Annotated in this window: 198 protein-coding genes, 1 tRNA gene, 1 riboswitch and 5 other annotated features; of the genes, 36 read left to right on the forward strand and 163 right to left on the reverse strand. The window is 46.9% G+C overall.

The genetic code is table 11. The features are described from left to right. Nucleotides 1–101: 101 nt before the first annotated feature. The 3 genes from hemG to Q9M42_RS10305 form a co-directional block, all read right to left on the reverse strand. On the reverse strand, nucleotides 102–1,487 hold the full coding sequence (gene hemG, locus Q9M42_RS10295; RefSeq protein WP_322526397.1) for a protoporphyrinogen oxidase: 1,386 nt from the start codon (nucleotides 1,485–1,487) through the stop codon (nucleotides 102–104). 324 nt (nucleotides 1,488–1,811) lie between these two features. Further along, on the reverse strand, nucleotides 1,812–1,997 hold the full coding sequence (locus Q9M42_RS10300) for a hypothetical protein (protein ID WP_022795241.1): 186 nt from the start codon (nucleotides 1,995–1,997) through the stop codon (nucleotides 1,812–1,814). Between the two features lie 144 nt (nucleotides 1,998–2,141). Next, nucleotides 2,142–2,696, reverse strand: a complete 555-nt coding sequence (locus tag Q9M42_RS10305) for a phosphatidylglycerophosphatase A family protein (RefSeq protein WP_322526398.1) — start codon at nucleotides 2,694–2,696, stop codon at nucleotides 2,142–2,144. 127 nt (nucleotides 2,697–2,823) lie between these two features. Between Q9M42_RS10305 and Q9M42_RS10310 the strand changes: the two genes are divergently transcribed. Then, nucleotides 2,824–3,549, forward strand: coding sequence for an alpha/beta hydrolase (locus Q9M42_RS10310; protein ID WP_322526399.1), 726 nt, complete (start codon nucleotides 2,824–2,826; stop codon nucleotides 3,547–3,549). 16 nt (nucleotides 3,550–3,565) lie between these two features. Then, nucleotides 3,566–3,997, forward strand: a complete 432-nt coding sequence (locus Q9M42_RS10315) for a GNAT family N-acetyltransferase (RefSeq protein ID WP_440972322.1) — start codon at nucleotides 3,566–3,568, stop codon at nucleotides 3,995–3,997. Nucleotides 3,998–4,007: 10 nt separating this feature from the next. Here the strand turns inward: Q9M42_RS10315 and Q9M42_RS10320 are convergent, their stop codons facing one another. The 5 genes from Q9M42_RS10320 to fabI all read right to left on the reverse strand — a co-directional run bounded on the left by Q9M42_RS10320 (nucleotide 4,008) and on the right by fabI (nucleotide 8,558). After that, complete coding sequence (locus Q9M42_RS10320) at nucleotides 4,008–4,307, reverse strand: HNH endonuclease (RefSeq protein ID WP_322526400.1); 300 nt, start codon at nucleotides 4,305–4,307, stop codon at nucleotides 4,008–4,010. A gap of 53 nt (nucleotides 4,308–4,360) precedes the next feature. After that, entirely contained in the window at nucleotides 4,361–4,585 is a 225-nt protein-coding gene (locus tag Q9M42_RS10325) for a hypothetical protein (RefSeq protein ID WP_322526401.1), read from the reverse strand. A gap of 98 nt (nucleotides 4,586–4,683) precedes the next feature. Beyond that, nucleotides 4,684–6,720 (reverse strand): glucose-specific PTS transporter subunit IIBC, encoded by a 2,037-nt coding sequence (gene ptsG / locus Q9M42_RS10330; RefSeq protein ID WP_322526402.1) that lies wholly within the window; start codon nucleotides 6,718–6,720, stop codon nucleotides 4,684–4,686. Between the two features lie 188 nt (nucleotides 6,721–6,908). Beyond that, a complete protein-coding gene (glcT, locus tag Q9M42_RS10335) occupies nucleotides 6,909–7,745 on the reverse strand; it encodes a glucose PTS transporter transcription antiterminator GlcT (RefSeq protein WP_322526403.1) in 837 nt (278 codons plus the stop codon). 30 nt (nucleotides 7,746–7,775) lie between these two features. Next, nucleotides 7,776–8,558: an enoyl-ACP reductase FabI gene (gene fabI / locus Q9M42_RS10340; protein ID WP_322526404.1), complete on the reverse strand. Its 783-nt coding sequence runs from the start codon at nucleotides 8,556–8,558 to the stop codon at nucleotides 7,776–7,778. A 117-nt stretch (nucleotides 8,559–8,675) separates the two neighbouring features. Here fabI and Q9M42_RS10345 point away from each other — a divergent pair, with 117 nt between their 5' ends. After that, on the forward strand, nucleotides 8,676–9,413 hold the full coding sequence (locus tag Q9M42_RS10345; RefSeq protein ID WP_322526405.1) for a metallophosphoesterase: 738 nt from the start codon (nucleotides 8,676–8,678) through the stop codon (nucleotides 9,411–9,413). On the opposite strand, the gene Q9M42_RS10350 is transcribed toward Q9M42_RS10345, so the two are convergent. From Q9M42_RS10350 to Q9M42_RS10365, 4 genes are read right to left on the reverse strand one after another with little or no spacing between them, the layout of a single operon-like run. Further along, nucleotides 9,389–10,285, reverse strand: a complete 897-nt coding sequence (locus tag Q9M42_RS10350; RefSeq protein WP_322526406.1) for an RluA family pseudouridine synthase — start codon at nucleotides 10,283–10,285, stop codon at nucleotides 9,389–9,391. The two genes, Q9M42_RS10345 and Q9M42_RS10350, sit on opposite strands and share 25 nt — an antisense overlap. 4 nt (nucleotides 10,286–10,289) lie before the next feature. After that, the gene (locus tag Q9M42_RS10355) at nucleotides 10,290–11,084 is read right to left on the reverse strand and encodes an NAD kinase (protein ID WP_322526569.1); all 795 of its coding nucleotides are present in this window, start codon (nucleotides 11,082–11,084) and stop codon (nucleotides 10,290–10,292) included. A 23-nt stretch (nucleotides 11,085–11,107) separates the two neighbouring features. Next, nucleotides 11,108–11,743: a GTP pyrophosphokinase gene (locus Q9M42_RS10360; protein WP_322526407.1), complete on the reverse strand. Its 636-nt coding sequence runs from the start codon at nucleotides 11,741–11,743 to the stop codon at nucleotides 11,108–11,110. A gap of 33 nt (nucleotides 11,744–11,776) precedes the next feature. After that, nucleotides 11,777–12,154, reverse strand: coding sequence for a hypothetical protein (locus Q9M42_RS10365; RefSeq protein ID WP_322526408.1), 378 nt, complete (start codon nucleotides 12,152–12,154; stop codon nucleotides 11,777–11,779). Between the two features lie 150 nt (nucleotides 12,155–12,304). Here Q9M42_RS10365 and Q9M42_RS10370 point away from each other — a divergent pair, with 150 nt between their 5' ends. The 4 genes from Q9M42_RS10370 (at nucleotide 12,305) to Q9M42_RS10385 (ending at nucleotide 15,198) form a co-directional block, all read left to right on the forward strand. Then, nucleotides 12,305–12,892: a CYTH domain-containing protein gene (locus Q9M42_RS10370; RefSeq protein ID WP_322526409.1), complete on the forward strand. Its 588-nt coding sequence runs from the start codon at nucleotides 12,305–12,307 to the stop codon at nucleotides 12,890–12,892. 75 nt (nucleotides 12,893–12,967) lie between these two features. Next, the gene (locus tag Q9M42_RS10375; protein WP_322526410.1) at nucleotides 12,968–13,687 is read left to right on the forward strand and encodes a lytic transglycosylase domain-containing protein; all 720 of its coding nucleotides are present in this window, start codon (nucleotides 12,968–12,970) and stop codon (nucleotides 13,685–13,687) included. 182 nt (nucleotides 13,688–13,869) lie between these two features. Further along, nucleotides 13,870–14,256, forward strand: a complete 387-nt coding sequence (locus Q9M42_RS10380) for a globin domain-containing protein (RefSeq protein WP_322526411.1) — start codon at nucleotides 13,870–13,872, stop codon at nucleotides 14,254–14,256. Between the two features lie 21 nt (nucleotides 14,257–14,277). Continuing rightward, complete coding sequence (locus Q9M42_RS10385; protein ID WP_322526412.1) at nucleotides 14,278–15,198, forward strand: ClpXP adapter SpxH family protein; 921 nt, start codon at nucleotides 14,278–14,280, stop codon at nucleotides 15,196–15,198. A 45-nt stretch (nucleotides 15,199–15,243) separates the two neighbouring features. On the opposite strand, the gene pepF is transcribed toward Q9M42_RS10385, so the two are convergent. From pepF to Q9M42_RS10425, 8 genes are all read right to left on the reverse strand, one after another. Further along, nucleotides 15,244–17,058, reverse strand: a complete 1,815-nt coding sequence (pepF, locus tag Q9M42_RS10390; RefSeq protein WP_322526413.1) for an oligoendopeptidase F — start codon at nucleotides 17,056–17,058, stop codon at nucleotides 15,244–15,246. Nucleotides 17,059–17,129: 71 nt separating this feature from the next. Then, nucleotides 17,130–18,278, reverse strand: a complete 1,149-nt coding sequence (locus Q9M42_RS10395; RefSeq protein WP_322526414.1) for a competence protein CoiA — start codon at nucleotides 18,276–18,278, stop codon at nucleotides 17,130–17,132. Between the two features lie 92 nt (nucleotides 18,279–18,370). Then, nucleotides 18,371–19,033 (reverse strand): adaptor protein MecA, encoded by a 663-nt coding sequence (mecA, locus tag Q9M42_RS10400; RefSeq protein WP_322526415.1) that lies wholly within the window; start codon nucleotides 19,031–19,033, stop codon nucleotides 18,371–18,373. Nucleotides 19,034–19,334: 301 nt separating this feature from the next. After that, nucleotides 19,335–19,730: a transcriptional regulator SpxA gene (gene spxA / locus Q9M42_RS10405; protein ID WP_022795164.1), complete on the reverse strand. Its 396-nt coding sequence runs from the start codon at nucleotides 19,728–19,730 to the stop codon at nucleotides 19,335–19,337. 381 nt (nucleotides 19,731–20,111) lie between these two features. After that, nucleotides 20,112–21,563: an aldehyde dehydrogenase gene (gene aldA / locus Q9M42_RS10410; RefSeq protein ID WP_322526416.1), complete on the reverse strand. Its 1,452-nt coding sequence runs from the start codon at nucleotides 21,561–21,563 to the stop codon at nucleotides 20,112–20,114. Between the two features lie 110 nt (nucleotides 21,564–21,673). Next, entirely contained in the window at nucleotides 21,674–21,814 is a 141-nt protein-coding gene (locus Q9M42_RS10415; protein WP_022795166.1) for a hypothetical protein, read from the reverse strand. A 19-nt stretch (nucleotides 21,815–21,833) separates the two neighbouring features. Further along, nucleotides 21,834–22,406, reverse strand: coding sequence for a GNAT family N-acetyltransferase (locus tag Q9M42_RS10420; RefSeq protein ID WP_322526417.1), 573 nt, complete (start codon nucleotides 22,404–22,406; stop codon nucleotides 21,834–21,836). A 203-nt stretch (nucleotides 22,407–22,609) separates the two neighbouring features. Beyond that, complete coding sequence (locus tag Q9M42_RS10425) at nucleotides 22,610–23,818, reverse strand: putative glycoside hydrolase (protein WP_322526418.1); 1,209 nt, start codon at nucleotides 23,816–23,818, stop codon at nucleotides 22,610–22,612. Between the two features lie 321 nt (nucleotides 23,819–24,139). Between Q9M42_RS10425 and Q9M42_RS10430 the strand changes: the two genes are divergently transcribed. Further along, nucleotides 24,140–24,667, forward strand: coding sequence for an HD domain-containing protein (locus Q9M42_RS10430; RefSeq protein ID WP_322526419.1), 528 nt, complete (start codon nucleotides 24,140–24,142; stop codon nucleotides 24,665–24,667). A gap of 54 nt (nucleotides 24,668–24,721) precedes the next feature. Here Q9M42_RS10430 and Q9M42_RS10435 read toward each other — a convergent pair whose 3' ends face one another. After that, nucleotides 24,722–25,597 (reverse strand): NAD(P)-dependent oxidoreductase, encoded by an 876-nt coding sequence (locus tag Q9M42_RS10435; protein WP_322526420.1) that lies wholly within the window; start codon nucleotides 25,595–25,597, stop codon nucleotides 24,722–24,724. Between the two features lie 5 nt (nucleotides 25,598–25,602). Next, the gene (locus tag Q9M42_RS10440; protein ID WP_322526421.1) at nucleotides 25,603–25,884 is read right to left on the reverse strand and encodes a YciI family protein; all 282 of its coding nucleotides are present in this window, start codon (nucleotides 25,882–25,884) and stop codon (nucleotides 25,603–25,605) included. Between the two features lie 176 nt (nucleotides 25,885–26,060). On the opposite strand from Q9M42_RS10440, the gene Q9M42_RS10445 reads away from it, so the two are divergent. From Q9M42_RS10445 to Q9M42_RS10460, 4 genes are all read left to right on the forward strand, one after another. After that, nucleotides 26,061–27,056, forward strand: a complete 996-nt coding sequence (locus Q9M42_RS10445) for a sodium:calcium antiporter (RefSeq protein WP_322526422.1) — start codon at nucleotides 26,061–26,063, stop codon at nucleotides 27,054–27,056. Between the two features lie 212 nt (nucleotides 27,057–27,268). Continuing rightward, on the forward strand, nucleotides 27,269–28,258 hold the full coding sequence (gene trpS / locus Q9M42_RS10450) for a tryptophan--tRNA ligase (RefSeq protein WP_322526423.1): 990 nt from the start codon (nucleotides 27,269–27,271) through the stop codon (nucleotides 28,256–28,258). An 83-nt stretch (nucleotides 28,259–28,341) separates the two neighbouring features. Beyond that, nucleotides 28,342–28,620, forward strand: a complete 279-nt coding sequence (locus tag Q9M42_RS10455; RefSeq protein WP_322526424.1) for a hypothetical protein — start codon at nucleotides 28,342–28,344, stop codon at nucleotides 28,618–28,620. 13 nt (nucleotides 28,621–28,633) lie between these two features. Next, complete coding sequence (locus Q9M42_RS10460; RefSeq protein WP_322526425.1) at nucleotides 28,634–31,189, forward strand: CBS domain-containing protein; 2,556 nt, start codon at nucleotides 28,634–28,636, stop codon at nucleotides 31,187–31,189. 37 nt (nucleotides 31,190–31,226) lie between these two features. Here Q9M42_RS10460 and fabF read toward each other — a convergent pair whose 3' ends face one another. From fabF to argC, 9 genes are all read right to left on the reverse strand, one after another. Beyond that, a complete protein-coding gene (gene fabF / locus Q9M42_RS10465; RefSeq protein ID WP_322526426.1) occupies nucleotides 31,227–32,471 on the reverse strand; it encodes a beta-ketoacyl-ACP synthase II in 1,245 nt (414 codons plus the stop codon). Between the two features lie 153 nt (nucleotides 32,472–32,624). Then, the gene (locus Q9M42_RS10470; protein ID WP_322526427.1) at nucleotides 32,625–32,798 is read right to left on the reverse strand and encodes a hypothetical protein; all 174 of its coding nucleotides are present in this window, start codon (nucleotides 32,796–32,798) and stop codon (nucleotides 32,625–32,627) included. 127 nt (nucleotides 32,799–32,925) lie between these two features. Further along, nucleotides 32,926–33,876, reverse strand: coding sequence for an ornithine carbamoyltransferase (argF, locus tag Q9M42_RS10475; protein WP_322526428.1), 951 nt, complete (start codon nucleotides 33,874–33,876; stop codon nucleotides 32,926–32,928). A gap of 3 nt (nucleotides 33,877–33,879) precedes the next feature. Beyond that, nucleotides 33,880–37,044 carry a carbamoyl phosphate synthase large subunit gene (locus Q9M42_RS10480; RefSeq protein ID WP_322526429.1) on the reverse strand — a complete coding sequence of 1,055 codons (3,165 nt, stop codon included), beginning with the start codon at nucleotides 37,042–37,044 and terminating at the stop codon, nucleotides 33,880–33,882. After that, nucleotides 37,037–38,116, reverse strand: coding sequence for a carbamoyl phosphate synthase small subunit (locus Q9M42_RS10485; RefSeq protein WP_322526430.1), 1,080 nt, complete (start codon nucleotides 38,114–38,116; stop codon nucleotides 37,037–37,039). Before Q9M42_RS10485 ends, Q9M42_RS10480 begins: the two co-directional genes overlap by 8 nt. Before the next feature lie 23 nt (nucleotides 38,117–38,139). Then, on the reverse strand, nucleotides 38,140–39,297 hold the full coding sequence (locus Q9M42_RS10490; RefSeq protein ID WP_322526431.1) for an acetylornithine transaminase: 1,158 nt from the start codon (nucleotides 39,295–39,297) through the stop codon (nucleotides 38,140–38,142). A gap of 13 nt (nucleotides 39,298–39,310) precedes the next feature. Further along, nucleotides 39,311–40,099 carry an acetylglutamate kinase gene (gene argB / locus Q9M42_RS10495; RefSeq protein ID WP_322526432.1) on the reverse strand — a complete coding sequence of 263 codons (789 nt, stop codon included), beginning with the start codon at nucleotides 40,097–40,099 and terminating at the stop codon, nucleotides 39,311–39,313. Nucleotides 40,100–40,120: 21 nt separating this feature from the next. Further along, on the reverse strand, nucleotides 40,121–41,353 hold the full coding sequence (argJ, locus tag Q9M42_RS10500; protein ID WP_322526433.1) for a bifunctional glutamate N-acetyltransferase/amino-acid acetyltransferase ArgJ: 1,233 nt from the start codon (nucleotides 41,351–41,353) through the stop codon (nucleotides 40,121–40,123). Between the two features lie 16 nt (nucleotides 41,354–41,369). Further along, nucleotides 41,370–42,401, reverse strand: a complete 1,032-nt coding sequence (gene argC / locus Q9M42_RS10505) for an N-acetyl-gamma-glutamyl-phosphate reductase (RefSeq protein WP_322526434.1) — start codon at nucleotides 42,399–42,401, stop codon at nucleotides 41,370–41,372. A 363-nt stretch (nucleotides 42,402–42,764) separates the two neighbouring features. Between argC and Q9M42_RS10510 the strand changes: the two genes are divergently transcribed. Both Q9M42_RS10510 and Q9M42_RS10515 read left to right on the forward strand, forming a co-directional pair. Continuing rightward, nucleotides 42,765–43,601, forward strand: a complete 837-nt coding sequence (locus tag Q9M42_RS10510) for a Cof-type HAD-IIB family hydrolase (protein ID WP_322526435.1) — start codon at nucleotides 42,765–42,767, stop codon at nucleotides 43,599–43,601. Nucleotides 43,602–43,634: 33 nt separating this feature from the next. Then, on the forward strand, nucleotides 43,635–44,087 hold the full coding sequence (locus Q9M42_RS10515; RefSeq protein ID WP_022793227.1) for a GNAT family N-acetyltransferase: 453 nt from the start codon (nucleotides 43,635–43,637) through the stop codon (nucleotides 44,085–44,087). Between the two features lie 32 nt (nucleotides 44,088–44,119). On the opposite strand, the gene Q9M42_RS10520 is transcribed toward Q9M42_RS10515, so the two are convergent. Continuing rightward, complete coding sequence (locus Q9M42_RS10520; RefSeq protein WP_322526436.1) at nucleotides 44,120–44,686, reverse strand: helix-turn-helix domain-containing protein; 567 nt, start codon at nucleotides 44,684–44,686, stop codon at nucleotides 44,120–44,122. A gap of 67 nt (nucleotides 44,687–44,753) precedes the next feature. Here Q9M42_RS10520 and Q9M42_RS10525 point away from each other — a divergent pair, with 67 nt between their 5' ends. Both Q9M42_RS10525 and Q9M42_RS10530 read left to right on the forward strand, forming a co-directional pair. Next, nucleotides 44,754–45,464, forward strand: a complete 711-nt coding sequence (locus tag Q9M42_RS10525) for an AzlC family ABC transporter permease (RefSeq protein ID WP_322526437.1) — start codon at nucleotides 44,754–44,756, stop codon at nucleotides 45,462–45,464. Next, nucleotides 45,461–45,763: an AzlD domain-containing protein gene (locus Q9M42_RS10530; RefSeq protein ID WP_322526438.1), complete on the forward strand. Its 303-nt coding sequence runs from the start codon at nucleotides 45,461–45,463 to the stop codon at nucleotides 45,761–45,763. Before Q9M42_RS10525 ends, Q9M42_RS10530 begins: the two co-directional genes overlap by 4 nt. 34 nt (nucleotides 45,764–45,797) lie before the next feature. Here Q9M42_RS10530 and Q9M42_RS10535 read toward each other — a convergent pair whose 3' ends face one another. The 5 genes from Q9M42_RS10535 to Q9M42_RS10555 form a co-directional block, all read right to left on the reverse strand. Continuing rightward, nucleotides 45,798–46,268, reverse strand: coding sequence for a BsuPI-related putative proteinase inhibitor (locus Q9M42_RS10535; RefSeq protein WP_322526439.1), 471 nt, complete (start codon nucleotides 46,266–46,268; stop codon nucleotides 45,798–45,800). 28 nt (nucleotides 46,269–46,296) lie between these two features. Then, entirely contained in the window at nucleotides 46,297–47,142 is an 846-nt protein-coding gene (locus Q9M42_RS10540) for a YitT family protein (protein WP_322526440.1), read from the reverse strand. Between the two features lie 30 nt (nucleotides 47,143–47,172). Beyond that, a complete protein-coding gene (locus tag Q9M42_RS10545; RefSeq protein WP_322526441.1) occupies nucleotides 47,173–47,928 on the reverse strand; it encodes an alpha/beta fold hydrolase in 756 nt (251 codons plus the stop codon). A 163-nt stretch (nucleotides 47,929–48,091) separates the two neighbouring features. Continuing rightward, on the reverse strand, nucleotides 48,092–48,406 hold the full coding sequence (locus Q9M42_RS10550) for a hypothetical protein (protein WP_322526442.1): 315 nt from the start codon (nucleotides 48,404–48,406) through the stop codon (nucleotides 48,092–48,094). A 177-nt stretch (nucleotides 48,407–48,583) separates the two neighbouring features. Beyond that, the gene (locus Q9M42_RS10555; protein ID WP_322526443.1) at nucleotides 48,584–48,955 is read right to left on the reverse strand and encodes a rhodanese-like domain-containing protein; all 372 of its coding nucleotides are present in this window, start codon (nucleotides 48,953–48,955) and stop codon (nucleotides 48,584–48,586) included. Between the two features lie 127 nt (nucleotides 48,956–49,082). Here Q9M42_RS10555 and Q9M42_RS10560 point away from each other — a divergent pair, with 127 nt between their 5' ends. Further along, the gene (locus tag Q9M42_RS10560) at nucleotides 49,083–49,982 is read left to right on the forward strand and encodes a PucR family transcriptional regulator (protein WP_322526444.1); all 900 of its coding nucleotides are present in this window, start codon (nucleotides 49,083–49,085) and stop codon (nucleotides 49,980–49,982) included. 1 nt (nucleotide 49,983) lies between these two features. Here Q9M42_RS10560 and Q9M42_RS10565 read toward each other — a convergent pair whose 3' ends face one another. Then, complete coding sequence (locus Q9M42_RS10565) at nucleotides 49,984–50,859, reverse strand: fumarylacetoacetate hydrolase family protein (RefSeq protein ID WP_322526445.1); 876 nt, start codon at nucleotides 50,857–50,859, stop codon at nucleotides 49,984–49,986. A gap of 21 nt (nucleotides 50,860–50,880) precedes the next feature. Beyond that, nucleotides 50,881–51,447 (reverse strand): hypothetical protein, encoded by a 567-nt coding sequence (locus tag Q9M42_RS10570; protein WP_322526446.1) that lies wholly within the window; start codon nucleotides 51,445–51,447, stop codon nucleotides 50,881–50,883. Between the two features lie 162 nt (nucleotides 51,448–51,609). Here Q9M42_RS10570 and Q9M42_RS10575 point away from each other — a divergent pair, with 162 nt between their 5' ends. Continuing rightward, nucleotides 51,610–52,050 carry a hypothetical protein gene (locus Q9M42_RS10575; protein ID WP_322526447.1) on the forward strand — a complete coding sequence of 147 codons (441 nt, stop codon included), beginning with the start codon at nucleotides 51,610–51,612 and terminating at the stop codon, nucleotides 52,048–52,050. 48 nt (nucleotides 52,051–52,098) lie between these two features. Here Q9M42_RS10575 and accB read toward each other — a convergent pair whose 3' ends face one another. From accB to accC, 3 genes are read right to left on the reverse strand one after another with little or no spacing between them, the layout of a single operon-like run. After that, on the reverse strand, nucleotides 52,099–52,584 hold the full coding sequence (gene accB / locus Q9M42_RS10580) for an acetyl-CoA carboxylase biotin carboxyl carrier protein (RefSeq protein WP_322526448.1): 486 nt from the start codon (nucleotides 52,582–52,584) through the stop codon (nucleotides 52,099–52,101). A gap of 29 nt (nucleotides 52,585–52,613) precedes the next feature. After that, on the reverse strand, nucleotides 52,614–53,246 hold the full coding sequence (locus tag Q9M42_RS10585) for a TetR/AcrR family transcriptional regulator (protein ID WP_322526449.1): 633 nt from the start codon (nucleotides 53,244–53,246) through the stop codon (nucleotides 52,614–52,616). 23 nt (nucleotides 53,247–53,269) lie between these two features. Continuing rightward, nucleotides 53,270–54,631, reverse strand: a complete 1,362-nt coding sequence (gene accC, locus Q9M42_RS10590) for an acetyl-CoA carboxylase biotin carboxylase subunit (RefSeq protein ID WP_322526450.1) — start codon at nucleotides 54,629–54,631, stop codon at nucleotides 53,270–53,272. A 241-nt stretch (nucleotides 54,632–54,872) separates the two neighbouring features. On the opposite strand from accC, the gene Q9M42_RS10595 reads away from it, so the two are divergent. The 3 genes from Q9M42_RS10595 to Q9M42_RS10605 all read left to right on the forward strand — a co-directional run bounded on the left by Q9M42_RS10595 (nucleotide 54,873) and on the right by Q9M42_RS10605 (nucleotide 58,544). Continuing rightward, nucleotides 54,873–55,730 (forward strand): dimethylarginine dimethylaminohydrolase family protein, encoded by an 858-nt coding sequence (locus Q9M42_RS10595; protein WP_322526451.1) that lies wholly within the window; start codon nucleotides 54,873–54,875, stop codon nucleotides 55,728–55,730. A gap of 18 nt (nucleotides 55,731–55,748) precedes the next feature. After that, entirely contained in the window at nucleotides 55,749–56,039 is a 291-nt protein-coding gene (locus Q9M42_RS10600) for a 4a-hydroxytetrahydrobiopterin dehydratase (protein WP_322526452.1), read from the forward strand. 189 nt (nucleotides 56,040–56,228) lie between these two features. Next, the gene (locus tag Q9M42_RS10605; RefSeq protein ID WP_322526453.1) at nucleotides 56,229–58,544 is read left to right on the forward strand and encodes a bifunctional diguanylate cyclase/phosphodiesterase; all 2,316 of its coding nucleotides are present in this window, start codon (nucleotides 56,229–56,231) and stop codon (nucleotides 58,542–58,544) included. Between the two features lie 39 nt (nucleotides 58,545–58,583). Here the strand turns inward: Q9M42_RS10605 and Q9M42_RS10610 are convergent, their stop codons facing one another. After that, the gene (locus Q9M42_RS10610; RefSeq protein ID WP_322526454.1) at nucleotides 58,584–59,027 is read right to left on the reverse strand and encodes a DUF2188 domain-containing protein; all 444 of its coding nucleotides are present in this window, start codon (nucleotides 59,025–59,027) and stop codon (nucleotides 58,584–58,586) included. Between the two features lie 277 nt (nucleotides 59,028–59,304). Here Q9M42_RS10610 and Q9M42_RS10615 point away from each other — a divergent pair, with 277 nt between their 5' ends. Continuing rightward, nucleotides 59,305–59,760: a DUF948 domain-containing protein gene (locus Q9M42_RS10615; RefSeq protein WP_322526455.1), complete on the forward strand. Its 456-nt coding sequence runs from the start codon at nucleotides 59,305–59,307 to the stop codon at nucleotides 59,758–59,760. Next, the gene (locus tag Q9M42_RS10620; protein ID WP_322526456.1) at nucleotides 59,753–60,061 is read left to right on the forward strand and encodes a YtxH domain-containing protein; all 309 of its coding nucleotides are present in this window, start codon (nucleotides 59,753–59,755) and stop codon (nucleotides 60,059–60,061) included. The genes Q9M42_RS10615 and Q9M42_RS10620 overlap by 8 nt, the downstream gene beginning before the upstream one ends. Nucleotides 60,062–60,079: 18 nt before the next feature. Here Q9M42_RS10620 and Q9M42_RS10625 read toward each other — a convergent pair whose 3' ends face one another. The 7 genes from Q9M42_RS10625 to Q9M42_RS10655 form a co-directional block, all read right to left on the reverse strand. After that, nucleotides 60,080–61,804 carry a pyruvate oxidase gene (locus tag Q9M42_RS10625; RefSeq protein WP_322526457.1) on the reverse strand — a complete coding sequence of 575 codons (1,725 nt, stop codon included), beginning with the start codon at nucleotides 61,802–61,804 and terminating at the stop codon, nucleotides 60,080–60,082. A 132-nt stretch (nucleotides 61,805–61,936) separates the two neighbouring features. Beyond that, nucleotides 61,937–62,428, reverse strand: a complete 492-nt coding sequence (gene queF, locus Q9M42_RS10630) for a preQ(1) synthase (RefSeq protein WP_322526458.1) — start codon at nucleotides 62,426–62,428, stop codon at nucleotides 61,937–61,939. A gap of 13 nt (nucleotides 62,429–62,441) precedes the next feature. Then, entirely contained in the window at nucleotides 62,442–63,161 is a 720-nt protein-coding gene (gene queE / locus Q9M42_RS10635) for a 7-carboxy-7-deazaguanine synthase QueE (protein ID WP_322526459.1), read from the reverse strand. Beyond that, a complete protein-coding gene (queD, locus tag Q9M42_RS10640; RefSeq protein ID WP_322526460.1) occupies nucleotides 63,162–63,602 on the reverse strand; it encodes a 6-carboxytetrahydropterin synthase QueD in 441 nt (146 codons plus the stop codon). Further along, the gene (queC, locus tag Q9M42_RS10645) at nucleotides 63,599–64,270 is read right to left on the reverse strand and encodes a 7-cyano-7-deazaguanine synthase QueC (protein WP_322526461.1); all 672 of its coding nucleotides are present in this window, start codon (nucleotides 64,268–64,270) and stop codon (nucleotides 63,599–63,601) included. The genes queD and queC overlap by 4 nt, the downstream gene beginning before the upstream one ends. A gap of 169 nt (nucleotides 64,271–64,439) precedes the next feature. Continuing rightward, entirely contained in the window at nucleotides 64,440–64,976 is a 537-nt protein-coding gene (gene dcd, locus Q9M42_RS10650; RefSeq protein WP_322526462.1) for a dCTP deaminase, read from the reverse strand. 155 nt (nucleotides 64,977–65,131) lie between these two features. After that, the gene (locus tag Q9M42_RS10655; protein WP_322526463.1) at nucleotides 65,132–65,425 is read right to left on the reverse strand and encodes an IDEAL domain-containing protein; all 294 of its coding nucleotides are present in this window, start codon (nucleotides 65,423–65,425) and stop codon (nucleotides 65,132–65,134) included. Between the two features lie 346 nt (nucleotides 65,426–65,771). Between Q9M42_RS10655 and Q9M42_RS10660 the strand changes: the two genes are divergently transcribed. Next, nucleotides 65,772–66,164, forward strand: a complete 393-nt coding sequence (locus tag Q9M42_RS10660; RefSeq protein ID WP_322526464.1) for a hypothetical protein — start codon at nucleotides 65,772–65,774, stop codon at nucleotides 66,162–66,164. A 79-nt stretch (nucleotides 66,165–66,243) separates the two neighbouring features. Beyond that, nucleotides 66,244–66,897 carry a potassium channel family protein gene (locus Q9M42_RS10665; protein WP_322526465.1) on the forward strand — a complete coding sequence of 218 codons (654 nt, stop codon included), beginning with the start codon at nucleotides 66,244–66,246 and terminating at the stop codon, nucleotides 66,895–66,897. Between the two features lie 126 nt (nucleotides 66,898–67,023). Here Q9M42_RS10665 and Q9M42_RS10670 read toward each other — a convergent pair whose 3' ends face one another. Next, on the reverse strand, nucleotides 67,024–67,497 hold the full coding sequence (locus Q9M42_RS10670; protein ID WP_322526466.1) for an RrF2 family transcriptional regulator: 474 nt from the start codon (nucleotides 67,495–67,497) through the stop codon (nucleotides 67,024–67,026). 134 nt (nucleotides 67,498–67,631) lie between these two features. Beyond that, nucleotides 67,632–68,990, reverse strand: coding sequence for a magnesium transporter (mgtE, locus tag Q9M42_RS10675; protein ID WP_322526467.1), 1,359 nt, complete (start codon nucleotides 68,988–68,990; stop codon nucleotides 67,632–67,634). A gap of 124 nt (nucleotides 68,991–69,114) precedes the next feature. Further along, a riboswitch (M-box (ykoK) riboswitch) is annotated at nucleotides 69,115–69,282 on the reverse strand. Between the two features lie 135 nt (nucleotides 69,283–69,417). Between mgtE and Q9M42_RS10680 the strand changes: the two genes are divergently transcribed. Then, a complete protein-coding gene (locus Q9M42_RS10680) occupies nucleotides 69,418–70,314 on the forward strand; it encodes an LCP family protein (protein ID WP_322526468.1) in 897 nt (298 codons plus the stop codon). A gap of 27 nt (nucleotides 70,315–70,341) precedes the next feature. On the opposite strand, the gene Q9M42_RS10685 is transcribed toward Q9M42_RS10680, so the two are convergent. Both Q9M42_RS10685 and Q9M42_RS10690 read right to left on the reverse strand, forming a co-directional pair. After that, complete coding sequence (locus tag Q9M42_RS10685; RefSeq protein ID WP_322526469.1) at nucleotides 70,342–70,941, reverse strand: CPBP family glutamic-type intramembrane protease; 600 nt, start codon at nucleotides 70,939–70,941, stop codon at nucleotides 70,342–70,344. Nucleotides 70,942–71,010: 69 nt separating this feature from the next. Continuing rightward, the gene (locus Q9M42_RS10690; protein WP_322526470.1) at nucleotides 71,011–71,649 is read right to left on the reverse strand and encodes an SDR family oxidoreductase; all 639 of its coding nucleotides are present in this window, start codon (nucleotides 71,647–71,649) and stop codon (nucleotides 71,011–71,013) included. Nucleotides 71,650–71,772: 123 nt separating this feature from the next. Here Q9M42_RS10690 and Q9M42_RS10695 point away from each other — a divergent pair, with 123 nt between their 5' ends. Genes Q9M42_RS10695 through Q9M42_RS10705 form a run of 3 tightly spaced genes read left to right on the forward strand, consistent with a single transcriptional unit; the run spans nucleotide 71,773 to nucleotide 72,500 of the window. Then, nucleotides 71,773–71,997, forward strand: a complete 225-nt coding sequence (locus Q9M42_RS10695) for a DUF1659 domain-containing protein (RefSeq protein WP_322526471.1) — start codon at nucleotides 71,773–71,775, stop codon at nucleotides 71,995–71,997. A gap of 38 nt (nucleotides 71,998–72,035) precedes the next feature. Further along, nucleotides 72,036–72,257 (forward strand): DUF2922 domain-containing protein, encoded by a 222-nt coding sequence (locus Q9M42_RS10700; RefSeq protein WP_322526472.1) that lies wholly within the window; start codon nucleotides 72,036–72,038, stop codon nucleotides 72,255–72,257. Between the two features lie 54 nt (nucleotides 72,258–72,311). Continuing rightward, the gene (locus Q9M42_RS10705) at nucleotides 72,312–72,500 is read left to right on the forward strand and encodes a hypothetical protein (RefSeq protein ID WP_322526473.1); all 189 of its coding nucleotides are present in this window, start codon (nucleotides 72,312–72,314) and stop codon (nucleotides 72,498–72,500) included. Between the two features lie 28 nt (nucleotides 72,501–72,528). Here Q9M42_RS10705 and Q9M42_RS10710 read toward each other — a convergent pair whose 3' ends face one another. From Q9M42_RS10710 to Q9M42_RS10975, 54 genes are all read right to left on the reverse strand, one after another. Continuing rightward, complete coding sequence (locus Q9M42_RS10710; protein ID WP_322526474.1) at nucleotides 72,529–73,710, reverse strand: FtsW/RodA/SpoVE family cell cycle protein; 1,182 nt, start codon at nucleotides 73,708–73,710, stop codon at nucleotides 72,529–72,531. Nucleotides 73,711–73,900: 190 nt separating this feature from the next. Beyond that, nucleotides 73,901–74,353: a chemotaxis protein CheW gene (locus tag Q9M42_RS10715; RefSeq protein WP_322526475.1), complete on the reverse strand. Its 453-nt coding sequence runs from the start codon at nucleotides 74,351–74,353 to the stop codon at nucleotides 73,901–73,903. Between the two features lie 12 nt (nucleotides 74,354–74,365). Next, complete coding sequence (locus Q9M42_RS10720) at nucleotides 74,366–76,336, reverse strand: chemotaxis protein CheA (RefSeq protein ID WP_322526476.1); 1,971 nt, start codon at nucleotides 76,334–76,336, stop codon at nucleotides 74,366–74,368. Nucleotides 76,337–76,547: 211 nt separating this feature from the next. Then, nucleotides 76,548–77,204: a phosphate signaling complex protein PhoU gene (gene phoU / locus Q9M42_RS10725; RefSeq protein WP_322526477.1), complete on the reverse strand. Its 657-nt coding sequence runs from the start codon at nucleotides 77,202–77,204 to the stop codon at nucleotides 76,548–76,550. A 22-nt stretch (nucleotides 77,205–77,226) separates the two neighbouring features. Then, entirely contained in the window at nucleotides 77,227–78,045 is an 819-nt protein-coding gene (pstB, locus tag Q9M42_RS10730; protein ID WP_440972323.1) for a phosphate ABC transporter ATP-binding protein PstB, read from the reverse strand. A gap of 28 nt (nucleotides 78,046–78,073) precedes the next feature. Next, nucleotides 78,074–78,973 carry a phosphate ABC transporter permease PstA gene (gene pstA / locus Q9M42_RS10735; protein ID WP_322526478.1) on the reverse strand — a complete coding sequence of 300 codons (900 nt, stop codon included), beginning with the start codon at nucleotides 78,971–78,973 and terminating at the stop codon, nucleotides 78,074–78,076. Then, nucleotides 78,974–79,924 (reverse strand): phosphate ABC transporter permease subunit PstC, encoded by a 951-nt coding sequence (gene pstC / locus Q9M42_RS10740; protein ID WP_322526479.1) that lies wholly within the window; start codon nucleotides 79,922–79,924, stop codon nucleotides 78,974–78,976. 85 nt (nucleotides 79,925–80,009) lie between these two features. Further along, a complete protein-coding gene (locus Q9M42_RS10745) occupies nucleotides 80,010–81,008 on the reverse strand; it encodes a PstS family phosphate ABC transporter substrate-binding protein (RefSeq protein WP_322526480.1) in 999 nt (332 codons plus the stop codon). Between the two features lie 184 nt (nucleotides 81,009–81,192). Beyond that, nucleotides 81,193–81,933: an MBL fold metallo-hydrolase gene (locus tag Q9M42_RS10750; protein WP_322526481.1), complete on the reverse strand. Its 741-nt coding sequence runs from the start codon at nucleotides 81,931–81,933 to the stop codon at nucleotides 81,193–81,195. Between the two features lie 67 nt (nucleotides 81,934–82,000). Further along, entirely contained in the window at nucleotides 82,001–82,285 is a 285-nt protein-coding gene (rpmA, locus tag Q9M42_RS10755) for a 50S ribosomal protein L27 (protein WP_022793178.1), read from the reverse strand. Between the two features lie 6 nt (nucleotides 82,286–82,291). Then, complete coding sequence (locus Q9M42_RS10760; protein ID WP_322526482.1) at nucleotides 82,292–82,630, reverse strand: ribosomal-processing cysteine protease Prp; 339 nt, start codon at nucleotides 82,628–82,630, stop codon at nucleotides 82,292–82,294. 2 nt (nucleotides 82,631–82,632) lie between these two features. Beyond that, nucleotides 82,633–82,941, reverse strand: a complete 309-nt coding sequence (rplU, locus tag Q9M42_RS10765) for a 50S ribosomal protein L21 (RefSeq protein WP_322526483.1) — start codon at nucleotides 82,939–82,941, stop codon at nucleotides 82,633–82,635. An 11-nt stretch (nucleotides 82,942–82,952) separates the two neighbouring features. Then, nucleotides 82,953–83,025, reverse strand: a sequence feature (ribosomal protein L21 leader region). 38 nt (nucleotides 83,026–83,063) lie between these two features. Further along, nucleotides 83,064–84,578, reverse strand: coding sequence for an Rne/Rng family ribonuclease (locus tag Q9M42_RS10770; RefSeq protein WP_322526484.1), 1,515 nt, complete (start codon nucleotides 84,576–84,578; stop codon nucleotides 83,064–83,066). Between the two features lie 67 nt (nucleotides 84,579–84,645). Continuing rightward, a complete protein-coding gene (locus Q9M42_RS10775) occupies nucleotides 84,646–84,819 on the reverse strand; it encodes a hypothetical protein (protein WP_022793174.1) in 174 nt (57 codons plus the stop codon). A gap of 204 nt (nucleotides 84,820–85,023) precedes the next feature. Beyond that, on the reverse strand, nucleotides 85,024–85,821 hold the full coding sequence (gene minD, locus Q9M42_RS10780) for a septum site-determining protein MinD (protein WP_298783604.1): 798 nt from the start codon (nucleotides 85,819–85,821) through the stop codon (nucleotides 85,024–85,026). 79 nt (nucleotides 85,822–85,900) lie between these two features. Continuing rightward, on the reverse strand, nucleotides 85,901–86,593 hold the full coding sequence (gene minC, locus Q9M42_RS10785) for a septum site-determining protein MinC (RefSeq protein WP_322526485.1): 693 nt from the start codon (nucleotides 86,591–86,593) through the stop codon (nucleotides 85,901–85,903). Between the two features lie 111 nt (nucleotides 86,594–86,704). Beyond that, nucleotides 86,705–87,229 (reverse strand): rod shape-determining protein MreD, encoded by a 525-nt coding sequence (gene mreD, locus Q9M42_RS10790; RefSeq protein ID WP_322526486.1) that lies wholly within the window; start codon nucleotides 87,227–87,229, stop codon nucleotides 86,705–86,707. After that, complete coding sequence (mreC, locus tag Q9M42_RS10795; protein ID WP_322526487.1) at nucleotides 87,226–88,167, reverse strand: rod shape-determining protein MreC; 942 nt, start codon at nucleotides 88,165–88,167, stop codon at nucleotides 87,226–87,228. The genes mreD and mreC overlap by 4 nt, the downstream gene beginning before the upstream one ends. A gap of 26 nt (nucleotides 88,168–88,193) precedes the next feature. Then, the gene (locus tag Q9M42_RS10800; RefSeq protein WP_322526488.1) at nucleotides 88,194–89,237 is read right to left on the reverse strand and encodes a rod shape-determining protein; all 1,044 of its coding nucleotides are present in this window, start codon (nucleotides 89,235–89,237) and stop codon (nucleotides 88,194–88,196) included. A 327-nt stretch (nucleotides 89,238–89,564) separates the two neighbouring features. Next, nucleotides 89,565–90,248 (reverse strand): RadC family protein, encoded by a 684-nt coding sequence (gene radC, locus Q9M42_RS10805; protein ID WP_322526489.1) that lies wholly within the window; start codon nucleotides 90,246–90,248, stop codon nucleotides 89,565–89,567. Nucleotides 90,249–90,290: 42 nt separating this feature from the next. Continuing rightward, nucleotides 90,291–91,046, reverse strand: a complete 756-nt coding sequence (locus tag Q9M42_RS10810) for a prepilin peptidase (RefSeq protein WP_322526490.1) — start codon at nucleotides 91,044–91,046, stop codon at nucleotides 90,291–90,293. A 104-nt stretch (nucleotides 91,047–91,150) separates the two neighbouring features. Then, complete coding sequence (locus Q9M42_RS10815; RefSeq protein ID WP_322526491.1) at nucleotides 91,151–92,443, reverse strand: bifunctional folylpolyglutamate synthase/dihydrofolate synthase; 1,293 nt, start codon at nucleotides 92,441–92,443, stop codon at nucleotides 91,151–91,153. A gap of 58 nt (nucleotides 92,444–92,501) precedes the next feature. Beyond that, nucleotides 92,502–95,141, reverse strand: coding sequence for a valine--tRNA ligase (locus Q9M42_RS10820; protein ID WP_440972324.1), 2,640 nt, complete (start codon nucleotides 95,139–95,141; stop codon nucleotides 92,502–92,504). A 40-nt stretch (nucleotides 95,142–95,181) separates the two neighbouring features. After that, nucleotides 95,182–95,396, reverse strand: a binding site (T-box leader). Between the two features lie 49 nt (nucleotides 95,397–95,445). After that, nucleotides 95,446–96,759: a glutamate-1-semialdehyde 2,1-aminomutase gene (gene hemL, locus Q9M42_RS10825; protein WP_322526492.1), complete on the reverse strand. Its 1,314-nt coding sequence runs from the start codon at nucleotides 96,757–96,759 to the stop codon at nucleotides 95,446–95,448. A gap of 102 nt (nucleotides 96,760–96,861) precedes the next feature. After that, complete coding sequence (hemB, locus tag Q9M42_RS10830) at nucleotides 96,862–97,854, reverse strand: porphobilinogen synthase (RefSeq protein WP_322526493.1); 993 nt, start codon at nucleotides 97,852–97,854, stop codon at nucleotides 96,862–96,864. An 11-nt stretch (nucleotides 97,855–97,865) separates the two neighbouring features. After that, a complete protein-coding gene (locus Q9M42_RS10835; protein ID WP_322526494.1) occupies nucleotides 97,866–98,612 on the reverse strand; it encodes a uroporphyrinogen-III synthase in 747 nt (248 codons plus the stop codon). Then, entirely contained in the window at nucleotides 98,612–99,547 is a 936-nt protein-coding gene (gene hemC, locus Q9M42_RS10840; protein WP_322526572.1) for a hydroxymethylbilane synthase, read from the reverse strand. The genes Q9M42_RS10835 and hemC overlap by 1 nt, the downstream gene beginning before the upstream one ends. 35 nt (nucleotides 99,548–99,582) lie before the next feature. Further along, complete coding sequence (locus tag Q9M42_RS10845; RefSeq protein WP_322526495.1) at nucleotides 99,583–100,413, reverse strand: cytochrome C assembly family protein; 831 nt, start codon at nucleotides 100,411–100,413, stop codon at nucleotides 99,583–99,585. Nucleotides 100,414–100,428: 15 nt separating this feature from the next. Continuing rightward, nucleotides 100,429–101,829 carry a glutamyl-tRNA reductase gene (gene hemA, locus Q9M42_RS10850; protein WP_322526496.1) on the reverse strand — a complete coding sequence of 467 codons (1,401 nt, stop codon included), beginning with the start codon at nucleotides 101,827–101,829 and terminating at the stop codon, nucleotides 100,429–100,431. 210 nt (nucleotides 101,830–102,039) lie between these two features. After that, entirely contained in the window at nucleotides 102,040–102,621 is a 582-nt protein-coding gene (gene yihA / locus Q9M42_RS10855; RefSeq protein ID WP_322526498.1) for a ribosome biogenesis GTP-binding protein YihA/YsxC, read from the reverse strand. Continuing rightward, nucleotides 102,608–104,941, reverse strand: a complete 2,334-nt coding sequence (gene lon / locus Q9M42_RS10860) for an endopeptidase La (RefSeq protein WP_322526499.1) — start codon at nucleotides 104,939–104,941, stop codon at nucleotides 102,608–102,610. The genes yihA and lon overlap by 14 nt, the downstream gene beginning before the upstream one ends. 232 nt (nucleotides 104,942–105,173) lie before the next feature. After that, nucleotides 105,174–106,448: an ATP-dependent protease ATP-binding subunit ClpX gene (clpX, locus tag Q9M42_RS10865; protein WP_022793156.1), complete on the reverse strand. Its 1,275-nt coding sequence runs from the start codon at nucleotides 106,446–106,448 to the stop codon at nucleotides 105,174–105,176. 327 nt (nucleotides 106,449–106,775) lie between these two features. Beyond that, nucleotides 106,776–108,113, reverse strand: coding sequence for a trigger factor (gene tig, locus Q9M42_RS10870; RefSeq protein ID WP_322526500.1), 1,338 nt, complete (start codon nucleotides 108,111–108,113; stop codon nucleotides 106,776–106,778). Between the two features lie 144 nt (nucleotides 108,114–108,257). Beyond that, nucleotides 108,258–109,277: a tetratricopeptide repeat protein gene (locus Q9M42_RS10875; protein WP_322526501.1), complete on the reverse strand. Its 1,020-nt coding sequence runs from the start codon at nucleotides 109,275–109,277 to the stop codon at nucleotides 108,258–108,260. A 150-nt stretch (nucleotides 109,278–109,427) separates the two neighbouring features. After that, nucleotides 109,428–110,018, reverse strand: coding sequence for a 3-isopropylmalate dehydratase small subunit (gene leuD / locus Q9M42_RS10880; RefSeq protein ID WP_322526502.1), 591 nt, complete (start codon nucleotides 110,016–110,018; stop codon nucleotides 109,428–109,430). A gap of 12 nt (nucleotides 110,019–110,030) precedes the next feature. Next, nucleotides 110,031–111,446 carry a 3-isopropylmalate dehydratase large subunit gene (gene leuC / locus Q9M42_RS10885; protein WP_322526503.1) on the reverse strand — a complete coding sequence of 472 codons (1,416 nt, stop codon included), beginning with the start codon at nucleotides 111,444–111,446 and terminating at the stop codon, nucleotides 110,031–110,033. 17 nt (nucleotides 111,447–111,463) lie between these two features. Continuing rightward, nucleotides 111,464–112,552: a 3-isopropylmalate dehydrogenase gene (leuB, locus tag Q9M42_RS10890; RefSeq protein WP_322526504.1), complete on the reverse strand. Its 1,089-nt coding sequence runs from the start codon at nucleotides 112,550–112,552 to the stop codon at nucleotides 111,464–111,466. Nucleotides 112,553–112,589: 37 nt separating this feature from the next. Next, nucleotides 112,590–114,143 carry a 2-isopropylmalate synthase gene (locus tag Q9M42_RS10895; RefSeq protein WP_322526505.1) on the reverse strand — a complete coding sequence of 518 codons (1,554 nt, stop codon included), beginning with the start codon at nucleotides 114,141–114,143 and terminating at the stop codon, nucleotides 112,590–112,592. Nucleotides 114,144–114,147: 4 nt separating this feature from the next. After that, nucleotides 114,148–115,152: a ketol-acid reductoisomerase gene (ilvC, locus tag Q9M42_RS10900; protein WP_322526506.1), complete on the reverse strand. Its 1,005-nt coding sequence runs from the start codon at nucleotides 115,150–115,152 to the stop codon at nucleotides 114,148–114,150. A gap of 30 nt (nucleotides 115,153–115,182) precedes the next feature. Next, a complete protein-coding gene (gene ilvN / locus Q9M42_RS10905; protein WP_322526507.1) occupies nucleotides 115,183–115,701 on the reverse strand; it encodes an acetolactate synthase small subunit in 519 nt (172 codons plus the stop codon). Further along, nucleotides 115,698–117,425, reverse strand: a complete 1,728-nt coding sequence (gene ilvB, locus Q9M42_RS10910) for an acetolactate synthase large subunit (protein WP_322526508.1) — start codon at nucleotides 117,423–117,425, stop codon at nucleotides 115,698–115,700. Before ilvB ends, ilvN begins: the two co-directional genes overlap by 4 nt. A 129-nt stretch (nucleotides 117,426–117,554) precedes the next feature. Then, nucleotides 117,555–117,807: a binding site (T-box leader), on the reverse strand. Between the two features lie 37 nt (nucleotides 117,808–117,844). After that, a complete protein-coding gene (ilvE, locus tag Q9M42_RS10915; RefSeq protein ID WP_322526573.1) occupies nucleotides 117,845–118,750 on the reverse strand; it encodes a branched-chain-amino-acid transaminase in 906 nt (301 codons plus the stop codon). A gap of 365 nt (nucleotides 118,751–119,115) precedes the next feature. Further along, nucleotides 119,116–119,192 (reverse strand) — tRNA-Arg (locus tag Q9M42_RS10920). Nucleotides 119,193–119,264: 72 nt separating this feature from the next. Beyond that, a complete protein-coding gene (locus Q9M42_RS10925; protein WP_322526509.1) occupies nucleotides 119,265–119,795 on the reverse strand; it encodes a metallophosphoesterase family protein in 531 nt (176 codons plus the stop codon). 41 nt (nucleotides 119,796–119,836) lie between these two features. Further along, entirely contained in the window at nucleotides 119,837–120,433 is a 597-nt protein-coding gene (locus Q9M42_RS10930) for an XTP/dITP diphosphatase (RefSeq protein ID WP_322526510.1), read from the reverse strand. After that, entirely contained in the window at nucleotides 120,434–121,210 is a 777-nt protein-coding gene (rph, locus tag Q9M42_RS10935; RefSeq protein WP_322526511.1) for a ribonuclease PH, read from the reverse strand. Continuing rightward, nucleotides 121,179–122,048, reverse strand: a complete 870-nt coding sequence (gene racE / locus Q9M42_RS10940) for a glutamate racemase (protein ID WP_322526512.1) — start codon at nucleotides 122,046–122,048, stop codon at nucleotides 121,179–121,181. Before racE ends, rph begins: the two co-directional genes overlap by 32 nt. Next, entirely contained in the window at nucleotides 122,023–122,226 is a 204-nt protein-coding gene (locus Q9M42_RS10945; protein WP_322526513.1) for a hypothetical protein, read from the reverse strand. Before Q9M42_RS10945 ends, racE begins: the two co-directional genes overlap by 26 nt. Nucleotides 122,227–122,283: 57 nt before the next feature. Further along, nucleotides 122,284–124,005, reverse strand: a complete 1,722-nt coding sequence (gene ptsP, locus Q9M42_RS10950) for a phosphoenolpyruvate--protein phosphotransferase (protein ID WP_322526514.1) — start codon at nucleotides 124,003–124,005, stop codon at nucleotides 122,284–122,286. Further along, entirely contained in the window at nucleotides 124,005–124,268 is a 264-nt protein-coding gene (locus Q9M42_RS10955; RefSeq protein WP_298783538.1) for a phosphocarrier protein HPr, read from the reverse strand. The genes ptsP and Q9M42_RS10955 overlap by 1 nt, the downstream gene beginning before the upstream one ends. Nucleotides 124,269–124,600: 332 nt before the next feature. After that, on the reverse strand, nucleotides 124,601–125,398 hold the full coding sequence (sdhB, locus tag Q9M42_RS10960; protein ID WP_322526515.1) for a succinate dehydrogenase iron-sulfur subunit: 798 nt from the start codon (nucleotides 125,396–125,398) through the stop codon (nucleotides 124,601–124,603). Continuing rightward, the gene (gene sdhA, locus Q9M42_RS10965; protein ID WP_322526516.1) at nucleotides 125,398–127,176 is read right to left on the reverse strand and encodes a succinate dehydrogenase flavoprotein subunit; all 1,779 of its coding nucleotides are present in this window, start codon (nucleotides 127,174–127,176) and stop codon (nucleotides 125,398–125,400) included. The genes sdhB and sdhA overlap by 1 nt, the downstream gene beginning before the upstream one ends. A 39-nt stretch (nucleotides 127,177–127,215) precedes the next feature. Continuing rightward, nucleotides 127,216–127,827 carry a succinate dehydrogenase cytochrome b558 subunit gene (locus Q9M42_RS10970; protein WP_322526517.1) on the reverse strand — a complete coding sequence of 204 codons (612 nt, stop codon included), beginning with the start codon at nucleotides 127,825–127,827 and terminating at the stop codon, nucleotides 127,216–127,218. 386 nt (nucleotides 127,828–128,213) lie between these two features. Then, a complete protein-coding gene (locus Q9M42_RS10975) occupies nucleotides 128,214–129,563 on the reverse strand; it encodes a TrkH family potassium uptake protein (RefSeq protein WP_322526518.1) in 1,350 nt (449 codons plus the stop codon). 106 nt (nucleotides 129,564–129,669) lie between these two features. On the opposite strand from Q9M42_RS10975, the gene Q9M42_RS10980 reads away from it, so the two are divergent. Next, nucleotides 129,670–130,056, forward strand: coding sequence for a DUF2507 domain-containing protein (locus tag Q9M42_RS10980; RefSeq protein ID WP_322526519.1), 387 nt, complete (start codon nucleotides 129,670–129,672; stop codon nucleotides 130,054–130,056). Nucleotides 130,057–130,110: 54 nt separating this feature from the next. On the opposite strand, the gene uvrC is transcribed toward Q9M42_RS10980, so the two are convergent. From uvrC to Q9M42_RS11040, 12 genes are all read right to left on the reverse strand, one after another. Next, a complete protein-coding gene (gene uvrC, locus Q9M42_RS10985; protein WP_322526520.1) occupies nucleotides 130,111–131,898 on the reverse strand; it encodes an excinuclease ABC subunit UvrC in 1,788 nt (595 codons plus the stop codon). 102 nt (nucleotides 131,899–132,000) lie between these two features. Next, nucleotides 132,001–132,315, reverse strand: a complete 315-nt coding sequence (gene trxA, locus Q9M42_RS10990; protein WP_022793132.1) for a thioredoxin — start codon at nucleotides 132,313–132,315, stop codon at nucleotides 132,001–132,003. A gap of 110 nt (nucleotides 132,316–132,425) precedes the next feature. Next, the gene (locus Q9M42_RS10995; protein ID WP_322526521.1) at nucleotides 132,426–133,016 is read right to left on the reverse strand and encodes a TetR/AcrR family transcriptional regulator; all 591 of its coding nucleotides are present in this window, start codon (nucleotides 133,014–133,016) and stop codon (nucleotides 132,426–132,428) included. 251 nt (nucleotides 133,017–133,267) lie between these two features. Then, on the reverse strand, nucleotides 133,268–133,666 hold the full coding sequence (locus Q9M42_RS11000; RefSeq protein ID WP_322526574.1) for a DUF350 domain-containing protein: 399 nt from the start codon (nucleotides 133,664–133,666) through the stop codon (nucleotides 133,268–133,270). Nucleotides 133,667–133,692: 26 nt separating this feature from the next. Continuing rightward, the gene (locus Q9M42_RS11005; protein ID WP_322526522.1) at nucleotides 133,693–136,050 is read right to left on the reverse strand and encodes an endonuclease MutS2; all 2,358 of its coding nucleotides are present in this window, start codon (nucleotides 136,048–136,050) and stop codon (nucleotides 133,693–133,695) included. 23 nt (nucleotides 136,051–136,073) lie between these two features. Beyond that, nucleotides 136,074–137,789 carry a DNA polymerase/3'-5' exonuclease PolX gene (polX, locus tag Q9M42_RS11010; RefSeq protein ID WP_322526523.1) on the reverse strand — a complete coding sequence of 572 codons (1,716 nt, stop codon included), beginning with the start codon at nucleotides 137,787–137,789 and terminating at the stop codon, nucleotides 136,074–136,076. A gap of 137 nt (nucleotides 137,790–137,926) precedes the next feature. After that, a complete protein-coding gene (locus tag Q9M42_RS11015; protein WP_322526524.1) occupies nucleotides 137,927–138,499 on the reverse strand; it encodes a CvpA family protein in 573 nt (190 codons plus the stop codon). Nucleotides 138,500–138,504: 5 nt separating this feature from the next. Further along, nucleotides 138,505–138,756: a cell division protein ZapA gene (zapA, locus tag Q9M42_RS11020; RefSeq protein WP_022793126.1), complete on the reverse strand. Its 252-nt coding sequence runs from the start codon at nucleotides 138,754–138,756 to the stop codon at nucleotides 138,505–138,507. 117 nt (nucleotides 138,757–138,873) lie between these two features. Next, on the reverse strand, nucleotides 138,874–141,297 hold the full coding sequence (gene pheT / locus Q9M42_RS11025) for a phenylalanine--tRNA ligase subunit beta (RefSeq protein ID WP_322526525.1): 2,424 nt from the start codon (nucleotides 141,295–141,297) through the stop codon (nucleotides 138,874–138,876). Between the two features lie 15 nt (nucleotides 141,298–141,312). After that, the gene (pheS, locus tag Q9M42_RS11030) at nucleotides 141,313–142,347 is read right to left on the reverse strand and encodes a phenylalanine--tRNA ligase subunit alpha (protein ID WP_322526526.1); all 1,035 of its coding nucleotides are present in this window, start codon (nucleotides 142,345–142,347) and stop codon (nucleotides 141,313–141,315) included. Between the two features lie 48 nt (nucleotides 142,348–142,395). Beyond that, nucleotides 142,396–142,614 (reverse strand) — a binding site (T-box leader). A gap of 55 nt (nucleotides 142,615–142,669) precedes the next feature. Then, nucleotides 142,670–143,467 (reverse strand): TrmH family RNA methyltransferase, encoded by a 798-nt coding sequence (locus Q9M42_RS11035; protein ID WP_322526527.1) that lies wholly within the window; start codon nucleotides 143,465–143,467, stop codon nucleotides 142,670–142,672. Between the two features lie 81 nt (nucleotides 143,468–143,548). After that, complete coding sequence (locus Q9M42_RS11040) at nucleotides 143,549–144,631, reverse strand: M42 family metallopeptidase (RefSeq protein WP_322526528.1); 1,083 nt, start codon at nucleotides 144,629–144,631, stop codon at nucleotides 143,549–143,551. A gap of 266 nt (nucleotides 144,632–144,897) precedes the next feature. Between Q9M42_RS11040 and Q9M42_RS11045 the strand changes: the two genes are divergently transcribed. Beyond that, nucleotides 144,898–145,305 carry a hypothetical protein gene (locus tag Q9M42_RS11045; protein WP_022793121.1) on the forward strand — a complete coding sequence of 136 codons (408 nt, stop codon included), beginning with the start codon at nucleotides 144,898–144,900 and terminating at the stop codon, nucleotides 145,303–145,305. A gap of 41 nt (nucleotides 145,306–145,346) precedes the next feature. Here the strand turns inward: Q9M42_RS11045 and rplT are convergent, their stop codons facing one another. The 30 genes from rplT to Q9M42_RS11195 all read right to left on the reverse strand — a co-directional run bounded on the left by rplT (nucleotide 145,347) and on the right by Q9M42_RS11195 (nucleotide 180,832). Continuing rightward, on the reverse strand, nucleotides 145,347–145,703 hold the full coding sequence (rplT, locus tag Q9M42_RS11050; RefSeq protein ID WP_091614801.1) for a 50S ribosomal protein L20: 357 nt from the start codon (nucleotides 145,701–145,703) through the stop codon (nucleotides 145,347–145,349). 41 nt (nucleotides 145,704–145,744) lie between these two features. Continuing rightward, complete coding sequence (gene rpmI, locus Q9M42_RS11055; RefSeq protein WP_022793119.1) at nucleotides 145,745–145,948, reverse strand: 50S ribosomal protein L35; 204 nt, start codon at nucleotides 145,946–145,948, stop codon at nucleotides 145,745–145,747. A gap of 42 nt (nucleotides 145,949–145,990) precedes the next feature. After that, complete coding sequence (gene infC / locus Q9M42_RS11060) at nucleotides 145,991–146,602, reverse strand: translation initiation factor IF-3 (RefSeq protein WP_322526529.1); 612 nt, start codon at nucleotides 146,600–146,602, stop codon at nucleotides 145,991–145,993. Nucleotides 146,603–146,798: 196 nt separating this feature from the next. Beyond that, nucleotides 146,799–148,739 carry a threonine--tRNA ligase gene (gene thrS, locus Q9M42_RS11065; protein ID WP_322526530.1) on the reverse strand — a complete coding sequence of 647 codons (1,941 nt, stop codon included), beginning with the start codon at nucleotides 148,737–148,739 and terminating at the stop codon, nucleotides 146,799–146,801. 331 nt (nucleotides 148,740–149,070) lie between these two features. After that, nucleotides 149,071–150,180 (reverse strand): cyclic dehypoxanthinyl futalosine synthase, encoded by a 1,110-nt coding sequence (mqnC, locus tag Q9M42_RS11070; protein WP_322526531.1) that lies wholly within the window; start codon nucleotides 150,178–150,180, stop codon nucleotides 149,071–149,073. Between the two features lie 141 nt (nucleotides 150,181–150,321). After that, nucleotides 150,322–151,248, reverse strand: coding sequence for a primosomal protein DnaI (dnaI, locus tag Q9M42_RS11075; protein ID WP_322526532.1), 927 nt, complete (start codon nucleotides 151,246–151,248; stop codon nucleotides 150,322–150,324). An 18-nt stretch (nucleotides 151,249–151,266) separates the two neighbouring features. Next, the gene (locus Q9M42_RS11080) at nucleotides 151,267–152,670 is read right to left on the reverse strand and encodes a replication initiation and membrane attachment family protein (protein WP_322526533.1); all 1,404 of its coding nucleotides are present in this window, start codon (nucleotides 152,668–152,670) and stop codon (nucleotides 151,267–151,269) included. 16 nt (nucleotides 152,671–152,686) lie between these two features. Further along, on the reverse strand, nucleotides 152,687–153,166 hold the full coding sequence (gene nrdR / locus Q9M42_RS11085; RefSeq protein WP_022793114.1) for a transcriptional regulator NrdR: 480 nt from the start codon (nucleotides 153,164–153,166) through the stop codon (nucleotides 152,687–152,689). Between the two features lie 171 nt (nucleotides 153,167–153,337). After that, the gene (gene speD / locus Q9M42_RS11090) at nucleotides 153,338–153,721 is read right to left on the reverse strand and encodes an adenosylmethionine decarboxylase (RefSeq protein WP_022793113.1); all 384 of its coding nucleotides are present in this window, start codon (nucleotides 153,719–153,721) and stop codon (nucleotides 153,338–153,340) included. Nucleotides 153,722–154,094: 373 nt separating this feature from the next. Then, a complete protein-coding gene (locus Q9M42_RS11095; RefSeq protein WP_322526534.1) occupies nucleotides 154,095–155,126 on the reverse strand; it encodes a glyceraldehyde-3-phosphate dehydrogenase in 1,032 nt (343 codons plus the stop codon). A gap of 140 nt (nucleotides 155,127–155,266) precedes the next feature. After that, complete coding sequence (coaE, locus tag Q9M42_RS11100; protein WP_322526535.1) at nucleotides 155,267–155,860, reverse strand: dephospho-CoA kinase; 594 nt, start codon at nucleotides 155,858–155,860, stop codon at nucleotides 155,267–155,269. Continuing rightward, nucleotides 155,833–156,696, reverse strand: coding sequence for a DNA-formamidopyrimidine glycosylase (gene mutM, locus Q9M42_RS11105; RefSeq protein ID WP_322526536.1), 864 nt, complete (start codon nucleotides 156,694–156,696; stop codon nucleotides 155,833–155,835). The genes coaE and mutM overlap by 28 nt, the downstream gene beginning before the upstream one ends. 12 nt (nucleotides 156,697–156,708) lie before the next feature. Further along, nucleotides 156,709–159,333, reverse strand: a complete 2,625-nt coding sequence (gene polA / locus Q9M42_RS11110) for a DNA polymerase I (protein WP_322526537.1) — start codon at nucleotides 159,331–159,333, stop codon at nucleotides 156,709–156,711. 262 nt (nucleotides 159,334–159,595) lie between these two features. Beyond that, the gene (pnpS, locus tag Q9M42_RS11115; RefSeq protein WP_322526538.1) at nucleotides 159,596–161,377 is read right to left on the reverse strand and encodes a two-component system histidine kinase PnpS; all 1,782 of its coding nucleotides are present in this window, start codon (nucleotides 161,375–161,377) and stop codon (nucleotides 159,596–159,598) included. Then, nucleotides 161,374–162,084: a response regulator transcription factor gene (locus tag Q9M42_RS11120; protein ID WP_322526539.1), complete on the reverse strand. Its 711-nt coding sequence runs from the start codon at nucleotides 162,082–162,084 to the stop codon at nucleotides 161,374–161,376. The genes pnpS and Q9M42_RS11120 overlap by 4 nt, the downstream gene beginning before the upstream one ends. Nucleotides 162,085–162,255: 171 nt before the next feature. Further along, nucleotides 162,256–163,200 (reverse strand): malate dehydrogenase, encoded by a 945-nt coding sequence (gene mdh, locus Q9M42_RS11125; RefSeq protein ID WP_322526540.1) that lies wholly within the window; start codon nucleotides 163,198–163,200, stop codon nucleotides 162,256–162,258. 29 nt (nucleotides 163,201–163,229) lie between these two features. Continuing rightward, entirely contained in the window at nucleotides 163,230–164,498 is a 1,269-nt protein-coding gene (gene icd, locus Q9M42_RS11130) for an NADP-dependent isocitrate dehydrogenase (RefSeq protein WP_322526541.1), read from the reverse strand. A 124-nt stretch (nucleotides 164,499–164,622) separates the two neighbouring features. After that, a complete protein-coding gene (citZ, locus tag Q9M42_RS11135) occupies nucleotides 164,623–165,738 on the reverse strand; it encodes a citrate synthase (protein ID WP_322526542.1) in 1,116 nt (371 codons plus the stop codon). Nucleotides 165,739–165,971: 233 nt separating this feature from the next. Next, nucleotides 165,972–166,445 carry a DUF441 domain-containing protein gene (locus tag Q9M42_RS11140; RefSeq protein WP_022793103.1) on the reverse strand — a complete coding sequence of 158 codons (474 nt, stop codon included), beginning with the start codon at nucleotides 166,443–166,445 and terminating at the stop codon, nucleotides 165,972–165,974. A gap of 108 nt (nucleotides 166,446–166,553) precedes the next feature. Then, nucleotides 166,554–166,952, reverse strand: a complete 399-nt coding sequence (locus tag Q9M42_RS11145) for an FxsA family protein (RefSeq protein ID WP_022793102.1) — start codon at nucleotides 166,950–166,952, stop codon at nucleotides 166,554–166,556. 85 nt (nucleotides 166,953–167,037) lie between these two features. After that, nucleotides 167,038–168,792 (reverse strand): pyruvate kinase, encoded by a 1,755-nt coding sequence (gene pyk / locus Q9M42_RS11150; RefSeq protein ID WP_322526543.1) that lies wholly within the window; start codon nucleotides 168,790–168,792, stop codon nucleotides 167,038–167,040. A gap of 84 nt (nucleotides 168,793–168,876) precedes the next feature. After that, on the reverse strand, nucleotides 168,877–169,836 hold the full coding sequence (gene pfkA / locus Q9M42_RS11155) for a 6-phosphofructokinase (RefSeq protein ID WP_322526544.1): 960 nt from the start codon (nucleotides 169,834–169,836) through the stop codon (nucleotides 168,877–168,879). 210 nt (nucleotides 169,837–170,046) lie between these two features. Beyond that, nucleotides 170,047–171,009: an acetyl-CoA carboxylase carboxyltransferase subunit alpha gene (locus Q9M42_RS11160; RefSeq protein WP_322526545.1), complete on the reverse strand. Its 963-nt coding sequence runs from the start codon at nucleotides 171,007–171,009 to the stop codon at nucleotides 170,047–170,049. A 15-nt stretch (nucleotides 171,010–171,024) separates the two neighbouring features. Then, on the reverse strand, nucleotides 171,025–171,870 hold the full coding sequence (gene accD / locus Q9M42_RS11165; RefSeq protein WP_322526575.1) for an acetyl-CoA carboxylase, carboxyltransferase subunit beta: 846 nt from the start codon (nucleotides 171,868–171,870) through the stop codon (nucleotides 171,025–171,027). A gap of 265 nt (nucleotides 171,871–172,135) precedes the next feature. Further along, a complete protein-coding gene (locus Q9M42_RS11170; RefSeq protein WP_322526546.1) occupies nucleotides 172,136–173,371 on the reverse strand; it encodes an NAD(P)-dependent malic enzyme in 1,236 nt (411 codons plus the stop codon). Nucleotides 173,372–173,485: 114 nt separating this feature from the next. Then, entirely contained in the window at nucleotides 173,486–176,782 is a 3,297-nt protein-coding gene (locus tag Q9M42_RS11175) for a DNA polymerase III subunit alpha (protein WP_322526547.1), read from the reverse strand. Nucleotides 176,783–176,825: 43 nt separating this feature from the next. Next, a complete protein-coding gene (locus Q9M42_RS11180) occupies nucleotides 176,826–177,785 on the reverse strand; it encodes a DHH family phosphoesterase (protein WP_322526548.1) in 960 nt (319 codons plus the stop codon). A gap of 17 nt (nucleotides 177,786–177,802) precedes the next feature. Beyond that, nucleotides 177,803–179,113, reverse strand: a complete 1,311-nt coding sequence (locus Q9M42_RS11185) for a CBS domain-containing protein (RefSeq protein ID WP_322526549.1) — start codon at nucleotides 179,111–179,113, stop codon at nucleotides 177,803–177,805. Nucleotides 179,114–179,312: 199 nt separating this feature from the next. Continuing rightward, nucleotides 179,313–179,996 carry a metal-dependent hydrolase gene (locus tag Q9M42_RS11190; RefSeq protein ID WP_322526550.1) on the reverse strand — a complete coding sequence of 228 codons (684 nt, stop codon included), beginning with the start codon at nucleotides 179,994–179,996 and terminating at the stop codon, nucleotides 179,313–179,315. A gap of 77 nt (nucleotides 179,997–180,073) precedes the next feature. Continuing rightward, nucleotides 180,074–180,832 (reverse strand): SDR family oxidoreductase, encoded by a 759-nt coding sequence (locus Q9M42_RS11195; protein WP_322526551.1) that lies wholly within the window; start codon nucleotides 180,830–180,832, stop codon nucleotides 180,074–180,076. A 171-nt stretch (nucleotides 180,833–181,003) separates the two neighbouring features. On the opposite strand from Q9M42_RS11195, the gene Q9M42_RS11200 reads away from it, so the two are divergent. Beyond that, nucleotides 181,004–181,444 carry a universal stress protein gene (locus Q9M42_RS11200; protein WP_027847224.1) on the forward strand — a complete coding sequence of 147 codons (441 nt, stop codon included), beginning with the start codon at nucleotides 181,004–181,006 and terminating at the stop codon, nucleotides 181,442–181,444. Between the two features lie 128 nt (nucleotides 181,445–181,572). On the opposite strand, the gene argH is transcribed toward Q9M42_RS11200, so the two are convergent. From argH to Q9M42_RS11260, 12 genes are all read right to left on the reverse strand, one after another. Next, entirely contained in the window at nucleotides 181,573–182,952 is a 1,380-nt protein-coding gene (argH, locus tag Q9M42_RS11205; protein WP_322526552.1) for an argininosuccinate lyase, read from the reverse strand. Further along, on the reverse strand, nucleotides 182,949–184,154 hold the full coding sequence (locus Q9M42_RS11210) for an argininosuccinate synthase (protein ID WP_322526553.1): 1,206 nt from the start codon (nucleotides 184,152–184,154) through the stop codon (nucleotides 182,949–182,951). The genes argH and Q9M42_RS11210 overlap by 4 nt, the downstream gene beginning before the upstream one ends. 337 nt (nucleotides 184,155–184,491) lie before the next feature. Continuing rightward, nucleotides 184,492–186,870, reverse strand: a complete 2,379-nt coding sequence (locus Q9M42_RS11215) for a Lon protease family protein (protein WP_322526554.1) — start codon at nucleotides 186,868–186,870, stop codon at nucleotides 184,492–184,494. A gap of 121 nt (nucleotides 186,871–186,991) precedes the next feature. Next, complete coding sequence (locus Q9M42_RS11220) at nucleotides 186,992–188,185, reverse strand: acetate/propionate family kinase (RefSeq protein ID WP_322526555.1); 1,194 nt, start codon at nucleotides 188,183–188,185, stop codon at nucleotides 186,992–186,994. Between the two features lie 29 nt (nucleotides 188,186–188,214). Beyond that, a complete protein-coding gene (locus Q9M42_RS11225) occupies nucleotides 188,215–189,213 on the reverse strand; it encodes a class I SAM-dependent methyltransferase (RefSeq protein ID WP_322526556.1) in 999 nt (332 codons plus the stop codon). Between the two features lie 166 nt (nucleotides 189,214–189,379). Then, nucleotides 189,380–189,880 (reverse strand): thiol peroxidase, encoded by a 501-nt coding sequence (gene tpx, locus Q9M42_RS11230; RefSeq protein ID WP_322526557.1) that lies wholly within the window; start codon nucleotides 189,878–189,880, stop codon nucleotides 189,380–189,382. Between the two features lie 31 nt (nucleotides 189,881–189,911). Beyond that, complete coding sequence (locus Q9M42_RS11235; protein WP_322526558.1) at nucleotides 189,912–190,469, reverse strand: RDD family protein; 558 nt, start codon at nucleotides 190,467–190,469, stop codon at nucleotides 189,912–189,914. Between the two features lie 8 nt (nucleotides 190,470–190,477). After that, entirely contained in the window at nucleotides 190,478–191,473 is a 996-nt protein-coding gene (gene sppA, locus Q9M42_RS11240) for a signal peptide peptidase SppA (RefSeq protein ID WP_322526559.1), read from the reverse strand. Continuing rightward, entirely contained in the window at nucleotides 191,470–193,101 is a 1,632-nt protein-coding gene (locus tag Q9M42_RS11245) for an amidohydrolase (RefSeq protein WP_322526560.1), read from the reverse strand. The genes sppA and Q9M42_RS11245 overlap by 4 nt, the downstream gene beginning before the upstream one ends. A gap of 98 nt (nucleotides 193,102–193,199) precedes the next feature. After that, nucleotides 193,200–194,405: a tRNA uracil 4-sulfurtransferase ThiI gene (thiI, locus tag Q9M42_RS11250; protein WP_322526561.1), complete on the reverse strand. Its 1,206-nt coding sequence runs from the start codon at nucleotides 194,403–194,405 to the stop codon at nucleotides 193,200–193,202. After that, on the reverse strand, nucleotides 194,402–195,547 hold the full coding sequence (locus Q9M42_RS11255; RefSeq protein WP_322526562.1) for a cysteine desulfurase family protein: 1,146 nt from the start codon (nucleotides 195,545–195,547) through the stop codon (nucleotides 194,402–194,404). The genes thiI and Q9M42_RS11255 overlap by 4 nt, the downstream gene beginning before the upstream one ends. Nucleotides 195,548–195,625: 78 nt before the next feature. Further along, entirely contained in the window at nucleotides 195,626–197,335 is a 1,710-nt protein-coding gene (locus tag Q9M42_RS11260) for a septation ring formation regulator EzrA (protein WP_322526563.1), read from the reverse strand. A 268-nt stretch (nucleotides 197,336–197,603) separates the two neighbouring features. Between Q9M42_RS11260 and hisJ the strand changes: the two genes are divergently transcribed. The 3 genes from hisJ (at nucleotide 197,604) to rpsD (ending at nucleotide 199,870) form a co-directional block, all read left to right on the forward strand. Beyond that, nucleotides 197,604–198,422 (forward strand): histidinol-phosphatase HisJ, encoded by an 819-nt coding sequence (gene hisJ / locus Q9M42_RS11265; protein WP_322526564.1) that lies wholly within the window; start codon nucleotides 197,604–197,606, stop codon nucleotides 198,420–198,422. Between the two features lie 16 nt (nucleotides 198,423–198,438). After that, nucleotides 198,439–198,945, forward strand: coding sequence for a GAF domain-containing protein (locus tag Q9M42_RS11270; RefSeq protein WP_322526565.1), 507 nt, complete (start codon nucleotides 198,439–198,441; stop codon nucleotides 198,943–198,945). 322 nt (nucleotides 198,946–199,267) lie between these two features. After that, a complete protein-coding gene (gene rpsD, locus Q9M42_RS11275) occupies nucleotides 199,268–199,870 on the forward strand; it encodes a 30S ribosomal protein S4 (protein ID WP_022793076.1) in 603 nt (200 codons plus the stop codon). A 70-nt stretch (nucleotides 199,871–199,940) separates the two neighbouring features. Here rpsD and tyrS read toward each other — a convergent pair whose 3' ends face one another. Beyond that, the gene (gene tyrS, locus Q9M42_RS11280) at nucleotides 199,941–201,218 is read right to left on the reverse strand and encodes a tyrosine--tRNA ligase (RefSeq protein ID WP_322526566.1); all 1,278 of its coding nucleotides are present in this window, start codon (nucleotides 201,216–201,218) and stop codon (nucleotides 199,941–199,943) included. 88 nt (nucleotides 201,219–201,306) lie between these two features. Then, nucleotides 201,307–201,529 (reverse strand) — a binding site (T-box leader). Nucleotides 201,530–201,642: 113 nt separating this feature from the next. On the opposite strand from tyrS, the gene Q9M42_RS11285 reads away from it, so the two are divergent. Beyond that, nucleotides 201,643–204,707, forward strand: a 3,065-nt coding sequence (locus Q9M42_RS11285; protein ID WP_322526567.1) for a transglycosylase domain-containing protein, incomplete at its 3' end; no start/stop codon positions are given.

Consider the following 204,707-nt stretch of genomic DNA (forward strand, 5'->3'; position numbering starts at 1 on the left):
TTCTTTTTATCATAGCACGAAAAAAACTGCCGACAAGCTCTAAAATGAGAGTCATTGTCGACAGTCTGAGCACGCCTTTTCCTGTTGGAATAGGCGTGCTTTTAAATATTTTTGTATAGAGCTTCCGCAGTGTTTATCCCGTTTTGAATGCAGGCACCAATACCAACCCCGTAATACGAAGCACCAGCCACATAAACGCCCGGAAACTTTTCCTTCAGCAGCCTTTCAAGCTCTCCAACAGCTGACTGGTGCCCGATGTGATAATTTGGCATCAGCTGTTCCCAGTCTGTTACTTCCAGGCTTACCGGCTCCTGTTCAATATGAAGGCTTTTCTTCAGGTCATTTAGCGCGGTCTGCTTTATCTGTTCTTCTCCTCCTTCCTGCATTCGCTGATACGCAGGCTTGGAGCTTTTGTAAAATAAACGCACCAGCACATTTTCGCCTTTCGAGGTATGGGTCCATTTCCGATTGCTCCACGTGCATGCATTACATTCAAGATCACTGTTCTCAGAAACGATAAATCCTGTCCCGTCCCGCGGCAGACTGTCCGGCGGCAGGGAAAAACCAGCATACACACTTAAAAGAGATGAGCTCTGGAACTCGTTAAATGTTTTTGTCATCTCCTCATCCTGCAGTATACGTGCTGCAGTCCGGTGCGGCGCAGCTATAACTACGGCATCTGTCTGCAGGCTTTCTCCGCTGTCGAGCTTCACCTGATACGCTTCCTCTTTCTTTTTAATGTGCTCCACCTGCCGGCCAAACAACAACTCTGTTTCGGTTAATTTCGAAAGCAGCGCCTCCGGCAGCGAAGACAAACCATTTCGGAAGGAAATGAATTTTTTCCCTCCACTCGCTCCGAACTTTTTTTTGTTTTTCGCCACTCCCCGCATAATACTTCCAAAATCGTTTTTATAATCCACGAGATACGGAAGTGTCGATGCCATGGTAAGTGAGTAAATATCCCCCGAGTACACGCCGGACAAAACCGGTGCAATTTGATTTTTCACCAGTTCACGGCCCAGGAAGGATTCGAGAAACTCCCCCACAGAGCTTTCTTTCGTGAAATTCTTATTCTTTTTTACGTAATCTCCAAGTGCCTGAACCTTTCCTTTCCAGGAAATAAGCGGACTTTTTAAAAGCGACACTGGTCCCGATGGAATACCAAAGACTGCATCCTTCGGGAGCGGATACAGCTGATCTTTTACATACAGGTACGACACTCCAGTGCTGTTATACACTATTTCTTTTTCGAGTCCCGCCTCTTCAACTAACGGAAGCACTGCGCTGTGCCTGGCTACAACCGAATCAGCCCCAGTCTCCATAATAAAATCTTCATGATGAACGGTTCGTATTTTACCGCCTGCTTTTTCTTCTTTTTCCACGAGTGTTAATTCAATATTGCTGTTACTCTCCAATTTCCATTTCTGAAGATAGTACAGAATAGTAAGCCCTGTAATTCCCCCGCCGACTACGGTAATTCGTTTCATCAGTCTTCCTCTTTTCTGCATTCTAACGATTTTGTGCTATACCTAAAATTATGCCGTCGTTCTTTATTTGATGCAAATATATAAAATAATTTCATGCATTTGTTTACAAATGTTTACAAACAAATAGAAGCAGGTAATGGAATCAGGCTGAGACCTGCTATTTTTGATAGGAGAAATGATTATGGGAAAATTAAACGGAAAAACATTGGAAAGAAAGCACCGAATAATTCCTCACAACTAAGAGCCGTTTTACGTCCCGGGACATAAAACGGCTCTTACCTTTTCTTATTTAATCTATTTTTTATAAAGCTGTATGTGTTAGCTTTAAGCTTCATCGTACGTATATCGCACCACATATTTATTGGAGCGCAGCTTTCTTATTTCTACAAGCGGTCCCAGTTCATATCCGTTGTGCCAGTTTTCTTCCAGCTTTGCTTTAAGGCAGCCGGCCTGAAATTTTGAATGAAAGGTCTTTTTCCAGTATATCCAACGCGGTTTGGTTTCCTGCACTAGAATTTCTACTCCTTTATCATATATTTAAGTTTGCTTTTTCTCTACATATTGTACTCCCAATTGCTTTATTTGTTAAGCACAATGAGTTATACACACAAAAACCCCACAGTCAAAAAACTGCGGGGTTACTCATGATTTCTTTCAGCCAATCAACTCTTCATCTTCCCGGTGTTTAATCTGCCTGCTCGTGCGCTCTTCTTCTTTATCACGCATCCGGTGAGCAAGACGCGCAGAAGCACTCGAAGCAATGCTTGCGACCAAATCATCTAAAAAGGTGTGCACTCTTTCTTCGCTTGTGTCCAATTCGTTAATGATACCGTCTTTGGCTTTATCCAAATATCCAAATGTAGTAACGGCTATACTTCCGAACCCAAACACCGAACCAAGCGCCACCGTTTCGTCAATACCAAACAGACCTTCGTCCGTATCGACCAGTGACTGCAGAGGCTCAGAAAGCTGGTTATTTTCAGCCAGCTTGTCGATTTCCACGCCCACTAAGATAGCATGCTGAATTTCCCTTTTATACAATACAGCATCCACGCTTTCCAGACAGTCATCCATCGTCAGATTCGGTGCGTATTTGGCCTGCATATTATATACGATATCTGCAATGTCCTGAAGGTAAACTCCGCGCTCCTCGAGCATATTCCTTGCTGCTTTTTCTACTTTTTCACTTGATACTTTTTCTTTAGTCATATTGCTGCCTCCTTTGTCGAGTGCAATCCGGAATACATAAAAGCCCTTAAAATTATGTTACAATAGCTATTGCAACAATAAGGGACTTCACTAATACTATTTCCCTATGAAAGGATTGTGAAACGTCATGGACGGTACCCAGCAGGATGTCACATTTCACAGCGAAATATTGGATCACTCTTTTGATTTACGTATCTACACCCCGGATGGATTCACTCCTATGTCTACATATCATTTAATCATCGCCCAGGACGGTAAAGATTACTTCCGGCTCGGCCATTTAGTCCGTTACGCCGAACAGGCGATGGAGGAAGGAGCTCCCGACACGGTAATCGTAGGAGTGCCCTATCCTTCTGTGCGCCAGCGCAGAAACTGGTACCACCCCGATGAAGAGGACCATAATAATTACCTTCAATTTATGGCCTCAGAACTCCTTCCGTTTATGGAAAAAGAGTACCACGCTGAGCCTTCACCTGAAGCAAGGACTCTGCTTGGCGATTCACTTGGAGGCACAGTTTCTTTAATGGCTTCTCTCCGCTATCCTAACATTTTTCAGCGGATTGTGATGCATTCACCGCTTGTTAACGAAACTGTATTCGATGCTCTGAAAAACTCAGAGGACTGGCCTTCCTTTACGATGTACCATACCATTGGAACTGAAGAACAGGAGGTAGACACGACGGCTGGTACGGTCGAGGATTTTCTGAAACCAAACCGTGATTTGTATGAATACCTTTCCGTCAAAGCGTCCCACTATCATTATAAAGAGCTCGAGGGCGGGCATTTATGGAAGGTGTGGGAGCAGGACGTGCTTCATTCGCTTGCTTACATGTTTGATATTGAACTAGATTGAGAAAGGACTGCGTTTAATGATTGAAGTGTACGAAGTCAGTAACAGGCAGCAGCTCGAAGATGCCTTCCGGGTCCGTTTTGACGTTTTCGTCGAGGAACAGAATGTGCCCGAGGAAGAAGAAATTGATGAATTTGAAGAAGAAGCTGTCCATTTCGTCGTATACGACGGCGACCAGGCAATTGGAGCATCCCGGCTCCGATTTGAAGAGGACTACGCTAAAGCGGAACGTGTATGTATTTATTCTTCCTTCCGTAGGACCGGAAGCGGCCGTCTACTGATGCAGGCCATGGAATATAAAGCACTGGAAATGGAAAAGCCTGTTATGAAGCTCAATGCCCAAAAATATGCTTCCGGATTTTATCAATCCCTCGGGTACGAAGTCACGTCCGGTGAGTTTATGGATGCCGGCATCCCTCATGTGGAAATGAAAAAGTCGCTTAGCTGGTGAGCATCTCTGCTCACCTTTTTTTCGTTTTCGACCGTCGTACCTTCACCCTTTTTTCTCCCCGCTGCTTTCGTATCCATTTAATAAACCGCCAGATTTTTTCATCAGCCCGCAGCTGTTCAATAGTGTTCAGCCTTACGGCCAGCTCTTTGTTACTGTATAAAGCATGTATCTGCCGGTGACAGGCTTTACACAGCCAGGCAGTTGCCCCGTGTGTCCCTCCTTCATCCTTTGGCACCAGGTGGTGCACTGTGCGTTCGACCTCCTCCCGTCCGCAAAGCTCGCACGTTCCCACCGATTTTCCCTGTTTCAACCACTTCCCCTCCTTGTCCGTAATAAAAAGAGAACTGCCGGACGGCAGCTCTCTCAGGCAAACGTATGAATGCGCCGCCCTTTTTTATTTTCTTCTTCTAAAATACGCTCATACCTTTTTTCGAGTGACCGATACGCTTGCTGCTGCTCACTCGAATATCGTTTCGGTTCTACGGGCTGAACCCGCTGAACGCGGCGTACTCCCGGCTTTACCGGCGGCTGCTGACGGTTAGCATAATTAACAGCCGATGCATTAATATATGGAACTACAAGTGCCATGTTTAGACCCTCCTCCACTGCTTACAATGATGGATTGAAGAAAAAATGATCACTAGTATTCTTTACCCTTTTTTCCATATATTAAGCACCAGAAACGGTTATTTAATCGTAATAATACCGTCTTCCTCTGCCCGGACCGTTTTTCCGCTCTCTACACTGACAGTATATTCTTTGTCCAGATTGGTGAACACTACCGGTGTCGTTGTAGAAGCTGCTTCCTGACGGATTTTCTCAAGATCAGCTTTAACTAGTACATCTCCCTGCTTTACCTTATCGTTTTCTGTCACAAAGACTTCGAAGCCTTCGCCTTTCATATTAACCGTATCCAGACCGATATGAATGAGAATCTCTGTGCCTTCATCAGTCTGCATCCCTACAGCGTGTTTCGTCGGGAACACTGTAGTAATAGTTCCGTCGACAGGCGCATGAAAGACGCCTTCTTCCGGCACAATTGCAAATCCGTCTCCCATCATTTTTCCGGAAAACACTTCATCTTCCACTTCATCGATACGGATCAGCCGTCCGGAGGCTGGACTTGTAATTGACATGGCCTCAATATCTTCAGCAGACGCAGTGTTCATTGCAGTAGCAGCTGTTTCTTTTTCTGCTATTGGTTCAGGCGTCTTTCCAGCAATAACGTCCTGCATCTGAGACTTAATCGCATCTGATTTAGGACCAAAAATCGCCTGAACGTTATTGCCGACTTCCATTACGCCGGAAGCACCCAGTGCTTTAAGCTGATCTTTATTCACTTTATCTTTTTCATTGACGGTGATCCGGAGTCTTGTGATGCAGGCGTCCAGGTGTTTTAAGTTTTCCTGGCCGCCAAACGCAGCAATGATTTCTCTTGGCAGTTCATCGTCAGAAGCGGCACCAGACATTCCAGCGGCTCCTTCTGTGGCTGCTTCACGTCCCGGAGTCATCAGGTTGAATTTTTGGATAGCAAACCGGAATCCGAAGTAATAAATTAACGCAAAGCATAGTCCGACTGGAATAACGAGCCACCATTCCGTCCGGTTTGGCACGATCCCGAAGAGCAGAAAGTCGATAACCCCTCCGGAGAAGGTCATGCCAATTTTGACATCAAGCAGCTGCATAATCATGAAGGAGAATCCGGCAAAAATCGCGTGAATCGCAAACAGAAGAGGTGCTACAAACAAGAAGCTGAACTCAAGCGGCTCAGTAATGCCTGTCAGAAAAGAAGTCAATGCCGCCGACCCCATAATACCTGCGACCATCTTTTTATTTTCCGGACGGGCGCAGTGGTAAATTGCGAGAGCCGCAGCCGGAAGACCAAACATCATGAACGGGAATTTCCCTGTCATGAACGTTCCAGCAGTAAATGGCACACCGTCTTTCATTTGTTCGAAGAAAATCCGCTGATCTCCATTGACCGTTTCTCCCGCCTCGTTCACATAGCTTCCAAATTCGAACCAGAACGGAGAATAGAAAATGTGGTGCAGGCCGAATGGCACGAGTGAACGTTCCATTACGCCGAAAATAAATGCGGAAAGCGTTTGGTTTGATTCTGTCACATAAAGGGACAGGGAATTCAATCCGGTTTGAATTGGGGGCCAAACAAGTGTCAAAGCAGCACCGATAACCAGACCGCCGACAGCAGTAGCAATCGGTACAAATCTTTTTCCGGCGAAAAAGCCTAAGTAGGTTGGCAGATTAATATTATAAAAGCGCTGATACATCATTGCTCCTAATATACCGGCAATTATCCCCCCAAACACCCCTGTCTGAAGTGTGGGAATACCAAGCACTGACGCGTAGCCCGGCTCTTCAAGCATATCTGTATTAACACTTAATAACACGCTCATCGTAACGTTTATAATCATAAAACCGATCAGTGCTGCAAGAGCTGCAACTCCGTCTCCTGCCAGGCCGAGTGCTACACCGACTGCAAATAATACCGCTAAATTATCAAATACTACCCCACCAGCTTCCGACATCAGCTCGGCAATTAATTCTGCCGGAGCAGATGTCAGAAATGGCAGCAATTCGATCATTTGCTCTTCCTGCATGGCAGTACCGATAGCAAGAAGCAGACCGGCCGCTGGAAGAAGGGCAACCGGAAGCATCAGGGCGCGTCCGATACGTTGAAGTACTCCAAATGACTGTTTCCACATATGTATCTCTCCTAATTATTTTTCGGAAGACTCATCACTGACCACAGGTTTCAGTGCACAAAAAAAGGCATGAGAGATACACTAATCGCGAGGTCACAAAGAGAAAAGAAGCTGGTTCTTTCTCCCTTTGGTTCAAACGCGATCAGCATTCTCTCATGCCTGCTTTACCAGTAACACGGAACACTAGATCAATATTTTCGTTTCGATGAAAGCCTTTGCAGATGAATGGTTAAATAAACGGCTTCGCCTTCTGGTATCGTCGTCTGCAAAGCACGCTGCATCGTTCGTATGAGCTTCCAGGACAAATTATAGCAGAAGGGATACTCTGCCTGCAACATTTTTTTTAATGGTTCAGACGCCTCTTCGAACTCACCGTTTCTCACCCTTGCAACAGCCTGCTGCAAATGACGGAACAGCCGGCGGTGATCTAAATCTTCCGGAGACAGCTGAATATCGAGAGCCTTCTCCACCATTACCGTCATATCTTTTACAAGCCTCGTATAAGCGTTCACTTGGTCGAGCGGCGTTCTCGTCACTGCCCCGTGCAGGTGCAGTGCGATAAACCCTTTTTCCTCTTCCGGAAGCCGCACCCCTGTCCATTGTTCAATTTCGTCAATGATCCATCCGGCCGCACGGTATTCTTTTTCATAAGCAAGCTGGGTTTCTTTTAAAAACGGATTGCTGATTGTAAGACCTTTTTTTGTTCTCTCAAGTGCAAAGCTGAGGTGGTCCGTTAACGCTACATGAATGTGTTCTTCGAACGTTTCCGCCCACTCTGCTTCAAGCACCTGCAGAATTTCTGTAATACAGGCGATAAACGTCTCATCGATATGCTCGATTAACTGTCGGTACTGCGTCTGTTCATTTTCGTTTTTCAGTATGAAAAACTTTTCCGGAGCCCCGGCATCAATGAGGTCTCCCGGGCGCTTGGAAAAGCCGATTCCCCGCCCGGTAAGAATAACTTCCCCGTAGTCCTCATGTTCTGCAATAACAACGTTATTGTTTAACCCTTTAATTACTTTCATTCTTTACCACCATGTTCCTGTTGACCTGATTTACATACCGTATGCGTGATAGCCTCCGTCGACATGGATAACTTCACCTGTAATTCCACTCGACATCCCGCTCATCAGAAAGGCAGTGGTGTCCCCAACCTCTTTTTGGGTAACCGTACGCCGCAGCGGCGCATGCTCTTCCATGGCCTTGATAGTGTCGTTAAAGCCGGAGACGCCTTTAGCTGCCAGCGTACGAATCGGACCGGCCGAGATTGCATTGACTCTAATGTCGTCTGCACCCAGATCGTTCGCCAAATACCGGGTACTAGCCTCTAAAGAAGCTTTCGCTACGCCCATGACGTTATAATTGTTCACGATCCGCTCTGCCCCGAGGTAGCTCATCGTAACAAAAGAACCTCCCTCTGTCATTAAATCAAACTCTTTCACAGCCTTTGCAACTGCAGTGAAGGAATATGCACTGATTTCCTGGGCCAGTAAAAATCCTTCACGGGTAGCATTTAAGTATTCACCCTCGAGCTCTTCTCTTTTCGCATAAGCCAGGGAATGAACGACGCCGTGAATGGTCCCCGCTTCTTCTTTAATTTTTGCAAAGCATTCGCGGATCTGCTCATCGTTGGTGACGTCACACTGAACGACGAGTGGTTCTTCCTGATCCAGCGAATCCGCCAATTTTCTGACACTTTTTTCGGTGCGCTGCTGTCCGTATGTAAATACTAAATCAGCTCCTGCCTCTGCCAGGCTTTCCGCTGCTCCCCAGGCTATGCTTCTTTTATTGGCAACACCCATCACGACAAACGTTTTTCCTTCAAGTGATAATTGCATCGTTGTCTCTCCTTTAGATATGATTGTATCATTATCAAATAATTTCTTTACCTTTATATCATTGAACCGCCGGGCTGTCCAACAGCCGTTATATTTTTTCAGAAGGGAGAGGTCTGAGTGAACAGACACTTTGACTTTATTAGCGACATTCACGGCTGTGCGTACGAAATGAACGAAATGCTTTCAGTACTCGGCTATGACCACCATCAAAATTACATGCACCCCGGCGGTCGTCAGCTTGTTATCGTTGGCGACATTACAGACCGCGGGCCAAATTCTATGGATGTCATCCGTATAACAGACCAAATGGTTAAAAGTGGAAACGCCCTGTATTTGCCCGGAAACCATTGTGACAAACTGTACCGCTGGTTTTTAGGGCGGCCGGTCCAGGTAGGTCACGGGCTTGAGAAAACCATCCAGGAGTGGGAAGCACTCCTCCCGGGTGAACGGCAGGAGGTGAAACAGAAGTTTATGGACTTGTTTGAGCAGGCACCGCTGTACCAGCTGTTCGACAATGAAAACATTCTTGCTTCCCATGGCGGCATGCAGGAGGATTTGATCGGCCGAACGGACCGCAGAACCCGGAATGTAGTTTTGTACGGACCAACAAAGCTAAACGCCAGTCGCGAGCCTGAGCGTATAGACTGGGCTCCCTCCTACCGCGGCAGGCCTTTCATCATTTACGGCCACACCCCTGTATGGAAAGCCAGACTCGTCGGCCGGACCTTAAATATTGATACAGGCTGTTCATTTGGAAACAAGCTTACCGCCTACCGTTACCCGGAACATGAATTCGTTGAGGTCCCTTCCACTCTGCCACTGCAGCCGGATCACTTAAATACCTTCAGCCGCTGAGAAGCCAGAAAATTATTAATATCTTCAGGGTGCGGAGCCGTAACGTTGATTATTGTTTCCTGTACCGGATGAAAGAAATCCAGACGGCAGGCGTGCAGTGCCTGTCTGTTCAAGTATTCATTTTTATTTCCATACAGCGTATCACCGGCAAGTGGAAAACCGGATGCAGAAGCATGCACCCGGATCTGATGCGTGCGGCCGGTTTCCAGCCCAAACTTTAAGACTGTGTGTTCAGGCAGTATTTCAATCACCTCTGCGGTGGTCACAGCTCTTTTGCCGTCCGGTGCTGCCACCTGTTCCACCAGACTGGTCGTACTCGGGCGGATCGGAACATCTACACACGTAAATTCCCGCGGCCATCTGCCTTCAACGATCCCAATGTACTCTTTCGCTCCGGCATTCATATGTTTTTCCATGCGGGAGTGGGCATAGGCATGACGGGCAAAAGGAACAATACCGCTCGTTCCACGGTCGAGCCTTGAAACAGGATGAATGGCAGACTGTATGTCTTTGTTTCGCAGATAACCAGCCAGTCTCCCTGCCAGTGACTCCTCACCTGCTGCTCTTCCGGGGATGGTTGGCAGGCCCGCAGGCTTGTTGATTACTATAATGTCTTTATCTTCATAGAGCACTTCCAGCCGCTCCTGGGACTCTTTAAAATGAGCAGGAACGGTTCCTGACGGTATGCTTATCTGAAGCTCATCCCCGGCGCTTAACCGGTCATTCCCCCGGCTTGCTTTCCCATTTATATACACGGGGAGTGTATCTACTTTTTTCCATACGCGCCGTGATACATCTTTGTACTGGCTCAAAAATCTTTTTACCTCCAGGTTTTCTGCCCCAGGAGGCACGCTCCATGTAATTGTCCTCATCCCTCTATTCTCCGATAAACGATTCTTTCACGCGCTTCCAGAAAGGAAACGGACGGAAGCGGGCGAATCGCACTTTTTCTTCTGCCACCCGGTACTGAATGGACTCAATCCCCTGGTCGACAAGAGTGATATGGTCAATAGTAATCTGCATGTCCACATCGTTCACCGGGCGCAGAAGACAGGTATGGTGCTGCGGCAGAATTAAAGGTGAGCCGATCGTCCGGTAAACCCGGTTATTAATGCTTGCCATTTCAGCTATTTGGATACTTGATAAGGAAGGGTGCAAAATCGCCCCGCCCAGGGATTTGTTATACGCCGTGCTTCCGGAAGGCGTCGAAATACACAAGCCGTCTCCGCGAAACGTTTCAAAATGGTCGCCTTTAATATCTACATTGCATACGAGAGAGCCTTCGAGCGTTTTTACCATACACTCGTTTAAGGCTAAGTACCGTTCGAATCGCGTATGTTCATTGTACCGGACAATTACTTCAAGCAGCGGGTACTCCACCACCTGAAATGGCGTTTTTGCAAGATGAATCACCAGCTTCTCTACTTCTTCCGGCTGCCAGTCTGCATAAAAACCGAGGTGACCGGTATGTATACCTACAAAGCATACATCTTCAAGTGATTCATAATAATGATGGAACGCCTGCAGCAGCGTGCCATCGCCTCCCACAGTTATCACAATATCGGGATGGACTTCGTCATGGATCAGGCCGAATTCATTCAGATAGGAAAGCACTTTGTCCCTGATTTCGTTGGAGGTGTCGTCTCCGCGGGAGGTAACGTTGTATCGCATGTTTTCATCGGTGGACGGGATACTCATGTATTTGGACCCTCACTTTCCCTGTTTTGCATATAGATACGCTGTGCTTCCCGCACCTCGCCTTTTATTTTAGACATTTCTTCATCGAGCTGAAACGCAGCTTCTGCAGCGCGCTGCAGCCGGTGTTTAATATCCTCCGGAATTTCACCGCTGTACTTGTAGTTTAAAGAATGTTCAATAGTCGCCCAGAAATTCATGGCCATTGTCCGCACCTGAATTTCTGTGAGCACGTCTTTGCGGCCGTCAATCGTATGCACAGGATAGGAAACGACCATATGGAAAGATCGGTAGCCACTCTCTTTTTTTTCCTTAATGTAATCCCGTTCCTCCAAAACCTCAAAATCCTGTCTTGTCCGCATCAGCTCCACAATGGTATCAATGTCGCCGACAAATTGGCAGACGATACGAATACCGGCAATGTCCTGCATTTTCGTATCGATTTCATCGAGCGGAATATCTTTACGCTGGGCTTTATCAAGAATGCTAGTTACCGGCTTGACCCTCCCGGTAACAAACTCAATCGGAGTGTGCTGTGAAGACATCTGGTACTGTTCTCTTAATCCTTTTAATTTCACCTTTATTTCCTCTACCGCCTGCATGTATGGCGAAAGAAAGGTCTGCCAGTTACTCATGGTTTACCACCACTCATTTACATTATTATGAGGTTATACGTTGAATGCTTCTTCAAATGCAGATACCATTTCAGTACCGTAATTCCCGTTTCCAGGCACATTATCCATTAAATAATCAATTTCTTCATGAAAGTTTTCTAAATGCAGGGCACTTCCGCTTTTTACATAGACATGCTTTTCGTTATCGTAAGCCTTTTTCAAAAGGGGCCATACTCTTTTTGGAATACGGAGCTGCACAAATTCGTCTTCCATATCCAGTACATAAACAAGCGTGAGCGCATCGGAATCTGCGAGCATCTGTCCACCGTCGCTTAATTTCTGCCATTCTTTTTCCGGCCACTCTTCCACCGGATACATCATTAATGATTCATTGTCTTCTTCGTAATGATTTACAGTCAATATATGCTGCATGTCATAATTCCTCCAAAACAGGGCAAGTATACGTTTCTTATCTGTACCTAATTTTATCATAACTTATGTAAACAGACAGAGCGCAAACCATATGATAAGATAATGCATAGCGTTTTTCCAGTAATTCGGTATTTGAAAGGATGATTCACCGTGGCGAAAGAACAGGAAATTGAAGCGAAGAATCTTTTGACGGAGCAGGAGTTTTCCTCTCTTACAGCTGACTTCGCTATTCAGGAAAGTGATTTTTCCTCCCAGAAAAATACCTATTTTGATACTTACAGCTTCGATCTGCGTTCCCATAAATCCGCTTTGCGCATACGCGAGCGGGGCGACTCATACACCTTGACATTGAAAGAACCGGCTCCGGAAGGACTCACTGAATGGAACCAGACCATTACAGCACAGGAGGCTCAGGAGGCGAGCACAGCCGGAACGCTGCCTGCCGGTGACGTCTACGGACGTCTTCAGGCACTGATTGGTTCCGTGCGCGTTGATAATATAGGCACACTGACCACCTACCGGGCCTCCCAGACCTTTCGTACAGGAGAAATCTTTTTTGACCGGAGTCATTATTTAGGGATCACAGATTATGAGCTCGAAATAGAAGGACCGAGTGAAAAAGAGGTTTATGCCTGGATGGATGAATTGGCAGACAAACATCAATTTCCTATCCGCAGCACACCGAACAAAATTGAACGACTTTTTCAACGCAGCCAGCAGCAGGATAAAAAACAGTAACATACGCACATTGTTCTTCATTTGAAATACTGGTATATTTTTCTTATCTGAATTTTATTAGTGGGGTGAATTTTTTTGACGATTTCTTCCTCTCTTTTCCCATCTTCAACCAATGCAGCTGCCGGAAGCAGCCAGCCGTCCATTCCTTCGCAGACAGCTTCTGCTGCCGGCCGTTTCGGTTCTTTTTTATACGATTCCCTGAAATCAACCCAGGCTATCATGTCCGAACAGACCAGCAGCGGCTTCAGCCCGGTCTCTTCTTCGTTGTTCTTAAACCCGGTGAGCGCAAGCAGCTATTTCAGTCATTTGGATGACGAAGCATCCAGGAATCCGGCTGAGCCTGCCGCAAAGAAAGTAAAAAAGGAAACGGCTGCTGCCTCTGAAAATCCTTCTTCATCTAAACAGGCATCAGGCTCGGGCGTTGTACAGACGATTGAGCGTTTATCGGAAAAATACGGGGTGGACAGTAAACTTGTCCGCGCACTGGTAAAGCAGGAATCCGGCTTTAATCCAAACGCTAAAAGCCATGCGGGCGCCATGGGGCTGATGCAGCTGATGCCGGGCACTGCTTCTATGCTGAAAGTAAAAGACCCGATGGACCCTGAACAAAACCTTGACGGAGGTATCCGCTATTTAAGAGACATGCTCGATAAATACAATGGCAACAAAACGCTTGCCCTTGCCGCTTATAACGCCGGCCCGGGTAATGTTGATAAATATGATGGTATTCCACCGTTTAAAGAAACCCAAAAATACGTCCCAAATGTGCTTGCCAACTATCAGGATCTTGTATAACCTGAAAAAACAATCCCGTCTTCGGGGTTGTTTTTTTGCCCCGGCAGCCATTTGCCATTCAAAATATTTGCGGTTACCGGGTCTCATTGCTAGAATAAATACTGAAATATAATAATTGCGTTTTGCGCTATTGCTCTGTCTTTGTAAGCATAAACGTTAAAGCGTTGTTCCGGAGGTTTACAATGACAGGTTTTAAATCCAGCTTTGATAAGCTTGGCGAAGAAAAACTTTCTGAACTTATTGATACGTTTTACAGGAAGGTTGGCGATCATCCGGATCTGGCTCCTATTTTTCCGGAGGACCTTACAGAAACTGCCCGTAAACAAAAGCAGTTTATGACACAATTTTTAGGCGGTCCGCCTTTATACACAGAAGAACATGGCCATCCCCGCCTGCGGGCCCGCCATCTCCCGTTTCCAATTACGGAAAAACGAGCGAAAGCCTGGCTGTTATGCATGGATGAAGCGATGGAAGAAATAAACATGGAACACGATATTAGACAGGAAATGTTTCAGCGGCTTGTGGTGACAGCACAGCACATGATAAATACTACCGAAGAAAATTCATAACGAAAGGAGCGTGAACTGGTCATGGGCAACGAGCATTTTTCTTTTTGTGATGACAGTTCCGGTTCCTGCAGTCTGCCGCAGTCTACCGACACACATTTATCGAAAAAGCCGCTTGAATTATATATTTTTATGGATCCATTATGCCCGGAGTGCTGGGCATTTGAACCCGTATTAAAAAAGCTGCTCATTGAATACGGCCATTATTTCACGCCAAAGCTTCTGCTCACTTCAAACATTGAATGCTGGAGTGAAGAGACACAGAAGCCAGTGAAAGAAGAAATGAAAAAAGAAATGGCCCTGTTTTATGAGGAAGTGGCCACCCGGACCGGCATGCCGGCAGATGGAAGCGTGTGGCTGAAGCATTCTGCTCCGTCTGCCTACATTCCTGCACTAGCCATGAAAGCAGCGGAAATGCAGGGAAAGCAGCTGGCTTCGGTTTTTTTTCGGAATATCAGAGAGAATTTATTTCTGCACGGCCGGGACATCTCCACGGAACAAACGCTTCTCCAGATCGCGGAAGCGACCGGACTGGACATTGAAGAATTTCAGCGCGATATACATTCTGCCTGTACACGGAAAGCCCTGAATTGTGATATCAGGACCTCCCGCGAGATGGAGGTCGATCAGGCACCAACATTCGTTTTCTTTAACGATCATGTTGAGGATGGGGGACTGAAGGTTTCCGGGCTGTATCCCTATCAGGTCTACGAAGAAATCCTCTCCGACATGCTAGGACATGTACCCGAGCGTTCTCACTCATTAACGCTTGAAAAGTTTCTCACCCGCTATCCGCGAATTACGACGAAAGAGGTTTCTGTTGTATTCGACTGGAGTGAAAAAGAGGCTGAAAAGCAGCTGAAACAGCTTCTGCTGATGAGAAAGATGAAGCATGTTCCACTAAAGAATGGGGCCTACTGGGAGTATGTACCTTCCCTTACCTGAAAAAATAAAAATCCGCGGAGATGGTCTACATCTCCGCGGATTTTTTTATGGAAGCAGCAGTTCTTCCAGTTCATTCAAGGTATCTTCAAAGGATTTCATTGCCAGTTCAATCGGCTTGGAAGTAGTCATATCGACCCCTGCTTTTTTCAGAACTTCGATCGGATAATCCGAACTGCCGGATTTCAAAAACTTCAGGTAGCGTTCCACCGCAGGCTCCCCTTCCTCTGTAATCTGTTGGGACAAAGCAGCAGCAGCGCTGTAGCCGGTGGCATACTGATATACATAAAAGTTCATATAAAAGTGAGGGATTCTTGCCCATTCCAGCGCAATATCATCATCGAGTGTCATATGCGGCCCGAAATACTGTTCATTCAGCTCATAATAAAGAGCATTCAGCAGATCCGGAGTCAGTGCTTCCCCTGCTTCTGCCTTTTCATGAATTAACTGCTCAAACTCAGCAAACATTGTCTGACGGAAAACCGTGCCCCGGAAGCCTTCGAGGTACTGATTCAATAAATACGCTTTTTCTGTTTTGTTTGTCGTTTTTGCCAGTAAGTGACGGGTAAGCAGTGCTTCATTGACAGTAGAAGCTACCTCCGCCACGAAGATGGTGTAATCAGCATAAGGGTACGGCTGATTTTGATGAGTCAGATAGCTATGCATTGAATGTCCGAGTTCATGGGCCAGCGTATATACATTATTTATGCTGTCCTGCCAGTTCATTAAAATATATGGCATTGTCCCATATGCCCCGGAGGAATAGGCTCCACTCCGTTTTCCAACGTTTTCATAAACGTCCACCCATCCTTTTTCAAATCCGCCCGCAATCGTTTCTGTGTATTCTTTTCCCAGCGGCTGCAGGGCTTCGAGAACGGTTTCTTTTGCTTCTTCATACGTCATTTTCATATCAATATCTTTAACAAGCGGTGTATACAGATCATAGTTATGAATCTCATCGAGTTCAAGCACCTGCTTACGCAGCTTTACGTAACGGTGGAGCAGCGGAAGGTAATCATGAACGGTCGAAACAAGCTGGTCATAAACTTTTTCCGGAATATGATTATTGCTTAGCGCAGCTTCTCTGGCTGAACGGTACTTACGAATGCTTGCATTAAATGTATTCTTTTTCACCTGTCCGCCAAGTGTGCTTGAAATGGTATTTTTAAACCTGCTATACGTGCTGTATACAGCCTTAAAAGCTTCTTCCCGCACACGTCGGTTGTCGCTTTCCAAAAAGTTAAGCAGGCGCCCGTGGGTCACCTGGGCGTCATTTCCGTTCTCATCCTTTATGGATGGAAACTCCAGATCTGCATTATTGAGCATGCCAAAAGTATTTCCCGGCACAGCCATTACTTCAGAAGCCTGGGCAAGCAGTGCTTCTTCTGATTCTGTCAGCACATGCGGACGTTCTTTGTTGATGGCGTCGAGTGCGTGTTCGTATAACCGGAGCTCCGGCTCTTCCTCATAAAATGCTTTAATCGTTTTTTCAGGAATGGTCAGGATTTCAGGAACGAGAAAAGCCGTTGCCTGTCCGAGCTGACTGGCCAGTCTCCTTGCACGGTCCTCCATTCCCTGATACAGCGATTCGTTTGTATTTTGATCATAACGCATATGCGCATAAACAAATAAACGGCTGAACCGCTCTGTAATTTTATCCTGCTGCTGCAGGGCTTCATACAGCATACGCCCCGAATCTCCGAGGCGTCCTTTATATGACTCGATTGCCGGAATCATGCTTTGAATGTGTTTGAATTCTTCTTCCCATTCTTCATTGCTTGAAAAAATATCCTCTAAATTCCATTTATACTGTTCACTGATTTCTTCGCGTTTTGGCAGTTGTTCTACAGCAGATGAACTCAATGGAACGCACCTCCCTTTATCTTTCTCTCCTATTGTATCGAACTATTTCCAGTTGTTCCAATGAATCGTTTTTATGCTTCAAGCTTTTTGATATACGCCGTAAATATTCCAGCGATGCTTTGATCCTGCGACCATCCCTTTTCCGCCGATGCTTCAGACAGCAGATCTTTCTTCAAATGCCAGCGCCCGTGATGAAAATAAACCGTCTTCCGGACCTTCAGCCACTGCAAAAAATGCCAGACTGCCTGACGCAGGTAAACCTCTGCACGCAGACCAGAACGTATTAACGGAGCAAGCAGTGGATCTTTCTGCACTAAAATTAAAATATTGTTTAATGTATCATTTTTTTGGTGAATAATCCGGTGAAACAGCAGGGTCTGCCACACGAGCGGCGGTCCTCGGAAAACGTAACAATACGGCGTCGGCCAGCCAAGGTCCGCTGGATGCATACTAATATGAGAGTAGTGCCGGGTATATATCCCAAGACTCTCCCAATACTTTTCGCACCCTGTAAATTGATGAGGCGAAAAGCGCCAACTGTTTTTATGTGCCAGTATTTTATCATTAAAGCTGAATGACAGCTGTGCAGGAGTGAAAAAATACTCCAGCTTTATGTCGCCCACTGGAAATCTTAAGGCACAGGCTACTATACGCTTGGGCGAAGCTTCAAATAATGGCTGCACGATCAAAAGCTCCCGGGAAGATGGCATCAGTACAGGCACCGCATTAAAATACCCGGAAAATAAGGAAGACCATACCGCTTCATTCCAAAACCAGCGCCCAGCATTTTTTCGTTGTACTAATTTCGGAGCAAAAAACCACAGTGGAAGGATTCCTTTTTCTCTATATGTTCGGCTTCTCGTCAAAAGCTGCGGTGAATCAATCGCACTCCTCTGTATCTCCAGCGCTACGTTTCGCCCTGTCCACTGAACGAATACGTCTGCCCTTCTTCCTTCCTCAGGTAACTGCTTCTCAATAACGGGAGAAAGATTCTGTTTTTTAAGCCAGCTGGCGAGCAGAGCTTTCCCTTCAGTATGCTCTTCGGATTCTCCACCAGGCAGGCGGCAGTCTGCACTCCGGGAATGAACAAAATGAGGACGGGTATTTGATTTGTTACGCAGATGCACTTCGTGCCCGCAGTCCGGGCAATAGTAAGGGGGATAAATAGTGGGATCCAGGCTTGAAACTGCCCGACCGTTCGCAATGAGGGCATTAAACATGAGTATCAGCCTTTCCGGGGGATGTAATACGGGGATTTTGTATAAAATAAAAAGGCCAGCGTCACACGCCAGCCTTTTAGAGATACACACACTTATGAGAAGTTTTCATTGAAGGTTTGAAGACCATATTCAGATGCAATTGTCGTACCATACTCACGTATGCGGAAAATGGACAGGTCAGATTCATTTCCGTACTCCAGCACATGACTTACCATGTTGTCCTGTTCATCCTCTGTATAACGCTGATCAAATACTAAATAAAGATAATACCGATTTTCAAAGAAGTATACTTCGTTGTGGACATCCGATACATGGAAGGCCTTACTTAGGCTGATTAAGTCTTCCATGTCCTGGAAGGAAATAACAATTTCTAGGTCTTCCGACTCAAGTGAGCCATTTCTGTCTGATTTGGACGAACGGTATTGTTCATCAAGCATATCCACAATGTTATCGTCCACCGGAGGTTCCTCTTTGTTTTCTGATACCGGAATTTCCAGTTTCACATTTCCATCGGTAACCTGTCCTCTGGTAACTACGATTTCCATGCCCTGATCGAGTGCCTGTACCTGGATCCATAAAGGTCCTTCTATTTCAAAGTTTTCTAAGTCGTGAGCTTCGTTGATCATATCAAAGAATAATTCTTCTCCACGTTCACGGTTATACCAAATCTCATCCCGGTCGAAACCACGGTCTTCGATATCCGTGTACGTAATGTAAAACTTCACTGTCGACTCGTTGATTCTTTCGATTTCCACTATTTTTCTCCCTCCTCAAGCTAGGGTCGGTCTTCTACTTACTATGAAATACTATACCCTAACAATAACATATAGTAATCCTTTAAATCATAGCACCGTCCAGGACCCTTTGTGAGTTGTGCTCATCCCAGGATGCAACGTTCGTTGAGGGAGCGGAGCATCAATAATTTAACACTGGTTTGGTTTTATATTTTCAGATAAAATCACACTCATGTCAAGGAAAGAAACTCATTTTAGCAAAACAAAGCATAATTATAAAAAGAAGAAAAATCCCGACCGGCGCCGAAATTTTTCTTTCTTTTTAGTTTACCATTTTTTGCGCTTCCATCAAGTTAAAAGTACGAACTTTTCTTGGGAGGAAACGACGAATTTCAGCTTCATTGTAGCCTACCTGTAAACGTTTATCATCATAAATGATCGGCCGTCTTAATAGACCGGGATGTTCGCTGATTAATTGGAACAGACGCTGCAGTGGAAGGTTTTCCATTTCCACGTCTAATTCCTGAAACACTTTCGAACGACGGGAGACGATTTCATCAGTGCCGTCCTCCGTCAGGCGGACAATCTCTTTTACTTCATCCACTGTTAATGGCTCCGCAAAAATGTTTCTTTCATTATAAGCAATCTCATGTTCGTCCAACCATGCTTTCGCTTTCCGACAGGATGTACAACTTGGAGATGTAAGCAATGTCACCATGTTAACAAATCTCTCCTTCCCCAACTATGGGAGTAAAATGGGCGAAAACAACGTATAATATTCTCTATTTTTTAGTCACAAGATTATTATACAATAATTATTCTAATTTGAAAAGAGGTTTTAACTGGTTTGTGAATGATTATACTTTTAGACTTTAATTCAACAATACTTTATTTATACCTCTTCATCATGGTTTTAAAACTTTCTAAGCGCACAATTTGTTAACGTTTTGTGACAATTCATTCAAACTGTTCACTTTTTACTTTAAATGAACGATTCTCAATTACCTGCTTTGTTTTTCAACAACTCATTTAATTGTTTCCGCCCTCATTATGTATACGTTAGAAAATGGCTAGAGGTTCACCCTCCAGCCAAATTTCTTTAATTTTTTTCGTTATTGTACTGCATATAGACAACGTGAGTGGCTAAAAAGTCTTCCACTCCGTGCTTGCCGTCGGCCCCGCCAAGTCCGGATTTACGGAAACCGGCGTGATAGCCCTGAACAGCTTCGAAATTTTCCCGGTTAACGTACGTTTCGCCAAAGCGCAGTTCGTTTACCACTCTCATAATTTCGTTCATATCTTCACTGTAAACGGAGGAAGAAAGACCGAATACGGTATCGTTGCCCTTTTCTATTGCTTCATCAAGCGTTTGGAACGTATCGACAGGAATAACCGGACCAAATATTTCTTCCTGCATAATTTCCATTTCATGCCGGGCGTTGCTGATTACTGTCGGTTTGTAAAAATAACCTTTATTTTGATCGCCTGGTTCACCGCCAGCCACTACTTTCGCTCCGTCTTTTTTAGCATTTTCCACCATCGTATGCACTTCATCAAGGCGGTCTTTGCTCACAAGCGGGCCAACATCAGCATTTTTGGATGCGCGCGGGTCCCCCATTGTTTTTTGTTCAAATGCCTGCTGCAGTCGCTTGGTGAATTCTTCAGCGATACTTTCATGCACATACACCCGCTCTGCGTTCGTACAGGCCTGACCATTATTGGCAAGTCTGGAGGTTGTAATATGCTTCACTGCAGTATCAATATCTGCGTTCGCCGTTACAATAGCCGGTGCTTTTCCACCGAGTTCGAGATTAACTTTTGTGATGTTCTGCGCCGCAGCTTCCATTACTTTTGTTCCCGCAGTTACGCTCCCAGTCATTGTTACCATATCTACATCTTCATGCGAAGCCAGAGCGTTTCCTATTTCTGAGCCTGTACCTGTAATCAGGTTATAAACCCCTTTTGGTACTTCATCCATTTCATCGATGAGTTTTGTGAATTCAACAGCTGTATTAGGTGTCTGCTGGCTTGGCTTCAGCACAATCGTACAGCCGGTGACAAGCGCTGTTGCTACTTTCCTGGCCAGAATAAACACTGGAAAGTTCCATGGCACAATACCGCCGACAACGCCGATAGGTTTTTTGTAAATGAAAATATTCTCATTTTGCCGGTCACTCGGCAGGATTTCTCCTTCTATTCTCCTTGCCCATTCGGACATGTAGCGGAAATAGTCAATGGCAAGATCCACTTCGCCGCTTGCCAACCCGTAATCTTTTCCCTGCTCTTGCTGAAGAAGATCAATAAACCGGTCTTTGTTTTCTTCGATTTTATCTCCGAGGGCACGGACAATTTTTCCACGTTCGATATTTGGTGTCAGCTCCCACCCTTTTTGAGCAGCAGAGGCGGCAGCAACAGCTTTATCCACGTCCTCTTTTGTCGCTTTTACCGTTCGTGAAATAGTTTCTTCCGTCGCCGGATTTTCAATTTCAATATATTCATCACTAGAAGCGTTTACGTATTCTCCGTTAATGTACAATTGATGTGTCTGCATCAGGAACCCTCCAATTTTTCTTTACAGGGTAGAGTGTTCCACCTTAATTTAACTTTTAAACCTTCCGGCACAAAAAAAGCGCAGCCCATCTGAGCTGCGCATGCACTGTATTAAGCGGTGTGTCTTGAAGGAGTCGGAACGCCCTTTTCGGGCGATTTTTCTTTATTCAGGCCCTTGAGGTTCTTTTTAAGCATGTCCCGGAGTACTTCTCTTTTCATTTTCCTGCGTTTTTTTGCAACTGCGTTTTTCATAACCTCTTCGCCCTCCTTTCTAAGCGTTCTTCAATTCGTCTTTGTCATCATACGTAAGAACTTCCGTAACATCCTGATAAGCTTTTCCGTAAATCTCTTCATCTTTATACGTGTGAATGTTTTTGTACGTATGCTTCATTTTTTCATAGATAACTTCTTCCGACGCATCGTCCGGTGACCAATATAAAATTTCGAGCGTATTCACTTCATTGGTTGCCAGGGAAATTCTGCTGTAGCCAATGGATTTCGCCTGACGAAAGCCGGCTCTTTCATAAAAACGGAACCGTTTTGTCGTATCGCTCTCTTCATAATCTAGAGGCTCCACTTCCAGAATAATCGGTTTATTCTTACTTTTCAGGCTATCAAGTAATTTCTGACCGAGTCCTTCCCCTCTTGCTTCTTTCGATACTAACAAATAATCGATAAAAACAAATTCCTCTGTCTCTACATACATCATAACATGAAGAGGTCCTTCATCCTTATGGTAAATATCACCTTTTTCATCCAGCAGCACTTCCATATGTTTTTTCGATTTCATTTCTTCTACTGGAAAGTATTGGCTCAATTTCTCGTACCAGTTTAGTTTAGACATAATGACCCCCAAATTTGTGTTACATATATTATAACGCGAAAGTCTGTATATAGTAAGTGCCTTCAGTACTTATTTAAGACGCTTAAGCGCGCTCTTTACGGCATATCGACCTCACGGCGGGACGTGGTTGCATTTGCTCTTTCTAAGCTTTGCATACAGCAAAAAAGAGCGGTTTTTGACTCCCGCCCCTTTAATTTTACTTTTTACGGCGTATAATTCGTACCTTTGGAATAAGAGTTCTGGGCATCCCACAGCAGGTACTCTTCAATGCCGTTATCCTGCAGCGCCTGAATCTGCGCCTCCACTTCAGTGCTTCCGTACTGCAGATAATTACCGCTTCCTAAATAGCTTGCTGTAAAGTCCTGAATCCATGGCCGGGTTATCGGCTGTTCATCAAGTCCTGATAAAATCTTTGTTTCTGCCTTCGCATAGGCATCGATAACCTCGTACGGCTTTGTATCCGGCTTGTCTATATTAAAATAACCGCTTCCCCAATGGCTTGGGTAAATCATAGAGCTGATGACATCTACATTTTCAGAGATTAACCGAAAATCCTGGCCGATACCCGGCGCCCGTTCCTGAGTCGCAGAATAGCCGAAGATATCCGCCGATACATTTACATTGTATTTTGTTTGAAGCGTCTCTTCAGAATAAGCAACGAAATCCGTAACAGCATCTACTCTTTCCTGTACGTTGTCATCACCGCTGTCGTAGTCTCCTGTGGAATAAGTGAGCTGGTCATCTCTCGTTTCAAATCCTTCAGGGAACCGGATATAATCGAACTGAATGTCCTGGAAGCCAAGCCTGGCTGCTTCTTCCGCTATTTGAAGATTATAATCCCATACTTCTTCCATGAACGGATTCGTAAACATATGGCCGCTTCCATTCGACCATGTATTCCCGTCACTTGTCTGGTAGGAGTATTCCGGATGCTTCTTGGCAAATACATTATCTTTAAAAGTTGTAATCCGGGCGATCGGGTATATATCATGCTTTTCCAGTTTTTTCATCAGCGCTTTAGGATCCTTGATCATATTTTTTCCTATATCAGGCAGGTCTGACCCTTCCGGCACATTGAATGTTAAGTTCCCGTGATCATCTTTAATATCTATTACCATAGCGTTCAATTCCGTCGAATCAATGAGATCAATTAATTTATCCATTCTGTCGCCCCCGGCCGAGTGACCAGTCACATATATCCCTTTGACCCCTTCCTCTGGATAGCTGAAATTAAGACCTGAATCATATGTAAAGCGTGGCATGCTGCCTTCAAGCGTTAATGTATGTCCACCAGTCGTCATTGATGCCAGATCGTTCCCGTTTCCTTCTTCCGCGTTTGACTCTGCTGCAGTTAATCCCGAGGTAACAGTCAATGCAGCAGTTAAGGCCCAAATGCCTAACTTTTTTTTCATATTGTCCCTTCCTTCATTGTTTTTGTAAAAAATACAATCTAATAGTCACTATTTAATGGAATATTTTTCTTGGTTTAATTATACGTTTAAATACACATATTACCAGCCATCTTTTTTATTTTCCGCTATTTTTTTATTAATTAATATTTATATTCAAAATGATAATTGAATGTTAGTTAATCTTTCATTTCTCTTGCATTCCGCTCTCATAGTTATTATACTGTTAAAAATATCTTTAAAACTTGCGATACTTCCACAGGGTCCTCAGCCTTTATTGGCCGGGGCCCCTTTTGCAAAATAATCTATAAAGGAGGAGCACCAATGAGCAGAGTGACGATGATTGATATTTACAAACACCCTATTACTCAAAAATATGTCCGCCGTTCCGGACTTGCCCATGCCATTCGCGTGGCTGATATAGCATTAGAGCTTGCCAGAGAACGAAGTGTGGATGTTGATTTATCAGTAAAAGCTGGTTTTCTGCACGACATGGGCCATTATCTTTTTTACAAAAATGGGAAATGGGACTTCGAGGAATATCAGACGAACGATATTCACGCTATCAAAGGAGCAGAACGGGCCCACAAGCTCTTAATCCGGCTCGGCGAAGAACCTTCGCGGGCAAAGGAAGTCAGTATGGCTGTTTTACTTCATACTGATTCGTACCTCCCGGCTGCCAATATTCAGCGCACTCCTCTGCAGCAGGTAGTTGCCGATGCAGATGAACTCGATGAAGAGCCGTCCGGACGTCATCACTACCGGACTATTACTGATGAAGATGCATTCAACCGACTGCATTCTCTCGACGAGCGCCTTGAGCAGGCCGTTGCTGAAACTATGCACTCGTAAAACGTAAAGAACCCGCCTTCATAATGGAAGGCAGGTTCCGTGTCTACATATTTTTTATTTTCCGCTATTTTTCACGTAGTAAAAAAGGCTGCTCATGTCTTTTTCTCCAAACCCTTCGCGATCCGCCTCTTCGAATAAAGAAAGAACTTCCTTTCCTGCCTTTGGAATAACTCCTACGCGATTACTCATTTCATTAGCCAGGCCAAGATCCTTTAAAAGCAGCTCCAAAGCAAATCCGGGTTCCTCTTTGTTTTCCTGGATGAATTCCTTATAGTGCCTGTCGTAGATTTTGCTCTGCCCCATACTGTTTGTGATAACGGAATGAAGCATTTCCAGATCAACTCCTGCTTTTTCCGCCATCGTTAATCCTTCGCTTACCGCTGCAGTATGCATACCTACCATATACTGATTAATCAACTTCACCTTTGTACCTTTGCCAATGCTGCCGGCATACGTAATATTTTTCCCTACTGCTTCAAAAATCGGTCTGGCTTTTTCAAAAGCCTCTTCGCTTCCGCCAACCATCACAGCAAGCGTTCCAGCTTTTGCACCTGTCGTACCACCGCTTACCGGAGCATCCAGATAGTCTACGCCCTTTTGGGCAGCCTCTGCTTCGATCTTTTCATGAAGCTCTGCAGACACGGTACTGAAATCAATTACGAGAAGTCCTGGCGAAGCGTTTGTAATGACGCCGTTTTCCCCGAGCATCATTTCTTCTACATGCTCTGGTTTTGGAAGGCAGGTCATAACGAGATCCATTACTCCAGCTGCCTCTGCCGGAGTAATGCCGACAGTGCCCCCGGCTTCCTGAAATCGGTCTTCCTTTTCGTTTCCTTTATTAATTCCGTAGACGTCAAATCCTTTATTCAAAATATTCAGAGCCATTGGCATGCCCATGTTTCCAAGTCCGATGAAAGCAGCTTTTTTCATAACTATTATTCTCCCTTCGTCCAGACATGTGATTTCATATCCCACTCATGCATATGATAATCTCGGGCACCAAGCTGTATGTAAGGATCCTGTTCTACAATTTCCCGGACAGCTTCCTCTTTTTCTCCGCGGTACATGATTAAGCCGCCGGTACCATCGACAAAACGTCCATAAGCAATCACGTTTCCGTTCAGCTCTTCATCCTCGAGAAATTTCAAATGCTGAGAACGAAACTTTTGTGATTTTTCTTCATCCTTCATTGTAAGAAATACAGCAAATATCTTCATTATAGTCCTCCTTTGAATTCTTTCTACTTTATTATAGTCGTTGTTATCCAATATTTACATAGATGAAGGGGTTTTCACACGGCTTCCTTTTGACCTTCGGGGTAAGTTACGATACACTAACCCTGTTCTAAAGCGTTTTATGCTGAAATTATCGTTTGTGAGAGGGGACACCATCGTTGGTTTTTTTATTCTTTCTTTTGGCAGCTGTCGTTACAGTTATCGCAGCCACCAAGCTGTCTTCATACTCTGACATCATTAGTGAAAAATCTTCGCTTGGCGGTATGATGGTCGGGACCCTTTTACTGGCCGGGGCCACTTCCCTTCCCGAGGTTACCACCAGCTTAACGGCTGTGTTTTTGGATAACCCGGACATTGCGGTGGGCAACGTGCTTGGGAGTAACTTATTTAACATTCTTATTATTGCTGTATTCGATATTTTTTATCGTCGCAAGCAGCTGTTTAACCGTGTCTCCCCAGGTCATACATATACTGCCGGGCTGGGAGCCGTGCTTGCTTTTGTCACCGGGGCGGCTTTTCTCCTGCAGCTCTCCTGGAGCGTTTTTGGCGTCGGTGTTGATGCACTTATCCTTCTGGTTTTCTATGTAGTAGGAATTGTCTGGGCAAACCGCCAGAACGAGGGCGTGATTCCTGATGAGGAAGAACAGGACGTGCCAAAGCCCGACCTCTCCTTACGTCAGGCCGGTACGGGATTTGTAATCGCTGCTTTATTTACGCTCGCTGCCGGTACTGTTCTCACTACCACCGGTGACCGGATCGCCGTTATCACCGGACTCGGCTCGAGTTTTATCGGAAGTTTTTTAATCGCTGCTTCGACGTCCCTCCCCGAAGCCGTTTCTGTTTTTGTAGCGATGAAGCTGAGAAACTACAATCTCGCCCTGGGGTCCATTTTAGGCAGCAATCTCTTCAATTTGACTCTGCTTGCCCTGAGCGATATTTTCTATAGAGGCGAACCTATCATTTCTGCAGCAAGCCGGACAAATCTGGTGACTTCGCTCGGCATTACGCTGCTCGCAGTTATAGTATTTTACGCTGTTTTCCGGGGAAACAAAAGAAAAACGTCGGTCTTTTATCTTTGGCCTTCCCTCACGCTTATTATTGTATATTTTATCGCTTCGTATTTAACCTTTATTGGTCTCGGAGCAGAATGGTGATGAAGCTATGACAGACAGGATTCGTTTATGGATGGCCGTAACAGCTTTCTTGTGGGTGGCAGCGCTCGTCCTGCAGGCACGACTTTCAGATTTTCCCGCCTGGCCGGGGCTTTTGCTTTTTATCTTACTTGTATTTGAATGGGCCGCCGTGCTTGTCCTTAAATATAAAAGCCGGCAGAAATAAGTTTTTGACAACGAAAGGATGTATACTTATGAAAACCGTTTTTTCCGGTGTTCAGCCGAGCGGCACGCCCACCATCGGTAACTATTTAGGGGCGATAAAACACTTTGTGGATTTACAGAAGGATTACCGAAGCTTTTTTTGTATTGTGAACCAGCACGCTATTACAGTGCCTCAAAATAAGCAGGAGCTTCAGCATAACACCCGGAGTCTCGCGGCTTTATACATCGCTGCCGGACTTGATCCGGAAAAAGCAACTATTTTTGTTCAATCGGAGGTTCCTGCTCACGCCCAGCTTGGCTGGATGCTGCAATGCATTGCTTATATTGGGGAGCTTGAGCGCATGACCCAGTTTAAAGACAAAGCAGAGGGCCGCTCCGGTGTTCCCGGTGCTCTTTTGACTTACCCGCCGCTGATGGCCGCAGACATTCTTTTATACGGCACAGATATTGTTCCTGTCGGAGAAGACCAGAAGCAGCACCTCGAACTGACGCGGACGCTTGCGGAACGGTTTAATCAGCAGTACAACGATATATTCACCGTTCCGGAAACAAAAATAGCGGGCAGCGGAGCGCGTATTATGTCTCTTCAAAATCCAGAGAAAAAAATGAGCAAATCCGACTCCAATCAAAAGGCTTTTATCTCCATGCTTGACGGCGAAAAGACGATCATGAAGAAAATAAAGAGCGCTGTGACTGATTCCGGACGCGAAATCCGCTACGATCCTGAAAGCAAACCCGGAGTAAGCAATCTCCTCACAATTTACGCCATTTCCAAAAACATCAGTATCGAAGAGGCAGAACAAAAGCTCAGCCAGGAAAGCTACGGCTCTCTTAAAGAAGAAACCGGTGCCGCCGTTGCTGAGATTCTCGTACCGCTTCAGGAGCGCCATGCGGAGCTGATGAACTCTTCGGAACTCGATGACATCCTGGATAAAGGCGCAGAAACGGCCCGTCAGGCTTCCTCAAAAATGCTCGCAAAAGCAGAGCGTGCCATGGGGCTTGAACGAAAAAAACGGTAGGAGCTCCCAAGTCGGGAGCTTTTATTTTATTCTTCCCGGGTATTAGTATAAGGAAAACACATCCCGCACATGGAGGGTCACAAGTGACTGTACGAGAAGAAAAGCAAAAACAGCTGCGTGAACTGCTGAAGGAGTCCGAACAGCTGCAGCATTCCATCAATCAGCTTGCCCGGGAGCTTGCGAACGAAACCCGGGTTCTGCAGGTGCACTTATATAAAGAACAGAAAGACCAGCTTGAAGATATCACCCGGTATTTTGATGAAGTGAATATGGAGGCCGACCAGACGCGCCCCGAAGCCATTCTCACTATGGCTCTCAATCACTTCCACAACCATTTGATGTATGTGAAAAATAATGACTAAGGAGGCAGCTGCCATGGATGTAATTTTAACGCACCGCCATATGGATTTTGACGCCCTCGCTTCTGCTGTAGCTGCTTCCAGACTTTATCCGGAGGCTCGTCTCGTTTTGCAGGACGACCAGTCCGAGGAAGTCAACGAATACCTCGCCCTTTTCAAGGATGAATTCCCATTTGTTTCTTCCCGGCATATCGATTGGGACAATTTGCATACGGTGATTTTAACCGATGTCTCCGAGCCGGACCGGGCCAGGGACGGCCTCACCTTTTCCTCAGCTCCGTACTGGATCATTTATGATCATCACACAAACAAGGAAGCGCCTGATTCAACGGAAGCAGCCATTGACGCCCGGATCGAGCCAACAGGTGCTGCCGTCACTATTCTCATCGAAGAACTGATTCAGCGGCAGATTTCTCTTACTCCGGTCGAAGCTACCCTTTTTGCTCTCGGGCTTTATACCGATACCGGGTCGCTCGTTTATCCGAGTACAACGCTTAGAGATCTGCAGGCGGCTGTATTTTTAATGGAGCAGGGCATGAATTTAGACACCGTCGGCCAATACATGGAGGAGTCGCTTTCTCCGGATCAGCAGTATGCTCTGCGGGCCTACCTTGGAGCAGCAGAAATCATTGAGCGCGAAGGGCTTCAGCTGTTGATTACAAAATTCGATTCCGGCGACAAGCATATCGGCGGCTTGAACACCGTCACCTCCAATTTAATAGAAACAACCGGCGCAAGTGCTGTCATTACTTTAACTAGGGCCCAGGGCAAAATATTTGTTATCGGGCGCTCGGCTACCGATCGTATTCATCTCCCGGACATTTTAGCCCCGTTCGGCGGAGGCGGACACTCCCGGGCCGGGTCAGCCACTATCAAGGATCAGCTGCTCGACGATGTTTACGACCAGATCAAATCACAGCTTCAATCTGCAGTCGGCCGCTCCATTACAGCTGAAGAGCTGATGAGCCGGCCGGTAAAAACACTGAAGCCTGAAACGACAATCAAGGAAGCGGAAGATATGGTGCTACGCTACGGGCACAGTGGCTTTCCGGTAGTAAACGACCAATACGAATTAGTCGGCATTATTTCCCGTCGTGACATTGATAAAGCCATGCACCATCAGCTCGGGCACGCCCCTGTCAAAGGCTACATGAGTTCCAATCTCCATACCGCCTCCCCCTCTCACCGGTTTGAAGAACTTCAGCAGCAGATGGTCCACCATAACGTTGGCCGGCTTCCCATTATTGATCACCGAGGTGCATTAATCGGGCTCGTCTCGCGAAGCGATATCATTGCCCGGCTTCGTGAAGATTCTACCGCAGCAGAAACCGTCAATATGGAGGAAAACATGCGCACGACTCTGCCGGATTCCATCCAACAGTGGCTTCAGGCCGTCGGAGAAGAAGGCGCCCGTCAGCATTTGCGCACCTATCTGATCGGGGGAGTCGTTCGCGACATTATTTTGCAAAAGGGAAATGAAGATATCGACATTGCCGTTGAAGGCGACGGCATAGCTTTTGCTTCGGACATTGCCTCCAAATGGAACGGAGAACTCCACAAGCACGAAGCTTTTGGCACTGCTACGATCATCTGGCCAGACGGGTTAAAAATGGATATCGCAAGCTCCCGGACCGAATTTTATGAAAAACCCGGTTCCCTGCCAGACGTGGAGAGCTCCACCTTGAAAGAGGACCTGTTCCGGAGGGATTTTACGATCAATGCCATGGCTCTTGCCCTTCATCCCGAAGAGTTTGGAGATCTCATCGACCATTTTTCAGGACTAGAGGATTTAAAACGGGGGGCCATTCGGGTGCTGCACAATTTAAGCTTTGTCGAAGACCCGACCCGCATTCTCCGTGCCGTCCGCTTTGAACACCGTTTTGGATTTGCAATGGATCATGAAACAGAAGCGTTTATTGCGCAGGCGGTTAACGCGATTCATGCTCTGTCTACAGATAGAATACTCGCTGAATTTCAGCGTCTGACTGCTGAAATGCCTCCTGCCCAGCTGTTTTATCGTCTCCAGAAGCTTGACGTTTTATCGGCATTTCTCCCTGGTGCTGTATGGGACGATGCAGCCGAACGGCTGCTTCCGTATATTACCGACCTCCAATCGTCTTTGTTTATGACCCTGCTGCCGTTATTTCTGCAGGAAAGCGGCCGGGTGCTTTCTGCCGAGCGGGTCGCCGTGCGGAAGCAGGATAAACAGCTCGTACGGCACGTGCACCACCTGCTCGATGAAAGCTGGGATGCCTCTATCGAAAGACCCGGTGATTTTCACCGCACTGCTGCCCATGTCTCCCCTCTTTCTGTTGAAATTGCTGCTTACTGCCTTGAATACAGCGCCGGGCAGCCGGGAAAAGCGGCTTTGCTCAGACAGTACCAGGACAAGTGGCAGGACCTGCCGCCGTGGGTTTCCGGCGCCGAACTTCAACGTCTCGGCCTCCAGCCCGGACCCCTTTATAAATTTATTATAAGCGAAACCGAAAAAGGCATTATTAACGAAGAAATCACTTCCTCCAGAGAAGCACTGGATTATGCTGAATCCCTTATTCACAGCTATCAGTCCTAAATGAAAAAAGTCTGGGCGCATAGGCCCAGACTTTTTTTTATGCCTGCCATTTTTTAAATGCCAGAGTAGCGTTATGTCCGCCAAATCCAAAGGTATTGCTTAAAACGGCCTGGATATCACCTTTCCGGGCTTCGTTTGGAACGTAATCGAGATCACATTCCGGATCCGGCTCGTGCAGGTTAATAGTCGGCGGCACTACATTATCCTTTAAAGAAAGAATACTGAATATAGCTTCAATACCCCCGGTTGCCCCGAGCAGATGACCGGTCATCGATTTTGTTGAGCTCATCCATACACTGTCTGCATGGTCCTGAAATACCTTTCGTACAGCTGTCGTTTCAAATTTATCATTGTACTGCGTACTGGTACCGTGGGCGTTAATGTACTGAATGTCTTCTGCTGTAAGCCCTGCATCGTCCATAGCCATCTGCATGGAGCGCTGGGCACCTTCACCGTCCGGTGCTGGAGCTGTCAGATGATACGCATCTCCGGTAGAGCCGTAGCCGACGATTTCAGCATAAATTTCCGCGCCCCTCGCTTCGGCGGACTCCAGGCTTTCAAGCATCAGTATGCCCGCTCCTTCGCCCATTACAAACCCGTCCCGGTTTTTATCAAACGGGCGGGACGCCGTATTTGGATCTTCATTCATGGTAATCGCCTTTGCCGAACTAAAGCCTGCAATCGCCATTTTCGTAATCGGGGCTTCTGTTCCGCCTGTAATCATGGCATCGGCATCGCCGCGCTGAATCACTTTATATGCGTCTCCAATCGAGTTGGAGCCTGTAGCACAGGCCGTAACCGTACAGGAATTCACTCCTTTGGCACCTGTATAAATGGACACCTGGCCGGAAGCCATGTCCGGGATCATCATCGGTACAAAGAACGGGCTCACGCGTTTATAGCCGCGCTCCATGAAGTTCTGGAACTGAGTCTCATACGTTTCCATGCCGCCGATGCCAGAGCCTATCCAAACGCCGGTCCGTGCTGCATTTTCCTCTGTAATTGTATACCCCGCGTCCTCAAGCGCCTGCATGGAAGCTACAATAGCAAACTGGGTGAATCGGTCCATTTTCCGCAGTTCTTTTTTTTCCAAATAGGCCGACGGATCGAAGTCCGTTACTTCTCCCCCGATTTTCATCGGAAGCTCGGAGACATCCACCCTTTCGATAGCACTAATGCCGGAGATGCCGTCCACAGCATTTTTCCACGAAGATTCCACTGTCTGACCCAGCGGGTTGACTGTCCCCATTCCTGTTACAACCACTCGCCTGTTTTCATTCATGCTACTCTCTCCTTTGTTATCTTCCGCATTCTCATGTATATACTCCCTGCCTATGTATGAATCAGGCTGGATGTTTTCAATAGTCTGGGAATAATTTTATACGAGTCACGCACGGTTGTCTACTTTCTGCACGCCGTTTTATTCATATAATCTTTATTCCTCTACGAACGAACGGTGGTATGTCCATTCGGCGATCAGCGCTCCCGTGATAGCTGTAAGAATGGCCGTCGTCTGGCTTCCCTGAAAAAAATACACGACACCTAAATACACAGCAATCAATACGCAAATAAAAATAATTACCCCTGCTGCAGCACGTTTCACTGTCATGTCATCCCTCCCGCTGCTTACCGGCTTCCCGGCAATTATACAAGCAGAAACACGCTAATCCAAGTGATTATCCTCCTTTCTTCACATAAAAGAAACCGTCCCTGTATATTAGGAACGGTTTCACAGTCTAGCTAATGACCGAAGCGAGTATAGCCTTTTGTACGTGCAGCCTGTTTTCCGCTTCATCATAAACAGCTGAATGAGGGCCATCAATGACTGAAGCCGCCACCTCTTCCTCCCGGTGGGCCGGGAGGCAATGCAAAAAGACGTAGTCCTCTGCAGCTTTTGCCGTAAGCTCTTCAGAAATCATAAAGCCTTTAAAAGCCGCGAGTCGTTTCGCCTGCTCCTCTTCATAGCCCATGCTTGTCCATACATCCGTATAAATAACGTCTGCCCCTTCTGCCGCTTCTTCGGGGTCTTTCGTGCGGGTAACAGATGCTCCTGACTGCTCCGCCGCCTGCTCAATCTGCTTCCAAACGCCAGGATCCGGACCGTACCCTTCCGGCGCTGCGAGCACCGCGTCCATCCCCATTTTCACGCTTGCTATGATCCAGGAATGGGCGACATTGTTGCCGTCTCCGATAAAGACACTTTTCAGGCCCTCAAAGCTTCCTTTCCGCTCCTGCACAGTAAGCAAATCAGCAAGTGCCTGACACGGATGGTACAGATCCGTAAGAGCATTAATTACCGGCACATCTGCATGCTCTGCGAGTGCTTCGACTTTCCCGTGATCGTTTGTGCGGATCATCAACGCATCAACGTACCTCGAAAGCACTTTGGCTGTGTCTTTGATTGGCTCCCCTCGGCCGATCTGCATATCGCGGGGGCTCAGAAACAAAGAATGGCCTCCCATCTGGGTCATAGCTACCTCGAAGGACACGCGGGTTCTCGTCGACGCATTTTCAAAAATCATCCCAAGCGAGCGATGCGCCAGATGAGTATAATACGCAGCAGGATTTTTCTTCATGTCTGCTGCCAGTTCAAGCAGCTGTTTGATTTCCTCCGCGGAAAAATCAAGCAGCGTTAAAACGCTCTGCTGATTCAGAGTTGAGGCGGAATTATTCAGATTTGTTGCCATTTGCTACACTCCTTTTTCGGACAAAGCGTAATTTTGCAGCCACGATTCGATTGGTGCAGGCAGCTCCGGCGCTCCCTGAATCGCCTGAACCATCACACTCAGCGTACGTGCATTTGTTACGATCGTTTTACGTTCAATTAACGCCTTCTGGCGGCGCTCTTTTCCTGTTTTATGACCGATCTCCGGAATACTGATAAATGCTGAAGCATCCTCTGAGTGAATCCATTCGTCAAAAGGCGTGTGCTGCGAAAACACTAATGTGTAGCCCAGGCTTTCGAGCTTGTCCAGAGATGGTTTTGCTTTGTCATATTCCCCGTCCGCAATTTCGCAGTAGACGCTTCCGGTCTTTTTGAATAGAAGAGGGATTTGCGTTTCCGACCAGGCAAATGCTTTCTGAAAGGCCCCGGAAAGATCTTTTGATATGCCGATCAGCTCCCCGGTGGATTTCATTTCTGCTTCGAGCACCGGGTCAAGCCCGCTTAATTTATCGTTGGAAAAGACCGGTGCTTTGACTGTGTAATAGCCCGGTTCTTCGTGAAGTCCTTTTTCATCTGTCCACGTTTTAAGTGAATGACCGAGCAGCAGGTGCACCGCTCCTTCAATCACTTTTTCGCCGGTAATTTTGGCAAAGACCGGCACCGTGCGCGATGCTCTTGGATTAATTTCAATCACGTACAATTCACCGCCATCGTAGACGAACTGGATATTAAAGATACCGTGAAAATCCATGCCTTCCGCAATTTTCTGCGTATAATCCACCAGAAGCTGTTTCACCTCTTCGCTGATGCTGAAAGGAGGCGTTACTGCCATCGAATCGCCTGAATGAACACCTGCTTCCTCCACGTGTTCAAATATACCGGGTATCCATATGTCTTTGCCGTCTGTTAACACATCCACCTCAAGCTCTGTGCCCGGCTTGTAGGAGTCAATTAATATTGGATATTCAATATCGTTGGCCGGGTCTTCAATATATTCCACCAGCTCTTCTTCTTTGGTCGCAATCGCCATGCCGCGGCCGCCGATGACGTAGGAAGGTCTTAGAAGCACCGGATAGCCGATTTCTTCTGCCTGCTTCAGCGTTTCCTCTCTGCTGTGGCCGGAGACTCCCGGAATATGCGGAACATTCACCTGCTTCATAAACTGGTAGAACCGGTCCCGGTCCTCGAGCTGATCAATAATGTCAGACGTCGTGCCGAGCACTTCCATTCCTGCTTGTTCAAGTGATTCAGTAAGCGAGATTCCTGTCTGCCCGCCAAGCTGAACGATCACTTTCGTTACGCGCTCTTCCCTGGCTACGTGAAGCACGTCTTCCGCCGTGAGCGGCTCAAAGTACAAATGATCCGCCATTTCAAAGTCGGTGCTTACCGTTTCTGGGTTGTTGTTTACAATGACTGCCTCGTAGCCGGCTTCTTTCAATGCCCGTGCCCCGTGCACCGAGCAGTAATCAAATTCAATGCCCTGCCCGATGCGGATCGGGCCGGAACCGACGACCAGCACTTTATTTTCGATCGGTTCGGCCTGGCGGTCGCTTTCCTTGTACCAGCTGGAATAGTAGTAAGGAGTCTCCGCAGTGAATTCCGCTGCACACGTGTCCACCATGTGATAGGAAGGGAACATGTTGAGCTCTTTTCTCATCTGAAGTATTTCTCCGATTTTCACTCCGGAGAGGGCGTGCAGCTGTTCATCCGTAAAACCAGCCTTTTTCCATATCAGCAGCTGCTCTTCGCTCCACTCTTCCCAGGAAAGTTCTGCAATATCTTTTTCTTTTTGAATAAGGGCAGAAAAGGTCCGCAGGAAAAAATACTGAATGCCGGTTTTTTCATGAATGGTTTCCATATTTCCGCCGCGGCGAAGCCATTCCATAATGTAAAAGAACCGCTTATCGTTCTGCTGCAGGATTTCGTTCAAAATATTTTCATCAGCTGTTTCCCTGCATTCCGGAAGAGCCAGCCCGTCAAGTTTGATTTCAAGCGATCTTACCGCTTTCTGCAGCGCAGCCTCCAGATTTCTTTCAATAGCCATGACTTCTCCCGTCGCCTTCATCTGGGTGCCGAGCGTGCGGTCTGCGTAGGAAAACTTGTCAAACGGCCAGCGCGGAAACTTCACTACTACATAGTCGAGCGCCGGTTCAAAGCTCGCATACGTATGACCGGTGACCGGGTTCAACAGCTCATGAAGGTGATACCCGATGCTGATTTTGGCTGCCATACGGGCAATTGGATAACCGGTTGCTTTAGAAGCAAGAGCAGAAGAACGGCTCACTCTCGGGTTTACTTCGATCAAATAGTATTGCTTGCTGACCGGGTCGAGTGCAAACTGGATATTGCATCCGCCTACAATCCCAAGTGCCCGGATAACCTTTAGCGAGGAGCTCCGAAGCATCTGGTACTCTACGTCCGTCAGGGTCTGGGACGGGGCCACCACGATGGAGTCTCCAGTATGAACGCCTACCGGGTCGATGTTTTCCATGTTGCACACAGTGATGCACGTGTCATTGGCATCCCGCATCACTTCGTACTCAATTTCTTTAAACCCGGCTATGCTCTTTTCCACCAGGCACTGATGAATCGGGCTTGCCTCCAGCCCGCCTTCGATGATATAACGAAGCTCTTTTTCATTCTGGGCAATGCCGCCCCCGCCTCCACCGAGTGTGTACGCCGGGCGCACGATAATCGGATATCCGGTTTTCTCCGCAAACGCGAGTGCTTCTTCTTTTTTTTCAACTACCTCGCTTTCAGGCACCGGTTCGTTTAGTTCGTGCATGAGCGCACGGAATGCTTCTCTGTCTTCTCCCTGCCGGATGGATTCAATCGGCGTACCGAGAAGCTTCACCCCATGCTTTTCGAGCGTCTGCTGTTCGGAAAAAGCAAGCGCGAGGTTTAACCCGGTCTGTCCGCCAAGGGTGGCAAGCACTCCGTCCGGATGCTCCTGTTCAATGATCCGCTCCACTGTTTCTACGGTAAGCGGCTCAAAATATACTTTATCGGCACAGGTATTATCTGTCATTACAGTTGCCGGGTTGTTATTCAACAGGATCACTTCAATATTTTCTTCCCTAAGCGCCAGGCATGCCTGGGTACCTGAATAATCAAATTCTGCAGCCTGCCCAATGACGATCGGGCCAGAGCCGATCACCAATACTTTATTTATTTCTTTATCTCTAGGCATAGGTGGCTTCTCTCCCTTTATTCTCTATCGTTTCGAGAAATTCATCAAAAATTTCCTCGCTGTCTGCAGGACCCGGGTGGGCTTCCGGGTGAAACTGGGCTGTCATGATTGGAAACTTCGTATGCATCATGCCCTCTACCGAACCGTCATTGACGTTTTTGTATTTTATCCGGAACGACTCTTTTGGAAGAGACGCATCTGTGACAACATAGCTGTGGTTTTGAGAGCTCATAAATACTTTGTTCGTTTCCAGGTCCTGTACCGGCTGATTGGCACCTCGGTGACCGAAACGAAGTTTTTCCGTGTTTCCGCCGAACGCAAGCGCGAGGAGCTGGTGCCCGAGGCAGATGCCCAAAGTCGGGTAGGTTTCGGCAAGCTCCTTATAGGTGCTCAAGTAATGTTCAAGCTGCTTCGGGTTGCCGGGGCCGTTGGAAAACAGCAGGCCATCAGGCGCCAGAGCTTTAATGGTTTCCTTCGGCGTATCGTAAGGCACAATTGTAACCTTGCATCCTTTTTTGTTCAGCTGATCCACCATCGACTGTTTGTAGCCAAAGTCCATTAATACTACGTGCCGGTCACCGCCGCCGATCGTTATCTGTTTATCCACCGTTACTGTATCAATCACATCGCGCTCTCCAAGCAGCTCGTATTCTCCGACATTCACAGACTCTGGATCCCCGGTCATTACTGCTCCCATATCGCCTTTTTCCCGGATATTTTTGACCAGTGCGCGCGTGTCCACGTTTTCCATAACGGGAATTCCGGCTGCAAGCGCTGCCTCTGCCAGCGTCTGGTCTCCTTCATAGTGACCCGAAGTACTGCAGGCTTCGCTGACAATGATACCTGCCGGCTGCGGCTGCGTACTTTCATTATCTGTTGGATTTACACCGTAATTTCCGATTAGCGGATAAGTAAAAACAACTATCTGGCCGTGAAAGGAAGGATCTGTCATCACTTCCTGGTAGCCGGTCATTCCTGTAAAAAATACAATTTCCCCATACGTATCCGGAAAGGCTTGCTGCCAGCTGCCTTCAAATATTTCGCCTGTTTCCAATTTTATATAACTTTTCATCTACAAACCCTCCTGGTACGTTTTTATTGTTCAAGCACTTCTGTCAGTGCTGCTGCGGCTTTTTCCAAGTCATTGTACGAAATTGTCAGCGGCGGCAGAAGTCTCAGCGTGTTAGGCCCTGCAGCAATCAACAGAAATCCTTTTTTCTGCATGGCCAGTACGTAAGGTGCTGCGCTGTCGGTAAGCTCTATGCCGATCATAAGTCCCGGGCCGCGTATTTCTTTCACCCCGGGCAGGGAGGAGATTTTTTCTTCAAGAAGCTTCGTGAAAAAGTGCCCCTTTTCTGCTGCCATCTTCGGAGCGTTGATACTCAACAGCTTTTGGAGCGTTCCTTCTACAGCAGCCATAGCAAGCGGATTTCCGCCAAATGTGGAGCCGTGTGCACCGGGGCCGAAGGCTTCCTGTAAATATCCTTTGCCGATCATCGCCCCTACCGGAAACCCGTTACCAAGAGCCTTTGCCGTCGTTACGATATCAGGATCCACACCTGCCTGCTCATAGGCAAACATCGTACCGGTGCGTCCCAGACCAGTCTGTACTTCATCTACTATCAGAAGCGCTCCGTGCTGCCTGGCAAGCTCCGCGGCTTTTTGAATAAATGCCGGATCTCCCGGAATGACACCGCCCTCTCCCTGCACCGGCTCAAGCATAATTGCCGCAGTGTTTTCATCCACAGCCTTCTCCAGTGCATTCACATCGTTATACGGTAAATATTCAAAGTCTTCGAGCATGCGGCCGAAGCCCTGATGAATGGCATCCTGGCCGGTTGCTGCCATGCTTCCGTATGTCCGCCCGTGAAAAGACTGGACAAAGCTTTGGATTTTCGTGCGCCCGGTATATTTTCTCGCGCACTTTATAGCTGCTTCATTTGCCTCCGTACCGCTGTTTGCAAAAAATACTAGATCTAAGCCTGTAAGCTTCGTCAAAAGCTCTGCAGCACGCTCCTGCTGTTCATATTGAAAAAAATTGGAACCGTGCCATCCAGCGTGCAGCTGTTTCTCTACATGCTTTATCACATCGGGATCACCGTGGCCAAGATTGACAACGCTGATTCCAGCCATTAGGTCCGTGTATTCTTTACCCTCTTTATCCGTTACGGTACAGCCTTCCGCATGCGAAAAAGTGAGCTCCCATCTTTTATACGTTTCGAATAGATGTGATTTCTGTTCTGTCTGCTGCATGGTTCTCCTCCTTTCAAGTCAGGGACGGAGCCTGGACCTGTTCTCTTATGATTGCCGTTCCCTTCAGCTTTCCGTCTGCTTCGTCTGTATGTCCATCCGCACCGGCAATAACGACCTTTTCCAAATCCCCGGTCAGGCTTGCTGCTGCCGCCTGGACTTTCGGTATCATTCCGCCGTAAATTTCTCCATCGTAGATGTGCTGCTCGAGCTTTTCTACATGAATATAGTCAGCTTTGTTTCCGTCAATAAGCACACCTTCAACATCTGTAATAAACAGAAGCTCTTTTGCGCCTACTGCCTGTGCGACGGCCGAGGCAGCCGCGTCAGCATTCACATTTAATTTTTTTCCGTTTTTATTCGCTGCAATAGGAGCGATCACCGGCACAAATCCACTTTCCAGCATAGAGTGTATGCAGGAGGTATTAACGTTTACGACGTTGCCGACGAGCCCGAGATTTTGATCAGCCACCTGTTCTGCTTCCAGAAGTCCTCCGTCAATACCGGACATGCCAAACGCCGGAGCGCCGGCGGACTGCAGGGAGGAAACGAGGCATTTATTCACTTTTCCGGAGAGAATCATTTCTGCTACTTCAAGCACCTCGGGCGTTGTTTTTCGCAGCCCGTTTACAAACTCGCACTCAATCTGCAGCTGTTCAAGCATACGGTTAATTTCAGGGCCTCCCCCGTGCACAAGCACCGGATTCATGCCTTTTTCTTTCATCGCAGCTATACTCTTGAAAAATTCAGCTGTTAGTTTATTTACTGTGGAACCGCCGCATTTGACTACAGTGATGCTGTTCATGCTCTTCTCCTCCTTCTTTCCCTACGTCCGGTATCCGGCGTTAATTCTTACATAATCATACGTCAGGTCGCATCCCCATGCTTTGCCGCTCCCATTCCCCACGTGGAGGTTCACCGTTATCTCCACCGTGTCATTTTCCAGATACGCTTTTGCATCCTCTTCGGAAAAATGCACTGGGGTGCTTGCTTTCAAGGTTTCTACCGGTCCTACGGATATATCCACCGTATCGGGATCAAGCTCTACTTCGCTGTAACCGAGAGCGACAATCACCCGCCCCCAGTTGGCGTCTGTGCCGTATACAGCGGTTTTCACCAGGTCTGATCCGACGATCTGCTTGGCTGCCTGGCCGGCTTCTTCATCTGTAGCGGCACCTTCGACCTTCACTTCAATCAGCTTGGTGGCACCTTCCCCGTCTCTCGCAATCTTTTTCGAAAGGGCTTCACATGTCTCTTTCAATCCGGTAACGAACGCGTTCCAATCAGGGTGACCGGGATGCAGCGGGCTGTTTTCCGCCTTGCCGCTCGCCATGACGACTACCATGTCATTCGTTGAGGTGTCTCCGTCAATCGTAATCCGGTTAAACGTTTTGTTCGTTATTTCTGAAAGCGCCGTCTGCAGATGGGCGGGTTCAATGGCAGCGTCCGTCGTTACAAATCCGAGCATTGTGGCCATGTTGGGATGTATCATTCCGGAGCCTTTCGCTACGCCTCCGATAAACACTGCTTTATTGTCCACCCACGTCTGAAAGCATGCGTGCTTTCCAGCAACATCTGTGGTCATGATTGCTTCATTAAAATCCTGAGCCCGTTCAAATCCGGTTTCCGGCTCGAGGTGGGCAATGCCTTCATTTATTTTATCCATCGGCATCGCTTCGCCGATCACACCGGTAGAAGTTACAGCTACCTGATGCTCCGGCAGACCGAATTTTTCGGCGCTATTTTTTCTCATGGTATAGGCGTCCTCGAGTCCCTGTCTTCCTGTGCATGAATTGGCATTCCCGCTATTGACGACGATTGCCCGAAGCTTTCCCTCTTTGGCAATGCTTTCTTTCGTCACCTGCAGCGGTGCTGCCTGGATTTTATTCAACGTATATACAGCGGCACTCGACGCTGGCACGTCACAAATAATAGCTCCGAGATCTTTTCTTTTTCTTTTGACCTTTGTATGAATTCCCGCTGCGGAGAAACCGGCAGGACTTAAAATGCTTCCTCCCGATACTTCTATTACCTGCTCTGCTGTCGATGCCTCTACCATGATTTTTCTTCCTTTCTTATGGATAAACCGGAAGCTGAGAAATTCCTTCTGTCTCATCTGCTCCCAGCATCACATTCATATTTTGTATCGCCTGCCCCGAGGCGCCTTTAACTAAGTTATCAATTACTGAAACGACCGTCAGCCGGTCGGTGCGCTTGTCTACTGTCCAGCCGATATCGCAAAAGTTACTTCCATATACTTCTTTTGTTTCTGGAAATGTTTTTTCTCCCCGTATTCTGACGAAAGACTCTTTGTCATATGCCTGATGAAGAAGCTCTTCAATATGACCGCTTTTCGTCCCGTCGGTAAGCGGCATATACATAGTAGCTAAAATGCCCCTCGTCATCGGCACGAGGTGAGGGCTGAACGTGATGGGGTGATTTCCACCCGTATGCATGTCCAGTGCCTGTTCGATCTCCGGTGTGTGCTTATGCTCATTCACTTTATAAATTTTAAAATTTCCATCCATTTCACTGAAGTGAGTGACCGCTGACGGTGTCCGTCCCGCTCCTGTAGTGCCTGTTTTAGCATCAATGATGATGTTCGAAGGGTCAATCACATCCTTACCCACCAGCGGCAGAAGGCCAAGAAGCACTGCTGTCGGATAGCACCCCGGATTTGACAACAAAGAAGCGCCTGCCACATCCTCTCTATTCCACTCCGTCAAACCGTAGACGGCTTCCTGAAGCAGGGAGTCCGGTGCGCTTTGACGCTGGTACCACTGTTCGTAGGTTCCTGCGTTCTTCAGCCGGAGATCCCCGGACAAATCAATGACTTTCGTGTGTGCTGCAATAGTTTCGCTCCATTCCGCTGATATGCCGGGCGGCGTGGAAAGAAATACAACATCATATGCGGACCAGTCAGCCGTTTCAAGCGGCCGCAGAATTTCATTATATAAATCTTTCATATGCGGATACATATCAGAAAGCTTCGTGTTTTGCTTCGAGGAGGAGTAAACATCTATTTGTTCAACGCCGCGGTGCTGGGCCAGCATGCGTAGTAATTCCACTCCTCCGTAGCCAGTTGCTCCAATAATAGCTGTATTCATAAAGTTGCACCTCTATTTATCTTTATACAATATGTTCTGGTGATTATTATAAGTCTGAATATATATTAATGCAACTGTATTTTTATTTTTTCTTCATATTTTTTCACTTCCGGCAGAAGCTGAGTTTATTAAGCTTTTTCTAATTGTTAAGCCTTTTTCCGGGGAATATAGTTTATGTATGAAAATGTACAATTGATGTATAAATGAGTAGAATGCTTTTATCCTTTTTATCACGTGGCAGGTATTCCTTTTCTTTTCTTTTTGCTTTTGTTCCAGTAAAATAAAGAGCGGATCGTGAAAAACACTGTTTCTATACAGTCGTACAGACGCATTTATATTTCCACCAGGAAAGAAGAGGTTTTTATGAAAAAACATTTGATAGCTCTTGATCTAGACGGGACGCTTTTAAAAGATGATAAAACAATTTCCACAAAGACCTGGAAAGTAATACAGCAGGCTAAACAAGCCGGGCATACAATAGCTATAGCTACCGGCAGACCATACCGCGCCAGTAAAATGTACTACCAGCAGCTCGGCCTTTCTACGCCTATCGTTAACTTCAACGGAGCCTATGTTCATCATCCGGCCGATCGCTCTTTCCGCTCCTTCCATGAACCGCTTGACCTGGATCTTGCCAGGACAGTGATTGAGACCTGCCGCAAGCTAAACGTTCAAAACATGCTTGCTGAAGTTCTCGATGACGTGTATATGGATGAGCATGATGAATCCTTTATCGATCTTCTGGCTTTCCAGGGACCGGTAACCGGGGCCGGGAGACTTGAAAGAGTGCTTTCAAACTCTCCTACTTCTCTGCTCGTGTATCCACAGGAAGGAACAGCTGAACGCCTACAGGACCTACTCTCGTCCAGTGAAGCCAAGGGCATGCACCAGCGCTCGTGGGGAGAGCCTCACCATATGATTGAAATTATAAAAAAGGGAAATCACAAAGCAAACGGTCTCGAAAAGGTCGCTGCTTATGCGGGGCTCTCGATGGAGGATGTGATTGCTTTCGGGGATGAGGATAATGATCTGGAAATGCTTGAAGCCGCCGGCACCGGACTTGCCATGGGAAATGCGAGTACAGACACAAAATCAGTGGCCAATGAAGTCATTGGTACAAATGAAGAAGACGGCATCGCCCATTATTTAGAAGAGAGATTAAAGCTTTCCTCGGACGACACGGTGCTTTTTAAAAATTAAACGCGTGATTTTGAATAAGGATGTGTTCAAACGATGCAGGTGTATAAAGTACCTACAGATACCGAACAGTATGTGAGAAATCAAATAGCAGATCTGCTCATGGGACAGATGGATTCCATTGGCATGAAGGATGCTTACCGGTTTCTGCAGCGGGCTATTGATCTTTCCCTTGACTCCGACTCCACTGCTCATATTTTTGTAGCCGAAACGGAGGAACAGATTGTCGGAGCTGCTTTTTTAAATATTGGCATTAGTCTTGAAAAGGGAGGCTATTATGTCTGGCTGAATGATCTCTACGTGGATCAGCAGTACCGGAACCGGGGTATTGCCAAGAAACTTCTGTTAAAAATTATTTACTGGGCAGAGCATAATGACATCAAAGGCATTGAATTGGAAACCGGAGTGAACAACGCAGCCACAAAAGCATTGTATAATTCCCTCGGCTTTTACGACGTTATTTCCAAGCGTTACGGCTTCCGTTTTTAAGTTCTGTCTTCCCTTTAATGGGGAGGCTTTTTTTATTGCCGGTAAGCCGTATAAAAAAGCATAAGAACACCTTTGACTTTTTCCGGGCCGGTATTAATATAGGCATGGGAGTGGTCCGCCCGGAAACGCAGCGCGTCACCAGGCTTCATTAATTGTATACTTTCCTCTTTCGTCTTTACTTCCATCGCCCCTTCGTGTACAAAAATGTATTCCTCTACTCCAAATGGGTGGGCAGAGGAATAATGGTTTCCCCCAGGAGCCAGTACAAATTCATACCATTCGATTGGAGCCTGTTCGTGTTTGGAAAAAATATTCCGGACTGCGTAGCCGTTCTCCCCTTCGAGCCAGGCAGCTTTATCAGCGGAAACAAATTCAATGTCCGGCCGCTGCTGCTGCAGAAATGCGGAAAAACCTACACCCATCCCTTCTGCAATTTTCCACATCGTCGTAATCGTCGGGTTCGAGGCCCCGCGCTCAATCTGTCCAAGCATCGGCTTGCTTACTCCTGTTGCTTCAGACAGTCTATCCAGACTCCACCCACGTTCATGGCGAAGCTGACGTAATGTTTTGCCGATTTCTTTTCCAATTGATTCTTTCATTTTTTCACCTCTGTTGTATAATATAACATACAAACGTACAATATAATTAAATAGAGAGGAGTTTCTTATGAGTAATACAGCTGCATTAGAACACTCCTGGACCACCGGTCTTACTCAGGGTCTTCCTATCGCCGCCGGATATGTTCCTGCTGCTTTGGGATTTGGCCTGCTTGGTGCTAACAGCGGGCTCTCCATATTTGAAACAGCACTTATGAGTATTATCATTTTTTCCGGCGCCGCCCAGTATATGGCTATTGGGCTTATTACTGCCGGGGCCGGTTTATACAGCATTTGGATTTCCACGTTTCTCATAAATATCCGGCATTTATTAATGAGCGCTTCTGCCAAACAATCTCTTTTCTCAGATTCAAAATGGAAACAGGCGGTGTTAGCATTTGGACTAACAGACGAAGTCTTTGCGCTGATTTCTTCTAGAAGGAATAAAACGACCGTATTTTTCGGTATTGGGGTCTTTTTGGCAGCATATATCAGCTGGGTCGCTTTTTCATGTGCCGGATATTATTTTGGCGCCTTTTTTCCGGATTATCTGCAGATCAGCATGGACTTTGCCTTATATGCCCTGTTTGCAGCACTGTTGTTCCCCGCAATTTTAAAATACCGGATGGCTCTTTACACCGCTGGCTTAAGCGCAGCTATCAACACGTTTCTTGGGATCTGGCTTTCTTCAGGATGGGCTATTCCAGCTGCAATGGCAGCCTCAGTCATTATTATCGTATATGTCAGTTCCTTTAAGCAGAAAAAGGGGGGTCAGCCATGAACATGCTTCTTTTAATCATTGGAATGGGCGTTATTACATACGTAACGAGAGTGGTTCCTTTCTTTTCGTTAAATATTAACCGGCTGCCCGTTTCCGTGCAGCAGGCACTTCAGCTCATTCCGTATGCTGCGCTCGGAGCCCTTCTGCTTCCGGGAGCCCTGCGTTCCCCTCCTGATGCCTGGTTCGGCATGCTCGGTCTCTGCATTGCCTTTTTGATCGCTTTTACAGGCGGCAGGTTCACTGCTATCATTTGCGGTACTATTGGTCTGCTTTCCCTTGCTGCTTTTTTTATTTATTGATACTAAAAAGCAGGAGCTGGTAAAGCTCCTGCTCTTACGGGGTGTCGGATGTTTCCAGAGCCGGAGCATCCAGATTTTCAGCAAGAATCTGGAATTCTGCCTGGTACGAATTTTCAGGGTCGAGAAGATCTGCATCAAGCTCTCCGTCCCACCTTCGTATGTTTCCGGCATTGATCTCCACAGATTTCTCCGCCTGCGTAAACACCTTTCCCTCCGAATAAATATAAACTGGGTCGGATTCACCCTCTTCTTTAATAATAACTTCTATTTCCTGGCCATCCGAAAAATCCAGCTTCATTTCTCCGCTGCCCGTATTTTCAAATTCCAAATGCCAGGCGTTGTTTTCAGTGTCCAGAGTGCCGACAAGCTCCCAATCATTTTTTGTCATTGAAGCTTCCTGACTTCCGGCGGAAGGCTCTTCAGTAGTCTGTTCGCTGCCGCAAGCAGCGGCAGGGAGCATACAGAAACATACCAGTACTGCAGCTAACCACCTTTTTACGGCCATCTCTCTCACTTCCCGGCTTTTATTTTGATTAGTCGTCTTTACGGAACAGCCCGAACACCGTCGTCGTGTTAATAATGTTTGTGAATGCCTCCGGATCTGCTTCCTGCACTACCTGCTGGAGCGTGTACATTTCGTACCGTGTAATCACTGTCATTAATATTTCTTTTTCACTTGCATCAAATCCTCCCCGGGCAGGGATCCGTGTGATCCCTCTGGTCAGATTTTGATGAATGGCATCCCGCATCTCGTCCGGGTTTTTCGTTACGATTAAAGCCGTAAGCTTTACGTGTCGTGTGTGAATAGTATCTATGACCCTTGAGCCGACATACAGCGTTACCAGGGTGTACAAGGAACTTTCCCAGTTGTACAGAAAGCCGGCTGCTATAACGATGACCCCGTTTAGCAGCATGAAATACGTACCGACCGGACGGTCTCCCATACGTGCGAGCACCAGGGCCACAATATCCAGTCCACCCGCAGAAGCCCCCCATTTCAAGGCTACAGCGGCTCCTGCAGCTGTAATTGCCCCGCCAAAGACACTGTTTAATAAAATGTCTCCCGACAGCTCCGTAATAGGTATAAGATCAAGAAAAAACGTTGTCAGTGCTACGTGTAAAAAGCTGTAAAATGTAAACAGCCGTCCTACTTTAAACCAGCCGAGCATAGCAATCGGTATATTGATCAGAAACAAAAGTACGCCGGTGGAAAGCGGTAGAAAGCCGGCAATAATCTGTGCAATACCTGTAGCTCCACTCGCAAATACATTTGCCGGCTCCAAAAACAAGTTCAGGCCGACAGCCATAATCAAAGCCCCGAATACGATAACCAGGACACGTATGACTTCCGATACGATAGATGAATGGCTTGTAAGCATAGTTATCCTCCTTTCTACTGCACGTTTACTTTAAATATGGGAAGCGGCCCATTCTGAAGCCGCGATCATACCTTCTCTCGTTACTTTATGACCCGCTTCCTGCTGCAGATAATAGGCCTGCCCCGAGGAAGTTCTATCCGGAAGACGTTCATAAAAGCGATAAGATAATTCGTAAGGTACAACGTCATCTTCTTTTCCATGCCAAAAAAAGATAGGTTTTGCTTCCACTTTGGCGGGATCAAGGGAAAGATCATACGTAGCCAGTTTGTCTAACAGGTCCTGCTCCTCGCGTTCCGAGAGCTCCCAGTCAGACGTTTTCTTCAATGAGCGTATCTGTTCTTCGGCCATTGCTTTCCAGGACGGAGATCCCATCATAATCATGCCTCCCTGGATCCACTCGAAGGACTTGAGTGCCCCGCATGAAATGATACCTCCCATGGATGTACCAGAAACATACGTCCGACCGCTGTCAATCCATTCATATGTATTCATTTCATTCAGCAGAGCTTCGGTTTCCTCCACCGCCTGCATGACAATATTCCAAAACGCATAGTTTCTCCTGCCAGGGTCCATATCACCTTCGCGTTCTCCGTGATGAAGAGCATCCGGGAGCACGACCCGTATTCCCTTTTCTGCCAAATAATAGGCAAAGGAAAGATTCTGCTCTTTACTGCTGCCAAGGCCATGCCAAAATAAAACCGTTGGCTGCGGATGGTGTTTATCTGCCTGTTTAGAGATATGCAGGCTTGGAATATCTGCGATCGTTTGCTTTTCGATAGTAATCATGCCAGTCCATCCTTTACAGCCGTTATAGTAGTACACTCTGAATATTGTACCCCAGTAAAGCAATTATTGAAAAGACCGAAGCCTTCCATTTCCTTCAATCCGCTTTAAAAACAAAAAAAGACAGCTGCGTGCATAAGCACTTCGACAGCTGTCTTTCCGTTGTCTATTTTTCATCTTCTTCCTTTGCTGTCCGGAGTGGTTCTTCCTCTTTTTCCTCCGCTTCTTCATAATGAAGGACAGAGTATTGAGCACCTTCAGAAACCATTTTGTTGTCTTCAAAATCCTGAGGATCCGGATTACCTACGGTTTCATTCAATTCTTTATCTTCTTCTTCTTTTGTTTTGCCGCCTACTTTGGCTGCTGTACGCTTTGATACGTCTTTCACCTGCGCTCTTGTTTCTCCGTCTTTAAGAAAATAAACGGCTGCGCCAACAATCAGTACTGTCAATACGGTCCATAAAATACTATTTTTCTGCATACCATACGCCTCCTGTCTCAATCAACTGAATTCATTGCTCTTTTCGCTATTTCCCAAATCAGTTAATACTAAACCCTTCATGTTTATAGAAAAGAAGACATACTCAGGCCTTTCAGTGAAAACTACTGGGGCTGTTGTACAAAAAACTGCAGAAATTATTCTGCAGCTTCTTCGTGGTTATTTTTTATATAAATCGTTTACGTCCTTCAGCGGATTTTCCATGCCTGAATTTGTTTCGTCATCCCAGGCGAGCATTCCTCCGGCAAAATTATAAACATTTTCAATTCCATTGTCCTGAAAATACTGGGCCGTATGCTGGCTTCTCGAGCCACTTCGACAGATAAACACGTATGATTCATCTTTTTTAAACTGGTCGATCACTTCAGGGACCTGATTCATTGGAAGAAGAGGTACGCCTGGTATATGACGTTCTTCATATTCGCCCGGCTCTCTTATATCGATCATGATCGGTGTTTTTTTACCGTTATTATATTGTTCCTTCAGTTCGTCTACATCCAACTGGCGGATTCCTTCTAAATCGTAAGCCAATATCGTTCATCCTTTCTATTTTAGCTTTCTGATTCATTCTACCACCTGTGCGCCAATTCGTTAAAAGTCTTATACCTTACAATAATGCGTGTCTGATACAATAATGTAAGAATAGGAGGCGGTCAGCTTGCATAATGATATTATTTCGCTATTTCCAGAAGCAGTGCCCCAGGAGCACTGGAAGGAAATCACCCAACCCGAACAACACTTTTATTACAGGCTTCCGGATGGTACACAATTGGCTATTCCCATTCATTCACTCTCGGCCCGGGAAAAGCACCTGCTCGAAACTGTGCTCACGCCCGTATCCCCCGGCAGCTGGGAAGATTCTCCCTGGGAGGCCTATCTTCAGGCAAAAAGTGATACGCTTCCTGAGCATATCCCCAGCCCGTTTCGTTTTTTATTTCTTGAAGGCTCCAGCCTTTACCGCTGGAAAAACGATATTTACGATACTCTTCTTGAATATTACCAGCGCTCTGTCATTCTTACCGTCCTCGGGGACGAAAAGCTTCTTGCTGTTATTCCGGATGATGATTCAGACGAAGAGGAAGTATTTGAGGCCCAGGAATTATCAACCCTGCTGATGGGAGACACGATGGTTGATGCTTCTGTTTATTGCGGAAGAAAGGTCTACCGCAGTGAAAATATACGTTTAATTTATCAGCAGGAACAGGAGATGTTTTCATTTCTCCAGGAGCAGCAGCCATCCAGGCGCTCTTTTGCCCCATTTGAAGCGCTGCCCGGCATTCATATGGTTGAAAGTACCCGGTTCTCTAAAAAAGAACTGCTCCATTATGCTCTAAGTGGTCTCGAACAGGATGAAGAATTAATGCACACTCTTTATACTTTCTTCCTAGAAAACTTAAACAGCAGCGCTACCGCCAAAAGGCTCCACCTGCACAGGAATACGCTGAAATACCGCCTCGACAAAGTGACCGACCGGCTTGGCATCGACGTCAAACAGTTTCTGCACGCTGCCCCGCTCTTTTTACTTCTTCAGGCGCAGTATGGTTCGGGCATTGCATAGGCTATATTTTTTTTACTTTATTGGAGAGCGTACCGATCGCCTCCACATGAACGTCCACAGCATCCCCGTCCTTTAAATACTTAGGAGGATTGAACCCTGAGCCGACACCAGCCGGTGTGCCCGTAGCAATAACATCACCCGGACGGAGCGTCATGCCCCTGGATAATTGTTCGATCAGTTCTTCAATATCAAAGATAAGATCCGACATACTGCCCGACTGCCTTTTTTCTCCATTTACATAGGTTTCCAGCTTCCAGTCTGAGGGCTGGCCGGAGGGACCGACAGTAACATACGGGCCGATTGGACCGTACGTGTCCCCGCTTTTTCCAAGGAAAAACTGCTGGTGACGCTTTTGTACGTCCCGGGCAGTGATATCGTTGAACAAGGTGTACCCGAATACATAATCCATTGCATTTTCTTTTGAAATCTGCCGTCCAGCTTTTCCAATAACGACAGCTATTTCCCCTTCATAATCCAGAGCTTCTGTAAATGATTCGTCCAGTTCTATCGTGCCTCCATCCGCTACTAATGACGAAGAAGATTTTGTAAATACCAGCGGTGCCTCCGGAGCATTTTGCGCCCCCATTTCTGCAGCATGATCAGCGTAATTTTTTCCGATGCAGATAATATTCTGCCCCTCACGGTTAACCGGCGGGAGCACGTTTACATTTTCGGCAGCATATGTCTTGAATTGGTGACGGCTTTCTGTATAGTCCCTCCACCGCTCTACAAGCAGCGCCTTTCCGTTAACGGTTTCTTCGAGCCATTTCCTCAAATCCCCGTTTTCCCCAATTTCTAGATCGACATACACATCAAATTCTTCATCGTATCCGGCAAGAAAAGAATGGCCGTTTTGTTCCACTGCTGCGATCCGCATGATTATTCTCCTCCTTGAACACTATTCTGTCTGTTCAGCTTCAATCGTTACTCCGTCGAGCTCCAGGCTCTCCCCGTTCAGCAGCCTGCTTTCGGCTTCTAGCGCGGGTTCTCTCCACTCCTGCTCATAAGCTTCTTCAAAATCTACACGGGAGTGGTTAAAAAACAGGCCATTTCCAGCTATATAAGGCTCGTACGAGTCCAGAAAGGCCTCTTCGCCCGTTACCTGGACACGGACAAGAACATTACTCCCATCCCACTGGTCGTTTTTATAATACCCAAAAGCATACACGTTATCGAGTACCGCATAAGAGCCCAGGGGAATAATCACTTTTGTTTCCTGCGCTTCTTCAAGGCTGTCTGAGGTTATTAATTGTTCTCCCGGCTGCAGACGGTCGGCAAAGCTGAAGCTCAAATAAAAAAATAATCCCACTATAAAAACAGCGAGCAACGGGGAAAGCAGCCGCTCTGTCCGCTTTGACCGGTTAGCGCCAGCCCGGTGCAGCGCATACGCCGCTGCTCCTCCTATTATTAGTGTAACAATGGCGCAGATGACATAAAAAACCCAGGGAGTGATTGTCCAAATCATTGTCTAATCCTTTCTTTGTACCTTCGTTAAAAATTCCTTTCCTATCGTATCACATCCTCCCTCTCCATCAGAAACAGAAGCTTTTTCCTTCAATCATATATACGGGTTTATTTCTATATGAAAGCGGTAATACAAACTTAAATACCTCAGGGGGGATCGTTGATGAATAAATTGCATACCTCACTGGCTGTCTGGGCACTCTTTTTGTTTGTTATGGCCCTTGTCCTCCCCTTTACGACAAACGGCGGCAGCACCCTGGCTGATTTAATGCACAGCTATACGATCTATGGCTTTTTTTCCCTCATACCAATTATTGTTTACGGCACTATTCTTTCGATCTGTTCAGACTGGATCACCAACCTTTTTTTCAGACGCATCCCCGAAGTCTCCCTGGTTCTGCATATGATTGGCGGAGCTTTTGTTTATGCCTTTTCCCAGCATTGGAACATCGCACTCATGGGCATTTTCGCTGCTGTTCTATTTTTTACGCTCGACCAGCTGTTCGTTCTTTGGCACCAACGGTTTTCCTTTATGGCAAACGTTCCTTTTGTTCTCAGCTTCAGCAGTGTCCTTCTGATGTTTATCGGGGCTTCTTTTTCCTGAACAGATACAAATATGCTCCGGGGGCTTCTCAGTCCCGGAGCATATTATTTATGAAGGGTTCACCCGGAAAAGAGGCTGCCCATATTCTACTAACTCTCCGTCTTCCACTAGGATCTCTGCGATTTCTCCAGTGACTTCTGCTTCAAGCTCATTCATTAACTTCATTGCCTCTACGATGCAGACGATGGTGTTCGGCTTAATCGCCGCCCCTTTTTCCACATAAGCTCCTGCTTCCGGTGAAGGAGAACGGTAAAACGTGCCTACCATCGGTGATGTAATTTCATAATAATTGGAATCTGCTTCTTTCTCACTGTTATCTTCCGGTCTTTCTTCCTTTTTCGTTTCTGACTGCTGCGGGGCCGGGTGGGCAACTGGCTGCGGGGCCGGCTCTACGCTTTGCTGTGCCACAGGACGCATCGCTGCTTCTTTACGTATAGTAACCTTTTCTTTCATATCGTTGCGGATCTCAAGCTCTCCAACGGAGGACTCGTCCACTGCCTGAATGAGCTCTTTAATTTCTTCAATAGAATACATTGGGGTTCTCTCCTCTCAAAAATAAACACTTACACATGCGTTGAATTCAAGAAAAAACGCTGGTACTTTTCCTGTTTTCTGGCTTCGTCGGTAAGAACCGCATTCATCACCAGATCGCCAAATATGTTCGCGATATCCTGAAGTGAGTACAAGCCGCTTGATTTGTACCATTTGTATGTCCAGTTCATCATTCCAAATATCGCCATCGACGTAATTGGCACTGGGAGCTCCTGTCGGAACTCTCCTTCTTCAATACCGTTTTCGACCAATTGAAACATCGTGTTCTTGTATTCATCCCGTTTAGCTTCGAGCCGTTTGAAATAATCTGAAGACAAATGCTTTCCTTCCTGATAAAACACTGTTACATGCGGACGATACACTTCAAACATACGTACAAACGAGCGTATCACCTCATACAGCCGCTCAGCCGGCGTGTCGTATCTGGACTGCACTTCGTCTGCTTTTGTAAGCACATAGGTGATGAAAGATTCATGAATAGTGTACAAAAGTTCTTCTTTGGACGTGAAATTGTGATAAAAACCGCCTTTGGATGTATGGCTTTGTTTCACAATGCGATCGACGGTGACCGCATGGAAGCCAAATTCTTCAAACAGCTCCAAAGCTGCATCCGTAATCCGCTTTTTTGTCGATCTGGTCGCCATCGATCCTTCCGCCTTCCTATATGCTAGACACTGCTTTCTTCTTCCATAATAGAATGGGTGTCCAAAAAGTTTGTAGTAAAGTTTCCGGAAATAAAATCTTCATGGTTCAAAAGCTTCAAGTGAAACGGGATCGTCGTATCCACTCCGTCTACAACGAATTCAAGCAGTGCCCGCTTCATCCGGGCAATCACTTCTTCCCTGTTTTTTCCGCGGACGATCAGTTTGGCTACCATTGAATCATAGTAGGGAGAAATTTTGAACCCTGTATACATGGCACTGTCCACCCGTACACCCAGTCCGCCTGGAGGCAGATAAAGTTCAAGTTTCCCCGGAGAAGGCCTGAAATTTTTTGCCGGACTTTCTGCATTGATTCTGCATTCCATCGCCCATCCCTCAATTTCAATTTCCTCCTGCTTCACCTGCAGTTCATGACCGGCAGCTGCATAAATTTGTTCTTTGATTAAATCAACACCGGTCACTTCCTCTGTCACGGGGTGCTCTACTTGGATTCTCGTATTCATTTCCATAAAATAAAACTTTTTATGGGCATCCAAAAGGAATTCCACTGTGCCCGCTCCGCAGTAATCAACTGCTTTTGCAGCCTGAACGGCGGCTTCTCCCATGGCCTCTCTCGTTTCTTCATCGAGAGCTGGTGACGGAGCTTCTTCTACAAGCTTTTGGTGGCGCCTTTGGATCGAACAGTCTCTTTCTCCTAAATGGATAACGTTTCCATGACTGTCTGCCATGACCTGAATTTCGATATGTCTTGGCTCCACGACCAGCTTCTCCATGTAAACTCCGGCGTCGCCAAAGGAGCTCTCGGCTTCCTGGCGGGCCATCTGGATGCATTTGTCCAGGTCTTCAGCGGTATGAGCTGCCCGCATTCCTTTTCCGCCGCCGCCGGCAGTAGCCTTGATCATCACTGGATAACCAATATCTTCTGCAAGTGCATGAACATCCGTGTTTTCATCAAGCAATCCATTGCTTCCCGGCACAACCGGCACTCCTGCATCTCTCATCGTTTCTCTTGCCACGTCCTTCGTTCCCATCCGGCGGATAGCTTCTGGAGAAGGACCGATAAACGTAATGTCGTGATCTGCGCAGATTTCGGCAAATTCAGCGTTCTCTGCTAAAAAACCATATCCCGGGTGGATCGCCTCAGCTCCTGTTTTTAAAGCAGTGGAAATTAAATTAGTCATTTTTAAGTAGCTTTCTGAGGAAGCATAAGGTCCCACACAGTAAGCTTCGTCTGCCATGTGAACATGGAGGGCGTCTTTATCTGCTTCTGAATATACGGCTACAGTTTCAATCCCAAGTTCCCGGCAGGCTCTTATAATACGAACTGCGATCTCGCCGCGGTTGGCTATTAATATTCGTTTAAACATACTTCGTGCCTCTCTTTCTGTAAACAACTAGCGGCTGTTTTCCGGCCCCGCTGACGATCTATCTCGAAAACCCTTGATATGTAAGGATTTTTCATAATTATACTACCCTTCATTTTATTCCTTTTGTCAATTCTTCTCAACAATTTTTTTAAAACTTTTCTTTTCTTTCCGTTAAGCATACATAATTCCCGTCGTTTTGTCTGGTATAATGTATGTTTAAAGAGAAAAGGAGCGGGTTTTTTTGACCAACACTATAACTGCTTATGTTGAGGATGAATATTCTGTTTTAGCGGATGTTATCATGTGCGAACCCAGGCATATGGCTATTAAAGAGGTTATAAATGAAATGCAGAAGCAGCACGCTTCCGCCAATATCGATATAGAAAAAGCAGTATTTCAGCATAAACAGCTTACAGCTGTCATTCAGGAATTTGGCGCTTCTGTACATTTTCTGCCTGCCTCCGCTTCTCTTCCCGAACAGGTCTTCACCCGGGACATTGGGTTTGTGATCGATGATCAATTGTTTTTATCAAATATGGGTACTTCTATTCGTTCGGCAGAAACCACGGCTTTAGCAGACTGGTATGAACAGCGTTACGGACCATGTACCCATTTAAAAAGCGGCACCATCGAAGGCGGGGACGTTATGCTTTCAGAGAAGCTTCTTTTTATCGGCCAGAGCTCCCGGACGTCTAAAGAAGGCCTGGACGAACTTCAGAAGGAGTGTCCTAATAAGCAGATTATTCCGGTACATTTCGATAACCGCCATCTGCATCTGGACTGTATTTTTAATATTTTGGACAGTGCTACTGCTATTGCCTATGAAGCAGCTTTTGACACTGAAAGTCTGGAAGCAGTCAAACAGTATTTTAATATTATTTCTGTACCGGAGGAGGAACAGAGCCGGTTGGGAACTAATGTATTCTCTCTCGGGCACAGTCATGTTATATCACTGCCGGAAAATATGCATGTTAACAAACAATTACGGGAATACGGTTTTATAGTTCATGAAGTGTCCTACGATGAAATTATAAAATCCGGGGGCTCTTTCAGGTGTACTACTCTCCCTTTGCGACGGGAGAGAAAAAATCACCAATAAGGAAAGGAACGTGGAACAATGATCATGTCTGCAGAAGAAATTCAAAACGAGCTGAGCAATCTGCCAAATTGGAATAACGACGGGGACAAGGCCATTGTACGGGAATATAAATTTTCTAATTATCTGGATGGTATTGAGTTTGTTAAAGAGGTGGCAGCGCATGCAGAAAATGTGCAGCACCATCCCAAGATCACCATTGATCATACCCAGGTTACTATTTCTTTTACCACTGTAGATCAGGGCGGCGTTACCGAAAAAGATTTCAACGCTGCGAAGGAAGTAGAACGACTTGCCGAAGACATCCAGTAACTCGCGGATTTTCTTTTTAATAATTTGTATATAGACAGCTGCCGGAATTTTATTCGGCAGCTGTCTTTTTGTAAGACTAAAGTCACAAATCATACATATCTTTATACAGACTTTTGTGTCATTATATATGTAACAGAGATACTTATATATTAATGAGCAGTGAATCAGCTGTGGAGGAGTTGATAAGAAATGAGAATAGGATCTTACGGTACGGCTCATGCTCTTATCAGCATCGCCGTTTTTCTCGCAGTCATGGCTTTTATTTTTTATCCGATGCTGATGGCGGACGCCGATAGCTTTGACCAGCACAATGCCCGTGAGGATGTTGGACAGGTCCAGGCAGCTGTCGAACAGGATATTGCTTCCATGCACACTTTAAATGAAGACTGGGCCACCTGGGACGATTCTTTTCAGTTTATGACAGACCAGCATGAAGAGTACATACATACAAATTTGCAGAATGATACATTTATTAACAACGATGTGAGCATTATTCTTTTCGTTAATAAAGAGCTTGAAACCGTCTACGAAAAAGAAGTAGACCTGCAAAATCAACAAGAAGGAGGCGTCCATCGTTCGCTTGTCTCTGGAGTACAGAAAGAATTGCAGAAGTCCGGGGAAGAACGAACTTTTTTAACTGGGACCGACTCCGGCGCTCACTATTTTTCTGTTCAGCATATTCTGCCGAGCGACGGGTCCGGAAACTTTAATGGTTATTTGGTCATGGGGAAAGCAATTAACGACGGATATATAGATACTGTGAGTGACTTGTTCTCCTTCCCGATCAATCTGCGGCCAGGAGATGGACCGTCCGGTACGGCCATTACTGCTGAAGATGCGGACACTATCGAAGGCACCTGGACAGCTGAAAACGCAGATGGCCGTTCTGCTTTTCAGCTGGGGGTAATGAAAGACCGGGTCTACTTCTCCGAGCTTTCCGATACCATGAATACAATGGTTTTTTTCATGCTTGCTCTGCTGCTCGCATATTTCGCGCTAACATACTACCAGTTTAAATTCCTTGTAGAAAGACCAATCACTTCTTTATCAGAGCAGTTAAAGCATATTCGCATCCATCATCTGTTGTCCCACAGGGTTTCTTTAAAACGCCGGCCGGCCAGGGAATTAAAAGAGCTCGAGGAATCTATGAACAATATGCTTGAGCGTTCGGAATACGCTCACCTTGAAGTTACACATATGGCATATACAGACCATCTCACCTCTCTGCATAACCGCCATTATGTCCAGGAAGCTTTTCCAGGATTTCTTGAAAACCATAAAAATAACACATTCGTTCTATTTTTTGACCTTGATGGGTTTAAACGAGTTAACGACAGCTGGGGGCACAAGGCAGGTGATGAATTAATCCGACAGGCTGCCGCCAGGTTAAACAGCATGTTTACCGGTCCTGATTCAATCACCGCCCGCCTCGGGGGTGACGAATTTGTTGTAGTTACAGCAGCTGACAGCAGAGAGCACCTCGCCAGCGTACTCGAAGAGGCCGTGACTTTTCTTAATAAACAGTACTATTTTGATGACAAAGCCACATTTATTTCAGCCAGCGCCGGTGTGAGCTCTTTTCCTGACGACGGAGAAAGCTTTGACATTCTTTTAAAGCACGCCGACACCGCTATGTACGAAGCTAAAAAGAACACGGCCGGCAGAATTGTCTATTATGAGGAACTGTCCCTTAATGATGACTATCAATTTTCTCTGGCAATAAGAAACGACATTATGTTTGCTTTCGAAAAAGAAGAATTCTATCTTGAATTTCAGCCGATTATGGAGCCGGGATGCGAGAATATGGAGGGGGCTGAAGCTCTTCTTCGTTGGAAACATCCGCTTTACGGAAGAATATCCCCCGCTACATTCATACCGCTTTTAGAAGAAACAGGAGATATTCATCAGGTCGGAGCGTGGGTGATTCATTCTTCGCTTAAGGAAGCCCAAAAGTGGAGAAAAATCGGCTTTCCTTCCATCAAATTGTCTTTTAATGTGTCTAAAATACAGATTCAATCGCTTGATTATCTTATGGCATCCCTTGATAGTGCTCTGGCAGAAACAGGCTTTCCGCCCCATCTTCTGCGGGCGGAAATTACAGAGGACAATATCGACTATGATCCTCAGATGACTATTGATTTTATTACACAGCTGCAGCAGCGCGGAGTGAAAGTTGCGCTCGATGATTTTGGGGTGGGAAGCTCTTCGCTGCATTCCCTCCGCGACCTTCCTATCAATCTGGTCAAGCTCGACCGCAGCTTTGTACGGCATATTCCTTCCACCACTTTTGATACAACGCTTTTAACCGGCATTTACCGCCTTATTGAAGAGCTCGATCTCGATGTCGTTACGGAAGGAGTGGAAAATGCCGCGCAGCTGGAATTTGTGCAGCAGTACAGCACCTCTTACGTCCAGGGATATTATTTCAGCCGGCCGGTGCCTTCAGTAGAGCTGATTGCTTTCATGAAAGAAAAAAATAAAAAGGATCCTTCCTTTATACATTGAAAAGAGCAGCTGCCTAATGTACAGCTGCTCCTTCTTTATTTAATAGGAATGTCTTTTTTCTACTGTTCCATCCTTCTTGTAAATAATGGCTTCTGTCCCTTTCTTTTCTGCCACTTCTTTTGCACGTTCGATAGCTTCTGATTTGCTGGCATAGACAATATCCGGTTTTTTCGCACTTTTTGCCCGTACAGCCCATCCGTCTTCATGTGCTTCTACCAGCTCTGCTTTTTCCATCAGTTCGGGATCCGAACCACTTTCTTCGTCATCACGGGATTTAGGATCTTCCTCCTCCATGAATTCCGTTACTTCTTCTTTAGAAGCATTGCTGTACCATTCTTTTGCCTGTTCGGTTGCAATTGGAATCGCACGGCCTTCATCGTATCCATCGTCGAGCATCGAATTGGCTATATCGATTGCTTTTTTCTTTACTGGCTTGTCCAAGTTTTTTAGGGATGAAGGGTAGTCATTCATCGTCCAGGGCATGTTTTTTCCTCCTCATCATTTTTGTTACCTTTCTTTTCCCATATTATGTGCATACAAAAACAGGATTTTCTCCAGAAGCCTCCTCTTTAATTCCTCCAAACCCCGGTTTCTTTGCGGAAATTTATATGAGAATCTGTTTAGGGCTCTGAAAAGCAGGGTACGAGAGAGTTAGACACTATTATATGGTCCGCACGCCCTGGTGCTCTGCCATGAATCATGGTACCATTTATTAGGCTGTAGGATTAATCGCATTTATTGCAAGGAGGAATGGTGAATCATGGGTATGATTGGCGGTATAGCTCTACTAATCATCGCGGTAGCTTTTGCAGTATTAGTTATTTTCTTAGCACGCGTCTTAAGCAACCTCACTAAAACATTAAATGGGGTGAACGAAACAGTAGACAAGCTGCCTGAGCAACTCGATCAGGTAATGAATCAATCGGAGCTGATTTTACATAACAGCAACGAGACGATTCTGGATGTAAATGAAAAGCTCCACTCGTTGAGTCCGCTTTTTTACATTGTTGGCGATGCCGGGGAAGCTTCTAGGAAGCTCACTTCAAGCCTTGTTGACATGACAGCAGGTATGAAAAGGAGTTCCACCGAAGGCAAAGGCAAAGTGAATGAGCAGGCTCTTGGCGGCCTTTATGGCAGCCTTGCTTTAGGATACTATATGTACCAGAAGCGCCAGGCTATTAAGGACTGGAAAGAGGAGAACACAGGAAATGCATAAAAAAAGCCTATGGTCGGGAGTTGCTGCTGGCTATGCCGTGTCAGTACTCACCAGTCTGCTCACCGCTCCGAAAAGCGGGAAGGAATACCGGCGCAAAGTATCTTCCGGGGCAGGAGCTGTCCAGCAGACGCCTGCACGGGTAAAAGGAAAAGCAAAAGCGCGTTCCGACAAGCTGTATGAATCCGGAAAGATCCGGTATGAACTGCTTCACGGCAAACTCGATAATATCCGCCTGGAAGCCCGTATCAAAGGTGCATCAAGTATGCAGTATCAATCTATGCAAAAACCAGCTGATGAATAAAATCAGCTGGTTTTTCTTTTATTTTTTTATTCGTTTCCATCCTTTTTTCAAAGGTGGCAGCGAAACTTCTCCGCGCTCAAAAACATTTTTTATAATAAATTCGCTGTAGTGCACCGCCTGCTGGTAAGAAATCCGGCCGGGAAGCGGCGGCTGCATATCCACGACGCAATCAATAACTACGGGCCTGGTGGCAAGCACTGCTTTTTGCAGCGCCTCATGCAGTTCGGTTTTGGTTCTGACCCTGTATCCTTCACCGCCGCAAGCTTTGGCAAATCCAGCAAAATCAATACCGCTGATGTCTGTTTCCGTATCCAGATGGCCCATCTGCTGCTGCTCGTATTCAATCATCCCGATCTTTTCGTTATTAAATACGATACAAATCATCGGAAGCTGGTACTTTACGGCAGTGGCAAAATCCTGCATTCCCATGGCAAAGCCGCCATCCCCGGCAAGCATGACCGTCTGCTTTTCAGGCCAGGCCGCTTTGGCGGCAATCGCACCGGGCAGGGCGCACCCCATCGTAGCCATCCATCCCGATATTACAAACTCCTGTCTTTTCAGCTTTAAATAGCGCGCAGCCCATACAGTGACATTTCCAACATCGACAGACACTACAGCGTCTTCCTCCAAAAACTGCTGTACTTCATGAATCACCTGCGGCGGCTGCAGCCTGTCTGTCTCTTCTGTCATATCCTTTTCGAGCTCGCTCCACCACTCTTTTCTTTTTTCTTTATATTTCTGCATAAAGGCAGAAGGCTCCCGGCGTTCGAGATTTTCCGTATACCACTGAAGCACAGGCCCGAGTTCAGAGACTAAACCTACCGTTACAGGATAATATTTCCCTATCACTCTGGGATCAATATCAATTTGAATTGCTTTGGTGTTTTTCGGCATAAAATCACGATAAGGAAAAGAAGTACCGGCCAGTATTAACAAATCGGCCTCCTGCAACGCTTCGTATGACGGCGTAGTGCCAATCTGGCCATTCTGGCCCAGGCTGTGCTCATGCTCATCCGGAACAACGCCCTTTGCAAGAAGCGTAGAAGCTACTGGCGCCTGAATATGTTCAGCAAACGCAAGCAATTCCTCAGTACTGTACCTGGCCCCTTTCCCCGCCAGAATAACTGGCTTCTTCGCCCCGTCCAGCAGCCTCGCAGCCTCCACCATATCTTCCTTCTCCGGGCGGATCTTTGGCCTCGCAAACACTCCGGAAGATATTGGGGCTTCACGTTTGATTTCTGCAGCCGAAACGTCATCCGGGATAACGAGCACAGCTACTCCTTTTTCTGTGTAGGCAGCACGTATCGCCTGATGCAGCATGTCCGGGAGCTGGGCGGCACTCTGGACACGTTCATTAAATACACTGACGTCAGCAAACATCTGGTTCAGCTGGATTTCCTGAAAATTATCTGTGCCGATGATTGTCGTATCAACCTGTCCGACCAAAGCAAGCACCGGCACTTTATCTCTTTTCGCATCATAAAGGCCGTTTAATAAATGAACCCCTCCAGGCCCGGCAATCGAAGAACAAACGCCCATCCTCCCCGTCAGCTTCGCATACGCTGCAGCGGCAAGGGCTCCCGTCTCTTCATGACGGATCTGGATATATTTCAGACCGTCTTCATCCTTTCGTAATTCTTCCATCAATTCATTGATGGAATCTCCCGGCATGCCATACAGGTGGCTGACGCCCCATTCTTTAAGTATTTCCACCACTTTATTTCCCGCTGTTTGATTACCCATCGTCCCTGCTCCTCCTGTTTTCACAAATTTTCACAGTTCCTTAATTCTCTACCCCTCTTCTTATTTACTTCAAACCTTTACCGCTCTTGTCCTCTCTCCTATAGAAAAAGCCTTTCCCTTGTCGGGAAAGGCTTAGCGGTTGTCTACTGGCTCAGGATACAAATCATGCTGAAACAGCCGGTTTTCTGCAAGCTGCTCGTATTTAGTTCCGGCTCTGCCGTAGTTTACAAATGGATCAATCGAAATACCGCCGCGCGGAGTAAATTTGCCCCATATCTCCAGATAACGGGGATCCATCAGCTCTACCAGGTCGTTTACGATTGTATTAATTGAATCTTCATGAAAGCCACCGTGATTTCGGAAGCTGAACAAATACAATTTCAGCGATTTGCTTTCCACCATTTTTTCGTCCGGAATATAGCTGATATACAGTGTGCCAAAATCCGGCTGCCCCGTTTTCGGACAGAGGGTGGTAAATTCCGGACAGTTGAATTTCACAAAGTAATCCCGGTACGGGTGGGTATTTTCAAATACTTCAAGCAGAGAAGGGTCATATTCAAATGTATACGCCGTTTTTTCGCTTCCCAGCTGATCTAACTGCTCAATATCGTCTCTTTCCGACACGTCCTTTTCCTCCTTATACTCCCTGTTTGTTTCCCCAAAGAAGCGTATGCAGCTGCGGCAACACCCGCACTCCGTTCAAACGCTCCTCCTGCAGAACTTTTTCTGTAAGCCATTCGTATTTAGCAAGCAGATGATCTCTCAGCTTCTCTACCTGCGGCGTTACGGTATCGTCATTTCCCACCTGCAGATACATTGTTACAGTGGGGTAACGCTCATGTACTTCCACCGCGTAACCCAGATCGCTTTCATCAAAAACGACCACCTTCAGACTGACCTCTTTTTCCCTGCGCGGGCGCAGTTCTTCCATATAATAATCCAGCCTGGCCCAATCCGTTTTCATCAATGAACTCGGAGGCTTTGGGGAAACTGTCACCTCATCGATTTCCTTCACCCAGTCATTCCAGATCGATCCCTGCGTTTCGATCGCTGTCTCAATACCTTGTTCCTGCAAAAGCGCTACAAGTTCTCCGAGACCGGGATGCATAGCCGGATTGCCTCCGGAAATAGTGACATGGTTAAAGCTTCTACCGCCGGCTTCTTTTAATTTTTCATAAATGGCTTCCGCACTCATCGCTACAGCCTTTTGTGATCCGTCCCATGTAAAGGCAGAATCACACCAGGAGCACCGGTAGTCACAGCCGCCGGTGCGTACAAACATCGTTTTCCGCCCGATAACCATGCCTTCGCCCTGGATCGTCGGACCGAATATTTCCAGTACAGGTGTTGGTTTCATTTAGGCAAAGTCCCCCTCTTTGGGCCGGAACACTGCATAGCTTGTCGGAGTCTCCCTGACGAGTACCTGCAGGCATTTAGGTTTATTTGACGTTTCGTCGAGCTTCTGCTGCACTGTTTTCCATACCACCTGGGCGACTACTTCCGTCGTTGGGTAAGCAGCCTCAGTTTCTTCACTGGCAAATTCGGGATGGTCATTCAGAAGAGTGTGATCATAGCGTTTATGGATCCATTTTTTTAAAACGGTAAAATCAATTAAAAACCCGTTCCGGTTCAATTCATCACCGGCGACTGTCACGTTGATTGTATAGGTGTGTCCATGCACCCGGCGGCACTTTCCCGCGTCTTCAGAAGGAATATAGTGTGCCGCACTTAAATGCATATCCTTATTTAATTCGTACCGGTAGTTGTGCGGCCACTGTGGATAATACGAATAAATCATAATTCTTTCCTTTCTTTTTGTTCCATATATTGCTCATAGCCTGCACGGCGCAGTTGACAGGCCGGGCATTCCCCGCAGCCGTCCCCCGGTATGCCATGATAGCAGGTGAGCGTTTCATTCTTCACATATTCAAGCCTCCCGAGCTGGTCGGCAAGCCCCCAGGTTTCTTTTTTATCGAGCCACATTAAAGGGGTATGCAGCACAAACTCTTTTCCAATAGCCAGGTTTAGCGACACATTCAATGATTTCACGAATACATCCCGGCAGTCCGGGTATCCGCTGTAATCTGTCTCACATACGCCTGTCACAATGTGTTTTGCCTTTTTCTGCGAAGCAAGAATCGTCGCAAAAGAGAAGAACAGCAGATTTCTCCCCTCCACAAACGTAGAAGGAAGTTCTCCGTCTTCTCCCGCCTCTACTTCAATATCATCGCGAGTCAGCGCGTTCGGTGCCAGCTGACTTAAAAGCCCCATATCCAGTACATGGTGCTCAACATTTATATCCTCAGCAATTCGTTTTGCTACTTCTATTTCTTCATCGTGCCGTTGTCCATAAGAAAAAGTTACGGCAATCACCTCTTCAAATTGTTCCAGTGCCCAGAACAAACAAGTAGTACTGTCCTGCCCTCCACTAAAAACAACGACCGCTTTATCATTTTGAAAACCCAATTGTTATTCCTTCTTTCCACCAAAACATTTCACAGCGCTCCCATTATAACATCTTTTTCCGACTGTGCCTCTGCTCACGCTTACCTCGAAAAAACCCGTGAACAGTAAAGGCCACGAGTCTTTTGAATCGTTATTGCTCATTTCAGCTATGTACGGTCCGTGCGCAGCGTTATTCGTTTTCCTGATCCAAAAAGGCATGACTTCCCATGGCATTGCGCTGCCCCTGATATTTGCCCGCATAAGGCGCACCGGCTTTTTGATCCATCTCCGCAAAAACGAGCTGTGCGAGCCGCCTTCCGGACGTTAAACGAATAGGCAGACGGTTGGCGTTATAAAGCTCAAGCGTAATTTCCCCTTCAAACCCCGGGTCCACCCAGCCTGCGTTTTGAATAAAAAGTCCCATCCGCCCGATAGAGCTTCTTCCTTCCACAAAGGCCGTAATATGCTGGGGGAGTTTGATGTATTCTTTTGTGGTCGCAAGAAGAAACGAATGCGGTGGAATAATTACCTGATCGCTTTCAAATTCTACATATTTCGCGGGCCGGTCCAGTTGAATGGACTCGATAGCGTTCTCGTCGATTTTCAGAAAATGAGTACCCAGACGAATGTCCACCGATGCCGGCTGGATCTGATGGTCCTCTAATGGGTCGATACTAAGATCTCCCTCTTCCATCATTGAACGGATTGTTTGGTCGGAAAGTATCACCAGCTCTGCCTCCTTCGCTTTTCTTTTCTTTCCCAGTATAAAGAACAATGCAAAAAAACGCCAATACCGTAAAGACCAGCAGTGACTTTTCCTGATTTATTATGACATGAAAAAACACCCTTCAGGCGAAGCCCAAAGGGTGCTGATATAAATCTTTATTCAAATTCCAGCTCTAATTTATAGCCTTGTTCGAATAGTACCTTGCCGTCTTTATATTCACTCATCAATTCTTTATAAGCCTCTGTCCATTCCTGAAAAGCTTTTTCGTCATGCATATCCAGGGAGTCATCAATTTTTTGCAGAAGCCGTTCTCTGTTAAATTCAAACACAGCGTACTCCATCATCATTTGAGCATATAGAGACTGAAGAATCTGCCTTGAAGGTCTTCTACCATTTTGAATTGGTTTCACTTTTTTCATAAAATGCTGCTCATGAGTTGGATGTAACATATTCGCCGAACCCCCTGTTCTTATTGCAGCACCCGCCGGGCGCTGATCTTTTTTAAAGCGGGCGACGCGCGCATGGCCTCCCAATGCCTATCTATTGATTGCCAATAATTTTTGTGTGTACTGCACTATACCCACCTTTGACGTCAGTAAAACTAATTGTCCGACAACTCCATGAAAAATAACAACTTATTGTATCCGCTTACATAATCTCATTATAGACCATTTCCTGCAAAAATTCGAGTTATACAATTCAAAAAAATTCGGAGCAAATGAAAAATCTTATTGAAAAATGGGAACGTGTATTCGTATAATGAACTTAATCATGCAACGCGAGGGGGAGACAGAAATGGTTATAACAGAGAAAGAGCATATCATTATCCATTATGCTGTTCTTCTTCCGATTGTAAAAAAAGTACTGACGCTCGATACACAGGCGCTTAGATCTTCTCACGTCCGCCTGCAGGAACCCTACGAACGGTTATTTCAACAGGCTTTCGATACTCTTGGGCACGACCTCGATCAGCTGCGCCTCTATATGAAAAAAAAGAATATACGAATTGTTTTTGAGGAAAATGACGGCGTTTTCACACACTACGTGTACTATCTTAACAGCGGCTCGGGCCGGACCTCCCATTTAAACGCCAATTTAAAAAAACAGACAGAGCGCTGCCTTCATCTTTATTTCTCCGGCCGTTCCGCTTTAACAGATGACGAAGTCCTTCATCCGGCTCCCGTTTGACAAATCACGGCAGCGGCGGTACATTAACGATACCATTACAGGAAAACGACCCTAAGCTTCAGACAAAGGAGAAAGCCGTGTGAAAAAACAATTTGCCATTATCGGTCTCGGGCGATTCGGAGTCAGCGTCAGTACAGAATTGTACAAGCTAGGTCATGACGTGCTGGCCATTGACAATAATGAAGAAAAACTCGACGACATTACCAATCATTCTACGTACAGTGCCGTCGCCGATGGCACAGATGAAAAAGAGCTAAGGAACCTGGGGATTACAAATTTTGATCACGTGATTGTCGCTATTGGTGATGATCTTCAGGCAAGCATTTTATGCACCCTCTTATTAAAGGAAATGGACATCCCTTCCGTCTGGGTAAAAGCGCAAAACTTTCACCACCACAAGGTTCTCGATAAAATCGGGGCAGATAAGATTATCCACCCGGAGCATGACATGGGTAACCGTATTGCCCAGCATCTCGTTTCTGACCGTGTCATTGACTATATTGAACTCTCCGCAGAGTATTCCATTATAGAAATTACCGCACCAGCATCCATGCATAAAAAGACCCTCGCCCAGCTCGATATCCGGGCTAAATTCGGCGTTACCGTTCTCGGCATCCGCCGCGGCAAAGAGGTTAATATATCGCCCACAGCCCAGGACCGTCTCTTCAAAGAAGACGTGCTTATTGCTATCGGCCACAATAATGACCTCCGGCGCTTTGAAGAAACAAACTAACCTTCATAGTATGAAAAGAAGCAGCAGTCCCGTTTCAACAGGGCTGCTGCTTTATTATGTATAATTGGTTTCCTGGATGATTAACGAATGTCACCGTGACCGGGGCAAGCACGATGATATCTTTTCTTAAGAAAAAGAAATCGGCGGCTGATTTTTTGCCGTTGAAGCTGCAAACAGGGCATGAAGCATTTCCTTATTCACTGTGAGATCTTTGACCGTATACTTATCGAGCACCGACAAATACGCTTTCAAAGCCTCTCCCAAAACACCCTGGAGCCGGCATCTTCCTGCTAAAATGCACTGGTTCGATTCTGGATCAAAGCATTCCACCAGCGTCAGATTATCTTCTGTCTGCCTTACAAGCCAGCCGATGTTGATTTCTCCCGGTTCTTTAGCCAAACGAATTCCTCCGTTCCTGCCTTTCACCGTGTGAATGACGCCAAGCTTCGACAGCTCATGCCCAACCTTAGTCAGATGGTTGTACGAAATGGAGTATGCAGTCGATATTTGTTTAATACTATGCAGGGACTCGTCTTCATCATGAGCGGCCAGGTACATTACCATCCGTAATGCATAATCCGTATAGGTTGTTAACTGCAAAGCCCTCGCTCCTTTTCATCCAGGATAATGATAGTTTATCACACCCTGCAAATGTTATTCTAATTAACTGCCCACAAAAAAAGAAGAGACAGCGTCTCCCCTTTTTTCATTATTCTTTTTAGAAAAACGTGTCCTTAAATGCTCTGGATAAGCGACGAGGCTACTGTGAAATAAATCAGCAGGCTGATAATATCAGTGAGCGTTGTGATAAACGGCCCTGAAGCAATGGCAGGGTCGAGCTTCAGTTTATTGATTACAAGCGGCACCAGCGTACCGATAACACTCGCCACTCCAAGTGAAATCATAATGGAAAAACCGACAATTACTCCTATTAGGGGCTCGCCGTAAAAAAGATACAATAAGATCGTAATCACAATTCCTGAGGCCACCCCAATCATAATCCCCGTGGAAAATTCCCGGCTGATCGTACGCCACAGTCCTTTTCGTTCAATGTTTCCCGTTGCAAGCGCACGCACGGACACAGCAAGAGACTGCGTGCCCGTGTTTCCGGCTGACCCCATAATCATCGGAATAAACGCGGCAAGCAGAACGACACTCTCCAGGGTACTTTCAAACCAGCCGATTACCTGGGCTGTAAACAGCCCTAAAAACATCAGCAGGATAATCCAAGGAGCACGAAGTCTTGCTGCTTTAAATGCATTAACACTCACATCTGTGGAACCACGGGAGCCGGAGATTTCTCCAATGTCTTCCGATGCTTCTTCTGCGAGCACATCGAGTGCATCATCCACAGTTACAATTCCCGCAAGCCTTCCTTCACTGTCTATAACAGGAGTTGCCAGAAAATCATACTTCTGTATCAGCTGGGCGACCTCTTCCTGGTCATCATCGACATGGACAGACACGACACGGCTGCTCATCACCTCAGAAACCGTGCGGTCTGAGTCCGCTACAATCAAGTCACGAATCGAAGCGACACCAGCGAGTTTATCCTCTTCATCCACTACATATAGATAATAGATCGTTTCTGCATCAGGGCCTTCCCGACGGAGATGGTCAATCACTTCATCAATTGTATCCGTTGCTTTGATGGAAACAAATTCTTTTGTCATGATGGCCCCGGCCGTTTTATCTTCGTAGGCGAGCAGCTCCCGGACGTCATTGGCGTCCTCCTGATCCATCGCCTGCAGAATATGTGTCATCTGCCTCGGTTCAAGCTCCCCCAGAAAGTCGGCAACATCATCTGCATACATATTGTTATATACTTCCGCAGCATACTGATCGTTCAGCTGCAGAGCTACTTCTTTTTGCACTTCGGGTTCAAAGCTGTCAAATACTTCAGCGAATTCTTCCGGGGACAAAAACTTGTAAACCACTGCCCGTTCTTCATCAAGCTCAAGAAAAACTTCTGCCTGGTCCGCAGGATGCAAATCCAAAAATAATTCACGAAACGCTTCCATGCGCTCCTGCTGCAGAGACTCCGCTATTAATTCCACGAACTCCTCCCGTGCCTGTTCGTTTAATTGCTCCATCCTTTTCCTCCTCTCCAGGCCAGACAGGCAGCTGTACTTCTTCCGTCTGACACTTATCTCAAACAAAAAACGCCTTCCACTGTTGGGAAGACGTGCATAATCAGCCAGTCATCGTATATGCCCGTTCTGTTCCCCTTCGTCGAGCTTTAGCACTGCATAGCGTAGGAAAATATTATCCAGCTTCATTAGAAAACACCTTAATTCGATGGATTCTGCTGACCCATTGGCGTCTTTAGACATTTTTGGGCAGAAGCCTGTATCTACACAGGAGCCTCACCTAACGAGATTATAAATAGCAGTAACGTTGAATATAACGCTACGCTCTTTTTTTGTCAACGCAGGGAGCACCCTTTCCTAGTGGATATATTCCCTTTTCTGCCGATATAAAAATAGAGATTTTGACTTTTACAGACAAGGACCTCCAACTATGCGAAACGTATACTTGTTTTTTATGATTACTTTCCTGCTTACATGCTTCCTATCTCTCGGTGGTTTCTTTTACTATTATTACACTATAACTGCCGACCAAAAAGAGAAAATCACCTCGGAAACAGCGCCCGAGGATTCTTCTACTGTTTCCGGACCGCAGATTATTCTAATAGCTGGAACAGATAAAGAAGAAACAGGTTCCCGTGCTGATGTAATTATGATTGCCTCTATCCATTCCGGGAACGAATCCACGCTGCTTTTTAATATTCCAAGAGACACTAAGGTTTCCATTCCGGGGAGAAATAGTATGGATAAAATAAATCATGCCTACAGCTATGGAGGCATGCCCTTATTAAAGAAAACAGCGGAAGAATTTCTCGACACCTCCATCGATTTTACCATCGAAGCCGATATGGAAGGATTCCGGAAGGTGGTTGATGCTTACGGTGGAGTTGTAGTGCAAAACGATTTGGAATTCGTCAAGGACGAAGGAGAGCCTTTTACCTACACGAAGGGAAATCTTCATTTGAATGGCGAACAGGCCTTATATTACGTCCGCATGCGCAAGCAGGATCCGCGGGGCGATCTGGGTCGGAATCTCCGACAGCAGCAGGTGCTTGAAGCACTTCTTGAAAAAGCAAAGAGTCCGGCGACTCTCCGTAAAGCGGAGAAACTGCTTTACGCCCTTGGTGACCATATACACACTGATATGACATTTCAGGATATCCGCAGCTTTTCTTACCACTATACTCCTGCCCTCACCCAGATCCAGACGGCTGAAATTCATGGAGCTTCCGCTGAAGAGAATGGAATAAGCTATTATCTCGTTTCCGCGGAAGAGCAAGAGAAAGCACAGCTCCGCCTCGAGCGTCACCAGACTGGCAAAAGCTACTGACATTTTCTCTCCGGCGGTTCAAAATTATTATTCCTGAAGGAATTCACTTCGTTTCCAAATAAGAAAGGAGACCGCATTATATCCGGCATGGGCAGCCGCAGCCCCCCACAGCGTCCCCTGCCATAAAAGCAGGCCGCCGAGCAGAAGGCCCAGCACAAAAATCCATGCATGAATCAGCTGCTGGCCGGCGTATTGAGGGACATGCACCAGCATGAAAATAAATGAAGTAATGCATAAAGCAAAGATGTCCGGCAGTACAAGCACCAGTGTCCCAAGCACTGCTGCCCGAAACAATATTTCCTCTGATACCGCCGCTCCAGCTGTTACAGCCCAAAAGCTCCCCCGCCGGCGGATCAGTTCTTTTAAGAGATCGGTATATGTATTGTCCGGCACGGCAAACCACTGCTTTTTGTACGCCCCCCAGGCGAAAAATCCAGCCGCTATTCCCGTGCAGGCTCCGGTGAGACTATCGGCAGCGACTGTATTAAAGGAAAATAAGCTGTTTATGTATATTAAAGTTTCCTCCTGAAACACAGCAGCAATGATAACAATACCAACTGCAAACAGCAGAAAAAAGTTTAACCATAGGGCGCGCCCGGAAATCCGGGGGCCTGAACTGTTCATCATGGCTGCTACCTCCTGCGGTTATTATGTAAAAACAGCCGGCTGCGTTGGGCCGGCTGTTTGCTTTCCTTCTTATAATTCGTTGAGTGCTGCAATAATTTCCTGGTCGCCGCTGATCAGATCAAACTTTTTGCGGATCGTACCAGGCGTATCCAAGGATGCTGCGATCACTTTAGCCACATCAGCACGTGGAATTTCGCCTTTTTCATTCAGTTTTTGTTTTAACTGTACAGTGCCGCTCGGATCATCATTTGTGAGGACTCCCGGCCGTACAATGGTATAATCAAGGCCGCTTTCTTCAAGGTAATCATCGGCTACGCGCTTAGCAATAAAGTAATGGCGCATTTTTTCCGGGCCATTTTCCGGCTCATCCGTATTCATCGAGCTTACCTGGATGAAGCGTTTTACCCCGTGGGCTTTGGAGGCTTCCACCGATTTTCTCGAACCCCACAAGTCAATAATGGTGGTTTTATCCGGTCCTGTATGGCCGCCTGAACCAGCAGCAAAGACCGCTGCGTCTTTACCGGCAAACGCGTCGGAAATATCTCCCTCCAGATCACGGACTACCGTTTCATCCGCCCCAAGGCTCTTCAATTCTTCTGATTGTTCTTCTTTTCTAATTAACGCCGTTACGTGGTGATCCGTGTTTTTCAATTCCTCCACCAGATGGCGTGCAATTTTTCCGTTCGCTCCAATTACCAGTACGTTCATTGTAAATCCTCCTTCGATTAACATTCCATGGTGATATTCCCATAACCTTCGTAAAATAAACACAGCCCCTCCCCCCCTTTTGCTTCGGCACGTCAATATATACGGTGAAAGGAGGTGAGACACATGGCTCAATTAACAAAAACGGATCTTTCTTTTGAATTTTATTTAGGACCTGGCGAAGACGGCAGCGGCGACTACAAACGAAAAACCTTCCGCAACATAAACCCTGAAATTTCAGATGATGATCTGCAGGAAATTGCGGATGGCATTGCCGGTCTTCAGCCGTACGTTGTACAAAGCGTGCAGCGCAACAATGAGTACACTATGCAGGCTCCGGCCCCGTTGTAAAACCGGAACAGTAATTTTAAGTACAGGAGGTGAAGCTGATGAGCAAGCAACTGCAGCTGCGTTTTGAAAGTGATTTCGGCAAAGCTACTACTCTTTCTATCGAAAGCCCGGCAGAGCCGGTGGATGAAACAGCAGTAGAGGCATTAATGGACACCATTATTGCTAAGGAAGCCTTTTTCACAAGCGATGGCATTGTTACTAAAAAAGTGTATGCAAGAGTCGTAGAACGAAATGTAGACACTATCTGGGAAACCAATTAATCCGATTCCCTCAGCCCCTTCGGCTGGGGGATTCTTTATAAAGGAGGCTTTTTCATGGAGGAATGGATACAGCTGGCCGGAGACCAGGGAGCGGCTGTTGCGCTTGCCTTTTTTCTTGTTTACCGGATGGAGCGTAAACTCGATACGCTCATCTGGGCCGTACAAAGGCAGAGCGAACAGCTTTTCTCGTCTTCGAGAAGAGCTAAAACACCAAAGGATACCATGCATATCAAAAAACCATAAACAAAAGCCAGCCGGATTTCGGCTGGCTTTACTGATTTTTGTGGTGGGCAAAGAAATAATTTTTTGAATGATAGCGTACACTCATTACGATACCTAAAATAAACATGGTCCCGACAAGTGAGCTACCCCCGTAGCTGAGCAGCGGAAGCGTGAAGCCGGTGACCGGCAGGAGGCCAAGGCTTTGCCCGATATTTTGAAATATCTGGAAAGCAAACAACCCAATAACACCTGCACAGATATACTTGCCGTAAGCGTTATGCGACCGCATGCTAATCAGAAGAATTTGATACAGAAGCACAAAATAAAGGGTGATGACCATCGCACCGCCCAGAAAACCATGGACTGAGCCGATAACAGCAAAAATGAAATCCGTGTGGGCTTCCGGAATATACACCTGGTCCCCGTCGTTGCCAAACAACCTTCCGGAGCCGATAGCAGTCAATGCTCTTGCTGTTTGGAAGCCGGCGTCCTGATTTTCAAACGGGTTCAGCCATCCCTGGATTCTGCTTACCTGGTAAGGATCCATATTGGAAAATACAAACCGCTCCATCAAATTAGGAAACTGAAAAAAAGAAATGACAAATCCGAGTATTGCTAAAAGCGGACCGCCGATAGCTACTGCCAATATTTTATAGGAGATCCCCGAAACCACCAGAAGAGAAACAAAAATAGCTCCTATGAGCATGACACTCCCTATGTCCGGCTGGGTTGCCAAAAGAAGAATAACGGGAAGGGTCGGCAGAAGCATTTTCCCTATAAGTATAAAATCAGAGCGCATGTTTTTGCTCCCGCTGTACTCTGTATGGTGATTATAAATGATGGCACTGAGCGTCAAAATCAGAAAAATTCTCATAAATTCTGCAGGCTGAAACTGGCCGAGACCGGGTATTACATACCAAGACTGCGCCCCGTTAATCACTGGAGCAATGCTTGATGGTGCGACTAGCAGCCCTGCTAAAAGAGCCAGGCCAAAAGCATATAAAAACCAGTGCAGTATCAGATAATACTCAAAATCAAAATGTAGAACTACCATCATAATAGCAAAAGCCAGCACGAAAAAAATAATCTGCTGGATCATAAAATTGCCTTCGTATTGTTCGAGCTGCTGAGCCTGAAAAATATAGAAACAGCTGACTACTGCGAACAAAAACAATACAAACATCATATTGATATCATACTGCTTTTCTTCGGTTGATTGATGTAAACTCATGGAAGCATGTCCCCATTATATAAAATTTCGAACGCACGCTGCCTGGCGCCGCTGTTAACATCATACCTTGTTCTATCTGCGGCGTACAGTCCTGTGAATATATTTCCACTATCCGCCTATTCTTTAATTTACGTTTCATACATAAGAAAAAGGACTCTTTCTCCTATATTAAAGGAGAAAAGCCCCGGAATCAAACAGACGCCGTTTCCAAAGACTCGGCTACTGCATGCACATTTAAAAGAGTAAATACGCGGCTTTCTTTTTTAATTACGTTTTTTAAATATATTTGTTCTTCTTTCGACACTGCTTGAGGGGGCGCGTCGATTTCACTTTCAAACACGTCCATCACGTCGTTTGCCGCGTCAACGATCAGACCGATATGATTGCCTTCAAGAGCTAAAATTAAAATTCTGGTCTCTTCTGTATACGGAACTTCTTCATAGGAAAGTCTCTTTCGAAGATCAATAATCGGGATAATGACACCCCGTAAATTAATGACGCCGCGTATACTTTTTTCAGCATTTGGTATACGGGTGAAATTCTGCATTCGTTCAATCGACTGGACATGATTTACTTCAACGCCGTATTCTTCGGCATCCAATCGAAATATAATGACTTTTTTCACAACATTTTCTTCCGTCATAATACTGCCTCCTTACAATAGGGCGTTTGTATCTACAATTAGTGCTACATTACCGTCCCCGAGAATCGTAGCTCCTGATATGGCTCGCACGTCCCGAAGGTAATGGCCGAGTGATTTCAATACGACATCCTGCTGGCCAATAAAGCTGTCGACAACCAGAGCGGCCATCTTTTCTCCTTTATGCACGACTACGACCGAATAATTTTCCCGGACCCACTCCCGTTCCACCGGAATTTCAAATACATCCTCCAAAAACATTACCGGAATAATATTTCCGCGAAAGTCGATCATTTTCCGTTTGTGCACATAAAAAATACTGCTGCTCTTAATACTTGCCGTTTCTACAATAGAAGTAAGCGGCAGTCCGTAATGTTCTTCACCCACATCCACCAGCATCACATCAATGATCGACAAGGTCAGAGGAAGCTGAATACTGAATTTGGTTCCTCTTCCTTTTTCAGAATGCACACTGATAACGCCGCCGAGTGATTCAAACGTATTTTTTACTACGTCCAAACCGACCCCCCGTCCTGACAGGTCAGTCACTTCATCAACAGTGCTGAATCCTGCTGAAAAAATGAATTGATGCACGTCGTAATCCGTCAGCGTATCGGCGTCCTCGGCAGCTATTACTTCATTTTCCACGGCCTTTTTAAGCACACGTTCACGGTCAATTCCGCCCCCGTCATCCTCAATTTCAATATACACATGATTGCCGCTGTGATAAGCACGAAGCTCGACGTGACCCTCTTCCGGCTTGCCGTTCTGCTTTCTCTTGTCGGGCATTTCAATTCCATGATCGATCGAATTTCTTATAAGATGGACAAGCGGGTCCCCAATTTCATCAATAATAGAACGATCCAGTTCTGTCTCTGCACCAATGACTTCGAGCTTGATCTTTTTACCAAGGTCTCTCGACAGGCTGCGCACCATTTTCGGGAAACGACTGAATACCTGATCCACCGGCACCATCCGCATATGTAAAATAATTTCCTGCAGGCTCCCGGTCGTCCGTGACATTCTTTCGACTGTTTCTGTCAGTTCGCTGCTTCGTATTTCCTCGGATATACGCTCAAGGCGCCCCCGATCGATAACCAGCTCTTCAAAAAGGTTCATCAATTTATCCAGCCGGTCAATATTGACCCGGATGGTTTTATTCGTCTCTGTACGCTTACGTTCCAGTGAACTGGACTCTTTTACTTCCGGAACCGGTTTTTCGCCCAAGCTTTCCTGGTGGTCTGTGCTGACCGTTATTTCAATTTCCTCTGCCACCACTGCTTCAATCTCCGAAATTGAAGCCACCTGGTTGACCAGGTCTTCTTTTGCAGCGGTCGTTACTACTGCTGCAGTAAATTCGTTATCAAATCGCTCCGCTTCAATATCTGAAGCTTCCGGCACTGATTTAATAACGTGGCCTTCTGCTTCAAGAGCTTCAAATACCATGTAGGCACGTGCTGCTTTTAGCATGGCGTTTTCTTCAAGGGTGACCCGCACTGTATATGCCTGCATACCACTTTCCACAGACTGAGCAATCACTGCCCGGTCGTATTCATTCCAATCCATGTGGATGTCATTCTTTTCTTTTGTTTCCTGCTCTGCCTCCGGCCGGGTGCTTTGCCCAAGCAGCTTTGCCGTAATAGCCTGTATATCCTTTTTCCCCTCCCCGCCGGAAGCAATATCCTCTACAATTTCTTCGGCAACATCTGCTGCTTCAAGAAGTACATCCATCGTTTCTGCATCTGCGAGCCTCGTTTTTTCACGCATTTGGTCGAGAACATTTTCGAGAGCGTGTGTAACATTCGTCAAATCCTCATATCCCATCGTGCCAGCCATGCCTTTCATCGTATGGGCCGAACGAAAAATTTCCCCGATGATCTTTTCATCCTGCGGCTGCTTTTCCAGCTCCAGCAGGTGAACGTTAATCGCCTGAATGTGCTCCTGGCTTTCTTCAATAAACATATCCAAATATTCTGTATGGCTCATGCCCGTACCTCCGCCTTTTGAACTCAATACTAGTTGATAGTGTGCTGCAGCTTCTTCTCTTTTTATATCGACAGACCGGAGCAGGTATTTGAGATAACAGCCGGTTAAAATTTTTTCTTTCATCCTCTTATCTGCCAGCAGTTTTGCGAAAGAACTTCCCCCAGGACAAAAAAGCCTCCGCTATCAAGCGGAGGCTGCACGGTATCCATTTCTAGTTTAAATCAAAGTGGTGCCCGTTCACTTCATAAACGACCCATTCTGCCAAATTCGTCGTATGATCTGCAAAACGCTCAATATAACGCCCAATAAAAGACAGCTGAGTAATATCTTCCAACAGCACTTCATCAGCACTTTGCCGAAGCTGCTTCTGGATAAACAATTTATACTTACTGTCCACGTGATCATCCAAAGAAGCGACCCGCTGGGCATGCATCAGTTCCTGATTGTCATATGCTTCCATCGCCTGGTCAAACATCTGCCTGGCAATCTCCGCCATATCAATTAACTGGTCGATGTCCTCCCGACTTCTATTTTCACTCAGTCTAGCGGAAGCTTTTGCAATATCCACCGCGATATCTGCCATGCGCTCAAGATCACTGGCCATTTTTAAAGCAACAATGCACCTGCGCAGATCTGTGGCGACCGGCTGCTGCTTGGCAATTGTTAATGTCGCCGCATCCATGATTTTCAATTCCAAGGAATTGATATTTTTATCATCTGTAACAATTTCCCGGACAAGTGACTGATTATCATTGGTTTTCAACGCGAGCAGCGACTGCTCGAAAGCATACTTCACATATTTGCCCATGTCGAGTATTTCCTGCTTTAAATACGTCAAGTCCTGCTCGTACGCCTTTCGAACGCCCATTATTCAACCTCTTTCTTCCGGATCAGCCGAACCTGCCGGAAATATAATCTTCGGTCTCTTTTTTCGCCGGCGATGAAAAGATTTTATCTGTCTGGTCATGCTCTACCACAACTCCGTTTAAGAAGAAAGCGGTATTGTCTGAAATACGAGCTGCCTGCTGCATATTGTGGGTAACAATGACAATCGTATAGTCTTTTTTGAGTTCCTGGACCAGTTCTTCAATTTTCAGCGTAGAAATTGGATCCAATGCAGAAGTAGGCTCGTCCATTAAAATGATGTCAGGTTCAATTGCCAGACAGCGTGCAATACAGAGACGCTGCTGCTGGCCACCGGAAAGACCGAAAGCATTTTCTTTCAGCCGATCCTTCGTTTCGTCCCAGATAGCCGCTTTTTTCAAACTTCTCTCCACGATCTCATCAAGCGTTTTTTTATCCTTGATGCCGTGAATTTTTGGACCATATATTACATTTTCATAAATCGATTTTGGAAATGGGTTCGGGTTTTGAAACACCATTCCCACTTTAGTACGCAGATATTCGACACTGAAATTCTTTGCAAAAATTTCATTTTCACGGTATTTAATGGAACCATTCGTTTTTACGATCGGATTCATTTCGGTCATCCGGTTTAAGGTTTTAATAAATGTCGATTTCCCGCAGCCTGAAGGACCGATAATGGCTGTCACGGACTTTTCCGGAATCTCCATCGAAATATCCTGAAGGGCGTGGTTGTCTCCATACCAGAGATTCAGCTGTTCTACGTTGTATGCAAGCGGTGTTTTTTCCTCTGTATTCATAGTCTTATTTCCTTCTCCTGAACGGTTTTCATGCTTAGTTTGCATCTGGCTTCCCCTTTCTTTGGTCCCTTTATTAAAAACGTTTCTGGAATTTAGTCCGGATAAACACGGCAATTGAGTTCATGAAAAAGAGCATCAGCAGTATAATAATAATTCCTGCCGCCGCAATATTTTGGAATTCTTCCTGCGGACGTCCTGTCCAGTCATAAATCTGAACTGGCATCGCGGTAAAGTTGGAAAACAGATCAGACGGTGTGGAAGCAACATATGTCAGCGCGCCAATTACAAGAATCGGTGCTGTTTCCCCGATCGCCCGCGAGAGGGCCAAAATAGTCCCTGTCAGTATTCCTGGAAGAGATGTAGGAATAACAATTCTGAAGATTGTCTGCCATTTAGTCGCTCCCATCGCATAGGAGGCCTGTTTGACGTTTGTTGGTACCGCATTAATAGCCTCCCTCGAGGCTACAACAATAATAGGAAGAACAAGGAGGGACAGTGTCAGCCCCCCTGCAAGTACACTTGCTCCCAGTCCCAACAGACGGTTAAATATTGTAAGTCCCAAAAGCCCGAACACAACAGACGGAACACCGGCAAGGTTCGAAATATTCGTTTGAAGCAGCTTGGTGAATCTGTTTACCGGAGCGTATTCCTCCATATACACAGCGGTGCCGACTCCTAAAACAAAAGAGAGGGGGGCTGCTACTATCATCAGCCAGATCGTCCCTGCCAGCGCAGCCAACATTCCTGCGTCCTCAGCGTTTCTTGAAGCAAAGTTTACGATAAGGTCCCAGCTTAAAAAACCAATTCCTTGAGTGAGTATTCGTATCAGCAATACGATGAGCATCAGTACGCTAAAAGCCATTGCTCCGAAACAAAGACCTTTAAACGCCTTATTCCAAATATGCCTTTTGCCCAGCCTCTGAGTGTTTTCTTCGTAAGCTTCTTTAGGTGCTGTTGTATCTGCAAATTTCATTTAGTAATCCTCCCGGAATCGTCGAGAAATGTAATGAGCCAACAGGTTCATCGCCAGAGTAAACACAAACAATGTCATACCGACAGCATAAATACTGTAATAAATCGGTGTTCCAAAACCAGCGTCTCCTTTAACTACCTGCACAATATAAGCTGTCATTGTCTGCACCGCCCCTGTCGGGTCGATTCCCATGCCCGGGCTGGCACCGCCTGCCACTGACACGATCATTGTCTCCCCGATCGCACGTGAAATGCCAAGGACGAAGGAGGCAATGACGCCCGATAAAGCTGCCGGCAAAACTACTTTCACGGTTACTTCCATGCGTGTGGCTCCTAAAGCGAAAGCCCCTTCCCGGATCGAATTGGGCACCGAACTCATCGCATCCTCTGAAAGGCTTGCAATCATTGGAATAATCATTACGCCTATTATAATCCCTGGGCTCAATGCGTTGAAAACGTCTAATCCCGGTATAATAGACCTTAAAATCGGCGTTACAAACGTAAGAGCAAAAAAACCATAAACAATGGTAGGAATACCTGCCAATACTTCTAGAATTGGTTTCACAGTTTTCCGGACTTTTTCTGACGCATACTCACTCAAATAAATGGCGGCACCCAGTCCGAACGGAATGGCTACCATCATGGCAATACCGGCGACCAATAACGTGCCGTTGACTAACGGCCAGATACCGTACTGCGGTTCCGAAAAGAATGGATACCATTCAGTGGAAGCAAAAAAATCAGCAAACGGCACACCACGGAAAAAGGTCACTGTTTCAAACAGTAAAGTAAACACAATACCTAAAGTCGTTAGTATCGAAATAATTGCACACAATAAAAAGACGGCCGGCATCAGCTTTTCCATAAAGCTCGAAGAACCGGAGCCCTTTGTTTTCTGCTCGATCCTTTCACTGATCGAAAGCTTTGAACGATCTTCCATTTTGCTGCACATCCCCTTAACAGATGATTTCTTTCAGGCAAGTACAAAAGCAAGGAAGTCAAAGCTTCCTCGCTTTTTGCCCATTACTGCCTTTTATTTACTCTCCGGCTACTTCATCAATTTTTTCTTCGTTTTCTTCATATACGCTGTCCGGTGCTGCTGCATAACCTACTTCTTCTGCCAGCTCCCCGGCGTTTTCATTGGCGAAGCGCACATATTCTTCTACATCTTCATCATCTTCTACAGAAGAATTTTTGAAATAAGTGAACAATGGACGCGCCAGTGGATACGATTCATCATTGATCGTTTCAAGAGAAGGTTCTACAGCTTCTTCATCATCATCTGTAATCGGTACCGCTTTTAAGTCGTCCTCGTTTTCAACATAGTACGAATATCCAAAGAACCCGAGAGCGCTCTCGCTTCCTGCTACACCATTGACGAGAGTATTGTCGTCTTCGGACGTTGAAGCGTTCCGTGTGAGATCAGCGCCGCCAAGTACATTTTCTACAAAGTAATCATGCGTACCGGAATCAGTACCTGGAGCATAAAGATCCAGCTCTTCGTCTGGCCATTCCTCGTTAATATCGGACCAGGTTTCTGCATCGCTGTCATCGGAATAAATCTGCTCAAGCTCATCGTAGGTCAATTCATCAACAAAATCATTTTCTGGATTTACCGCCACGGTGATACCATCATAAGCCATTATCAGTTCAGTGTATTCGATATCTTCTTCTTCCAAAGCCTCTTGCTCTTCTTCAGAAATTTCCCGGGAGGCGTTGTTAAGGTCTGTTTCACCTTCAATGAAACGTTCAAAACCGCCACCGGAACCCGATACTCCCACCGGTGCTTCTATATCTTCGTATTCATTACCGAATTCCTCAGATACTGCTTCCATAATTGGAAAGACTGTGGAAGAACCGTCAATAGCGATATCACCGGAGCCGCCGCCTTCCTGGCCAGCGCTTTCTCCTCCGCTTTCTTCACCGCTTCCGCTTTCTCCGCCACCGCCGGGTTCTTCTCCCCCGCCGCCACAAGCGGACGCAAATACGGCCATTGATGCTAATGTTGGAACCATCCATACTGTTTTGAGTTTCAAAGCAACTTCCTCCTCTTTGTTTATGTACTTATGGTAAAGCAACTCTTTTTGCTCCCAATGCTTAGTATAGGAGTTAAATGTTAAGAGAAAATAGTTAGATTGTTAAGAATATGTAAAGGTAGATATGGTACCGTTTTCATTTAAATACAAAAAAATCATTTCCCGGAAGAAATGATTAACTGCCTCAGCTGATATTTATTTTGAGCCCTCCTGCTGCGAGCTCCACTGGTCCTGAGAAAATTCTTCCCGCTTCTTTTTTCAGCTGTGTATGGTCTCCGAAATGAGGCAGGTGGGTTAATATTAATTTACCTGCCTCAGCCCTTTTAGCGAGCTCTGCTGCTTCTTCAGAATTCATGTGGCCGGCAAACGAGCCATCCTGTCCGGCATAAAAGCTGGATTCTGCAATAAGCACGTCCACCTGCGCAGCTGCCTGCACCAGTTCTGGTATATATGAAGTATCCGCAGTGAAAAACAGGCTGCCGGCTTCGGTTTCAATCCGAAACCCAAAGCAGGGCACAGCGTGTTTTACAGCTGTAGGAGTAATGGTGAACGGCCCCGCGGTAAACGGTTCCTCTGCCCGGTATTCTGTCGGCTGCACTGCTTCTTTATAAAACAGGCGCTGGAAGCCTTCTTCATCCTCCCGGTGCGCATAGACTGCTGTCTGGTGCTGCTTTTCCGGCCAAAGGACAGGCTCCAGCAGACGGTAGTACTGAAAAGCTCCGAAATCGCCCACATGATCCTGATGATAGTGGGACAGCAGTACGGCGTCGATACCGCTAAGCTCCGTGTAATGCTGCAGCTGGGAAATCACTCCGCTCCCACAGTCAAGCAGCAGTTGAAAACCATCTTCTTCAAGCAGATAACCGGAAGCTGCTTCCCCGGCTTCCGGAAATGCATGCCAAAAACCAATAATTGTTACCTGCATCTTTCTGTCCCCTTTCAATAAAAAAATCCGTTCAAACAGAAAATATCTGTTTAAACGGATGCGAGTCTTACGCTTCTTTTGCATAAACGCTCACGCGTTTACGTTTTTTCCCGACACGCTCAAATTTCACAACACCGTCGATTTTGGAGAAAAGAGTATCATCTCCACCTTTACCGACATTGTTGCCAGGGAAAATTTTCGAACCGCGCTGGCGGACGAGGATAGAACCACCGGTTACGTGCTGGCCATCGGCGCGCTTGGTACCCAAACGCTTGGAAATGGAGTCACGGCCGTTTTTTGTACTACCTACCCCTTTTTTCTGAGCAAAGAACTGCAGGTCTAATTTCAACATCAACATTCACCTCCTATGCTCTTCAATTGATATAAATTCACCGTACTGATCAGCAATGGTCTCTAAAGAGATAATCATGCCCTCTGCCAAAAGCTGCATCTGGCGTTTATCCTCTTCGGTGCTTTCTTCCGGAAGCACACACTGAAAATAACCGCCTTCTGTACCTAAATCCACTACGGGATCAGTATGGCAGAGAGATGCCATTGCGTTTACAGCCCCAAAAGATACTGCCGAAGCGCCGGCACATACCAAATCGTAGCCGTAAGGACCTGACTCAGCATGACCGGTCATGGTAACAGAACGAATACGCTCTGCCCCGTCACGGCTCACAGTGACCCGTATCATAACTACGCGTCAATGCTGTTGATTGTAACTTTTGTGTAAGGCTGACGATGGCCCTGCTTACGGCGGTAGTTTTTACGTTTCTTAAATTTGAAAACGATGATTTTTTTGTTACGGCCCTGTCTTTCTACTTTGCCCGTAACTTTAGCTCCCTCAACAAAAGGAGAACCAACTTTTACATCGTCGCCTCCGACAAATACTACATTGCCGAACGTCACGTTCTCTCCAGCTTCTGCGTCTAATTTTTCAACGAAGATAGTCTGGCCTTCTTCTACTTTTAACTGTTTTCCACCAGTTTCAATAATTGCGTACATCTCTGCACCTCCTAATCACTTAGACTCGCCAATACAGGTGCCTTTCCAGGGCTTAAACCTGTTCTTGTGCGGTTGTAGTTTGGGTGCTTCCAAACAACTAACGTTACAAATAATAGCATATATTAAAAACGAAAGTCAATTCCCCGCTGCTTCATTTGAGCCTTCAATGCCTGATTTCTTTGTTCCGCCACTTCAAGGCTTCCCGCGTAGCGGACAACGACCTCCTGCTCCTTCGGTTCAGAAACGATAAACAAGCGGCCCGGGGCTATTTGCTGAAGGTCATCATACAACGCCCTGCCTTCCCGGACAAGGAGCCGGTCCGGCACCTCCAGCACAATTGCGTCTACATCCTCTTCTACCCAGGCCCCGAGCGTTCGTTTTGATCTTTCCACCAGTTCTTTTTCCGACAGTCTCCATCCTTTGCCGTACTCTGTACCGAAAGGTTCGAGCAGGTGTTCTTCGAGACTCTGACGGGAACGCTGGCGGGTCACCTCCACAACGCCAAGACGGGAGAATCCGGCAATCCGGATTTTCTGCGGGTCTTCAGCGGCTTTCTCTTCCAACACCTGCATTAAATGCTGCCGGTCTTTTTCGTCATCCATCCTTATAAAGTCAATCATTATCATCCCGGAGAGATTTCTTACACGCAATTGGTGCATTACTTCTCCGGCAGCTTCGAGGTTTGTTTTTACAATCGTGTGCCCGAGATCATGTTTTCCGGTAAACCTCCCCGTATTCACATCAATGGTGGTACACATTTCTGTTTTTTCAATCTGCAGAAATCCTCCGCTTTTCAGCCAGGCTACAGGCTTTAAGGCACGCTCGAGATCAACTTCCACATTTTCTTTCGAGAAAATATTTTCCGGGCGCTCAAAAAGTACAAATTCCGGACGCTTTTCGGGCTCCCATCCGCTGAATTGTGTTTTTGCCGTCTCAATCGCTTCTCTTGTATCCACAGCGACTCTTTTCACATATTCCAGAGGAGCATATGCCAGACATTTTGTTAAAAAGTGCTCCTCCTGCGATACCTTCCCCGGAGAGGACAGCTCTTCTCCCCGAAGAACCATATCCTGCCACAGGCTCTGAAGCTGGGATACCTCTTTTTTTATCACATCCAGAGACTGTACCGTTCCCTCCGTACGTACAATCAGGCCGTCCCCATTCAACGGCAGCGCTTTTTCCTGTTCAAGCCATTCTTCCTTCACGGCTGCCTCGGCCTTCTGTGAAATAAACAGCCCCGGTTCATCCGGCAGATACACACAGTATTTTCCCGGCAGTGACAAATTTTCTTTAAGTTTGGCACCCTTGCTGGCCGTTTCTTCTTTTACGACCTGAACAAATAAATATTCGCCCTTTTTGATAAAATCTTTAATCCCCCTCTGCTTTTTTTCAGCAAGCGGCTCTTTCAGCAGCCGGTACGACATAATATTGTCCCGGTGCAGGTATCCTTTTTTCCCTTTGCCGATATCTATAAATGCAGCATCCATGCCCGGCAGCACATCCACTACTCTTCCTTTATAGATATCTCCGGCCGCCGTGTCATCCATTGCCGACTCAAAAAAGAACTCTGTCACTCTTCCATTATGTTTCAGGGCCGCTCTTGCTTCCCCGGCTTTCATATTTGCAATTAATTCCATCGAACGTTCCTCCAGTGACACATTTCTTTTCAAAAGGAAATGACTGCCACTTGATAGTGGCAGTCATTCAGTTAGACTTATTTTCTTCTCTGACCTTAGCCTTTTCATGAAGCAGCGCAATCTGCGTGGTAAGCCGCTTCAATTCCTGTTCGGAAGCCGCTTCCTGCATTTGTTTATTTAAAAGAGCCAGTTTTTGGCGTTCTTCATCGGAAAGATAAGGGTGCTTTTCTATTACAGTCATCAGTGATTCCTCCTCCGCGCATTCGGATAGATACTCGAAGCCTTTCATTCTGTAACAACCTTTATAAGAAAGACAGGCGATTCGGGAATCAAATCCAAAACAGCATGCCCTTTCATTTCTATTATACCACGCAGGTCTTAAAGAAAACAAAATTGGCTCCTCTGCACAAAAAGGACAGGAAGCATACTCCCCGTCCTTAACCTGTTATGATTTTATTCCGAATAAACTTTTCACTTTGGAGAAAAAGCTTTTCTTTTCTTCTACTGCCATAAGCGGCACCGATTCCCCGAGCAGCCGGCGGGCGATGTTACGATATCCAAGCGAAGCCCTGCTGTTCGGATTCATCGCAATCGGCTCCCCTTTATGCGCTGCTTTTAACACATGCTCTTCGTCTACAATCATGCCGAGCAGATCCACTGCGAGTGTAGCTACGACGTCTTCCACATCCAATACGTTTCCTTCCCGTGAAAGATCACTCCGCACCCGGTTCACTACCAGTTTAGGCGGTTCAATGTCTTCGTTTTCAAGCAAACCGATGATCCGGTCAGCATCTCTCACGGCTGCCGTATCCGGAGTGGTGACAACGATCGCTTTGTCCGCACCGGACACAGCGTTTTTAAATCCCTGCTCAATACCGGCCGGGCAATCGATAAGAATAAAATCGTATTCCGGGCGGAGCGTTTCCACGATTTCCTGCATTTGTTCCGGATTCACCGCAGATTTATCCTTCGTCTGCGCTGCTGGCAGCAAATGCAGGCAGTCGAACCTTTTATCACGGATTAATGCCTGCTGCACCTTGCAGCGTCCTTCCGCAGCATCTACCAGATCGTAAATGATCCGGTTTTCCAGACCCATAACGACATCCAAATTCCGGAGTCCGATATCTGTATCAATCAAACATACTTTCTGTCCCTGCAGTGCAAGTGCTGTACCGATGTTGGCAGAAGTCGTGGTTTTCCCGACTCCGCCTTTTCCGGATGTAATTACTATTGCCTCTCCCACCAACGGTTCCTCCTTTCAGACCTTACATGCTTCTCATTCCGGCTAACGGTGTCCGGAAGTTGTTTTCGGCCTGACATGCTTATGTATATGAGACCGAGCGTAAATAATGCCCGAGCATTTTTGTTTCCTCAAATGCAATTGCCTTATATTCTTCTCCGGTAACATACGCATACCCCGGTCCTTCAATCGCAGGCTTCTGCTCCTGCTTTTCATGCTTTTCCGGCGCATAGAAATACGTATCCGAGATAGAAATTTGTTTAGGAATCATCACAGAGGCACATACCACAGCATGACTTTCTCCCTCTGTGCCGGCTCTCGCTATTCCTTTTAATGCCCCGATAACATAGATGTTACCCGTGGCTTCAACCACTCCGCCAGGATTAACATCGCCGATAATAAGAATATCGCCTGTTTTGCGGAGCACCTGCCCAGAACGGACAATCTGTGTGACGGACGTTACTGTTGCTTTTTCAATTACCTCTTGTGCTTCATCTTTTGTCATCACGTTCGAATGAACTTCATGCACCCGCACTGAACCCGTTTTGTTCAGAACTTCCGTAATTTCTTCTTCGTGACTTTTACTCAAATAACGGTTCCCGGCGTCCACACGAACTTCTACTTGAGGCCCGTTTTCAAACAAACGCTGCTCCCGTTCAATCTTCTTCTTCAATTCCTCAAGAAGTTCATGAAAAGAGCACTGATCATTTAATACAATGGTTAATCCTTCTTTAGTACCTTTAATCGTTACATAATTTCCATTGTTATTCGTCATATTTTCACCCCTGAACCCTTAAGCGCTCTCCATTCTTAGTAAATGTCGTTCTTTTCATTATACGGTTTCATTTCACAGGAATAAACAGCAAACCACTTCTTTTTTAAAAAATTATCGCTGCCTGATTTTTTCCTGGTCTTCAATCCATTCAAAAATACGCCGGAAAGGAACGAGCAGCAGTAAAGCAGCAGCCCCGTTAATAAGCCACGAAGCAATCATCCGCTTCACTAAAAATTCTCCGAAAGAGAGTTCGGCAATGCCCAGCAAAAAATAAATAAAATAAATTAGCAGTTCAAATACGAAAAGCGCACAGAATATGATAAGCCACTGCCATCCATAGCTGTTCCGGACCACCGGCAGAGAGTAGGAGCTCACGTACGCAATAAAGCCGAAGCAGAACGTATAAACACCGAGAACCTGCGTGTACGTGAAATCATAGAGAAACCCAACGAAAATACCTGCCCATACCCCTGCAACCGGACCACGGTATATGCTGGTCAAAATCACTCCAATAAGCGCAAATCTCGGCATCCACACCCATCCACTTTCATTTTCCTGCGGAAAGAGGATTTCAAACCATGTTCCTTCAATAAGAAACAAACAAAAGATTGCTACGGGGATAAGAAAGCGTGTCATGAGCCCCCGCCGCCTTCTTCACCGACTGGATCCACGGCTTCTTCCTCTTCGTCTTCCTGCTCCTGGTCTTCTTCGAGCGAAGGAAATTCTTCACTCAGATCTTCAATGTTCCGGTCCAGAACGTTCACATACGTTAAATCACTGAAGTCTGCCGCTGGTTCAATAAGGGCGTTATACGTTAAACCGTATTCATCGGGTTCCACGCTCTCTACTTCCCCGATTGGAATACCACTTGGAAACGCTCCACCCATCCCTGAAGTAACTACCTGCTGGCCTTCTTCGATTTCTGCATCACTGCGGATTTTCCGGAGCATGAGGCCGTCCCGGTCTTCATCCCATCCTTCAATGAAAGCATTAACCGTTTCATCACCAGCGGTCACACTGGCACTGATTCGGTTTGTGCGTTCCCCGTCCGATAGTAACTGGACAGTGGAGGAAAATTCAGAAGCCTCAGCCACACGTCCGATAAGACCTTCATTTGTAACTACGGCCATATCCTGTTCAATACCATTCTGGGTGCCCTGATTAATACCGATCGTCTGGGTCCAGCGATCAGGGTTCCGGTAGACGACAAGCGCCTGGCGGCTTTCATAGTCGCTCAGCATTTCCTGCGTATCTGCTGACTCCCGGAGCGTTTCATTTTCCTGCCTGGTGTTTTCAAGCTCTGCCGAAGTGGCAGCGTACTTTTCCAGCTGTTGTTTAAGGGTCTTGTTTTCCTCGTATGTATCCAATAAATTTTCCACAGCTTCAAAGCGATTAGCTGCAAAATGAGCCGGGCGGCTGATGGTCGATTGAAAAACGCCTACAGAGTCTCTTACAAACTCTTCCGGCCACGGCACCGATTCCCGTTCCCTCATGGAAAACCCTACGAGTATAACAAGAAGAATAATGCTTACCATCAAGATGATCAATCGCTTGTTGTTAAAAAAGTGCGGCATGGTTCCCCACCTACTCTAAAGATAGATTAAGCATTCCGGCCTGAGCGGGATGTAATACCTGCTTTCGAGCGGAACAAATGAATATTTTCTAAAGCGCGTCCTGTACCAAGTGCCACACAATCCAACGGCTCCTCCGACACTAATACCGGCATGTTCGTTTCTTCGCTCAGAACCCGGTCAATGTGCTGCAAAAGAGCCCCTCCGCCTGTTAACAGGATGCCACGGTCCATAATATCCGCTGCTAATTCCGGCGGCGTCTGTTCAAGTGTACTCTTCACTGTATCAATAATAGTGGAAACCGTGTCTTTCAAACATCCTGCAATCTCTTCAGAGGTAATTGTAACTGTTTTTGGAAGCCCGGTCACTACATCTCTTCCGCGGATTTCCATTGTATCATTGGCTTCATTTTCTGCGGGAGGAGCAGCAGCACCAACTTCAAGCTTAATGGCTTCTGCCGTGCGCTCTCCCACCATGACGTTGTATGTTTTTCGGATATACTGAATGATCGCTTCATCCATTTCATCTCCAGCGATACGGATCGATTGACTCGTCACAATTCCCCCAAGAGAAATGATAGCCACCTCTGTCGTTCCACCGCCGATATCAACAACCATGCTTCCTGTAGGCTCCCACACAGGCAGATCGGCTCCAATCGCTGCTGCAAAAGGTTCTTCGATCGTATATGCTTCTCTTGCCCCCGCCTGTTTTGTTGCATCCTCCACGGCTCTCTTTTCAACTGCCGTAATACCCGACGGCACACATACCATTACGTTTGGCTTTCTGGAGAATATTGAACGTTTTTTGACCGACTGCCCAATAAAATATTCCATCATGGTTGCCGTTGTATCAAAATCAGCAATGACACCGTCTTTCATTGGACGTATTGCCGTAATGTTCCCCGGTGTACGTCCAATCATATTTTTCGCACTGCGACCTACAGCTTCAATATTCCCCGTATCTGTCCGCATAGCCACCACCGAAGGCTCACGAAGAATAACTCCTTCTCCCCTGGCATAAACGAGCGTATTTGCCGTACCTAAATCAATCCCCAGGTCTCTCGTTCCAAACATCTAAGTATATCTCCTCTCGTCTTGCAAAATGCACGGTCGTCCTTTTCAGCAGGTAGGGTTCATTAGATCGTCTAATGATTTATTATGTCGGATAATGCATTTTCCGGTACCATTTGTATTCCCATATGTAGCGGGCACGTTCAGCGGTTCCTGGATGAATGATATCATCTTCAGGTTTTCCGTCCCTCTGACGCTCTCCCGTTATTATGCATTAAAGTACAGCTGTTCATGCATGCACTATTTTTTATTATACTGAAAAATATTTGAAAAACATAGGGTCAATGCACCTGTTTTTTTAGGATAGGCTTATTTTCGCATCTTTCTGTTTTACATAAATCCCTGCTCCTTCATGCTTTCAAAGCACTGATCGCCAACAATTACATGATCGAGCAGTTCGATGCCGAGCAGCCGGCCGCATTCTGCCACTCGTTTAGTCACCTGAATATCCTCGCTGCTCGGAGCCGGATCGCCGGATGGGTGATTATGAAGGCAGATAATTGACGCTGCGGATCGCCGCAGCGCTTCTTTGAATAGTTCCCTTGGGTGTACAATACTTGAATTCAGACTGCCGATAAATAACGTCTGCTTATGAATAATTTGATTTTTAGTATTCAGACACAGTACGACAAAATGCTCCTGCTGTAAAAATCTCAAGTCCTCCATCATGTATTCCGCTGCGTCTTCGGGTGAACGCACCACGTATCTGTCCGGGTACGAATAGCGAAAGATGCGCTTTCCTAATTCAAGCGCTGCCTGCAGCTCCAGAGCTTTTGTTTTTCCGATCCCCGGAATTTCCATCAGCTCTTCACGGGTGGCTTCTTTCAGTAACGGCAGAGCATCGAAACGCTCCATTACCTCGGCAGCCAGTTCCAGCACCGGTACCTGCTTTGTACCTGTGCGAAGAAGCACCGCCAGCAGCTCTTGTTCTGTCAGTGCCTCTGCCCCTTTTTGTTCCATTTTCTCGCGGGGTCTAAACAGTCCTGTCCCATCGGGGATTGCAGTCGTCTTCATCAGTAATCGTCTCCTTTATGTGTGGGGGGTTGAAGCGGGGAATTATAAAAAAGCCAGATACCATTTCAGGCATGCTTCTCCGGCAAATAAAGTAAATAAGCTGCCGGCCGCAATGGCAGGGGCAAACGGGAACGGCATTCCTTTTTTGAAAATACCAAATGGATATAAAAGAAAAATAACGATAGAAGCGGTGAACACAGCAGCTATAAAATTAACAGCAAGGAGAGGCGGACCAAAGAAAAACCCGAGAACAATAAATATTTTCAGGTCACCGCCGCCCATCCCTCCCCTCGTGGCCAGAATAATGGCTGATATAAGAAATAAGCCGGTGAATGCACCTATGAAGCTCTCGCTCCAGGCAGGCTCCTCCAGCCAGAAAAATTTTAAAAGCACCGCTCCAAGAAAAAACAGAAGCGACACCCGGTCCGGGATGATCATGGCTGTAATATCGCTGATGGTAATTATAAAAAGGTAGGAAATAAGAAGGAAAGCTGCAGCGAGTTCTGCAGTTAGTCCGAAGCGGACGAAAGCGAGGAAAAACAAGACACCACCGGCGCCTTCCATAAGAGGATGAATCGCGGAAATACGATTTTTGCAGAAGCGGCATTTACCGCCCAGATACAAATACGAACAGCAGGGGACTAAATCTCTTTTTTTAATCGGCTGGATACATACCGGGCAGTTCGATGGGGGCGACCACACGGATTCGCTGGCAGCCAGTCGCATACCTGCGGCGCTACAAAAAGAACTCACTACCATCCCTGCTGCTGTAAAATATACAGCGAGCAATACATTCATCACAACGCCTCTTCCATTTTTTTCTTATTATAGCATGGTTTCCCTTTAATTAGCTCAAAAATATTATAAAAAGGCAGAAGCCGCATGCTTCTGCCTTCGCTTTCTTATTGACTCCACTCCTGCGTCAGCTGGGAGATGAAATACAGGGAGCCGGCAAAGACGATCACGTCTTCCTGAGCCCGGGCTGTATTTGCCTTTTCCCATGCTTCCTGCCAGCTTGCTGCTTCTTGAACGTCGACTGTATTCGCTTCAGCAATATCCTCCGGTGCTGCTGCCTGCGGAAAATCAAACGGAACCGCCGTGATGGATTCTATCTCCAGGCCGTTCAGCTGATCGAGCACCGGTGCTTGTAATTTGTCTGTTTTCATTCCGACAATAAAATGAAAACGGCTGTTTGGATAATGCTTAGTTAACGCTTCTTTGAGGCTTTTCATTCCTTCTTCATTATGAGCACCGTCGAAAAGAACATGCTCTTCGCCAGGCGCTTTTTCAAGCCTACCTGGCCAGGCTGCTTTTTTCAGGCCGGCGCGGATGTGTTCATCTTCTGCGGGGAGCGCGTAATACATTTTCAGATAACGTGTCGTAATTACTGCTGCTGCCGCATTCTCCACCTGGTGCTCCCCGAGCATGGAGACTTCGAGATCTTCCATATCTCCGAGAAGGGAATAAAAGGAAAACCGGGTTCCTGACTCTAACGGTTCGAGGCGGCGAACGTGAAACTGACGGCCAAGCTGATAAAATTTCGAGCGCTGGTAATCGACAGCTTCCTCAAAAATGCCGGCAAGCTCTTCATTCTGCTCACATGTCACTACAGGCACCCCGCCTTTAATAATACCGGCTTTTTCCCGGGCTACTTCTTCGAGCGTGTCCCCGAGGATGCCCTGATGATCGTGCCCAATATTTGTGATGACGCTCACCATAGGGTGGATTGCGTTTGTGGCGTCCAGACGGCCGCCAAGGCCAACCTCCCATATGACGACGTCCGGAAACGTTTTTCTGGCAAAATACATTGCCGCGATAACAGTGATCACTTCAAACTCCGTCGGTGATCCAAATGGCGTTCGCGCAATGCTTTCCACTACCGGACGAAGAACGGCAGCCAGCTCCAGAAAATCCTCCTCGCTGATTGGTTCTCCATCTGTCGCAATACGCTCACGAAAATGATGGATATATGGTGATGTGAACGACCCGCAAACAATGCCTGCTTCTGTCATAATATTTCTCGTAAATGCTGCAGTGGATCCTTTTCCATTCGTTCCGCCGATATGAATGCCTTTCAGCCGGCGTTCCGGGTTACCGACGGCTTCAAGCATCATATTCATACGGTCAAGCCCCGGGCGGATGCCGAACGTTTCGAGTGAGTGCACCCATGCTTCTGCTTCCTTGTATGTGTGCAAAGTAGACCTCCCTTTAAACAGCCATGCTGCAGGCCCCTAGGCCGGGGGCGTCTGCTGCTTAGCTTTTTTGCAGTTCTTCCATTCTGGCTGTTACTTTTTCTCTTTTTTGTTCATAATCCTTCTGCTTTTCTTTTTCTTCCTCTACGACATGCGCCGGAGCTTTGCTGACAAACCCTTCGTTGTTCAATTTTTTCGTGACCCGTTCCACTTCTTTATCGAGCTTTTCTTTTTCCCGCTGCAGACGTTCTATTTCCTCGTCCACATTAATCAGGCCTTCAAGCGGCAGAAAGATTTCCGCCCCGCTCAATACGTGGGATATGGATTTTTCCGGAGCTTCAAGCACTGCATCGATAGTCAGCGTCTCAGGGTTTCCAAACCGTACAATATAGTCACGCCCCCGTTCGAGTCGTTCCGAAGCCTGGCTGTTGGACGGTTTCAGGCTCATCGGCACCGCTTTGGACGGTGGAACGTTCATTTCCGCCCGCGTATTCCGGACCGAACGAATAACCTCTTGAATTAATTCCATATCGCGCACCGCTTCTTCGTCAAACAGCTGTGAATCTGCCTTCGGCCAGGAAGCACTCATGATTGACGTTCCTTCGTGAGGAAGATGCTGCCAGATTTCCTCCGTAATAAACGGCATCATCGGGTGAAGCATGCGCATCGTCTGGTCAAACACATGAACAAGCACAGACTGGGCCATGCGTTTTGGCTGTTCCTCTTCACCGTACAGCGGCAGCTTGGCCATTTCAATGTACCAGTCACAAAGGTCGTCCCAAATAAAGTTATAGAGCGTCCTTCCGGCTTCTCCGAACTCGTATTTCTCCATCAGCTCGGTGGCATTCTGCTTTGTTTCCTGCAGACGGTGTAATATCCAGCGATCCGCAATCGTTTTTGTGCCTTCGAGCTCGATCTCTTCCGCCGTTACCCCTTCCACATTCATCAGTGTAAAACGGGCGGCGTTCCAAATTTTATTGCCGAAATTCCAGTTGGCCTCTACCTTTTCCCACTGGAAACGAATATCGTTACCCGGTGTTGTACCTGTAGCGAGCAGAAAGCGCAGAGCATCCGCCCCGTACTGATCGATAACATCCATCGGGTCTACCCCGTTGCCGAGGGATTTACTCATTTTCCGTCCTTCACTGTCACGTACCAGTCCGTGAATAAGCACGTCCTCAAACGGGCGTTCACCGGTAAACTCCAGCCCCTGAAAAATCATCCGCGACACCCAGAAGAAAATGATGTCGTAGCCGGTCACAAGAGCACTGGTCGGGTAGTAGCGCGCATAGTCCGAGCTTTCTTCCGGCCACCCCATGGTGGAGAATGGCCATAAAGCCGAGCTGAACCACGTATCAAGCACGTCTTCATCCTGTTTCCATTCATCCGGATTTTCCGGTGCCGTGCGCCCTACATAAATTTCGCCTGTTTCTTTATGGTACCAGGCGGGGATACGGTGTCCCCACCAGAGCTGGCGCGAAATACACCAGTCCCGGATGTTTTCCATCCACTGCAGATACGTCTTTTCAAAGCGTTCCGGCACAAAGGTGACTTTTTCTTCCTTATGCTGAAGTTCTACTGCCTGTTCCGCAAGCGGCCCCATGTTTACAAACCACTGCGTGGAAAGGTACGGCTCAACCACTGCGCCGCTTCGTTCAGAATGACCAACAGAGTGCATATGCTCTTCGATATCAAACAGAATATCGTCGGCCTGCAGATCCTTCGTAAGCTGCTTCCGACAGGCAAAGCGGTCCATGCCTTCATAGATGCCGGCATTCTCATTCATGCTCCCGTCTTCATTCATCACAAGTACACGCGGAAGATCATGACGGTTGCCCATTTCAAAGTCATTTGGATCGTGCGCTGGCGTGATTTTCACTGCCCCCGAACCAAAATCCATGTCCACATAGTCGTCTGCGATAATCGGAATTTCTCTTCCTATTATCGGCAGTACGGCCGTTTTCCCAATGAGATGCTTATAGCGGTCGTCCTCCGGGTGCACTGCGACTGCCGTGTCCCCGAGCATCGTTTCCGGACGGGTCGTCGCTACTTCAATCGAGGTATTTTCGCCTTTAACCGGGTAGCGCATATGGTAAAAGTGACCCTGCACTTCTTTGTATTCCACCTCGATATCCGAAAGCGCCGTCTGCGTTTCTGGATCCCAGTTGATAATGTATTCACCCCGGTAGATAAGCTCTCTTTCATACAACGAAACAAAGACTTCCCGTACCGCTTCCGACAGGCCTTCATCAAGCGTGAAACGCTCTCTCGAATAATCGAGTGAAAGCCCGAGCTTGGCCCACTGGCTGCGGATGAAATCTGCATATTCCTCTTTCCATCCCCACGTTTTTTCCAGGAATGCCTCCCGTCCAAGCTCGTAGCGGCTCGTACCTTCTTCTTTCAGCTGCGCCTCGACCTTAGATTGGGTAGCAATGCCTGCATGGTCCATGCCCGGCAGCCATAAGGTATCATAGCCCTGCATGCGTTTCATGCGGATTAAAATATCCTGAAGCGTCGTATCCCAGGCATGCCCCAGGTGAAGCCGACCGGTTACGTTCGGCGGCGGAATAACAATTGTATACGGCGTACCGTCTGTCTGTCCTGCTTCAAACTGCCCTGTTTCTTTCCAGAAGTCATACCAGCGGTTCTCTGTTTCTTTCGGGTCGTACTTTTTCGCCATTTCCGTTTCTTGTTTTCCCATACAAATCCCCTTTCTTCTCATAAAAAAACTCTTCATCCCGAGTAAGGACGAAGAGTTTTCGCGGTACCACCTTAATACCTGCGGCCACGCAGGCACTTTCCCATAACGGCGGTTACCGTCTTTTCTTACTGTATACGTTCAGAAAAGAAGCTCGAGGGCGACTTTCCGCACGGGTCGTTAAAGAATCTCTCAGCCCAGGATCCTTTTTCTGTACAACAGACCTGCGTGCGTACTCCTCCCTGTTTCTGCATTTATTATTACTATTGATTTAGTGTCTTTATTTTACGAAACCATGACGCATGCGTCAACTATCTTCCCCGTGTTCTTTATTTGCAGCAAGGCTTGCAAAGACGCGGTCAGCCGCCTCAATGGTCTTATCGATATCTTCTTCGCTGTGCTCTGTCGATAAAAACAATCCTTCGAACTGCGAAGGTGGAAGCGAAATGCCTTCTGCCATCATTCCACGGAAATAGCGCGCGAACATTCCCAGATCAGATTTCTTCGCAGAAGCAAAATCCACCACAGGTTCATCGGTAAAGAACAGTCCGATCATCGCTCCGGCACGGTTGATCTGATGAGGGATTCCATGCTTGGAGGCTGCGCGGTTCAGTCCTTCTTCAAGCTGGGCTGCCCGGGCGCGGAACGTTTCATAGCTGCTTTCGTCCACCTGCCTGAGTGTTTCAAGTCCGGCTGTCATCGCCAGTGGATTGCCGGAAAGGGTACCTGCCTGATAGATAGGCCCGTCCGGGGCAATCTGCTGCATGATATCGGCGCGGCCGCCGTAGGCTCCCACCGGAAGCCCACCACCGATCACCTTTCCAAGGCATGTGAGATCCGGAGTCACGCCGTAGTGTCCCTGGGCGCTATTATAGTCCACCCGGAAGCCGCTCATGACTTCATCAAAAATCAGCAGACTGCCGTACTGGTTCGTTATATCACGAACGCCTTCGAGAAATCCTTCACCCGGAGTGACAACACCCATATTCCCGGTAACAGGCTCGAGGATCACACCAGCGATTTCATCACCGTATTCATCAAATGCCTTCTGCAGGCTGTCGAGATCGTTGTACGGAACGGTAAGCGTGTTCTGGGCGATTGAGCCGGGGACACCGGGACTGTCCGGCAGACCAAGAGTCGCAACTCCGGAGCCGGCACGAATGAGTAGAGAGTCTCCGTGGCCGTGGTAGCAGCCTTCCATTTTTACGATTTTGTCCCTGCCCGTAAATCCACGGGCCAGACGAAGCGCACTCATTGTCGCTTCCGTACCAGAATTCACCATCCGGACGACCTCAATGGAAGGTACACGGTCAACAACAAGCTCTGCAAGCCCTGCTTCTGTTACGTGCGAAGCGCCGAAGCTGGTGCCTTTTTCAGCCACAATTTTTAAACTGTCGACCACATGCTCATTTGCGTGTCCGAGAAGAAGCGGCCCCCAGGACATCACATAATCAATGTATTCATTGCCGTCGATATCTTTAATGCGGGAGCCTTTGCCTTCATCCATATAGACGGCCGGATGGCCGACAGATTCATATGTCCGCACGGGGCTGCTGACTCCGCCCGGCATTACTTTTTTTGCGCGTTCATGTGCATGTATTGAATTATGATACGATTTCATGTCATACCTCCTGAATACTTAAAAGTTATCTTTTTTGCTATTCCCGTACTTAGTATAACGAAAACAAGCCCTGGACTGAATACCTTCCAGAGCTTGTTTCTATCATTTATTGTCTTCCTGCATATAGCGGACAGCATCCTTGGCGAAATACGTCACAATCAGGTCAGCTCCGGCACGCTTCATGCTTGTGAGCTTTTCCATGACAATATCCTTTTCGTTTACCCACCCATTCTGGGCGGCAGCTTTAATCATCGCATATTCCCCGGAAACGTTATAAGCCACTACTGGATAACCGGTGCGCTCCTTCACTTCTCTTACAATATCGAGATAAGCAAGGGCCGGCTTCACAATGAGAAAATCGGCCCCCTCTTCGACATCAGTTTCCGCTTCTTTTAACGCTTCAAGCCGGTTCGGAGGATCCATCTGATAGGTTTTCCGGTCCCCAAACGAAGGAGTGCTGTGAGCCGCGTCACGGAACGGGCCGTAAAAAGCACTGGCATATTTAACTGTATAGGACATCAAAGGCACCGTAACGTGCCCTGCTCTATCGAGTCCTTCCCGGATAGCCGCTGTAAAGCCGTCCATCATGTTCGACGGCGCAATAATGTCTGCTCCGGCTTCCGCCTGGGAGACCGCGGTTTCTGTTAGGTTTCTCAGCGATTCATCGTTATCCACGTAGCCGTTATGAATTACCCCGCAGTGCCCATGGTCTGTATACTGGCACAAACAGGTATCCGCAATCACCGTTAATGACGGATGATTCTCTTTAATCTGCCGGATCGCCCGCTGGACAATCCCGTCTTTCAGAAACGCAGGGGTTCCTTCTGCATCTTTTTCTTCCTCGTGAGGCACGCCAAACACGATGACGCTCGGAATACCGAGGGCTTCCAATTCATCCATTTCCGTATCCAAATAATCCAGGGAAACGTGATAAACCCCCGGCATAGATGGTACTTCTTTTCGCACATTTTCCCCTTCGACAACAAAAATAGGATAAATCAAATCGTTGGGTCTTAATTCGTTTTCCCTTACCATTGCTCTTATACCAGGCGTTGTCCGCAGCCTGCGGTGCCGGCGGAAATGTAAATCAGCCAATGTGAAGCCTCCTAGGTAATTTCCTTGGTTTTTTCTATCATTCCTTCAACGGAATGAACTTCTGCTTCGTACACATACTTGAACCCGCTCTCGCGGGCAGCGCGGCCGGTCGATGGGCCAATGGCCACTACGGGAACAGTCAAAAGCGCCTGCCGGTAAGCCCCTGCAAGCCGATATAGTGCATCTACAGAGGATGGACTCGCAGCCGTCAGTACGTCAACTTCCTGATTCTTTAAGACTGCCTGCAGAAGAGCCCCATTTTTTTCTTCCGGTACCGTCGTATACAAATGCCATACCCATACGCTGATGCCCTGGTCTGTAAGCAACCGGTACAGGGTGTCCGCCGCCTGGGCGCTTTGGGGAAGAAGCACGTTATCCCGGCGGCCGATCACTCGTGCGGCTGATTCAGCTAACGAAACGGCTTTATATTTTTCCGGCATCAGCTCTACCTGAAAGCCTTCCTCTTCCAACGCTTGTTTGGTCTTGGGCCCCACAGCAGCTGTTTTTAAGCCGGGGGGAATACCCAGACCATACCGCTTTTGCCATTCCGCCAGATAATAGACGGTATTCACACTGGTTACCAGCAACCAGTCTATATTTCCGCGCTGCCACCGCTCTGCCATGGTCTTTTCCATGCCCCGTACCGGTACGGTCGTAATAACCGGCACCGCTTTGACACAACAGCCTGCAGACTGAAGACCCTGCACCAGACTTGCATGCTGGCCGGCTCCTCTTGTCACCAGTACTGTTGCTGTCACTATTCTTCCCCCATCTCTTCCCGGGCCTGTTCCAGAATTTCTTTGCCACCCCGTCCAAGCAGGGCGTGCGCGGCCTTTCTGCCCATTTCTTCCGGATTGTCACCCGTGAGCTTTTCTTTTAGTATTTTGCGTCCATCTGTGGACCCAATCATTGCGGTTAATTGTACATTACCCTGCTTATTAAGCGTAGCGTATCCGCCAATCGGCACCGCACATCCTCCTTCTACGGCTTTCAGGAAGGCCCGCTCAGCAGCAACACATACCGCTACCGGCTCATCGTGAAGGTTTTGAATGATCTTTAATATATCTTCGTCCCCGCTGCGGCACTCAATACCAAGTGCACCCTGGCCTACGGCCGGTACACACATATTAGGCTCAAGAAATTCCGTGACAATCTCATCGCTCCAGCCCATACGCTCCAGGCCGGCGGCGGCTAAAATAATGGCGTCAAAGCTTTCCTCGCGCAGCTTCCGGAGCCGTGTTTCAATATTGCCCCGAATCCAATGGACGTTTAAGTCCGGGCGCTCTGCTTTAATCTGGGATGTGCGCCGCAGACTGCTCGTACCAACTACTGCTCCAAGCGGCAGATTATGAAACTTTACATGATCGTTTGCAATATAGGCATCCCGCGGGTCCACCCGGTTAGTGACAGCACCGACCTCGAAGCCTTCCGCCATTTCTCCCGGGAGATCCTTCATGCTATGGACAGCTATATCAATTTCACCGTCTGTAAGTGCCTGCTCAATTTCCTTTACAAACAGGCCCTTTCCGCCAACTTTAGATAGCGTCCGGTCCAGAACGCGGTCACCTTTTGTAGAGATTTTTTTCACTTCAAAACGATAAGGCAGGTCCAGCTTTTCAAGCTCCTGCTGCACCCACTCCGTTTGTTTTAATGCCAGATTACTTTTTCTAGTGCCCAGGGTAATTGTGCGCATGCGTTTAGCCATTCCTTTCTAAGCATCCATAGTTATTATAAGTACCATATATGAAACTGACTCAAATCACTGGAAATAAAATAGTTAATGAGTAAAACGACAAAACAGGCAACGTTTAGAAGCGCCATTCGGTACCCGCGCCAGTGATGAACGGCCAGTAAATATATATACGTACTGTAAAAGCCAAGGAGAATGATCGAACCGATGACTTTTGCGTCCTGCCAGGGGAGAGAGTCGTACCATTTCCCTGCCCAGAGAAAACCAAACACCAGCCCCGCGAATAAAAGAGGGACTCCAATCACCGTGGTCGTTCCTGCCAGCTTTTCCATTTTCGGCAGGTTTTCCATTCTAATTAACCGTTTCCCCCACTGCTTCCTTTTTAAAAGCTGATGCTGCAGCACATACATCGCGGAGAATACAAATGCCAGTGTAAACGAAGCATAAGAGAGAAGAATAAAAATAATATGCACCACGAGTGTCTCAGACAAGAGCAGCGTTTCAAGCTCATTTGGGATATCGCCGTTAAACGAAAAAGAGCTGAACGTCATCAGCAGAAATCCGATCACATTTAAAAAGAAAACCAGTACATCCATTCGAAAAAACCAGTTCACGATAAGTGAAATGGTCACAAGCGACCACGCATAGAAATACATGCCTTCAAAAGGCGTGATTACTGGTGCACGATCATACATAAATATTCTAAGTACTAAAAAGGCCGTCTGCGAAGTCCAGACAATAGAAAGCAACCAGAAGGCGAGTCGGTTCACCTTCCGGTTGGTTTGAGAAAAATCAACGAAGTAGCAAAGGACGCTCAGGCCGTATAGTACAATCGTTACGATATAAATAATTCCTTCGGCTGCAACCATCCTGACGCCCCTCTCTTAGGAACGAACAGCGACATCTGTCGCGTAAGCATAGGGAAGGCGGAATCCGCGCGTTTCTCTGGAGGCATTCCATTCCTCTTCCGCTTCTTCCTTGCGTATTTGGCGCTCCTCTGCTGCTCTGGCTTCTTCTACTTCCTCTTCAAGAGCAAAGATTTCGGTAAACAGCTGCAGCATTTCTTCTGCATCGTTGTTATCAGCCATTTCTTTAGCTTTCGTTATCGGATCCTTGATCATTTGATTGATAATGCTTTTTGTGTGCTTACGCAGCACTTTCTTTTCCCGTTCGGTAAGCTCCGGAAGCTTCCGTTCCACACTATCCATGGTATCTGCCTGAATAGCCAGAGCTTTTGTCCGAAGAGCTGAAATCACTGGTACCACTCCGAGAGTATGCACCCAGTCCTTGAAATCCGAGACTTCAGCATGGATCATTCTCTCCATCAGTGCTGCAGCTTTTTTGCGTTCTTCCATATTGGAATTCACAATATCCTGCAGGTCATCAATGTCATACAAAAAAACGTTATCGAGCTGATTCAATGCGGGATCCAAATCTCTTGGAACCGCAATATCAACCATAAACAGCGGTTTGCCTTTTCTTTTTTTGCTGGCAGAAGCCACCTGCTCTTTACTCAGCACGTATGAATCCGAACCCGTGGAAGAAATTAAAACATCTGCCTGACAAAGTGCATCAGTCAGCTCCTCCATTGGTTTTGCTTCACCGTTAAACTGCGTAGCAATCTGTTCTGCTTTCTCATACGTACGGTTAAACACCGTCACTTCGGCAGCACCGCCGGAGTGCAGATGCTTAGCTGTCAATTCGCTCATTTTTCCGGCACCCAAAACAAGCACCCGCTTGTTTTTGAACGAGCCGACGACTTTTTTACCAAGCTCAACAGCCGCATAGCTGACTGATACAGGATTGTCGTTAATTTCTGTTTCGTGATGGGCCCGTTTGGAATACGTGACTGCACGTTTAAACAGTTCATTAAATATCGTGCCGGTCGTTTCATTCTCATGGGCTGTAGCAAGGGCGTTTTTCACCTGGCCCAGTATTTGTGTTTCACCAATCACCATGGAATCAAGACCGCTTGCAACCTGAAACAAATGCTGCACCGCTGCATCATTTTCGCGTATATTTAAAAATGGGCCAAATTCTTCCTGTGGCATTTCAAACCAGCGGCCCAAAAACTTTTTCACAAAATGTCTTCCTGTATGCAGCTGGTCGACGACTGCATACACCTCTGTCCGGTTACAAGTAGATACGATGACGCATTCCAGGATACTTTTCATGTCACGAAGCTCCTGCAGTGCCTGAGGAAGTGTATCCTCCTGAAAAGCCAATCGTTCTCTCGTTTCAACTGGAGTTGTTTTATAGTCTAATCCAGCGACAATAATATGCATGTCCGTATCTTCACCCCCTGCGTCATCAGTACCATGTTTAATGCAACCACCAAATGTTCAACTCTATTTATACGTTCCACTCTTCACACAACCCATTGTATCACACAACTATTTGTCTTTTAGCATTAATTTGTGAACAAGGGCTGACAGTTTTTCTACTGTATCTTTCTTTTACTCACCGTTCCAATGTATATCTTCCACATATCATTTTCAAATAAACTGCTCAATGGCCCGCCACGCTTCATCTTTACCCTGGGCGGTTTCTGCAGAAAATACGACCGTCTGGTCCTCCGGCTTCAGCTTAAGCGTTTCTTTAACACGCTTTAAATGACGGGGACGTTTATTTTTCGTGATTTTGTCCGCTTTTGTTGCAATAATAACTACCGGCAGCTCATGAAATTTCAAATAATCGTACATGGCTATATCGTCTTTGGTCGGCTCGTGGCGAAAATCGATAATCATAAAAGCAGCTTTCAGCACCTCTCTGCTTTTGAGATACTCCTCCATCATTTCGCCCCAGGCTGCCCGTTCGCTTTTCGATACTTTCGCATAGCCGTAGCCGGGAACGTCTACAAACAAAAAGCGGTCTTCGATATTATAAAAGTTAAGCGTACGTGTTTTGCCGGGCTTTGAAGAGGTCCTGGCCAGGTTTTTTCTCGCTAACAGGGAATTAATAAACGAAGACTTCCCTACGTTGGACCTTCCGGCCAGAGCTATTTCCGGAAGTCCTCCTTCAGGGTACTGCTTAGGGCTGACCGCGCTTATAACCAGCTCCGATTTATGAACTTTCATTTTTCTCCTCCAATGCTTCTTTTAACACTTCATCGAGATGCTTCACCGTGATAAATGTAATATCTTTTTTTATGCTCTCCGGTATATCTTCCAAATCTTTCTCATTATCGGCGGGGATTAGGATCGTCGTCAGTCCGGCGCGGTGGGCGCTCATTGATTTTTCCTTCAGTCCACCAATCGGAAGGACTCTGCCGCGCAGAGTAATTTCGCCGGTCATCCCTACTTCCTTTTTCACTTTCCGGCCGGACAGGGCGGACACCAGAGCTGTTGCAATCGTAATGCCGGCGGAGGGTCCGTCTTTTGGGGTGGCCCCTTCCGGAACGTGAATATGAATGTCCCATTTTTCCTGAAAATCCGGATCGACGCCCCACTCATCTGCTTTAGAGCGAATATAACTGAATGCTGCCTGCGCGGATTCCTTCATGACGTCGCCGAGCTTTCCGGTTAATTGCAGCTGTCCGTTTCCTTTTGCGAGAGAAACTTCAATAGATAAAGTCGTTCCGCCGGCAGCTGTGTAGGCTAGACCGGTGGCCGCTCCGACCTGATCTTCCTCCTCTGCACGCCCGTAGCGGTACCGCGGACGCCCAAGCAGTTCTTCAATTTTCGCGGGAGTTACTACTACTTTTTTGTTCTCTCCCATCACGATCAGCTTTGCTGCTTTCCTGCACACCGCTGCAATTTCTCTTTCGAGTCCACGGACTCCTGCTTCTCTCGTATACTCGCGTATGAGCTTCAAAAGAGCTCCCTGACGGAACTGGATGCTTCCTTTGGTTAAGCCGTTTTCTTTAATCTGCTTTTCCACAAGATGATTTTTGGCAATACCCTCTTTTTCGATTTCAGTGTAACCTGCAATGCGGATAACCTCCATCCGGTCGAGCAGCGGCTCAGGGATGGTGTTCATATTGTTCGCCGTGGTAATAAACATCGTCTTGGAAAGATCATAAGGCTCTTCCACATAATGATCTTCAAATGTATTGTTTTGTTCCGGGTCAAGCACTTCAAGCATTGCTGAAGATGGGTCTCCCCGGAAATCACTGGCCATTTTGTCGATTTCATCAAGCAGAAATACCGGATTAATGGTCCCTGCTTTTTTCATTCCCTGAATAATACGTCCAGGCATAGCTCCGACATAGGTTTTGCGATGCCCGCGAATTTCTGCTTCATCCCGGATGCCTCCAAGGCTCATTCTAGTGAAATTACGGTCGAGCGAGCGCGCAATGGAACGTGCCAGCGACGTTTTTCCGACACCTGGCGGTCCGGTCAGACATAGAATCGGGCCTTTCACGGATTCTGTCAGCTGCTGCACGGCTAAGTGCTCAAGTACCCGGTCCTTCACCTTTTCTAGTCCATAATGATCTTCATCGAGAACCCGCTGGGCCCGCTTAATATCGAGCTGGTCTTCAGTTTCCTCATACCACGGTATATCCACAAGCCATTCGATATATGTCCGGATAACGGAAGTCTCTGCAGAAGCCCCTGGCATCTTTTCGTAGCGGCGGAGCTCCCGCTCAGCTTTTTCCTGAACCTGTTCGGGCATTTTTGCCTGCTGAATTTTTTCTCTGAGTTCATCGACTTCACTTTCTTTTCCATCAGTCTCTCCGAGTTCTTTTTGGATCGCCCGCATTTGTTCGCGCAGGTAGTATTCACGCTGCGTTTTTTCCATCGATTTTTTCACGCGCTGCCCGATTTGATTTTCAAGACCTAATACTTCCTGTTCTTTCTGCAGAATATCGATAATTTTGCGCAGACGCTCCGAAGCGGTGAATTGCTCGAGCAGCTCCTGCTTCTCTGCTACTTTTAACGGCAGATGAGAGCTGATCATATCAGCGAGACGGTCGGCCCCTGCAATGTCCTGCACCGATTGGATCGTTTCACTGGAAATGCGCTTAGAAGCAGTGGCATACTGTTCAAAAGCTTCCAGCGCCTTTCTCATTAACGCCTGTTCCTCAGCCGAATCTGCGTGCTCTTCCGTAGGCAGCACTTCCATTTCCACTTCAAAAAAAGCATCCTTATCGATAAATTCTTTTATCTCTGCGCGCTCCAAACCTTCCACAAGTACACGGATGGTTCCGTTTGGAAGCTTCAGCATCTGCTTAATTTTTGCCACTGTACCGACATGGTACACATCAGCTTCGCCCGGATTATCTACTGATAAATCCTTCTGCGTTACGAGGAGAATCCGGCTGTCTTTCGCATTCGCCTGCTCAAGGGCTTCCACCGATTTATCCCTGCCCACATCCAAATGGAGCACCATCGACGGGAACACAAGCAGCCCGCGAAGCGGCAGCATCGGTATGGAGATCGTTGTTGTATTTGGCATTCGCTAACACCTCTATTGTCAAATTATGTTCGTTTGCTTTGCAGTGATGCGGTTATTACGTACTAAAGGTATACTATTTATTTTATCCTATTTATAAAATTACTGTCTATGAAACATTACTCATTGACAGGAAGTCGTCTATAAATGCTATGTATAAATAATCAGAACCCCCGCACCATACGGATGCGGGGGTTTCTGTATAAGGTCCCTTTTCATTCAGGCGAAAAACCGTTTATGCACTTTCTTTTGGTTTGTACTGTTTTAATGTTACTTCTTTGCCATCTTTTGTTTTCAGAAGAGGCGATCCGTCACTATCTACGCTCTCTGCTGTAATAGTGCAGGAAACAATTTCTTCTTTAGAAGGCAGATCATACATTACATCAAGCATAATCCCTTCGATGATGGAACGCAGACCACGTGCTCCGGTCTTCCGTTCAATTGCTTTTCGCGAAATCGCACGCAGCGCATCTTCGGTGAATTCAAGCTCAACTTCATCCATTTCGAGCAGTTTCTGATACTGCTTGACGAGCGCGTTTTTCGGCTGAGTCAGGATCTCAATCAATGCTTCCTCGTCTAATTGCGACAAGCTAGAAATAACAGGGATCCGGCCGATAAATTCAGGAATAAGACCATAGCGCAGCAGGTCTTCCGGAAGAATCCGGCTCATGTATTCATCGTGGCCCATTTCAGCATTTTCAGACTCTGCTCCAAAACCGATAATTTTACGTCCGAGGCGTTCTTTTACAATCTGTTCGATGCCATCAAACGCACCACCGCAGATGAAGAGCACATTGCTCGTATCGATCTGGATAAATTCCTGATGAGGATGCTTTCTGCCTCCCTGCGGAGGAACACTGGCTGTAGTACCTTCCAGAATTTTCAGCAGCGCCTGCTGAACCCCTTCTCCGGATACGTCACGGGTGATGGAAGGATTTTCTGATTTGCGGGCTACTTTATCGATTTCATCGATGTAAATAATCCCTTTTTCTGCTTTTTCTGTATCATAATCAGCTGCCTGGATCAGCTTCAGCAGAATGTTTTCCACATCTTCACCTACATACCCTGCTTCCGTTAAGGAAGTTGCGTCTGCGATCGCAAATGGAACGTTCAAAATACGGGCCAGCGTCTGCGCTAATAGCGTTTTTCCGCTCCCGGTCGGGCCTAAGAGCGCTATATTACTTTTAGCCAGTTCCACGTCGTCGGTTTTCTTTGTGGAATTTACCCGTTTATAGTGGTTATAGACAGCTACAGAAAGCGATTTTTTCGCTCTTTCCTGGCCGATAACATAATCATCAAGTGTTTCATTGATTTCGTATGGCTTCGGTATTTCTTCAAATTCCACTTCTTCTTCTGAACCTAATTCTTCCTCCACGATCTCTGTGCACAGTTCAATACATTCGTCACAAATGTATACGCCGGGCCCTGCGACCAGTTTACGAACCTGATCCTGAGTTTTTCCACAGAAGGAACATTTCAATTGGCCTTTTTCTTCATTGAATTTAATCAACTGGTTCACCCCTCACCTAAATATGAAACATTTAAAGCAGCGTAATGTATACAATCAATCCGCCTGACAAAGCCCTTCGATGACTTTTTTCAAAACGGCATATTCTCTGCTCTGCCTAAACACAATTATTAATTCTTCGTTTACTATATAGGAAGTTTTTAAATAACACAATTATTGCGCTTGAGTTGAATTGTATCATACTTTTCTATGGAAATCGAAACAATACCCTTTACTCGGAGCAGCCGGAATGTGCTGATTTTTGACCATTTCAGGCGGAAAAATCCTGAAGGCATACTTCACCCTCAGGATTTTATCAGCATTTCTGCCTTATTCGTTTTCTGCTTCTTCAGCTTCCGGTTCTTCTTTCTTCGGTACAGTTTTGCTGTGCTCGACCAGATAATCGATAGCACGCTGCAGACGAAGATCCTGCTTCAGCATATCCACGCCGCCCTGCATTTCGATAAGGCTGCGGATTTCTTCTTTATCGCGCTGATACATATCAGCCATTTTTTGAAGTTCATTTTCTACATCTTCTTCACTTGCTTCGAGGTTTTCCTGCTCAGCTACAGCTTCAAGAGTCAGGTTCATGCGTACGCGTTTTTCAGCTTCCGGCTGGAACTGCTCTTTCATGCCTTCTTCGTCCGTACCAGTAACCTGCTGGTACATTTCAAGAGTCATTCCCTGGGACTGAAGGCGCTGGCTGAATTCCTGAAGCATGCGGTCAGATTCTGTATTGATCATTGCCTGTGGAATTTCTGCAGAAGCTTTTTCTGCTGCTTCTTCAACTACAGCGTCGCGCTCGTGATGTTCTTTTTCATGCTCACGGTCGTGTTCAAGCTGATGGCGCACTGCCTGTTTAAGCTCGTCGAGCGTTTCTGCTTCATGCTCTTCTACGTCTTTCGCAAATTCATCGTCGAGCTCTGGAAGCTCTTTACGCTTGATTTCGTGAAGTTTAACATGAAAGACAGCTTCCTGCCCGGCAAGATTTTCAGCATGGTACTCTTCCGGGAAAGTAACTGTAATATCTTTTTCTGTGCCCGGCTGCATGCCTACAACCTGCTCTTCAAATCCTGGAATGAAGGAATTAGAGCCGATTTCAAGCGAGTGGTTTTCCGCACTCCCGCCTTCAAAAGCTTCACCGTCGACAAAACCTTCGAAGTCGAGTACAGCGGTGTCTCCATCCTGCACTTCGCCCTCTTCCACTACAGCAAGATCTGCGTATTTGCTTTGAAGATTTTCAAGCTCCTGGTTTACCTCTTCTTCTGATACAGAGGTGTCAAACTCTTCTACTTCCAGCCCTTTAATTTCACCGAGTTCTACTTCCGGCTTTACGGTTACTGTAGCAGTGAATTTCAGGTCTTTGCCTTTTTCCACTTCTTCCACATCAATTTCCGGGCGGTCCACTGGCTCAATACCCGCTTCATCAACTGCTTCGGCATAAACATCCGGAAGCAGGATGTCCAAGGCATCCTGGTATAAAGACTCTACTCCAAAGCGGCTTTCGAAAAGCTTCCGTGGCACTTTCCCTTTACGAAATCCTGGAATAGATACATCGTTTTTCACTTTATCAAATGCTTGATCCAGAGCTTTGTCAAACCGTTCCGATTCTACGTCTACGGTTAAGACTCCCTGGTTTCCTTCTTTCTTTTCCCAACTGGCATTCATTCAAATTCCCTCCAAATAACTAGGTTCTACCGTGTAAACAACTACCCTATTATAACATAACACTAAACCATTTCAATGAATGATTCATTTTCCGCTAAACTTACTCCCACAAGGGATTAAACTTCACTTTCAAATAGGGGCTTTTCAGATTTCCTGAATGAACCCCTGGATTCTTTCGTATTCCTGCTGCATCGATTTAAAGCTTGGTTCAGCTACTCCGTAAAAATCCCTGATAGTCTGTTCATCCGGGAGTGGCTCAAACTGCCGGAACGTCTCAAAATGCAGCACCGCTGCCAGCACTTCAATCTGAACCGAAGGAGGAAAAGGATAGTAATACAACAGCAGCTGCTGCAGCAGCTCTTTCGCGTGCTGCAGAAGAACTGGATCCTTGTCCCCCAGTGAACGGTCGAGCAGAAACGAGGACTCTTTATATGAACTGCTTTCTTCTAAAGACGGAAGCGTTGACGGTGCAAACTCCCCTTTCCTGCCCAGCTTCTGTACCCAGACAGCATCTTCGACCTGCCAGTCCTTCAGAAGCAGAAGAAGGAAGCTTTTCATTAATGGCGATGTCTCTGGACGAGCCAGCAGTTCTCTTATTGCAGGCATCCATTTTTCCGGCCCTTCTTTTCGAAGTACGTTTAATACATGAAGCTTCTGGTCCTCCGTCCCCATTTGAAGCACCATTTCCCATTCCACTGGAAGCGAAGAACGTCCCTCAGGCGTTGTATCGTTTTCTTCCGTTTCTGATTCCATCTGTGTCATGCCGTCGGCCAGGGCGTATAATTCCTGAAACTGTTCTCTTAGATGGGCAGGTACTTCTTTTGTATTCTGTACTTCATCCAGCGTTTCAATTACCTGGTCGTACCTGCCAAGCTGGGCTAACACCGGTACGTATACGTGCAGAATTTCGAGGAAGTCACTGGTGTTGTCTTTAAGCAGTTCTTCTGCCCACCCGGCTGCTTCCTGCAGCTGTCCTGCTTCCGCATAAGCTAAAAGAAGACCATAGGAGGCGTCCGGGTTATCACTCTCATGAACCAGTGCCTGGCGAAAAACATTTACAGCCTGCTCCTTTTCCCCGGACTTCAGCTGCTCGAGCCCCTGCTTAACCAATTGCCCGGCTGTCCCGGGGAAAGAAACAACCTTCTGATTCAGCCGTTTATCCATCTGCAGCCTCCTTCTTTGCAAATCCGCTATGCCAGTAGATCGTAAACCTTTTGTATGGGCAGAACCAAATAGTATATGTATGTATGAATAACTGCGTTCATTAGAGCTTAATGTAAAAATGAAGACGGCCGCTGTGGGCCGCCTTCCCCGTTAAACTTTGACCCGTTTTTCATAAGCTTCAATATCTTCTTCATATTGAAGCGTAATACTAATTTCATCCCATCCATTTAACAGCATTTCCTTCCAATAGGGATCTATCTCAAATGTTGCCTGAAAATCCGCATCCTTATCAAAGATTTGCTGATCCTGTAAGTCTACTGTCAAGTGGTATTCTTTATCATTCCCATTCCGCATCAGTTCATAAACCTGATCTTCGGGCAGCCTCACCGGCAGTATCCCGTTTTTGACGCAGTTATTGTAAAAAATATCTGAATAACTGGGAGCAATAATAACGCGAAACCCATAGTCCTGAAGGGCCCAGGGGGCGTGCTCCCTCGAAGAGCCCGAGCCAAAATTATGATCGGCAATCAAAATTGAGGCATTGGCTGCTGACGGGTAGTTCAGCTCAAAGGAAGGGTCTTCTTCTCCATCTGACTTGAAGCGCCAGTCGAAAAATAAAAACTGGCCGAATCCGGTACGTTCTACGCGTTTTAAAAACTGCTTCGGAATAATCTGGTCCGTGTCCACGTTTGCACGTTCAAGTACTGCCGTGTTTCCTTCGTGCACTGTGAGTGCTTCCATGCTGCCACCTCCTTATGAAGAAACCGTTTGATCTAATTTTCGTACATCCACAAAGTGTCCGTATATAGCAGCCCCTGCTGCCATAGCCGGGCTGACCAGATGGGTTCTTGCACCTTTTCCCTGTCTGCCTTCAAAGTTTCTGTTGGACGTGGAGGCACAGCGCTCTCCCTCCGGTACAAAATCAGGGTTCATGCCAAGGCACATGCTGCACCCGGAGTCTCTCCACTCAAATCCAGCTTCCTTAAATACCTGATCGAGTCCTTCTTCCTCTGCCTGCAGTTTTACCTGCTGGGAGCCAGGCACCACCATCGCGCGGATACCGTCAGCTACTTTATTGCCGCGGATAATTTTAGCAGCCTCACGAAGATCTCCGATACGTGCGTTGGTACAGGAACCAAGAAACACGTGCTGCACATGAATATCTGTAATTTTCGTCCCCGGCTCCAAAGCCATATAGTCGAGCGATGTTTTGATCACTTTTTTCTCTGTGGCACTTTTACCATCTTCCGGATAAGGAACCGTACCGTGAATACCAACACCCTGAGACGGGTTGGTTCCCCAGGTCACCATCGGTTCGATTTCATCTGCAGGGATCACTACGCGCTCGTCGTATTCAGCTCCTTCATCTGTAGCAAGCTGACGCCACTGCTCCACCTTTTCGTCAAATTCTGCGCCTTCCGGCACGAACCGACGGCCCTTCAAGTAATCGAACGTCACCTGGTCCGGGCTGATCAGGCCGGCACGAGCCCCGGCTTCGATGGACATGTTACAGATCGTCATCCGCTCTTCCATCGTCAGACCGCTAATTGCCTCACCGGTATATTCCAGTACATAACCGCTGCCAAAATCAACGCCGAATTTAGCGATGATCGACAAAATAATGTCCTTGGCTGTGACTCCGGTGCCGAGTCTTCCGTCCACATGGACTTCCATCGTTTTTGGAGGAGACTGCCAAAGCGTCTGAGTGGCAAGCACATGCTCCACTTCACTTGTGCCGATACCAAAGGCAAGAGCTCCAAAAGCTCCGTGGGTGGACGTATGGCTGTCGCCGCACACGATCGTTTTTCCTGGCTGGGTCAGGCCGAGCTCTGGGCCGATAATGTGGACAATGCCATTGTTCGGGCTGTGAATGTCAGCAAGCTCCACTCCAAATTCCTTACAGTTGTCAAACAGCGTATCAATCTGTTTTTTCGAAATGGCATCCGTAATAGACTCCCGGTTCAGCGTCGGTACGTTATGGTCCATCGTTGCAAAGGTCAGGTCCGGACGCCTCACCGGACGCCCGCTCAGCCGAAGGCCTTCAAATGCCTGCGGGGACGTGACTTCGTGGACCATATGAAGATCAACATACATTAAATTCGGTTTGCCCGCTTCGGCACGAACAGCATGTTCGTTCCAAATTTTATCGATGATTGTTCTCGGCTTCATGGAAGTTCCTCCTTTTATTATTTTCCTGCCAGTCGTGCAATATGACTGCATACGGCTTTTGTGACTTCTTCCGTTGAGGCAGCAGATGTTTTATCTCTGCTTAAGTCTGCCGGAAGCAGACCTTCTTGAAGGACCTGTTCAATAGCTTCCTCCACTACATCCGATTCCCGCTGGAGTCCAAAGGAATACTTCAGCATCATTGCACTCGAAGCAATCGTGGCTAGAGGGTTCGCTGTCCCCTGCCCGGCGATGTCCGGAGCCGAGCCATGGACCGGCTCATACAAAGCGGGCTTTTCACTCCCCATACTCGCAGACGGGAGCATGCCGAGCGAACCTGTAAGCATCGACGCTTCGTCGCTTAAAATATCCCCGAACATATTTTCCGTGACGATTACGTCCAGTTTTTTCGGATCATACATAATCTGCATGGCCGCGTTATCCACGAGCATATGCTCAAGTTCCACATCCGGATAGTCTTTAGCTGTTTCTTCGGCCGTTTCCCGCCAAAGGCGGCTTGATTCAAGAACGTTTGCTTTATCGACTGATATTACTTTTTGCGTGCGTAAACGGGCAATTTCAAAGGCCTGCTGAACAATTCTCCGGATTTCTGATTTTTTATAAACCAATGTGTCCACCGCTGCTTCTTCACCGTCGATAGTCCGGCGTTCTCTCGGCTCCCCGAAATAAAGTCCTCCGGTCAATTCCCGGACAATCATTACATCGACTCCGTCGATCACTTCTTCACGCAGGGGTGAACTGTGCAGCAAACTTTTGAAACTGCGGACCGGGCGCAGATTGGCAAACAGTCCTAATTCTTTTCGAATGCGGAGCAGTCCTTTTTCCGGACGTTTTTCTCCCGGAAGGTGGTCCCACGCCGGTCCTCCGACTGCACCGAGCAGAATGGCATCGCTTCTTTTACAAATATCGAGCGTGTGGGCAGGGAGCGGATCATCGTAATCATCCACTGCTCCTCCGCCAATATCTGCATATTCAAATGTGAATGAATGGTTAAACGATGTTTCAATCTGCTTCAGCACCTGTGCTGCTGCCTCTACTACTTCCCGTCCGATACCGTCACCGGGCAGGATCGCAATCTTTTTTTCCATTTCGATCTCTCCCTTGTCCGCTGCTTCAGTAATTATTTTATGGCGTGGATATATTTGCTACTTTAGGCTGGTTTTCTGCACGACGCTGGTTTAGCACACGGTTCACAGCATTAATATATGCTTTTGCGGAAGCTTCAAGTACGTCGTTATCTGTACCGCGTCCACTGGATTCCGTTTCTTCAAATGCCAGCCGCACAAATACTTCTGCCAAAGCGTCCCGGCCGCCGGTCGTGGACTGAATACGGTAATCCTGGAGCGTAAAGCCTTCTCCTACAATTTTTTCAAGCGTATTGTAAAGGGCCTCTACGCTGCCTGAACCAGTGCCTGCGTGTTCGATGCGCTCTCCTGCCTGGTCCAGCACTGTAACTGTGGCTGTCGGGATATTTGAGGTGCCGTACGTCACCTGCAGTGTCTCAAGAGAATAATATTTCATTGCATCGCCAGCTTTTTCATCTGCCATTAAAGCAAAAATATCTTCATTTGTAATCTCTTTTTTCTTATCTGCAAGCTCTTTGAATGATTTAAATACTTTATTGATCTCTTCTTCGGTGGCATTGTAGCCGAGAGAAATAATCTTTTCTTTAAAGGCGTGACGTCCGGAAAGTTTGCCGAGCACCATCCGGTTCGCTTCTACACCGACGAGCTCCGGCGTAATAATTTCATACGTGGATGTTTCCTTCAGCACACCGTCCTGATGAATCCCTGATTCATGGGCAAATGCGTTGTCGCCGACAACGGCTTTATTGTTTGGAACCTGCATCCCCATCAGTGAACTGACAAGGCTGCTTGTCCGTTTAATTTCGTTCAGTGTAATATTGGTGGATTTACCGTAAAAATCATTCCGGATATGAAGAGCTACAGCAATTTCTTCCAACGAAGCATTGCCGGCACGTTCTCCGACCGCATTAATCGTGCACTCCACCTGCTCTGCACCACCCTCTACAGCAGCCAGCGAATTGGCAGTAGCCATGCCGAGATCGTCATGACAGTGCGCAGATAGTACAGCTTTGTCTGCGTTCGGCACTTCGCTTTTAATATAGCGGAACATGCTGCGAATCTCCTCCGGCATAATAAACCCGACCGTGTCCGGCAGATTTACTACGTCTGCTCCGGCATCAATGACTGCTTCGACAACTTCTGCCAGGAACGGAAGCTCTGTCCGGCAGGCGTCCTCTGCAGAAAACTGGACTTTGGCAAAACGCTCTTTTGCATAGCGTACTGCGTTAACCGCTGTCTCAATCACCTCTGCCTGGGTCATATGAAGCTTATGCTCACGGTGGATGGGGGAGGTGGCCAAAAATACGTGGATTCTTGGCTCTGCTCCTCCTTTTAACGCTTCCCAGCAGGCATCGATATCAGAAGTCAGTGCCCGGGACAACCCGGTTACTGAACTGTTTTTGACAGTATCCGCAATTTCCTTCACAGAACGAAGATCGCCTTTAGAAGCGGCTGGAAATCCCGCTTCAATAATATCAACACCCAGACGTTCGAGCTGTTTCGCAATTTGAAGCTTTTCTTCAAAGTTCAGGTTGACGCCCGGCGTCTGCTCTCCATCTCGAAGCGTCGTATCGAAAACGTTAATGTTTTTCACAGCATTACACTCCCTTGGAATTTGGGTTAACAAACGGCATCATTTCGCGGAGTTCGCGGCCTACCTGCTCAACGAGGTGGTTTCTTTCACGGGCATTGGTAGCGTTGAACTCTGGGCGGTTCGCCTGATTTTCCGCGATCCATCCTTTGGCAAAACGGCCAGTTTGAATATCAGTCAGAATGCCTTTCATCGCCTGTTTAGTATCTTCTGTTACGATGCGCGGACCAGCCTGAAAATCTCCCCATTGAGCGGTGTCTGAAATGGAATAGCGCATGCCTTCAAGACCGCCTTCATACATTAAATCAACGATCAGTTTTAGTTCGTGAAGACACTCAAAATAGGCAATTTCCGGCTGATACCCGGCCTCAACAAGCGTTTCGAATCCGGCTTTAACAAGCGCGGACGTTCCGCCGCAAAGAACAGCCTGTTCCCCGAAAAGGTCAGTTTCTGTTTCTTCCTGGAACGATGTTTCCAAAATTCCGGCACGACCCGCACCGATTTGTTTTGCATAAGCAAGCGCAGAGTTTGTGGCGTTTCCACTTGCATCCTGGTACACAGCATACAGAGCAGGTACTCCGGCTCCCTGTTCAAATGTCCGGCGCACAATATGTCCCGGCCCTTTCGGCGCTACCATGAAAACGTCCACGTCTTCCGGCGGCTGGATCTGGCTGAAATGAATATTGAAACCATGCGCAAACGCGATCGCTTTTCCAGCTTTAAGCTCCGGCTTGATTTCTTCTGTGTAAATCGTCGGCTGATACTCATCCGGAAGCAGGATCATGATAACGTCTGCTTTCGCTGACGCTTCTTTTACCGAATATACTTCAAATCCATCTTCCGACGCCTTGTCCCACGACTTTCCTTTACGGAGCCCAATGATAACGTGAACGCCGCTTTCCCGGAGGTTTTGTGCATGAGCGTGCCCCTGTGAACCATACCCTACGATTGCTACTGTTTTCTCCTGGAGTGCTGCCTCATTTACATCGTTGTTATAAAATACCTTTGCCATTGCTGGAACCTCTCCTTTTATGAATACTCATTAATTAATAATGGAATACCTGGTTTGATCACTGCTTTTTTTAGTAGCCCGTTGAAAGGCTGTTACACCCGTCCGGGCCATTTCTTTAATGCCGTAAGGCCTTAACAGGTCGATGAGCGCTTCCACTTTCGGAGTGTCTCCGGTCACCTGGATCGTGACGCTTTCTCTGCCCACATCGATAACTGTGGCCCGGAACGGGGCAATTAAATCCGATATTTCTCCACGCTGGCCGGAAACTGTCATGACTTTAATCATCGCAAGTTCTCTGGCTACAATCGCTTCATCGGTAATATCACGGACTTTTAATACATCCACCTGCTTATTCAGCTGCTTGATGACCTGGTCGAGACCCCGCTGGTCGCTCACATTCACTACAAATGTCATCCTCGACACTTCCGGGTTTTCCGTCATTCCAACCGTAATGCTTTCAATATTAAAATGACGGCGGGCAAAAAGACCCGTAATGCGGTTCATCACTCCTGTTGTATTGTTTACTGTCGCTGTAATGGTCCGCCTCATGGTTTCACTCCTTCCATTTGATGGTGCCCCTGCCCTGGAGCGATCATCGGATACACGTTTTCTTCTTCGTGTACTCTGCAGTCGATAAGCACCGGGCCATTGTAATTGAATGCTTCTTCAAGCACTCCCGCTACTTCATTTTCGTCGGTAATTTTATATCCTTTAATATCATACGCTTCCGCCATCTTCACGAAATCCGGCTGGATTGGAAACAAGGAGTTGGAATACCGCTCTTCATAGAAGAGCTGCTGCCACTGGCGGACCATGCCGAGAGAAGCGTTGTTGACCAGAAGTACTTTCACCGGCAGGTTCAGCTCCTGCAGGATGGAAAGCTCCTGCATCGTCATTTGGAAGCCGGCGTCTCCTAGAATAGCTACCACCTGACGGTCCGGCTCGGCAAACTGGGCACCGATAGCGGCTGGAAAACCGAAGCCCATCGTTCCAAGGCCGCCGCTTGTTACCCAGGCGTTCGGATGATCGAATTTGTAATACTGGGCCGCCCACATCTGGTGCTGGCCAACGTCCGTCGTGATGATTGCTTCTCCGTTCGTTTTTTCGTAAACGAGCTCTGTAAGCTTTTGTGGTTTAATATATTCAGAGCCTTCCTTGTACCAGAGCGGGAACTCCTGCTGCCATTCGTCCACTTTCATTTTCCAGCGCACGCTTTCGCCTGGCTTCGGATTCACTTCATTTAACAGGCGCAATGCTTCTTTGGCGTCTCCTACTACCGGAATATGCGTCTCGATAATTTTACCGATTTCTGCCGGATCAACGTCAATATGGGCAACTGTTGCCTGCGGGGCAAAGTGCTCGAGATTGCCGGTGACACGGTCATCGAAGCGGGCGCCTATATTGATAAGCAGATCAGCTTCATGGAGAGCCATATTGGCTGCGTACGTTCCGTGCATGCCCGCCATACCAAGTGCCAGTTCATGAGTACCTGGAAACCCGCCAAGCCCAAGAAGCGTAGAAGCGACTGGGATCTGCTGCTGTTCAACAAATTCAAGCAGTTCCGGGGAAGCACCGGCATGCAGAATGCCTGCTCCTGAAAGTATAACCGGGCGTTTGGCTTTCGTTACCGCATCAGCAAGCTTGCGGATTTGAAGCTTGTTCGGCGTGTACGTCGGCTGGTATCCGGGGAGATTCGGCTCATCGTCGTAATGAAACATACCGGAGGCAATGGAGACGTCTTTAGGAAGGTCGATCACGACTGGCCCCGGCCGGCCGGTAGTAGCAATATGGAATGCTTCCCGGATAATTCTTGGGAGGTCTTCCACCGTTCGAGCCTGGAAGTTATGCTTTGTGATCGGCATTGTAATGCCCAGGATGTCCGCTTCCTGGAAAGCGTCCGTACCAATCACCGATGTTGCCACCTGGCCGGTCACAACCACAAGAGGGAGAGAATCAATCATGGCGTCGGCAATGCCGGTTACCACATTTGTAGCTCCGGGTCCTGATGTTACTACACAAACACCGGGCTTCCCTGAAACTCTTGCGTATCCTTCTGCTGCATGAATGGCGCCCTGCTCATGACGGGAGAGAATATGCCGGATACCAGTACGGTAGATTTCATCGTACGTCGGAAGAATGGCTCCGCCGGGATAGCCAAAAATGGTGTCTACATTTTCCCGGGCCAACGCCTGGATCAGCATGCTTGAGCCACTCATTTCCTGGTTTTCATCTTTCAATTCGCGCCCTTTTACTTCTCTCACTCTTGTGTTCATACTCGCTCCTCCTTTTATACTCAAATCACTTTTTTATCCATTCCTGCGTCAATGCCGCCACCCTTAAAAAGGGCCTCTCCGGATAATAAAAAACGCCCTTTCACCTCCAATAGACAGCTGCTGCTGCTCTAAAGGGGCGAAAAGACGTCTGCTTTTCACGGTACCACCCTTTTTTACAATAAGCTCGCACTTATTGCCTTAGGAACCGTTTTTCCGGTTCGGTTTGCCATAACGGAGGCCGTTTCGGCATCCGGCCTTCCTTACTCAGGTTCAGGAAAGCTCTCAAGGGGGAGTTCAATACGATTTCCTGCTACCCTTTCAGCCACGGCAGCTCTCTGTGAAGGAAAATCTATTATTTACTGGTCCCTGTCGTCGATTTATCAATACTATTTAATTATATTGTACATCTAATCAGGCAATTAGCCAATCTCTATGCGGGAATTGTCTGAATAAACTTTCACTCCGTCTTCCACTACCTTTTGTCTGAACGCGCGCAAAAGCCGGTTCGTCTCTTCTCCAGGCTGGCCATCGCCGATCACTCTTCCATCCACCTTTACAACGGCAATGACTTCTGCAGCTGTCCCGGTCAGAAAAACTTCTTCTGCAGTGTAGACATCGTGCCTTGTAAACGCTTCTTCGCGCACATCATATCCCATATCCTCGGCCATTTCCAGAATCGCCTGCCGGGTGATGCCCTCTAAAGCCCCGATGTACCCTGGCGGTGTCATCAGCACGCCGTTTCTAATAATAAAGATATTGTCTGCGGAGCCTTCCGCCACATAGCCCTGATCGTTAAGCATTAACGCTTCACTGACCCCCGCAAGACTTGCTTCCATCTTCACCAGTATATTATTTAAATAATTTAATGATTTCACTTTCGGACTCAGCACATCCGGCCGGTTCCGCCGGGTAGCGACTGTCACAATCTCAAGACCGTGATCGTAAAATTCTTTTGGATAGATTGCAAGCTCCTCTGCTATAACTATAATAGAAGGGTTTGCACACGATGCCGGATCCAGGCCAAGATTCCCTACACCTCTTGAAACGACAAGCCGGATATAAGCATCTTCAAGTTTATTTTTCTGCAGCGTCTGCCTGATAATTTCCGTCATATCTTCTTTTGATTGAGGGATATCAAGCATAATCGATTTCGCAGAGTGGTATAAACGCAAGAGGTGTTCATCCAGTTTGTAAATATTTCCGTTATATACGCGAATGCCTTCGAAGACTCCGTCGCCGTATAAAAAACCATGATCATATACGGAGATTTTGGCATCTTCCTTTTTGACGAACTCTCCATCCAAAAATATCCATTGTTCTGCCACTGATATCACCTCTGCGTCCCTTCAATCTATCGTCTGCCTTCTTAATGAACAGGGTAACGTGTACACCCTCAAAAGGCAAATGTTCTTTCTCTGAATACATTTTTAACGTTTGACGTATATATTACGCCGAATACAGTTTATGGTCAACCATTTTGTATAAACTTTTTAGATAATTTGTACTTCTGCATCAGATATAAGCTATATTATCCACGATCGCGAAATATAATCTGACACTTTTTTTTCTGAAGCCCGGGAAAAAGCACCCTGAAGCATCTCTCCAGCTTCTTTTCCCGCTGCCGGAAATAAATAAAAAGAGACAGAAAGGGAGGTCCCTTCTGTCTCTGAACATATCATTAATTAGGAAATGGTGTCCCAGGCAGGACTCGAACCTGCGGCCTACAGCTTAGAAGGCTGTTGCTCTATCCAGCTGAGCTACTGGGACATCTGTTTTTTGCGACATTCATTATGTTAAAATATTTTTCCTTAAAAGTCAATAAAGGTTTCCAGAAGGATTTTATTCTCCCTCTGGAAACGGAAAGCTTTGCGAAAGTTCAAGAAGCTCGCTGCCTGACTCTCTTTCATAGAAATGAACATTGATCGACTGCCCCTGGTTAGAGACATTTACGATAGCATATGTCTGCTCAGGACGCTCCTGCGGGAGAAGGAGGCTGCCTGGATTCACAAAAATCGTTCCATCCTCCTCAAACGCCCCCGCTATATGAGTATGTCCGGAACAAACCAGATCGGCATTGATCTGCTCAGCCTTGGAAAAGAGCGAAGCATAAGACGTTTTCACCTGGTACAAATGACCGTGGGTAAGGTACGTTTTAATATGGCCTACATCTACTGTTAACTCATCAGGAAAGTTCCCCGGAGTGTCCACATTGCCCTGGACGATATGCACATCGCTTAACAGCTTATTGTCAGGCGATGCTTCCGAATCTCCGCAATGCAATACAGCAGTTACCTCACCCCTATGACGGTCAAGTACCTGCTTTAATACTTCTTCACTTCCATGATTGTCGCTTACCACTAAAATGTCCATTCATTCTGCCTCCAGATCTCTATGATTCGTAAAAATTATTTTTAGTCGTCCTGCAGAAGATTTTTTCCCTGGACCCGGAGCTTTTCAAGTGCATTGCCCCGGTGGCTGATACGGTGCTTTTCTTCTGCAGTCAGCTCTGCCATCGTTTTCCCGTAGTCCGGCAGGTAAAACACAGGGTCGTAGCCAAAGCCGTTATCTCCAGCTTTCGCTTCTGCTATCTCCCCTTCACATGTTCCCGTAAATGTATGCACGCTGCCGTCTGGAAATGCCACAGCCAGTACACACACAAAACGGGCACTCCGCTCGCTGCGTGGCACCTGCTTCATTTCATGCAGCACTTTTTCTATATTCGCTTCATCATCTTTTTCTTCTCCCGCATAACGAGCGGAGTAAACACCCGGACGCCCGTCTAAGGCGTCAATCTCCAGCCCGGAATCATCTGCAACTACTGTGCAGTTGAGATGGTCTCTTACAGCCTCGGCCTTAATAATCGCATTTTCTTCAAAGGTGGCTCCGGTTTCTGGAATATCATCAATATTTTTCTCCAGTAACGATTCCACTTTATACCTACTGCCAAACATGTGTTCAAACTCTTTGACTTTTCCCGGATTTTTCGTAGCTATTACTACCGTGTTCATTTATAACTCCCTTCCGCTCTCCTCGTCTGAAAAGCTCTCCTGGATAGAAGCTGCCGCAGGCCCGATAACCTGCTTTTGAAGCTGAATGATTTCATACATTCCCGCTTCTGCAGAGTCGAGCATACTATTAAGCTGTTTTCTTGTGTACGAGGCTTCTTCGCCTGTGCCCTGTACTTCTACGTACTCGCCTTTTCCCGTCATTACTACGTTCATATCTACATCTGCCTGCGAATCTTCTTCATAGGCAAGGTCGAGGATCGTTTCCTGTTCCGCGTTGAGCCCTACAGAAACTGCTGCTAAATAATCTGTAATAGGGAAACCTTTAAATTTACCCTGCTCATGGTAAGATTGCACAGCCATAGCGAGAGCAATAAAAGCTCCTGTCACCGAAGCCGTACGCGTTCCCCCGTCTGCCTGAATCACGTCGCAGTCAATCCAGACGGTGCGTTCCCCGAGAAGCTTCAGGTCAACGACCGCCCGGAGAGCCCGCCCGATTAAGCGCTGGATTTCCATTGTCCTTCCGGTAAGCTTGCCCCGGGCCGCTTCCCGGATATTACGGGTTTCTGTCGCTCTTGGCAGCATCGAATATTCAGCTGCGATCCAACCCCTCTTCTCTCCACGCATAAAAGGTGGAACCCGTTCTTCAATACTCGCTGTACAAATTACCTTTGTCTGTCCAAAGGATATAAGTACTGAACCCTCCGGATGCTTTAAATAATCCGTTTCAATTTGAATAGAACGAAGCTCATTCCATTCCCTTCCGTCCAATCGATTCATACAATCTTCCTTTCTTTTCACTTCCGGCAACCCGGTCGTCATTATCGAGTTGAATAGACACGACCTGCTCTATGTGCTGGTCCATCCATTGGTTTGCTATACTCCGAAATTCTTTTTCGGGTCCGGTTGTGTAAAACCTGTGAAACGGAGGGGTTTCTCCCGTATTTAACGTTTCATGATAATTAAGCAGTGTACTTACTTCCCTGGCTGTTTCATCACCGGAGGAAATTAACTGGATGTCCGGTCCAACTGCTTCCTGAATTACATCTTCGAGCAGCGGATAATGAGTACAGCCTAAAATAAGCGTATCATATGAAGCTTGTTTTAACGGCAGCAGTGTCTGCTTCACAATATCGAGAACGGCTCTGCCTTCGTACTGCCCCTGTTCTACGAGCGGTACGAATGGCACGCAGGCAAGCGAGGTGATTTCCACCTCTTCATTAATAGATTTCAATGCCCGTTCGTAAGCACCGCTGTGAATGGTCCCGCTGGTGCCAATCACGGCTACCTGATCTGTTTTTGTCACCTTCAACGCGGATATGGCCCCAGGTGTTATCACACCTACGACCGGAATATCCAATATTTGTTTTACTTCCTCAAGCACCACGGCCGTGGCCGTGTTGCATGCAATTACAAGCATTTTGATGTTTTCAGACTGCAGCCGTGCAATCATCTGCCAGGTAAACTCCCTTACTTCTTCAATTGAACGAGGTCCGTACGGACACCTGGCAGTGTCCCCTATATATATCATTTCTTCTTTCGGCAGCTGCCTTAAAATTTCGCGGGCAACAGTCAGGCCTCCAAGACCTGAATCAATAACGCCAATAGGTTGTTTCATATTCGCTTCTCTCCATTTTCAGACCTTGTTTATCCGGCTTGGAATCAAACAGGCTTTCTAACCCTTCCTGGGCGGCTCCTATGCTGCTGACAATTTTATAATTTGTGTTCAACAGCTTTTTCAGCTGAAAAACATCAACTTTTTCAGTATACAAGAAAATGCACGTTTCATCACCCACAAAAAAGCCCGGAACCTACAAACGGTTCCAGGCTTTTTATATTTTTCTCATTTCAGCTTATTGAATGACAAATCCTCTGCTCTCAACAAGTTCAGCAATTTCATCTGCTGTGGAACATTTCATTGCTTCCTCTACGAGACCCTCTGCGTCCGATTTTTTCAACGAACGGAGCTGGGTTCTTGCTGGAAGTACTGAGGTCGCACTCATACTGAATTCATCCAATCCGAGTCCTAAAAGAAGAGGAACCGCTACAGGCTCGCCGGCCATTTCGCCGCACATACCTGCCCATTTGCCTTCTTTATGAGCAGCATCGATCACATTTTTAACTAAACGAAGAATAGCCGGGTGATAAGGCTGATACAAATGAGCTACTTTTTCGCTCATCCGGTCTGCAGCAAGTGTGTATTGGATCAAGTCGTTTGTCCCAATACTGAAGAAATCCACTTCCTTGGCAAAAATTTCTGCTGCTGCCGCTGTGGAAGGAATTTCTACCATAATACCTACTTCAATATCCCCGGAGACTTCAATGTTTTCATCCTGCAGCTCTTTTTTGGCTTCTGCAAGCATCGCTTTTGCTTCACGCACTTCTTCTACTGTTGCTACCATTGGGAACATTATTTTTAATTTCCCATAAGAACTGGCCCGCAGCAGAGCACGTAGCTGCGTCCGGAACATATCCTTCTCTTCGAGACAGAGACGGATCGCACGAAATCCAAGAAACGGATTCATTTCTTTTGGCAGGTCCAGATAAGGGAGCTCTTTGTCACCACCGATATCAAGTGTACGTATAACGACTGGCTTCCCTTCCATACGCTCAAGCACTTCTTTGTAAGCTTCAAACTGCTCTTCTTCGGAAGGAAGTTCATTTCTGCCCATATACAAGAACTCTGTCCGGTACAAGCCGATGCCTTCAGCACCGTTAGCCAGGACACCATCGAGATCATTCGGGGTGCCGATATTGGCGGCCAATTCCACCGTATGTCCGTCTTCTGTTTTTGTCGGTTCGTTGACCAGTTTTGCCCACTCTTCTTTCTGGCGGTTAAACTGCTCCAGCTTTTCTTTATACTCCTGCACTTCATCGTCACTCGGATTGATGATTACCCGGCCTTCAAGGCCGTCAACAATCAAAAGATCGCCCTGATTAATCGTGCCCGTTGCTTCTTTCGTTCCAACTACAGCCGGGATTTCCATCGACCTGGCCATAATCGCGGAATGGGAAGTACGCCCGCCGATGTCTGTAGCAAAACCCAGCACATATTCATTCAATTGAGCAGTATCAGACGGGGTCAGATCATCAGCAATAACGACTACTTCCTGATCAATTGTTGCCAGGCTGGTATTTTCGAGACCAAACAAATGCATAAGTACACGCTTTGACACGTCCCGGATATCTGCAGCGCGCTCTTTCATGTATTCATTATCCATGTTCTCAAACATATCTACATACATGTTCGCTACTTCACTGAGAGCGTATTCTGCATTGGCACTTTCCTCCGTAATTTTACTGGAAACACCGTCCATAATCTCAGGGTCTTCCAGTACGAGCAGGTGTGCAGAGAAAATCTCAGCCTGATCTTCTCCCATGTCCTGAAGTGTTTTTTCTTTAATAACCTGAAGTTCCTGCTTGGACTCCTGGACTGCTTCTTTAAATCTTGCAATTTCGTCCTGGGCGTTATCCACCGGTTGTTTACTTACATCCAATTCCGGTTGCTCCAAAAGGAAAGCTTTTGCAATCGCTATTCCTTTTGAGGCAGCAATTCCGGTCAGGCTGGTACTCATTATTCTCCAAGCCCTTCTTTAATCACTTGATCCACTGCTTCCATAGCGTCTTCTTCGTCGTTACCTTCGATTTTAACCGTGACTTCGGAGCCTTTTCCAACGCCAAGAGACATAACACCCATGATAGATTTAAGGTTTACCGATTTGCCGTTATATTCTAAAGAAATATCTGAAGAAAACTGACCGGCTTTGTTTACGAGCTGCGTCGCTGGGCGCGCGTGGATTCCTGTTTCGTTTGTAATAGTAAATGTTTTTTCCTGCATGATTCATACCCCTTTTCAATATAGATCGCTTTCACTAAGAAATGCACACCATGTGCGTTTTTCTCGAAAGCAGGCTTTTTATATTGTACTTCACCCTTAATAAAGTCGCAACTGCGAACTGCTCCATAAATCCAGAGCATACGGTGCACTGCTATTATCAGCGGTTTCAATATGTAAATACTTCTACATTGTATCACTCTGATTTAAGGGAAACAAGAATAGACGCAGTGGCCGCCGCCTTTGAAAAGATGCCAGTTTTTTCCGAATCGCCAGGAACGTTATTTTCATAAACCATAAACAAAAAGACAGCCCGGAGGCTGCCTTTTTATCGATTAGTTCCCGCCGCCAAAAAAGTTTTTAAACGACTGAATATTTGTTTCGCGGTTCATTGCTGCAATGGAAGTCGTTAAAGGGATACCCTTCGGACAAACTTCCACACAGTTCTGGGCGTTACTGCACCCGCTGATACCGCCCTCGCCCATCAAGGCTTCGAGACGCTCGGATTTGTTCATTTCCCCGGTCGGGTGGGAGTTGAACAGGCGAACCTGGGAAATAGCCGCAGGACCGATAAATGAAGAGTCATCGTTTACGTTCGGGCAGGCCTCGAGGCACACTCCGCACGTCATACATTTGGAGAGCTCATACGACCACTGGCGTTTATTCTCGGCCATTCTCGGTCCGGGACCAAGGTCATACGTACCGTCAATTGGAATCCATGCTTTAACCTTTTTCAGGGAATCAAACATCCGGCTTCTGTCCACCTGAAGGTCTCTCATTACCGGGAAGGTCTTCATCGGCTCCAGACGGATCGGCTGTTCAAGCTGATCAATCAGGGCCGTACAGGACTGGCGGGCTGTACCGTTTACAATCATCGAACATGCGCCGCATACTTCCTCGAGACAGTTCATATCCCAGATGACAGGGTTGGCCTGGTTACCCTGGCTGTCGACAGGGTTTCTGCGGATTTCCATTAGAGCAGAAATGACGTTCATGTTTTCTCGGTAAGGAACTTCAAATTCCTGATCATAGGAGGGACTGTCCGGGTCATCCTGCCGGGTAATAATAAACTTCACTTTTTTTGTGTCGGTTTCTTCTGCGTTACGCGTTTCTTGCGCTTGTGCATCACTCATTAGTTACTTGCTCCCTTCTCAGAAGATGCTTTTGCCTGGGAATAATCCCGTTTTCTCGGCTTGATCAGTGAAGTGTCAACATCTTCATACTCAAATTCCGGATGATTGGTCTCCGGATTGTACTGCGCCTTCGTTGTTTTCAGAAAGTCTTCGTCATTACGCTCCGGAAACTCAGGCTTATAATGAGCACCGCGGCTTTCATTACGGTGATAAGCTCCCAGAGTCATCACGCGGGCCAGGTGGATCATTCCTTTAAGCTGACGGGTGAACATTGCTGCATGGTTATTCCATTTGGAGCTGTCATGCATGTTAATGTTCTCCCAGCGTTCAAGAAGCTCCTGGAGTTTGTCGTCCGTTTCAAGCAGTTTGTCGTTGTGACGCACCACGGTCATGTTGTTTGTCATCCATTCACCGAGTTCGTTATGAAGTGCGTAAGCATTCTCGGTGCCATCCATATTCATAATTTTGTCGAACTCCTGCTGTTCTTCCTGTTTCTTTGTTTCGAAAAGTGAAGAAGAAAGATCTTCCGCTGATTTTTCCAGGCCATTGGCATACTCCACCGCGTTCGGACCGGCGACCATGCCGCCGTAAATAGCGGAAAGCAGGGAGTTAGCCCCGAGACGGTTACCGCCATGCTGGGAATAGTCACACTCACCGGCAGCGAAAATACCCGGAATGTTTGTCATTTGGTTATAGTCAACCCACATGCCGCCCATCGAATAGTGTACAGCAGGGAAGATTTTCATTGGCACTTTCCGCGGATCGTCGCCCATGAATTTTTCATAGATCTCCATAATCCCGCCAAGCTTCACGTCGAGTTCATGCGGATCTTTATGGGAAAGATCCAGATAAACCATGTTTTCTCCGTTAATACCAAGTTTTTGGTTAACACAGACATCAAAGATTTCACGTGTTGCAATGTCGCGCGGAACCAGGTTACCGTAGGCCGGATATTTTTCCTCCAGGAAGTACCATGGCTTACCGTCTTTGTATGTCCAGATACGTCCGCCTTCCCCGCGCGCAGATTCACTCATCAGACGGAGTTTGTCATCGCCAGGTATTGCTGTCGGGTGAATCTGGATAAATTCACCGTTGGCATAATTGACGCCCTGCAGATAAAGCGATGAGGCGGCAAAGCCGGTGTTGATCATGGAATTCGTGGATTTACCGAAAATAATGCCGGGGCCGCCAGTAGCCATAATGATCGCGTCAGCCCGGAACGTTTCAATTTCCATCGAACGCAGGTTTTGGGCGGCAATCCCTTTACAGGTCTGCTCCTCATCCAGAATGGCCGAAAGAAATTCCCATCCCTCATATTTGTTTACAAGCCCTTCCACTTCATAGCGGCGAACCTGCTCATCGAGCGCATACAACAGCTGCTGGCCGGTCGTTGCTCCGGCGTAAGCTGTACGGTGGAACTGGGTCCCGCCAAAACGGCGGAAGTCGAGCAGTCCTTCAGGGGTCCGGTTGAACATAACGCCCATACGGTCCATCAGGTGAATGATCCCCGGAGCTGCTTCGGTCATAGCTTTCACCGGAGGCTGGTTTGCAAGAAAGTCGCCCCCGTATACAGTATCGTCAAAGTGCTCCCACGGGGAATCCCCTTCCCCTTTTGTATTGACGGCACCGTTCATGCCGCCCTGAGCACAGACAGAGTGAGAACGTTTTACCGGTACAATTGAAAACAAGTCCACTTGAGAACCTGCTTCAGCGGCCTTGATTGTTGCCATCAGTCCTGCCAGTCCGCCGCCTACGACAATAACTTTTCCATTACTCATGCGGATGTTTCACTCCTTTAGTTTATTTAAACACCGATCTTATACGAATGCGAAAATAGCACGAAGGCCAATCACAGACATCGCTACGAAAACGGCCAAGGTGAAGTATGTTGCAGCCAGCTGGGCTTTCGGTGTAACCGTAATACCCCAAGTAACCAGAAAGGACCATAAACCGTTTGAAAAGTGGAATGTAGCAGCCAGTATACCTACAATGTAAAATGCGAGCATCCACGGGTTCGCTACGATATCAGCCATCATCTGGTAGTTTACATCAGCACCGAAAAACTGTGCCTGCACCCATGTGTCCCAGACGTGCCAGGTAATAAAAACTAACAGGAATACCCCGGTGATACGCTGGAAAATGTACATCCAGTTACGAAAGTAGCCAAAGCGCTTCGCATTCGCCTTGCCCTGAAATACGATAAAAAGTCCATAAATTCCGTGAAACAGTATAGGAATATAAATGAGAAACATCTCTAAAAAGATACGAAACGGTAAATTTTCCATAAAGTGAGCCGCTCCGTTGAATGCTTCAGCACTCCTGGTAGCGAAATGGTTTACTACAAAATGCTGCATCAAAAATAGTCCAATTGGAATAATACCAAGAAGCGAGTGCAGCCTCCGGGCGGCAAATTCCTTATTTAAAGCCATATTCATCCTCCTCCGTTAGCATAAAATTCTCTCCATCCTGTTTTTCTGCCTTGCTCTCTTTTCCTGCTCCATTACCCCCCTGCTGAACTTTCCACCGCCCGCACAATAAACAGAATTAAAGCCTCCTGTTTTATATGTACTTATGTACCAGCCGTGTCTCCTGCCTTTTTTCCTTTTTGCAAAATGCATATGCATGCACGATACAACCAATTAGTCACAAAATGGAAAAGAATTATTCAAGGAATTGTACGAAACGTTACGTTAATTGTACTCCCCCTAAAATTACCCGTCAAGAAAACGTATACAGCATCTTAAATGCATATTATTCATACTTTATACTATTCACTTTCCCGGCAATTAAGAAAGCCGGAGAATTCTCTCTCCGGCTAACCAATAATTATGCGTTCTGTTGGATATCTATAATGTGATTTCGTTTCTTTCTTTTTCACTGAGAATAAAAATACCAGTATTCCCACCCGTCCGATGAACATCAGGCACATGAGCAGGACATGGCTTGGTGTGGAAAAATCATCCGTCAGCCCGGTCGAAAGCCCGCAGGTTCCGAAGGCCGAGCTTGTTTCAAAAATAATATCAATTAATTCCACTTCCGCATTGCCACGTTCAAATGCACTGATTAGAGTAATCGCAGCCAATAAGCCTACAATGAAAAAGGATATAACAATAAATGTCCGCTGTTTATCCTCCGGGTCAATCTGGCGGTTAAACACTTTTACATCCGAGCGTCCAAGCGCAAAGCTCCGAATTGTTAAAAACATTACAGCAAGTGTCGTCGTCCGGATACCTCCTCCGACACTTGAAGGACTCGCCCCAATAACCATCAGGCCGGACATCAGCAAAAGAGTCGGGAGAGAAAACGACGAGACATCCATTACCGATAACCCGGCACTCCTTGTCGTCGCTGAGTTAAACATCGAAAAGAAAAACTGCTGATGCCAGGCCATACCGTCATAATAAAAGCCGAATTCAAGCGCCCATATGCTGACGGCCCCGAGCACAAAGACGAGAAAATACGTCGTAGTCGTCACCTTCGTAAACAAGCTGAAATTAAAACGTTCCCTGTTTGTCAAATATTCCCTTACCTCCATCAGAACCGGAAAACCAATTGCTCCGGCAAAAATCAGAGTCATGACAACAAACAGGACATAGTAGTCCTCAGCAAATGGGATCAGCGACTGTCCCGTTACATCAAAGCCGGCATTGGTAAAAGCACTCAGTGCGGCAAAGCCGCCCTGGTAATAAGCTTCCCATGTCGAATCAAAATAACGAAGAAAGTATGTACCGAGTATCAGCATACCCATTGCTTCAATTCCTAAAGCAAGAAGCAATATGTTTCTCATCAGTTTGACCATTCCCGAAAACTTATACTGATTTTGGTCCACCATAATCAGCAGCCGCTGGGATAAATTAATTTTTCTTCCAAAAACCATCCACACAAATGTGCCCAGAGACATAATTCCAATGCCGCCTACCTGCATCGCCAGTGCTAAAAACGTAATCCCGACAGCGCTCAGGGTGTCAGATACCTGGATGACTGTCAGACCTGTTACGCTCACGGCGGATACTGAGGTAAACAAAGCTTCTATATATGTTAATTCATGCCCCGGCTGATGCGAAATCGGGAGCCAGAGCAGCAAGCTGAACAATAGCATTGAAAAAACGTAGGCACCGATGATCATGCGAAATGGTGTCATTTTTTCTGCAAAAATATTTTTCATATCGGTCCCTCCGTCATAATCGTGCATTAGTATATCATGTATGATTTTGGGAATCTATAGAGATTTCCAACTCCAGCATGTATAATATTAGAGGAAGAAAGTGGTGATGGAAATGGAAGAAGAAACAAACAAACCGGCTGCCTTCGGATACGAATTACTTCGGAAAAATGTTCTTCCTGATATTTTAGGCTCTGACGAGCATGCGATACTATACTGGGCCGGCAAACAGCTCGCCCGCCGCTATCCATGCAGCACCCCTGGAGAGGTCGCTGATTTTTTCCGTGATGCCGGCTGGGGAGAGATTGTATGGAAAAAAGAAAGAAAAAAAGACGTCATTGCTGAACTGTCTGTTTACGAAAAAGAAGATTCGTTCACGAAAGCTTTAGAAGGCGGATTTTTGGCAGAACAGTGGTCAAAAATGAAGGATACATACGCAGAAACTTACATAGAAGAGAAGAAAAAATCCACGACTATGCATATAAAATGGGAGTAATCTAAATCAGACCGCATAGCAAAACGTTCGCTGAGGTGCCCCAGCGAACGTTTTTTACTTCGAAAGTGTTGACTCCTCCTCCAGCTTTTTCATCAGCTCCTTAATAACATCATCCGGGAGTGAAAGCTGTTTAAAGTCCTCAAAGGATGCCTCCTTCATTTTTTTCACGGAACCAAAATGCTTTAGAAGCATCTGCTTGCGCTTTTGTCCGATCCCGTTGATATCGTCCAGAAGAGAAGAAAACATCGTTTTTCCGCGCGTCTGGCGGTGAAAGGTAATTGCAAAACGGTGCACTTCATCCTGTACACGCTGCAGCAGATAAAAGGCGGAGCTGTGCCGCTCAAGGGGCACTCTGACAGCCTCTTCTCCCATTATAAGCTCCGAGGTGCGGTGCTTATCGTCTTTGGCAAGTCCCGCTACCGGAATATTTAAACCAAGCTCATCCTCGATAACGCTGACGGCTGCACTCAACTGGCCTTTCCCGCCATCAATAAGAATCAGATCCGGCAGCGCTGCTTCGTCTTTTAAGAGGCGGATGTATCTTCTGCGCACAACCTCACGCATGGACGCATAGTCATCCGGTCCCTTTACATCCCGCACCTTATACTTTCTGTATCCTTTTTTCCAGGGCTTGCCGTCCACAAAAGTAACCATTGCCGCTACAGGATCTGTGCCCTGGATGTTCGAGTTATCAAAAGCCTCCATGCGGTAAGGAGTATCAATGCCCATCGCTTCACCAAGCTGCTCCACCGCTTTTATCGTCCGTTCTTCGTCCCGTTCAATCAATGCAAAGCGATCGCTGAGCGCCTGCCGGGCATTTTTTTCTGCCAGATCAAGCAGCTCCCTTTTCTGACCGCGCTTTGGCTGCTGGACCCGAACGTTTACGAACTGTTCAGCCATAGAGGCATCCACCGAGCCCGGAATGAATATTTCCGACGGCTTTATATGCTGCTCCTGCATGTAGAACTGGCCTAAGAAGGTAAGAAAATCCTCCTCCGGCTCCTGATACATTGGAAAAAGAGAAACGTCCCTTTCAATCAACTTTCCCTGTCTTACAAAAAATACCTGCACGCACATCCAGCCTTTGTCATAGCTGTAGGCAAACACATCGCGGTTCACCTGATCCTTTACAGACATTTTCTGCTTTTCCATCACGGAATCAATATGCTGTATTTGATCCCTCAGCTCTTTGGCTCGTTCAAATTCCAACTGTTCAGAAGCGGTTTCCATTTTCGTTTGAAGCTCCGCCCGGATTTCATGGTGGCCGTTGTTTAAAAACCGAGCAATCTGCTGAATCATATCGTCGTACTGCTCCCTCGTCACCGTAAATTCACACGGGGCCAGACATTGGCCGATGTGATAATACAAACAGACCCGGTCGGGCATCGTCCGGCATTTACGCAGTGGATATAATTGATCAAGCAGCTTTTTCGTTTCATTTGCCGCCCCGGCGTTTGGGTACGGACCAAAGTATTTTCCGCCATCCTTTTTAATTTTTCTCGTAATGATCAGCCGGGGATGCTCTTCGTTGGTGATTTTAATATATGGGTAGGATTTATCGTCTTTAAGAAGCACGTTGTATTTTGGTTCGTACTTTTTAATCAAATTCATTTCAAGGATTAATGCTTCCAGGTTGGAAGAGGTCATAATATATTCAAAATCGGTAATTTCCATTACGAGCCGCTGGGTCTTCCCGTCGTGCGAACCTGTAAAATAGGATCTCACCCGATTTTTCAACACCTTTGCCTTACCTACATATATAACGGTACCGTGTTTATTTTTCATTAAATAGCAGCCGGGCTGATCCGGCAGAATCGCCAGCTTTTCTTTTAATTGAGTCATGTGTCCAACTCCTCTTGGCGTGTAATATCTATGGTGTTCCTTTCCTTTTTTAAAGAAGGAGAAACAAAAAACTGCCGGCCCAGAGACCAGCAGTTTCGTGTTTTACAAATGTTTGTTCAAAAGCTCCACCAGTTGTTCCTTAGGCTGGAAGCCGACAACCTGCTCGACGACTTCGCCGTCTTTAAAAATCATTAGTGTTGGAATACTCATTACGCCGTATTTTCCGGCTGTTTCCTGGTTTTCATCAACATCTAATTTAGCAATTTTAATCTGCTCGCCCATTTCGGTGTCGATTTCTTCGAGCACCGGAGCGATCATTTTACAAGGTCCGCACCACGGTGCCCAAAAGTCCGCAAGTACTACACCATCAGACGTTTCACCTGCAAAGTTTTGGTCCGATACATTGACAATAGCCATGAATGGTTCCTCCTTTATATCTCTATCCTTGCAATTATTCTTCGTTATTATAGCATTCCCGTGCTTTACTGGCTAACGTTTAGCTTAAAATTTTCAAAGGCTCTATTTGATTATATTTCCGTCTGCAGTGCCTGATAAACTATTTCCGCAAGAGCCGGCCCCTGGGCTGCCAGTGAATAGCTTCCTTTTTCCATTACCCATGTCGTAATCGCTTCATTGAGTATACCGACAAAACAGATTCTTCCGATTTCAATGGAAAGAGAGGGAGAAAAAATCTGTTCCTCTTTTCCTCTCTTTATAATATCGATAACCGCCTGAAAAAATGGGGACAGTATGCGCTGCATGTTGTCATGAATCTCACCCTTTGTCTGCAAAAGTTCAAAATGGGCAAGCGTAGCGAGCTCCGGACGGCCTTCCATGAATTCAAGCTGCAGCTGGGCCATTTCAAACAACTGCTCTTTAACAGAAATATCTTTTTTCATGATTATTTCAAGCTTCTGCATGAACTCCTGCATTTTTTCCTCGAAAATGGAAATTAGTATGTGCTCTTTATTGTTAAAATACAAATAAATCGTGCCGTCTGCCACCTTTGCCTCTTTAGCAATATCCGACACCTTCGCCTGATGATAACCATGTTCAGCGATTACTTTGATTCCCGCCTCGATAATCTGTGCATGTTTCCTGTTTGGATTTTTCTCCATACATATCCGCCACCCTTTCAAACAAAACCATTCATCATGCCGGTTTCTGCTTCACCCAACCGATATAATGCCTTTAAAAACGCCTCACTCCCGTAACAGAGTAAGGCGCTTCATTGCGTTTGGGTAATACTAGCACAGTATTTTAGTTAGTTATAAATGTACATAATCCGTAAAGGGATGTCAACCATAATGCACATACATAGTCCTAATTAATTAACTATTTGTGGCTTTTAAGTTACATTTTTTTCTATTTAAATGATAATTCCGGCACCTATTACAAAAGAAACCCCCACCGAAATAATAAAGGAAATGATTCCCACTGCACGGTTATCTTTGCTGATTTCCTCATCCACTTTAAACATAGGAGTAAGAAACTCAAATATTAAATAGCTTAAAATTAATAATACAAAACCATAAAAACCCCATAGAAGCATAAACAGGATACCGTCGTTATGCATGATGGAATAATGAAGGATGTTAGAAACCCCAAACAGTTTCCCGCCCGTCGCCAGAGCGACAGCGATATTTCCTTTCTTGATTTCTTCCCAGTTACGGTAAGGAGTGATAATTTCAAATATCCACAGAAAAATCACCAGGGAGAGCACAGCAACGCTGAAGTTCCCAGCTGTATTTATAAAAGCATTATCCATCCACGCATCCACGTGCACCCCTCCGCTTACTTAAGTTCTGCCACCGTGTTACCGATGCCGCCTTCATTCATCCCGCCATCCCTGGTTGATTTGACGCTAGGATGGTTTTTCAAATATTCTTTCACGCCCTTGCGAAGAGCACCGGTGCCTTTTCCGTGAATAATATGGACCTCCCGGTAGCCGGCGAGCACTACTTCATCGAGGTATTTTTCGAGGCGCTGGACGGCGTCTTCGTATCTTTCACCGCGTAAATCCAACTCGGGCTTCGCCGGGGCGGCTGTCGAAGTCGTAGCGACCTGCCGTTTAGGCTCTTTTGCGGGCTCTGATTTAAGCTTTTCCATTTCTTCGGGCTTTGCTGTCATTTTCATAATGCCAAGCTGTACCTGAAATTCCTTATCATTTACCTTTTCCACAATGTGTCCGCGCTGCCCGAAGCGAAGCACCTTTACTTCATCTCCTACTTCAAAGGTACGTTCTTGCTGGGCTTTTTGTTTCACCTGCTTCTGCTTTTTAGTCATCGCAGGAGCTGCCTGTTCCATCTGTCTGCGGGCTTCGATTAGGCGGTGTTCTTTAATTTCCGCGCCTTCCTTCTGCATTTCCTTCAGTTCGGCAATAATTTCCTCCGCCTGGGCTTTCGCCTTATCAACTTCGCTTTTTGCTTTACCTTCCGCATTTGCAATAATTTGATCCCGTTTTTGCAGCACTTCATTCCAGGCAGCGTTCAATTCCTGCCAGAGTCTGGACGCTTCCTGCCGGAGGTCATCTGCCTCCTGCCATGCCGACTCTGTTTCTTTTCTTTGTTCATCCAAAGAAGCAATCATCGTTTCGACCTGCTTTGTGTCTGTGCTCATTTCTTTTTCCGCATTGGAAATAATAGAATCCGGCAGGCCGATCTGCCTTGAAATAGCAAACGCGTTGCTTCGACCCGGTACACCTACGAGCAGCCGATAGGTTGGCCTCAATGTTTCCACGTCAAATTCGACGCTTGCATTCATTACCCCGTCACGGTTGTACGCATACCCTTTCAGCTCACTGTAGTGCGTTGTAGCAATCAATCTGCCCCCGGCTTCCTGAACATAGTCCAGAATGCTGACGGCAAGAGCCGATCCTTCCTCCGGATCGGTGCCGGCGCCTATCTCATCAAAAAGCACAAACGATTCATTGTCCACCTGCTTGACAATATCTACAATATTTGTCATGTGGGAAGAAAACGTACTTAAGCTCTGTTCAATCGACTGTTCATCTCCAATATCGGCAAATACTTTCGAAAATACAGCGGCTTCAGCTTCTTCTTCTGCGAGGACAAACAGCCCTGACTGGGCCATGAGCGTCAGCAGACCGGCTGTTTTAAGGGTTACGGTTTTACCTCCCGTGTTGGGCCCGGTAATGACGAGGGTTCCAAACTCTTCCCCAAGCTCCAGGTCAAGCGGCACCATTTCTTCCGGGTCAATGAGCGGATGCCGTGCCTCCATGAACCGGAATCTTCCTTCGTTGTTCAACTCCGGCTGCACTGCTTTCTGGTCTCTTGCATAGTAGGCTTTGGCAAATGTGAAATCGAGCTCGGTCAGCGTATTCATATTCACCAGAATCTCTTCCCCGTCTTCAGCAATATATGAAGACAGCTCCTGAAGAATACGCTCAATTTCCCGTTGTTCTTTCAGTCTTGCCTCTCTTAGTTCATTATTCATCGAAACGACCGCCTGCGGCTCAATGAAAAGAGTAGCCCCTGTTGAAGACTGGTCGTGGACAATACCGCCAAAAGATGAACGGTATTCCTGTTTTACCGGGAGTACGTACCGGTCATTACGTATCGTGACGATGGAATCGGACAGGCGTTTTTGCTGGTCCGGCGATCTGGTGTACTGTTCAAGCTTTGAACGCACCGATGACTCGAGGCTTCTCATCTGCTGCCGTAGTCCGCGCAGGGCGGAGCTTGCACTGTCGAGCACCGCCCCGTTTTCATCTATACAATCCCGGATCTGCTTTTCAATCTCCGGAAGCGCCACTATCTGCCGCACCAGCCCCTCAAGCAGCGGGAGATCAACCGTCTCTTCTGTCATATCCAGAATAAACGACCGTATCCGGCGGCTGGCATACAGCGTGTCCGAAACCTCTGTGAGTTCGCCGGCGTTCAGCATACCGCCGATTTGGGCCCTGCGCACGTGGGCATGAATCTGACGTATGCCGCCGAGAGGTGCCTGCCCCCGAAGCCGTATTACTTTGGCCGCTTCCGCAGTAAAGTTCTGTGCTTCCTTCGCTTCCCCGAGATCCCGGTAGGGCTGCAGCCGTTCAATCCGTTCTTTGGCAAGTGTAGAGCCGGCATGAGCCTGCAGCTGCTCTTTCATTTTTTCGTATTCCAGCACGCGGAGTGTTCTATCATTCAACAATGCTCACCTCTTTGGTTGTTCTATTGTTTCTTACGCTTCAGCCATTTTTTTAGCTGCTCCGCCGTCATCGTGTTTATGACCTGTTCCGGCTGCAGAAGCGCTTTTTTGGCGATGGATATGCCTACATCCATGTGATCAAGCATACCGGGATTATGGGCGTCCGTGTTGATTGCAATACGAACATTATACTCTGCAGCTTTTCTCAGCCAGTCGGCCGAAAGATCAAGGCGGTTGGGATTGGCATTCAGCTCCAGAGCAGTGTTTGTTTCGCCCGCCCGCTTCATCAGCCGGTCTACATCTACTTTGTATCCGTCCCGGCGTCCTAAAAGTCTTCCCGTCGGATGGGCAATAATATTTACTTCGGGATGATCAAGCGCCTGCTCCAGCCGTTTCATAATTTCTTCTTTCGTCTGGGAGAAGGAGGAATGGATAGAAGCAATTACGACGTCGAGCTCTTCGAGAACTTCATCTTCAATATCAAGCTTTCCGTCTGGCCGGATGTCCATTTCAATACCGGCAAATATTTGAATATCTTTTTCTTCTTCCCTGACGTTTCGTATTTCTTCTATCTGCCTACGGATTCTTTCTTCATCCAGCCCATGGGCAATGCGGAGGTATTTGGAATGGTCTGTAAGAGCCATCCATTCATAGCCGTGCTTCTTCACTTCCTCCACCATTTCGCGGATTGAAAGAGAGCCATCGCTCCACGTGGTGTGCATATGAAGATCACCGCGGATGTTTTTCTTTTCTATATATGAATACGGCTTCCGGAATTTATCCGTTTCATCTCTGCCCAGGCGTGCTTCGGGAGGAATAAAGTGCAGTCCAAAGTGGTCGTAAAATTCGGCTTCATTCTGAAACGTGGTTTTGTTTCCATTTTGATCTTCAATGCCGTATTCACTTAATTTTTCATTTCGTTCCTTTGCCAGCTGACGCATTTGTACATTATGGTCTTTAGAGCCGGTGAAATGATGCAGGGTACTCGCAAAATCTTCTTCCTCCACTAGACGAATATCTACTTGAACGTTATATTCCCCTTTAATTTCAATGCTGACCTTGCTTGTACCATCGTTAATAACCTTAGTTACTTCAGGCATCTCCACCAGCTGTTTGCGGACATTTTCGGCGTCTGCCACACTCATAATATAATCCAGGTCCTTCACCGACTCTTCCACCCGGCGTAGACTGCCTGCCCGCGCATACCTTTGTACACCTTTCACTTTTTCGAGAGACGCTTCAAGCTTTTCGGCCATTTCCAGCATATAGGCAATTGGCAGGCGCTCCGGACGCTTGCCTTCTTCTGCTAGCGCCTCGAGTATTTTCTGTTCGGTTTTCGCCCCGAAGCCTTCGAGATTCTGTACTTCATGGGTTAAACACGCCTGTTCAAGCGAGTGCCGGTCCGTTATGTCCAGCTCCTGATAGAGCTTCGACACTTTTTTCCCTCCGAGTCCGGGTAGCTTCAGCAGCGGAATTAATCCCTCCGGCACTTCTTCTGTCAGCGTCTGCATCAGTTCTGTTTCTCCGTTATTGTCCCGCCATTCCTTTATCAAAGCCGCTGTTCCTTTACCGATTCCCTTTAAGCTTCCAGCATCTTCAATTTCATTTAGTGAACGCTCATCATATTCAAGCGCCTGAGCCGCTTTACGATAGGCAGAAATTTTAAACGGGTTTTCTCCCTTGATTTCCATATATACAGCGATTGTTTCCAAATGGCCGATCAGATCTTTTTTATTCATGCTATTCTCCTCCACATGTCAGCTTTAATCATGTTAGGCATTCTTTTTTGAGTATAACGGGAGTTAATAATTCTGTCTAAGCTCACGCCGCCGGGCTGAAGACATAAAAACAGACTCCCCTGTGAAAAGCAGGGAAGTCAGCCTTCATTCTCTATTGGGCCGTCCATGTTCCCCGGGTCTGCCGGCATGATTTGCTCGTACCATCCGGAAAGCCACGGGGTTTCATGTAATATAAAGCTGGCGACTGCCGAATTGTTTACTACCGGCTCAAGAGCCGGAAACGGCATCAGCATAGCTGCAGCCAGCACAACGAATAAAATTACGTACGTTTCGAGCACCCCAAGCACACCACCGAGCCAGTAATTAATCGTTCTGAGCACCGGCAGCCTGGCAATGCCGCCTGCTGCTCCGGTTAAAAAGCCGGCGATGATGCGGGTACCGATAAACAAAAGAAGAAAGGCGATCGAATAATAAAACAAGCTGCGGGTATCAAAAGCAGCCAGGAACGTCCCTTCCGCCTGCTGGCCGAATGGGTAGGGGATCCATTGTTCTAAAAACTGCGCGACTTCTTCGTAGAATAAAAACGCAACAATAAACGCTGCCACCAGACTGACCAGGCGAAGCAATTGAAGAACAAAGCCTCTTTGAAGCCCTGTAAAAAAGCTTCCGATTAAAATCACAACAAGCAGAACGTTTATTACTATTTCCATAGCCATTATCCTTCAGAATCTTTGTCCTTGTTTACTTCTTCTTTGAGTTTTATATAGTCATCCACTACGTTCAAAGCCGTCAATACCGCCAGGCGTGTCGTATCCAAATAAGGATTGTATGCTTTATACTCTTTCATTCTCTTATCTAAATAATTGGCGACCTGATTAATATGCGAGGGTTGTTCATCACCGACAATCGTGTACTGCTGGCCGTATATTGTAACCGTAGTGCGTTTTTTACTTTGATCATCAGCCACGTCTTCCGCCCCCTGTTCTTGAATGTGCCTTTTCTTTAATAGTAACAGAATAAAAAGGCTCTGAATATCTTTCCCTGTATAGGCCCTTTTTTAAACCGGGAGATGCCCGGCAGCTGTTTACTGCCTGAGCTCTGCCCCGGTTTTTTCTTCAAGCATGCGAAGCACCTGGTCGTGTGCGGAGCTGACCTCTTCATCGGTAAGCGTTCTTTCCGGATCCAGATACACCAGGGTGAATGCCAGGGATTTTTTGCCCGGTGACAGGTTCTCGCCCTGATAAACGTCAAACAGTGAGGTACTGTACAGCTTGCTTCCACCTGCGGACTCAATGACTTCTTTCACTTCAGCTGCAGGCACATTTTCATCCACAACAATCGCAATATCACGGGTAGTGGAAGGGAAGCGCGGCAGCGTTTGATAACGAACCGGCGTTTCCACCGCCTGAAGCAGGGAGGTTAAATCGACCTGAAGGGCATACGTTTCGGCTATATCCCAGTCACCGGCCGTCGTTGGATGGATTTGGCCGACATACCCCACCGGTGTCCCGTCCAGCTGTATATCTGCGGTACGACCAGGATGCATATCGCTGCGCTCTGCCAAAGTGAATGAAGCACGGCTTTCTACGTGCAATTCTTCAAGAATGCCCTCAGCAATTCCTTTCATCACGTAAAAATCTGCATCTTTTGTTTCTCCCTGCCATAGGTGGCTTTCCCATCTGCCGCTTACTACTGCAGCAAGCATAACACGTTCTTCCGGCTGGACGGCAGCATTCTCTTCTTCGGAAAGAAACACCGAGCCCATTTCAAACAGGGCAATGTCTTTCGTCTGACGGTTGCGATTATAGCTGACTCCTTCAAGAAGCTGAGGAATCAGGCTCTGCCGCAGCACTCTGCGGTCCTCGCTCATCGGCATGGATACTTCCATCGTATACTTTTCCGGGTACAGCGTGAAACGGGATGCTGAGCTGGCAGTCGTCAGAGAATAGGTGACAGCTTCGCTCAGCCCGGCACTTTCCAAAAAGCGGCGTACTGTCCGCTTTCTTTTCTGTTCGGCAGTCAGGCTTCCGGCCGTGGTAGCACCTTTAGGCAGTGTACTAGGAATGTCCTGATAGCCGTGCATCCGTGCGATTTCTTCAGCCACATCCTCTTCAATGCGAATATCCGGCCGGCGGCTTGGAATATATACTTCAATACTGCTCGTTTCCTTGTCGGCGGTCTGAAAGCCGAGACGTTCGAGAATACGGACCATTTCTGAACCGCTGAGCTCCATTCCAAGCAGTTGATTGATACGGCGGTCACTCACCCGTACCCAGCGGCCGCCCGGCTCCCGGTGGTCCTCCTGCTCGATGCCTTGAAGAACAGAGGCCCCCGCATATTCAGCGAATAAGTAAGCCGCCCGGTCTGCTGCCTGCTCCACTCTCTCTGTGTCGAGCCCCCGCTCGTAACGAACACTTGCATCGCTTCGTATCCGCGTATCTTTGGACGCCTGGCGGATCAGGGACGGATGAAACAGGGCCGCTTCAAGCAGAATATTTGTTGTCTGGTCACTGACCTCAGAGTGCTCTCCACCCATCACTCCTGCGAGGGCTGTCGGCTTTGTACCATTGGTTACGACCAAATGCTCCGTCGAAAGATGATGCTTATTACCGTCGAGCGTCTGTATTTCTTCGTCTTCGAATGCTCTCCGCACGAGCACTTCGTCGGAGCCGAAGGCCTCAAAATCAAACGCGTGCAGCGGCTGCCCGTATTCAAGCAGCACATAGTTGGTAATGTCCACGATGTTGCTGATCGGCCGGATGCCGGCAGCCATCAAGCGGTTCTGCATCCAATATGGAGAAGGCTTCACCTGAATGTTTTCCGCGACTCTCGCTCCGTAATAGGGAGTGTCTTCGCCGTTTTCGATTTTCACATTGACCGCTGCTGATGCAGGCTTTTCACTTTCTTTTACTGAAGTCACAGGGAGCCGGACGGTCCGGTCAAGCTGAGCCGCCACTTCGTAGGCGACCCCGAGAATGTTCAGGCAATCGGCACGGTTCGGAGTAATGTCGAGATCCATCACCGTGTCGTCCCAGCCAAGAGCTTTTACCGCATCCGATCCCGTCTCCGGATTTTCATCAAAAACGAAAATGCCTTCAGCCACATGCTTAGGAACCAGCTTGGCTTCCACTCCGAGCTCCTGGAGAGAACAAATCATGCCGTTGGACTGCTCGCCGCGGATTTCCGCTGCTTTAATTTCCATACCCCCGGGCAGCACGGTGCCCGGCTTTGCCACTACGACCTTTTGTCCGGCTGCCACGTTATCAGCACCGCAAATAATCTGCACAGTCTCTGCTCCCTGATCCACCTGGCAGATATTTAAGTTATCCGCGTCCGGATGCTTTTCGGCTTCGGTAACATACCCGACCACGCATCCCTCAATCGGTTCGGCACGCCGGTACAGAGCATCCACCTCTACGCCTCCTGTAGTCAGGCGATCGGCAATTTCTTCAGGAGTAATATCCTCAATATCCACATAATCTTTCAGCCATTTATATGAAATCAACATGTCTGCATTCTCCTTCTATACTCGAGTGAATTGTTTTAAAAAACGCATATCGTTCGTGTAAAAGTGCCGGATATCATCAATACCATACTTCAAAAGGGAGAAGCGTTCCACTCCCATGCCAAAGGCGAAGCCACTGTAAACATCCGGGTCAAAACCGCTCATTTCCAGTACGCGCGGATGCACCATTCCGCACCCGAGCACTTCAATCCAGCCGGTATGCTTGCAGATGCGGCAGCCTTCCCCGGCACAAATGCCACATGAAACATCGAGCTCGGCAGACGGCTCGGTGAACGGGAAGTAGCTTGGCCGGAGGCGGATTTCTCTTTCCTCGCCGAAGTATTTCTTCACAAATGTTTCGAGCACCCCTTTTAAATCACTCATCCGGATATTTTCGTCAACCATCAGTCCTTCGATCTGCATGAACTGGTGGGAGTGGGTAGCATCATCATCATCCCGGCGGTAGACCTTGCCCGGGCAGATAATTTTTACCGGTCCTTCGCCGTGGTGTCGTTCCATCGACCGGGCCTGAACAGGCGACGTCTGCGTACGCAGCAGCAGATCGCTGCTGACATAAAAAGAATCCTGCATGTCACGGGCCGGATGATCTTTTGGCAGATTCATCGCTTCAAAGTTGTAATAATCGGTTTCGACTTCCGGTCCTTCAGTCACTTCAAATCCCATACCGATAAAGATATCTTCAATCTCTTCCACAACGCTCGTCAGCGGATGCTTCGCTCCGCGCTGGACCTTACGTCCCGGAAGCGTCACATCAAGCGTTTCTTTTTCAAGCTTTTCCTTTAACGCTTCGTCGGCAAGCATTTTTGTTTTTTTCTCCAAACGATCCTGAATAGCTTCCCGTACTTCGTTTCCTTTTTGGCCGACAACAGGACGCTCCTCCTTGGACAACTGCCCCATCCCCCGGAGCACTTCCGTAATCGGACCTTTCTTCCCTAAGTATTTCACTCTCACCTGCTCTAATTCCTTTGTATCGCCAGCTTCTTCAATCTGCTGCAGCGCTTCCTGCTGCAGCTCCTCCAAGCGTTCTATCATATCCTGGTTCCCTCCATTTTTATGCCAAATAAAAAGAGCCCTCTCCCTGAAAGGGACGAAGGCTCGCGGTACCACCCTTGTTAGCTGTAGTGCACAGCTCACTCTCCTGTAACGACAGGTTCCGGCACGCTTTTCTTCCACGGGGAATACTCCAGCGGCTGCTCCGAAGCGAATTCACAAATCCTTACTGTAAGGTATTTTCAGTCAGCGATACCTTTTCCCTGTTCAGCAGGAAGCAATGCTACTACTCTTCATCTGCGCATTTGTGTTTATAGGTTTCAATATGAATTATTATAGAAAAAGCCTGGCCCGATTGCAACCATCACCAATCTGTCTGCTTCAAATGATATAGCAGAATGCCGGCAGAAACTGCCGCATTTAACGATTCTGCCTGGCCCGGTATCGGAATGTAGAGGTTCTGGTCGGTCCGCTCGAGCCACTTCTTTTGTACGCCGGCTCCTTCGTTGCCAATGATTAACGCAAAGTAAGGCTGCGGCTCAAGTGCCGAATACGACGTTCCTTCATCAAGCGAAGTGCCGAAGCACGGAATGTCCGTTTCCTGCAGCCATTCCAGCCATTCCCCCAGGTCCTCCTGCAGTACCGGAACATGAAACAATGAGCCCTGCGTCGCCCGGACCACCTTTTCGTTGTACGCATCTACCGTACCTGTGCCAAGAACTACTACCCCTTTTCCAAGCGCATCAACCGTGCGGATAATCGTTCCCAGGTTTCCAGGGTCCTGAATGCTGTCCACCAGCACGAAAAACGAATATCCGCCGCTTCTCACATTAGAAAATTCAGGAATTCTGCATACAGCTACAATATTTTTCGGCGTTTCCGTTGAGCTGATTTCTTTCATAACGCTTTCTGTTACCTCTGTGGCCGGTGTTGGTATTTCATTGAACACCTGCGGCCACTCTTTATGCTCTTTAATGAAAATTTCTTCAATCCAGGCCTGCGACCGGACGGCTTCTGTCAGCGCATGGTCTCCCTCAATTAAAAAAAGCCCTGACTTTTCACGTTCCTTACGTTTATGAAGTTTTTTTATCTCTTTTACTTTTGGGTTTTTTGCTGATTCTATCCGCTTCACTTCGCTGTCTCCCTCAGTATTTTCTCTCATCGTAGCACACTTTGACCTGCCTCAGAAAGAAAATAAACAGCCCTCCCGTCCCTCATGGACAGAAAGGCTGGTTTTTTATGCTTAGTACGTTAACGACTCTACTGTGTCGCGGTCCAGACGCTTAGCAATTTCTACGATTAACTGCACGGCATGCTCAAAGTCATCCCTGTGCAGAATAGCTGCATGCGTATGGATATAGCGGGTCGGAATCGTAATGGCCATAGCCGGTACTCCTTCACCGGACAGATGAATAGATCCTGCATCTGTGCCACCGTTTGCCATCATATCAAACTGGAAAGGAATTTCTTTTTCTTCAGCCACACCGATAACGAAATCACGCAGCCCTTTGTGTGCGATGACGGAGGCGTCCATCATAAGAAGCTGCGGGCCTTTGCCGATTTTCGCTCTGGCATCGTTACTTGTCACGCCCGGCGTATCCCCGGCAATTCCTACATCGACAGCAAAGCCGATGTCCGGCTGAATAAGGTTGGTTGCTGTTTTCGCTCCACGCAGACCGACTTCCTCCTGTACAGCACCGACCCCGTAAATTTCATTCGGGTGGGATTCATTTTCGAGACGCTTCAGCACCTCAATCGCGATAGCACAGCCAATACGGTTGTCCCAGGCTTTCGCCATCAGCAGTTTTTCATTATTCATCACTTCAAAATCACATACCGGCACGACCGAATCTCCCGGACGCACGCCGAATGATTCTGCTTCTTCCTTACTTGAAGCACCGATATCGATGAACATATCTTTAATTTCCATTGCTTTCTTGCGCTGCTCCGCCGGCAGAATATGCGGCGGCTTTGAGCCGATCACGCCTGTAATATTTCCTTTTCTCGTCATTACCTTCACCCGCTGGGCGAGCATCACCTGGCTCCACCATCCCCCGAGGGTCTGGAATTTCAAAAAGCCATTTTCATCGATTCCCGATATCATAAAACCAATTTCGTCCAGATGTCCGGTAATCATTAATTTCGGACCGCCAGCCTGGCCGGTTTTTTTAGCAATCAGGCTTCCCAGCCGATCGGTGCTCATTTCATCGGCGTAAGGAGAAATATACTGGGTCATCACCTTTCTCGGTTCCTGTTCGTTCCCCGGGACACCGTTTGCGTCCGTGAGGTCCTTTAGCATCTGCAATGTCGGATCTAATTCTGCCATTTCGTGCTGCCTCCTTTATGTACGGTTGTTTTACACACACATGCAAAGGGAAAATATTATTAATGCTGCGAATTAATATTCTCATCCATACAAGCGGTGTGGTGCGGGTTCTTCCATATTCAGTATAAAGAACTTTGCCGCAGGGCTCAAACATAATCTATCATACCCTGGTGCCTGTGAAACTTTTTAATAGACTGTGCGTATATATTAGAAATGAGAAGGCTTATGTACGCTTAATCCGATAGATGCAGAGGAGGGTGTAAAGATTGGGTATTCTTTTACGAGTGCTGCTGTTGATCGCTCTTATTATTATCATATACTCGTTTTGGAGATACTGGAATAATTCAAGGAGAAAGCTGGAAGCGGCTCACCATAAAAAACAATTCTATCTGCTTGATGACCAGCAAAACGTGCGGAAAAATTTACTGGCGACCCATAAAGGCGTCATGTTTGAAGGCGAAAAATACGTAGGTACAACCGAAAAAGCGTTTGAAGTAGTTACGATTTCACTGTGGGTGATTGAAAGTGAGCATTTGCGCGGCTTCCAGCGCGAGGATTTCACCTTTCTCGAGCGGGAAATTCTCTCCCTCTATCCGGAAGCTGCCATCGAGTGGAACAGCCCGGTGAAGGAGTTCATGCAGCAGCTAGAAGCAAAACAGCCCGAGAAACAATAAAAAGCGGAGCGCCTGGTAACTCAGGCGTTCCGCTTTTTTGTTTAATTTAAGTTTGATTTCGCTTTTTCAGCAAGCTCTGCGAATGCTTTTTCGTCATTTACCGCAAGGTCTGCGAGCATTTTACGGTTCATTTGGATACCGCCCTGCTTCAGGCCATGCATCATGCGGCTGTAGGACAAGCCGTTTAACCGGGCTGCTGCGTTAATACGTGCAATCCACAGCTTACGGAATTCGCGTTTGCGCTGGCGACGGTCCCGGTAAGCATACTGCAGGGACTTCATTACCTGTTCCTGTGCTGTTTTAAACAGTCTATGCTTAGAACCTCTATAACCTTTCGCGAGTTTTAATACTCGTTTACGTCTGCGACGTGCCACATATCCGCCTTTTACTCTTGGCATCGTCAACCCCTCCTTAGCTTATCTCAATTATTTGGTCGTGCTTATTTTTTCGTTTTCGGCAGCAGTGTCTTGATACGTTTGTAGTCGGACTTGGAAACAAGCTCCGGCTTACGCAGGTTACGCTTTTGCTTTTGGGATTTATGCGAAAACATGTGGCTCGTGAATGCGCGTGCGCGTTTTACACGGCCGCTTCCTGTTTTGCGAAAACGTTTTGCTGCTCCGCGGTGAGATTTCATTTTTGGCATAAGTGACATCCTCCTTTTTTAATATAACGGGCTGACCGCTGTCTATTCTTTACTGGATTCTTCTTTTTGTTCCCGTTCCTGCTCCGCTTTTGGAGCAAGCATGAGGAACATGCTGCGACCATCCATTTTCGGCTTCGTTTCAATCGTACTCACGTCTTCGCACTCTTTTGCAAATCGGTCAAGTACCTCTTTACCGATATCAGAGTGTGTGATCATACGACCGCGGAAGCGGATAGCTGCTTTTACTTTATCGCCTTTAGACAAAAACTTCCTTGCGTTACGAAGTTTTGTATTAAAGTCGTGTTCTTCGATGCTCGGGCTCAAACGAACTTCTTTCACGTTGATCGTTTTTTGCTTTTTCCGGGCTTCTTTATCTTTTTTCTGCTGTTCAAAACGATATTTACCGTAATCCATAATACGGCAGACAGGCGGTTTTGCGTTTGGAGCAACAAGAACAAGGTCAAGGTTTTCTTTCCCAGCCAGCTCTAAAGCTTCGTTCCTTGATTTTACTCCAAGCTGCTCTCCGTTAGAGTCGATGAGTCGAACTTCACGGGCACGGATGCCCTCGTTTACCTTTTGGTCCTTACGAATAATAAGCCACCTCCAGAAATTTAGTGCGCGGGGCTTCCACGCAAATACATACCATTGGCACAACGAAAAAACGTGCAGACACCCTCTGAAACAGAGAAGCGCCCACACGTATACAGAATATATGCTCTACACATTCAATATATTAGTAATAACCAGCCAACGTTTGTCGGTCAGGTGAGAAGCGGGCGCTTCTTCTTTAGGGATTAATTATTTTCACACTAAGATATCTTAGCACGGCCCCATTAGGACGTCAACCTTTTTATCGATATTCGTTGATGGCCGCTGTTACATTTTCCACAAAATCATTCAGCGGCTGGGAGTCCGAGTCCTGCTGACCGTACCTGCGTACATTTACGGTGTTCGCTTCCTGCTCTTTGTCGCCAAGCACAAGCATGTAAGGAATTTTCTGTGTCTGGGCTTCACGGATTTTATAGCCGAGCTTTTCATCCCGGGTATCCACTTCCACCCGCACATCCGATGCCTGCAGCGCCATTTCCACTTCTTTCGCGTAGTCAAGATGAACGTCAGGCGAGACCGGTATGATTTTCACCTGTACAGGTGAAAGCCACGTTGGCAGGGCACCTTTGTACTCTTCAAGTAGAAAAGCGATAAAGCGTTCCATCGTGGACACAATGCCCCGGTGGACGACTACCGGACGGTGCTCGCCACCGTCGCTTCCCACATACGTGAGATCAAATCTTTCAGGCAGGTGAGTGTCGATCTGGACAGTGGAAAGTGTCTCTTCTTTGCCCATTGCTGTTTTTACCTGGACATCGAGTTTCGGGCCGTAAAATGCTGCTTCTCCTTCTGCTTCCACGTATTCAGCGTCAATCGCATCCATCGCTTCTTTCAGAATGCGCTCGGAATTTTCCCACATCTGGTCATCGTCCACGTATTTTTCTTTATCCTCCGGATCCCGGTAGGAAAGCCGGAAGGTGTAATCTTTGATGCCAAAATCATGATAGACTTCACGGACCAGGCGTACAGCACGGATGAACTCATCCTTCAGCTGATCCGGCCGGGCAAAAATGTGACCGTCGTTTAGCGTCATCGCCCGCACCCGCTGCAGACCGGCAAGCGCTCCGGATTTTTCATATCGGTGCATCGTTCCGAGCTCTGCAATGCGTACTGGAAGATCGCGGTAGCTGTGCTTTTTATTTTTGTAAACCATCATATGGTGCGGACAGTTCATCGGCCGAAGCACAAGTGTTTCATTATCCATTTCAATCGGCGGGAACATGTCATCCTGATAGTGGTCCCAGTGACCCGAAGTTTTATAAAGCTCGGAGGAACCAAGCACCGGCGTATACACGTGGTCATAGCCGAGACGTACTTCTTTATCCACAATATAGCGTTCGATGATCCGCCGGATTGTGGCACCGTTTGGAAGCCAGAGCGGTAGACCCTGCCCGACTGTCTGGCTCGTCGTAAATATGTCGAGCTCTCTGCCAATTTTGCGGTGGTCGCGCTCTTTAGCCTCTTCAAGCATCTTTAAATGATCATCAAGCTGGGACTGTTTTTCAAAGGCGGTACCGTAAATGCGCTGTAGCATTTTGTTGCTGCTGTCCCCGCGCCAGTATGCCCCGGAAATGTTCATCAGCTTAAACTTTTTCAATTTGGAGGTCTGCGGCACATGGACGCCGCGGCATAAATCAACAAATTCTCCCTGCCGGTAAAGTGCGATCTGTTCTCCCTGCGGGATATCCTCAATCAATTCCAGCTTCAGCTCGTCGCCAAGCTCTTTAAAAAAGCGGACTGCTTCTTCCCGCGACACTTCCTCGCGGATAATTTCAAGATTTTCATCGATAATTTTATTCATCTCTTTTTCGATTTTGGGGAGGTCTTCCGGCGTCAGCTGGTGCGACGTATCAATGTCATAATAAAAACCGTTTTCAATCACCGGGCCGACACCGAGCTGCACGTCATCAAACAGGCGCTTCACCGCCTGGGCCATCGCGTGCGCGGTGCTGTGCCTCAGCACTTCAAGGCCTTCCGGAGACTGGTAGGTGATAATTTCAATCTGACCGTCCTCCCGGATCGGAGTGCGGAGGTCCACCATTTTTCCGTTAATTTTTCCTGCCAGCGCATTTTTTTTCAGTCCTGAGCTAATCCCGCCGGCTACTTCCTCTGTCGTTGTGCCAATGTCATATGATTTTTCATTCCCATCGGGGAATATGAGCGTAATTGCCTGTTCTGCCACTGTGATTTATCCTCCTTTTTATTACTGTAATAAACAGAAAAACACATAAAAAGCCCGCCCCCTCGAAAGGGGCGGGCTCAGCCGCGGTTCCACCCTAGTTTCCATCCCCTGCCCAGGGACGACTCTATCCGGGTAACGGCCGGGGATCCGCCGGCAGATACTGCTGTTCCCTGCCGAAGCTCCGAGGGGGTAAAAATAAAATGGTTCGTAGAGAACTTCCAGCCGTGGTTCTCTTCTCTGGGACGCCTGTTTTATTTTCATGACCTCATCCTTGCATTTTCCTTTTCGCTATTTCAGCATAGCGAAAAGCTTCCTTTCGTGCAACCTGTAGTTAGTTTTGCATTACAAAGTCTTTTTCGCTGTTTTCTTCTCCCTCAAACACCCGGAGCGTATGATACTTCGTATTACGCTGAGCCGGTGTGTAGCCTGCTTCCCGTATTAAACGAAGAATACGGTTGATATTCACTTTGTGTGTCGTACCGGCTGAAGAAACAACGTTCTCTTCCATCATGGTACTGCCAAAGTCATTACAGCCGTAGGAAAGGGAGCGTTTCCCGGTTTCTGGTCCTGCTGTTACCCAGGAGGACTGGAAGTTCGGGATGTTGTCCAGGAACAAGCGTGAAATGGCAACGTTGCGGAGATAGCCTTCCGGTGTAATACGCTCGCCTTTCATGCTTGTATAGTCCTGCTGGAAGGTCCAGGATATGAAGGCCAAAAAGCAGTTGGATTCGTCCTGGGCTTCACGAATGCGCCACAGATGTTCTGCACGTTCTTCGTTGGATTCGCCAAAGCCGATAACCATCGTTGCCGTGCCGTGCATACCGACCTCTTTAGCCATTTTCATGCAGTCGATCCATTGATCGGCCGTGCATTTCAAGCGGCTGATCCGTTTTCTCGTTTTCTCTGTGAGAATTTCGGCTCCGCCGCCCGGAAGTGAATCCAGACCCGCTTCGTGAAGAGCCGTTAATACCTCTCTCAATGACAGGCCGGAGACCTCCATCATTTTGTACACCTCTGCCGGTGTAAACGAGTGCATCGTCACGTCAGGGAAATGACTTTTAATTTTTTTGAGCAGGTTTGTATAGTATTCAAATGGGAGATTCGGGTTGGTCCCGCCCTGCATTAAAATTTCGTCTCCTCCGACATCCTGAAGCTCTTTAATCTTCTGCAGGATCTGGTCATCCGAAAGAAGGTAGCCCTCTTCCGATCCCGGCCGGCGGTAAAATGCACAGAAACGGCAGAAGGTATCGCAGACGTTTGTGTAATTGACATTCCGTCCTATGTTAAAGGTAGCGACAGGCTCCGGATGCCAGCGTTTTTTAATTTCATCTGCGGCAGCCCCCATTTTTTCTATTTCATCGCTTTCATACAAGCGCACAGCGTCATCCATTGTCAGTCGTTCTCCGTTTAATGCACGTTCCAGTATTCCATCAATGCTCATTTGTATACCCTCCAGAAAATTCCTTTGTGGCGCTCGCATGAAAATACCGCGAATCCAACCCATTTTCTGCATGCTGGGCGCTATCATCATGGTAGCATATTTATTTGTATTATACACTTAGAATGCCCTCTGCATTTCCAATTATCCCCGGCGGTTCTGTCCGTCCATGAACACTTCTTCTGTGAACGGGCGGATGCGCTCCATAATACGCTTGGCTTTCAGCCGCTCGTTACCGCCCTTCTGGGAATACGTCAAATGCTCTTCAAGTTCACTGTAATCATAATTGGAGGTATAAACAGTAGGAAGCTTTTCCATCATCCGGTACTGCAGAATAACCCCTAAAATATCGTCTCTTGTCCAGGCACTCATCGACTCGGCTCCAAGATCGTCGAGTATAAGCACCGGCACGCCTTTGACGCTGTCCACCTTTTCCCTCACCGTATTATCCGAAAGCGATTCTTTAATTTCACGGAAAAAGTCTGGCACATGTACAATCATTGAGCCGATGTTTCGCTCTGCCAGTTCATTCATAATAGCTCCGGCAATATACGTTTTACCGACTCCGAATTTTCCGTACAGGTAAAGTCCCTGTCCGTCTTCTCCGGGAACGGTGGTCGATGCGAAATGGAGTGCTGCGGTTCCCGCCTTTGCTCTTGATTCATGGTCCATATCTACCTGGTCAAAGGAAGCGTGCAGTATCTCTTTTGGAATGTAATAGCTTTTAATAAGTGCCTGTCTTTTTTTCTTTTCATCATCGTGTACCTTTAATGAACAGCGGTGATAGGCAACCGTTACTTTTCCTTTGTCTTCCATCAATTCCGGCTGATAGCCCTGCATCAGGTTCGGGCAGTTTTCAAGCCCCGGACAGGCATCGCAGTTACTGCGCTCCCTTTTATACTCAAATAAAGCTGCCTTGTTTTTTTCGTACTCTTCCGCTGGTATGTGCGGATGACGGCGCTTGAAATCGATAACTCCCGGATAGGCAAATACTTCTTTTTCAAGTCTGGCCATCCGTTCCTTCCAATCCTTATCCATCCATCTGTTCAACGAGGATCCAATCGAATCCATCCAGCCGCCTCCTTTCTTTTAACGGTTTGCTCTTTCCCGTCGTTCCTTCAGCATTTCTTCAAAGCGCTCTCTTTCCTTTGAAAGCTGCTTCTCCTGCGTGGAATTTTCACCTTCTGCCGGTGTATTTTCCGCCTGCTCTTCTTTTTCGAGCCACTTAGGCAGCTTATCGTTTCGGACATAGCCCTGAGACCGCTTATTCGTATAATTGTTCTTAGGCGCCTGGCGTTCCTGGGCCTGCTTGTGTTCTTCTTTTGCGAGCTTCATAGCATCCTCTACGGTATGTACTTTTTTCCTTGTCCACTGGCCGGCAATTTTATACACAAGCGCTTTGCTTAATTTCATATTATTTTTTTTCATCACGTAATCTGTCAACACGTTCACGACTCCCGGGGATAAACGATAGCTGAATAAAAGCTCCTCCACGAGATGGATATCCGACTCGGGCACAGTGGCTCCTTCGGCCACCGAACGAAGAAACGTCACCGGGGACGTCTGTTCATAAAACTGCTTCATCTGCTCCTGTTCAGACACCGGGCGGCCCTTTGCCGGCGCCGGCTCCTCACGTTCTGTACGGTTTCCGAGCGCAGGCGGGGCTGCTCCATGCTCCATACGGTAATGATTTTTTGCCTTATTACGCAGATCTTCTATATTTACTTCATCGTCTGCTGATAAGGACTCCTGAATCACTTTCCCCATATCAATCGGCGACAGCTGATACACAAAAGCGAGCCGGCGGACGGTCTGCTGCAGCGAAGGTGTTAACAGCCGGGAGCTGTCGAGAAAGGAAGGAAGCGAAGCTTTTAGCAGCTCCATGTCGAATCCATTCTCTTCAAGCTGCAGGCGCGACGGCTCACTGCCACCGACAAATTCTGTCCCTTCATCTGCCGGAGGCGGCTCGGAAGCCATTTCCGAAGCATGCAAAGAAGCAAATACTTCATTGAATGAAGCCGTAATTTCTTCTGCTCCTTCAGGCACAGCTGAAATGCCAAAACGCTGGCGCAGCTGAATGTATTTGCTTTTCCCAAGGCGGTTATATAAAAATACGCTTAACACATCGTCCTGAAAAAAAGCCCGCGGCGACATGGGCGGCTGGATATCATAAACAAATGTTTTATCCTGCGAGTGTGTTTCGAGTTCATAAACCCTGAGAAGCCCGATACCTTCAAGAAGGCGGCGGGCAGCGTAAATTTCATTTAAAGGCATCTGTAAAAAAGCCATCAGTTCATGATGGGTTGCTTCGGAGCTTTCATAGCAGTCTTTTTCCAGTTTATTCTGCAGAGTCTGGTAGAGAGCGATCGCTTTGCTTCCGACTAACGGCTGGTAGAGCATAGACATCGTCTTATCCGTGCTCTCGCTGAATTCTTTACTTGTGCGAACGTAGTACCCGTCCACCGGTTTTACTTCCATCCAATGCAGACTCAAAGCGCCGCCCTCCTTTTTATGATTTTGATGAATCTTCTTTATTTTCTTTATCAATCAGTTCTTTTAATTCATTGATGAATACATTTATATCACGAAACTGCCGGTAAACAGAAGCAAAACGGACATAAGCGATTTCATCAATATCCGCGAGCTCTTCCATGACGAGCTCCCCGGCTTCTTCACTTTTCACTTCCGTCCGTCCCTCTTCCCGCAGTTTATTTTCAACTCTCGAAACGATGCCCTCGAGCGTTTCCATTGGGATTGGCCGCTTTTCACAGGCCCTGATCAAGCCTCTCAGCATTTTTTCCCGGCTGAATTCCTCCCGGTTCCCATTTTTTTTCACTACGACAAGCGGCAGTTCCTCCACAATTTCAAATGTGGTAAAGCGATGGTGGCACGTATCACACTGACGCCGGCGCCGGATGGAACGGCCTTCATTGCTTGGCCTCGAATCCAATACACGTGTGCCATTGGAGTAGCATACAGGGCATTTCATTATTATCATCTCCAATTTGATGGGCGGTCTCTATTTTTATTGGTTCTATCATATCACATTCGCTCCTCACGGGAAGATGACAATTTGTGTATTTCTTTGAATCCCTTATACTGCAGGCAATAAAAAACCGTTCAAGCAGCTACCTGTGCTTAAACGGTGTTCGTATGCGTATTATAAGGCATTCGCTTCCGGACGCTCTACACGGATAGGCCCTGTGCCACGTGGGATTTCTATTGTTTCTTCCGCTTCTGCACCGAGTGAACCGGCAATGTATTTAGCAGCCGTGTTCGGATCAATATGATCCCCGCAAGTATACACATCAATGCTGGCATAGCCGTGTTCCGGAAAGCTGTGAATCGTTAAATGCGATTCCGAAATGATGACTACTCCGCTTACCCCCTGCGGTGCAAATTTATGAAAAATCACTTCTCTTATTTCAGCGCCTGCTTTTAAAGCGGCGTTTACAAAGATACGTTCGATTGCATTTACATTGTTTAAAGTTTCTTCGTCACAACCCCAAAGCTCGGAAATGACATGGCGCCCCATTGTTTCCATGGTACGTTTCCCCCTTTGTTTCTTTTTATTACATCATTGGGTCGCTGTATTTTTATCAGCCCGTCACATTTTAAAGGCTACTCTGGGGGAAAGTTAGTCCAATTTGGCACTAACCCTTACAGTAACCGCTAGTGTACCTGTACACGCCTGAAAACTGTGCATTTCTGCCGTTAAATTCCAGGGGGCACAGGCACGAAATTCAGTATACGACGTTTATTTGCGATTTGCAACCAGTTTTCATATGCAGCATCTTTAAAGCTTTAATCCAGGGCTTAAATGCCTGTATATACCCCATACATTCTGTACATAACCCCCATTTAGGATAAACAAAAAAGCGCCCCGCTCAAGGGACGCTTTCCCACATTAACGATTTTTAAAACGAAGCAACGGAGGAGTACCCAACAGCTGGTTCTCCAACCATTTTTACCAGGTCCACTACCCGGCAGGAGTAGCCCCACTCATTATCGTACCATGCAAGCACTTTAACCTGGCGGTCGTTAATGACCATGGTAGAGAGAGCATCTATAATAGATGAATTTTCGTTTCCATTAAAATCTGTTGATACGAGCGGGTCCTCGCAGTAGGAAATAATGCCTTTTAATTTCTGTTCTGAAGCCGTTTTCAGCGTTTGATTGATTTCTTCCTCTGTGACTGGGCGCTTCATGTCGATGACCATGTCCACAAGCGATACGTTCGGTGTTGGCACCCGGAGAGCCATACCATTCATTTTTCCCTCCATGGAAGGAATTACCTCTGAAAGAGCTTTAGCTGCTCCGGTAGAAGTTGGGATAATCGACTGACCGCAGGCTCTCGCCCGACGCAAATCTTTGTGGGGATTATCCATATTGTTCTGGTCATTGGTGTATGCATGAACGGTTGTTATTAAACCGCTCTCAATTCCGATATTGTCTTCAAGCACCTTGACGACCGGCGCCAGGCAGTTCGTCGTGCAGGAGGCGTTCGAGATTACATGGTGGCGTTCCGGATCGTAGTCTTCTTCGTTTACTCCCATTACGATGGTCGTATCAACTTCTTTGCCAGGAGCAGTCAACACTACTTTTTTCGCTCCGGCTTCTATATGCATTTCAGCGTCCGGGCCACGGTTGAATTTCCCAGTCGCTTCGACCACAATATCTACACCCAGTTCTTCCCAGGGGAGTTCGAGGGGATTTCGGTTTTGAAGCAGCCGGATCCGTTTTCCATCCACAATCATTTCGTCTCCTTCGGATTTTACCTCAAGCGGAAACGGACCGTGCACACTATCGTATTTCACTAAATGAGCCAGCGTTTCAGGAGGATACATGGCATTGATGGCTTTCACTTCAATTTCAGGGTCCATCATTGCCTTTCGAAAAACCATACGCCCAATTCGTCCGAAACCGTTGATCGCTATGCTTGTTTTCATTTAATATCCTCCTCTGGAAATATGTTATACTTTTATAAGTAAAATCTAAAAATAGTATAACACATTGATAGCGCATTCTTGCAACCTATTTTTAAAAAAATAACCACTTTCTTTTACGAAAAGTGGTTATTCAGACATCTTTATTTTATTTTCCATTGATGAAGCAGCTCGTTCACCTGGGTTTTTGTTTCCTTCTCTGTACCCGAATTATCGATCACTGCATCTGCCAGGTCTCTTTTTTCTTCGAGGGGCATTTGCGATTTGATTCTCGCAGCCGCATCTTCTTCCCCCCGGCCGTCACGCTCCACGAGCCGCTGCTTTTGTGTTGCTTCGTTGACATAAACGACGATAATGCGGTCGACCAGAAAATTTAAATTGTTTTCGAGCAGAAGCGGAATATCGAGCACGACATGTTCATTTCCTTCACGTACGAGATCATCCCGTTTGCTCATCATGCGCTGCCTGACAGCCGGATGAATAATTTGATTAAGCACCTGGCGTTTTTCAGTATCATTAAAAATGACAGAGCCTAATTTTTTTCTGTCAAGCGTTCCATCAAACTGGAGGATTTCCGGACCGAAGTGCTCAATAATCTGCTCCAGGGCAGGCTCCCCCGGCTCCACCACTTCCCGTGAAATCACATCAGCATCAATCACGGGGAGGCCCTGCTCCCGCAGAGCGTCTGCCACCAGTGACTTACCGCTTGCTATTCCGCCTGTAAGGCCGATAACCATTCCGTCCCCTCCTTCGTCTGGCAGACTGGACAGTAGTGCGTGCCCCGGCCCGCTACTACAGCCCGCTCAATTTCATGACTGCATACCTTGCAAGGCTCCCCTTTTCTTCCATATACAAACAGATTTAATTGAAAAGCGCCGGCCTGCCCGTCTCCATTCACATAGGAGCGGACCGTGCTTCCTCCCTGTTTCACTGCTTCTTCAATCACTTCTGCTATCTGCTTTCGAAGAATTTCTATCACAGGCTTTTCAAGTCCTGCGGCCGGAGCTTCCGGCAAAACACCTGCCCGGAACAGCGCTTCATCCACATAAATGTTTCCAAGCCCCGCAATAATTGATTGGTCGAGCAGTACCGCCTTAATACTGCGTGAAGTTTTTTGAAACCGGGCGTACAGGTAGTCAGCGGTAAAAGAAGCGTCACGATAAGGCTCCGCCCCGAGCTGGTTCAGCGGTTTTTCGTTCCACTCCTCTCCGCGGTTAAACACGTGCATCGTGCCGAATTTACGTACGTCACGATAGCGGAGCTCCGTACCGTCGGTGAAATGAAAGCGCACATGCGTATGTTTATCCGGCCCCCCACCATCACTCCATTCGTAACGTCCTTCCATACGCAAGTGAGAAACAACAGCCAGATCTTCAAGATAAATCACTAAAAATTTCCCTTTACGGTGCACGCGTTCAATTGTCTTTCCCCCAAGCATCATTGAAAAGGCTTCATGGTCATCGGGGCGTTTAATAATATTAGGCCAATATACTTTCACGGTCTCCACCGTTTTTCCAACAGCCGTGTCTTCCAGATTCCGCCGGACCGTTTCAACTTCCGGTAGTTCAGGCATCTTTCTCTCTCCTTATTTCGCATCATACCATGTCGGACCCTGGGCCACATCTGCTTTTAAAGGCACCGACAGTTCAATTGTCTGCTCCATCAGCTCCGGCACAAGCTCCTGCATGGTTTTCACTTCATTTTCGGGCACCTCAAAGATTAATTCGTCGTGTACCTGCAGCAGCAGGCGGCTGTTCAGGCCTTTTTCTTCAAGGGCTTTGCTTACATCCACCATCGCTTTTTTAATAATATCAGCTGCAGTACCCTGAATAGGAGTGTTCATAGCTGTTCTTTCCGCAAAGCTGCGCTGGTTAAAGTTGCGGCTGTTCATGTCGGGCAGGTACCTGCGGCGGTGCAGAAGTGTCGTCACAAACCCGTCGCGCCTCGCTTCATCCTTAATCTCATTCATGTAATTCTGCACGTTGGGATAGCTTTTTAAATAGGTCTCAATAAATTCTTTCGCTTCGTTTCTCGTGATGCCAAGGCTCTGCGAAAGGCCGTAATCCGAAATGCCATAAACGATTCCGAAGTTTACAGCTTTTGCGCTTCTGCGCATGTTGGATGTCACTTCGTCGTGCCCTACGCCAAACACATCCATCGCAGTTTTTGTGTGAATGTCCATATTGTTTTGGAAAGCTCCCTTGAGCCCCTCATCATCTGCAATATGGGCAAGTACCCGGAGTTCAATCTGCGAATAGTCTGCCGATAAAATAGACCACCCGGATTCTGAAGGTATGAAAGCCTTCCGGATACGCCTGCCTTCTTCAAGGCGGATGGGGATGTTCTGCAGATTCGGCTCGGTAGAACTCAGCCGTCCTGTCTGCGTAATCGCCTGGTTGAACATCGTATGGATTTTGCCCGTAGTTGGGTGGATCACCTTTAACAGCCCTTCAATATACGTGGAGCGCAGCTTCGAAATCTGGCGGTACAGCAACAGACTCGGGATAATTTCATGCTGATCACTCAGCTTTTCGAGCACATCCGCCGACGTGGAGTAGCCGGTTTTCGTCTTCTTAATAGCCGGCAGCCCGAGCTCTTCAAACAGAATCGGTCCAAGCTGCTTCGGCGAATTAATGTTAAATTCACGCCCGGCTTGTTTATAAATTTCTTTTTCAAGCTCTGTGAGACGGCCGTCCAGCTCATCACCGATCACCTCAAGCTGCTGACGGTCCACAGAGATGCCCTGAGTTTCCATCTGTCCGAGTACAAGCGACAGCGGCATTTCGAGCTCCTTAAACAGTTCGAGCTGCTCGTTCTGCTTTAAGTCCTCTTCAATTTTCCCCTGCAGACGGTAGACGGCTTCACCTTTCCGGATCAGATGCTCTGCCAGCACTTCTTCCTCCGGTTTCGTACGTTTGGCGCCTTTGCCGTAAACGGCTTCGTCAGTGTCCACCACCTGCAGATTCCGGCGCTTGGCTATATCAGACACGTGATGCGAAGATACGGAAGGATCAATTAAATAGGAGGCTATAAGCGTATCATGGGTGATGCCCCGGAGTTCTACGCCTTTCCACCCGAGAGCGACGACAGCACGCTTTGTATCAAACGTATATTTTTCTTTGGATTCGTCTTTAGCCCATTTCTGGAATGCTTCACTCTGCAGTGCATCTTCTGTGGAAATAAAATAACGTCCAGTTTCATTAATAACCGCTATGCCCCAGACACTTCCGTGGTGATAATTTTCTTCAGGCACTTCCACCACCAGGGCCGACGGGGAGACGAGCATATCCTCCTGCACGTCTGTCACATGCTTGTAGGCCAGCTCATCGAAGGTCTGCTGCGCTTCATCAACGTCATCAAATTTGTTTAACAGCGTTTGGAACTCAAGCTCGCGGAAAAGATCTGTCACTTCTTTCACGTCATATTCCTCATGCTTTAACTGCTGAAGCTCCAAATCAAGCGGCGTGTTCCGGTAAATAATAGCGAGTTCTTTGCTCATTTTCGCCTGTTCCTTGTTTTCTTCGAGCCGTTCCTTCATTTTCTTCCCGGAAATTTTATCAATGGACTCCAGCACTTTATCTACGGAGCCATACTCCTGTAAAAGCTTTAATGCAGTTTTTTCCCCAATCCCGGGCACGCCAGGAATATTATCCGAGCTGTCTCCCATAAGTCCCTTCATATCAGTAATCTGAAGAGGAGCAAGGCCATAGCGCTCCTGAATCGCGTCTGGATCATACAGTTCGGTATTTGTTATTCCTTTTTTGATAAAGGAAACGTGCACGTGAGGACTGACCAGCTGCAGCAGGTCCCGGTCGCCAGTATAGATGCGTACGTCCCAGTTTTCCTCCTCGGCCTGTTTCGAAAGGGTGCCGATAATATCATCTGCTTCATAGTTTTCCTTTTCGATATAAGGAACTTTAAAAACGTCCAGCACTTCACGAATGACTGGAAGCTGTTCGGATAACTCAGAAGGGGTCTTTTCCCGGCCGGATTTATACTCGCTGTAAGTATCGTGGCGGAAGGTTGTTTTTCCGGCATCAAAGGCCACCAGCACGTGGCTTGGCTCCTCATCCTCCAGAATTTTTAAAAGCATGGTTGTAAAGCCGTAAATCGCATTTGTATAAACGCCTTTATCGTTATTTAAAAGAGGCAGGGCAAAAAAGGCCCGGTAAGCAATACTGTTTCCATCCAATAACACTAGTTTACTCAAATCATTGTCCTCCTTATTACAAAAAGCCGAAACGGCTTCTTATGTACATCATCAAGCGGGCTTTCACGTTCATCGTTATATTTTATCATACACCGCGGACAGCGTCAGAATGTCTACCTGAAAAAAGCATAAAAAAAGAACGAAAGCCAAGGGGTGCTTTCGTTCCAGAGGGGATGCAGCCCGCTGCAAAAACAAGCAGCAGACGAAAACCCGTTCGACCACTATATTATAGCGTAAATGTAAATAGGTCGTTTACCGGAGGTTAAGAATTTGTAAATTCTTCTTCTACGGGCTGTCTTTCTCCCGGAAAACGCAGTGTGAATACCGTTCCTTCACCTCTCGTGCTGTTCACTTCGATACGGCCGCCGTGGGCGTCCGTAAGATGTTTAACAATGGCAAGCCCGAGCCCGGTGCCGCCCGAACCGCGGCTTCTCGCTTTATCAACACGATAGAATCGCTCAAAAATACGGGGCAGCTGCTCGGGACTGATACCGATGCCGTTGTCTTCCACTTCAAGCACTACTTCCTCTCCTTCTTTAAACAGCCGAACCTGCACTTCCCCGCCTTCTTTTGTGTAAATAATAGCGTTATTGACCAGGTTAATAATAATCTGTTTCAACCGGGCTTCATCACCGTCCATATAAATCCCTGCATCCACACGCGAAGTAAGCAGCAAATGCTTATCAATCGCTTTAGGTTCAAGCAGGCGGACGGCTTCTGCTGCCGTATTGCTCACATCGAATCGTGCCCGGTTCAATTCAAAATAGTCCTGCTCAATTCTTGAAAGCTCCAAAAGATCACTAATTAAATCCTGAAGCCGGTCACTTTCTTTCCAAATAATATCCAGAAACTGCCTGCTTAGCGCTTCGTCATGCATAGCCCCGTCCAGGAGTGTTTCGGTAAAGCCTTTCACGGAAGTAACCGGCGTTTTTAATTCGTGTGATACGTTCGCGACAAAATCTTTTCGCACTTCCTCCAGCTTTTTCAGCTCTGTAATATCATGCAGCACAAGCACGATGCCGCGCAGCTCATCTTTTTCCCCCAGTACCGGAGCGCCGTAGACATGGAAAAAACGCACTTCAAGTTCATGAAGCATTTGTACAGTAGAACTGGATCGGCTCTCCGTTAAAAATATCTTCTGGATAAGCTTAATGATTTCTTTCTCGTCCATCGCTTCATAGTACAGCAAATCGAGCCACTGGCTTGTGTCTTCTTTAAAAATCCGTGCACAGTAGGCATTCATCAACGTAATTTCGCCACGGCTGTTTATAAACACCAGGCCGCTCTCCATCGTATTGATCAGCGTTTCAAGCCGTTCCTGCTGCTCCTGGTTTTCCTTTGTTACACTTTCAAGATTAAATGCGAGCACATTAATCGAACGGGTCAGCTGACCGACTTCATCCTGCGTACTTCCGTAAGCTCTGGCGCTGAAATTTCCTTTAGCCAGTTCATTGGCTGTTTTTGTAGCCTGAGTGATCGGTTTCGTCAACTGATTTGTCACTTTTGTTGTAATATATAAAATGATCAGAAGCGCGATACCAAAGCTGCCAATTAACGTCCCCCAGATCAGCCAATTGATCGCATTGATTCGCTCCACCGGAATCGCAAGCCTCATATAATACGTATCATTTTCATACGAAAATGGCACTGCGTAATACAGAAGCTCTGCTTCCAGCGTATTGCTGTAACGGATGTTACTTCCTTCTCCGCTTTCGCGGGCGTCTTCTATTTCCGGACGCCCGAAATGATTGTCTAGCTCCTCTGATTCAGCTTCCGTTTCCCCAATAACCTCGCCGGTTTCATTAATAATCGTCACGCGTACATCCAGCTGGCTGCTGATATTCTGTGCCAGCGCTTCCCAGCTTTCTTCATTTCGTTCTTCAGCAATCGAGGCGGAAAGGTTGGCCTCTCTTTCCAGACTGTTCTCGAGTTCATCCACGTAAAGAGAACGCACAATCTGCCCGATAATAAGCCCGACGACGGTCAAAACGATTAAAATAATCGCCATCAGAGCTACAATCAGGCGGGTACGGAATCGCCTCATGCAGGTGCCGGCTCCTCAAATTTATAGCCTAAACCGCGAACCGTTTTGATGTATACCGGTTTTTTCGTATTCGGTTCAATTTTTTCACGCAGATGACTGATATGTACATCAACTATCCTCGTATCCCCTACAAATTCGTAATTCCATACAGCATTCAACAGCTGGTCACGCGTAAGTACCCGTCCCTTATGGTTAATTAAGTACACGAGCAGTTCAAATTCCTTCGGCGTCAGCTCAAGCGCTTCTTCTTTCACGTACGCCTCATAATTCTCCGGATATACTGTTAAGTGACCGATGCTTTTTCTTTCTATTTTTTCCATTTCAATTTCCTGCCCGGAGTAGTCCACTCTGCGCATGATCGCCTTGACGCGGGCCACCAGCTCTCGCGGACTGAACGGCTTTGTCATATAATCATCGGCACCAAGTTCAAGACCGAGCACTTTATCAAATTCTTCGTCTTTTGCCGTCAGCATCAAAATTGGAACCTGAATCTTTTCTGTCCGGATTTTCCGGCACACTTCGAGACCGTCGATTTCTGGAATCATTAGATCGAGCACAATTAAATCGTACTTTACCTCCTGTGCTTTCCGGAGTGCTTCCACGCCGTCATAAGCTGTATCCACTGTGTATCCCGACTGCTCGAGATTGTATTTTAACAGCGTTACAATGGATTCTTCATCGTCTACTACCAATAACCGTGTTGCCATAGGAACCCTCCGTTTCTCAGCGCCCCCCTTGGCGCTGATTATTTTCCCGAGCTGCTGCATCTGTCACATTCATCATACTATAAGCGAGTCACACAGCTCAATGTTTATCGCTTTTTCTCCTGCAGGCATAAAAAAGCTGCCTGTATCATACAGACAGCCTACAGCACTTCTTTAATCGTTCGGTAATGCCTTCATGACATCACGAACAGAATCAGCAGAAGTATTCAATTGATTTTGTTCTTCATCTGTCAGCTCGAGCTCGATAATCTTTTCCAACCCGTTACCGCCAAGAATGGTCGGTACTCCGAGGTAAAGATCATTATATCCATATTCGCCTTCAAGATAAGCAATAGATGGGAGCACTCGCTTTTTATCTTTTAAAATCGCTTCAACCATTTCCGTAAGAGCAGCGGCTGGGGCGTAATAAGCACTTCCATTACCAAGAAGCTGCACAATTTCCCCTCCGCCTTTGCGCGTTCGTTCAATGATTGCGTCAATACGTTCCTGGGATATGAGCTTAGTCAGCGGCACTCCGCCAGCGTTTGAGTAACGGATCAGCGGTACCATGTCATCTCCGTGGCCACCAAGAACGAATCCCTGGATGTCTTCAACGGAAATGCCGGTCTCCTGGGCGACAAACGTACGGAAGCGTGCCGTATCGAGCACCCCGGACTGGCCGATAACACGGTTTTTAGGGAAGCCGGATTCTTTATACACCGCATATGTCATTGCATCTGCCGGATTGGTGAGCACGACAATAATGCATTCAGGCGAATGTTTCACCACTTCTTTTGTGACAGATTTCATGATTTTTGCGTTTGTATTAATCAGATCATCCCGGCTCATTCCCGGCTTTCTTGCAATACCTGCTGTGATCACGACAATGTCCGATCCAGCTGTATCAGCGTAATCCGATGTGCCGGTCACATTAACATCCGATCCGTTTACTGGAGTCGACTCGAGCATATCGAGTGCTTTCCCTTTTGTCGGTCCTTCATTGTCCGGGACGTCTACAAGCACTACATCCCCAAGCTCTTTCTGGGCAACCATAAGAGCCGTAGTAGCCCCTGTAAAACCGCCACCTATAACTGATACTTTTCTGCGCGTAATAGCCATGCATGCTCATCTCCTATCAATTGATTGGATTACATATTGCTGATTAGAGCGTCACCGAACTCAGAGCACTTCACTTCTTTTGCTCCGTCCATCAGGCGGGCGAAGTCATAGGTGACGACTTTGCTTCCGATGGTTTTGTCCATGGATTGAAGCACAAGCTCGGCAGCTTCATTCCAGCCAAGGTGACGAAGCAGCAGTTCACCGGAAAGGATAACAGAAGAAGGATTTACTTTATCCAGGCCGGCATATTTTGGCGCTGTGCCGTGTGTAGCCTCGAAAATAGCGTGTCCAGTCTCGTAGTTGATGTTGGCGCCCGGAGCGATACCAATGCCGCCAACCTGCGCAGCCAGCGCGTCGGAAACATAGTCTCCGTTTAAGTTCATAGTGGCTACTACATCAAACTCTTTCGGACGTGTCAGAATCTGCTGCAGGAAGATGTCAGCAATAGCATCTTTTACGATGATTTTGCCTTCGCTTACCGCTTTATCCTGAGCAGCATTTCCTGCTTCCTTGCCTTCTTTTTCTACGATTTCATCATATTCGCGCCATGTGAAGACTTTATCGCCGAATTCACGCTCTGCAAGGTCGTAGCCCCAGTTTTTGAAGGAGCCTTCGGTAAACTTCATAATATTTCCTTTGTGTACGAGGGTTACACTTTCACGGCCTTCATCAAGCGCGTATTGAATAGAAGCACGGACGAGGCGCTCAGTACCTTCTCTGGAAACAGGCTTTACGCCGATACCGGATGTTTCAGGGAAACGGATGTTTTCGGAGCCCATTTCATTTTGCAGGAAGTCGATGACTTTTTTCACTTCATCTGTGCCTTCCTGGAATTCAATACCGGCATAAATGTCCTCAGTGTTCTCACGGAAAATAACCATGTTAACGTCTTCCGGACGCTTTACCGGGGAAGGTACGCCTGTAAAGTGCTGTACCGGACGCAGGCACGTAAACAGGTCAAGCTTCTGGCGCAGCGCTACGTTCAGGGAACGGATGCCTCCACCGATAGGAGTGGTGAGCGGGCCTTTAATAGCGATTAAGTATTCACGGATAGCCTCCAGGGATTCTTCCGGGAGCCATTCGCCTGTTTTATCGTAAGCTTTCTGGCCTACAAGAATTTCTTTCCAGTGAATTTTCTTTTCACCGTTATAGGCTTTTTCTACAGCTGCATCCAATACTTTCTCTGCTGCAGCCCAGATGTCCGGGCCAATGCCGTCCCCTTCGATATAAGGGATAATTGGTTCGTTTGGCACCGTTAAATTACCATTATTAGTTTGAATTTTTTCTCCGTTAGACATAAAATAAATCCTCCTTTAATGTGATCAACTTTTCTTTTTTACCCAGACATCAAATCATACCCGGGACGCTGAATAAGCGGGAACAGGAAAACGAAGCACCTTTTTCCGCTTGCTTAACTCCAGCTTATCGTTCTTCTAGAGAAACGTACGTTTTATTTTCCGGGCCGACATATTCTGCACGTGGGCGGATTAAACGATTGTTTTCATACTGCTCAAGAATATGAGCGATCCACCCAGACGTACGGCTGACGGCAAAAATCGGTGTAAACAAGTCGTGGTCAATGCCGAGACTGTGATACACAGACGCTGAAAAGAAATCCACGTTCGGCAGAAGACCTTTCTCGTTTTCGATTTTTTCTTCAACTTTCATCGACATATCATACCATTTTGATTCCCCGGTAACTTCTGTCAGCTGACGGGACATCTCGCGCAGGTATTTGGCACGCGGATCGCCATTTTTATATACCCGGTGTCCGAATCCCATAATCTTTTCTTTGTTATCGAGAAGCTTCTGCACATAGCTGTCCACATTGTCCGGGGTTCCGATGTCTGTCAGCATTCCCATTACACGCTCATTGGCACCGCCGTGAAGCTCGCCTTTTAATGCGCCGATAGCCGCTGTCACCCCAGAATACATATCCGAAAGGGTGGCTACACAAACACGGGCAGTAAATGTAGATGCATTCAGTTCATGGTCAGCGTGCAGAATCATCGCTTTGTTAAACGCTTTGATCGATGTTTCATCCGGTGCTTCTCCGTTTAGCATATACAAAAAGTTTGCAGAAAAGCTCAGTGCAGGATCAGGCTTAATCGGGTCTTTTCCTTTTCGAACTCTTGCAAAACCTGTAACGAGAGATAAAATTTGTGCCTGCAGTCGCACAGCTTTACGATGGTTTGCTTCTTCGCTCATGTCATCAGCTTCACTGTCGTAAAGGCTCAACTGCGAAACTGCAGTACGCAGAGCAGCCATAGGGCGCACTTCATCGACCGGATACTGTTTCATGTATTCAAAAATTTCATCCGGTACACTCATATTATCCATGAGCGACTGACGGAAATTATTGTATTCTTCTTTGGTTGGAAGCTCCCCGTACCAAAGCAGATAAATAACTTCTTCAAAAGATGCATTTTCTGTCAAGTCATCAATATGATAACCCTGATATCTCAATACATCATCAACAATGGAGCTGACACTGGAAGTAGTAGCTACAACGCCTTCTAAACCACGAGTTGAACTCATTACACAATCTCTCCTTTAATTCAAAAAGTATAGCGTATGTACTGAAGAAGAAAATGCTTACATTTTCCTTTTAATAAAACATACGCTTCGAAAACAGAACGGTTGGTCTGTTTTTGACATAAAAGCCCATTGCACTGCCACTTTTTGGAGGTATAGCGCATTCAATTGTGTACACAATAATGACCTCCCTCTGTTAAGGCAGCCGGAGATACCTCCGGCTGTTATACAGCCGTCTATCCGCCGAGAGAGGAAAACCACTCCACGGCTCTCATCGCAATATAAGCGATGCCGGCCCCGATAAGAGGCCCGACGGCAATACCGTTAAACAGAGCTACTGCTAAAATGGTGCCAAGCACAAGCGCAGTAGTGATGTGCGGATCTGTCTGAAGCAGTTCTACACCACCCTTGGCAATAAGTGCCACCAGTATGCCCGAGGCGAGCGCAATCCATGCATAATAGGAACGAACTGCTTCACCGAGCTGGCGAAAACCAATGTCCCCGGTAGCAATTGGAACCAGAACCGCAAATGTCAAAATAGTAACAGCAATTTCAATGCCTTTTGCCTGCATAAACGGAAATATTTTATCGCCCAGTCCTGTCCATTTAATAACGATTAAAGCAGCGACAGCTATGATTAATGACTGGTTTTTTGCGAAAATCCCCACCGCAAGCAGTATAAGTAAAAAAACTGAGGCTTGCGATAACAATGCATGGTCATCCTTCCAAATTAAACGCTCCTAATAATCCTACCACATTTGACAATTTCATGTCATGTACGCCCGGAAAGTTTTCAGAAGTTTCAATCGGGAGCAGGCTCACCACCTGCGTCCCATCACTCTTATATTCCCGTTATCTACCATTTTTTTAAACCATTTCTTTAAAACGGCTTTCATTCCTCTTCTCGACCACGGAATTAACAGGCTGAAACCGAGAGCGTCTGTGATAAATCCCGGGGTGAGCAGCAGCGTGCCGCCAACAAGAATGCAAACACCATCCAGAACAATATCCCCAGGCATTTCCCCCCGCTGCGTCTGCATCTGCAGCGTACGGAACACCTGCAGGCCTTCCCGTTTCGCAAGCCAGGCCCCAAGCAGCCCGGTCGCAATAATGAGTGCAATTGTCGGCCATATGCCGATCGTGTTGCCGGATAATATTAATACACCTACTTCTGCGGCCGGTACAATAATCAACAGTAGTAAAAACCATTTAGCCATCTGCCCGCCCCCTTTCATTTAAAATTTTATCCAGATTTCTGCGTCGTTTCAGCGTCACCAGGTTATAGTTAGTGATCAGAATTTTTTACAATACACTCGCATGTCCGCGGTAAATGTCACCTCTTGAAGCGTCGACTGTAATTTCCTCGCCGTCTTCAAACAAGCTTCTGGCTTCTTCAACACCTACTACTACAGGGATACCCAGATTCAGTCCTACAACAGCAGCATGCGAGGTTAAACCGCCTTCTTCTGTCACCACAGCCAGCGCTTTTTCCACAGCCGGCATCATATCTTTATCTGTTGCCTGGGTGACGAGCACTGCGCCCTCTGTCATTTTAGCATTTGCCTCTTCCGCACTGCCTGCGACTACTACTCTTCCTGAGGCAGTGTAGCGGCCGATGCCCTGTCCTTTTGCAACCGTTTCACCGATCACGTGGACCTTCATCAGATTAGTCGTTCCTGTTTCACCTACAGGTACTCCGGCAGAGATAACCACAAGATCGCCACGGTTGACGAGCTCTTCCGACAGCGCTTTGCTCACAGTAACATCAAGCATTTCATCGGTAGTGCTCGATTTTGTGCCAAGCAGTCCTTGAACGCCCCAGATTAAAGCGAGCCGGCGATAGACACGTTCATTACTTGTAACCGCAATGATCGGTGACTCCGGACGGTATTTTGAAACAATGCGTGCGGTATACCCGCTTTCGGTGGCAGTCAGAATCGCCGATGCGTTCAATGAATGGGCTGTATAGGCAACCGACTGTCCGATGGAATTGGTAATGGAAGGCTTGCTTTCTTTTGTTTTTTCATCAAGCGTATTGCGGTACTGCAGGGATGATTCTGCTCTAAGCGCGATGTTGCTCATTGTTTCCACGGATTCCACTGGATAGTCCCCGGCTGCTGTTTCACCGGAAAGCATGATAGCATCTGTACCATCGAAAATAGCATTCGCCACATCACTTGCTTCAGCACGGGTCGGACGCGGATTGTGCTGCATGGAATCGAGCATCTGCGTAGCTGTAATGACTGGCTTCGCCAGGAAGTTGCAGCGTTTAATCAGACGCTTTTGTACTAGCGGTACTTCTTCTGGCGGGATTTCAACGCCCATATCTCCGCGCGCCACCATCAGTCCGTCGGACACTTCAAGGATTTCCTCGACATTGTCGATGCCTTCCTGGTTTTCAATTTTCGGCACGATGAACGTGTCTTCTGCTCCGTGTTTTTCCAGGAGCTCCCGGATTTCCAAAACGTCAGAGGCACGGCGTACAAATGAAGCGGCAATAAAATCGACGTTATTTCTGATTCCAAATTCAATATCATCCGCATCTTTTTCTGTGATACCCGGCAGATTGACCTTCACGTTCGGAAGGTTAACGCCCTTTTTGTTTTTCAGTTCGCCGCTATTGAGAACTTTCGTATGAACTTCCTTCTCCTCGATACCGGTTACTTCAAGCTCAATCAGCCCATCATCGAGAAGGATTTTTTTGCCGACTTCCATATCATCCGTCAGGCCGCTGTGGGTGACAGAGATTTTTTCCGTCGTCCCTACAACTTCTTCTGTGCTGATGATGAGTGGCTGTCCTTTTTCAAGCTGAATGGCGCCGCCTTCCATCGTATGAGTCCGTACTTCCGGGCCCTTTGTGTCCAGCAGAATAGCAACGTTTTTTTTCAGGCGGGCAGAAACTTCGCGTATGCTGTCAATCCGGGCCTGATGCTCAGCAAAGTCTCCGTGGGAAAAGTTGAGTCTCGCTACATTCATGCCATTTTCAATTAATTTCTCCAGCGTTTCCGGCGCTTCACTTGCCGGTCCTATCGTACATACAATTTTTGTTTTTCGCATGATTTTCCTCCTGTTCTCTCTCTAAAATCCTAGTTCATTGTACCATAGAAATTTTTCATCCGGGACACTGCGTTGACCCCGGAATTAAATCGACAGTTCCTGAGACAATTTATACATGCCGGAGTCTACCTGATGCTTTTGCTTAAGCACTTCCGGAATGGCTTTATCAACAATCTCATTTTTTTCAATGCCGACCATCCGTCCTTCTTTACCGTTTAATAGAAGCTCTACGGCCCTTGCTCCGAGACGGCTTGCGAGCACACGGTCAAATCCGGTCGGCGAACCTCCGCGCTGGATATGGCCAAGCACGGTCACCCTCGTTTCAAGATTCGTCGTATCCTGAATTTTTTGGCCGAATTCTGTTCCGCTTCCCACGCCTTCAGCGATAATGATGATACTGTGTTTTTTGCCCCTCGCGTGGCCGCGGCGGAGACGGCTTACTACCTGATCCATATCGTACTCTTCTTCTGGGATAAGAATCGTCTCTGCGCCGTCGGCGAGCCCGGACCAGAGAGCGAGGTCACCGGCATCTCTGCCCATTACTTCAATAACGTATGTACGCTCATGTGAAGTGGCGGTATCACGGATTTTATCAATAGCGTCGATGACTGTGTTCAGCGCCGTATCAAAGCCGATGGTGTAATCCGTTCCCGGAATGTCATTATCGATTGTGCCCGGTACACCAATCGTCGGATAGCCAAGCTCTGTCAATTTTTCAGCGCCGCGGAAGGAACCGTCACCGCCTATGACGACCAATGCTTCAATGCCTCTTGCATTCAGCTGATCCACTGCCTTCTGGCGTCCTTCGGGTGTACGGAATTCTTCACAGCGGGCGGTATACAATTTTGTTCCGCCGCGGTGGATAATATCCCCTACGTCGCCAAGCTCCATTTTTTTGATATCCCCTTCGATCAGCCCGGCATAGCCGTACTGAACTCCGTAAACCTCAAGATCGTGATAAATCGCCTTCCGAACCACAGCACGTATGGCTGCATTCATCCCCGGAGAATCTCCTCCACTAGTTAGTACTCCAATCCGTTTCATTCCATAACTCCTTCCCTTTGCATTCCTGTTTATCATTATACCCGTTATAGACCCGATGACACAAAAGTAATTGTATTTTTAAAAGCCGCTTTAATTAAAAAGCCACACTAAAAGAGGGGCTCTGTGACAGCGTTCCGCTCGTTTTCGTCAATATCAGCTGAACAACAGGGGCCGTTCAATCTCATAAAAAAAGCGCCACCCGGCGCTTTCCTAAAAATCACTTTCTTCAAACGTACCCATCTGCTTAAATTTTTCATACCTTGATTCTATTAATTCATTCGGCGTTAATACAAGCAGATCCTTTAAAGACTGCTGAAGCGTTTTTCGCAGAATAGCCATCTGCTCTTTCGGATCATGGTGGGCCCCTCCCCGGGGTTCCTTCACAATCTCATCAATTACTCCAAATTCCTTCAGATCTCCGGCTGTGATACGCATCGCTTCAGCCGCCTCCCTTGCATATGAAGCATCCTTCCACAGGATAGAGGAAGCCCCTTCTGGAGAAATTGTCGAATACCATGAATTTTCGAACATATGTACATGATTCGCTACTCCAAGCGCAAGACCGCCTCCGCTGCCGCCTTCTCCGATAACAACACTAATTACCGGCACTTTCAGGCCGGCCATTTCCATCAGGTTACGCGCAATAGCTTCACTCTGTCCCCGCTCTTCCGCTGCTTTTCCGGGATAAGCGCCCTTCGTATCAACGAAGCAGATCACCGGCCGGTTGAACTTTTCGGCCTGCTTCATAAGACGAAGCGCTTTGCGGTACCCTTCCGGATGCGGCATGCCGAAATTCCGGCGCACATTTTCCTTCGTATCCCGCCCACGCTGATGTCCGATAACAGTTACCGGGCTTCCTTCAAAAAAGGCAATACCTCCGACAATCGCTTCGTCATCGCCAAACAGCCGGTCGCCGTGCAGTTCAATGAATTGTTCAAACAAACTGTCGATATAATCCAGCGTGGTGGGCCGCTCCGGGTGCCTCGCAATCTGCACCCGCTGCCAAGGCTTTAAATTATTATATACTTCTGATTCGAGCTGCTCCAGCCGCTGCTCCAGTTTTTCTATCTCTCCGCTTAAATCAATGTCCTTCTCATCTGTGAAGCTTTTTAATTCATCGATTTTGTTCCGGAGCTCCATGATTGGTTTTTCAAAAGGAAGATGATTTTCCATTGTCACTTACTCCCTTCACGTATGCATCTGCACGATTGCGGACAAAACATTTTTCATGTCCTGCCTATGCAGTACCTTGTCGAGCTGTCCGTGTTTAAGCAAAAATTCCGCTGTCTGAAAATCTTCGGGAAGCTCCTGGCGTATTGTCTGTTCAATTATTCTTCTTCCGGCAAAACCTATTAATGCTTCCGGCTCGGCAAAATTGTAATCTCCAAGAGAGGCAAAGCTTGCAGAAACGCCGCCGGTAGTAGGGTGAGTCATAACTGATACAAATAAAAGCCCTGCTTCATCCATTTTTTTCAGTGCTGCACTCGTCTTGGCCATTTGCATGAGGCTGAGAATCCCTTCCTGCATCCGTGCTCCGCCTGAAGCTGAAAACAGAATGAAGGGTGCATGGAGGTCAAGTGCCCGTTCGATTGCCCGTGCGATTTTCTCTCCGACTACCGATCCCATGCTCCCCATCCGGAACGCCGGATCCATGACGCCAAGAACCACCGGGGTGCCTCCGATCGTCCCTTCACCTGTGACGACCGCTTCCTTATGACCAGTCTTTTTCTGATCCTTTTCAAGCTTTTCTTTGTATTCCGGAAACTCCAGAGGATCTGCAGAAACCATATGAGGGTTTAATTCACGAAAGGAATCCGTATCTAGGATCAAATCGATCCGTTCGGAAGGAGTCATCGGCATATGATGACCACAGTGCATACAGACATTGGCATATTTCATTAACTCTTTTGTATACACAATCGTTTTACATTTAGGGCACTTTGTCATAACGCCTTCATTCATTGTTTTCGGCTGTTCCCTTTCAGCCGGCATTGAAGCATATTTCCGCCTTTTGCTGAATAAATCTTTGATCATCATAAAGACACCTTCTTCATATTTAATGCTTGGCTGCTCCGCAAATAATAAAAACGCAAGCAGACTGCAGCGTCCCGGAATGCAATTCACCGTTCAGCAGGTGTACATAACACAGCGCTGTTGTTTTATTTGCAGACGTACATCAGGAGCGACCGTTTTGTCAGCGATCGCTCCTGCTATTAGTCTCCCACATAGTCTATCACATACAAGCTCTAATATATAGGAAAAGCCAGACATCTTCAATGGTTAAGAATATAGGTCTTTACTATTCTTCGATATCAGAAAGAGCTCTTGTTTTTTCCTTAATTTTTTCCGGATCAGCATTTTTTCGCGCCACACCTGTTTCCATCGCTGTTTTCGCTACTGCTGCAGCTACTTCTGGAGCGACTCTCGGATCAAAAGGATTCGGAATAACATAATCTTCGTTCAACTCGTCTTCGGTAATCAGCTCTGCAATAGCATATACAGCTGCTTTTTTCATATCCTCGTTAATGTGGGTGGCGTTTACATCGAGGGCTCCCCGGAAAATACCCGGAAACGCGAGCACGTTGTTTACCTGGTTCGGAAAATCGGAGCGGCCCGTGCCAATTACTTTCGCTCCGGCTTCCTTGGCATTGTCCGGAGTAATTTCAGGGTCTGGATTGGCCATCGCAAAGATGATAGGGTCCTCGTTCATGGACTCAACCATTTCCTTCGATAATACTCCCGCCACGGACACACCAATAAATACATCCGTATTCTGGACAACCTCTTTTAATCCCCCGGAAACATTTTCATTGTTCGTTACTTTTGCGACTTCTGCTTTCATGTCGTTCATGCCTTCCGGACGTCCTTCGTAAATGGCTCCCTTGGAGTCGCATAAAATTACGTCTTTCACTCCGAAGCGGCGGAGAAGTTTAATAATAGCAATGCCGGCTGAACCTGCCCCGTTAATAACTACACGGATTTCGGACATGTGCTTTTTATTGAGTTTCAGGGCGTTGATTAACCCGGCTACAGTAACGATTGCTGTGCCGTGCTGATCGTCATGGAAAACAGGGATATTCGTTTCTTTTTTCAACCGTTCTTCAATGACAAAGCAGTTAGGAGCGGCGATATCTTCAAGATTAACGCCGCCAAAAGTCGGCTGCATTAATTTTACCGTTTCTACAATTTTGTCGACATCATTTGTTTCGAGGCAGATTGGAAAAGCATCCACCCCCGCGAAGGATTTAAACAGAACCGCCTTTCCTTCCATAACAGGCAGGGACGCTTCCGGGCCGATATTACCAAGGCCAAGCACGGCAGAGCCGTCGGATACGACCGCTACCATATTTCCTTTCATTGTATATTCAAATACCTTTTGTTTATCATCAAAAATTTCTTTGCACGGCTCTGCTACCCCCGGAGAATAGGCCAAGCTTAAATCTCTTCCATTTCTCACCGGTACTTTCGAGACCGTCTCCAGTTTTCCCTGGTTCTGTTTATGAATATGTAGTGCTTCCTCGCGGGTTGTCGGCATGGTGCCACTCTCCTTCAGCATATTTTATATTTTAATTATAACCCTGTGCTTTTAGAAGCACATCAAGTGTTTCATTCATTTTAATTATAAACGTTACCTATTATAACAGAATAATCAGTCAGCGGCATCTTTATTTGGTTTCAAAATAATAGATTCTTTTGAAACAACCTTTTCAAGTTCGCGTAGACATACATCCGCTGCGTTTGTTTTTAAGCTGTTTCCGAGCTGAATGGTGCGCTCCTGCTGCTCATCATAGACGATGACAGGTACAGCCCCGGGCGACTGCCGCAGTATTTGCTTAATTCGGCGCAGAGCCTGTTCTCCGTCTTTTTCCGGCAATTTAACAAAAAGCGTATTCTCCGACTGTTTCTCAAGCTCCTGCATGGAAAGACAGTCTTCTGCAATCATTTTGCTGCTGCGGGCCTGTTTATCGGTGCGCCCCTGAATCAGAAGGATTGACTTTTCTGTAAGCATTGATTTCACCTTCCGGTAGACGTTCGGAAAAACGACCACTTCAAGCTCCCCGGAGCCATCATCCATCGTCAGAAAGCACATAGACTGTCCGTTTTTCGTTCGCACGGTTTTCACGGTCCGCACGAACCCGCCAGCCCAGCGCAGCTGATTATCCGCTGGAAGCGGACTCCCAAGGTCCCATAACCGAAAGGCGGCAAAAAGTTCACTGTAGGCATCCAGCGGATGGCCGCTTAAGTAGTATCCGGAGGCTTCTTTTTCCATCTCAAGCTTTTCTTCGCGGGTAAGAGGTTCAGCTTCAATCCAGCGCATTCTCGGTGCCAGCTCTGTGCCAAATTCCTGGAATTCCTGTTCTCCCTCGATCATCCGCAGGGAACGGTCAAGCGAAGCGAGCAGCGTCGACCGCTCAACACCAAATTCATCAAACACGCCAGCCTGAATAAGATACACAAACCCCTGACGGCCAATCGCTCTTGTATCCACGCGGTGAAGAAAATCAAGCCAGTATTCAAAACGTCCACCGCTTTTTCTTTCATTTAAAATCATCTGGATATTGTTTTTACCTGCCTGTTTAATGATATTCAAGCCAAAACGAAGATTTCCTTCCTCAATACGAAACCCATAGCCGCTTTGATTGATTGAAGGCGGAAGCAGCCGAATACCGAGCTCTTTTGCTTCTCGCTGATATTCCAGAAATTTTTCTTCACTTCGCACGTGGCTTGTCATTAATGAAGAGAAAAACACGGCCGGATAATGGGCTTTAATATAAGCCAGCTGATAGGAAATAACGCTGTAGGCCACTGCGTGGCTTTTATTGAAGCCATAATTGGCAAACTGTTCAATCCAGCTGAATATTGTTTCTGCTTCCGTTTTCGGCACTTTTGAAGCTGCTGCTTTTTCAAGAAACCGTTTTGCTTCTTTTTTCATTTCACCAGCGTTTTTTTTGCTGATAGCCCTCCGGAAGGAGTCCGCTTCTCCCATTGTATACCCTGCCACTTTCACCGCAATCTGCATAATCTGCTCCTGGTATACGATAATGCCGTATGTAGACCCTGCAATATCTTCAATATGTTCAGGTAGATCGGGCATTTCTTTTATCCCGTGCTTGCGCTCTGCATACAACGGGATCTGAGCCATCGGGCCCGGGCGGTAAAGAGCGCTCACTGCAGCAATATCCTCAAAACGGTCGGGCCTGATCTGCTGCAGGGCAGATTTCATTCCTGCCGATTCAAGCTGAAATATTCCGTTAGTTTTCCCCTCGCTCAGCAGCTGATACGTTTTTTCATCATCCATGGGTATGCGTCTTAACTGAAAATTCTTCTCTATTTTTTGAACAGCCTCAGTCATATATTCGAGCAGCGTTAAATTCCGGAGCCCTAGCAAGTCGATTTTCACAAGTCCGAGAGCTTCAAGGTCCTCCATCGGATACTGCGTTAACAGCAGCGAGCCGTTTCTCTCCATTAATGGAGTGTAGGATTCCAGCCGTTCACTGCTTAAAACGATACCGGCGGCGTGAATAGATGTCTGGCGCGGCAGCCCTTCCAAAAAGGAAGCCGCCCGAAGGAGGGAGTCAACTTTCGGTTCATTCTGCTGCCACTGCTGCAGCTGTTTGTCGCCTGCAGTTTTTCCGGCAATGGAATCGGCGCCTGAAAACATACCAGCCGTCCGGTTAATAAGCCCCTGCGGAATTTCGAGCACCCTTCCCGCATCCCGTATTGCCGCCCGCGCCCCGAACGTATTGAATGTAACAATCTGAGCCACGTGGCTGTCCCCGTATTTATTCCTTAAATAATGCAGCACCTCTTCCCGCCGGTGATCCGGAAAGTCAATATCTATGTCCGGAAGCGCCGCACGTTCCGGATTTAAAAACCGCTCAAAAAGAAGGTCGTACTGCAGGGGATCCACATCCGTAATACCGATAAGGTAGGAAACGAGCGACCCCGCTGCCGACCCTCTTCCCGGTCCTACATACATTCCCTGCTTTTTAGCAAACGCCACAAAATCCTGCACAATTAAAAAATAATCAGCGAAGCCGGCATCGATAATAACATTCAGTTCATGCTTCAACCGCTCTCTCATTTGTTCCGAGACGGCATTATAACGCTTTTGCATTCCTTTTTCTGCAAGTTTTTTCAAATACAGGCCGGCAGACTGCCCGCGCGGAGCTGGAAATGCCGGAAGGTGCGTCTCCCCTAATGAAATATCTACGTGGCATTTATCAGCTGCCCGTTTCCAGTTATCGATATGCTCAGCTTCATACATAACTGATGCTTCCTGCTGCCACATTTCGAGTGAGAAGGGTCTCTGTTCTATTACGGTATCTTTCCAGACACTGCCTTTCTTCACTGCATGCAGCAGCTTGTAGGCCCGCTCCTCTTCGGTTGTCTGCATATTGATTAATGGAGACGCTGCCATCGGGAGCCCGAATTGCTCTGCAGCGCTTCTCCATTCTATTTCTTCTCCAGCCCTGGGCGCTTCAAGCCATAGAACATCAGCCCCGAACCGTCTGCTCCATTTTTCAAAAAACGCATGTAACTCGTCTTTGCGGTTCTTCAAAGTGCCGGGCTCACTGTTTTCAAGTGGGAGGATAAAAAGACAACCGGCAGACTCTGCCAGTTGTTCCCAAGTTATCTTTCTGTCCTGCTGTTTGTCCCCGGCCCACCGCATGAGCTGCCCGTATCCCTGGTTATCCTGCGGCAACGCAACCACCGGAAATTCTTCATCCTCTTTAGTATCTCCCTGGACCCACAATTCAATCCCCGGAAGGCCCTTCACCTGGTACTGTCGGCAGAGACGGTAAAAAGCCACTGCCCCGTGCATCGTGTCCCGGTCAGTAACCGCTGCCGCCGGCCAGTTGTATTCTTTTGCTTTGCGGACAAGATTTTCGAGCCGGATAGTGCTTTGTAAAATGCTGTACTCCGAATATGCGTGCAGTGACATACGCCTCCCCCCTCCCTTCAGCCTGGTCTTTGATGAACGTTCTTTACCGCTGCTTCCAATTTCGGCAGATATTTTCAAGCTCCTGTATAATATCTTCTGTTTCTTTCCTGTTCTCTGCTTGAGCTCCTGCAGCCATTGTATGTCCGCCTCCGCGGTATTTAACAGCCAGTTGATTGATCACCGGGCCGCGCGAACGAAAACGCACACGGTATGACCCCTGCTCTTCTTCCACAAAAAATACCCACGCAATGACTCCTTCTGTATCAGCAAACGAGTTAATTACCGCTGAAGATTCATTAATGGTTACATTGTATTTACCAAGCAGATCCCGGGTTAAGTACATGTAGGCTGCTCCGTCTTCGGTCAGCGTGAAGCTTTGAAGCACTTCTCCGCGCAGACGCACCAGACTCTCGGGGTTTTTATACATTTCGGCATAGATTGCTCCCGGGTCAAAATCAAATGCAAGCAGTTCAGCTGCCATGCGCATCGTGTTCGGCGTTGTGTTACTGAACTGGAAACGCCCGGTATCTCCGATAATCCCGGCGTAGCAGAGGCGGGCGGTTTCATTCGGGATTGTCCAGCCGTAAGATTTTTGGGCATACAGCACCAGCTCGGTAATCATTTCGCAGGTGGAGCTTTTTTTCGTGTCTACCCACATCGGCTCGCCGTATGGATCTTCGTTCGGGTGATGGTCGATTTTTATAACTGCCGCTCCCTGATCCCAGCCTGTACCGTCGATTCTTGCCATATTGGCAGTGTCACACACGATAACCAGTGTTTCGGCGTCCACTTCAAACGAATGTTCATCCATCGTCGTTAAAAACGAAAGGGAAGGTTCATTTTCACCTATAGTACCCACCTGCTTGTCCGGAAACTGTTTTCTAATCCATGCTGCCATCCCAGCCTGAGAACCGAGAGCATCCGGGTCCGGACGTTCGTGCCGGTAAATCATGATTTTACTGTATTGTTCTATCGTTTGTATGATTGCCTGAAACATCTGCATTATCTTTCCTCCATTGATCAGCGGTCGAGCAGCTGTACCATCATCATCGCCTTACCGACGATTGCACCTTCGTAGTACAGTTCTACATCCACTTTTCCGTGTTTTCTTCCCACTTCAAGAATTTTTCCGTTCAAATCAATTTTACTTTCAATCTGTACCGGTCGGATAAAGTAAAGTGTTACGTTTTCTACAACCATGTCACCCTTTTTGTATTCTCTCAATAGACGCCGGCCAGTTTCTGTAACAAGAGACATAATAACTCCGTTTGCCACTGTCCCAAGCGCGTTAGTCATCTGCGGGGTAACATCGCATTCAAACATAAATCCTGACCCGGGCGTAGCCTCCCGAAAACGGCTTGTCACCGTATCTTCGATGGTTTCCCCAACGTGTGGCTGGCGCTGCACCATCTGCAGTGCTTTTAATACGTCCTGCCGGCTGATGACTCCAAGCAGCTTTTTCGCATCGTCCATAACCGGAAGCAGCTCGATTCCCTCCCACACCATCGTGTGGGCTACCGAAGCTACAGACGTTCGTTCACTCACCGTGATTGGAGACTTCGTCATCACTTTTTCAATGGGGGTCTGCACAGAAGCCCCCAGGACGTCCTTCGCTGCCACCATTCCCTGGATTTTCATGTCTTCGCTGATCACCGGATATCTGCTGTGCCCAGTTTTCTGGTTCATTTCGTGCCATTTTTCCACAGTGTTATCCACAGTCATAAAATAGGTGTCCTGAAGTGGAATTAAAATATCGTTTACTACCACAATTTCCTTTTTAATCAACTGGTCGTAGATTGCCCGGTTAATCATTGAGGCTACCGTAAACGTGTCGTACGTCGTTGTAATTACCGGCAGCCCCAGTTCATCCGCCAGAGAAATAACATGTTCATTCGTGTCAAATCCGCCGGTGATTAAAACAGCTGCTCCGGCTTCAAGCGCAAGCTTATGCACCTGATAACGGTTGCCGACAATCAGGAGGTTACCTGGCTCCACGTAGCGCATCATCGCTTCGAGCTTCATGGCCCCGATAACGAAACGGTTCAGGGTTTTGTGCAGGCCGTTTCTGCCCCCGAGCACCTGACCGTCGATAATATTGACTACTTCAGCATACGTTAAGCGCTCAAAATTTTCTTTTTGCTTTTTTTCGATACGTATCGTGCCGACTCGTTCGATCGTACTGACAATTCCCTGGTTTTCCGCTTCCTTGATCGCCCGGTACGCTGTTCCTTCACTTACCTCTAAATTCTTTGCAATTCCACGGACCGAGATTTTTTCCCCTACATCGAGGCCCAGTATGTAGTTTAATATTTGTTCATGTTTGGTCGCCATAGGCAAAGTACCTTCCTTTTTATTTACGCATTTACCGGGAGTGTTCTGTCTGCGTAAATTACTAACTGTATTACTTCTTTTATATCTTCTGTACTATTACATTATACGGTTCAAGAACCCTCCCTTCAACTGCCTGCCGGCAATTGCATTAAAAAAAACCGCTCAGTCTGTTTTAATGACTGAACGGTTTTTTTAAGTGTTACAGCTCGATGGATCCGCCTGCTTCCAACGCTTTTCCTTTCAGCGGTGAAAGCGAGTCCACAAACTGATGCGGGTCCTGCTTAATAGGCGGCATAGTGTTGTAATGGATTGGGACTGTATAATCCGCGTTTACCCATTCTGCTGCCGTTTTGGCATCTCTCGGCCCCATTGTGAAGTTATCACCGATCGGAACGAATAAAAGATCAATCTTGTTTCTTTCAGCGATAAGCTTAATATCAGAGAACAAGCCGGTATCACCCATATGATAAACTTTCTTACCTTCTGCTTCGAAAATGATTCCGCTTGGCATCCCAGTATAAATAATCTTTTGTTCTTCTTCAAGGAAATAGCCGGAGCCGTGAAATGCCTGCGTCAGCTGCACGTGGCCGAAATCAAACGTATACCCGCCGCCGATATGCATCGGGTGTGTTTCTACATCCTGCCAGCCAAGATACTGTGCCAGTTCAAACGGTGCCACGACAAGCGCATTGTTGCGTTTAGCAATATCCACGGTATCGCCAACGTGATCAAAATGACCGTGAGTCAGCAGAATAGCATCTGCTTTTACTTCCTCCGCGTTCAAATCAGTTAACGGGTTGCCTGTAATAAATGGATCAATCAGGATCGTTTTGCCGTTCGTTTCAATCTTTACTACTGAGTGACCATGATAAGATACTTTCATGTATATCCTCCTCCGCAATCAAAAACTGTTTCCGAAGAACTATACCTTTTACAAAGCTGACTTAAACTGCCTTCCACTCACCTGTGTTTATGAAGCACATCCACACCGCCGGTTACTTCAATTACAGAGCCTGTAATCATATCTGCATCGTCATCCGTTAAAAACAAAATAGTTCTAGCAATATCACCGCCTGTTGCTGGCCTTCCTACAGGAATGGAGTCGTCGCTCACCTCTCTGCCTTCATGAATATCTGCTTCCTTAAAATTTTCGGTCACTACACCCGGGCACACCATATTTGCGGTAATGCCATGAGAAGCTTCTTCAATTGATATTGATTTTGTCAGCGAGACCAGACCGCTTTTCGCTGCAGCGTAGGCTGAACGATAAATCCATCCCGGGGCTGTCGGGGCGTTTTGAAAACCATACGTGACGAAACGGCCGAACTGCTGATGCCGCATAATCGGTATTGCCTTTCTTGCCAAATGAAAGGCAGCACTTAAATTACCGTCAATCATTCGGTGCCATTCTTCATCGGAGTAATCTGCCAGTTTTTTTTTCTCGAATATGTAGGGACCGGCGTTATTCACGACAATATCCAGACGCCCAAAGGCTGCATAAGCCTCCTCCACCATCCGCTCAACATCCTGCCTGGACACCATATCTCCCTGAACAAACTGAACACGGCTGCTTTCTTCTTCCCACTGCTTTTTCATCCTATAATAGGCTTCGTCTTTCTTTCGGTAAGTAATAGTCAATGTATATCCTTTTTCTTTTAAAGCTTCAGAAACTTTTCGGCCGAGGCCTTTGGTGCCTGCTGTAATTAACGCATGCCTCATCGTTATTCACCCGCCTTTATATCATCCATTAGTCATTTAATAGTGAAAATTATTTGAACATTTTTTACTTGTTTCTCCGACACATCCTTTTACCTACACACGATCGTTTTAAAATAAAAAAATAGGGAAAAATATCTATAGGAAAGAGAAATCCTACGACAAAAGGGGAGGATGGCATTGAGTAGATACGGAGTTATTATTGTTGCCGTCGACGGCTCAGACGAATCCAGAACAGCGTTTAAAAAATCTGTTGAGATCGCCCAGGAGCAGCAGGCAAAATTAATCATCTCTCATGTTATTGACACAAGAACATTCGCTACAATGGAACGGTATGACCGTACTATTATTGCACGAGCAGAAGAATATGGCAACGAACTGCTCGAAAACTACACCGCAGAAGCAAAAAATGCAGGGGTCCCAGACGTCGTCTCCTCGCTGGAGTTTGGTTCTCCAAAAACAAAAATCCCGCGTGAGCTGGCCAAAAACTATGAAGCAGATTTAATCATCACCGGGGCTACCGGATTGAATGCTGTAGAGCGTGTGTTTATCGGCAGCGTTTCCGAAGCCATTGCCCGCCACGCAAAATGTGACGTCTTAATTGTACGTAAATAAGCACCGGCAACGTTCCCCGTATCCATTAGGATGCGGGGCTTTCTATTGGTTATTCAGCCAGCAGTGTCTCAGTATCCAAAAAAGCCCCGTTTGGAGGGTTACTCCGGACGGGGCAGAAGCAGTACTTATTACGCTTGGTTTATTACCTTTTTTCCCTGCCTGATCGCAGCACGCACCTGTTCAAAGCCGGTGCCGCCTTCACTATTTCTGCGGCTCACGACAGTTTCAGGCTTTAAGACCTCATAGATGTCTTCTTCAAATGCTTCATTAGCTTCTTTAAATTCCTGCATGGAAAGGTCCGTAAGATACTTGTTGTTCTGAATGCAGTCCAGCACTAATTTGCCGACAATCTCATGGGCTTCCCGGAACGGCACTCCTTTAACAGCAAGATAATCCGCCAGTTCTGTCGCGTTAGAAAAGTCTTTGCTGGTTGTTTCCGCCATTTTTTCCGTACGGACTTCCATCGTTTCCACCATTCCCGCAAAAATGTCCAGAGACCCTTCTAGCGTCCGAACGGTATCAAACAGTCCTTCTTTATCCTCCTGCATATCTTTGTTATACGCAAGCGGAAGCCCCTTCAAAAGCGTATACAGTCCCATCAGGTTACCGTATACTCTTCCGGTTTTCCCTCGAATAAGCTCTGCCATATCCGGGTTTTTCTTCTGCGGCATAATACTGCTTCCTGTCGCAAAGGAATCATCGAGCTCAATAAACTGGAATTCCTGGCTTGACCAGAAAATCATTTCTTCGGCCAACCTCGATAAATGCATCATAACTGTGGAGGCCGCGCTCATAAATTCCAGGGCAAAATCTCTGTCGCTTACTGCGTCCAGGCTGTTTTGGTAAATATCATCAAAGCCGAGTTCTTCGGCAGTCTGTCGGCGGTCGATAGGGAATGTTGTTCCGGCGAGGGCCCCTGCCCCGAGAGGAGAAATGTTCGTACGTTTTAAGCTGTCCTCAAAGCGCCCGTAGTCCCGCTCAAGCATCCAGAAATAAGCCATCATGTGATGACCAAAGGATATAGGCTGGGCCCGCTGCAAATGAGTGTAGCCGGGAATAATAGTTTCCACATGCTCCTCTGCCTGCAGGAGCAGCGCCTGCTGCAGGGCCCGGATGGAATTCATAACGGTATATGTATGATTTCGCACATACAGATGAACATCTGTGGCCACCTGGTCGTTCCGGCTCCGCCCTGTATGGAGTTTGCCCCCTACCGGACCAATTTCATCAATTAAAAACTTCTCGATATTTAAATGAATATCTTCATTTTGAACCGAGTACTCCAATTCTCCGTTTTTTGCTTTGGCAAGCACTGCTTCCAGGCCGCGATGAATTTCGGAAGCTTCTTCTTCGGTGATGATTTCCTGATTTTTCAGCATATGTACGTGCGCAATACTTCCCTGGATGTCTTCTTCCACCAGTTTTTGGTCAAAAGGAATGGATGCCCCGAAGGCATCCACCCATTCTTCCGCTTGTTTTGTAAAGCGCCCGCCCCACAGTTTGGTCATACATTAACACCTTTCTTGTTAACTGCACTTTGTACTTTGGTAGGCAGACCCCACAGCTGAATGAATCCGACAGCTGCATTATGATCAAATTCGTCGTGTGTTGAGTAGGTAGCCAGATTTTCATTGTACAAGGAGTAGTCTGATTTTCTTCCTTCAATGATAGCATGGCCTTTAAATAATTTCACCCGTACAATACCTGTCACGTTGGTCTGTGTTTCTTTCAAAAACGCTTCAAGTGCCGGCCGTACCTGGGAGAACCAAAGTCCTTCATAAATCACTTCACTCAATTTTTTCTCAATAACCGGCTTAAAGTGCGCTACTTCTTTGGAAAGCGTCAGATCTTCAAGCTCTTTGTGCGCCTGAATCAGCGTCATAGCTGCCGGGCACTCATAAATTTCTCTTGATTTAATTCCAACCATTCTGTTTTCCACGTGATCAATTCTGCCAACGCCATGCTTACCGGCAACGTCGTTTAATTCCAAAATCAAATCCTGCAGTTCATAGGCCTGGCCGTTAAGTGCCACCGGCTTGCCCTGCTTGAATTCAATTTCGACGATATCTGCTTCGTCCGGCGTTTTTTCGAGCGGATTCGTCAAATCATACGCGCCTTCCGGCGGTGTAGCCCATGGATCCTCAAGAACACCGCACTCGTTGCTTCTGCCCCAGAGATTCTGGTCGACAGAATATGGATTATCGAGGTTGACTGGAACGGGAACATCATTTTCTTTTGCATAAGCGATTTCTTCATCTCTCGACCATCCCCACTCCCGTACAGGTGCGAGTACTTCGAGATCCGGATTAAGAGCCTGAATGCTCACTTCAAATCTTACCTGGTCGTTTCCTTTACCAGTGCAGCCGTGTGCTACCGCGTCGGCATTTGTCTGCTCAGCAATTTCCACAAGCTTCTTTGAAATCAACGGCCGTGACAACGCGGACACGAGCGGATATTTTTGTTCATACATCGTATGTGCCTGAAGGGCCGGAAGTACGAAATCCTCGGCAAATTCTTTCTTTGCATCTACCGTATACGACTGTACTGCCCCTACTTCCAGTGCTTTATTTTTTACAAACTCCAGATCTTTTCCTTCACCTACGTCAAGTCCTACCGCCACCACTTCGTACCCTTGACTGCTCAACCACTTAATTGCTACTGATGTGTCCAGCCCGCCTGAATAAGCGAGAACTACTTTTTTGTCTGCCATTCTTATTTCCCTCCAGATTATAATTGAATATTCATGCTTGATTAATTATTTTTATACATCGTTTTGAAAAAATTAAAAGGACCATCGCCTTTATTTATGATTACTGTATTCAACTTCTTTCATTACTTTAACAAGCCCGCAAAGAATTTGCAACCGGAAAATACAATTTTTTAGTATAAAAATTTATTTTTTTGATATTTTATGCGTTATCTGCCCTATATCATGCATTCCGGTGTATGTGCATGCACGAATCATAATCAGTGTTGAATGTTTTTGCTAAGCAGCCGGAGGCATACACAAATAAGCAGAGACGCCTGCACGGGCTTCTCTGCTGCATTTATTCCTGATGTTTTTCTGCCATTTCCATTAACCGCTGCTGAACATTACCGTAAACAGTATTAGAAGCGTAAAATCCATTTTCCCCTACCTCACCGGCATGTTCACTCATTAGTATTTCCATGCCTTCCTTTACAGTATCCACCGCCCAAATGTGGAAATCACCGGCCTCCACTGACCGCCTGATTTCATTTCGAAGCATTAAATGCTTAATGTTCTGCGTCGGTATAATTACCCCCTGGGTTTTTGTGAGGCCCTGTTTCTTACATACATAATAAAAGCCTTCAATTTTTTCATTCACTTCTCCAATCGCCTGAACATCACCAAACTGATTAACAGCCCCGGTCACAGCAATGTCCTGACGGAGCGGCACTTCTGCCAGAGAAGAAAGGAGCGCATAAAGCTCCGTGCTTGAAGCACTGTCACCGTCCACTAAATGATAGGATTGTTCGAAGGTGATGCTTGCCGCAAGCGGGAGAGGCCGGTCACTTGCAAATTCTGCCTGCAGATAGCTGGTCAGTGTATGAAGGCCCTTCGTATGAAAAGCTCCGGTAAGCTGCGATTCCCTGTCGATATTAACGATACCACCGCTGCCGGCATATGTACGCGCCGTGACACGGGTCGGATAACCAAATGAATAATCTCCTGTATGAGCTACCACCAGCGCATTGATCTGGCCAATTTTTTCTCCGTTCGTTGCGATATTGATTGTTCTGTCTTCAATTGCTTCATGAATGGCCGCTTCCGGTTGAGCCGAGCGGTAATTTGTTTCTTTCAAGGCAGCGTGCACGTGCTCTTGTTCAATTATGGCTGATTGTTCCTGCGCCGCCCAATAATCTGCTTCAATTAATAAAGATGTCACTTCGTGAAATTTAACGGAAAGCTTACGCTGGTGACCTGCTTCCCTCGTGCTGTAGTCAATAAGCCTTGCTACTGCTTCGGATGTCAGAGGACGCAGCCGTTTATTATCACAAAAGCAGGCCAGGAAAGTCGCGTATTGCCATATATTTTCTTTTGTCCGCTCCATGGTGGTAGTAAAATCCACCTTCACTTTAAAAAGCTTACGGAAGGTTTCATCTTCTTTTTGCAGTTTCTGGTATAAAGCATTCGTGCCGACAAGAAGCACTTTCGCCTGGAAGGGCACAGGCTCCGGCTCGAGATAAGTACTGGCAAATATATCAGAATCCTCATAAGGCGTCTCAAGCCGGATGTAGCCCAGCCGCATGGCTCTTTTTAATGCTTTCCACGCAAATGGATGCGATATCAGTTCTGCGGCATGAAGGATTAAAAATCCGCCATTTGCCCGGTGAAGAGCACCGCCTCTGATGTGGGAGAAATCCGTCGGCGAACCGCCATTGCGGCCAATTTCGACCTTTCCAAACAGGTTGACGTATGTCGGATGGGACTCATAAATGACAGGCGCGCCCGAATTACCGCTGTTATTCACCAAAATATTAATTTCATAACGGCGGAACGAAAAGTTCGACACAGCCGGACGCCCTTCCTGTGTTTCTTTTTCAGGCAGGAATTCCTGCCAGTGCTGAATAACATCCTTTTCCATGTCCGACAGAAATTTATGTAAGCCTTCATTGATATATTCATCTTTTAAAGTCGAAATAAAGCCCTGGATGGATGTTTGAACCATCTGCTCATCGGCTTCCCTGAGCTGGCGCCTTAAAATACGTTTAGCCACCTGCTGTTGTCTCAAAAAGTCGTTCACCTGTCTGGTAATCGCCTGAGACTCCTCCATAATATAATCCTGCCGTATTTTTGAAAGTTCGTTATAGCTTTCATCGCTGTGCGGTTCTCCGTCTTCTTTAAGAGGCACCGCCACGATGTCTTCTTCTGTTTTTTCAAGAGCAAACCCCTTTGCCGCGGCTTCCTCTTCAAGCTTTTCCCAATGATCATTAATCACTTTTTCATGCTTTTCCGCCATAGATACTTTTTTCCGCTCAAAGGACTTACTGCGAAGTGTCGCAGCAATCTCTTCCTGCAGATCCTCAATCAATTCTTTAATATCTTTAGCAAACGGCTCAGCCATGCCGGCGGGGATGCTCATCACCCTCGGCCGCCGGGGATCTTCAAAAGAATATGTATAAATCCAGTCAGCCGGCACCTGCCTTTTTTCTGCTGCTTCCTTTGCTTTTCTTCGGGCATATGTCGTTTTCCCAAGCCCGCTTGCTCCGGTTAAAAACATATGATAATTTTCATCCTGAATCTCTAAACCCATCTCCATAGCTTTCACTGCACGCTCTTGTCCAATCATTCCCTGAGTTCTATCTGTTAATTCTTTCGTTGTGTGAAAGGAAAACATGCGCGGATCGCAGCGCTCCGCTAATGCTGAGACAGGAAGTTTGCAGCGCATTTCGGCTGTTTGCATAAATCTGTCTCCCTTCAAAGTACTGTTACTCCTTCTTTCCCATTATCCAGAGAATATATGCAGAAATATCATATATTTTGTAAAAAACTCCTGCTTCATCGAAACAGGAGTTGAGTCTGACTTATTGAGCCTGGCCGAGCCGGACTGTGTCACGGGCAATCATTACTTCTTCATCAGTAGGAACCACTGCGACAGCCACACGGGAGTCATCTGTATGAATAAAAGCCTCTCCCGAAGCCTCATCGTTTTTCTCTTTATCAATTTGAATACCCATAAATTCAAGGCCTTCCATTACTTTTTCACGGACCAGAGCACTATTTTCCCCTACACCGGCAGTAAATATAACTGCATCGACGCCGTTCATACTGGCTGCATAGGTGCCAATATATTTATGCATCCGCGTCAAATATATATCAAGCGCTGTCTGGGCTCTTTCATTACCTTCCCCTGCCTGCTGAACGACATCGCGGAAATCACTGGATGCTCCGCTTACGCCAAGTAGGCCGCTCTTTTTATTCAGTGTATCAATAACTTCGGCAGCTGTCTGACCGGTTTTTTCCATTAAATACGGGATCAGTGCCGGATCAATGTTGCCGGATCGTGTACCCATCATTACGCCTGCAAGCGGCGTGAAGCCCATCGATGTATCGACGGAAGCGCCGTGGTCCACCGCCGTGATGCTGGCACCGTTGCCGATATGGCAGGAAATGATTTTCAAGTCATTTTCCGGACGATCCATTAACTCTGTCATCCGCTGACTTACATATTTATGGGAAGTTCCGTGAAAGCCGTATTTACGCACACCATACTTTTCGTAGTATTCATACGGAACACCGTATAAATACTTTTCTTTTGGGATCGACTGGTGAAACGCTGTGTCAAACACTGCTACAGATGGAACATTCGGGAGAATATCACGAAACGCTTTAATGCCAACAATGTTAGCGGGATTATGAAGCGGAGCAAGCTCGCTTACATTTTCGAGTTCGCTGAGTACCTGGTCTGTAATTAAAACAGAATCTGAAAATGTTTCGCCACCGTGAACTACCCGGTGGCCCACTCCTTCAATGTCATTAACATCGGTAATGACATTATACTTTTTTAATGAATCCAACAGGGCTTTTACAGCTTCTTCGTGGTTTTGCAGCGAAGGATATTCCGTTTTCTTTTCTCCCTGTACCTCTACGGTAATAAAAGGAGTCTCCAGACCGATCCGTTCCACGACCCCTTTAGTGATAATTGTTTCTTCAGGCATTTGCAGCAGTTGGAATTTCAGCGAGGAGCTCCCCGCATTAATAGCAATAATGGTAGACATTCTTTCTCCACTCCTAATAATTACTCTCTTTATTTATTGATAAACCCTTCTTGCACAAACCAGTCGTTGATCCGCTTCATCATATCCTGGAGTGCTTCCTGACGGCTGAATGATGGCAGCTCTGCCAATAGCGCCTGCCCCGGCTGTTTTACATCAGGGCTTTTCTTTTGAAGCATCCATATGCTTTTCGATGCTTCTTTGGCCTGAAACATTGTTTCCGGCAGCTGAAGAAGACCGAGCGTATGCGCATGTCTTTTTACATAGGCCTGAAGCTCCGCTGCTCTTTCATCCTCAAACAGGTTGTTTGGAATGAGAAGCACCATAAAACCACCCGGCTTCAGCCGGTTCATCATACCCTCCACAAGCAGGTGATGCACATAGGATTTTCCGTCCGTGCTTCCGAGCTGGTACAATTCGGCGATTTGATTTTTCGGATAATAGCCGACCGGAAGATCGCTCATGACCACATCCGGATTCGGTGCACCAAATTGTTCAATACTGTCCTGATGAAACAGCTGGACAGCATGCTCCTGCAGATTCGCCAGCGTGTAGGCAATTTTAATTAACGTTTCGTCAACCTCCGAACCGTACGCCTCAATATTTTTTTCTGACAGCTGGTTTAATACGGCTGATAACAGATTACCCGTTCCTACAGCCGGATCCGCAATAACAAATTCATTACGGCCATTCATCAGCTTGTCTACTAAATAACCCATGAAAATAGCAACAGCGTCCGGTGTAATAGCATGGTGCTGCTGCACGGACTGCTTCATTCCTTTAATCAGGGCGAGCTGAAACGCTTTGCGAATATCCTCCTGCTCCATCGCTTCAGGCATTTTCTTTTCCAGGCTTTGCTCCAAACGGTCTTTTTCTTCTGCAGATATGCGCTGCACCACCGTCCCCTGAAAGATATCCTCCCCGGCTTCGGCTATCGCTTCCAAATACGTTATACTCAGTTCCTGCTGTATCGTTTTCGTAAGGTCATCCAGCAATTCAAAAAGCTGTTCAACCGGTGTCGTTTCGTCCATGACACGCCCTCCTTCTGCAGCGTAATGCTTCACCACTCTCACTTTACAATACGCCAGTATAGCAGATGTGCCCTTTAAAGAGAAGTAATGAAAACGGAAAAAACCCGATTACTCTTCAGGCCTGCACACACAATAAATGACGCCTTTGCAGGCGCCATTTTATTCATTAGTTTGTATTGTTGGCTGCGTTAATTGCCGCCTCATAATCTGGATGGTTCGTCCCTTCTGAAACAATTTCCTTATAGGAAACTTCCCCTTCACTGTCCACTACGATCACCGAACGGGCAAGCAGTCTCATTTCATCCATTACCAGACCAAACTGTTCGCCAAAGTCCAGGTCTTTATGGTCGGAAAGTACTCGGACATTTTCAATTCCTTCTGCTGCACACCAGCGCCGCTGTGCAAAAGGAAGATCGCAGCTGATAGTCCATACTTCCACATTTTCAAGCGAAGCAGCTTCTTCGTTGAATTTCCTTGTCTGCTGTGAGCAAACACCTGTATCAATGGATGGTACTACGCTGATTAACCTTACTTTCCCTGAGGCATCACTTAACGATACCGGACTCATATCATTGGCAAGCACAGTGAAATCGGGAGCGTATTCTCCGACTTCGACTTTGTCTCCCACGAGTGTCACGGGCTTTTCTTTAAATGTTACTGCTGTCATTTTACTCCTCCTTCACTTTTTCTTCCGGGCATCATTTTCTTGTATGAATGACCCTCGTATCCGCAATCATATCATGAATACCAGCCTTCTGTGGTGTGAAGGCTACTACGATATACGCCAGATTTGTAATAACCAAACTGCGGTAGGCAAACCGGAGAACGATTTCCCTGAAAATGATATCGGACCATTTTAGTTTTTCCCGGTTCACCCGGACTACTCTCAAACCGAAAATCATTTTACCAAGCGTCTGGCCGTAAAATTTTGTCATCAGCACAAAATATCCGTAGGTGATTACTGCGTTAAACACAGCATACAATGTGATGAATCCCCAGATTTCTCCTTGCCCCGTAAAATAGAAAGGAGAAAGAAGAAGTCCGTTTAAGGAAAAAAGTATAATCAAATCGGTAAGGTAGGCCCAAAAGCGCATCCAAAACCCTGCGAATAATTCTTCCTTCGTTTCATTTCTTCCCTTGGAATTCTGCTTATCTGCTGAGCCGGGCAGAGAGTCAGCATTTTTATTATTATTTTCCGGCACTGTTTGTTCCGTTCCCTGGGGGTCTTCCGGATAGCCGCCATGTGTGGTCATCATTATCCCTCCTATCCTTCATACAAATACATCGGCCGCGGACTATCGCTTCCGACTGATTTCAGCAGTTCCTGAAGGCCCAGCAGTTCTTCATCGGAAATAAACATTCCTTGAACGCTATTTTGCAGTAGCGATTGCCAGCTAAAGCCGTCCGAAGTATAGCGTTCTACCGTGGCGTCTCCCAGGTCATGGTCTTCTTCCATCATTGCAATGGTGTCATCCGTAGTACCGAGTTCATCGACCAATCCATTCTCTTCTGCCTGCTCGCCCGTATAAATACGGCCATCAGCTAAATCCCTTGCCTTGTCTTCACTAAACCCTCTTCCATCTATTACAACCTGCAGAAAATCTTCATACATGTCGTCGACGATTCCCTGCATAATCTCTTCCTCTTCCTCTGTCACTTCTTCCGTAGGCGAGCCCATGTCTTTAAACTCTCCGCTCGTTATGTTCACGCCTTCAATGCCCAGGTTTTCAGCCAGCTCGGAGTAGTTCAGGGAAGACATAATCACACCTATCGAACCGGTTATAGTCGCCGAATGGGCGACAATTTTATCCGCCGGGGCCGCGAGGTAGTATCCGCCGGAAGCCGCCGTATTTCCCATTGAAACATACACAGGTTTATTTTCCTCCTCCTGCACCTCGACGACGGCATCGTGGATTTCATCGCTTTCAACGACTCCTCCGCCCGGACTATTTACATTAATAATAATGCCGTCCACATCTGCGCTCGATCCGGCCTCTTCCAAGTTACTTAGAAACTCCTCATGGTTGTATCCTTCACCGGAAAAAGCACCGGATCCGCCCGAGGATTGTATTGTACCTTCCACATCAAGCATAGCTATTTGATTATCCGAAGACCCCTCTTTTACTACGTCCTCCTGATTCTGCTGATTTTGCGCCTGGTTTGAAACTGTACTCCACAAGGAAAAAGCTGTCTGAGCGCCAAGCGAAACGATAAGAAGCACCGCTGCCGCTAATAAAGCAAACCACCTTTTTGCATTCATGATTGTTCCTCCGTTTCAATATTAATTTTAATTCTGCTCTCCTCCGGCATGAACACGACTTCGTCCCCAACAACGGTTGCTTCCACCTCGGCCATTAAAATCTCTTCCGGCTTTACTTGAAAAAGATCCTTCCTGAGCACCGTGAAGTCCGCTTTATAACCGGGAGCAATCCTGCCCAGATCGTGTTCACGGCTGATTGCTCTGGCACTACCTCCAGTATACAGCTCCACGGCTTCAAAAGGAGTTAGTTTTTCTTCCGGCATATAGCCGTTATGCGTATCCCCCGGGTTTTTCCGGGCGACAGCCGCATAAATTCCGGTTCTCGGGTCTACAGATTCAATAGGAGCGTCCGAGCTTCCCGCGCAGATGATCCCCTGATCGAGGAGCGTCTTCCAGGCGAAGGAATAATGAAGTCTTTCTCTGCCGAGACGTTCTTCGACCCAAGGGAAATCCGAAAGCACAAACCGGGGCTGCAGATCGAGTGCTACCGGCAGAGCCTTCAGCCGCTCCACCAAATCTTCCCTCGCGATTTGGACGTGAATAATCCGGTCCCGCACCCCTTCTGGCACCGGCCAGGCTTCTAAAGCATCTATCACATATTCCAAAGCTAAATCGCCAATAGCGTGAACAGCCACCGGCATATTTTCTTTTCTGGCTTCTGCTACGAGCTGTTTTAACTCATCTCTCGAATGGATAGCAACACCTGCTGTTTCAGGGGCATCATTATAAGGACGGCTGAGAAGGGCGGTACGTCCCCCGAGTGCTCCATCTGCAAATATTTTCATAGCGCCGAGCTCCAGACATTCATCAAGAAGACCATACGTATGGCCCTGCTGTATAAAGTCCGGAAACACTTCATGATGCACGAGAAGATGTGCCCGAAATGAAGTGGCGGCCAAAATATTTCTGAACGTATTCAATGTCCTCGTAAATCCGCCGTAGTAATTAAGATCTTCCGTATGTCCGCCGGTCAGTCCATATTGATGCATATGACTCACCGCTTTTCCAAGTGCTTCATGTAAATATTCCTCAGACACCTCTGGAATTTCATTTTTCACTAAATCGGCGGCCTGGTCGAGCAAATAGCCTGTAGGCTCCCCGTTCCTTGATTTAACAATAATGCCGCCCTCCGGGTCCGGAGTATCTTTATCGATACCTGCAGCATCGAGGGCGCGTGTGTTAACCAATGCAGCGTGGCGGCATATCCGTGTCAGCAGTAATGGATGAGCGGGCACTAAATCATCAAGCTCCTCCCGGTGGAAAATTTTCCGGTCAGGGAAATTGTTCTCATTCCACCCTTCTCCTATAACCCATTCTCCGGCAGGAATTTCTTTTGTTTTCTCCTTGATCAGTGCAGCCATTTCCTCCGCGGAAGTGCACTCTGACAAATCCAGCTGGATCATCGTTTCCCCCAGCCCGATCATATGTAAATGACTGTCTGTAAAACCAGGGTACATCGCACTCCCGTTTAAATCTACCCGGCGGACAGCAGCATTTTGCAGTTCTTTTTCTATCTCTCTGAGCACCCCTGCTTTTTCAATCGTCCCGTCCGAGGTTAAAACTGCCTCGACCCGTTCTTCTTCTTTTTTCATCGTATAAATATTTCCGTTATACCAAAGTGTTTTCACAGCATTAACCGCCTCTCCTTTTTACGAACGAATTCCCGTTTTGTTTCAATTTTTTCAAAATTTCATTCTAAACCATTTTCACAAGCGAAAAAAGCTCTTTAAAGAAGGTCTTCAAACTCTTCTTTTCCACTTTTCACATTAGATACAGAAATCACTTTCGTTTCAGCTATCGCTTCTTCAAACAATTCCTCTTTATTCAGGCGTTTTTCATACTTATAGACTAAACCAATTTTTGGTTTGGTGGCGGGACTGGCCGGTTGAAACACAGTACAGCAATCTTCATATGGTCGCACAGAAATATCATAGGTGCCTATACGCTTAGCCATGCTGATGATTTCTTCTTTGTCCATAGCAATCAGCGGCCGAAGCACCGGCACACTCGTTACTTCGTTGATAACATTCATACTTTCAAGCGTCTGGGAAGCTACCTGCCCCAGGCTTTCGCCATTTACTACTGCTCTGGCATCTTCCTTCTCCGCAATTTTGGTTACTATTTCAAGCATCGCTCTTCTTGTAATCGTCATCGTATGGTCATCGGGCACCTGCCTTCGGATAGCTTCCTGAACACGGGTAAATGGCACCACGTGAAGATTGATACTCCCTCCAAAACGGCTGAGAACTCGTGCAATATCTTCTACTTTTTGTTTCGCCCGTTCGTTTGTATATGGCGGACTATGAAAGTGAACTGCCTCGATCGTTACTCCGCGCTTCATGGCTAAATATGCAGCGGCCGGACTGTCTATGCCTCCGGAAAGCATACTGACTACTTTTCCACCAGTGCCTGTAGGCAGTCCCCCTGCTCCGTTAATACGCCCGCAGCTCACATAAGCTCCCTGCTCGCGAACGTCAATTTCCACGGTTACTTCCGGATTCTTCACGTCCACCCCTACGTCTTCGGCATGATGGAGGATATAACTGCCGACGCTTGGAGCTAGCTTAGTGGAATGAATAGGAAAATCTTTATTGGATCTTCTTGCTTCCACCTTAAACGTGGTTTTTCTACCCTTGTATTCCGAAAACATTTGATAGGCCGTCTGCTGTATCTCCTCTTCTGATAAGTCTGCTTTTCTCGCATAGCTGATAGAGGAGATTCCAAATACCGGCTTTACTGCTTCAATGACTTCTTCAGCAGGTTCCCCGAGCAGATTAATCGCAATACGTCCGTAAGTACGCCGCACTTCACAGTGGGGGAAACCTTTCACCGCGTGATCAATGTTTTCTCTTAACTGCCGCTCGAATTCTTTTCGGTTTTTTCCTTTTAAAGCAAGTTCGCCGAAGCGAATTAATAAATATTCTTCTCTCATTGCTGTTCCTCCATAACCTTTTTCAACTGTGGCAGCACTTCTTCGCACATGCTGCATAAATGAGCGGATTCCTCTTTCTTTGTGTCCGCTGTAAAACTTATTCTAACAGCACTTTCCGCAAGTTTCCGTTCTCCCGAAGCAGCCAGAATGACGGCCGATGGCTCCGAGTTTTTCGAAGCACATGCTGTTTTGGTGGAAATGGAAGCTCCCCTCTCCGCGAGTGCTTCAACGAGCACTTCTGGTTTTATTCCGGGGAAGGAAACATTTAATATGAACGGAGATCCTCCGGAAAAAGGAGAGTTGATCACTCCGCCGCTTTCCCGCAGCCGTTCAGCGGTCCACCATTTAATTTCTTCAATTCTGCTGCTGTTCGCAGCATAGCTTTCTTTTGCCAGACGAAGTGCCTTGGCCATAGCTGCAGCACCTGCTGTATTCTCTGTCCCTGAACGGAGCCCGCTTTCCTGACCGCCTCCGTGTATTAAAGGCTCCAGCACCGTTCCTGGATGCTTATACAACAGTCCCGTGCCTTTTAATCCATGGAATTTATGAGCGGACACCGTAACAAAATCCAGTCCCGCTTTTTCAATATTTAATGGGATTTTGGCCGCACCCTGTACGTAATCTGTATGAAAATAAATACCTGTGTAGGAAGAGAGTATTTTTCCGATTGCCTCGATAGGCTGTACTGCACCGGTTTCACTGTTTGTATGACCGATTGTAACAAGGATAGTATCCGGCTCTAATGCCTTAGGCAAATCCTCTATCATTATACGACCGTCTCTACCCACCGGCAGGTATGTTACCCGATACCCTTTTTCTTCTAAATGGACACAGGTTTCCATCACTGATGGATGTTCCACGGCCGTTGTTATAATATGACGGCCAAGATTTTTTCTCGCCTCTGCGACTCCTTTTAATACCATATTATTTCCTTCCGTACCACCGCTCGTGAAAAAGCAGCGCTCTGGTTCCACGTTTAACTCCCTGGCGATCTGGCTTCTCGCAGCTTCAAGCAGGCGTTCAGCTTCGCCGCCCTTATGGTGAAATGAAGAAGGGTTGGCAAAATAGCTTTCGGACGCTTTCCTGTATGCACTCAGCACTTCCTCGTATGGCTGGGTGGTCGCACTGTTATCAAAATACATTTTCAAATTCCTCCCAGCATTCACTAATATCATAAAAAAGAAGCCTGAGTTCAGGCTTCTTAACTATTTGCTTGTCGATTATGCCTCTGTCAGCTGCATGTCAGACTCCTGCAGAACCTCTGTTACAAACCGGTCATCCATTTTCCGCACAGACGATGAAGCCACCTGCAGGGCATGCTCATACTGGCCTTTGCGAAAAGCACTCTCTGCTTCTTTCAGGCTTTGGTCGAGTTCAGCCTCTTTGCTGCGGTATAAATTTCCGCGCTGGATGATACGTTCGGTCATCAACGCCTGCTCTTCCATACGCCGAAGCATTGTGGAAACAGTGCGGACACTCTCTTCTGCCTGAGCTACCGTTTCACGCACCTGCGACATTTCAAGCGGCGTTTCAGAAAGGGCCGCAGCAGCATGAGCAATTTTATCATCCGCTGATTCTTTTTCATTCAAAAGTATTGGCGGAAGCTTAGGAAGCCTTGTACGCTGCATTCTCATTTCTTCGATGCGGTTCTGGCGTTTTAGCTCCTCAAGTGTTTCCATTGCCTGTGTTTCATCTTTTCGGAGTACGCCGAGCTGGCTCTCTGCTTCCAGAATTCCCGACTCAACTTCTTCCTGCTTTTCAAGAATTTGTTTTAATTCCATCTCAATATGCGTAAAGGAATGTTCTTTGTTTTCTTTTTGCTCCTGTAATTGTAATACGCTCTTTCTAATTCCATCAACCTGTCGTTTTGATGAAGCAATCAAATGGTCTGTTTCCGACGGAATCCGGTAGTTGGCTTCAATAAATTCTTTTTCTACTAACAGCGTCTGCATCCGCGTCGATAACTGTTCTCTGCCTTCATGAACCTGAGGAAGTAGACGCTCGACCTCGGCACGGGCTTCCACTTCCTCTTCAAGAATGCGGTACACTTCTTCATTGTAGGCATCCATTTCACCGAGGCGTTCTGCAACCCCTTCAAGGTCCAGGTTTTCAATCCGCGTCTGCAGTTGCTCAGCCTCTGCTTCGTTTTCATTCAGTCGTTGTTCAAATGCAAAAGCATCCATGGGGTATCCCTGCTCTTCCATTTCATACAGTCCGGCGCGCAGAGATTTCCACTCCTCCGGCAGACGCCGCCGTACTTTTGCAAGCATGTCTGGGACCGCATAAAGCGATGCTTCTTCACGTTCTAAATCTTCATCGAGCTTCTCTCTGAGCTGTTTGGCTTCAGATTGATTCCCCTGCTCCACCGCTTCATAAAAAGCTTCAAAAGAAGACTGGAGGTCACGCATGTGCTGATCAAAAAGCGGGGCTGTCTTGCCGAGCGTGTGCCAGTTCTGGGAAACAAAACGTTTTATTTCTTCATATTTCTGTTCCGACTCTTCAATGCCGCGGCGGTTCTCAGATTCATTATGTACCAGCTCTTCTATTTCCAGAAAGATATTATTGATTTCCCCTTCGATACTGGCTAGCTGTGTATCTACGGCAGCAGTAATCTCTGAAGCCTGACTGAATTTGTACTTGTCTGCTTTTTCTTCCGCATCATAAAGAGCCTTTTCAATATCCGGCAGATGTTTTCCCACGATTTCGTCCCAGTCTTTGCGCCATGATTCAAACTTTTCTTCTGTTTCTCCCGACATTGTCATGCCCTTGACCCGCGCAATCTCTTCAGCTACAGGCTGGTCCGCCAAATTCGCCCTTGCATCCTCCAGGCGGTCTACTTCCCGGTAAATGCGTCTGCGTCCCCATGCTCCATATATGACAAACGCGGCGATAATGATAACCAGAACTATAATTACAATTGTTGTCGCCAAATTCCTCACTCCAGTTTTCCCCGCTGTGCATCCTTGTTTTTCAATAATTTACACGTTATGGGTTACTTATACTGATCTCATACTTTATGTGCACGAACGTACTCAAAATATTTTTTAAACTATGTTTGCTCTAACTTATGATAACATGTAAACGCAGTGATTGTTATATGACGATAAAGAAAATTTCGAGAAAATCCATTTTCCTTATTTCTTAATTCCGCCAACCCCATTTTAATAATATTTTCCACAAAACAAGGAGTTTATACCTATGACAATTACTCGTGACGGCCACATTCACTCCCCCTTCTGTCCGCACGGAAGCAGGGACTCATTTCACGACTATATTGAAGCTTGTATCAAAAACGGAATAAAAACGATCAGTTTTACCGAGCACGCTCCTCTTCCCGAAGGTTTTACAGATCCTGTACCGGATAAAGACAGTGCCATGCCGCTTGCACAACTCGATAAGTACCTCCATGATTTAAATGACCTTCAGTCAGAATACCATAGCGATATTTCTATTAAAAAAGGACTTGAAGTAGATTTTATTGAAGGATTTGAGAAAAATACAGAGCAGTTTATGAACACGTACGGCCCTGAGCTTGAAGATTGCATTCTTTCCTCTCACTTCATTAAAATAAACAGTGAATATATATGTATAGATTTTTCTCCGGATCATTTTGACCGCTACATTCGTCTAAGCGGATCACCGCAAAAAGCAGCGGAATTGTACTATAGTGCCGTTCTCCGCTCCACTCAGGCTCACCTTGGGAAATACGCACCGAACAGAATCGGGCATATGACTCTTATTCGGAAGTTTCATAGAAATTACGAATATGATTTTCTTGATCAAAATGCTATTGAAGCTATTTTGCAGGAGGTTAAATCCAGAGGGTTTGAACTTGATGTGAACGGTGCCGGGACAATGAAAGAACGGTGCCTCGAGCCATACCCGCATCCCTCGGTAATACAATCGGCATTAAGGATGGGGATACCGCTTGTATACGGCTCCGATGCCCACGCTTCTTCGGGGCTGCTCGCGGGCAGTAACGATATTTCAGCTCTTGCAGGGGAGCAACTACGATAATGAAAGAGGGATCTTCATGTCTTTTCAACCAGTTTCTTATGACTCATCTTTAGAGAAAAGCTACCACACATTATGCCAGCAGGCGAAAGCATTATTTTCAGACGAGAACAATCACACCGCCAATTTGGCTAACGCCTCCGCTTTGCTTAACCAATTTTTGTCCAACGTAAACTGGGTTGGCTTCTACATTTGGAGCGAAACAGAAAATGAACTGGTTCTCGGCCCATTCCAGGGACTGCCTGCCTGCAATCGCATCACCCCGGGAAAGGGAGTTTGCGGCACAGCTTACCAGAAAAAACAGACGGTCCGCGTGGAGGATGTGCATGCCTTTCCGGGCCACATCGCATGTGATGCTGCCAGCCAGTCAGAAATAGTAGTTCCGTTGTTCACCCCTGAGGGGGATGTTTACGGCGTGCTCGACATTGACAGCCCTGTACTGAACCGTTTTTCTGAACAGGAAGAGGCCTTCCTTCGTCAGTTTGCCGATGAAATTGAAAACGCACTTTTTCCACCTGAAAATTAACATCCTCCGCCGGGCAAGCTTAAATTAAGATTGCCCGGCTTTTTTATTTCCTACGGAAATTTTCAATTAATTTTTATTTAAATCTTCCCAGCCCAAACATATTGACTTGCCATTACCTAGAAGTTATAATGACGGTTGTGTAAAAGACAGCCTGGGCAAGCCTTGCATGTGCTTTCCATTTTGCTCCTTGCTTTCAAGCAAGGTGTGTTGCGTAACCCCTAGCTGTCGGGGCGAAGACATACGAGGGCAAAATGAGCATGACGGGAGATTCGCCAACAGTGTTTTTATACCAAAATTTGTTTTAATAGAGGAGGATGCCATTATGGCACGCTATACAGGTCCAACCTGGAAAAAGTCCCGCCGCTTCGGCATCTCTCTCAGTGGTACAGGAAAAGAACTCGAAAAACGTCCTTATCCGCCGGGAGAGCATGGTCCAACGCAGCGCAGAAAATTATCCGAATACGGTGTTCAGCTGCAGGAAAAACAGAAGCTTCGTTTCATGTACAACTTAAATGAGCGCCAATTCCTGCGCACATTTAACATCGCTGGCAAATTGCCTGGTGTACACGGCGAAAACTTCCTGATTCTACTTGAATCCCGTCTCGATAACCTTGTTTATCGTCTCGGTCTTTCCCGCACGCGCCGCGGTGCACGCCAGCTGGTTAACCACGGCCACATCACTGTAGACGGTAATCGTGTAGATATCCCGTCTTACCGCGTAGAGCCAGGAAAAACCATCAGTGTTCGTGAAAAATCCCGCAACATGAGCGCTATCCAGGACGCACTTGAAGCTAATTCTTTCGTTCCGGAATATCTCACGTTTGATGCTGACAACCTTCAGGGCACGTACAGTCGCTATCCTGAACGTTCTGAGCTTCCTGCGGAAATTTCCGAAGCACTAATCGTTGAGTACTACTCTCGTTAATAGTAAAAATCCCGTGCAGATAGATATCTGCACGGGATTTTTATGTTTGTCCGGTTTTTTCAGCCGGCTTTTATTCATTGCTTTTTAAAATCAGAAAATATTTCTTTTTGCCTCTGCGCATAATGATAAATTGATCGTCAATTAAATCATTATTTCCTACAGTTTTGTCTGTACTCTGTTCCCTCTCACCATTAATATATACAGCACCGTTCTGTACATCTTCCCTGGCCTGTCGTTTTGAGCCCGCTATGCCCGCTTGAACTAAAAGATCCACCAGGTTTTGTTCTTCTGCTTCCATCGTGTACGATGGTACATCTTTAAAGCCCTGGGCTATTTCATCTGCTGTCAGTGCTGTCAGTTCACCCCCGCCAAAAAGAGCTTTCGTAATGTTTTCAGCCTGATTCAGTGCTTCCCGGCCGTGGACAAACGAGGTGATCTCCTGCGCCAGTCTCCGGTGAGCTTCTCTTTTTTCAGGCTCTGTCTGCATCTTTTCTTCCAGCTCTTTCATTTCTGTCTGATCAATAAACGTAAAGTAGCGTATAAACTTTAATACATCACGATCGTCCGTATTAAGCAGAAATTGGTACATTTCGTATGGAGATGTTTTTTCGGGATCGAGCCATATTGCGTAGCCGGCTGTTTTTCCAAATTTCGTGCCGTCGGCTTTGGTCACTAACGGGATTGTCATGCCGTAAGCAGGAGATTTTTCCTCGTCTTCATATTCAAGGCGGCGAATCAGCTCTAAACCGGCCGTAATATTGCCCCATTGATCGCTGCCGCCGATTTGAAGCGTACACTGGTGGTTTTTGTAGAGATAGTAAAAATCAATTGACTGCATTATCTGGTAGCTGAATTCCGTAAAAGAAATTCCTTCCTGAATACGGGATTCCACCGATTCTTTCGCAAGCATATAATTGACACTGAAATGCTTCCCAAAGTCTCTCAGGAAGCTGATGAGAGTCATGCTTCCAAGCCAGTCATGGTTGTTTACAATTTCTGCCCCATAAGCACCATCAAAATCGAGGTATTTCTCAAGCTGGGTGCGAATTTTTTGTGAAAAACCTTCCACAATTTCTGGTTCGTTCAGAGAGCGTTCTGCGTTTCTCCCGCTCGGATCCCCAATCATCCCTGTGCCACCGCCTACAAGAGCAATTGGCTGATGCCCGTGCAGCTGCATTCGGCGCATCAAAATAATAGTCAGCAGATGACCAATATGAAGGCTGTCTCCTGTAGGATCGAATCCACAGTAAAAACGGAGCTGTCCGTTGTTCAACTGATTCTTAAGTCCTTCTCTTTCTGTCACCTGATTCACAAGTCCTCTTTCTTCTAATTCCTCCCAAATGCCCATAACTTTCCCCTTTCTGGTTTAAAAAAGCACTAAACTTGGATATATAATTGTAGGTACATAAAAAAGTCCCTCTTCGCTTCGAAAAACGAAAAGGGACGGTGATGACCGCGGTACCACCCTTGTTGGAAGCGTGAGCTTCCCGGCTTCATGTTGATAACGATGCATTACACCGCTTCAGGTCTTTTTTAATCAAAGATCTGGAAGGAGCTCTGGATGTGTAATTCGCCAAAGGCTGCAGTTCGACTTTCAGCTAACGTCGACTCTCTGTGACTGTAGGTCCTATGGTTACTTTCATCCTTCATAGCTGTATGTTATAGTTTGTTTTCAAGTTTGCACTTCTTTTATTTTTAGCACAAGACTTTCAACACTGTCAATGTATGAATCCATAGACAAAGCAACCTACAGAAGGGAGATCGTAATAATTATGGGGCGCCATGACCAAACAAGTTCAAGAAATACCCCTCGCATTATTGGTCTTTCATTTCTCACCCTCTTTATCGCTTTTATTTTAGCTGTTTTATTTATCGGGTCGATCGGTGCAGGCTTTTTCGCATCCTTGGTTAAAGGGCAGGAAGCGTACACAGAAGAAGAAATGGAAGAATCTATTTATGATTATGAAGAAGACAGCACGGTTGTTTTTGCCGGAGGAGAAGAAGTAGGAAGTCTGCCAGCGGACATCGAACGGCAGAGAATTGAATTAGACGAAGTATCGCCGAATCTAGAAGATGCTTTTCTTTCTACTGAAGATCGTTCTTTTTATGAGCATAGTGGGATTAAACCACGCTCTTTAATGCGGGCTACATACCAGGAGCTGTCTGATGCCTCTACGCAGACTGGAGGGTCTACTCTAACTCAGCAGGTAGTAAAAAACCAAATCCTTACAAATGAAGTTTCTTTTGAAAGAAAAGCAAGGGAAATAGCATTAGCTTTAAGAATGGAAAATTACTTTTCCAAAGATGAAATTTTTCAGGCTTATATAAATATTGTTCCTTTCGGCAGAAATTCAGACGGGGAAAATGTAGGTGGCGCCCAGGCGGCTGCACAGGGCATTTTCGGTGTGGATGCTTCGGAGTTGAATGTAGCTCAATCCGCTTACATATCAGGCATGCCGCAGAACCCTTACAGTTATACCCCTTTTGAAAGCAATGGAGAAGTGAAAGATGATTTATCCGCAGGACTGAACCGTAAAAATGAAGTACTGGATAATATGCTCGAGGTAGGCTCAATCACTGAGGAAGAATATGAAGAAGCCAAAAATTACGATATTCGTGAGAATCTTGCCGAGCCTACAGAAGAGGAAGCAGAAGAATATCCTTATCTTATTTCGGAAGCCCAGCGTCGGGCTACCACGCAGATAAGGGACCAGCAGTTAGAAGAAGATAATCGTCAGTTAGAAGACCTTTCTGATGAAGAGAGACAGCAATATAATGAAACAGCCAGCCGGGAAGTTTCTGAAGGCGGGTATGAAATTGAACTTACTGTTCAAAAAGATTCCTATGATGCCATGCAACAGGCCGTGGAAGATAATGAATATCTTGGGCCTGATCAAGGAGACCAGCAGGAACAAGTCGGTGGAATGATGATTGATAACCAGTCCGGGGCGATATTGAGCTTTATTGGCGGGCGTGATTTTGAAGAAAGTTCCTTGAACTATGCTACTCAGACCCGGAGGCAAAATGGTTCAACCATGAAACCTCTGCTTGCATATGGGCCCGCCCTGGATGAAGGTTTAATTCACCCGGGACAGATTGTTCCGGATATCCCGACTGAATATGAAGACAGCGATACGGAAATCTCTAATTTTGATGGAGAGCACGAGGGACTTATTGATGTCCGACAGGCCCTTGTGGAATCACGTAATGTCCCGGCAGTCCGGACATTTGATATGCTTGACCAAAGTACCGCGCAAAGCACTTTGGAAAACATAGGCATGGAAAATGCAGTGGAAGAAGAAGTCTATTCCTCAGCTGCCTTGGGAGGATTGAACCGCGGTGTGTCTGTAGAGCAGAATACCAGTGCTTTTAGTTCCTTTGGTAATAACGGGGAACATAACGAGCCTTACATGATTGAAGAAATAACTGATTTTCAGGGCGACACCATTTATGAACATGAACAGGAATCTGATAGAGCTTACTCTGAACAAACCAGTTATTTAATCACAGATATATTAAGAGGCGTACTTGGAGAAGATGGCACTGCAGATACGCTCTCGGATCGGCTCGATTTTAATGGAGACTGGGCCGGTAAAACCGGTACTACTAATGATGAATATGATTCCTGGTTTGTAGGTTACAACCCGAATGTAACATTTGGAGTGTGGATAGGTTATAATGAACCCGCAAGCCTCTCGGACTCTCATCAAGGCTTGTCTTATTCAGAGAGAAGCCAACAATTATGGGCTGATTTCATGAATGCTTCTTATGAAGCTAATCCTGATACTATAAATCCGGATGATAATTTTTCAGAACCTGAAGGAATTTCAGAACAAGAAATTTGTGGCCTCTCCGGAAAGCAGCCTACAGATCTATGTGAAGAAGCGAACCTGGTGAATGAGGATATTCTTAATGAAGAATACGCTCCGACGGAAGAAGACGACAGTTTGGAAGAAGTTGATTACGTAACAATCGATGGCGATCGTTACCCTGGTTTTGACGATACTCCTTCTGAATTTACAGAGGAAGGTACTTCCCTAAATGAAGATGTATTTAGAAATGAGGACGACTTAGAAGAAATCGAAGAATATCTGCCAGACGATTGGGATGACCTTGTCACAGCTGAAGAAGCTCCTGAAAATAACAGGGATCCTTCCCGGGTGACTGGAGTCTCTAATGATGGCGGCACCCTCACCTGGTCAGCCTCCGATGATAATGATGTAATCGGCTATCGTATCTTTAATGACGGCGACGAAGTCGACAATGTAATTGACCGGGAAACAACAGAATTTGACACTGATGGAAGCGGCGAGTATACTGTCCGCGCCGTAGATACTCACGGCAGGGAATCAAATGATTCCAGCGGAGCTGATGTCGGCGGTTCAAATGGCGATAGCGGTTCCGACAATAACAGCAATGATAATTCCGACGACAACAATGACTCCGGCAATAACAATTCCGAAGGCAACGAAGACTCGGACAGCAGCGACTCAGAAAACAACAATAATGAGTCAAGCAATGGTGACGCTGAAGAAAATACCGACAGTAATGATTCTTCAAACAACGATAACGAAAATCAAAACTCTGAAGACCCGGACACAAGCAACAGCTCCGGCAGTGATAATGAAGACAACAGCGGAGATGAAAATAACGAAAACGAAGGCGGGGATAATTCCTCTTCTGAAGATTCTTCCGGCGACAGCCCGGGGGCCTCTGAGGATAACTCTTCGGAGCCATCAGGCAATGACAGCACTGAAGAGACCGATGACTCCGGTGGAGAATCATCCACTGACGAAGAGGAATCCACTGAGGACTCCTCTTCTGCTCCTTCTGAGGA

The sequence above is a fragment of the Marinococcus luteus genome (assembly GCF_034497705.1).
GTDB classification, from domain to species: domain Bacteria; phylum Bacillota; class Bacilli; order Bacillales; family Marinococcaceae; genus Marinococcus; species Marinococcus luteus_A.

What these genes read in the sequence shown, in the direction of transcription:
- hemG (WP_322526397.1), bottom strand. Translation starts at nt 1,487, where the DNA reads ATGAAACGAATTACCGTAGTCGGCGGGGGAATTACAGGGCTTACTATT.
- Q9M42_RS10305 (WP_322526398.1), bottom strand. Translation starts at nt 2,696, where the DNA reads ATGACTAAAGAAAAAGTATCAAGTGAAAAAGTAGAAAAAGCAGCAAGG.
- Q9M42_RS10310 (WP_322526399.1), top strand. Translation starts at nt 2,824, where the DNA reads ATGGACGGTACCCAGCAGGATGTCACATTTCACAGCGAAATATTGGAT.
- Q9M42_RS10315 (WP_440972322.1), top strand. Translation starts at nt 3,566, where the DNA reads ATGATTGAAGTGTACGAAGTCAGTAACAGGCAGCAGCTCGAAGATGCC.
- Q9M42_RS10325 (WP_322526401.1), bottom strand. Translation starts at nt 4,585, where the DNA reads ATGGCACTTGTAGTTCCATATATTAATGCATCGGCTGTTAATTATGCT.
- ptsG (WP_322526402.1), bottom strand. Translation starts at nt 6,720, where the DNA reads ATGTGGAAACAGTCATTTGGAGTACTTCAACGTATCGGACGCGCCCTG.
- glcT (WP_322526403.1), bottom strand. Translation starts at nt 7,745, where the DNA reads ATGAAAGTAATTAAAGGGTTAAACAATAACGTTGTTATTGCAGAACAT.
- fabI (WP_322526404.1), bottom strand. Translation starts at nt 8,558, where the DNA reads ATGCAATTATCACTTGAAGGAAAAACGTTTGTCGTGATGGGTGTTGCC.
- Q9M42_RS10350 (WP_322526406.1), bottom strand. Translation starts at nt 10,285, where the DNA reads ATGAGGACAATTACATGGAGCGTGCCTCCTGGGGCAGAAAACCTGGAG.
- Q9M42_RS10355 (WP_322526569.1), bottom strand. Translation starts at nt 11,084, where the DNA reads ATGCGATACAACGTTACCTCCCGCGGAGACGACACCTCCAACGAAATC.
- Q9M42_RS10360 (WP_322526407.1), bottom strand. Translation starts at nt 11,743, where the DNA reads ATGAGTAACTGGCAGACCTTTCTTTCGCCATACATGCAGGCGGTAGAG.
- Q9M42_RS10365 (WP_322526408.1), bottom strand. Translation starts at nt 12,154, where the DNA reads ATGCAGCATATATTGACTGTAAATCATTACGAAGAAGACAATGAATCA.
- Q9M42_RS10380 (WP_322526411.1), top strand. Translation starts at nt 13,870, where the DNA reads ATGACAGGTTTTAAATCCAGCTTTGATAAGCTTGGCGAAGAAAAACTT.
- Q9M42_RS10385 (WP_322526412.1), top strand. Translation starts at nt 14,278, where the DNA reads ATGGGCAACGAGCATTTTTCTTTTTGTGATGACAGTTCCGGTTCCTGC.
- Q9M42_RS10395 (WP_322526414.1), bottom strand. Translation starts at nt 18,278, where the DNA reads ATGTTTAATGCCCTCATTGCGAACGGTCGGGCAGTTTCAAGCCTGGAT.
- spxA (WP_022795164.1), bottom strand. Translation starts at nt 19,730, where the DNA reads ATGGTGACATTGCTTACATCTCCAAGTTGTACATCCTGTCGGAAAGCG.
- aldA (WP_322526416.1), bottom strand. Translation starts at nt 21,563, where the DNA reads ATGCAGACACATCAATTGTACATTAACGGAGAATACGTAAACGCTTCT.
- Q9M42_RS10415 (WP_022795166.1), bottom strand. Translation starts at nt 21,814, where the DNA reads ATGAAAAACGCAGTTGCAAAAAAACGCAGGAAAATGAAAAGAGAAGTA.
- Q9M42_RS10420 (WP_322526417.1), bottom strand. Translation starts at nt 22,406, where the DNA reads ATGTCTAAACTAAACTGGTACGAGAAATTGAGCCAATACTTTCCAGTA.
- Q9M42_RS10425 (WP_322526418.1), bottom strand. Translation starts at nt 23,818, where the DNA reads ATGAAAAAAAAGTTAGGCATTTGGGCCTTAACTGCTGCATTGACTGTT.
- Q9M42_RS10430 (WP_322526419.1), top strand. Translation starts at nt 24,140, where the DNA reads ATGAGCAGAGTGACGATGATTGATATTTACAAACACCCTATTACTCAA.
- Q9M42_RS10435 (WP_322526420.1), bottom strand. Translation starts at nt 25,597, where the DNA reads ATGAAAAAAGCTGCTTTCATCGGACTTGGAAACATGGGCATGCCAATG.
- Q9M42_RS10440 (WP_322526421.1), bottom strand. Translation starts at nt 25,884, where the DNA reads ATGAAGATATTTGCTGTATTTCTTACAATGAAGGATGAAGAAAAATCA.
- trpS (WP_322526423.1), top strand. Translation starts at nt 27,269, where the DNA reads ATGAAAACCGTTTTTTCCGGTGTTCAGCCGAGCGGCACGCCCACCATC.
- Q9M42_RS10460 (WP_322526425.1), top strand. Translation starts at nt 28,634, where the DNA reads ATGGATGTAATTTTAACGCACCGCCATATGGATTTTGACGCCCTCGCT.
- fabF (WP_322526426.1), bottom strand. Translation starts at nt 32,471, where the DNA reads ATGAATGAAAACAGGCGAGTGGTTGTAACAGGAATGGGGACAGTCAAC.
- Q9M42_RS10470 (WP_322526427.1), bottom strand. Translation starts at nt 32,798, where the DNA reads ATGACAGTGAAACGTGCTGCAGCAGGGGTAATTATTTTTATTTGCGTA.
- argF (WP_322526428.1), bottom strand. Translation starts at nt 33,876, where the DNA reads ATGGCAACAAATCTGAATAATTCCGCCTCAACTCTGAATCAGCAGAGC.
- Q9M42_RS10480 (WP_322526429.1), bottom strand. Translation starts at nt 37,044, where the DNA reads ATGCCTAGAGATAAAGAAATAAATAAAGTATTGGTGATCGGCTCTGGC.
- Q9M42_RS10485 (WP_322526430.1), bottom strand. Translation starts at nt 38,116, where the DNA reads ATGAAAAGTTATATAAAATTGGAAACAGGCGAAATATTTGAAGGCAGC.
- Q9M42_RS10490 (WP_322526431.1), bottom strand. Translation starts at nt 39,297, where the DNA reads ATGCAGCAGACAGAACAGAAATCACATCTATTCGAAACGTATAAAAGA.
- argB (WP_322526432.1), bottom strand. Translation starts at nt 40,099, where the DNA reads ATGAACAGCATCACTGTAGTCAAATGCGGCGGTTCCACAGTAAATAAA.
- argJ (WP_322526433.1), bottom strand. Translation starts at nt 41,353, where the DNA reads ATGGTAGAGGCATCGACAGCAGAGCAGGTAATAGAAGTATCGGGAGGA.
- argC (WP_322526434.1), bottom strand. Translation starts at nt 42,401, where the DNA reads ATGAATACAGCTATTATTGGAGCAACTGGCTACGGAGGAGTGGAATTA.
- Q9M42_RS10510 (WP_322526435.1), top strand. Translation starts at nt 42,765, where the DNA reads ATGAAAAAACATTTGATAGCTCTTGATCTAGACGGGACGCTTTTAAAA.
- Q9M42_RS10515 (WP_022793227.1), top strand. Translation starts at nt 43,635, where the DNA reads ATGCAGGTGTATAAAGTACCTACAGATACCGAACAGTATGTGAGAAAT.
- Q9M42_RS10520 (WP_322526436.1), bottom strand. Translation starts at nt 44,686, where the DNA reads ATGAAAGAATCAATTGGAAAAGAAATCGGCAAAACATTACGTCAGCTT.
- Q9M42_RS10525 (WP_322526437.1), top strand. Translation starts at nt 44,754, where the DNA reads ATGAGTAATACAGCTGCATTAGAACACTCCTGGACCACCGGTCTTACT.
- Q9M42_RS10530 (WP_322526438.1), top strand. Translation starts at nt 45,461, where the DNA reads ATGAACATGCTTCTTTTAATCATTGGAATGGGCGTTATTACATACGTA.
- Q9M42_RS10535 (WP_322526439.1), bottom strand. Translation starts at nt 46,268, where the DNA reads ATGGCCGTAAAAAGGTGGTTAGCTGCAGTACTGGTATGTTTCTGTATG.
- Q9M42_RS10540 (WP_322526440.1), bottom strand. Translation starts at nt 47,142, where the DNA reads ATGCTTACAAGCCATTCATCTATCGTATCGGAAGTCATACGTGTCCTG.
- Q9M42_RS10545 (WP_322526441.1), bottom strand. Translation starts at nt 47,928, where the DNA reads ATGATTACTATCGAAAAGCAAACGATCGCAGATATTCCAAGCCTGCAT.
- Q9M42_RS10550 (WP_322526442.1), bottom strand. Translation starts at nt 48,406, where the DNA reads ATGCAGAAAAATAGTATTTTATGGACCGTATTGACAGTACTGATTGTT.
- Q9M42_RS10565 (WP_322526445.1), bottom strand. Translation starts at nt 50,859, where the DNA reads ATGCGGATCGCAGCAGTGGAACAAAACGGCCATTCTTTTCTTGCCGGA.
- Q9M42_RS10570 (WP_322526446.1), bottom strand. Translation starts at nt 51,447, where the DNA reads ATGATTTGGACAATCACTCCCTGGGTTTTTTATGTCATCTGCGCCATT.
- Q9M42_RS10575 (WP_322526447.1), top strand. Translation starts at nt 51,610, where the DNA reads ATGAATAAATTGCATACCTCACTGGCTGTCTGGGCACTCTTTTTGTTT.
- accB (WP_322526448.1), bottom strand. Translation starts at nt 52,584, where the DNA reads ATGTATTCTATTGAAGAAATTAAAGAGCTCATTCAGGCAGTGGACGAG.
- Q9M42_RS10585 (WP_322526449.1), bottom strand. Translation starts at nt 53,246, where the DNA reads ATGGCGACCAGATCGACAAAAAAGCGGATTACGGATGCAGCTTTGGAG.
- accC (WP_322526450.1), bottom strand. Translation starts at nt 54,631, where the DNA reads ATGTTTAAACGAATATTAATAGCCAACCGCGGCGAGATCGCAGTTCGT.
- Q9M42_RS10600 (WP_322526452.1), top strand. Translation starts at nt 55,749, where the DNA reads ATGATCATGTCTGCAGAAGAAATTCAAAACGAGCTGAGCAATCTGCCA.
- Q9M42_RS10605 (WP_322526453.1), top strand. Translation starts at nt 56,229, where the DNA reads ATGAGAATAGGATCTTACGGTACGGCTCATGCTCTTATCAGCATCGCC.
- Q9M42_RS10610 (WP_322526454.1), bottom strand. Translation starts at nt 59,027, where the DNA reads ATGCCCTGGACGATGAATGACTACCCTTCATCCCTAAAAAACTTGGAC.
- Q9M42_RS10615 (WP_322526455.1), top strand. Translation starts at nt 59,305, where the DNA reads ATGGGTATGATTGGCGGTATAGCTCTACTAATCATCGCGGTAGCTTTT.
- Q9M42_RS10620 (WP_322526456.1), top strand. Translation starts at nt 59,753, where the DNA reads ATGCATAAAAAAAGCCTATGGTCGGGAGTTGCTGCTGGCTATGCCGTG.
- Q9M42_RS10625 (WP_322526457.1), bottom strand. Translation starts at nt 61,804, where the DNA reads ATGGGTAATCAAACAGCGGGAAATAAAGTGGTGGAAATACTTAAAGAA.
- queE (WP_322526459.1), bottom strand. Translation starts at nt 63,161, where the DNA reads ATGAAACCAACACCTGTACTGGAAATATTCGGTCCGACGATCCAGGGC.
- queD (WP_322526460.1), bottom strand. Translation starts at nt 63,602, where the DNA reads ATGATTTATTCGTATTATCCACAGTGGCCGCACAACTACCGGTACGAA.
- Q9M42_RS10655 (WP_322526463.1), bottom strand. Translation starts at nt 65,425, where the DNA reads ATGTTACATCCAACTCATGAGCAGCATTTTATGAAAAAAGTGAAACCA.
- Q9M42_RS10660 (WP_322526464.1), top strand. Translation starts at nt 65,772, where the DNA reads ATGGTTATAACAGAGAAAGAGCATATCATTATCCATTATGCTGTTCTT.
- mgtE (WP_322526467.1), bottom strand. Translation starts at nt 68,990, where the DNA reads ATGGAGCAATTAAACGAACAGGCACGGGAGGAGTTCGTGGAATTAATA.
- Q9M42_RS10680 (WP_322526468.1), top strand. Translation starts at nt 69,418, where the DNA reads ATGCGAAACGTATACTTGTTTTTTATGATTACTTTCCTGCTTACATGC.
- Q9M42_RS10685 (WP_322526469.1), bottom strand. Translation starts at nt 70,941, where the DNA reads ATGATGAACAGTTCAGGCCCCCGGATTTCCGGGCGCGCCCTATGGTTA.
- Q9M42_RS10690 (WP_322526470.1), bottom strand. Translation starts at nt 71,649, where the DNA reads ATGAACGTACTGGTAATTGGAGCGAACGGAAAAATTGCACGCCATCTG.
- Q9M42_RS10695 (WP_322526471.1), top strand. Translation starts at nt 71,773, where the DNA reads ATGGCTCAATTAACAAAAACGGATCTTTCTTTTGAATTTTATTTAGGA.
- Q9M42_RS10700 (WP_322526472.1), top strand. Translation starts at nt 72,036, where the DNA reads ATGAGCAAGCAACTGCAGCTGCGTTTTGAAAGTGATTTCGGCAAAGCT.
- Q9M42_RS10705 (WP_322526473.1), top strand. Translation starts at nt 72,312, where the DNA reads ATGGAGGAATGGATACAGCTGGCCGGAGACCAGGGAGCGGCTGTTGCG.
- Q9M42_RS10710 (WP_322526474.1), bottom strand. Translation starts at nt 73,710, where the DNA reads ATGAGTTTACATCAATCAACCGAAGAAAAGCAGTATGATATCAATATG.
- Q9M42_RS10715 (WP_322526475.1), bottom strand. Translation starts at nt 74,353, where the DNA reads ATGACGGAAGAAAATGTTGTGAAAAAAGTCATTATATTTCGATTGGAT.
- Q9M42_RS10720 (WP_322526476.1), bottom strand. Translation starts at nt 76,336, where the DNA reads ATGAGCCATACAGAATATTTGGATATGTTTATTGAAGAAAGCCAGGAG.
- phoU (WP_322526477.1), bottom strand. Translation starts at nt 77,204, where the DNA reads ATGGGCGTTCGAAAGGCGTACGAGCAGGACTTGACGTATTTAAAGCAG.
- pstB (WP_440972323.1), bottom strand. Translation starts at nt 78,045, where the DNA reads ATGCAAACTAAGCATGAAAACCGTTCAGGAGAAGGAAATAAGACTATG.
- pstA (WP_322526478.1), bottom strand. Translation starts at nt 78,973, where the DNA reads ATGAAATTTGCAGATACAACAGCACCTAAAGAAGCTTACGAAGAAAAC.
- pstC (WP_322526479.1), bottom strand. Translation starts at nt 79,924, where the DNA reads ATGTGCAGCAAAATGGAAGATCGTTCAAAGCTTTCGATCAGTGAAAGG.
- Q9M42_RS10750 (WP_322526481.1), bottom strand. Translation starts at nt 81,933, where the DNA reads ATGCAGGTAACAATTATTGGTTTTTGGCATGCATTTCCGGAAGCCGGG.
- rpmA (WP_022793178.1), bottom strand. Translation starts at nt 82,285, where the DNA reads ATGTTGAAATTAGACCTGCAGTTCTTTGCTCAGAAAAAAGGGGTAGGT.
- Q9M42_RS10760 (WP_322526482.1), bottom strand. Translation starts at nt 82,630, where the DNA reads ATGATACGGGTCACTGTGAGCCGTGACGGGGCAGAGCGTATTCGTTCT.
- rplU (WP_322526483.1), bottom strand. Translation starts at nt 82,941, where the DNA reads ATGTACGCAATTATTGAAACTGGTGGAAAACAGTTAAAAGTAGAAGAA.
- Q9M42_RS10770 (WP_322526484.1), bottom strand. Translation starts at nt 84,578, where the DNA reads ATGGAATTAATTGCAAATATGAAAGCCGGGGAAGCAAGAGCGGCCCTG.
- Q9M42_RS10775 (WP_022793174.1), bottom strand. Translation starts at nt 84,819, where the DNA reads ATGACTGTAATAGAAAAGCACCCTTATCTTTCCGATGAAGAACGCCAA.
- minC (WP_322526485.1), bottom strand. Translation starts at nt 86,593, where the DNA reads ATGACGAATAACAATGGAAATTATGTAACGATTAAAGGTACTAAAGAA.
- mreD (WP_322526486.1), bottom strand. Translation starts at nt 87,229, where the DNA reads ATGACACGCTTTCTTATCCCCGTAGCAATCTTTTGTTTGTTTCTTATT.
- mreC (WP_322526487.1), bottom strand. Translation starts at nt 88,167, where the DNA reads ATGCCGCACTTTTTTAACAACAAGCGATTGATCATCTTGATGGTAAGC.
- Q9M42_RS10800 (WP_322526488.1), bottom strand. Translation starts at nt 89,237, where the DNA reads ATGTTTGGAACGAGAGACCTGGGGATTGATTTAGGTACGGCAAATACG.
- radC (WP_322526489.1), bottom strand. Translation starts at nt 90,248, where the DNA reads ATGAAGACGACTGCAATCCCCGATGGGACAGGACTGTTTAGACCCCGC.
- Q9M42_RS10810 (WP_322526490.1), bottom strand. Translation starts at nt 91,046, where the DNA reads ATGAATGTATTGCTCGCTGTATATTTTACAGCAGCAGGGATGGTAGTG.
- Q9M42_RS10820 (WP_440972324.1), bottom strand. Translation starts at nt 95,141, where the DNA reads ATGGGAAAACAAGAAACGGAAATGGCGAAAAAGTACGACCCGAAAGAA.
- hemL (WP_322526492.1), bottom strand. Translation starts at nt 96,759, where the DNA reads ATGAAATCGTATCATAATTCAATACATGCACATGAACGCGCAAAAAAA.
- hemC (WP_322526572.1), bottom strand. Translation starts at nt 99,547, where the DNA reads ATGCGCACAATTACCCTGGGCACTAGAAAAAGTAATCTGGCATTAAAA.
- Q9M42_RS10845 (WP_322526495.1), bottom strand. Translation starts at nt 100,413, where the DNA reads ATGGTTGCAGCCGAAGGAATTATTTATATCGTAACGATTGTACTATAC.
- hemA (WP_322526496.1), bottom strand. Translation starts at nt 101,829, where the DNA reads ATGCATATTATTGTCGCTGGATTAGACTATAAAACAACTCCAGTTGAA.
- yihA (WP_322526498.1), bottom strand. Translation starts at nt 102,621, where the DNA reads ATGAAAGTTCATAAATCGGAGCTGGTTATAAGCGCGGTCAGCCCTAAG.
- lon (WP_322526499.1), bottom strand. Translation starts at nt 104,941, where the DNA reads ATGCCAAATACAACAACGATCTCCATACCGATGCTGCCGCTTCGCGGG.
- tig (WP_322526500.1), bottom strand. Translation starts at nt 108,113, where the DNA reads ATGAATGCCAGTTGGGAAAAGAAAGAAGGAAACCAGGGAGTCTTAACC.
- Q9M42_RS10875 (WP_322526501.1), bottom strand. Translation starts at nt 109,277, where the DNA reads ATGGATAAACGGCTGAATCAGAAGGTTGTTTCTTTCCCCGGGACAGCC.
- leuD (WP_322526502.1), bottom strand. Translation starts at nt 110,018, where the DNA reads ATGGAAGCACTCACAGTGCACGAAGGAAACACGGCAGTACTTGAACGT.
- leuC (WP_322526503.1), bottom strand. Translation starts at nt 111,446, where the DNA reads ATGAAGCCGAGAACAATCATCGATAAAATTTGGAACGAACATGCTGTT.
- leuB (WP_322526504.1), bottom strand. Translation starts at nt 112,552, where the DNA reads ATGGAAAAAAAGATTGCGATCCTGCCCGGTGACGGTATCGGACGGGAA.
- ilvC (WP_322526506.1), bottom strand. Translation starts at nt 115,152, where the DNA reads ATGGCAAAGGTATTTTATAACAACGATGTAAATGAGGCAGCACTCCAG.
- ilvN (WP_322526507.1), bottom strand. Translation starts at nt 115,701, where the DNA reads ATGAGGCGGACCATTACAGCGACAGTAAACAATACAACAGGAGTGATG.
- ilvB (WP_322526508.1), bottom strand. Translation starts at nt 117,425, where the DNA reads ATGAACACAAGAGTGAGAGAAGTAAAAGGGCGCGAATTGAAAGATGAA.
- Q9M42_RS10925 (WP_322526509.1), bottom strand. Translation starts at nt 119,795, where the DNA reads ATGGACATTTTAGTGGTAAGCGACAATCATGGAAGTGAAGAAGTATTA.
- Q9M42_RS10930 (WP_322526510.1), bottom strand. Translation starts at nt 120,433, where the DNA reads ATGAACACGGTAGTAATAGCTACGAAAAATCCGGGAAAAGTCAAAGAG.
- rph (WP_322526511.1), bottom strand. Translation starts at nt 121,210, where the DNA reads ATGAATCGATTGGACGGAAGGGAATGGAATGAGCTTCGTTCTATTCAA.
- racE (WP_322526512.1), bottom strand. Translation starts at nt 122,048, where the DNA reads ATGAAACAACCTATTGGCGTTATTGATTCAGGTCTTGGAGGCCTGACT.
- ptsP (WP_322526514.1), bottom strand. Translation starts at nt 124,005, where the DNA reads ATGAGTACCAGCCTGACCGGAATTGCTGCCTCAAAAGGAATAGCGATT.
- Q9M42_RS10955 (WP_298783538.1), bottom strand. Translation starts at nt 124,268, where the DNA reads ATGCAGGAAAAAACATTTACTATTACAAACGAAACAGGAATCCACGCG.
- sdhB (WP_322526515.1), bottom strand. Translation starts at nt 125,398, where the DNA reads ATGAGTGATGCACAAGCGCAAGAAACGCGTAACGCAGAAGAAACCGAC.
- sdhA (WP_322526516.1), bottom strand. Translation starts at nt 127,176, where the DNA reads ATGAGTAATGGAAAAGTTATTGTCGTAGGCGGCGGACTGGCAGGACTG.
- Q9M42_RS10970 (WP_322526517.1), bottom strand. Translation starts at nt 127,827, where the DNA reads ATGGCTTTAAATAAGGAATTTGCCGCCCGGAGGCTGCACTCGCTTCTT.
- Q9M42_RS10975 (WP_322526518.1), bottom strand. Translation starts at nt 129,563, where the DNA reads ATGAAAAATATTTTTGCAGAAAAAATGACACCATTTCGCATGATCATC.
- Q9M42_RS10980 (WP_322526519.1), top strand. Translation starts at nt 129,670, where the DNA reads ATGGAAATGGAAGAAGAAACAAACAAACCGGCTGCCTTCGGATACGAA.
- uvrC (WP_322526520.1), bottom strand. Translation starts at nt 131,898, where the DNA reads ATGACTCAATTAAAAGAAAAGCTGGCGATTCTGCCGGATCAGCCCGGC.
- trxA (WP_022793132.1), bottom strand. Translation starts at nt 132,315, where the DNA reads ATGGCTATTGTCAATGTATCGGACCAAAACTTTGCAGGTGAAACGTCT.
- Q9M42_RS10995 (WP_322526521.1), bottom strand. Translation starts at nt 133,016, where the DNA reads ATGGAGAAAAATCCAAACAGGAAACATGCACAGATTATCGAGGCGGGA.
- Q9M42_RS11000 (WP_322526574.1), bottom strand. Translation starts at nt 133,666, where the DNA reads ATGGATAATGCTTTTATAAATACAGCTGGGAACTTCAGCGTTGCTGTG.
- polX (WP_322526523.1), bottom strand. Translation starts at nt 137,789, where the DNA reads ATGAATAAAAAAGATCTGATCGGCCATTTGGAAACAATCGCTGTATAT.
- Q9M42_RS11015 (WP_322526524.1), bottom strand. Translation starts at nt 138,499, where the DNA reads ATGGAAATAGTAATAAACGTTCTGCTTGTTGTGATTTTAATCGGAAGC.
- pheT (WP_322526525.1), bottom strand. Translation starts at nt 141,297, where the DNA reads ATGTTGATTTCATATAAATGGCTGAAAGATTATGTGGATATTGAGGAT.
- pheS (WP_322526526.1), bottom strand. Translation starts at nt 142,347, where the DNA reads ATGATAGAACGCTTGGAGGAGCTGCAGCAGGAAGCGCTGCAGCAGATT.
- Q9M42_RS11035 (WP_322526527.1), bottom strand. Translation starts at nt 143,467, where the DNA reads ATGAGAGAAAATACTGAGGGAGACAGCGAAGTGAAGCGGATAGAATCA.
- Q9M42_RS11040 (WP_322526528.1), bottom strand. Translation starts at nt 144,631, where the DNA reads ATGGCAGAATTAGATCCGACATTGCAGATGCTAAAGGACCTCACGGAC.
- rplT (WP_091614801.1), bottom strand. Translation starts at nt 145,703, where the DNA reads ATGCCAAGAGTAAAAGGCGGATATGTGGCACGTCGCAGACGTAAACGA.
- rpmI (WP_022793119.1), bottom strand. Translation starts at nt 145,948, where the DNA reads ATGCCAAAAATGAAATCTCACCGCGGAGCAGCAAAACGTTTTCGCAAA.
- mqnC (WP_322526531.1), bottom strand. Translation starts at nt 150,180, where the DNA reads ATGAGCATTGATGGAATACTGGAACGTGCATTAAACGGAGAACGACTG.
- dnaI (WP_322526532.1), bottom strand. Translation starts at nt 151,248, where the DNA reads ATGGATTCGATTGGATCCTCGTTGAACAGATGGATGGATAAGGATTGG.
- nrdR (WP_022793114.1), bottom strand. Translation starts at nt 153,166, where the DNA reads ATGAAATGCCCTGTATGCTACTCCAATGGCACACGTGTATTGGATTCG.
- speD (WP_022793113.1), bottom strand. Translation starts at nt 153,721, where the DNA reads ATGGAAACAATGGGGCGCCATGTCATTTCCGAGCTTTGGGGTTGTGAC.
- Q9M42_RS11095 (WP_322526534.1), bottom strand. Translation starts at nt 155,126, where the DNA reads ATGAAAACAAGCATAGCGATCAACGGTTTCGGACGAATTGGGCGTATG.
- coaE (WP_322526535.1), bottom strand. Translation starts at nt 155,860, where the DNA reads ATGGTTATCGGCCTTACAGGCGGAATAGCAAGCGGTAAGTCACTGGTG.
- mutM (WP_322526536.1), bottom strand. Translation starts at nt 156,696, where the DNA reads ATGCCTGAACTACCGGAAGTTGAAACGGTCCGGCGGAATCTGGAAGAC.
- pnpS (WP_322526538.1), bottom strand. Translation starts at nt 161,377, where the DNA reads ATGAGGCGATTCCGTACCCGCCTGATTGTAGCTCTGATGGCGATTATT.
- Q9M42_RS11120 (WP_322526539.1), bottom strand. Translation starts at nt 162,084, where the DNA reads ATGGCAACACGGTTATTGGTAGTAGACGATGAAGAATCCATTGTAACG.
- mdh (WP_322526540.1), bottom strand. Translation starts at nt 163,200, where the DNA reads ATGGCTATTACGCGCAGAAAAGTATCAGTTATAGGTGGCGGTTTTACA.
- icd (WP_322526541.1), bottom strand. Translation starts at nt 164,498, where the DNA reads ATGTCTAACGGAGAAAAAATTCAAACTAATAATGGTAATTTAACGGTG.
- citZ (WP_322526542.1), bottom strand. Translation starts at nt 165,738, where the DNA reads ATGAGTTCAACTCGTGGTTTAGAAGGCGTTGTAGCTACTACTTCCAGT.
- Q9M42_RS11145 (WP_022793102.1), bottom strand. Translation starts at nt 166,952, where the DNA reads ATGGCTAAATGGTTTTTACTACTGTTGATTATTGTACCGGCCGCAGAA.
- pyk (WP_322526543.1), bottom strand. Translation starts at nt 168,792, where the DNA reads ATGCGAAAAACAAAAATTGTATGTACGATAGGACCGGCAAGTGAAGCG.
- pfkA (WP_322526544.1), bottom strand. Translation starts at nt 169,836, where the DNA reads ATGAAACGGATTGGAGTACTAACTAGTGGAGGAGATTCTCCGGGGATG.
- Q9M42_RS11160 (WP_322526545.1), bottom strand. Translation starts at nt 171,009, where the DNA reads ATGGAAAATCATCTTCCTTTTGAAAAACCAATCATGGAGCTCCGGAAC.
- accD (WP_322526575.1), bottom strand. Translation starts at nt 171,870, where the DNA reads ATGATCAAAGATTTATTCAGCAAAAGGCGGAAATATGCTTCAATGCCG.
- Q9M42_RS11170 (WP_322526546.1), bottom strand. Translation starts at nt 173,371, where the DNA reads ATGCCGACAACCCGCGAGGAAGCACTACATATTCATAAACAGAACCAG.
- Q9M42_RS11175 (WP_322526547.1), bottom strand. Translation starts at nt 176,782, where the DNA reads ATGTCACTGCACGCATATTCGGAGTACAGCATTTTACAAAGCACTATC.
- Q9M42_RS11180 (WP_322526548.1), bottom strand. Translation starts at nt 177,785, where the DNA reads ATGCAGATGTTTCAGGCAATCATACAAACGATAGAACAATACAGTAAA.
- Q9M42_RS11185 (WP_322526549.1), bottom strand. Translation starts at nt 179,113, where the DNA reads ATGGCGACCAAACATGAACAAATATTAAACTACATACTGGGCCTCGAT.
- Q9M42_RS11190 (WP_322526550.1), bottom strand. Translation starts at nt 179,996, where the DNA reads ATGAAAGTATCTTATCATGGTCACTCAGTAGTAAAGATTGAAACGAAC.
- Q9M42_RS11195 (WP_322526551.1), bottom strand. Translation starts at nt 180,832, where the DNA reads ATGAGGCATGCGTTAATTACAGCAGGCACCAAAGGCCTCGGCCGAAAA.
- Q9M42_RS11200 (WP_027847224.1), top strand. Translation starts at nt 181,004, where the DNA reads ATGGCATTGAGTAGATACGGAGTTATTATTGTTGCCGTCGACGGCTCA.
- argH (WP_322526552.1), bottom strand. Translation starts at nt 182,952, where the DNA reads ATGACCAAACTGTGGGGCGGGCGCTTTACAAAACAAGCGGAAGAATGG.
- Q9M42_RS11210 (WP_322526553.1), bottom strand. Translation starts at nt 184,154, where the DNA reads ATGGCAGACAAAAAAGTAGTTCTCGCTTATTCAGGCGGGCTGGACACA.
- Q9M42_RS11215 (WP_322526554.1), bottom strand. Translation starts at nt 186,870, where the DNA reads ATGCAAACAGCCGAAATGCGCTGCAAACTTCCTGTCTCAGCATTAGCG.
- Q9M42_RS11220 (WP_322526555.1), bottom strand. Translation starts at nt 188,185, where the DNA reads ATGTCTACCATTATTGCTATTAATGCGGGGAGCTCCTCGCTGAAATTC.
- Q9M42_RS11225 (WP_322526556.1), bottom strand. Translation starts at nt 189,213, where the DNA reads ATGGACGAAACGACACCGGTTGAACAGCTTTTTGAATTGCTGGATGAC.
- tpx (WP_322526557.1), bottom strand. Translation starts at nt 189,880, where the DNA reads ATGACAGCAGTAACATTTAAAGAAAAGCCCGTGACACTCGTGGGAGAC.
- Q9M42_RS11235 (WP_322526558.1), bottom strand. Translation starts at nt 190,469, where the DNA reads ATGATGACCACACATGGCGGCTATCCGGAAGACCCCCAGGGAACGGAA.
- sppA (WP_322526559.1), bottom strand. Translation starts at nt 191,473, where the DNA reads ATGAATGCAAAAAGGTGGTTTGCTTTATTAGCGGCAGCGGTGCTTCTT.
- thiI (WP_322526561.1), bottom strand. Translation starts at nt 194,405, where the DNA reads ATGAGAGAAGAATATTTATTAATTCGCTTCGGCGAACTTGCTTTAAAA.
- Q9M42_RS11255 (WP_322526562.1), bottom strand. Translation starts at nt 195,547, where the DNA reads ATGTATTTTGATAACAGTGCGACCACCCAGCCATACGAGGAAGTGCTG.
- hisJ (WP_322526564.1), top strand. Translation starts at nt 197,604, where the DNA reads ATGACAATTACTCGTGACGGCCACATTCACTCCCCCTTCTGTCCGCAC.
- Q9M42_RS11270 (WP_322526565.1), top strand. Translation starts at nt 198,439, where the DNA reads ATGTCTTTTCAACCAGTTTCTTATGACTCATCTTTAGAGAAAAGCTAC.
- rpsD (WP_022793076.1), top strand. Translation starts at nt 199,268, where the DNA reads ATGGCACGCTATACAGGTCCAACCTGGAAAAAGTCCCGCCGCTTCGGC.
- tyrS (WP_322526566.1), bottom strand. Translation starts at nt 201,218, where the DNA reads ATGGGCATTTGGGAGGAATTAGAAGAAAGAGGACTTGTGAATCAGGTG.